The sequence below is a fragment of the Solwaraspora sp. WMMD406 genome (assembly GCF_029626025.1).
GTDB lineage: Bacteria > Actinomycetota > Actinomycetes > Mycobacteriales > Micromonosporaceae > Micromonospora_E.
On sequence record NZ_JARUBF010000001.1, the window covers coordinates 5252472 to 5481303 of the forward strand.

A 228832-nucleotide genomic window follows, 5' to 3' on the forward strand; every position below is an offset into this window, starting at 1 on the left:
CGGTCGGCGCCGCGCTGCGGGTGCTGCACCTCGGTGGTGGCGCGCTGACCCTGCCCCGGTACCTGATGGCCACCCGACCGGGGTCGACCCAGCGGGTGGTCGAGATCGACGGCGCGCTCGCCGACCTGGTCCGCCGGGAACTGCCCTGGCCGGCCGACCGCAACCTGCGGGTCCGCATCGGCGACGCGCGGGCCACCGTCGAGGAGGCCCGCCCCGCCAGCTACGACCTGGTGATCGCGGACGTCTTCGCCGCTGCCCGTACCCCGGCCGGGTTGACGTCGGTGGAGTTCGTCGCGGCGGTCGAGCGGATCCTCGCACCAGGCGGGCAGCTTTTGTCCAATGTGGCGGACGGCCCGCCACTGCGCTGGGCCCGTCGTCATCTCGCCACCGTCCGTAGCGTACTGCCCGACATGTGCGTCATCGCCGACGCGGCGGTACTGCGCCAACGCCGGTACGGCAATCTGGTCGTGGTGGCCGGGCGGACCGCGCCACGCGTCGGCGAGCTGACTCGCCGGGCCGCCGGAGACTGGTTTCCGGCCCGCGTGGTGCACGGCGAGGCGCTCGACCGGCTCCTCGACGCGGCGGACGTCATCGTCGACGCGGACGCCGAAGCGTCGCCGCCGCCACCGGGCGGAGTTTTTCTGGGCGGCCGTTGATCCGGACGCCGGCCCGCTCCGTATCTGGGGGTGGGCCCACAGCCACGCGGGCCGGGGTTCGGTGCAGTCTGATGGAGGTCGGCGCATGTACGCGGTCGCGAGCGGCTGGCAGGCTGAGGCGGTCCGACCGGGCGCGATCGGCGGAGGCTCGCCCGCCAGCCGAGCCACGCAACGTTGGCAGACGATCGACGGGAGGGCGGCCGAACGCGATGATGAGCCGGTGACGCCACGGACGGCAGGTCCCCGCCACCAGGCCGGGACCGCCGAATCCAGCCATGGGGACGAACTCGTCCGCACGCTCTACGACGAGCACGCCCGGCCGTTGCTGGGATTCGTGCTCCGGCTCACCGGGGGGGACCGGCAACGAGCCGAGGACATCGTCCAGGAGACCCTGCTGCGGGCGTGGCGTAACGCGCACCGCCTCGGTGCCCAGGGGCAGGCGTCGCTCCGTCCCTGGTTGGTCACCGTGGCCCGGCGGATCGCCATCGACGATCACCGCAGCGAGAAGGCACGGCCGACCGAGGAGTACGACCGGGATCTGGAGAGCTTCGCGGAAGCCGACGGCACGGACCAGGTGCTTCGTCAGATGACGGTCACCGACGCGCTGCGGACGCTGAGTCAGCCACATCGGGAGATCCTCGTCGAGACCTACTTCCGTGGACGCACGGTACCGGAGGCCGCACAGGAGTTGGGGCTGCCGCTGGGCACCGCGAAGTCGCGGGTCTACTACGCGCTACGAGCGCTGCGGACGGCGCTGCAACAGCGGGGGGTTACAGAATGACACGATCCGCGCACTGGGACGTCGGCGCGTACGCGCTCGGCGCACTGGATCCCGAGGACGTCGAACGGTTCGAGGAACACCTCGCCGGCTGCTGGGCCTGCGCGGCGGAACTCGAATCACTGGTCCCGATCGTCGGGCTGATGTCTACCGTAGACATCAGCCAGTTGGAGGACAGTCCCGCCCTCCCTCCACTCAGCCCCACCGGTGCGAGCCGGGCTGGTGGGGCGGACGCCGTCAGCGACGACACCGACGACGAGGTGCCGGCGCGGACCCGGACGGTCGGCCCGTTCGCCGGCGACCGACGACCCGTCCCCAGCCCCGGCCGACAGCTCGCCCCCGCCCGTAGATCACAGCGGGTGTGGGCCAGCCGACCGTTGCAGATCGCGGCGGGGTTCGCCCTGGTGGCCACGTTGACCGGGGTCTCCTTCTTCGCCGGTTCGCAATGGTTCGGTGGCGGGTCGGTCCCGCCGCAGGCCGGGCCGGACGTCACCGTGTCGGCACCGGCGACCGACGATCCGCAGTCCGGGGTCGACGATCCGCAGTCCGGGGTCGGCGGTCCGGAGGTGACCGGCGAGAAGTTCAGCACCGTCGACCCGACCACCGGCGTCGAGGCCGACGTGGTGCTGGAAGAGGCGGCGTGGGGCACCCAGGTGTCGTTCGCGCTTCGTCGGGTACCGGGGCCGATGCAGTGCCGGCTGGTGGTGCTCCGCGCCAGCGGCACCGCCGAAGTGCTGTCCACCTGGAAGGTGCCGGAGTCCGGATATGGCACGCCGCAGCAGCCGGCACCGCTGCTGCTGACCGCCGCCACCGCCGCGCCCCGCGACGACATCGACCGGATCCAGGTGCAGGCGGTCGATCAGTCCGGGGTGGCGACCGCGCTGGTGACGGTGCCGGTCTGAGCGTACGGAGAACATGACTGATCGCGCATTACCGCGTACCACGGGCCCCCTTGTCCGGTGGTGTCGGCGAACGCATTTCGTCGACACCACCGGACAGGGGCGCTTTCGTATGTGGATCGTCCGTGGCGGGCCACCCGCCGGAGCCGGCCCACCCCGCTCACGCAGCAACCAGGAATGCGGTTCAACGGGTCGATGTGAAATTGTGCACTTGCTATTGCCGATCCAATCCGCCCCGCCCCGCGTACCTCTTGGTGAAGCCCGATGTGGACGAAAAAGGGAGGGCACGTGGCACTGGGAAAGCGGACCGTCGTAGTCGCAGGCGCGCTGGCGGCACTCGTGTTGCCGGGTTGCGCCCCGGCAGGTTACAACCCGGACGACTTCGGCGGCGCTGAGGCCCAGCCGGTCGTCAACGCGGCCAACGCGGCGGCGGCGTCAGCTGCGCCCGAACCGGCCGAAACCGAGGACGTGGCCGTCGACGTCGCGGAAGAGGATCTGACGAAGGAACTCATCGGCAAGGGCGTCGACCGGATGGGAGACGTCGTCACCGACGAGGACGGCTGGCTGCTGTACCGGTTCGACGAGGACTCCAACGACCCGCCGACCTCGAACTGCGAGGGTGACTGCGCCAAGATCTGGCCGCCGGCGTTGACCGACGGGGACCCGGTGCTCTCCGGTGTGGATGAGGACCTGGTCGGCACCGTCAACCGTCCCGACGGCACCCGACAGCTGACCATCGACGGCTGGCCGATCTACTACTACGCCGGCGACGAGAAGCCGGGCGAATGGAAGGGCCAGGGCGTCGCGGGCACCTGGTACGTCATCCAGCCCGACGGCTCGCGCAACCTGGAATGCCTGCCGGAGGGTACGCCGAAGCCGATCCCCGTTCCGCAGGATGACGAAGACGACGTGGCCAAGGACGACGAATCCGACGCCGACAGCGAGTCGGGCGACTACGACTACTGATCCCGAGGTCCGTTGATCGCGGCGGCCGGACGTAGCCAAGCCAGGGCCGGCCGGTCGCCGCTGTTGACGGAGTCGACGACACTGACGCGGGGTCCTGTGTCGACTGTGGGCACCACCGATGCGGTGGTGCCCACAGTCGATCTCGGAACTATAATTTCGGCTTAAGCAGCACCTAAGTGTTCCGTAGTTGTTCTGAGGTATGTTGACGGTTCTCGGCCTCCTCAATACGGTTTCAGGTATTGGCGTACCAGTAGCCATCACCGACTGCGTTGGACCGGACGGTTCTTCCGTCCGATGAAAAGAGGTGGCACCCACGTGAACAGTTCCCAGCGCCGACGGCGACGTACGGACGACCAGCCGACGCGCCAGGGCGGGGCACTCAGCGGCACCCGCAACCGGATCATCGCGGTGACCACGATGCTGGCCGTCTTCGGCGGAGTGGTCGCGGTGACGCAGGTGTCCTCGGCCGGCACCCGCGACCGGGATCGCGACCAGCGGGGCCGTCCCGGCGGGGAGGTCAGCGCCCCGGCGAACCCGCCCGCCGATCCCACTCCGGCCGGGCTGGAGATCCTCGGCGACGACTGTACCGGCAGCGACCTGCCGGCACACGAAGGCTTCCAGGACGGCGACCGCTGCGTCAGCACCGCCTTCGGCGAAGTCGGTGCCGCAGACACCAACCCGCAGCTCATGATCGTCTCGTCGCCGAACCGGGTCCGCGTCAACCAGCCCTTCACCTTGCGGATCAGCACCCGCAACCTGGTCCGCGACCGGTTCCTGCCTGCCGGACAGGGCGGCTACTACCTGGAAAGCTCGTTCCTCACCGAGGACGGACTCACCCGTGGCCACTTCCACACCGCCTGCCGGATGCTGACCAGCACCCGCAGTGCCCCGCAGCCCGAGCCCGTACCGGCGTTCTTCGTGGCGACCGAGGACGGCGGCGGCGGTGCCCGCGCCGACGAGGTCGTAGTCCAGGTGCCGGGCCTGCCCACCCCGGGCATCGCCCAGTGCGCGTCGTGGGCCGGTGACGGGTCACACCGGGTGCCGATGATGCAACGCGCCAACCAGATCCCCGCCTTCGACACGGTACGGGTCAGGGTGACCCGATGACCTCGGCGGTGTGACCTCTCCGCGAGCGTGGGAGCGGCCGACCGTCAGGTGCCTCGGTCCCCGCCGGAGCTGTGGAGAGCCCGTGCCGGGACCGACACCACCACCACGTACGGGGCCGCTCGACGTCCCCCCACTGTGTACCCGACCGCTTGAGCGAGAAAGGAGGACGCATCGGCCGACCATCCGGCCGGGTCCGCAGACATCTCGCACCGCGCTCACGGGGAGCGCGACGCCGGGACGATCAGATCGTCCCGGCGTTCGCCCGTTTCCGGCACCATGGCACCGTGCCGTGTCGCTCCGCCCCATGGCACCGCGTTGTGCCGGCGCTCTGGCACAGTGGCACCGTGGCTGACGGCGGGAGCACGGTGCCCGAGGACGCGACCGTCGGGTCGCCCGGCGAGCCGACGGCCACCGACGTCGGCGTTGGTGCCGGTGCCGGTGCCGGTGCCGGACCAGCCAACCCGGCCGGACACCCGACGAACCGGATGTTGCGTCCGCCAGACCGCTACCGCTTCGCCGCCTCGGTCCGGTCGCTGAGCATGGGCCGGTACGACCCGTGCGCCCGCTGGATCGGTGACACGTTCTGGTGGACCGCCCGGACCCCGGCCGGGCCGGGCACCCTGGCCCTGCGACGACACGGCACCGACCTGACCGCCGTCGGGTACGGGCCCGGGGCGGACCAGGTGGTCGCCGTCGCCGACGCCGTCGCCGGCCTACGTGATGACGGTGCCGACCACTTTCATCAGCATCTCGCCAAGCGGCACCCGGTCGTCGGCGACGTCGCCCGCCGGCTGTCCGGAGTACGGCTGCCGGCCACCGGCCAGGTCTTCGCGCGGACGCTGCGCGCGGTGCTGGAGCAAAAGGTCACCGGGGTCGAGGCCTACCGGGCCTACGCGGCGACCATTCGCCGATTCGGCACCCCGGCACCGGGTCCGGCCGCCGGCCTGTGGGTGAGCCCGGATCCGATGGTGATCGCAGCGGCACCGTACTGGCTGTTCCATCCGCTCGGGATCGAACAGCGTCGGGCCGAGACGCTGCGTCGCGCCGCGCGGGTCGCCACCCGGCTGGACGGCAGCGGCGACCCGGCCACCGCGACCCGGCGACTGACCAGCCTGAGCGGGATCGGGGCGTGGACCGCCGCCGAGGTCGTCCGGGTCGCCTACGCGGACGCGGACGCGGTCAGCGTCGGCGACTTCCACCTGCCGAACACGGTGGCCTGGGCGCTCGCCGGGGAGGTACGCGGCGACGACGCCCGGATGCTCGACCTGCTGGAGCCGTTTCGAGGCCACCGGGGTCGGGTCTGTGTGCTGCTCGAACTCGCCGGCCTGCACGCCCCGAGGTTCGGTCCACGGTCGCCGATCCGATCGTTCACCCGCTACTGATGTGGGTGTGCGGAGCGGGTCAGACGGCGCAACGCCTGCCCGCACCGCCGCGCGTAGGCGTACTGGAACAACGCGCCGACCGGTCCCGCCATCCGCATCGGCAGTGCCACCGGGCGGCTGAACGCGACCACCGCGAACCAGACCTCACCGCCGGTGCGCTCCACGATGAACGCCTCCTCGCCGCTGGCCGGGTGACCGGGCAGCGTCCCGTAGGCGAATCCGGCCCGTTCGTCGCTCGTCGCGGTCCAGACCACCGCGCAGGGCGCGGCCATCCGCAGCCGGCCGACGCCCAAGCCCACGGTGACCAACACACCCGGGTCCGCCCGGGGCGCCGAAGCCGCGATCCGCGCGCCGGCACGGCGATGCATCCGCCAGGTCAGCACGGCGTCGGCCGCGACAGTGAAGGCGTCGGAGCGTAGCCGGGTGCGGTAGTGCAGATGCCGGTATCCACTCGGCAGGTCAGCGCCGGCGGCCGGCGCGCGATCGGTGCCGGCGTGCCGGGTGGCACCGACGTCGGGATAGGTGAACGTAGGCACACCCGCGCCCTTCTGCCGCACCCGCACCTACCCCCAGATCGCTCGTGCCCTTGCCGCAGATCAGCACCGGGCCGTGCCACTGATCGCCCAGGGTCACGGTCAGGATAACGCTGGGTGTCCAACCAGGTGCGGACTTCGGCCAGACCGCCGTACCCGCCGGCCGCGGCCCACCCGGACGCGACCGGCGACCGTAGCCGACCGTAGAGGTGCCACCGCGTCGGGACCAGGGCTGTCAGCCCGGGATGATTCACTGTCCGGGTGGATCTGCCGATTGCCCTGCCGATCGAACCGATGCTGGCCAGACCCGTCGCCGCGCTGCCCACCGGCCCGGCGATGAGCTACGAACCCAAATGGGACGGCTACCGCTGCGTCATCTTTCGCGACGGTGACGACGTCGAGCTGGCCAGCCGGGGCGGCAAGACGCTGACCCGCTACTTCCCGGAAGTCGTCGAGCAGGCCCGCAGGCAGCTGCCCCGCCGGATCGTGGTCGACGGCGAACTGGTCGTCGTGCGTCGTGTCGGCGGCCGGTCCCGGCTCGACTTCGACGTACTCGGCCAGCGCATCCATCCGGCGGCGTCCCGAATCCGGTTGCTCGCCGACCAGACGCCGGCGTCCTTCGTCGCGTTCGACCTCCTGGCCCTCGATGACGAGGCGCTGCTCGACCAGCCGTTCACCACCCGACGGCGGCGGCTGGTCGCCGCCCTCGCCGCCGTGGCCGCGCCGATGTACGTGACCCCGGTGACCACGGACCTCGACACCGCGCGACGGTGGTTCGAGGTGTTCGAGGGCGCGGGCTTGGACGGCGTGATCGCCAAACCGGCGGACTTGGGCTACGAGCCCGGCAAGCGATCGATGTTCAAGGTCAAGCACGGGCGTACCGCCGACGTCGTGCTCGCCGGCTTCCGGTGGCACAAGTCCGGACCGGTGGTCGGCTCGCTGCTGCTGGGCCTCTACGACGACGACGGGGTCCTGCACCATGTCGGCGTCTGCGCCTCGTTCACCGCCGCCCGACGGGCGGAGCTGGTCGACGAGCTGGCCCCACTGCGCACCACCCCGGCCGAGCACCCGTGGACGACCGGCGACGACAGCACCGGCCAGCGGGTGCCCGGCGCGCCCAGTCGCTGGAGCGGCGGAAAGAACCTCGAATGGGAGCCGTTGCGTCCGGAGTGGGTGGCCGAGGTGGGGTACGACGCCATGGAAGGTGACCGGTTCCGGCACACCGCCCGCTTCCAGCGCTGGCGTACCGACCGGGATCCCCGGTCCTGCCGTTACGACCAGCTGGAACGCCCGGTGCGCTTCGACGTCGACGACGTGCTGGCCGGCGATCCGACGGCCCGGAGCTGACTCGCGGTGCCCTTCCCCGCCCCGCCTCACCGGCACGGGTACCGAACCGCGGACCGGCGGCGAACCACGAACCGGCACCGAACCACGGACCGGCACCGGCCCGCAGACCGGCGGCGGGCGGCCTGGCGGGGCGGCACGGCCCTGCTGGTGGTCGGGCCGCTGGTGGTCGGCCTGCTGGGTGCGGCCTCGTGTTCTCCGCCGGGTTCGCCGGGTGCCGTACCCGACCGACCGTCGGCCGCCGCCGACGGTCCCGGACCGTCCTGGCGGGCCTGTCCGGAGCTCGCCGAACAGGTGTACGGGAACGTTCCGGCCGGCACCTCGTACGACTGCGCCACCATCGAGGTGCCACTCGACTGGACGCCGGCGACCAGCGAAACCCTGCCGCTCGCCCTGATCCGGGTCCGGGCGGCGGGCCAACGCGACCGGATCGGTTCCCTGGTGGTCAACCCCGGTGGTCCGGGCGTGCCCGGTATCGAGACGGCGATCCACCTCTCGCTGGGCGAACGTCTCGGTGGCCTGCCCGACGAGGTGCTGCGCCGATTCGACGTGGTCGGCTTCGATCCACGAGGAGTCGGCCGCTCGGCGCCGATCCGGTGTGTCGCCGACGCCGACTGGGACGCGACCTTCGGTGCCGACCCCGATCCCCGCGATCCGGACGAATTCGCCGCCCTCGTCGAGCTGAGCCGACGGATCGGGGCAGGTTGCGGCGCGAGGTACGACCCGGAGCAGCTGGCCGGCTACTCGACCCACCAGGCGGCGCGGGACCTGGACGCGGTCCGCGCGGCGGTCGGCGACGACCGGCTGACCTACCTCGGATACTCGTACGGCACCCTGCTCGGCGCCACGTACGCACACCTGTACCCGCGACGGGTCCGCGCCCTGGTCCTCGACGGTGCGATCGATCCCGAGCAGGACCTGGTGGCCGGTTCCCTCGGCCAGGCCGCCGGGTTCGAGCGCGCGCTCGCCACCTTCGTCGACTGGTGCGCCCGACGACCGACGCGCTGTCCGATCAGCGCCGATCCGCGAGCAGCGCTCGACCAGGTGTTGGCCCGCGCCCGCAGCGCGCCGGTGACCGGACCGGACGGCCGGGAGGCCACCGCCGGGTGGATCTTCTACGCCATGGTCGCCTCGCTGTACGACGAAGCCGGCTGGGCCCGGCTGGGCGACGCGGTGGCGGCGCTGCGCGACGGTGACCCGCGACCCGTCTTCACCCTCGCCGACGCCTACGCCGGGCGGGACGCCGCCGGCGGCTACTCCCACCTGTTCACCGCCAACCTGGCCGTGAACTGCGCGGACAGCGAACTCGACCTGACCACCGCGCAGGTACGCGACCTGCAGGGCCAGTGGCGGGAGACCTACCCCGTCTTCGGCGCGCCACTCGCGGTCGGGCTGCTCAGCTGCGTGCACTGGCCGGGGCGGGCCGATCCCTACCCGACCGGGCCGGCGGTCGGTGCCCCACCCATCCTGGTGATCGGCACCACCGGCGATCCGGCCACCCCGTACGAGCAGGCTCCCCGGCTCGCCGAACTGCTCGGCGTCGGGGTGCTGCTGACCCGGGAGGGCAACGAACACACGGCGTACCCGCACGTGGACTGTGTCGCGCGGCTGGTCGACGCGTACCTGATCGAGCTGACCGTGCCGGCCGACGGCGAACGCTGCCCGGTGTGAGTCCGGGCCGGCACCCGGCTGGGTGCCGGCCCGAACGCCGGTCAGGAGTCGGCCACCGGACGAGTCGGCCACCGAACGCCGGTCAGGAGTCGGCCACCGGGACACCGGTCAGGAGTCGGCCACCGGCCGGGCGCGGGACGGCTGGACCCGGCGCGGTTCGCCGGGCATCTTCGGATGGTCCGGGGGGTAGGGCAGGTCGCCCGAACCGTCCCGTTCGTCGCGGTCGGCCCAGCCCAGCAGCGGGCTGATGTCCCACGGCGTGTCGTCGATGCCGGCGTGCGGGTCGCCGAGGCTGGCCAGCCGGGGAGGCACCGTACGCAGGTCGAAGTCGTCCGGTTCGACCTGGGTGAGCTCGTCCCAGGTGACCGGGGTGGAGACGGTGGCGCGGGCGTTGGCCCGCAACGAATAGGCACAGGCGATCGTCCGGTCACGGGCCGTCTGGTTGTAGTCGACGAACACCTTGCGCCCCCTTTCCTCCTTCCACCAGGCGGTGGTGACCAGGTCGGGACGACGCCGCTGCAGCTCGCGGGCGAAGGCGATCGCCGCCCGGCGTACCTCGGTGAACGTCCAGCGCGGCGGGATCCGCAGGTAGACGTGCACCCCACGGCCGCCGGAGGTCTTCGGATAGCCGGTCGCGCCGAGTTCGTCGAGCATCGCCCGGACCTCACCGGCCGCCTCGACCGCGTCGGTGAAGTCGGTGCCGGGTTGCGGGTCGAGGTCGATCCGCAGCTCGTCCGGCCGGTCGACGTCGGCCGACCGTACCGGCCAGGGGTGGAAGACGACAGTGCTCATCTGCGCGGCCCAGGCCACGTGGGCCAGGTCAGCCGGGCAGAGCTCGTCGGCGGTCCGCCCGCTCGGAAACGCGATCCGGGCGGTCCCCAGCCAGGGCGGAACGCCACGGGCGGGCACCCGCTTCTGGAAGAACATCTCGCCGTCGACGCCGTCCGGGAACCGTTGCAGGGTGGTCGGACGGTCGCGCAGCGCGCGCATGATCCCGTCACCGACCGCGAGGTAGTAGTCGAAGACGTCGCGCTTGGTGTAACCGGGGCCGGGGAAGCAGACCCGGTCCGGGCTGCTCAGCCGTACCTGGTGTCCGGCCACCTCGACGACGCTGGCCGCCGACCGGCTGCCCTTGCTCTCACCAGCCATACCGCCGACCTTAGGGCAGACGGCCACGGATCGGCAGGCGGCGCGGGCGGCACGTCGTACCGTAGAGCCATGACCGTCGACAAAAGTTCACTTCCCGCCAGCGAGCAGGAGTGGCGGGTCCGCCTCGCCCCCGAGGAGTTCCGGGTGCTGCGTCAGGCGGGCACCGAGCGCCCGTGGTCCGGGGAGTACGTGGCCACGACGACCGTCGGGACCTACCACTGCCGGGCGTGTGACGCCCCGCTGTTCACCAGCGACACCAAGTTCGACTCGCACTGTGGCTGGCCCAGCTTCGACGAGGCGCTGCCGGGATCGGTGCGCTACATCGAGGACCGATCGCACGGCATGGTCCGCACCGAAGTCCGCTGCGCGACCTGCGACTCGCATCTCGGGCACCGCTTCGACGGGGAGCGGTACACGGCGAAGAACGCCCGCTACTGCATGAACTCGGTGGCCCTGCGGCTCGAACCGGCCTAGCCAAAACCGGCGCGAACCGCAGCGGCCTAGACAGAACCGGCGCGACCGACCCGTACCGGCCGAGATTTTCCGATTTTTCACCGTTTCGCCGGTCCAGCCGTCGTCGATGGCGCACGCTGCCAGGTGAGGTCCGACGTTGGGAGACGCGCCATGGCGACCTGTGAAGTCTGCGGCAACGACTACTGGCTGGCGTTCGACATCAAGACGGTCAGCGGGGACACCTACACCTTCGACTCCTTCGAATGCGCGATCCAGTTGCTGGCACCGATCTGTGAACACTGCCAGTGCAAGATCGTGGGGCACGGCGTCGAGGTGTCGGGACGGTTCTTCTGCTGCGCGCACTGCGCCCGTACGGTGGACGCCGAGCAGGGCTCGGCGGTGCGGGACGCGGTCGGCAGCCGACCAGGCTGACGCGACCGGGACCCGGCGACGCCACGGCGGTACGGGGCCGCCGTGGTGGGCGTATGATCCGTCGCCGTGCCGTCCGCCACCGAGGTGACCTGCCATGTCGCGGCGATCACCGACCTCGACCCGGTCACCCTCTACCAGCTGCTCCGCCTGCGTACCGATGTCTTCGTCGTGGAGCAGCGGTGCCCGTACCCGGAACTGGACGGTCGGGACCTGGAACCCGGCGCCCGACATCTGTGGCTCGCCCGAGGAGCCGACGTCGTCGCCTACCTGAGGCTGCTCGACGACGGTGAGCGCCAGCGGGTCGGACGGGTGGTGGTGGCGGCCGGCGAGCGCGGCCACGGGTACGCCGGGCGTCTCATGGCCGAGGCGTTGGCCCTGGTCGGGCAGCGACCGTGTGTCCTGGCCGCGCAGTCGCACCTGGCCTCGTTCTATCGGCGGTACGGATTCGTGGTGGCCGGTCCGCCGTTCGTCGAGGACGGAATCGACCACGTCCCGATGCACCGGCCCGGTCGGACCAGCTGACCGCTGACCGGCAGGTCGGCTCATCGGCTCACCGGGCGGGACGTGATTCGCCGACCGGGCGCGACCCGACGGCTGGTCGTGGATCTTCCGTCCACGCCAGCCGCCGGGCCGGGTCGCCTGCGGTGTCACCCCACGCTACGGCGGCGGCACCACGAGGCATTCACCGTCGGTGGTCACCGGTGCCGGTCGCCGGAGTTGCGCCACGCGCTACCGGCCTTGGCCAGACCCCGGCTGACGACGTAACCGATGGTCAGCAGGGCCACGTACCACCAGGCGGTGCTGGCCGGGAAGGGGTCGCCCGCGCCAGCGGTGCCCTGTACGCCGTCCACGTCGGCGCTGATCACCTGCGAGGCGAGCAGCACACCCACCACCGCGATCAGGTAGACGTAGAACTCGGTGCTCTTGAACGCCGACTTCGTCTCGGTCCCCGGCGTGACGGCCGGGCGCATACCGGCGTTCATGTCCGCCATCTGCTGCATGCCGGCGGACTGCTGATCCGACATCGGTCGGGTCATCGCCGTGTTTCGGGTCGGAGCCTGTGTACTCATCACACCCTCCTCCGGATTGGATGAGTGTTCCTTCTCCGGTACGTCGATCGTCCGAGGCCCGGTCGACCGACCTTGGGGGGCGTCTGGGAGGTACCCGGGCGGTTCACCAAGCAAACCCGCGACGTCCGCCGGCTGGCGGGCCACGGCAGGGCGGCCACCAGGTCGGCGGGCTACCGCAGCGCGGGAGGGCCTGCGCTGCGGGCTACGGCAGCGCGGCCACCAGGTCGGCGACCGAGCGTCGCCGACCGGTGAAGAACGGCACTTCCTCCCGTACGTGTCGCCGCGCCGACGAAGCCCGCAGATCCCGCATCAGATCCACGATCCGGTGCAGTTCGTCCGCTTCGAAGGCGAGCATCCACTCGTAGTCGCCGAGCGCGAAGGACGCCACCGTGTTGGCGCGAACGTCCGGATAGGGGCGCGCCATCCGGCCGTGTTCGGCGAGCATCGCCCGGCGCTCGGCGTCGGGCAGCAGATACCACTCGTAGGAGCGGACGAACGGATAGACGCAGACATACGACCGGGCTTCCTCCCCGGCGAGGAAGGCCGGCACGTGGCTCTTGTTGAACTCGGCCGGGCGGTGCAGCGCCAGCTGCGACCAGACGGCCGCCAGATGCCGGCCGAGTACGGTCCGGCGCAGCCGGCCGTACGCGTCCTGCAGGTCGTCGCTGTTCGGGGCGTGCCACCAGACCATGATGTCGGCGTCGGCCCGCAGCCCGGACACGTCGTAGACGCCCCGGACCGTCACCCCCTTCGCCGCCAGCTCGTCGACCAACGCCTCGACCTCGCTGATCACGCCGTCGCGCAGCGCGGGCAGCCGGTCGGTGACCCGGAACACCGACCACATCGTGTACTGGATGGTGGCGTTCAGCTCCCGCAGCCGGGCGGCGTTGGTCTGCTCGGCGGTGGCCGGTCCCCCGGTGGCTGACCCGGTGCCGGCCGGTTCGGCGCTGTCGGTACTCATCGACGTCTTCCTTCCAGGGTGGTGAGGATCTCCTCGGCGGCCTGTTCGCCGGAACGGATACAGATGGGGATGCCGATCCCGTCGTAGGCGGCGCCGGCGAGCGCCAGCCCGCAGCGGGCCGACCGCAGGGTCCGCCGGGCGGCGGCCACCCGGTCCAGATGTCCCGGCGGATACTGGGGCAACGCCCCGCCCCAGCGCCGGACCTGGGTCAGCACCGGTTCGGGCAGGCGGACCCCGGTCAGTCGGGCCAGCTCGTCGCGGACCACACCGACCAGTTCGTCGTCGGTGCGGTGCAGCAGCTGCTCGTCGCCGTACCGGCCGACCGAGGCGCGCACCACCGCCAGCCCGTCGGCGCGCCGCAAGTGCGCCCACTTGGTGCTGAAGAACGTGACCGCTTTGGTCAGCGCACCGTCGGCGGCGGGCACGAGGAATCCGGACAGCCGAGGCAGCGCCGGCGCCGGCAGCGCCAGGCTGATCAACGCGATGCTGGCGTAGTCCAGCGCCCCGATCGAGGCTCCCACCGTCGGGTCGACCCCGGCCAGGAGCCGGGCGGCGGGCCGGGCCGGCACGGCCACCAGCACGGCGTCCGCCTCGACCCGCTCGGGCGCGCGGGTCGGGCCGACCAGGAGCCGCCAGCCGGTCGGGGTCGCCGCCAGTTCCCGGACCGTCGTCGCCGTCCGCAGCTCGACGGTGACCGGCCGCTCGGCGTCGGCGGGCGCGGTGAGCGCCGCGCGGATCGCGGCCACCAGACCGCTCAGCCCGTTGGCCGGGGTGGCGAAGATCGGCGCGCCGTTCGCGGGCGGGCGGGCGGCCAGCGCCGCCCGTACCGCCCCGAGCAGGGTGTGCTCGGTGCGCGCGGTGGCCGCCAGGGCAGGGATGGTGGTGGCCAGCGACAACGTGTCGGCCCGGCCGGCGTACACGCCGCCGAGCATCGGGTCGACCAGCTGCTCCACGACGTCGTCGCCGAGCCGGCCACGGACCAGCCGGCCGACGGCGACGTCGTCGCCGGGACCGAGCAACGGCCGACCGCCGTCGACGTCGCGCCAGGGTTCGACGTCGGCCACCGCCGACACCAGATCAAGATCAGACGGTACGCCGATCAGCGTCCCGCCCGGCAGCGGCACCAGCCCGCCCGCGCGGGCCAGCGCGGCCTGGCCGACGGCCGGGTGGACCAGCTGATCCGCCAGCCCCACGCGACGGGCCAGCGTCATCGCGGCCGACTCGCCGCCGGCAGGGTCCCGGGTGAGGAACGCCTCGGCGCCCTGCTCCACCGGCAGTCCGACGAACTCGCCGGTGCTCAGCTTGCCGCCGAGCCCGGGCGACTGCTCGAACAGCACGATCCGGGTACCGGCGGGGGCAATGTCGCGCAGCCGCAGCGCAGCGGCCAGGCCGGCGATCCCACCACCCACCACGGCGATCCGCCACGGTTGCTGCATACCGTCACCTTGCCACGCGGCCGACTCGTCGTGATCAGCGGACCGACGTGGTGTGAATCAACTCCACCACCCGGGTCAACACGTCCGGGTCGGTCTCCGGCAGGACGCCGTGTCCCAGGTTGAACACGTGTCCGGGGGCGGCGAGTCCCTCGGTCAGGATCCGTCGCACCTCGGCTTCGACGACCGGCCACGGGGCGAGCAGCACACACGGATCGAGGTTGCCCTGGACGGCCCCGTCCGGACCGATCCGGGCGGTGGCGACGTCCAACGGGGTACGCCAGTCCACCCCGACCACGTCGGCACCGGCCTCCCCCATCGCGCCGAGCAACTCGGCGGTGCCGACCCCGAAGTGGATCCGGGGTACGCCGGCACCGGCCAGCCCGGCCAGCACCGTGGCCGAGTGCGGCAGCACGAACCGCCGGTAGTCGGCCTCGGACAACGCCCCGGCCCACGAGTCGAACAACTGCACCGCTGCGACGCCGGCCGACACCTGGACCCGCAGGAACTCCAGAGTGATGTCGGCGAGCCGGGAGCAGAGAGCGTGCCAGGTCTCCGGTTCGCCGTACATCAGGGCCTTGGTCCGGCTGTGGGTACGTGACGGTCCGCCCTCCACCAGGTAGCTGGCGAGGGTGAACGGTGCCCCGGCGAACCCGATCAGCGGGGTGTCGCCAAGCGCCGCGACCAGCAGCCGCACGGCCTCGTCGACGAAACGGACGTCGTCGACGGTGATGGGCCGCAGCCGGTCGACGGCCGCCGCGTCGCGGAGCGGCTCGGCGATCACCGGTCCGGTGCCGGCGACGATGTCCAGGTCCACGCCGGCCGCCGCCAGCGGGACCACGATGTCGCTGAACAGGATCGCGGCGTCCACCCCGTGCCGGCGTACCGGCTGCAGGGTGATCTCGGCGACCAGGTCCGGTCGTCGGCAGGAGTCCAACATCCCGATGCCGCGCCGCAGTTCGCGGTATTCCGGCAGGGATCGGCCGGCCTGCCGCATGAACCACACAGGAGTGTGTGGCACCGGCTGGCGCCGGCAGGCCCGGAGGAAGGCCGACGACTCGTGCGTCGACGCGGTGGCGTGGCGGGCTGCGCTGCCCGGTGTCGTGGTGGTCATCGTTCGCCATGGTGCCACGGCCCGCCCGTCCGGCAGCCCCGGGTTCGCCGGTTCCCGCGCCCGTACGGCCGTTGCGGCGCGCCGGCCCCCATGGCCGCCGGCATCGGCCTAGGCTGCGTTCATGGCCCCCCTTGCCGCGTTGCCCGAGGCGTTCGACCGCGCCGTTGCCGGACTTCGCGCGGTCACCCCCCGGGCGGAAATCCAGATCGAAGAGGTCGGTGCGCCACAGCGCCTCGCGCCGTACGCGTTCGCGCTCAGCGCGTCGGTGGTGCGGGCCGACGACGAGGTGGCCACCGGGCGGTTGGTGCTGTTGCACGACCCCACTGGTCACGAGGCGTGGCACGGCACCCTACGGCTGGTGACCTACGTCACCGCCGATCTCGAGGCCGACCTGGTGTCCGATCCGCTGCTGCCGACGGTGGGCTGGACCTGGTTGACCGACGCCCTGGAGACGCACGACGCGGCGCACACCGCCCTGGGCGGCACCGTGACGCAGACCTGCTCGACCCGTTTCGGCGAGTTGGCCGGACCGCCGGCGGGCGGCGACATCGAGATCCGTGCCTCTTGGACCCCACTCGACCCGGAGCTCGGAGCGCATCTGCTCGCCTGGTGCGACCTGCTCGCCTCGACCGCCGGGCTGCCCCCGCCCGGGGTAAGCGTGCTGCCGGGCCGACGCGGGACCGGCGGCACCTGACCCGCTCAACCACCGGCGCCACCCGGCCGCGCGTCCACCGGTGGCACGGCGACACCGACGGCACGGCGACACCGACGGCGCGGATCAGCAGACGTCGAAGGCGTCGCAGGCGGTCTGGATCGGCACCGCGAGTCCGATGCCCTCGGCGTCGCGGGCCTTGGCGGCGGCGATTCCCACCACCTGCTTGTCGCTGTTCACCACCGGACCCCCGGAGTTGCCGGGGTTGATCGGGGCGTCGAACTGGATCACCGGACCGGAGCCCTCCTCGCTCTGCCGCAACGCGCTGACCACGCCGGTGGTCACGGTGTCGGCCAGGCCGAGCGGGGCACCGACCACGACGATCTGCTGCCCGGCGTTCACCGCCCCGGTGGCGGGGACGAGCCCGGTGAACGACCGCGCGGTCCGCAGGTGGGCGACGTCGCTGTCGGAGTCGACCCGGACGATGGTGGCCGGGATCTGCTGGCCGTCGCGTTCCAGGAAGACCCGCCGGTTGCCGGCAAGATACGCCGATTCGATGACGTGGTAGTTGGTGAACAGATCGGTGTCGCCGTCGTCGGACTCGCCGACGGCGAAGGCGGTGCCGGTGAACCGGCCGGCGGTGACCCGGAAGACACTCGGCAGGACCGCGCTGGCGATCGCCTCCGGGTCGAAGGCCGCCCCGACCTGCCGTTCAAGCTCGGCGGTGCGCGCCTCGACGAGGTCGAACCGGCTGGCGTCCGCGCCCTGCGCCCGATCCAGCCGCTGATCGGCCTGCGCGAGTCGGGTGGTGAGCTGGTCGATCCGGTACGCCTGCAGACCGACCACGGCACCGAGTCCCACCACGAGCAGCAGTGCCGTGACTCCCGTCCAGGATCGGCGTCGGGGCATCGCACGGAGCAGGTCCGCGTGCGGTGGTCCCCATACCCCGGCCTGCCGTGCGGGATCCGGCTGATCGGACCCGGTCGGTCGGTGCACCGGATCCGGCTGACCGGACGCGGCCTGCGGGTCGTCGGGATCGGGCTGGTCGAACCCGGGCGACGCGGCGGATCCAGCGGGGGTGCCCGACCCGATCCGCTCCCCGTCGACGGCCGGAAGCGGCGGCGAGCCGTCCGGGACGGCGTGGCGCGGACCCGGCGGCTGCGGGGCGGACGCGAAGCGCTGATCGAACCCACTGGTCATGAGGGGCAGCCTCTCCTCCGCTGCGGCAAACCGGTGCGACTCGAGCGACGACCGACGGTCCGGTTTCACGCCCCGACAGTGGCAACTCGTGGCGACAGTCGCACGATGCGACCGTACCGGGCGGTAAGGGGTTTGTCGTCCCGTCACCACGATCGACGACCCGCCACCGACGCCTGGCCATCCCCTCCGTGACCAGCGGCCGTACCGGAGCCGACGCGCCGGGTGGAGCCTTGTGCCGTCTCCGGCCGTGCCGGGCACTAGGGTTGTCAGGTGACCGACGAATCCCCCCTGCACCGTCGGACCGCGCAACGCCCAGCAGGGAGCGAGCCGCACAACCTGTCGGCCCCGGCGCCGACGTCCGATGTCGTGGGGCCCGACCCCTCGCCCGGCGGGCCTGTTCCGTTGATCGCCCCGCGCGACGGCACCCCGGCGCCGGTGGCCACCGCGCAGGCCCTCGCCGAGGTGGTGACTCGCTTCGCCGCCGGCAGCGGTCCGGTCGCCATCGACGCCGAACGCGCCTCCGGCTACCGCTACAGCCAGCGGGCGTACCTGGTCCAGTTGCGTCGCGCCGGTTCGGGTACTGCGCTGATCGACCCGTTGCCCTTCGACGACCTGGCCTCTCTCGACGCCGCCGTCGCCGACACCGAATGGGTGCTGCACGCGGCCAGTCAGGACCTGCCGTGCCTGGCCGACCTCGGGCTGCGGCCGCGCCGGCTGTTCGACACCGAACTCGCCGCCCGCCTGGCCGGGTTCGAACGCGTCGGGTTGGCGGCGCTCACCGAGGCGCTCCTCGGCTTCTCCCTGGAGAAGCACCACTCGGCCGCCGACTGGTCCACCCGGCCGCTGCCGGAGTCCTGGCTCACCTACGCCGCGCTCGACGTCGAGCTGCTGGTCGATTTGCGCGACGTACTCGCCGGCGAGCTGGAACGGCAGGGCAAACAGCGCTGGGCGGCGGAGGAGTTCGCCGCGCTGGTCGCCTGGGGCAGCCAGCCACCGAAGGTACGGCCGGAGCCGTGGCGCCGTACCTCCGGCATCCACCGGGTCCGAGGGACCAGGGCACAGGCGCGGGTACGGGCCCTGTGGTACGCCCGTGACGAGATCGCCGCCCGGCGGGACTCGGCACCGGGTCGGGTGTTGCCCGACTCCGCGATCGTCGCCGCCGCCGAGCTCGATCCCCGCGACGAGCGGGCGCTGCTGGCGTTGCCGGGCTTCAACGGTCGGTCGGTCCGGCGGCTGGCCCGGATCTGGCTCGACGCGTTGCACGCCGCGCGCGAGCTGCCCGACGACGCGCTGCCGGTCAGCCCGGTGGTCGACGGTCCGCCGCCGCCGCATCGCTGGGCCGAGCGGGATCCGGTCGCCGCCGCCCGGCTGGCCCGCTGCCGTGAGGTGGTGATCCGTACCGCGGCGGCGAACGTGCTGCCGCCCGAGAACCTGATCACGCCGGATTCGATCCGGCGGCTCGCCTGGACCCCGCCGGACGAGATCAGCGAGGAGTCGGTGGCGGCCACGCTGCGCGGATTCGGTGCCCGTGCCTGGCAGGTCGCGCTGCTCGTCGCCGAGTTGACGATCGCGCTTCGGGATCCCTGACCGGATCCCTGACCGGTCCACGACCCGCCCCGGCCGGCCCGGCCGGACCTGACCGGTTCCGGCGGATTCCGGACTGCGGACCGTCCGGTCCCCGGTCACGCCGAGCCGAGCACCTCGTCGCGGCGGGCGGACCAGGCCAGCGAGTCCCGGATGCCGTCGGCGATCGACAGTTCCGGTTTCCAGTCGAGCAGCTGGCGGGCCCGGACACTGCGGGTGTACGAGCCGGCGGAGTCGCCAGGGCGGGCCGGCGCCTCCCGAACCCGTAGTGGTGTGCCGACGACCGAACGGAAGGCGTCGACGAACTCCCGGACGGTCGTGCCGTCGCCGGTGCCCAGGTTGAGTACGTCGTAGCGTCGGGGCGCGTCGGGGGCCAGGACCTCGTCGAAGTGACGCAGCGCCCGTACGTGGGCCCGCGCCAGGTCCCAGACGTGGATGTAGTCGCGGATGCCGGAACCGTCGCGGGTCGGCCAGTCCACCCCGGTGATCAGGAATTCCTCGTCGTTCTCGGCGGCACTGATCAGTTTGCCGAGCACGTGGGTCGGCTGGCGGATCTGCAGTCCGGTGCGCAGCTGCGGGTCGGCGCCGATAGGGTTGAAGTAGCGCAGGGACAGGGCCCGCAGCCCGGTGGCGGCGGCGCAGTCGGCCAGCATCAGCTCCATCATCGCCTTGGTACGGGCGTACGGGCTGGTCGGCTCCAACGGAGAGGACTCGTCGACCGAGAAGTCCGTACCCGGGCGGTAGATCGCGGCCGACGAGCTGAACAGATATCGCTGTGCCCCGTTGCGGAGCAGGTGGTCGACGAAGTCGATCGACTTGGCCACGTTCTCCCGGTAGTACCGCAGCGGCCGGGCGACCGACTCGGGGACCACGATCAGCGCGGCGGCGTGCACCACCGCTTCGATCTGCGGGTGGTCGGCGAAGATCCGGTCGATCAGCGCGCCGTCGGCGATGTCGCCGTGGTAGAAGATCCGGTCGCGGGTGAACTCGACCCGACCGGTGCTGAGGTTGTCGAGCACCACGGGCACGATGCCGGCGTCGAGGCAGGCGGAGGCGATCGTACTGCCGATGAAGCCGGCTCCACCCGCGATCAGGACCTTCACGGCTCGTCTCCTGTCCCCCGCTGGCCACACCGCCAGCTCGCCCGTCCCGCGTCAGCGGCCGACCTGAAGGTACCCGACCGGGATGGGCGCATCGTGCGGACCGGGTGTGGCCCGGGCCACACCCGACCCTGCCGCCAGGCATAGTTACCGACAAGTAGCATTTAGGTCTGCCCCGCGTACCCAGGCCGGCTAGGAGGCCCATCGTGCCGCGTGAAATCCGGGAGGTCGTCTTCGTCGACGGCGTCCGCACCCCGTTCGGCAAAGCCGGCGGGATGTACGCCCACACCCGCGCTGACGACCTCGTCATCCGGTGCATCCGCGAACTGCTGCGGCGCAACCCCCAGCTGCCACCGGACCGGGTCGAAGAGGTCGCCATCGCGGCCACCACCCAGACCGGCGACCAGGGCCTGACCATCGGCCGTACCGCCGCCCTGCTGTCCGGGCTGCCCAAGACCGTACCCGGCTTCGCGATCGACCGGATGTGCGCCGGCGCCATGACGGCGGTCACCTCGGTCGCCGGCGGCATCGCCATGGGCGCCTACGACGTCGCCGTCGCCGGCGGCGTCGAACACATGGGCCGGCACCCGATGGGCGAAGGCGTCGACCCCAACCCGCGCATCCTCGCCGAGAAGCTGGTCGACCCGTCCGCGCTGATCATGGGGGCGACCGCCGAGAACCTGCACGACCGGCTGCCGGGCATCACCCGGGCCCGCACCGACGCGTACGCCCTCGCCTCCCAGATCAAGACCGCCAAGGCGTACGCCAACGGCAAGCTGCAGCCCGACCTGGTCCCGGTGGCGATCCGCGACCCGGAGGCCGGCTGGGGCCTGGCCACCGTCGACGAGGCGCCCCGGGACACCTCCCTGGAGAAGCTGGCCACCCTCAAGACGCCGTTCCGGCCGCACGGGCGGGTCACCGCCGGCAACGCCGCCGGGCTCAACGACGGCGCCACCGCCAGCCTGCTCGCCGCCGAGGACGTCGCCCGCGAGCTGGGCCTGCCGGTCGCGATGCGGCTGGTCTCGTACGGTTTCGTCGGTGTCGAGCCGGAGGTGATGGGCGTCGGGCCGATCCCGTCGACCGAGAAGGCGCTGCGACTGGCCGGGTTGAGCATCGACGACATCGGCCTGTTCGAGCTCAACGAGGCCTTCGCGATCCAGGTGCTGGCCTTCCTCGATCACTTCGGCATCGCCGACGACGACCCCCGGGTCAACCCGTGGGGTGGGGCGATCGCCATCGGGCACCCGCTGGCGTCGTCCGGCGTACGGCTGATGACCCAGCTGGCCCGGCAGTTCGCCGAACATCCCGAGGTTCGCTACGGCATCACGGCGATGTGCATCGGCATCGGCATGGGTGGCACGGTCATCTGGGAGAACCCGGCCTGGACCGGTTCGGCACAGCAGGGAGACGAGGACCAATGACGACACTGGACAACCCCGCAGAGGTGGTCACCAAGGCCCTGGTCCGCGAGGTACGGGTGCCCGGCCTGGACCGGCCGGCCGCCCTGATCACCCTGGACAACGGCCTGGATCACCGCAAACCGAACACTCTCGGCCCGGCCGGCCTGGCCGAACTCGACACCGCGATCACCACCGCGCTCGCCGCCGAGCCGGCCTTCGTCGCGATCACCGGCAAGCCGTACGTCTTCTGCGTCGGCGCCGACCTGACCGGCATGCCGCTGCTCACCACCCGGGAGCAGGCGCTGGAGATCGGTCGGATGGGGCACCGGATCTTCGCCCGGCTACGCGACAGCGCGGTACCGACGTTCGCGTTCGTCAACGGCGCGGCGATGGGCGGCGGGCTGGAACTCGCGCTGCACTGCCACTACCGCACCCTGTCCGGTGGGGTCGCCGCGCTGGCGTTGCCCGAGGTGTCCCTCGGTCTGATCCCCGGCTGGGGCGGCACCCAACTGCTGCCCCACCTGATCGGCATTCCGGCCGCCGCCCAGGTGATCATCTCCAATCCGCTGACCCAGAACCGGATGCTCAAGGCCAGGCAGGCCGCCGAGATGGGTGTCGCGGACGTCCTGCTCGAGCCGGCGGATTTCCTGGAGCGGTCCCTGGAATGGGCCGCCGACGTGGTCCGGGGCGAGGTGTCCGTCACCCGGCCCGAGATCGACAAGGAGATGTGGGAGGGCGTGCTCTACTTCGCCCGCCACCAGCTCGACCAGCGGCTGCACGGCGCGGTGCCGTCCGCGTACCGGGCCCTCGACCTGCTCGCCCTGGCCAAGGAGGCGTCGTTCGCCGACGGCACCGCCGCCGAGGACGAGGCCCTGGCCGACCTGATCCTCTCCGAGGAGATGCGCGCCAGCCTGTACGCGTTCGACCTGGTGCAGCGGCGCGCCAAGCGACCGGTGGGCGCCCCGGACGCGGAGCTGGCCCGCCCCGTCACCAAGGTCGGCATCGTCGGTGCCGGTCTGATGGCATCCCAGCTGGCGTTGCTGTTCGCCCGCCGGTTGCAGGTGCCGGTGGTGCTGACCGACCTCGACCAGTCCCGGGTGGACGCGGGTGTCGGCTACGTGCACGCCGAGATCGAAAAGCAGGTCGGCAAGGGTCGGATGGACACCGGCACCGCCGCCAAGCTGCTCACCCTGGTCAGCGGCGCGGTCGACAAGTCCGCCTTCGCCGACGCCGACTTCGTCATCGAGGCGGTCTTCGAGGACCTCAAGGTCAAGAAGCAGGTGTGGGCGGAGGTGGAGGCAATCGTCGGACCGCAGACGATCCTGGCCACCAACACGTCGTCGTTGTCGGTCACCGAGATGGCCACCGACCTCGACCATCCGGAGCGGCTGGTCGGGTTCCACTTCTTCAACCCGGTGGCGGTGCTACCGCTGCTGGAGATCGTCCGCGGCGAACGGACCGACGACGCCACGCTGGCCACGGCGTTCGCCGTCGGCAAGGAGCTGCGCAAGTCCTGCGTGCTGGTGTCGGACGCGCCCGCCTTCGTGGTCAACCGGCTGCTGACCCGCTTCCTCGGCGAGATCCTCGCCGCGATCGACGCCGGTACGGATCCCCAGACCGCCGACGCCGCGGTGGATTCGCTCGGCCTGCCGATGCGGCCCCTGGCCCTGCTGCAACTGGTCGGTCCGCCGGTCGCCCACCACGTCGGCGGTACGCTGCACGCCGCGTTCCCGGACCGGTTCACGGTCAGCGACAACCTGCGCCGGATCGCCGAGTCCGGTCTGCCGCTGCTGGTCGACGACGAGCTCAACCCGGAGATCGGCAAGCTGCTGGAGGTCGGCTCGCAGCCGCTCACCGCCGAGCAGGTCCGGCAGCGGGCCCTGGACGCGCTGGCCCAGGAGATCCGGCTGATGCTCGACGAGGGCGTCGTGGCCGAAGCCCCTGACATCGACCTGTGCATGATCCTCGGTGCCGGATGGCCGTTCCACCTCGGCGGCATCATCCCCTACCTGGACCGCAGCGGTACCGCCGAGCGGGTCACCGGCCGACGTTTCCTGCCGCCCGGGGTGGCCAGCCTGCCGGCGTGATCCCCTCGGCTGTCGGCCTCGGAGGGGTGCCCCGCGATCCGTGCGGATCGCGGGGCACAGTCGTCCCCGCGCGGTCAGTCAGCTGGCCCCGATCGCACGGTGCAGTCAGCTGGCCCCGATCGCACGGTGCAGTCAGCTGGCCCCGATCGCACGGTGAAGTCAGCTGGCCCCGATCGCACGGTGCAGTCAGCTGGCCCCGATCGCACGGTGCAGTCAGCTGGCCCGGATCGCGCGGATCGCGGGCTCGGCACCGGCGACCGGACCGGCCGCCGGCATCGTGACCGTCACCTCCAGGCCGCCACCGGGCTGGGCCACCGCGTACACGGTGCCGCCGTGCGCGTCCGCCACCGCCCGCACGATCGACAGGCCGAGCCCGGAGCCACGGGCACCGGTCCGTTCCCGGCCGCCCCGGCGGAACGGCTCGAACAGCCCTGGCACGTCGGCCTGCTCGACCTCGAATCCGGTGTTGCCGACCACCAGGTGCACCTGATCGCCGTGCTGCCCGGTCCGGACCCAGAGCTGCCCGTGCAGATGGTTGTAGCGCACGGCGTTCTCGATCAGGTTGCCCGCCAGCCGGTCCAGCAGGCTCGGGTCGCCGATCACCCCGGCCGGTTCGAGCGCGGTGCGCACGTCCAGTTTGAGCCGCTGCGTCTCCACGCGTACCGCCGACAGGGCGCCGCAGACCCCGGCCGCCAGGTCGTGCGGCACCTTGCGGACCAGCCGACGACCGGACTGCGCCTCGCTGCTGGCCAGCACCAGCAACGCGTCGAACAGCCCGTTGGCCCGTTCGGACGCGTCGCGGACCACCATGGCCATCCGCTTGTACTCGGCCAGGTCGGCGTCGTCGTCGGCCATCGTCACGTCGATCTCGGTACGCATCACCGCCAGCGGCGTTCGCAACTCGTGCGAGGCGTTGGCGACGAACCGCTTCTGCGCCTCGAACGCCACGCTGAGCCGGTCCAGCATGTCGTCGAAGGTGTCCGCCAACTCGGCCACCTCGTCGCCGGCACCGGCGTACCCGATCCGCTGGTCCAGGGTCTGTTCGCCGAGCCGGCGGGCGGTCGAGGTGACCTGCTGCAGCGGTCGCAGCGCCCGGCCGACCACCGCGTACGCCCCCACCACGCCGACCACGCTGATCGCCAGCAACGCGACAAGCGACTTGGCCAGCAACTCCCGGGACGCCCCGTCGATGATGCTCTCCTGCCAGGCCCCGGCGTCGAGTTCGCGGCCGTCGGCCAGCACCACGACCGTACCGGCGGCGAGTTCGTCGGCCGGACGTAAGGCGTCGGTGACCAGCAGCCAGGACAGCAGGACGAAGACCGCGCCGGTGCCGATCAGCAGCACCCCGTTGAACAGGGTCAGCCGCAACCGCAAGGTGGGACGTGGCGTTCGAAGCACCGGCCACCGGGACGGGCGACCGGCGGATCGGTCGACGGTCGGGGCCGCGCTCACGATCCGATCCCGTCGGGTTCCGGCGGGCTGGCCACCCGGTATCCGGCCCCGACCACCGTCTCGATCAGCTGCGGCTCCCCCAGCTTCTTGCGCAACGTCATCACGGTCACCCGTACGGTCGTGGTGAACGGATCGGTGTTGGCGTCCCAGACCCGTTCGAGCAGTTCCTCGCTGGACACCACCGCCCCCCGGGCCTTGACCAGCTCCTCCAGTACGCCGAACTCCTTGCGGGTCAGATCGACCGGGGCTCCGGACCGGGTGGCGACCCGACGGGCGGGGTCGACGGTCAGGTCGGCCACGGCCAGCACCGGCGGCGCGGGCGGCGTGGCTCGTCGCCCGAGTGCCTGCACCCGGGCGACGAGTTCGGTGAACGCGAACGGCTTGGGCAGGTAGTCGTCCGCGCCGAGTTGCAGTCCTTCGACCCGGTCAGCGACCGTACCGCTGGCGGTGAGCATCAGCACCCGAGTGAGCGCGCCCGAGCTCACCAGGTCCGCGCAGATCTGGTCGCCGTGCACACCGGGCAGGTCCCGGTCGAGAACGACCACGTCGTAGCGGGTCACGAAGGCCATCTCGTGGCCGGCGGAGCCGTCGTAGGCGACGTCGACGGCCATGCCCTGTCGTCGCAGGCCACGGACGATCGCGTCGGCGAGGTTGCGTTCGTCCTCGACCACCAGCACCCGCACGGCGACCTCCCAGTCATCGACCCGCTACCACCCTGCGTAGCCCGCTGTTAAACCAGCGTGAAGCGGCCAGGCGAGAATGCCAACCCGGCCGACGACTGCCGGACACCGCCGGAGCCGGCGGCCGGCGGCCGGCGGACACCGCCCGGCGATCGGAGTATCGGAGTATCGGAGTAGAGCGCGGATCGCCGACGGGCGTCAGCTCCGGCCGTTGGCCCGGCGACTGGTCCGGCCGGCCGCCGTACCTCGGGACGCGTCGTCGGCCGCGCCGACGACGCCGTCGTCACCGCTGTGCACTTCGGTGGTCGTGGCGTCGTCGTCCAGACCTGAGATCCAGCCGGTCACGTCCCGCGCCACGTCCTGGGCGGTCAGTCGCAGATCGGCGAGGATCTGAGCGCGGGTGCCATGCGGATGCCAGTCCGCCGGTACGCCCAGGTCACGCAGGGGCACCTGGACCTGCGCGTCGCGCAACGCCTTGGCCACGGCGTCCCCGACGCCGCCGGTACGGACCCCGTCCTCGACGGTGACCACCAGCCGGTGCCCGGCGGCGAGGGTGACGAGTTCGTCGGCGACCGGCCGGACCCAGCGAGGATCCACCACCGTGACGCCGTAGCCCTGCTCGGCGACGCGGGCGGCGACGTCCACGCCCATCGTGGCGAACGCGCCGACCGCGACAAGCAACACGTCCCGACGGTCCGACTCGACGAGCACGTCCACCTGACCGATTCGCCGTACCGCCGGTAGATCGGCGGCGACCGAACCGGTCGGGAAGCGCAGCACGGTCGGGCCGTCGTCGACGGCGACCGCCTCCCGCAACTCCTCCCGCAGGGTGGCGGCGTCCCGGGGAGCGGCGATGCGCAGGCCGGGCACCACCCCGAACACCGACATGTCCCAGATGCCGTAGTGGCTGGGCCCGTCCGGACCGGTCACCCCGGCCCGGTCCAGGACGAAGGTGACCGGAAGCTTGTGCATCGCCACGTCGAGCAGCACCTGGTCGAAGGCCCGGTTGAGGAAGGTGGCGTAGACGGCCACCACCGGGTGCAGCCCACCCATCGCCAGCCCGGCGGCCGAGGTGGTGGCGTGCTGCTCGGCGATGCCCACGTCGTACACCCGCTGCGGGTACTTGCGGGCCAGCGCGGCGATCCCGGTCGGTTCGGCCATCGCCGCGGTGATCCCGACCACGTCGGGCCGTTCGTCGGCGATCGCCACAAGTTCCTCGGCGAAGACATGCGTCCACTTCACCGCCGGGGCGGCCAGCAGCTTGCCGGTCTGCACGTCGAACGCGCTGCTCGGCCCGTGCAGGCAGTCGGCGTCGTCCTCCTCGGCCGGCCGGTAGCCGTAGCCCTTGCGGGTCACCGCGTGCACGATCACCGGTCCGCCGAAGCCCTTGGCCCGGTGCAGGGCCGACTCGACGGCGGCGAGGTCGTGGCCGTCGATCGGGCCGACGTACTTGATGCCGAGGTCCTCGAACATGGTCTGCGGGGCGACCGCGTCCTTGATGCCCTTCTTGACCGCGTGCAGCACCTCGTACATCGGTCGACCGACCAGCGGGGTCGCGCCGAGCGACTCCTTGACCAGGTCGAGCACCTTCTCGTAGCCGGGGTTGAGGCGCAGCGCGGCGAGGTGGTCGGCGAGCCCGCCGATGGTCGGCGCGTACGACCGGCCGTTGTCGTTGACCACGATGACGAGCCGGTTGCGGGCCCCGGCGATGTTGTTCAGCGCCTCCCAGCACATGCCACCGGTCAGTGCCCCGTCGCCGACCACGGCGACGACGTTGCGGGCCTCACCGCGCAACGCGTACGCCTTGGCCAGCCCGTCCGCGTAGGACAGGGCGGTGGAGGCGTGCGAGTTCTCGATCAGATCGTGCTCGCTCTCGGACTGGCTGGGATAGCCGGAGAGGCCGTCGCGCTGGCGGAGCTGGTCGAACCCGGCCTGCCGGCCGGTGAGGATCTTGTGTACGTACGCCTGGTGACCGGTGTCGAACAGGAACCGGTCCCGGGGCGAGTCGAAGACCCGGTGCATGGCGAGGGTCAGCTCCACCACGCCGAGGTTGGGACCCAGGTGCCCACCGGTACGGGAGACCTTCGCGACCAGGAAGTCCCGGATTTCCGCCGCGAGCAGCGACAGCTCGTCGGCGGACATCCGCTTGACGTCCTGCGGGGTGCGTACGGTGGCCAGCAACCGGCCGTCGGATCCTGCCTCTGCCTGGCTCATATCGCTCCCTAACTGCCCCTCGCGCGTACGCGACCCACGGGGCGTCCAGCTGGCGGTGCGCGCATCGATCCGCGCGCGGGGTCCGCCTACGACCGCCGAGTCTATCGGGATTCGCACAGCCCGCAGCGGGCCCGCGTCACGGATCAGTCGGCTCGCCGGGCGTGAACGACGCGACGCACTCGATGTGCTGGGTCATCGGGAAACAGTCGAAGCCGACCAGGCTACGCAACGTCCAGCCACACTCACGGAAGGTACGTACGTCCCGGGCGAGGGCCGCCGGGTCGCAGGCCACGTACGCCACGGCACGCCGGGCCGCACCGGCGATGTCCCGGACGACCCGCGCACCCGCACCCGCCCGGGGTGGGTCGAGAACCACCAGGTCGACCGGACCGGTGATGCGTCGCCGGGCCAGCGCGGTCTCGACCCGGGCGGCGACCACCTCGATCTGGGGCAGGTCGGCCAGGTTGGCCCGGGCGGCGGCGATCCCGGTCGCCGCGTTCTCCACCAGCGTGACCCGCGACGACGGCCCGGTACGGCCGGCCACGGCCGCCGCGAACAGACCGGCACCGCCGTAGAGGTCCCAGGCCGACTCGCCGGGCCGGGGATCCAGCAGCTCCAGCACCGCGCCGGCGAGCGTGTCGGCGGCCGCCGGGTGTACCTGCCAGAAGGCGCCCGCCGGCAGCCGCCACCGGCGGCCGACGGCGACCTCGGTGACCGTCCCGGACCCCGCACCCACCTCGCCACCATCGGGAATCGGCGTGACCACGACCTCGCCGTTGCCGGAGACGACGGTCTCCACCGCGTCGGTGCCCGGCCAGCGGGTGGATAGCACCGGCTGTCGCTGAATCGCCGGGTGGGCGATCAGGCAGCGGTCGACCGGCACCACCTCGTGGGAGCGGTGTTTGAGCAGCCCGGCCCGGTCGGCTGCGTCGACCGCGTAGCGGACCCGGGTCCGCCAGCCGAGCGGACCGCCGGGCAACGGCCGTACCCGTACCGCCAGGGCGTCCACCTCGGCCGCGGTGAGCCCGCCGAGTCGCCGCAACTGTTCGCGGATCACGTCGGCTTTCCAGTCCAGCTGCGCCTCGGGCGCGACGTGCTGCAGGTCGCAGCCGCCGCACGCGCCGGGGCCGGCGTAAGGGCATGGTGGGGTGACCCGTCGCGGTGCCGGCTCCAGCACCGCCACCGCGTCGCCGCGCAGGTAACCACGGTGCGTCTCGGTGATCTCGACGGTGACCAATTCACCGGGGAGCGCGTGCCGGACGAAGACCACCTGCCCGTCGACCCGGGCGACGCAGTGGCCGCCGTGCGCGACCGCGCCCACCCGTACCGTCACCTGGTCGCCGTCGCCGAGCTCGAGGAGGCCGGCGGAGTCAGACATCGTCGGACATCGTACGGTCGGCGTCGGCGCGACCGGCCGCGGGCCCGGCGGGATCGACCGCGGGCCCGGCGCGACCGACCGCGGGCCCGGCGCGACCGACCGCGGGCCCGGCGGGATCGACCGCGGGCCCGGCGGGATCGAGGTCGGCCGGCGGGGCGACGGTGGCGCCGCCGGCACCGGACCGATCGACCGGCACCGGACGCGGCCCGCGCGCCGGACCCCGGCTGAGGGTCTCGTCGAACCGGTCCAAGTCCTTGTTGGCGCTCGACGCCAACTGCCAGGGTACGCTGGTCACCATCACTCCCGGCTCGAACAGCAGCCGGCCCTTGAGCCGCAACGCGCTCTGGTTGTGCAACAGGTTCTCCCACCAGTGACCGACGACGTACTCGGGAATGAAGACGGTGACCACGTCGCGGGGCGCGTCGCGGCGCACCGACTTGACGTAGTCGATGATCGGCCGGGTGATCTCCCGGTACGGCGAGTCGACGACGGTCAGCGACACGGCCAACCCGCGCCGGTCCCACTCGGCCTGCACCGCTCGGGTGTCGGCGTCGTCCACCCGTACGGTGAGCGCGACCAGGGTGTCCGGCCGGGTCGCCTGGGCGTACGCCACCGCCCGCAGCGTCGGCAGGTGCACCTTGCTGACCAGCACGATCGCGTGGTTGCGGGCGGGCAGCACCGGCCGGCCCTCGGCCGGGGTCAGCTCACGGGCGACCGTGTCGTAGTGCCGCCGGATGGCCAGCATCACCGCGTAGACGGCGGACATCGCCGCGATCGCGATCCACGCGCCGAGCGCGAACTTGGTGACCAGCACGACGATCAGCACCGCGCCGGTCAGCGTCATGCCGAAACCGTTGATCGCCCGGGACCGGTGCATCCGTCGCCGGACGACCGGGTCCCGTTCGGTGCCCAGCAGCCGGTTCCAGTGCCGCAGCATGCCCGCCTGGGACAGGGTGAACGAGACGAAGACGCCGACGATGTAGAGCTGGATCAGTCTGGTCAGCTCGGCCTGCAGGGCGACGATCAGCACGATCGCGAACAGGGCCAGGAACAGGATGCCGTTGGAGAACGCCAGCCGGTCTCCCCGGGTGTGCAGCTGTCGCGGCAGGTAGCGGTCCTGGGCGAGGATCGAACCGAGCACCGGGAACCCGCTGAACGCGGTGTTGGCGGCCAGGAACAGGATCAGCGCGGTGACCCCGGCCACCACGAACAGCAGCGGCCCGGACCCGAACACGGTCTCGCCGAGCTGGGCGACCACGGTCTTCTGTTCGTATCCGGCCGGCCCGGACTGGATCTGCACGGCCGGGTTCTCGACGAACTGCAGGCCGGTCAGCCGGGCCAGCCAGATGATGCCGGCGATCATCGTCACCGACAACGCGCCGAGCAGCAGCAGGGTGGTGGCGGCGTTGCGGCTCTTCGGCGGCTTGAACGCCGGTACGCCGTTGGAGATGGCCTCCACGCCGGTCAGCGCGGCGCAGCCCGAGGAGAAGGCCCGCAGCATCAGGAAGGCCATCGCGAAACCGGTCAGGTCGGTCCACTCGGCGCTGATGACGAGGTCCGCGCTGGGCGCGCGCAGGTCGTGACCGAGGACGAAGACCCGGATCAGGCCGGTGAGGATCACCGCACTGATGACGATGATGAACCCGTACGTGGGGATGGCGAACATCCGCCCCGATTCGCGCACGCCGCGCAGGTTGAGCGCGGTGAGGACGACGATCGCCGTGACCGCGACACCCACCTTGTGCTCGGCGACGAACGGCACCACCGAGCCCAGGTTCGCCACCCCGGAGGCGACCGAGACGGCCACCGTGAGTACGTAGTCGATGAGCAGCGCGCTGGCGACCCCGACGCCGAACTTGGGACCCAGGTTGACCGACGCCACCTCGTAGTCGCCGCCGCCGGAGGGGTAGGCGTGCACGTTCTGCCGGTAGCTGGCCACCACCGTGACCATCACCACCGCGACGGCGAGCGTGACCCACGGCGAGTAGACGAAGGCCGCCGCACCGGCGATGGACAGGGTCAGCAGGATCTCGTCCGGCGCGTACGCCACCGACGACAGCGCGTCCGAGGAGAAGACCGGCAGCGCGACCCGCTTGGGCAGCAGCGTGTGCTGCAGGCGGTCGGAGCGGAAGGGTCTCCCCAGCAGCAGCCGTTTGATCAGTGAGGTGGGACTGGCCACAAGCGCTAAGGGTACGGGCGGGGTGCCCGCCGGGAATCCGGGTGCCGGATCCGACCATCGGGGCACCGCCGGGGTACGGTCGGCGGCGGCAACCGGCCGGCCACGTGGCAGGCTGGCAGGTGAGCGCGGATCCACCCGGGAACGCGCTGCGTGAAGTCGCCCTGCGGGAGGGCTCAGGTGCACGTCGTGATCATGGGATGCGGGCGGGTCGGTTCGACGCTCGCGCAGACCCTGTCCGGGCACGGACACTCGGTCTCGGTGATCGACAAGGACCCCAACGCGTTCCGCCGGCTGCCGAGCGATTTCGCCGGTGACACGGTCGCCGGGACCGGGTTCGACCGGGAGGTGTTGCAGGCCGCCGGGATCGAACGGGCGGACGCCTTCGCGGCGGTCTCCAGCGGGGACAACTCCAACATCATCTCGGCTCGGTTGGCCCGCGAGACGTACGGGGTGTCGCGGGTGGCCGCCCGGATCTACGATCAGCGCCGCGCCGAGGTGTACGAGCGGCTCGGTATCCCGACGGTGGCGACCGTCCGCTGGACGGCCGACCGGATGCTGCGGCATCTGGTCCCGGAGGGCAACGTGGAGATCTTCCGGGATCCGACCAGTACGGTGTCGATCATCGAGGTGCCGCTGCACCGGGAGTGGATCGGGCGGCCGCTGCGGTCGCTGGAGTCGGCCACCGGCACCCGCGCGGCCTACCTGATGCGCTTCGGCATCGGCACCCTGCCGACGTCGTCGACCGTGCTGCAGGAGGGCGACCAGGTGTTCATGCTCGTCACCGACGACATCGCCAACGCGGTCACGATGACCGCGAGCAGCCTGCCCGAAGGAGCGCGCTGAGATGCGGGTCGCCATCGCCGGAGCCGGCAACGTCGGGCGTTCCATCGCCCAGGAACTGATCGACAACGGTCACCAGGTGACGCTCATCGAACGCAACGCGTCGATGATCCGCGAGGAACGCGTCCCCGGCGCGCGCTGGATCCGGGCCGACGCCTGCGAGGTCGCCAGCCTGGAGGAGGCCGACCTGGCCCGGTTCGACGTGGTGGTCGCGGCGACCGGGGACGACAAGGTCAACCTGGTGGTGTCGCTGCTGGCCAAGACCGAGTTCAGCGTACCGAGGGTGGTCGCCCGGGTGAACCGGGCCGAGAACGAGTGGCTGTTCACCGAGCAGTGGGGCGTCGACGTCGCGGTCAGCAAACCCCGGGTGATGGCTGCTCTGGTCGAAGAGGCGGTCACCGTCGGTGACCTGGTCCGGCTGATGACCTTCCGGCAGGGTGAGGCCAACCTGGTGGAGATCACCTTGCCGACCGACGCGCCGCACGTCGGGCACGCGGTGCACACCGTACCGTTGCCCCGCGACTGTGCCCTGGTGGCGATCGTACGGGGCAAGCGGGTGTTGACGCCGGGACCGGACGACCCGCTGGAACCCGGCGACGAGCTCGTCTTCGTCTGTACGGCGGACGTCGAGGACGACGTCCGGGCGGTGATCCTCGGCGCGGACAGCGTGGAGCGGACCCGGCGCGGCGAATAGCGTGCGGCCGGTCCGGATCGGCCCCCCGGAGCTCATGCCTCCGGCCGGCCGGAGGGCTCGGCCCGGAGGGTCAGCCCCCGGCCGGAGCCAGTGACCCGACCGGCTGCCGTTGACGGTTGACCCGACGCACCACCCAGATGGTGATCGCCAACAGCACCGCGTACGGCGGATAGCCCAGCAGGAGCCGCGACACGCCGAGCGCGGTCTCCATCGAGGCCAGGTAGAAGCCGGCCTGGACGCCGACCTTGAGCAGCCAGACCACCCCCCACAGGACGGTGAGCCGGTTGAAGGTACGGATCAGCACCGGGTCGGTCCGCCACTCCGACCGGCCACCAGCCACCAGGATCGACCAGAGCCAGCCGACCAGGGGTTGGCGAATCACCACCGAGCCGAGCAGCGCCAGGCCGTAGCCGATGCCGTAGAGGATGCCCGGCAGGTAGAAGTCCCGCTCCTCGCCGGTACGCCAGGCGAGCAGCGCGCCGATGCCGATGCCGAACAGTCCGTTCACGGCGTGCCGGATCGGCCGACGCTGAGCGAGCCGGACCACGGCGATGAGCACGGCAACGCTGACCGCGGCGATCAGCGCGACCGACAGCTCCCACAGCACGTTGCAGACGACGAAGACGGCGATCGGCACGCTGGACTCGACCAGTCCGCGCCAGCCGCCGAGCTGTTCGGCCATCTGCTCGGTCAGGCTCGGCATCCGGTCATCGTCGACGACGCCGGCTGCGGAGTCGGGGTCGGAGGCGGGGGTCGCGGCGGTCGGCTTCGCGGCGGCCGGCTTCATCGACTGCGGCGCGGTCGGTCCGTGCTGCCCAGAGGTCATCGTTACCGTCTTCCGTCGTGGGCGTGGGCGGTGCCGGCCACCGCCGGCCGGCGGACCGGTGTGTCGACTCGGTTCACCGGGTTTCCAACTCGTAGTGCGGGTTGTAGATCACCTTGCGGTCCTCGCGGATGGCGACGCGCCCCCGGGCGGTGAGCTGCCGCCCGGGTTCGATTCCGATGATCCGCCGACGGCCCAGCCAGATGAGCGTGACGACGTCGCTGCCGTCGTACAGGTCGGCTTCCAGGGTCGGCAGGTTGGTACGCGGGCAGTAGACGACGGTCCGCAGCCGCCCCGACACGGAGACGACTTCACCTCGGTGACACTGGCCGGCCGGTGTGGATCCGCACTCCGCGCTGTCGCGTTGGAGCTGCTCGGCGTCCAGCTCCGCCTCGGAAGCGGCCAGTCGACGCAGGAATCGGCGCAGCGACGGGCGACTTTCATCGATCGCCATGACCGCTCTGCCACCCTCCTCGGCACCGCCTGGCCGGCAGTCACCTGCCGTTCGGACTCACCCCACCAGGGTACGCGGTCGGCTGATAGCGGCCAGTGGCGGCACCGCACCGGTACGGTGGCGCGGTCGTTTCGTCATCATCCGACCATCGGTCCGGCTGCGGCACCGAGAGCTGCGCGCCACGATCCGTCCGATCGGCGTCAGCCCGGACCGGTGTCGGCCGCCGGACGCGCCGGCGCGGCGGTGGCACCACCGGCCTGCTCCGCCAGCTCCTTGGGCAGCCGCAGCGGCAGCGGCTCCCGGACCGGCTTGGCCTCCTGGCCACGGTCGACCACGAGACCACGTAGCGCGTCGGCCAGGGGTCCGGCCGCCGCCGGATCCACCGCCGCCGGGCCCTGGAACAGGCCACGGACCATCCAGCGCGGGCCGTCGACACCGACGAACCGCAGCTCGGTGTGGCCACCGTCCGGCGTACGGACCGTGGCGCGCAGCTCAGGGCCGTACTCGCCGGCCGTTTCCTGGACCGACGCGCCGTCACGACGCAGCGATTCGCTGATCTCGGCCCGCACCTCGTCCCAGATCCCGTCGGTACGGGGTGCGGCGAAGACGCCGAGCTGCAGCGCGCTGCCCCGGTTGGCGAGGACCACCTGCTGAATCACGCCTTCGGGGTTGGCCTGGACCCGTACCTCCACGCCCTCGATCGCCGGGATCCGCAGGCTTCCGAGGTCGAGTCGACGCACCCCGGACGGAGCGTCGGCCACGTCGTACGGGCCGATCATCGGTTCCGGGACAACTTCCTGCTCGCGGGATTCGAGATCGGCCGGCCCGTCCTGGGCGTGCCGGCCGCGCCCACGGCCGCGGGAGAAGACCACGATGCAACCTTCCGTATGCCACTGTCTCGGGCGCCGGCCGGCTCGGCCGGGCACCACCGTAACGATGCCGTCAGCGGGTCGCCGGCTCCGTCCGCGACCGCGGGGTCGATTCGGCAGCGTCGGCGTACCCGCCGGTCGAACCATGCCCATCGCGACCACGGACCGAGTCTGGCAACTCGTCGACCAGGTAGAAATCCGCTTGTTCGACGCGTTGTATCACAAGTTGAGCAATCCGGTCACCTCGCGAGATCTTCGCCGGGATCACCGGGTCGTGGTTGATCAGGTTCACCAGGATCTCGCCACGGTAACCGGCGTCGACCGTACCGGGCGCGTTGAGCACCGTGACGCCCAGCCGGGCCGCCAGTCCGGAACGGGGATGCACCAGCCCGACGTATCCCTCCGGCAGGGCGATCGCCACCCCGGTACGGATCAGCGCCCGGGTCCCCGGCGCCAGTTCCACGTCCTCGGCGGCGACCAGGTCGGCACCGGCGTCACCCGGATGGGCATACCCGGGCAACGACAGCTCCGGATCGATCCGACGCAGCGGTACGCGCACAGTCTCGGTCATCCGATCCCCACTTCCGGTCCCTGGTTTCCCTGGTCCTGATCTCTGGTTCCCACCCGGGCCGTCGGACCAGCGGCTGGCGGCTGCCATCCTGCCCGGCCGTCGCCGGCACCGACGCCGTACCCTCGGACAACGTGGCTTCCGCATCCACCGATCGCGACACACCGTACCGGGCGGCGGTTCTGTATCGGGAACGACTCCACCTGTCCTGGTGGTTGTGGGCCGGTGCCCTCGGGCTGACCGCGCTGCTCGCCGCCGAGATCTGGATGGGCACCTCGGGCGCCCGCGCCTGGCTGCCGTTCACCGTGCTGCTGCCGCTGACCGCCGGCGGGTTGTGGTGGCTGGGTCGGATCCCCATCCGGGTCACCGCGGACGACCTGCGGGTCGACGACGCCCGGCTGCCTCTGCGGTACGTCGCCGACGTCGTCGCCCTCGACGCGGACGGCCGCCGGGAACTGCTCGGCGTGGCCGCCGACCCGCTGGCCTTCGTCATCCAACGACCCTGGATCGGCGGTGCCGTGCAGATCGTCCTCGACGACCCGGCGGACCCGACCCCGTACTGGGTGATCAGTTCCCGACATCCGATCGAGCTGGCCACAGCCATCGGATCCCACGCCGTCGAATCTCGGGTCGGCGAATCTCGGGTCGGCGAATCTCGGGTCGGCGGATCCACGGCCGCCGGATCCGACGGGCGTGGATCGGCGTCGGGCCGCGCCGACCCGGAGGGATGATCACGGTCCGATCCGGCGGGGCGGCGGTTCGGGGTGCATCAGCCCGAGCGCCCGGCGCTGTGCCCGCAGATCGTCCCGTACCCGGTCGGCGAGCGCCCGGGTGGCGCGTCGGTTGAGATAGCTGGCCACGGCGGCGCCGGTGAGGAACGGACCGAGCGTGGTGAGGTTGCGGCCGAGCCGGCGCATCAACAGCTCCCCCAGCTCGCGGCGTGCGGCGGTGCCGAGTACGGCGCCGACTCCCACACCGGGCACCACCGGATTGACACCCCGTTGGTTGGACCAGGCATGAATCATGTTGATCGCGCGTTCCGTGCCGGTGCCGGGCACCGGTATGCCGTACACCTGATGCAGTTCGCCGACGAGTTTGAGTTCGACGGCGACCACCGCCACCGTCTCGGCGGCCAGCAGTACCGGCGCGGACAGCAACGTCGGGGTGGCGGCCCACTGCACGGCCGAGACGCCGCCGCCGGCGGCCCCGATCCCGGCGCTGACCCGGGCGGCGTTGCGGATCAGCCGCTCCGCCAGTTCCTCGTCGTCGAGGCCGGGATGGTGCAGACGCAGGGTCGGCAGGTCCCGGATCGGAACGTGCGGAGCGATCGCGGCCACCGAATTTACCAGCCAGCGGACTGCGGCTGTCGGCTTGAACAGGTCCTTCACGCCGCGCTGCCGGATCTGGCCGACCAGCCGGCCGAGCAGTTGGCGACGCCGACGCACCGGCAGGTCGTCACTGGTCAACTCGGCGAGGGTGGTCTCGAAGTTCTCGTCGCCCGCCAGCGGTGCGACCTCCGTGCCCGGCGCCACCGATCCGGCGGCGGGCGCGCCGGAGGATTCGGTCGGCCCGGCGGGCGCGCCGGAGGATTCGGTCGGCCCGGCGGGCGCGCCGGACGAGCCGCTCGGCCTGCTGGACGGCGAGTCAGCCGCCCGATCCGGGTTGCTCATGATCACCTCCATCACGGCCGCTCGTCGATCGAGCGACCACGGCGGCAGGGGCGGCGACCACGGCGGGGCCCGGGACGCGCGTCGACGCCGTCATGGCGCGTCGGTCCGACGCGCCATGTCGAGTCAATCAGTTCCCCGTGTACGCCGCATCCGGGCCGGCGGTCGCCAACGCGGCGGGCCGAGACGGAGCGACGGCGACGACGGCGACGACGGCGACCTCAGCCACGAGGCCGCCGTCTCTCCCCCCAGTTCAGTGCCAGATCAGGTGCACTCGCGACAGATCAGCTCGTTGTTGCGCTCGACGGCGAGTTGGCTGCGGTGGTGGACCAGGAAGCAGCGCGCGCAGCGGAACTCGTCCGACTGCATCGGCAGCACCTTCACCGTCAGTTCTTCGTCCGCCAGATCGGCTCCGGGCAGCTCGAAGCTCTCGGCCACCTCGGCCTCGTCCACGTCGACGGCGCCCGACTGTGAGTCGACGCGCCGTGCCTTGAGCTCCTCCAGGCTGTCCTCGCCGAGGTCGACCTCGTCGCGACGCGGAGCGTCGTAGTCGGTGGCCATCGGTTCACTCTCCCGTATCGTTCAGTCGCTTCCGGTGATAACGCCGGACGACGGTATTTCGGTTCCCATGCGGGCCCTCGTGGGTTCCGCTCTCCCGGCGGACGTACTGTTTGTTCCGGTTTGCGGCTGCCGCAGGAACTCCCCCCGCGAGCGCGGTACCTTACCCCCCTCTGGCCGACGCATGTATACCGCCCTTGTGGGATTCATGTACGCCCAGACGCCAGAAGTTGTTCCCAATGTGACTCAGGCGACACGAAGATAGGGGTGCGACCCGTCTGATCACCCGTCGGCACGCCGGCACGGTCGCTCTGATTCCCGCGCCGCACGGACACCGACTAACCTCAGCGGCATACTCGGTTGTCACCGGTGAGGCACCCGCCAACGGCCCGGCCCACCTCTGTACGGGAGCCACCTCATGAGCTTTGCGCGCGTACGAGCGCTCGTTGTCGTCGGCGGCCTGGTCGTCTTCGCCCTGGTCTTCGTGGTCGTCGCGCTGGTCCGCGACAGCCAGGGCGGCCCGGCCGACGCCACCTCCTGCCCGGAGGGCTGGGCCCTGGCCGACGTCCAGTTGCGGGAAGCCCGGGACGTGCGGATCAACGTCTACAACGCGACCGACACCAGCGGACTCGCCGGCAGCATCGCCGACGACCTGAGCAACCGGAAGTTCCAGGTGGAGGAGGCGGGCAACGACCCGGAGGGCCGGGGCATCGACGACGTGGCGGTGCTGCGGTACGGCCCGAAGGCGGTCGGATCCGCTCACCTGCTGCGCGCGTACTTCCTCGATCAGGCCAAGACCGAGTACGACCCGGCCCGTACCGACGACATCGTCGACGTCGTGATCGGCAACGCGTTCCGGCAGTTGGCCACCACGACCGAGGTCAACCAGTCTCTGGCCGCGCTCGGCAAGCCGGTGCTGCCGCCGCAGACCTGCGCGGCCACCGAGTGACGGACACGAGGTGCCCGGCCGACTCGGTCACGGCCGGCCGGGCGACTCGGGTCAGGGCCGCCGGCCACCTCGGTCACGGCCTGCCGGCCGACCGGGCGACACCGGTCACGGCCCACCGGCGGCGTCCAGGCGGACCAGGTGCTCGTGCAGGTCGTCGAACAACGCCGGTGGCGCGGCGACCAGCATCCGGGGTCCGGGCTCGGCGCCCCGCAGACCGGCGACCACCAGTCCCGCTTCGGCGGCGACCAACCCACCGGCGGCGTGGTCCCACACGTTGAGCCCTTTCTCGTAGTACGCGTCGACCTGTCCCTCGGCGGCCAGACACAGGTCCAGGGCGGCCGCCCCGAAGCGTCTGATGTCCCGCACGTGCGGCATCAGTCCGGCGAGCACTCTTGCCTGGTGGACCCGACGGGCCGCGTCGTAACCGAACCCGGTGGCGACCAGGGACTGGGCCAGCGTCCGCTGGTCGGAGCCGGCCAACGCGGTCCCGTCGCGGAACGCGCCACCGCCCCGGACCGCCGTCCACTCGGCTCCGGTCGCCGCGTTGCGCACCACGCCCGCGACCACGGTGCCGGAGACCTCCGCGGCGAGGGAGATGGCGTAGTGCGGCAGTCCGTACAGGTAGTTGACGGTCCCGTCGATCGGATCGAGGATCCAGCGCACCGCGTCGGGGTCACGTCCGGGGCGGTCGCCCCGCCCGACCGCGTCACCGGGCTCCTCGCCGAACTCCTCACCGAGCACCGCGTCGGCCGGGCGCAGCTCCCGTAGGGCCGCCACCACCTGGCGCTCGACGGCCCGGTCGGCGGCGGTCACCACGTCGGTGGCGGTGCTCTTGGTGGCGAGGCCGGAGACACCGTCCCGGCGCATCTCCCGCGCCGTCTCGGCCGCCTGCCGCGCCACCTCGACCGCGATCGTCAACAGGTCGCTCGGCACCGGCTTGCGCTCGCTCATGGTCTGCCCTGTCCCCTCACTGGTCCCCGTCCACGGACACCCCGCCGGCCATCAGGCGGACGCCCTAGCTCCATCAGCCGGGTGGTCAGCGGTAATGACCCGTCCGGCAGGGGTAACATCCTGTCAAAGTCCACGTTCGTCCCAAGTTGGTGGCCCCTGACCGGCGGCTGGCTCGTGCGTGGCGGGATGATCCCCACAAACGGCGTTACAATTCACGCCTACCCTTGTGCCACGGTTCACCGGCCCCCGCCGGTGAAGCGTCACGGGGGTCACACAATCACAACCGGCACGTCGCTCCGCGCTGCGGTGGCCGGTCCGGCCGTGCTCGTTCATCGCCTCCGGAAGGTCATTCGTGACAGAACTCCGCCACACCGGCGCCGACGTACGCTCGCTAACCGACACCCTGATCGCCCATGCCGAACGGGCCGGCGGTCAGCTCACGTCGGCCGAGGTCGCACGGACGGTCGAGTCCGCCGAGGTGACCCCGGCCCAGGCCAAGAAGATCCTCCGGGCGCTCGCCGACGCCGGGATCACCGTCGTGGTGGACGGCTCGGCCAGCACCCGGCGTCGGGTCGCCGCGGCTCGGGCGGTCACCCCCGCGTCGAAGGCGACCACCGCCAAGACCACCCGTCGAACGCCGGCCACGCCGAAGCAGGCCCCGGCACCGGACGAGCCCCGACCGGCGGCGCCGGCCGGCGCGGTGGCGGCCAAGAAGGCCCCCGCGCGCAAGGCCACCACCGCAGCGGTTCCGACTGCGCCGCAGAACGGCGCCTCACCCGACGAGACGGCCGCCAAGCCTCCCGCGAAGGCGACCCGAGGTAAGACCACCAAGGCGGCGACGCCCGGCGCAGCGGCCAAATCAGCGGGACCGGCGGCCAAGGCCGCCGCCGCGAAGGCACCGGCGAAGGCGGGCAAGGCGACCGCCAAGGACGGCGACGGGCCGGAGGCCACCGACGAGGAGATCGATCCAGAGACGCTCGCCGCCGAGATCGAGGACGTGGTGGTCGAGGAGCCAGCCGAGCTGGCCCAGGCGGCCGAGGCCGACGCCACCAGGGACAACGACTTCGAATGGGACGACGAGGAGTCCGAGGCGCTCAAGCAGGCCCGCCGCGACGCCGAGCTGACCGCGTCGGCCGACTCGGTCCGGGCGTACCTCAAGCAGATCGGCAAGGTACCGCTGCTCAACGCCGAGCAGGAGGTCGAGCTCGCCAAGCGGATCGAGGCCGGGCTGTACGCCGCCGAGCGCCTACGCGCCGCCGAGGAGAGCGAGCAGAAGCTCCCCACCCAGCTCACCCGGGACCTCGGCTGGATCTCCCGCGACGGTGAACGGGCCAAGAACCACCTGCTGGAGGCTAACCTGCGGCTGGTGGTGTCGCTGGCCAAGCGGTACACCGGACGCGGCATGGCCTTCCTCGATCTCATCCAGGAAGGCAACCTCGGCCTCATCCGCGCCGTCGAGAAGTTCGACTACACCAAGGGCTACAAGTTCTCCACCTACGCCACCTGGTGGATCCGCCAGGCCATCACCCGCGCCATGGCCGACCAGGCCCGCACCATCCGGATCCCGGTGCACATGGTCGAGGTGATCAACAAGCTCGGACGGATCCAGCGCGAGCTGCTGCAGGACCTGGGCCGCGAGCCGACTCCGGAGGAGTTGGCCAAGGAGATGGACATCACACCGGAGAAGGTGCTGGAGATCCAGCAGTACGCCCGGGAGCCCATCTCGCTGGACCAGACGATCGGCGACGAGGGCGACAGCCAACTCGGTGACTTCATCGAGGACTCCGAGGCGGTGGTCGCGGTCGACGCGGTCTCCTTCTCCCTGTTGCAGGACCAGCTGCAGCAGGTGCTGCAGACGCTGTCGGAGCGGGAGGCGGGAGTCGTGAGGTTGCGATTCGGTCTCACTGACGGCCAGCCCCGGACGCTGGATGAGATCGGACAGGTCTACGGGGTGACTCGCGAACGAATCAGGCAGATAGAGTCCAAGACCATGTCCAAACTCCGTCATCCGTCACGTTCCCAGGTACTCCGGGACTACCTGGACTGACCGATGTCGGCAACCCATTGTGTAACTTTGGTCACTTGGCGTTCATTCAGCCCAGGTCATCGCGGCATTACCGAGCGGTGATCGTTGACGTGGCACCCTTGGTACACGGCACACTGTGCCTACCACGTGTGAGCCCGGTCCCCCGGGGGCACACGGGGAAGGCGGGAGCCCCCGCCGGTGTTGGACCATGGGTGACAGACCGAAGAGTGTGTTCATCGGTGACGACCAGAGGAGGAAGGCGATGACCCCGACTCTCACGCCGCCGGAAACGGTGGATGCCCTAGCTGCCGATGAACGGTGCGACCGGTGCAACGCGGCCGGCAAGCTCCGAGTGACCCTGGCGGGTGGCAGCGAGCTGGTGTTCTGCGGACACCACGCTAACAAGTACGCCGAGGATCTGGTGCAGATCGCGGTCCAGTTCAAGGCCGATCCAGAGTTCACCTGGCGTGGCGCCGATCTGATGGCCAACTGACAGCACGAGCAAGACAGCGCATAGCCCGGCCGGGGTTCCGCAAGGGACCCCGGCCGTGCCGTGTCCACCAACCCGCCCGCAGGCTCACCCCGACGGTAGGCCCCGACGCTGGACCACAGGCTCGACCACCAGCGGAATCGGTCAGAGCGTCTGCACCATCGCGATCCGCTCTTCGAGCTGCTCGATGGTGGCCTGGGCGCTCGGCGGCCCGCCACACCGCCGACGCAACTCGGCGTGGATCTTGCCGTGCGGCAGCCCGGTCCGGTGGTGGTGCGCGGCGACCAGGGCGTTGAGTTGGCGACGCAGCGCGATCCGCCGTTCGCCAGCAGTCGGCTGGGCCACCGGTGGTCGGGCGACGGGAACCTGCTGCTCGGCCGAGCGTGATCGGCGCTGCGCGGCGATCTGCTCGGCCTGCCGCCGGTTCAGCAGCACCGCGACCTGGTCGGCGGTGAGCAGACCGGGAAGGCCGAGGTATTCCTCTTCCTCACGGGTGCCGGCCTGCGCTCCGGTGCCGAACGACGCGCCGTCGAAGATCACCTGGTCCAGTTCGGCGGTGGCGGACAACGCCTCGAACCGCTTCTCCAGTTCCCCGCTGGCCTGCTCGTTGCGCTGGGCCCGTTCCAGCAGGTCGTCGTCGAACCCCTCCCGCTTCTTGGCCGCGCCGAGGACGTGGTCGCGTTCCGCCTCCATCTCGCTGGCCAACCCGAGCAGGTGCGGCACGCTGGGCAGGAAGACGGTGGCTGTCTCGCCCGGCCGACGGGCCCGCACGAACCGCCCGATCGCCTGCGCGAAGTACAGCGGGGTCGACGCGCTGGTGGCATAGACGCCCACGGCCAGCCGCGGGATGTCCACCCCTTCGGAGACCATCCGGACCGCGACCAGCCACCGCTGCTCGGAGGCCCCGAAGGACGCGATCCGCGCCGACGCACCGACGTCGTCGGAGAGGACCACCGCCGGCTTCTCCCCGGTGAGCCGCTCCAGCAGACGAGCGTAGGACCGCGCGGCCGTCTGGTCGCTGGCGATGACCAGACCACCGGCGTCGGACATGCCACCGGCGCGCAGCACCCCGAGCCGGGCGTCGGCCGCCCGCAGCACCTGCGGCATCCAGTCACCGGCCGGGTCGAGCGCGGTCCGCCAGGCCTGGGCGACCAGGTCCTGGGTCATCGGCTCGCCCAGCCGGGCCGCCAGCTCGTCGCCGGCGCTGGTACGCCACCGAGTCTCCCCCGAGTAGGCCAGGAACAGCACCGGGCGTACCACCCCGTCGCGCAACGCGTCCGAGTAGCCGTAGACGCTGTCGGCCCGCGATCGCGGCAGACCGTCGCCACCGGCTTCGTAGCGGACGAACGGGATCGGGTTGTCGTCGGAGCGAAACGGCGTACCGGTGAGCATCAGTCGGCGTACCGCCGGCTCGAACGCGTTCTTGATCCCGTCACCCCAGGACCGCGAGTCTCCGGCGTGGTGGATCTCGTCGAGGATGACCAGGGTCCGTCGGGTCATCGTGCGCCGCCGGTGCACCTGGGGCGCGATCCCGACCTGGGCGTAGGTCACGACCGCGCCGTGGAAGTCGGCCGACGAGTGCAGGTCCGCGTTACGGAAGCCGGCGTCGAGTTGGATGCCGACCCGACCGGCCGCCGCCGCCCACTGCGTCTTCAGATGCTCGGTCGGCGCGACCACGGTGACCGCCTCGACGGTCCCGTCGGCGAGCAGTTCGGCGGCGATCCGCAGAGCGAACGTCGTCTTGCCGGCGCCCGGCGTGGCGACCGCGAGGAAGTCCTCGCTCCGTCGCCGCAGGTATTCCACCAGTGCCCGCCGCTGCCAGCCCCGCAACGCCGGGAACGTGTCGACCGTCGGCATGCTGGCCGGCACGGTTACCCCTTTCCGCCGCGACCGGGCGGACACCGCCGCGCCGGTCGCCACCGATGACGAACCTCACTGACCCACCTGCGGCACCACGATCACTCGCGGTCGCGCCAACGGCTGATACGACGCCGCCGCGCACGGCCTGTCCGACGCCGCGCACCGACCCACCCCGGGCCGTGCGGTCGCCCACGAAAAGGCCTTCGCGGCCGGTGGGGGCGCGCGAAGGCCGATCGACGCTGGTCAGCCGGTCATCGTTTCGTAGATCTCCTTGCACCGGGGGCAGACCGGCGAGCCGGGTTTCGGTGTCTTGGTCACCGGGAAGCGTTCACCGCAGAGGGCGATCACGAACGTGCCCATGACAGCGCTCTCGGCGATCTTGTCTTTGCGGACGTAATGGAACATCTCCGGGCCGGTGTCGGCATCCTTGACCTCGGGACGCTCAAGAACCTCGGTACTCACGTCGTCTCCCACCTCCGGTCTGCAGTCTGGCAGCTCGCTGCTCCCGGGTCCAACGACGGTACCGCCCGGCACACCGTACCGTTGTGATCATGGCAGAATCCGCTGGCCACCCCGGGCCGGTCAACCACGAGATCCAGCACGGCGCCGAGGTAGCCGCCGCCCGCCGGGACGGGCGGGCCATCGTCGCCCTGGAAAGCACCATCATCGCACACGGGCTGCCCCGGCCCGACAATCTGCGGGTGGCCCGGGAGATCGAGTCGACGGTACGGGCGACCGGCGCGGTACCGGCCACGATCGGCATGGTCGCCGGCCGGCTGATCGTCGGGCTGGACGACGACGAACTGTCCCACCTGGCGACCAGCGACACGGTCGCCAAGCTCTCCGCCCGCGACCTCGCGGTGGCCGCCGCGACGGGCGCCGACGGTGCCACCACCGTCGCCGCGACCAGCGCGGTGGCGGCGACGGCCGGCATCGGCGTGTTCGCCACCGGCGGCCTCGGTGGGGTGCACCGGGAGGCCGCGCAGACCTTCGACGAGTCGGCTGATCTGGTCGCCCTGGCCTCGACGCCGATCACGGTGGTCTGCGCCGGGGTGAAGTCCATCCTCGACGTGGCGGCGACCCTGGAACGGCTGGAGACGCTCGGCGTCGCGGTCGCCGGCTACCAGACCCGCCGCTTTCCCGGCTTCTTCATCACCGACAGCGGCCATGACCTGGACTGGGCGGTCGAGTCACCGGAACAGGTCGCGCGGGTGATGTGGGCCCGACGCGCGCAGGCCGCGACCGGCGGCGCGCTGATCGTGGCGAACCCGTTGCCACCGGGCGAACAGCTGGATCCGGCGCTGCACGACCGTACGCTGGCCGACGGGCTGGCCCGGCTGGCGGCCGACGGCGTCACCGGCAAGGCGGTCACCCCGTTCCTGCTGGCGCACTTCCACTCCGCGACCGAGGGTGCCAGCCTGGCGGTCAACGTACGGATCATCCTGCGTAACGCCGAACTCGCCGGGCGGATCGCGGTGGCCGCCAGCACACCGGCGTGACCGAGGCGCGCGGTCCCGGCGATCCGCGGGCCCGGGTGCTGGTCGTCGGTGACCTGGTCACCGACGTGCTGGCGGTCCTCGCCGGTCCGCTGGCGGTCGCCTCCGACACCCCGGCGGCCATCCGGCTGACCGGGGGTGGTCAGGCGGCCAACACCGCCGCGTGGCTGGCTGCCGGTGGCGTACCGGTCACGTTGGTCGCGGTGGTGGGCGACGACGCGGCCGGCGAGACCCGGCTGGCGGAGCTGGCCGGGGCCGGGGTGGACCTGGCGGTCCGGCGCTGCCCACACATCCCGACCGGCACGGTGATCGTGCTGGCGCACGGCGACGAGCGGTCGATGGTCGCGGATCGGGGCGCGAACCTGGAGCTGCGGCCGTCCGACGTCGACGCCGCGTTGGCGGCCTGGCCGGACGTTCGCCACCTGCACCTGTCCGGATATCCGCTGCTGCAGCCGCGGACCCGGCCGGCGGCCCGGCACGCGCTGGCCGCCGCCCGCGACCGGGGCATGACCACCAGTGTCGACGCGGCCTCGGCGCGACCGTTGCGGGACGCCGGGGCGCCGGAGTTCCTGCGCTGGATACAGGGCGTCGACCTGTTGCTGGCCAACGTCGACGAGGCGGCCGTGTTGGGGTTGGCGACCGGACCGGGTCGGCGCCCGCCGGCGCGGTGGCCGGTCCGGCATCTGGTGGTGAAGCGGGGCTCGGCGGGGGCCACCTGGTACGCCCCGGACGTGACGGTCACCCAGGCGGCGCACCCGGCGCAGGTGCGCGATCCGACCGGGGCCGGCGACGCCTTCGCGGCCGGGCTGTTGGCGGCCTGGGCGGGTGGCGCGGATCCGGCTGCCGCGTTGGCGGCGGCCGGGCGGCTCGGCGCGGCGGCGGTCGGTACGGTCGGCGCCCGGCCGGCGCCCGGCTCGACGCGATGATCAGACCCGGTCACGGCTCGACGCGGTGGATCGGGTCGGGTCACGGCTCGACGTCGATGATCCGGCCGGCCGGCGACTGCGTCGGCATCGGGCCGATCTGAGCCGGCCCGGTCTCCCGGGGCCGTCGGGCACCGGGGCGGTGGAGCCGGTGCCGGTCCTTCGGCGGGCGGTCGTTGGCGAGCAGGACCGCGAGCCAGGGTACGAGGATCATCCCGACGGCGCAGAGCGGCAGCCAGAGCCAGAGCAGTGGCGCTTCGGCGGTCACCAGGACCGCGCCGAGGATCAGGCAGACGCCGCGAATCGACATCATCAGGATGTAACGCCGCTGTCGGCTCCGGAGCTGGTCACTAGGGCTGCGCTCGGCGTCGGTGATGATGGTCGGTTGGTCGGATCGGCGCACCGGGTCCTCCTCGCGCGGGCGGCACGGCCATCGTCGCACCTTCTCCGGCCACCGGCCCAACGGCCTCGACCGTCGTTCACCCTGCGGTCCGCCGGATCGGCGGGCGGGGTCTGCTGGTCCGGCGAGATCGACGGCGGGTCGCACGTACCACGTACGTGTTACGCTGACGGTCGTGGGCAATCGGTTCAGCTTCACCGACGAAGCCCTCGGCAACCTGGCCGTCTACGGCGTCACGCCGGGCGAGGTCTGGGAGGCCCTGCACAGCCACCGCCGGGTGCTCCGCCACCTCGGCGACGACGCGATGGTCGTCTACGCGGCGCTGCGCAACGGGCGTCGGGTGGCGGTGCTGCTGGCCGAGTCCACCCACTCCGACAACGACTGGGACGTGCTGTCCGCCCGCGACCTCAGCGACGCCGAAGCGAAGCGCTACGACGAAGCCGTACGACGCCGACGACGATAGGAGGCGGTCGTCATGCACCGTGACGACGCGATCAAGCAGTTCCACGACGGCGGCGACCAGCTCGCCGACCTCATCGACGAACGCCAGCCCGCCGAGCTACCCGTACCGGACGCCGACGAGCCGATGGTGAGTCGGTCGGTCCGGCTTCCGTTGGCCACCTACGAGCGGGTGCGGGCCGCCGCCGACGCGCGCGGACTCGGGGTGACCACGCTGATGCGGCAGTGGATCGAGGCGGGGCTGGCCGACCTGGACGACTCCGCGACGGTGTCCCTGGCCGACGTACGGCGTGCGCTGGCCGCACTGGCCACCCAGCCCGACGCCGCCTGACGATCAGGCCTTGGTGGCCTTGGCCGCCGCCTTCATCTGCTGCTTGTGCTCCCGTACCCGGATCAGCGAATCCTCGTCGGTGATGTCGGCCACCGACAGGTGCACCCCGTCGCGTCCGAACTCGCCGGCCGCCTCCCGCCAGCCGGGTGGTCGCGCGCCGAACCGTTTGCCGAGCATCGCCAGGAAGATCTGCGCCTTCTGTTTGCCGAACCCGGGCAGTTCGCTGATCCGGGCCAGGGCGGCCGCTCCGTCCGGAGCCTCGACCCAGATCCGGGCCGGGTCACCGGCGTAGCGGTCCACGACGATCCGGCACGCCTCCTGTACCCGGGCCGCCATCGCCTTGGGGAACCGGTGCAGCGCCGGACGCTGCGCGAAGAGCGCGATCAGCTCCTCGGTGTCGAACTCGGCCAGTTCCCGGGCGTCCGGCTCGTGCCCCAGTCGACCCACCAGGTCGTACGGTGCGGAGAAGGCCCGTTCCAGCGGCACCTGCTGGTCCAGGATCATCGCGACGAGCAGCGCCAGCGGGCTGCGCCGCAGCAGCTCGTTGGCCTGCGCGTCGATGGGCAACGACAGTGTCATGTGCCTTATCCTGCCGGATCGGGCGATGATGTATCCGGCCGCCACCGCGACACGTGGCACCGGACGAGACCTGTGGTGTGCCGGTGGGTACCCGCACCGCACGAAAGGACCCCCACCGACGGTGAGTCAGATCGTACGGCCGGAGCTGGCCGAACAGCTCGACCTCGCGCCGCATCCCGAAGGTGGCTGGTATCGGGAGACCTGGCGGTCGGCCCACGAGTTCGTCCCGGACGGCTACGGTGGTGTCCGGCAGGCGGCGACCGCCATCTACTTCCTGCTGCAGCCCGGTGAACGGTCCCGCTGGCACGTGGTGCGCTCCGACGAACTGTGGCTGTGGCATTCGGGCGGCGCGCTGACCGTACGCCTGGGTGGTGCCGGTGACCAGCCGGCGGACCCTCCGGTGGAACGGTGTCTCGGCCCGGACGTCGCCGCCGGCCAGCACCCCCAGTTGGTGGTTCCCGGCGGGGTCTGGCAGGCCGCGACCCCGGCCGGCCCCGAGCCGGTCCTGGTCAGCTGCGTGGTCGCGCCCGGCTTCGACTTCACCGATTTCCGGCTGGCGTGACCGGGCAGGATGGCAGACGTGACTGACGATCAGACCCGATACCCCGCCCTGCTCGACGACGCCGGCGTCGACCGGCTCCGGACCGCGCTGACCGCGGCACGGTTCACCTCGACCGGGATCGCCGAACGGCTCGGGCCGCAGGCGACCGCCGCCGTCGCCCGTAATGATCATCGGGCCGCGCTGCGGCGGACCGCCGACCGCGACGCGCTGGCCACGCTGATCCGGCTCTTCGTCTGCGCGCAGAGCGAACCCGTCGAGGCGGTCACCGACGCGCTGGCTCCGCTGCCGGTCGACGACGCGCTCACCGCCGGGCTGGTCGAACCGGCGCCGGACGGGTCCGGCCTGCGTCAGGGCGTCGATCTCGAACCGTACGGCGACAGCTGGTGGGTGATCTCCGACGTGCCGTCGCACGTACGGCCGGGCCGTCCGCTGGCCGCCGACCACGTTCTCGGCATCGGTGGTTCGTCGACGACGTTGGCCGGTGCCGTGGCCCGCCGGCCGGTCGGTGACGCGCTGGATCTCGGCACCGGCTGCGGTGTGCAGGCGCTGCACCTGGCGACGCACGCGGACACGGTCACCGCCACCGACCTGTCGGCTCGGGCGTTGCGGTTCGCCGCCACCACCGCCGCGCTCAACGGCCAACGGTGGGAGCTGCTGCACGGCGACCTGACCGCCCCGGTCGCCGGCCGCCGGTTCGACCTGGTGGTGAGCAACCCGCCGTTCGTGGTCGGTCCGGGGGTCGCCACCCACATCTACCGCGACTCCGGCCGTATCGGCGACGGTGTCTGCGCCGAACTCGCCGCCGCCGCGCCCGATCTGCTCACCGACGGCGGCACCATGCACTACCTGGCCAACTGGATGCACGTGGCCGGTGAGGACTGGACCGAGCGGGTCGCCGGCTGGGTGTCCGGTGCCGGGTTGGACGCCTGGGTGATCCAGCGTGAGGTGGCCGATCCGGTCTCGTACGTCAACCTGTGGCTCGCCGACGCCAGCGAGGGGGCGGACGCGCACCGGGCGGCGGCCTGGCTCGACTGGTTCGACGCGCACAAGGTCGAAGCTGTCGGTTTCGGTCTGGTCACGTTGCGGCGCGGCGGCCACCGTCAGCCGGTGGTCCGGATCGAGGAGCTCCGTCAGCAGGTCGCGCCGCCGCTCGGGGACCGCATCGTGGAGTGGTTCGACCGGCAGGACTGGCTGCGGCGGCGGGAGGCCGACGCGTTGCTGGCCACCCGATACCGGGCTGTGCCGGGACTCCGGCTCCAGCAGGAGGCGACCATCGACGGCGACGCCGGTTGGGCGGTGGACCGGCAGATCATCACGATGTCCGACGGGCTGCGGTGGAGCGAGGAGATCGACCCGCTGGTGTTGGCGTTGATCGGTGGCTGCACCGGCGAGCTCGCCATGCGGGAGCAGCTGACCGTGCTGGCCGCCGCGCACGACGTCCCCGAGACGGATCTGGCCGAGGCCGTCACGCCGATCCTGGCCCGGCTGGTCGAACGCGGCGTCCTGCTGCCGTGCTGAGCGGGTGACGGGATGCGGGCACTGGTGCAGACGGTCAGCCGGGCGTCGGTCACAGTGGACGGTGAGGTCGTCGGGTCGATCGACGCCGGACTGTTGGTGCTGATCGGGGTGACCCACTCCGACAGCGTGGCGGTCGCGGCGGCGATGGCGCGCAAGGTCCACGAACTGCGGATCTTCCCGCCGGAGGAGCCGGACGGTGCCGGCACGCAGCGGTCGGCCGAGCAGATTGACGCGCCGATCATGGTGGTCAGCCAGTTCACCCTGTACGGCGACGCGCGCAAGGGCCGGCGGCCCAGCTGGTCGGCGGCGGCCCCGGCCGAGGTGGCCGAACCGGTCGTCGCGGCCTTCACCTCGGCGCTGGCCGAGCGTGGCGCGACGGTCCGTACCGGCCGGTTCCGGGCGCACATGTTGGTGGAGAGCGTCAATGTCGGCCCGCAGACGATCCTGCTCGAACTGTGACCAACTCGGTGTCACACAGTGACGACCACACCTCGCGCGGAACGGCCGGCGTAGCCGGCCGATCACCTCGCGTACACCGCCGGTCGGTACGGGGGACATCGGTGACGATCAGCTCCCGGATTCATGCCACCCTCCTCTTCTCCTCACTCCGACTTCACGCCCCAACCGCCAAGCTTGTTGTCACCAGCGGCACTCCGCAGCTGGTGCCAACCACTTGTCGACGCGGGGAGGCGACTGAGAGTGGTCACACGCAGTATCGAAGACGACAGCAACTCGACCGTCACGGGTGTGCCGGCGGCCTTGGCGGCGACCGACACCACCGACACCACCGGCTCCGACGGCCAGCACGACATCACGGCCGGCTCCGAAGGCCCGTACCAGCACGACCTTGACGCCACTGACGACCGCGGCGCCTCCGCCGACCTGGTCCGCGCATATCTCAACGGAATCGGACGTACCAAGCTGCTCACCGCGGTGCAGGAGGTCGAGCTCGCCAAGCGGATCGAAGCGGGGCTGTTCGCCGAGGAGAAGCTCGCCACGGGTGGCCGGCTCTCCGCGCGGCTGCGCGCCGATCTGGCCGTGATCGTCACCGAGGGCCGCGCGGCCAAGGATCACCTGCTGGAGGCCAACCTGCGGCTAGTGGTCAGCATCGCCAAGCGGTACACCGGACGCGGCATGGCCTTCCTCGACCTCATCCAGGAAGGCAACCTCGGCCTCATCCGCGCCGTCGAGAAGTTCGACTACACCAAGGGCTACAAGTTCTCCACCTACGCCACCTGGTGGATCCGCCAGGCCATCACCCGCGCCATGGCCGACCAGGCCCGCACCATCCGGATCCCGGTGCACATGGTCGAGCAGGTCAACCGGATGGTCCGGGCCCGCCGTGATCTCGCGGCGACGCTGGGACGCGAGCCCACCGTGGCGGAGATCGCCACTGCCCTGGCGGTCCCGGAGTTCCAGGTCATCGAGCTGATCTCCTACGACCGGGAACCGGTGAGTCTGGATCAGGCGGTCGGCGAGGACGGCGAGAGCGCGCTCGGTGACTTCGTGGCGGCGGTGGATCCTCGGACGGCGGCCGAGTCGTCGGCTTCCGACGGCAAGCTGCGCAACGAGGTGGAGATCGTGCTGGCCACGCTGTCTCAGCGGGAGCAGGCTGTGATCCGGCTCCGCTTCGGCCTCGACGACGGTCGCCAGCGCACGCTCGACGAGGTCGGTCGGGAGTTCGGGCTGTCCCGGGAGCGGATCCGCCAGATCGAAAAGGTCACCTTGCTCAAGCTGCGTCACCCGTCGCGTGCCCAGCGCCTGGAGGTCTACGCCGGCTGACGCCGGCGGTGGACCGAGCTGTGGGGCGGTGGCCTGACCGTGGGGGCGGCGGCCGGTCGGAATTGGGGGCTCCGACCGGCCGCCGGCGGTCCGTCGACCGCACCGACCGCCCCGAGCCGACCCCGCTCACAGCCGCCCCGAGCCGACCCCGCTCACAGCCGCCCCGAGCCGACCCCGCTCACAGCCGACGCGGACCAATGTCGGGTCGCTGTCCCTGCGGATCCACGTCGACGCTGGCATGCAGGACCGACAAGCCGTCCGGCCGGGCCAGCACCGGGTTGAGCCGCAACCCACGGACCCGGGGCTGCTCGTCGGCGAGCCGGCCGATCCGCACCAGCAGGTCGATCACCGCGTCGCGGTCCACCACTCCGGTGCCCCGGTAGCCACACAGCAGCGGTGCCGCTCGCGGCTCGTCGACCAGTTCGGCGGCGTCCCTGTCGGTCAGTGGCACGGATCGCCACGCCCGGTCCCCGAGCAGGTCGGTGGCGACCCCGCCGAGCCCGAAGCCGATCACCGGACCGAAGGTCGGGTCGGTCACCAGCTCCACCACGCAGGCCACGCCGGGCGGCACCATCCGCTGGACCAGCACCTGCGGACCGAAGTGGGCGGCGATGTCCCGGTACGCGAGTGCGACCGCGTCGGCCGTCCCGAGGTCCAGCCGGACCGCACCGAGGTCCAGCCGGTGTCGCAGCCCTTCCGCCGCCGCCTTGAGCACCACCGGCAAACCCAGGGTGGTGGCGACCGCGACGGCCTGCTCGGCGTCACCAACCGGCGTCGATTCGACCACCGGCACCCCGTAGGCGGCGAGCAGGGCGGCCACGTCGGGCACCGGCACCCGCAACGCGTCGGCGGCCGCCGAGGCGTCGATCCCCGGCGGGTCGGGCACCACGCCGGGCGGGCTACGCAACCAGTCGGCGTAGTCGGCGACCCGGGCCAACGCCCGAACCGACTCCTCCACCGACGGATAGGTGGGTACGCCGGCCGGCGGCCGCCCGGCCAGCAACGTCGCCACCGTCGGTTTGTCGCCGGCCAGAGCCACGCTGGCCAGGGCCGAGGTGAAATCGGCGTCGGAGTCGGCGAGCTGACCCGGCAGCGGCGGGGCGAAGACCACCACCAGCCCGTCCACCTCGGGGTCGACCGCGGCGTCCGCCAGCGCGTCGGCGAACTCGTGCGCGTCCGCTTCCGGGGCGACGGTGCGGGGATAGCCGGCCGCGACCCGCAGTCGCCGCGCCGTACAGGCCGTGGCGGCCAGGGTGGTCAGGGCCGAGGAGTTGCCGACCACGCCGACCCGCCGGCCGACCGGCAGCGGCTGGTGGGCCAGCAGCGTCCCGACGTCGAACAGTTCGGCGACGGTGTCCACCCGGATCACCCCGGATCTGGCGAACAGTCGAGTGGCTCCGGCCGCGTCCGGGCCGCCGACTCCGGCGCCGGCGCCGGCGTCCAGCCCGGCCGTACCGGCTGCCGACGGATCAGGGGCGGACACCGGCCGTACGGTGGACGCGAGCGCCACCACCGGTTTGGTCCGCCCGATCCGGCGGGTGAGGCGGGCGAACTTGCGCGGGTTCCCGAACGTCTCCAGATAGAGCAGGATCACGTCCGTACCGGGATCGTCCTGCCAGTATTGGAGCAGATCGTTGCCGGAGACGTCGGCCCGGTTGCCGGCCGAGACGAACGTGGACAGTCCCAGGCCGCGCCGGTCCGCCTCGGCGAGCAACGCCACCCCGAGCGCCCCCGACTGGCTGAAGAAGCCGACCCGACCGACGGGCGGCAGGCGCGGGGCCAACGTGGCGTTCATCCGGATCCGGGGGTCGGTGTTGGCCACCCCGAGACAGTTGGGACCGACCACCCGTAGGCCGGCGTCGTGGGCGATCCGGGTCAGTTCCCGCTGCGCTGCGGCACCGGCCGGGCCGGTCTCGGCGAATCCGGCCGACACCACCACCACGCCGTGCGCGCCGGCCGCCGCCGCGTCCGCGACCACCCCCGGTACGCCGGCCGGGGGCACCGCGACCACGGCGAGGTCCACCGGCGTGCCGGCGTCGACCGCCCGACGGTACGCCGTGAGCCCGCCGATGCGCTCGACGCTCGGGTGGACCGCGACGACGTCACCGGTGAACCCGCCGTCGCGCAGATGACCAAGGATGGCCGCGCCGATACCCTGGCCGGTGGCGCTGGCGCCGTAGACCGCCACGGCGCGCGGTGTCAGCAGCCGGGCGATCGAACGGGCTTCGGCGCTGTGCTCGCGGCTCCACTGCACCTGCAGGGAGGCGTCGGTCGGCGCGATCGGGAAGCTCAGGTGGACCACGCCGTCGGCGTAGCGGCGACGGACCTGGTAGCCGGCGTCGGAGAAGACCCGGAGCATGGGCGCGTTGACCGGCAGGACCTCGGCGACGAACGATTCGATGCCCTCGGCTCGGGCGGCCGCGGCGAGGTGTTCCAGCAGCACCGAGCCGACGCCACGGCCCTGGTGGGCGTCCTCGACGACGAACGCCACCTCGGCTTCGGTGGCGCCGGGTCCGAGGCGGTCGAACCGGCCGACGGCGAAGATCCGGTCACCGGAGACCACGACGAACGCCTCGCGGTCGTGGTGGTCGACGGTGACGAACCGTTCCAGGTCGCGCTCGGGGATGCGCGGGTACGGCGAGAAGTAGCGCAGGTAGCGGGTGCGTTCGGAGAACCGGGCGTGCATGGCGACGATCGCGTCGGCGTCGTCGGGGCGAATCTGCCGCAGGTGGACGGTGGTGCCGTCCCGCAGGAGCACGTCAGCCGAACGGTCCATGCTGGTCAGTCCCGGGGATCGTGCGGGTCCAGGCCGTGCAACGGAAACACCGACTTGCGGGTGGCGATGATCGCGCGGTCGACCGGATCCGGTTCGCCTTCCGGTTGCCACGGCTGATGCACCGGGTCGACGTCGTCGGTCATCCGCAGCGGCACCTGCCGGCCGGGACACCGGCGGGCGGCGAGGTCGCGCCACCGGGGCGGGGTGAGCGTCGCCGGGTGCAGCGCGTCGCCGGTGGCGACCGCCAGCAGATGGGTCCAGGCTCGGGGCACCACTTCGACCAAGGCGTACCCGCCGCCGCCGGTGGCCACCCAGCGGCCGGCGCAGAGTTCGTCGGCCAGCGCCCGCAGCCGCAGGTAGATCGCGCGCTGGCCGTCGACGCTGAGCCGCAGGTCGGCCAGCGGGTCGAGGCGGTGCGCGTCGGCACCGCACTGGGTGACCAGCAGCTGCGGTCGGAACGCCCGCAGCAGCGACGGGACGACCGCGTGGAAGGCGCGCAGCCAGCCGGAGTCGGCGGTGCCGGACGGCAACGCGATGTTGACCGCGCTGCCTTCGGCGCCGGGGCCGCCGATCTCGTCGGGGAATCCGGTGCCGGGGAACAGTGCCAGCGGGGTTTCGTGCAGGCTGACGGTGAGCACCCTCGGATCGTTGTAGAAGATCTCCTGCACGCCGTCGCCGTGGTGCACGTCGACGTCGACGTACGCGATCCGTTCGGCACCGAGGTCGAGCAGCCGGGCGATCGCCACCGCCGGGTCGTTGTAGACGCAGAACCCGGCGGCCCGGCCCGGCATGGCGTGGTGCAGTCCGCCGGCGACGTTGACCGCCCGCCGTACCCGGCCCTGCCAGACCGCTTCGGCGGCGGCCATGGTGGCGCCGGCGATCAGGGCGCTGGCCTCGTGCATCGACGGGAACGTCGGGTTGTCCGGGGTGCCGAGGCCGTACCCGGAGAAGAACGGGTCGTCGTGGGCGACCCGGACGGCGTCGAGGTAGTCGGCCCGGTGCACCCGGGCCAGGTCGGCGTCGGTGGCCGGCCGCGGGGCGAGGATCTCGACGCCGGGCCGGTCCAGCAGGCCGAACTCCCGGGCCAGCGCGACGGTCAACTCGACCCGGACCGGATCGAGCGGATGGTCCCCGAGGTCGTAGGCCATGAGCTGCTCGTCCCAGACCACCAGCGTCCCGTCCGACATCTGGCCATCGTCGCACGTCTGCGGCCGCAGCCGCGCCCGCTCCCCTGCTCCTCTCTGCTCCCCTGCTCGGGTCAGCCGGGTTGGTCGCCGACCGCGACCGGCCGGGCCGGATCGGTGATCCACTCGCTCCAGGATCCGACGTAGAGCGCGGCGTCGGTGCGGCCGGCCCGATGCAGGGCCAGCAGGGTGTGGGCGGCGGTCACGCCCGAACCGCAGTACGCGCCGACCGTACTGTCGGGGCGTAGGCCGACGGCGGCGAACCGGTCACGCAGCGTGGTCGCGTCGAGCAGTCGGCCGTCCGGGCCGGTGTGCGACGTGGTCGGCAGGTTGACCGCGCCCGGGATGTGGCCGGCCACCGGGTCGATCGGCTCCGACTCGCCCCGGTACCGCTCGGGAGCGCGGACGTCGATCAGCAGCCCGCCCCGACGCGCCAACGAGGCGGCGGAGGCGGCGTCCAGCACCGGCAACCCGCCGGGGCGCACCGAGATGTCGCCGGGGTCCGGCCGGGCCGGGTCGGTGGTCACCGGCTGCCCGGCGGCCTGCCATCCCCGGTAGCCCCCGTCGAGGACCCAGGTCCGCCGGTGCCCGGCCCACCGCAGCGTCCACCAGGCTCGGGCGGCGGCCCACCCGTCGCCGACGTCGTAGACGACGACCGGATGCCCGGCGCGCACCCCGGCGGCGCGCAGCGTCGTCTGCAGCCGGTCCGGGTCGGGTAGCGGGTGGCGTCCGCCCGCACCGGGCGGGCCGCAGAGGTCGGCGTCGAGGTCGACGAAGACGGCCGTGGGCAGGTGGCCGGCGTCGTAGTCGGCCCGTCCCGACGGCCCGGTCAGCCGCCACCGGACGTCGAGCAGGGTCGGCGGCGAGTCGGCGCGCATCGCGGCCGCCAGTGCGGTCACGTCAACGGTAGGGTTATCGACATCGAACACCCGACCAGTCAACACCATGCCGGCCCACCCCTGTTGGCCGCCGCGCGTCGGTTACGGCTGCTCATCGGCCGCGGCGTGGACGCTCGTCATCGCTGCCCGTCGGCCACGCAAGGTAGCATTGGACGCTGGAGGGCGACTGACCGTGAATGATCTTGTTGATACCACCGAGATGTATCTCCGGACGATTCTCGAACTCGAAGAAGAGTCCGTTCCGCCGCTGCGCGCCCGGATCGCCGAGCGGCTGCACCAGAGCGGTCCCACGGTCAGCCAGACAGTCGCCCGGATGGAGCGTGACGGTCTGCTCACCATCGAGGACGACCGGCATCTGCGGCTCACCGACACCGGTCGGGCCCAGGCGGTGTCCGTGATGCGCAAGCACCGACTGGCCGAACTGCTCCTGGTCAACGTCATCGGCATGCCGTACGAAGAGGCCCACGAGGAAGCCTGCCGGTGGGAACACGTGATGAGCGACGCCGTCGAGCGCAAGGTCTACGACCTGCTCAACCGGCCGACCCGCTCGCCGTACGGCAACCCGATCCCGGGTCTGGACGCGCTGGGCGGCAGCCCGACCGTCGCCGCCGAGGCCGACACCTCCGGTGACGTCGAACGCAACCTGGCGTTCCCCGGTCTCACCGGCGCGGTCGTGGTGCGACGCATCTGCGAGAGCGTGCAGACCAACTCGGACGTGTTGCGCCAACTGCACGCCGCCGGGGTCGACCCGGGAGCCACCGTGACCGTCGCGCAGGGCCGCGACGGGGTGACGATCGACCGGTCCGGCGAGCAGATCCATCTGCCCCGCGAGGTGGCGTCGCGGGTGTTCGTCGCGGCGGCGGCCGATCACGGGCGGTCCCTCGCCAGCGCCGCTGTCTGATCGGCGAGTCCCGAACCACCTGACGTGGCCGCTTCTCGCGGCCACGTCACTTTTCGCGTCGCGCCGTCACTCTTCGCGCTCGGCCCGATCACTTTCGCGCTCGGCCCGATCAATTTTCGCGCTCGGCCTGCACCCACCGCGCCAGTTCGACCATCTTCGGGGCGAGTTCGACGGCGGACAGTTCGTCGTCACCGGGAGCGAACGTCCACCGGACGCCGATCTGCTTCCGATCTCCGGTGATCCAGTTGACCTCCAACGCCGCGCCGTAGCCGGTGTCCGGGTCCGGTTTGATCGGAATCCAGTAGGCCGCCTTGCCCAGATCGTCGATCTCCTTCGCGCCCACCGGTGCGACGTCGTCGGCGAAGACCGACGCGCTGGCCCTGGTGTCCGAGATCGACACCATCAGGTCGGGCAGCGTCTCCTCGGCCGGACGCAACAGGCAGGTCTTGGTTTTGTCGTGGCCGCTGGCCGCCGCGACCTCGAACCGGAAGTCCAGGATCTTCTCGATCACGTCGTAGTCGAGCAGCGCGCACACTCCGCCGGACTCGGCGGCGGGCGGGCGGGGCACCTCGGGGTAGGGCTCGACCGGGCTGGGCGACGCGCCGGGCGTCGACTCGCCGGCCGGGGCCGCGGTCTGGGTGGCGGCGGCCTGGCCGGAACAACCGGCGGCCAGAGACAACACCAGGCCGACGCCGAGCGCGCGCAGCCGTACGCCCACAGTGACCTCCCACGGGTCAGACCGGTCGAAAAAGGGGATTGTTCGTGGCACACCGTACGGTGTCGGCCGGCCCGGCGGAAGCCCGCCACCCACGTTCCCGCACCGGGCGCGAAGTGCCGGCCGGCACCGACGTCGAAGGGTCAGTCTTCCCGCAGGTACGGGCAGTGCCGGCAGCCCTGGCCGCAGCAGGTGCCCCGGCCGGCGAGGAAGGCGGCGGTCAGCACGAACAACCCGCTGGCCGGATCGAGATAGCCGGGGTCACCGGCGGCGAGCGCGGCCGCGTGGGCCGCCAGGATCGCCGCCCGGTCCGGATGGTCGGGTGCCAGGCGGGCCGGATGCGGCTCGGTGAGGGGTCGGTCGGCCAACGGCAGCCGTCGCGCCCGCTCCCCCGCCATACCGGTGACTCTACGCAAATCGCCGGTGTGGTAACACTCGTGAGTCCACCCCGCACCGACCGCACCCGACCGCGCCCGACCGAACCAACGAACCGAAACGGATCGTGATGACCGCGTACGCCCTGTTGATCCACCCGTCCGCCAACCGGGTGTACGCCGAGTCAGCCGTCGCGCTGGCCGCCGCCGAACTGGCCGTGTTCGGCGACCGGACACTCGACGGGCGGCTCGGCGAGGTCACGGTCACCTCGATCGGCGGGCTGCCGTACGTGACCTTCACCGGTGACGGGCTGACCGACCGGGATCTGTCGGTGCTGGCCAACCTGTCCGCCCGGTACGCGTTGTTCGCCCGCGAGGGCGACCTGCTGCGGCCGGTCGTGGTGACCGGCCGGGACCGCTTCGACAGCGACCTGATCACCATCCCGAAGTACGCCGGGAAGACCAACGAACAGTTCACCAAGCTTCTGCTCAACGTCACCGTGTTGGCGACGACCGGCCGGGACGGGGCCGCCGATCCGCTCGCCCCGGACGCCCCGCCGCTGCGGGTCCTCGACCCGATGTGCGGCCGGGGCACCACGCTCAACCAGGCGATGATGTACGGCTGGCACGCCGCCGGGGTGGAGATCGACGGCAAGGACTTCGAGGTGTACGCCAATTTCATCCGTACCTGGTTGAAGCACAAGCGGCTCAAGCACTCGGCCGAGATCGCTCAGGTGCGCCGTAACCGGACCCAGTTGGGCCGGCGCCTGGCGATCACCCTGGCGGCCAGCAAGGACGATCACAAGGCGGGGCGCACCCTGGATCTGACGATGGTGCACGCCGACACCCGCCGCAGCCGGGAGTTCTTCCGGGCCGGCGGCTTCGACGCGATCGTCACCGACGCCCCGTACGGGGTAGCGCACGGCACCCGTGGTCAGGCGGACCGGCTGACCCGCGACCCGCTGGGTCTGCTGGCCGAGGCGCTGCCGGTGTGGGTGGCGCTGCTGCGTCCCGGCGGGGCGCTGGGGATCTCCTGGAACACCCTGGTCGCCGCCCGCGACGATCTGGCCGCGCTGCTGGTCAAGGCGGGTCTGGAGGTGGCGGCCGGTCCGGGGTACGGCGATTTCGCCCACCGGGTCGACCAGGCGATCGTCCGCGACCTGATCGTGGCCCGCCGCCCCTGACCCGCCGTCCCTGACACGCGCCCGGATCGGCAAGGCGTCGGCCGCGCCACGTCATGGGTGAACGTTCCCACCGTCAGCGCGCGACGACGAACGGCATTCGCGGCGGTCGCGCACCCCGCCTCGATCAACTCTCCACCGATGTGGCATAGCGACTCGATGTCGGACCGGGCCCAGGGCCCAGTGGCGCGCCGTCCGGACGACTGGCGCGGTCGGCGATGACGCCAGGCCGTACATCGCACCGGTTGCGATGTGGTCCGTGGCCAGAAGGCCGAGGTGACGATGGTGTCGGTCCCGACAGCGGACACTGCCAGTACACCGTCCTGCCACGGCGCGAACTCCGCCGCCGGTTGCCGCCAAGACACACCACACCCCTGACGACCACGTAGAGGGTCGCGTCCACGATGTCCCGACGCGGGCGTTTCGGCCTTCGACCAGACTCCTTCGTCGACGTCAGCTCGACTCGATCACCATCACAAGCCAACTATCAGGTCCGAAAGGTTCGCCCGCCGCCCTCCCTGCACGGACTACCGATCCATCGGCGGGCATCCGTCGTACCTACTGCGCGACGCTCCTGTCACCAGCCTTAAACAACCCCGAGGACACCCAGCGGTCAAATAAGGCAATCGCGGCTGAACCGGCGACGATGCGAACATCATTTGTGTTTCCTATTTGCTCCTTCTGCTGAGATTTGACCGCCTAGTCTCTGTATGTTCCCTGAAGGGGTGAGTTGAACGGAGGACGCAGGTGTACGGATCGCCCAAAGGGCCTCCTACGGGGGGCGGCCTCGCGGTGACGGGGATCGCTATGGGCTCGTGGGTCCTGGCCGGCATCGGGCTGGTGGTCCTGGGAGTGAGCCTTCTGGTGCTGTTCCGGAAGAGTGACCGTGCAGCAACGACAACCTAGAGTCAGATTTGTCCAGATGGTCGCTGGATTGGCCCTGTTGGGGACGGTGGCCGCGGTGCTGGTGAATCTCGAACAGATCGCGGAGGCGGAGGCTCAGGCCAATGCCGTTCTGGTTGGTCTGGTCGGTCTCGCGGACGCCGAACACATCCAGCGCACCGTCGTCTTCTTCGTGGACAACAGGCTCGTCGGATTCGTGGTGACCGTCGGTTGTTCAGTCGGCCTGCTCCTCGTGCCGCCAATCAGCATTATCGCGGTCCTGCTCGTCGGCGGACGGCTCTCACTGCGACGCGCGCTCGCAGCCTGCATGTTGATCGGCTCGGCGCTCGTGCTCGTCAACCAGTTGCGGCTGTCAGCGGCGGTGGGATCGATGAAGCTCTGGGGCTTCGAGCGAGGTTACGAGATCAGCCATGTCTTCATCGGGTCGATGGTGACCTCTGTCGGCCTTGTTCTGGCGATCGCGATCTTCGCAAGCGTATTGACCAAGACTCGCATCCTGCGGACAGGTTCCAATGAGCGTTGACGCGACCGGCTTCGAACTGATAAACACGTTTGCGTTCATACTCTGTGTAACCTTCTGCGCGTACGTGCTGAGCATCATGATCGTCTACCTGCGCAGGAAACCCGCGTCAGCCGGCGACCCAGACGAGTTCGACTGGCATCTCATCGTGCCCTGCCGCGACGAGGCAGCAGTGATCGGCGAAACGGTACGACATCTCGTCGACACCTTCGACAGCGCCACGATCTGGTGTGTCGACGACGGATCGGTCGACGGGACCCGCGAGATTTTGGAGACCTTCAGCGGGCTGGACCGGGTTCGGATCCTCTGCCGTACCCCACCCAAAGCACGGCAGGGCAAGGGTGCGGCGCTGAATGAGGCATGGGCCGCCATCCGGTCCGCTGCGCGGAACGATGCAGCGGCCGGAAAATTGATCGTGGGCGTCATCGACGCCGATAGCAGGCTCGACGTCGAGTGTTTCGCGAAGCTCGCCGGGTCACAGTACTTCGGCGATTCGACGGTCGGGGCGGTCCAGGTCGAGGTCCGCATGGTGCAGTGCGGTTCAACTCGTAGCGCCGCAGTAAGTCACAGCCGGTGGGGTCGGATGCTGATCCGGTTGCAGGATCTGGAGTTCCGGGCACCGATCGCGGCCATGCAAGAACTGCGACGCCGCACCGGCAGTGTGGGGATGGGCGGGAACGGGCAGTTCACTCGATTGTCGGTGCTGAACGAGATCGCGGAGTCCTACGGGACCCCTTGGCACGGCGCACTTCTGGAGGATTTCGAGCTCGGACTGCACGTGCTGCTTGTCGGGTCCCGTACCGAATACTGCCCCGAGGCCTGGGTCGAGCAGGAGGCACTCGTCACGGCGCGCCATCTTCTCCGGCAGCGGTCCAGGTGGGCACAGGGGTCGATGCAATGCGCCCGGTACTTCCCAGCCATTATGCGCTCGCGCCATGTCAGGAACTCGGCGGCCGTCGAGATCACGTACTTCTTGGCCGCGCCGTGGTTCCAACTCGTAGGCACCGTAACGTACACGGCATGTCTCGGGGTCCTTGTCTATTACATCAGGAACACGTCTGATGGAGCGGCGGGATGGTGGACGCGCGGCGGCTGGGGCGTCATACCCCTTATAGTAATTTTCGGAATACTTCCGTTCGCGGTCTGGGGGATCGCCTACCGCGTCCGGTGCGCGCAGAGCATCAGCCGGTCCACGGCGATTGGGATCGGGTTCTGCCACTGGGTCTACAGCTACGTCCAGTGCGTGGCGGTGTGGATGGCCTTCGTGCGCCTGCTGCGCGCGAAGTCGGACTGGCAGAAGACCGCGCGAGTCGGCACGACAGTGCCACCAGCGAGGCTTCAATCCAGCGCACCGGGCTGAAACAAGCAGCTTCCCCTCACTGTAAGGAAAAGAAAGCACAAGGAGAATGTAATGGGAAAGTATGGACGTCGCAGGCTGCGGATCTTCGGATCGGCGGTGGCCTTCGGGCTCACCGCGGTCCTGTTGATCGCGACACCTGCTCAGGCAGACACGTCACAGGTGAGTGCCTCGGCCTTGCAGATCGGACTCGTCGGCGGCGGTGTCGCGAGTTCAGGCACCTTCACCGCCAGCAACACCGACGGCGGAAGTGAGGTGACCAGCGGAAACAACGCCCCGGCGCTCACGGTGCTGGGCTCGCAGAACGTCATCACCGCAGGCGTACTCGGCCAGTACGGCACGGCCGAGTACCTGGGCGTCTCCCACGGCTGCGCGGGCGTGCTCGGCGCGGGCGGAACCTTCCAGTTCGGTCCGGGCGGGGACTGCACGGTTACCCCCGGTGCCGAGGTCACCTTCACGCTCGGCACCAGCGGACTGGCATCCATCAACCTGAGGGCCGACGCGATCTACGCGACGTGCACCGCGACGAGTACCCCGACCGCCACGGGGGACGCCACCCTGACCAACGCCCGGATCACGTCCACCACGCTGGGCGTCGAGACCACCCTGCTGGACCTGTCGCTCGACACCTCGCCGAACACCGGGCTGACCGTTCCGGGGCTGTTGTCGATCGTGGTGAACAGCCAGACCAGTTCGGGGCCGGGACAAATCGATGTCGCGGCGCTGCGTATCGAAGCACTCAGCGGGACACTCGCGTCCCTGGTCATCGGCAACGTCATCTGCGGGCCCAACGCGATCGCGCCGCCCATTCCGGTGATCCCGGTCGCCGGCGCACCACTGGCCGCAGGCGTACTCGCCGCCGCCGGACTGGGCTGGTACCTCGTCCGTCGACGCCGCAACGCCGCCGCCCAGGCCGCCTGATGCACACTGCGGACCAGCCAGCACCAGTGACCGTTCTCGTCGGCACCCGCCCGGAGGCGATCAAGTGCGCACCGCTGGTCAGGGCGCTGACGGGCGACCCCCGACTCACCTGCGAGGTCGTCGGTACAGGTCAACACCGGGCACCGGTGGTCGAAGCCCTCGTACCGTTCGGCGTGCAACCGAGCCGGTTGTTCGAGCTGGAGCGGAGCAGTGGCTCGCTACCGGAGCTGGCCGCAGCGTTGACCACGGCCGCCGACCGGGAACTGAGGCGCTCCCGGCCGGCAGCCGTGGTCGTACACGGCGATACGCTCACCGCGTTGATCGGCGGCCTGGTCGCGTTCTGGAACGGGATCCCCGTCGTCCACCTGGAGGCGGGGTTGAGAACGCAGGACATCCATCAGCCCTTTCCGGAGGAAGTCAACCGATCAGTGATCTCCCGGTTCGCGTCGCTGCACCTCGCTCCGACCCGGACCGCGGCGCTCAACCTCCTCAACGAGAAGGTGCCGGCACAGCGAATCGTGATCACCGGGAACACGGTCGTAGACTCACTTCGGTACCTGATCGAATCGGGGAAGGCTGTTCCTCCCGCCTGGGTGGCCGACGTTTCGCATCGGCGACTCGTCGTCATGACCCTGCACCGTCGGGAGAACTGGGGTGACGGCGTGCGCCGGATCTGCGGAGCGGTCCGCCAGATCGTCGAACGGGACAGCGACACGGAGGTAGCAGTCGTCACGCATCCGAATCCGGAGGTCCGGTCGACGCTGACCGGGATGCTGTCCGGTGTTCGACGGGTCCGGCTCGTCGATCCGTTGTCCTACCCGTCCATGGTCGGTCTGCTCGCGCGGGCCGATCTGGTGATCACGGACTCGGGCGGGATCCAGGAGGAAGCGGCGACCCTCGGGCTGCGGATGCTCGTCACGAGAGATGTGACCGAGCGGGCGGAGGTTCTGCACGACGGGCTCGGCGAGTTGGTCGGCACCGACCCGCAGCTGATCGTGGCGCGGGCGCTTCACGCCCTGGCCCAACCGAACCGGGTGCCGCTGGACCGAGCGCCGGCCCACCCTGCGTTGGGTGATGGTCGGGCGGCGGCGCGGGCGGCCGAGGCGATCGGCCACCTGTTGTTCCCAGACACCGGCAAACGGCTGGTCAACCACGAGCCGATGTCGACATCGATGGCGATGTCGACCTGAGCGGACAGCGAAGGTCGACCCGCCCCAGCGGATCTTCTCCGGCAGCCGTGGTGGCGGCTGCCGGAGAAGATCTACCGCCCGGCGAAGTGAGCCGCCTGACACCGGCGCTCGGTGCGGTCCACGGGTGGGCGAACGGACAGATTCAGCCGGACATTGCCGGAGGCTGGGCGGCCAACCCGACTGAAAAGCCACGGAACGTGCAGATGGTGACGGACATCATGTCAGCTCCCAGAACCTTCGACATCCGCAGATTCCCGCGCCTGGCGGACCGCTTCGACGTCGAACGGAACTCGTTCGGACTGATCCGGCTGGTCTTCGCGCTCGGCGTCCTGCTGGCACACGCCCGGCCACTCGGCTACGCGCTCGCGCCCCTCGGCGCAAGGATCTCCGCCAACCAGAGCGACCTCGGCACGTTGGCTGTGCAGGGGTTCTTCGTCCTCTCTGGTTTCCTCGTCGCCGGCAGCGCGCTCAGGCACTCCCTGCCACGCTATCTGTGGCACCGCACGCTGCGCATTTTCCCGGCGTTCTGGACCTGCCTGTTGGTGACCGCCCTGATCATGGCGCCGCTCGTCGCGCTTGCTGAGGGTCGGCCACTACGCGAGTTCTGGACCCATCACGAGGGCCCGATCAGCTACCTGGCCACAAACTGGTTTACATCGATGAACCAGTTCACGATCTCCGGTCTGCTCTCCCAAACCCCTTACGGGCAGGCCATGGGAGGACCGAGCGCCTTTGACGGTTCGCTGTGGACACTCCGCTACGAACTGGCCTGCTATCTCCTGGTCGGGGTCCTCGCCGCCACCGCCGTGCTGCGCCAGGCACCCCGCGCGCTCATCGCGCTGCTGGCCGGCACTTACATACTGATACTGCGCGACTTCGCCGCCGCGCCCGGCTGGGCCGTCCGGCCGGCTGGCGTGGACCAGATCGGCCCCTTCCCGCTGATCGGCTCCTTCGCCCCCACCTGGCTGCTCTACTTCAGCTTCCTGTTCCTCCTCGGCGCGACGGCCCGCGTCTACATGCACCGCATACCGATGGACGGCAAAATGGCGGCCGTTGCCGCCGCCATCATGACGGCCAGTCTGGTCGTCGGAGGGTTCGCCGTAGTTGGCCTACCCTGCCTTGCATACCTTGTCATCTTTGCAGGTGTCGCGCTTCCTGAGCGTTTCACTCGGATCGGCCGCAAGCGCGACTACTCGTACGGAATCTACGTCTACGGATTTCCCGTCCAGCAGATCGTCGCGCTGTTCGGCGGTGCGCAACTCGGCCTGACAGGCTACATCGCACTGTCCCTGGCCGGCACCCTGGCTCTCGCCGCCGCCTCCTGGCACCTCATCGAAGAACCCGCCATGACACTACGCAACGCCACACCCAGCCAATTCCCGACCCCATTCCGCCGCCTCTCACGCATCCTCCACACGCCCGCCTCCCTCCTCGCCGCACCGCGGCATTCACCATCGGACAAAGCGGCAGAAGACCCCGCTTCCACACCAATCCCGATGCGCACCTCGGACGAGGAACACAAACCCCAACAACGACCACAACCCAAACATGCAAATGAAACCCGAATCTTGGAAGACGTCTGATTCACATATTTTTCCCAGCAACAAGAGGTTGGTCATATTTCGGCTACCGAGGTCCGCCAAGCCGATGTTTGGGTTCGATGCGCACCGTGGTCGGGTCGAACCCACGTCCCTTCCGCCCGGACGGCAGATTCGTGACCGTCATCAGCCGGTCGATCACCACCCGACGGCCCGCTGCGCCCGCAACCCCTCCACGTCGACCTGCGGGGCCGGCTCCGCCAGCAACTCGAACGCACGCGGATGCGTCACCGCGTACACCACATGCGCGAACACCGCCGCGTCCACATGCGCCTGATTACGGGCCAGATGGTTACGCGCCTTACACGTGTACCGAGGCGCACGCCCCGCGACGGTGACATGAACCGTCACCGCACGCCCCGTCTCCACACCCAGCGGGCTGCACACCCCGCACCGGTAGATCCCCGACCCCACCCACCGGGCAGCCGCCCCCGGCCCGGACCGCCGGGACGGATCGGTCAACAGATCCCGCACGGCGAAGAACACCGCCGGATCGACGATCGGCTTCCACGGCGCGACCACCCCCTCCAGGATCTGCCCGCCGTACACCATGAACCCCGCGTTACGCGGACGCAGCAGAATGTCCCGCAACCCCTCGGCCGACCACGCCGCGCCACTCACCGTCGACACCGACCCCGCCCGCAACTCCGCAGCCAACCGGGTCGAGGTCGCCACGTTGTCGGTCAACTACCGGACCCCGGCGGAGATCATGGCGTACGCCGCACCGATGATCCGCGCCGCGTTGCCGGACGCCAACGTGCCGACCTCGATCCGGCACGGCGGCGTCCCGGTCGCGCGTCGGCCGGTCGCCGACCTGCGGCGGGTCCTGGACGGCTGGCTGGCCGATCACGCCGATGGCACGGCGTGCGTGATCGGCGTACCGCCGGTCGACGTCGACGCCCTGCCGGCGACGCCCCGGGTCCGGTCGCTGACTCCCGAGCTGGCCAAGGGACTCGAGTTCGACCTGGTGGTGGTGGTCGATCCGGCGTCGTTCGGCGACGGCGTCACCGGCGGTCGACCGGTACGTGGCGATGACCCGCGCCACCGGGCAGCTGGTCGTGCTGGTCGACCAGGGAGCGGAGGCTCCCGGCAGCCCGGCGGCGGCGGTCCGCCGGAGGTGATCTGGGGGGCGGCGACTCCGGCGCGCCCCGGGGCGCCGAGCGTGCCCGGAGGTCAGGTCCGGGCTCTGATGCCGTTCTCTGGTCATCGCTACCCGCCGGGTAGCACGCGCGCAGGAAAGGGCCATTGCGGCGGCTGAGGCTGGCTGGGACGGCTGGTGCGGCTAGCAGCCAGGGAGGCGGAACGCCACCAGCGGTTTGCGATTCACTCGAAGGTCGATTCTTCTGTTGTTCCAGTTATCTGGTGTTCTGCGAGGTGCTCCCATCTTCCCAGGTCCGGGATCCGGACCGCCGTCACCACTCGGGAAGAAGAGGTATGACATGGCAAACAAGTTGCTCAACCGTGGCCTGATGCTCGCGGGCCTCGCGGGCCTGGTCGGCGTGGCCGTGACCGTCAGTACCACGCTCATGGCCACGCCGGCTTCCTCCGACAGCGGAGTGGAGCCGCAGGTGGAGTCGGCGACCGCACCTGACCGGTCCGGTTGCGCGGTGCAGCGGGGCGGGGCGGGCGGGGGTGCCAAGGACAGCGGTGGCAGGGACCACCACGGCCGGGGCAGGCTCATCTCGGTCGGGCTCACCGTCGACCAGAAGCTGGTCATCTTCGATGTCGATGCACCGGGAAAGGCATGGGACATCGGCACGGTCAGCGACGATCTGGAGGGTGACACCTATCTGCTCGGTATCGACTACCGCGTACAGAACGGCGAACTGTACGGGGTCGGCAACGTCGGCGGCATCTATCTGCTCGATCTGTGCAACATCGCTGCGGAGAAGGTGAGTCAGCTGACCGTCACCCTGCAGGGCAAGTACTTCGGTGTCGACTTCAACCCTGCCGCCGACCGGCTGCGGATCATCAGCGACGCGGGCCAGAACCTGCGCCACGACGTCAACCCGGACGGTGCCACCATTGAGGACGGCACCCTGACCTACCCGCCGGCGCCGGAAACCGCTACCGGACTGTCCGGTGCTGCTTACACCAACAACGATCTCGACCCCGCCACCGCCACGACCTTGTTCGACCTCGACACCAACCTCAACCAGGTCGCGCTCCAGTCACCAGCCAACTCCGGCCAACTCGCCGCCACCGGCCAACTCGGCGTCGAACCTCACCCCAACGCCGGCTTCGACATCTACAGCACGGTGCGCGACGGCCGCACGGTCGCCGTGCAGGGCTTCGCCGCCCTAGACGCCAACGGCCACAGGAGCCTATACAAGATCAACATCCTGACCGGCGCGGCAGACAAGGCCGGGAACTTCCCGAAGAAGTACAACGTCACCGACCTGGCCCTGCCCCTGAACCAGCTCTGACCTCGTAAACGACGCGGTGCGGACTCCCGGGTGGTCGCCAATCGTGGCGACCACCCGGGCATCTGGGCGAATCGCCTGCGGCAAGCCCTTGGCCGACCGCACCGATCGCTGATCATCGGTACATTGTCGGTCGATGGCCACCTGTGACGATGTCCGCCGAGCGCTCGCCGACATCGCCGACCCGCGTCGCGCCGAGCAGACCCGCCGATTCCTGCAGATCCGACCCGGCGGGTACGGCGAGGGCGACCAGACGATCGGCGTACCGGTGCCGGACCAACGCCGTATCGCCGGTCGGTACTGGCGTGACCTGTCGCTTGCCGAGACGACGCGGCTGCTGACCGGCGACGTGCACGAGGAACGGCTGACCGCGATCTTCATCCTGGTGCGCATGTTCGACAAGGGCAGGCAGCGGCAGCGGGCCGCCGTCTTCGACACCGTGCTGGCCCACACTGACCGGATCGACAACTGGGACCTGGTCGACTCGTGTGCCCCGTACATCGTCGGGCCGTGGCTACTCGACAAGGATCGGACGGTGCTGAACCGGCTGGCCGTCTCGGAGCTGGTCTGGGACCGACGGATCGCGATCATGGCGACGTTCGCCTTCATCCGGGCCGGGGACTTCGACTGGACACTACGGCTGGCGCGACGGCTGCTGCACGACCCGCACGACCTGATCCACAAGGCCGTCGGCTGGATGCTGCGCGAGGTCGGCAACCGCGACCGTACGGTGGCCGAGCAGTTCCTGACCCGGCACCAACGGGACATGCCGAGGGTGATGCTGCGGTACGCCATCGAGAAGTTCGAGCCGCAGCGCCGCGCCGCGTACCTCGCCGGCACGGCCTGACCGGTCGGTCCGGCTTCCGTATCGCGGCGAAACGTTTGATCGCGTCGAGGTGACGGCTACGCACCTCAAACCGCAAGGATGACGTGCGTAGCCGTCACCTCGACGTGGTTCACGACGGTTGCGGCTGCCCGCCCGGCCCCGTGGTCCGGGCGGGCAGCCGACGCGGTCGCCGCGATGTCATTCGCAGAAGACCTTCACCTTGGTGTCGGGCTGGTCGACGTCGACGGTGAGATCGTCGAGCTGTTCGACCAGCTCCTCGATGTGCTGCGGCTTGAGCTGGGTGAGGTCGATCGGCACGCCCGACTTTGCCAGCTCCGCGTTGACGTGGGTCAGCGCCTGCGGCGGGATCAGGCTGGTGAGCCGCACGCCGGCGCGCAACAGTTGCAGCGGCACCCGGACGTTGATCCGGGCCGGTCCGTCGCCGCCGGCTTCCTCGGCCGAGTCCACGACGACGCGCAGGTACTTCGGTCGGGCTTTCGGGCTGGCCGCGCCTGCCTGTGTCGCCTCCGGCTGCTCCCGGTCGAGGGCGTCCATCAGCTGCTCGGCCTCGGTTGCGGTGATCTTCCCTTCGGCCAGCATCTCCAGGATCTGGCGGCGTTGCTCGTTCATCTCGGGCTTCTCCTTCGCTGTCATCTGACACTGACCAGCAGGGCCGTGCGGCCCTGGGCGAACTCGACGTGGGCGCCGGGCAGCGCCCATAGCAGACCTCCGGCAGCGCGCAGCGCGCCGGTCGGGCTGATCCGACACATCAGGCAGGCGATCAGGCCGCCGGCCAGGGCGACCAGTAGCAGTGGCGACAACATCAGCAGCACCGGCAGGACCGGGATCCACAGCCGTCGTCGGCGGCCGTCGCCCTGACGCCAGCGCACCGTCACCAGCTGCGGGATCATCGGGGACCGTCCAGCTCGGCCAGCGCCTGCTGGACGCTGATCTCCCCGCGCCGCAGCCGGTCGACGACCTCGGCGCTGGCCGATGCCGGATCGGTGTCGGCGATGTCGAGCTGCTCGACGAAATCGAGCTGCTCGGCGATCCGGTTGAGCCGGGACTTGACCGTCGGGTAGCTCACCCCGAAGATCCGCTCCATCTCCTTGATCGACCCGTGCGACCGGACGAACGCGGCGACGAACACCTGGTCGTCGGCGCTGAGTTGGGCCAGCTGCGGCGGCTCGAACTGGCCCTCGACGGCGACGCCGCTGTCGGCCAGCCGCACCCGCTCGACCACGAACGGCTGCCCGCGCGTCAGGTCGGTCAACTCCTGCCAGTCCACTGCTCGGCTCCCCTGCTCTCGGCGATCTGCTCGCCCCTTATTTGTACCTCACTTTTCTCGTCCGTACCACATCATGATCTTGATTTTTTTTATGTCGATCTTGATTTTCTTACTTCGCCAGCTCAACGGCCCACACATGCGACTGGCGGCGGACCCACCCACCCGTCGGACGCGCAGGACGCGTCGACAGATGAGGGATCCGCCGCCAGTCACGCAAGCGGGTCGGAGACCCGGGATGATTACGGGCTGGTGCAGCTCACCGCCGGGCTTGACGGGGAGCCGGTGCCGAGAAACCCGAAGGTCGCCGTACCGCCGGCCGGCAGTTGGCCGTTGTACTCGACGTTACGGACGGTCACGGTCGACCCGCTGACGTTCAGCGTGCCGTTCCAGCTCTGGCTGATGCCCTGACCGCTGGCGAAAGTCCACCGGGTGGTCCAGCCGTTGATCGCCGCGCTGCCGGCCCGGACGGTGACCTCGCCCTGGAAGCCGCCCGGCCACGAACCGATGGTCCGGTACGTCGCGGTGCACGCACCAGTCGCGGGCGGTGGAGTCGTCGGTCCCGGCGGCGGGGTCGGATTCGGCGGCGAGGTCGTCGGGTCCGGACCCGGCGTGGCACCGAACTGGGTGAAGAAGTCCCAGGTCTCCCCCGGCAGCCAGGTCCGGGTGCCGCTGTCACCGGGGGCACCGTCCTGCGGTGCGGCGATGTGACCACCGTCGAACGCCGCCCACACCACCGGGTAACCGGCCCGGCAACCCGAGTACGTGGTGGTGCAGTGGGTCAGGCTGCCGACCGGCGGCTCCGGCGGGTTCTGCGGCGTGCAGCCGTTGTTGCGGACGAACCGGTCCCGCATCGACCGGCCGCTGGCAATGACGTCACTGACGCCGTGCGCCCCGAAGTACGCGATCGGCTGTGCCGCCGCTGCAGCCGCTGAGTTCGCGGGGTGGACCGTACAGGGCCACCGCCCGGAACACGTCGTCTCGGGCACAGGCCAGGGCGTAGCTCATCGCCGCGCCGTAGCTGAAACTCCCAGTGACGCGGTGAACGGGCACGGATCCGTCGGTTACACCCGGCTCCAGCGCTGATTGGCGTTGCCGTGGCAGTCCCAGACCACGACCCTGGAGCCGTTGGTCGCGTTGCTCGGGATGTCCAGGCACTTGCCGAGGACCCGCAGGGTCTGGCCGCTCGGCGTACAGCCGCTGCGCGACGCGTACCGTTTCCTGATCGACCGGCACGACATCGACGCGGTGGTCCTGGTCGACGGCGGCACCGACATCCTGTTGCGCGGCGACGAGAGCGTCCTCGGCACCCCGGTCGAGGACGTCACCAGCCTCGCCGCCGTGGCCGGCATCGACCTCGCCGTCAAGCTGGTGACCTGCCTCGGCTTCGGCATCGACGCCTACCACGGGGTCAACCACGTCCAGGTGCTGGAGAACATCGCCGCGTTGGACCGCGACGGCGGGTACCTCGGTGCGTTGTCGATCCCCGGTGCCAGTTGGGAAGCCACGCTCTACCGCGACGCGGTCGCCGACGCCCAGGCGGCGACGCCGCAGCGGCCGAGCATCGTCAACGGGCAGATCGCGGCGGCCACCGCCGGCGCGTTCGGCGACGTGCGGTTCACCCGGCGCACCAGCGGCAGCCCGCTGTTCGTCAACCCACTGATGGCGGCCTACTTCACCGTCGACCTCGACAAGCTCGCCGCCCGATGCCTCTACCTCGACCGGATCGAGAACACCTACGGCAGACGGCAGGTGATCACGCGCGTCGAGGCGTTCCGCGACGAGGTTGCCACCCGCGTCCCCCGCGCGTACCCGCACTGACCGCACGTAGTACCAGGTGCCGGCGTCGGTCTGGCTGGTCGGTGGCACCGGTCGGGCAACAAGTCTTGACTGACGCCGCACGACAAGATAACGATGTCGGTAAATATAGATGCCAGCAATTCCGTCCACCTCGGCGCGGCACCCGGCGCGTGGTGGCGTCTCGTCCCTCGACCGCACCCACCCACCCCGCCGGTTGCTTCGCGCCGCCTCGCACAGGGAGGAGCACGCGAAGATGAAGAACGTACCCCCCGCACCGTAAGAAACCGACGCGGCCGCCTGCTCAGAACGCTGATCAGCGGAGCCTGCGCCGTAGCGTTGGTCACGACCGGCACCGCCGCGCTCCTGGCCACCCCCGCCCACGCCGAAGCCGACCGGCAGGTCTGCTCGAACACCACCGGCACGCACAACGGGTTCTACTTCTCGTTCTGAGAGGACAGCGGCGACGCCTGCATGGTGCTACGCGAGAACGGCCGGTACTCCAGTTCGTGGGGCAGGAGCACCAACAACTGGACCGGTGTCACCGGTGATCGAGGTGCGGGACGTTCAATCGGTTTCGATGCGCAGGCTCCGTGCCAAGGCCGGGATCATCACCGCCGCCGGAACGATGTGCAGCCCGAGCAGGGCGACGGTGGTGGCGGCGTCCGCCTCGACGAGGAACGGCGGGACGAGTGAGACCACGGTCAGCGAGGCTGCCGTCCAGACGAACCGCTCGGCTGGGCGGGCGCTCCACAAAAGCAACGAGGCGGCGATGACGACGCCCACGATCGAGAAGAAGCCGGTCACCACAGCGAACCCGGCCAACGGGATCGCTTCGCCATCAGCGGAGACCTCGAAGTCGACGCCGGCCACCCGGACCAACGCGGCGGCGACGGTGGTGACCAGCACCGCCGCGAGGGCGGCGATGAGGCCGGTGCCGGCGAGCCGGCTGAGCTGCCGGCTGGTGCTGCGGCGGGCAGCTGCCGGGCGTGCAGGTGCCCCGGTGAAGTTCATGTACTTCCTCCGTCATTCACGTTCGACAGCTGGCGTATGGAAGGTGGTCGGCCCGTAGCCGGTGCTACTGCGGGCTGTCCGCTGGCAGGCGCTCCGGCAGCCCGAGCCGCGGGAACTGGGCGGCGTGGAAGGTGACGATCTCGGTGATCGCCCCGCCGGTGACCCGCAGGACGTCGATCGTCAGCGGCAGGTACGCACCCTTCTCTTCCCGCCAGTGGTAGAACCCGATGGCGGGCTGCCGGTTCACGCAGGTCTGGACGGTGCGCAGGCGGCCCAGGTCCTGGAAGCCGTCCTCGATCCAGCTGTTCACGACCGTGTCGCGGCCGACCTGCAAGCCTGGCGTGGGCGGCATCGAGCAGCGAACGTCGTCGCGCAACATCGAGGTGAGCGCGGGGATGTCCGTGGCCACGCTGGCGTCGGTGTAGCGGCGCACCAGGTCGCGCGTACCCGCGTCGTCCTGGCCGCCGGTCCAGTCCTGCCGCTCGGCGGGCAGGTGTCCTCGCATGCCGGCGCGGGCCCGCTGCAGCGCGCTGTTCACGGAATTGACGGAGTCACCGAGCAGCTCGGCGACCTCCTTGGCCGGCCAGCCGAGCACGTCTCGCAGAATCAGCACGGCTCGTGGACGGGGCGCGAGGTGCTGGACCGCGACAAGGTACGCCAACTCGATCGTCTCCCGCGCGACAGCGACCGCCTCCGGCTCGTCGGCGTCGTCTGCAGGCAGTTCGTCGAGCAGCCGATCCGGGTACGGCTGCAGCCACGGCGCCTCACCGCCATGCGCGGGCTCCGGGCGGCGCTTGGCTAGCAGGTCCAGGCAGGCGTTGGTGGCGATCCGGTACAGCCAGGCACGAATCGTCGACCGCCCTTCGAAGGTCTCCCGCCGCCGCCAGGCACGCAGGAACGTCTCCTGCACCGTGTCCTCGGCGTCCTCGAACGACCCGAGCATCCGATAGCAGTGCACGTGCAACTCCCGCCGGTGCCGCTGCGTCAGTTGTACGAACGCCGGTTCGTCGACCTCGCTCAGCCTGCTGCCGCCCAGCTCCACCAACCGCGTGTCCGCACCCATCACGTCATCCTTCCGCCTCGCCGTGTCCCGTCCTAGGTGTGACGGGTACAGGTGCGAAAACTCATCACCGGGGAGCCAGGGAGCGGACCGCAGCCGCAAGATCAGATGATGTAAATACGGAAGTTCATCGGCGTGTCGACCGTATCTACATCATCTGATCTTGGCGACCGGCAGTAACGCGCCCGACTCCGGTGCCGGTGAAGCTGCCACCGGCACCGGGAGCCCGGGTCAGACCGGCAGGGGCGTGGCCGTGCCGGGGGTCAGCCAACGCAGGCTGCGCCGTACCGGCTCCGGGGCGACGGTGAACGCGGCCTCGACCGCCGCGCGGCCCTCGGTGAAGTGGTCCCAGCCCTCGTAGTGCACCGGCACCACCGTGCGCGCCTCCACCAGGGCGCACAGCTCGACACCGTCGGCGGCTGTCATCGTGTACCGCAGCGGGCCGGTCAGGCCGAACCGCACCGCCCCCAGATGCAGCACCATCGTGCCGATCGGGAACCGCTGCGCCACCTGCCGTACCCCGGGGTAGAGCACCGTGTCACCGGTGATCCACAACACGCCGTACCGCTGGCCCGGCCAGCGCAACGCGAACCCGGTCACCTCACCCGCCACCGGGCGGCTCAGCGGCGGCCCGTGCCGACACGGAGTCGCGGTCACCTCGACTGTCGGACGACCCGGCGCGGTCAGCTCGGTGCCGCCCCACGGCGCGAGCCCGACGACCGAGCCGGTACTGACCACCGGCCCGGAGCCGACCACCGCCACGCGGCCAAGGGCGGCGGCCCCGAGGCGACGGCTGCCGGCCATCGTGGTGACGACCCGGTCGGCGTACGGCAACAGCGCCCGGCCGGCGTCGTCGAGGTTGTCGGCGTGGTGGTCGTGGGTCAACAGGACCACGTCGATGTGGCCCAGCGTGTCCGCCGGCACCGCCGGGCCGGCCAGTTTGCGTGACGCCGTGCCCCAGCCGAACCGGTAGGTCCGGCCGGGATCGTCGAACGTCGGATCGGTCAGGATCCGCCAGCCGGCCACCTCGATCAGCGTGGTGGGACCGCCGATGTGGGTGATCCGCATCTCGCTCATCTCGCGTGCCGCAGTGCCCAGTCGAGGACCTCGTCGGCGATGTTCTCCCACCCCTTCTGAGCCGGCAGCAGGTGGGCGTAGCCCTCGTACTCGATCCGTTCGGTGACGGTGTTCGACTTGTAGTGCTTGGCGTTGGACGCCTGGATCGCCGGCGGCATGATGTGGTCCTCGCTGCCGGAGACGAACAGCAGCGGTGCCCGGTCGTCGTTGTGGTAGTCCACCCAGATGTCCTGGTGGCCGGGCTGGAAGTTCGCCAGCACGCTGCCCCACAGGATGCCGCCGCTGGCCGGGATAGCGTACCGCTCCCAGAGCGCCCGGCCCTCCTCCTCGGTGAACGTGTTGGTGAAGGCGTACTGCCACTGCTCGAAGGTCAACGGCACCGCCTTGTGCCGGTTCGCCGGGCTTTTCAGCACCGGGAACGTCGACTTCACCTGCGACAGCGGCACCACCCGGACGCCTTCGGTGGGTGCCGAGTTCATCGCCACCCCCACCGCGCCGAAGCCGTGGTCGAGCAGGACCTGGGTGAACGCGCCGCCGGCCGAGTGGCCGATGATGATCGGCGGATTCGCCAGCTCGCCGATGATCGCCTCGTAGTGGCTGATGATCTGCGGCACCGTGGATTGCAGGATCGGGGTCGGGTCGGCGTTGAGCGCCTCCACCTCCACCTCGTACCCCGGGTAGGCGGGTGCCAGGACCCGGAAGCCCTTGGCCTCGTAGTGGCTGATCCAGTGTTTCCAGCTGCGCGGGGTGACCCAGAATCCGTGGATCAGCACGATGGTGTCGGGTGCCATGTCAGGCGTCCTCTCCGGTCAGGAAGTCGAGTTCAGGGAGCCGTGGTCAGGGAGCCGTGGTCAGGGAGCCGTGGTCAGGAAGTCGAGCAGGTCTCGGCCGAGCTGCTCGGGATGCGTGTCGGTGATGCCGTGCGGCGCACCGGGGTAAACGAGCAGCCGGGCGTTCTTGACCCGGGCCGCCGATGCCTGGCCGCCGACCGCGAACGGCACGACCTGGTCGTCGTCGCCGTGGATGACCAACGTCGGTACGTCGATCGCGTCCAAATCGGGCCGGAAGTCGGTGGCCGAGAACGCGGCGATGCACTCGTACGCGTTGCGATGCCCGGAGGCCATGCTCTGCAGCCAGAACGCGTCCCGGATGCCCTGCGACACGATCACGCCCGGCCGGTTGTTGCCGAAGAACGGCCCGTCCGCCAGGTCTCGGTAGGTCTGGGAGCGGTCCGCCAGCGAGCCGGCCCGGATGCCGTCGAAGACCTCGATCGGTACGCCGCCCGGGTTGTCAGGCGTCCGTAGCATCAGCGGCGGCACCGCCGAGACGAGGACGACCTGGGCGACCCGGCCGGTGCCGTGCCGGCCCACGTACCGGGCCACCTCACCGCCGCCGGTGGAGAAACCGACCAGGGTCACGTCCCGCAGGTCCAGGGTGTCGATCAGGGTGGCCAGGTCGTCGGCGTAGGTGTCCATCTCGTTGCCGTCCCACGTCTGGGTCGACCTGCCGTGGCCGCGCCGGTCGTGGGCGATCACCCGGAACCCGTTCTCGGCCAAGAACAACGCCTGGATCTGCCAGCTGTCGGAGTTCAGCGGCCAGCCGTGGCTGAGCACCACCGGTCGGCCCGAGGCGGGGCCCCAGTCCTTGTAGAAGATCTCGGCGCCGTCGACTGTGGTCACGTACGGCATCAGGACACTCCCTTGATCGCGGCGAGGATGACGTCGGTGGTCGGGCCGGGCCTGGACACCATGACGGCGTGCGACGCCTTCACCTCGGTGACTCGGGCGCCCGCCCGCTGCGCCATGAACCGTTGGGCGGCGGCCGGGATGACCTGGTCGTCGGTGGCGACCAACGTCCACGACGGGATCGTGGCCCAGGCGGGTTCGCCGGCCGGCTGGCCGAGCGTGGCGAGGTCGGCCGGGCGTTGGGTGGCGGCCATCACGGCGGCGGTGCCGGCCGGCACGTCGGCGGCGAACACCGACCGGAACACCGACGTCTTGATGTAGCCGTCGTTGCCGCCCGGGTAGGGGCGGATGTCGAGGGCGGTCGGGTCGAGTCGGCTGCCGGGGAACTGGCCGGACAGGCCGCCGACGGTGTCACCGGCGTCGGGGGCGAACGCCGCGACGTACACCAGCGCTTTCACGTCCGGGTCGCCGGTCGCGGCGGAGGTCGTGACGAAACCGCCGTACGAGTGGCCGACCAGCACGATCGGGCCGTCGATGGTGTCCAGCACGCTGCGCAGGTAGGCCGCGTCGGAGTCGACGCCGCGCAGCGGGTTGGCCGGGGCGATCACCGGGTAGCCCTTGCGTAGCAGGGTGCGGGCCACGTCGGTCCAGCCGGACGCGTCGGCGAACGCGCCGTGCACGAGCACGACCGTCGGCTTGGGACCGTGGTGGTGATGGTGGCCGGCCGTCGTCGCGGCCGGACCGGCTGCCGCACCGCTCACCGCTGCGGTGGCGCTCGCCCCGAGCAGTACGGCGACCGCCAGGGCCAGACGCGGCAACCGCTTCCGGTGCAAGGTTCTGAACATCGAAGCTCCCCACAGTGCCGGCCGCGTTCGGGCCGGCGTTGCGAGCAATGTCGCACTGTCGCGATGGTCGGAGTTTTCTGACGACGCACAGCACTTTCGTCTCGTTGCACAGTTCGACAGCGGGTGCGTCCGTCGGCGTCAGCCGAGCCACCGTCAGCGTCAGCGTCGGCGTCAGCCGAGCCACCGTCAGCGTCAGCGTCAGCGTCAGCCGAGGCCGCCGTCGCCCGCCGAAGACGAGGTCGCCAGCTCGCGCCGACCGGGTACGGCTCGCGCCGCGACCAGCTGCCGGGGCGTGACACCGAAGGCTTCCCGGAACTTGGTGGAGAAGAAGCTCGGGTTGGAGAAACCCCAGGCACGGGCGAGCGCGGCGATCGAGGTGTACCGGCGGTGCGACGCCGTCAGGTCGGTCCGGGCACCCTGCAGGCGTTGCTCGATGATGGACCGTTCCAGGCTCTGCCCCATCGTCTCGTACAGCTTGTACAGGGCACGCAGCGAGATGGCGTTCGCCGCCGCGATCCGCGCCGGGGTCAGGTCAGGATCGCGCAAATTGGTACGCACGTACGCCTGGACCCTGGCCTGCATCGACGACTGCATGGCGTCGCCGAGCCGCCGGCCGTCGCCGGCCGCCGAGACCACCAGCGCCCGCATCAACTCGGCGGACGCGGCCCCGAGCTCGGCGGCACCGGGACCGTCGGCCAGCTGCTCGGCCTGCGCGGTCACCCGGGCGACGTGGTCACGGACCAGGTCGTAGAGCGGGCTGCGGCGTGGTTCCCGGGCGGCGGCGTGGATCATGTCGCGGGGCACGCCGAGCTGGTCGACGTCCACATGCAGGGCGTACGAGGCTCCGCCGCCCTCCCAGCCGTAGACGTAGGGCAGCGACAGGTCGACCAGCATCAGGTCCCGTGGCCCGTACAGCCGATCTTCGCGGGCCCAGCTCAGGTGGTTGTCGGTGCGCATCGGCAGGGCCAGCACGATCGACGTCTCGGCGCTGGACCGGGCGATCGCCGGCGTACGGCGTAGCGTGGTGCCGGACGCGTCGATGTTGAACACCTTCGCGGCGCCGAAGTCGGAAACCGTCATCTTCGCGTGGATCGCCGCTGGGTCCTCGAACGTCGCCATGCTGGCCGAACAGTTCGCGCTGACCGTGGCCTGGAACGCCTCGGCGCGTTCCCTGGCCGGCAGCGACCGCGTGTCGAGAACGAGCATGGTTGCCTCCCCATCCGGCGCTGACGGTGTGAACGTAGCGCCGGAGTTCGGCGTCGCTGAGGGGCTCAGCGTGCACAGATGTTGCCCACAGTGCACGCTCAGGGCGGCGGCGTGTCCCCGTACGAGCGGCGCAACTGCCCCGGTGAGATGCCGTAGCGGGTTTTGAACCGCCGGGTGAAGTGCGTCGTGTCCCGGAACCCCCAGCGGTGGGCGATCGCCGCGACCGGCCGGTACCGGTTCTCCGGCTGCCGCAGGTCGTGCCATGCGTGCTGCAGCCGCTCGCTGATGATCCACTGTTCGAGGCTGATGTCGGCCTGCGCGCACACCTTGTACAAGTGCCGCAGCGACACGTTGTGCGCGGTGGCGATGCGGCCGGGCGTCAGGTCCGGGTCGGCCAGGTGCTGCCGGACGTACGTGCGGACGCGGGTGAGCAGCGTCTCGGCGAGCACCTGGCTGGTCAGCCGGTCGGCGTGGGCGGCCGACGCCAGCAGTGCCCGGGCCAGTTCGACGCTGGCCGTGGTGACGGACGCCGCCGCCGGGTCAGCGGTGACCCGCGCCGGGTCGTGGACGAGGTGCGCGATGTGATTGGTGACCATGCCGTACAGCGGGCTGGCCCGCAGCCGGTGGATGGCCTGCCGGATGACGTCGATCGGCAGGCCGAGCTGGTCGCTGGGGATCTGGATGCAGCCGGCCGCGCCGTCACCGGACCAGGAGTAGTCGTACGGTGCGGACAGGTCGACGGCGAGCAGCTCGCCGGGTGGGACGACCTGCAGGTGTTTGTGCTGCTCGAGATGTCCGTGGGCCTGCCGCTGGACGGACAACGCGACGACCGGCATCGCGTCCTGCTTGGCCTGTCTGGCGGTACGCAGCAGCCGGATCCCGGTGGAACGGCTGATGAAGATGTTGGCGTTGCCCAGGTCCCACAGTTCCATCCGGCAGAAGATGTCGCCGTCGGGGTCTTCGTGGATGACGTGGCACGGTGCCGAGGCGTACATCATCGCCAGGTAGACGGCTTCGACGCGGTCCGGTTGCGGCAGGTCCGTGGTGTCGAGAACGTACGGCATCGATGTCCGCTTCTCCTGTTGTGTGCCTGCCCCGAAATATAGGCCGGCGGTGAGTAGGATGAAAGTATGACCGTCAAGCTGAGTATCAGCGTCCCGGACGAGGTGGCCGCCTATCTTCAGCAGCAGGGCAACGTGTCCGCCGCCGTGACCGAGGCGGTCCGCCGGGTGCTGCCCGAGGCGCGACGCGCTCGTCAGCGCGAGGCCGCCCTGGCGTACGGCGAGTACCTGCGACAACGGACCGCCCAGCAGGTCGCCGACGAGCGGAGCCTGATCGAGGCCGGCAACGACGTCGCACTCCGCGACTCGCAGTGGTGAAACGCGGACAGATCTGGACACTTCTGCGCGGCAGCAGCCAGCATCGCGTACTGGTCATCAGCAACGACGAGTACAACGCCGTCGAGGAGCTGGCCGTTTGGGCGCTCGTCGTCGTGCGCGACGTGCCACACCCCAACCACCTGGCGGTACGCCTGGGCGACGGCGACCCGCTCAGCGGCGCGTTCATCCGGATCCACAGTCTCGTACAGATCCTTGACCGCAGCGCGCTACACGACAACCACGGGTTCGTGTCGCACGCCACGATGCTCGCCGTGGAGGACGCGGTCCGGGAATTCCTGGAGCTGCCCTGACGTGGCAGAAATCGAGCAGTCAGCGATGCGGGACGCGACGACCCGCGACAACGCGGCCTGGTGCGCGGCGGTCTGCCGGGCCCACGGCATCCCCGGCACCGTCACCGACGCCGCCTGGTGCGGCTAGCGCCGGACGCCGCCGTACTTATCCCGACGCGGTCACCCTGCGGCCCGACGCGACACCCGCCGACATTCTCGCCCGGATCGACACGACGTCTCCGGGGTGCTCGGTCAAGGACAGCTTCGCCGCGCTCGACCTCGCCCCGGACGGCTTCGTCGAGCTGTTCACCGCACAGTGGATCCACCGCCCGGCGGGGCTGCCCCTACCTGCAGCGCCGGTCGGGTCACCACTGCCGCCGCGTTGCGCGACTGACGTCGTCGGCCTGTCCGACCTGTTCGCCACCCACAGTGGCGACCAGTCCGATGTCTGGGCGGCCGCCGTCCTGGCGACAGCCGCCCACTTCCCGGGCCTGCTGCTGGTCGGATACGAGCAGGGCGACGATCTCGCTCTCGCCCGCGCGCACGGCTTCACCCCAATCGGTGCCCTCCGGGGTCTGGCTTCACCAGCCCTGACCGTCGACAGGTCAGCCGAACCAGGCGATGCCCTGCCCGTGTGGGCGGGTCCAGGCCAGCGGCCGGCCGTCCAGGGCGAGCACGTTGTGCAGCGTGTCGTCCGGTGGCGGCGGCACCGCGTCGTGGCGCAGGACGTCCGGTCCTTCGTTTGCCAGCCAGTGGCCGGGCAGGTCGCGTACCAGGTCGACAAAGTCCGACCGGCGCGGTGCCGGCACGTGGTAGAGCACGGCGGTGTGAAACACGACCAGCGTCGCGGCCGGCGGTGCCGACGCGGCCAACGCCGGCAGGTCGTCGACCAGGTCTCCCCGGACCAGCAACGGCGGATCGGCCGCCGCCACCGCCACGGCGGCGGCCAGCCGGGCCCGCCGATGCTCCTGCTCCGGCCAGATCAACGCGTCCAGCCAGGCCACGTCGGCGTCGTCGGTGACGTCCAGCGGGGTCAGGTCCAGCCCGGCCCGCCACACCACCTCCGGCCGGGTGCGCGGCGGCGTCAGCCCGGTCGTCGCGCAGTCGAGCAGCGGCTCACCCTCCCCCAGGATCGGTCCGCCGTCGTAGCGGTAGGCGTACCGGTCCGGGTAGAGACACAGGCCCGCCGACGCGCCGACTTCCAGCAGAGCCAACGGCTGCGGCAACGCCGCCAACACCGGCAGCAGTACGGCGCACCGCCCGGCCTCGTTGGTCTGGGTGAGCCGGCTGCGCATCTGCGTCTCGATCGCCGGCCAACCCGCCACCGCGAAGTCGTGGAACGCGGCCGGGTCGTGAACCGGACCGCCGAGCAGCCGGACGACGACGAACAGCAGGTTGGGTTGCCGGGTCGGCGGCGGCAGCGAATCCAGCAATGCCAGGAGATCGTCGTCGCGGGACACCGCGTACGCCAAGCGTTCGTAGCTGGGCGACACGCCGGACGCCTGCCGGCGGGCGAAATCGGCGTACAGGTCGGCGGTGGTCATCGCCCGATGATCGCCCCGCCGGGACGGTGCCGTCAGCATCCGGGACCCGAACGGGGAGCCGGATCACACGTGGACCACCACGATCCGTTGGTCCTTTGGCAGATCCGGTTCCTCCACCAGCCTGTTCATGTCGTCAGGGTGGCTGGTCAGCAGCACCAGCGGGCGAGGAAGCTCCAAGGCCGTCGCAGCCACGACCGCGTCGATGGCGCATCGGTGTCCGGACAACCCGGTCGCGCCGAGCAGCTCCCCCGCTCGCCGGCCAAGCTCTGGACTCACCGGCACCGTGACGATCCGCGACAGGACGCGGTGCACGGCCGCGTCACGTCGACCGTTCCGGAGCACCTCGGTGAGCGTGATGGCGCTGACGGCCACTCTCACGCCGCGTTCCCGTGCCGTCGTCAGAAAGGCACGAGCCCTGCCGTCGCCTGCGGCGAGTTTGACGAGACCTTCGCTGTCCAGAACGAGCGTTCCGCTGCTGCTCGTTACGCGTCGGGCCACGAGCGCCTCGCCTGGGCCAGCGTCTCCTCCGGGACCGGCCCGTGCTCCGTTTCCAGCATGGCGGCGAGTTCGCCGAGCAGGTCCAGCTCAAGCTGCCTGGCGACGGCTTCGGTCACGTACTGGCTGAACTCGCCACGTCCCACGCGTTGCTGGACAGCCGCCGTGAGGTCCTCGGGCATGGACACGCTGACTTTGCGTGCCCGGCCGATCAGCCGGAGCCGGCCCGACTCGCCCGTACGCTCGCCCAGGAGCCGCATTGCCTCAGCCTGGAACTCGGGCGACGACTTGCCGAGGTCGTGTACCAGACCCAGCAGCTCCGCTGCCGAATGTCGCTCGACGCGATCCTCGAATGACGGTGTTGGTGGTAGCGGTTCCGCCGACATAGGGCCATACTACCGCCGGTGGCAATCCGGCGCGGGCCTCGGCCCGACATCGCCGCATTGGACCCGACATCGCCGCACTGGACCCGACATCGCCGCACTGGACGCGAGGGGAGCGCCGTTGTCGTCACCGTGGCGCGGTGACGACAACGGCGCTCCCCTCGCCGTGGAGCCCGGTCAGCTGCAGCCGGAGGTGGAGCCGCAGCCCTCACAGACGTAGCAGCTGCCCGCCGGGCGCATCTTCGTACCGCAGGTGAAGCAGAGCGGCGCGTCGGCCGCCGCCTTGCCCAGCACCGCCTCCAGCAGCTCCGTCGACGAATGCACCGACGACGGTGCCGGCGTCACGGCGGCAGCCGGCGAGCTCGCCGTACCGCTGGCGGTGGTGGCCGACGACGGTGCCTTCGGCTCCGGCCTCGGATCGACCGGGGCGGACACCGGGGCGGACACCGCCATCGCCGACAGCTCCGAGGCCGCGCTCTCCGCCTCCGCCTCGGCCCGCATCTGCGCGGTCCGCTCGGCGGCGGTGAAGATGCCCAGCTCGGCCCGGCGGTCGTACGGCAGGAAGTCCAACGCCAGCCGGCGGAAGATGTAGTCCATCACCGACGCCGCCATCCGTACGTCCGGGTCGTCGGTCATGCCCGCCGGCTCGAACCGCATGTTGGTGAACTTCGCGACGAACGTCTCCAGCGGTACGCCGTACTGCAGGCCGATCGAAATCGCCACCGAGAAGGCGTCCATCACCCCGGCCAGCGTCGAACCCTGCTTCGACATCTTGAGGAAGACCTCACCGAGGCCGTCGTCCGGGTACGACGAGGCGGTCAGGTAGCCCTCGGCGCCGCCAACCGAGAACGACACCGTCTCCGACGGGCGCTTCTTCGGCAGCCGCTTGCGCACCGGCCGGTACTCGACGACCTTTTCGACGATCTTCTCGACGACCGCGGCCTGCTCGGCGGCAGCCTTCTCGGCCTTGTCCGCCTTGTCGGTCTTGGCCACCGACAGCGGCTGACCCACCTTGCAGTTGTCCCGGTAGATCGCCAGCGCCTTGAGGCCCAGCTTCCAGCCCTCGTAGTAGATCCGCTCGACGTCGGCGACGGTCGCCGCCTCCGGCATGTTGACCGTCTTGGAGATCGCCCCGGAGATGAACGGCTGCACCGCCGCCATCATCCGTACGTGCCCCATCGGCGCGATCGACCGCTCCCCCATCGCGCAGTCGAACGCCGGGTAGTGCTCGGTCCGCAGACCCGGCGCGTCGACCACGTGACCGTGGTCGGCGATGTGCGCGACGATCGCCTCGACCTGCTCCTCCGGGTAGCCGAAGCTGCGCAACGCCCGAGGCACCGTCTGGTTGACGATCTGCATCGAACCGCCGCCGACCAATTTCTTGAATTTGACCAGCGCCAAATCCGGCTCGACACCGGTGGTGTCGCAATCCATCATCAGACCGATGGTGTTGTGACTGACGAACCCCCCGGCGACGTAGGTGACGTTGGCCGGCACCGACAGGTCATAGGTCGGCTGTACGCCTCCGTCCTCGTTCGCCGCCACCGTCTCGTAGAGGTAGCCGAGCGCGTGCCCGAGGCGGTCGTCCAGCACCTCGCCGTAAATCTCACCGGCCAGCGTCCGCGACACCCCGCCCGTCCTCGCCAGCGACTGCACGACCGCACCGCGCCTCGGGTGTCCGACCGGCACCAGCAGATCCCACAGCTCACGCGGCAGGTGAACACGATCCCGGTTGCCGGACTGGTGTGGGGCGACCACGATCTGCTCGGCCTTGCGGTGGCCGATGAAGCCGATCGTCTCCTCGAACCGGATCGCGTGGTCGGTGTTGCGCAGCCGCACCTGCCAGATGACGCTGCCCATGCCGCTGCGGGTCTGCCGGGTGGTGGTCGCCATCCCGAGCGACAGCAGCAGGGTACGGATCTCCGCGGCGAACGACTCGGTGGACGTCGACACCGACGGCACTCCCTCGAGCACCGTCCCGTCGGCCTCGAACAGGCCGCGCAGGAATGCGGTGTAGACGGTGACATCGTTGGTCTCCAGGATCGCCGACGGCACCCGGGGCGACCAGCCCTTACCGGTGTGTTCCGGGTGCGGCAACGTCTTGGCGAACCCGGCAGCCTGCCACCAGCGGGCCAGTCGCACGGAGGAGAAGGTCACCTCCTGGTATCCGGTACGCCCGGAGACCTCCGGCTCCAGCCCGAACAGGCCCTTGCCGAGCACCCGCAGCCGTTCCACCACGTCGAGGTCGGTGTCGGCGACGGCGAACCGCAGCCCCTTGGCGTGCAGGCTTCCGTCACCCATGAAGTAGCCGACCAGCTCGGCCAGCTCGGCGTCGACCGCGTCCGACACGTACAGCCGCCGGTCGCCGGCGTTGTACGCCTGGTCGAGTACGGGCAGCGGCACCCGATGTGGTTCGCCGACCAGGGTGCCGAGCTGCACTGGGACCAAGTCGCCGGGGACGACCTCGGCCATCCGCTTCCAGACCCATTCGCCGGTCGCCGGGTCCACCACCTTGATCCGGTGGGCCAGGGTGCCCTGGATCCGGTAGCCGCCGTCGGTGACCACCCGGCGGGTGGGTTCCTCGCCGTTGACGAAGAACTTCGTCGCCTGGCGGGCGCCCTCGTCGGTCGACACCATCATGTCGAGGTCCTGCCAACGCTCGCCGTAAACGTCGCCGATTTCACCGAGTCGCATCAGCCCACGGTCGGTGGTGACCATCGTGTCCGGAGTGAGGCAGCCGGTGGGCGCGAGTACTGAGGCTTGGGAATTGCGCCAGCCATACTTTTCGCCAATTTTATTGCCGATTTCCCATTGGCGGGCGGCTTCGCGAGCCAGGGCGGTGGCGGCCGGGCCGGTCGGGCGGATCTGGTCGCTGGCGGCGGCGTGCTTGCGCATCACCCGCTTGTGGCCTTCGGCGTTGCGGGCGTAGCCGTCGTAGGCACCGACGACGCCGGCGAGTTCGGCCGAGCGACGGTACGCGGTACCGGTCATCACCGAGGTGATGGCGGCGGCGTAGGAGCGGCCGGCTTCCGAGTCGTACGGCAGGCCGGAGGCCATCAGCAGCGCGCCGAGGTTGGCGTAGCCGATGCCGAGCTGCCGGAACGCCCGGGTGGTCTCACCGATCTTCTGCGTCGGGAAATCAGCGAAGCAGATGGAGATGTCCATCGCGGTGATAATGAACTCGACGGAACGGACGAACTTCTCGACCTCGAAGCCGCCGTCGGCCCGCAGGAACTTCATCAGATTGAGCGACGCGAGATTGCACGAAGAATTGTCCAAATGGACATATTCACTGCATGGGTTAGATGCGGTGATGCGTCCGCTCTCCGGGCAGGTGTGCCAGTCGTTGATGGTGTCGTCGTACTGCAGACCCGGGTCGGCGCATTCCCAGGCGGCCTGTGCAATGGTGCCGAAGAGCTTCTTGGCGTCGACGGTGTCGATGACCGAGCCGTCGAGCCGGGCCCGCAGGTCGAAGCTGCCACCGTCCTCGTATGCCCGCATGAACTCGTCGGAGACCCGGACCGAGTTGTTGGCGTTCTGGTACTGCACGCTGACGATGTCCGCGCCGCCGAGGTCCATGTCGAACCCGGCGTCGCGCAGCGCCCGGATCTTGTTCTCCTCGCGGGCCTTGGTCTGGACGAACTCCTCGATGTCGGGGTGGTCGACGTCGAGAATGACCATCTTGGCGGCCCGGCGGGTGGCGCCACCGGACTTGATGGTGCCGGCCGAGGCGTCGGCGCCGCGCATGAAGCTGACCGGGCCGGAGGCGGTGCCGCCGCTGGACAGCAGCTCCCTGGAGGAGCGGATCCGGGACAGGTTGACGCCGGAACCGGAGCCGCCCTTGAAGATCAGCCCTTCCTCTTTGTACCAATCGAGGATCGAATCCATCGAGTCGTCGACAGCGAGAATGAAACAGTTGTGCACCCGCAGATTGTCGGAAAGGTACTCACCCGACTCGGTCTGGATGTCGTAGACCTCCATCGCCCCGATCTGCTCGACCCGGTCGATGACAAGACGCTTTGTCAGCTTGGCGGACCGGCCGACCTTCGCGAAACTCTCCTCCAGCTTGTCAGACTTGCGGAAGTCGACGAACCCGATCTCGGCGGCGAACAGGTCCCGGTCGCCGTGGTTCTGGATGCGCAGCGACCAAGTGCCGTGCCGGTTCGGCCGCGGATCCGCCTTGAAACCGACCCGGGCGAAGATCCCGAAGCGCAACAACAGCCGCTGCAGTCCACGGACCAGCGGCTCGCTGATCATGTCGACGCCGACCAGGGTGGAGGCTTCACGGGCCGAGACGTAGCCCTCAGCCTGGAAGATGCTCTTCAGATAGGCCGCGACAACCGGCAGCGGCGCGGTGAACAACGTCGGCGGGACCACCATGTCGGTACCCCGGGCGAGCAGGCCCCACTTGTCGACGAACGGCCGCAGATGCTCCCCGTACAGGCGGGTCCGCCGGCAGTCGAGGGTGACGTCCTGGGTGACGACGCGGCGTTCGCGGCGGTGCGCGCCTGGGAAGACGCGATCGATCGCGGCGACGACCCAGTCGAGTTCGTCGTCGTTGACGGTCATCGCCTCGATGGTCAGTGACCGGTTGGTGCCATAGTCGTACTGACCGACGAAGCCGTCCGACTGCAGCCATCCGGCCAACGCCGCTTCGTAGACGTCGCCGGGACGGAACTCCGCCTCGCCGTCGCTACCCCGACGATGCCATTCGAGGGTGTCGCCGGCGACCAGGGTACCGGCCTCGACGAACCGACCGGTGCCCTCACCGGTCGATTTCCAGACCAGGTGGTCAGCGGTGACGTCCAGGGTGTAGCCGGCCTTGGTGTGCAGCCGCAGCACGTCCTTGGTGCCGTTGGCCTTGACCGCGAGAATCCGGGTGAGGCCGTGGGCGTCGTAGACCTTGGCGCCGATCGCGTTCTCCTCGACCAGCTTGCCGATCGGAACCAGGCCGGCCGGCGTGCTCACCAACGAGTGGTACGGCTGACACGCCGAGACCTGCTGCGGGGAGGCCGTGCCGACGTTGAACCAGACCGGCGAGTTGAAGCTGAACACCTGGTGCAGCAGCATCCAGGTCAGCTCGTGCTCGAAGATCTCGGCGTCGGCCGGCGTGGCGAAGTAGCCGTGCTGCTCGCCGGCGGCCCGGTAGGTCTTCACCACCCGGTCGATCAACTGCTTGAGCGACCACTCCCGCTGCGGGGTGCCCACCGCCCCCCGGAAGTACTTGGTGGTGACGATGTTGGCGGCGTTGACGCTCCACGACTCCGGGAACTCCACGCCACGCTGCTCGAAGTTGATCGAGCCGTCCCGCCAGTTGGTCATCACCACGTCACGGCGCTGCCAGGTCACCTCGTCGTACGGGTGAACACCGTCGGTGGTCCAGACCCGCTCGACGGTGAGCCCAGCCGGGCCGGCTGCCTTGGCCCGCACCCGGCCGTTGGAGCCGGCCTTGCCGTTGGCCTTCGCCGTACCGCTACCGCCGCTACCCGCGCCGCCGCCACTACCGCCTGTCTTCGCGGTCACACCTTCCCCCGCCATCTCATCGCCCCCTCAGGTTCTCGCGCGGCGTTCCGCCACGCGGTCGTTTCCGTCTTCCCGCGGTCGTTTTCCGTGTGTGATGTGTCCGGCTTCTTGGCCTGCCGTACGCGCCAGGGTCCGCGGTCGGCCGGACAGGTCTGCGTGCGTGGGTTTCGGGCCGGCCTGGTGCGCGGGCCCGATCAGCCGGGAGTGGCCCCGGCCGCCGCCGGGGTCGTCGCGTCCGAGGCGGTCGCGGCGTCGCTGGTACCGGTGTCGCTGGCAGCGGTGGACCGGGCCGTGGCGGCGGCCCGCAGCGTCTCGATCTCGCGTTCGAAGTCGTCGAGCGAGTCGAACGACCGGTAGACGCTGGCGAACCGCAGGTAGGCCACCTCGTCCAGCTCGCGGAGTGGTCCGAGGATCGCCAGGCCGACGTCGTGACTGGGGATCTCGGCCGCGCCCTTGGCCCGGACGGTCTCCTCGACCTTCTGGCCCAGCAGCGCGATCGCGTCGTCGTCGACCGGTCGCCCCTGGCAGGCCTTGCGGACGCCGCCCATGATTTTCGCCCGGCTGAAGGGCTCGGTCACGCCGCTGCGCTTGACCACCGCGAGCACCGCCTCTTCGACCGTGGTGAACCGCTTGCCGCATTCCGGACAGGACCGCCGGCGGCGGATCAGCTGGCCGTCGTCGGCTTCGCGGGAGTCGACCACGCGCGAATCGGCGTGTCGGCAGTACGGACAGCGCATGCCGAGATTCCCTTCCGTCAGGGTCGCGCGAGACCGGATCGGCGATCGGCCACAGTCGGTCGGCATCCGGTCCGAGCGCCGACCTTCACGTGGGTACGTGAGGTCGACCCCCTGGAGCGGGGACCCAACCTGTAGGCGACTTACGCCTTTGTAACTACTAGATGTTGGGGTCGACCGTATGCCGCCGGTCGAGCTCGGTCAAGTCGACACCCAGACGTGGCACGTTGGTCACAACCCAGCCGACGCGTCGTCACTGAGCCAACACCGATGCGCGGCCGACGGTTACCGCCGACACCCGACCACCTCGATATTCGAACACACGTACGATAGCGCGGACATCCAGCCGACACGCGCGGCACACCTCGTACAGATGTTTGAAACTGGCGGAATCTCTCGATACCGTCGTGGTCGACACCGATGGTGCGCCGAACCGGGTCGTACCGGGCGGCCAGTGAAAGGACGGACGTGGCGACCGACGACAGGACAGGCGAGCCCCGACAGGCACCCGCCGACAAGAGCACCTTCTCGGCGGCCAACAGCGGCGTGTCGGTGCGGGGACGGGGTCGTGGCGCCAGCCGGTCGGGTGAGTCCCGCCTGCGGGCGGTCACGCCGGTGGTCAGTTCCTTTCCCGAGCCGGTGACCAGTGAGCTGACCACCCGCCAGCGCCGGATTCTGGAGTTCATCCGCAGCTGGGTCAGCCGGCACGGTTATCCGCCGAGCGTGCGGGAGATCGGCGAAGCGGTCGGCCTGGTGTCGCCGTCGAGCGTGGCCTACCAGCTCAAGGAGCTGGAACGGAAAGGTTTCCTGCGCCGGGATCCGAATCGGCCGCGCGCGGTCGACGTACGGCCCCCGAACGACGCCGTCGACGACGAGGCGGCTCGGGCGATGCGTCCCGCTCCGGCGTACGTGCCGATGCTGGGCCGGATCGCCGCCGGTGGCCCGATCCTCGCCGAGCAGGCCGTCGAGGACGTCTTCCCCCTGCCCCGCGAGCTGGTCGGCGAGGGCGAGGTGTTCATGCTCCAGGTCAAGGGTGACTCGATGCTGGACGCGGCGATCTGCGACGGCGACTGGGTGGTGGTACGCCAGCAGCCGACCGCCGATTCGGGGGAGATCGTCGCCGCGATGATCGACGGCGAGGCCACGGTCAAGACCTACCGGCGGCGTGACGGCCACGTCTGGTTGATGCCGCAGAACGCCGCGTTCGACCCGATCCCCGGCGACGAGGCGACGATCATGGGTCGGGTGGTGGCGGTGCTCCGTCGGGTCTGACCCGACTCGCGGCATCAGCCGCCGAGGGCGGGAACCCGGGTCGTCAGCCGCGCCGGTCCCGGCGGTCCGTCTGGTCGGTAGCCGGGCGGCCGTAGACTCCGGCACCGCCGCCGTGCGGGTCGCGCCCGGCGGACGGCCGCTGGCCGCCGTCAGCAGGCGCGTCGTACCGGTCGGCCGGATAACCGGCCGACGGGTAGTCGCCGCCGGCGTCGCCGACCGGTCTGCCGCCGTACACCCCGGCGGTGGGTCTGGCCGTCGCGGGCTTGGCCGCCCCGTACACGGCACCGGAATCGGCCGGGCCGCCGTAGACGCCGTCCTTGCCGCTCGGCGGTGCGGCGGGCGGCGGTGCGGCGGCGGGCGGGGCGCCGTAGACGGCCCCGCTGCCGCCGGCTGCTGGTTTCGCCGCGCCGTACGCCGTGCCGGGGGGCGTGGCGGCACCGTAGACGCCGGCCTTCGGGGCTGCGGCCCGGTAGACACCGGATTTCTTGGTCGGCGGCCCGACCGGGCCCACCGGACGTCCGGCGACGACGGGCGGTCCGGGAGGCAGGGCACCGCTGCCGAGCCTGTCGCTGTCGAAACCGGCGGACGCGGCACCGCTGTCGAAGCCGGCCCGCTCGGCCGCTCGTTCGTCGTCGTCGCTGAGCCGATCGGCGCGCTTCCGGTCAAGGCCACCGCCGGTGGACTGTCCCCGGATGACCCGCCGGGCGCGGACGATGCCGTAGATGCCGACCCCGACCAGGATCGCACCGAGCAGCCCGACCGTGGCGATCAGGTAGTTGATGTCCTGCAGGGTGATCCGGTTGAGGAAGGAGGGTCCGTCGGACGTGTCGCCGCCCGCCGCGTCCTGTGGCGGCACGGCCACCTCGGTGCTGCGCGGGTAGCGCAGGATCTCGACCGGGGTTTCTTCCTCAAGGGTCGCGACGTCGGAGACGGTGACGAACTGGGCACCGTCCGGGGAGTAGGCGATGGCTTCGCCGAAGGCGTCGGTGAGCGGGGTGATCCGGGGTTCTTCGGTGGTCATCACCGTGACCAGGTCACCGTCGGCGGGGACGTCCCATTCGAAGGCGTCGGCGTAGGTGCGGACGGCGAACCTGGTGCCGTCCAGGGAACGCGCCGCTCCGGTGACCGTGAGCCGTCCGGCCGCGGCGAACAGGTTGGGGGTGTCGGTGGTGGGCAGCTCCAGTTCGCCGACCTTCTCCATCGGCACCGGATCGTCGTTGTTGCTGCGCAACTGCTCGACCGGGCGGTAGATCCCGGCCGGGCCGGTCGACTTGGTGATGAGCAGCGGGGTGCCGTCGTTGGCGATGAGCAGCGCTTCCGCGTCGTGGGGCCCGTCCGGGTAGCTGACCCGATGGATTTCGGGCTGGGCGGAGCCGTCCACCGGCATCGACCAGAGCGCGACGCGTTCCCGGCGCTCGTCGTTGGTGGGGTTGTCGCCGATGTCGGCGATCCACAGTGTCTGCCCGTCCGGGGACAGCGCCAGGTCCTCCGGGTCGAGCGGACGGGTCGGATACCGCACGGTGTCGTCGACGTCGCAGGAGGAGTCGAGGTAGAAGATCCGCTCGTTGCGGTCGATGTCGGTGCCGTCGTTGACGACGATGTAGCCGTCGGCGGTGGCGATCAGGCCGGAGAGTTCCCGTAGTCGCTCGTCGGTGATCTCGCAGACCTGCTTGCCGGGCACCGCTCCCGGCTGACCGCCGGGAGCGGGGTCCTGAGCTGGCAGGGCGAGGGCAGGCCCGACCGGGACGCCGACCGCGACCGCGAGGAGTCCGGCGACGATCGGGACCGGAGTCAGGAACCGACGCATCCGACGAGTGTCGCACGCCGCCCTGAGGGCAAATGTTACACAGCGGTCAATCACGTACAGTATTCGCGCTCTTACTTTTCGCTGCTGGCAAAGGGTGCGAGTTCAGCGGCCAGCGCGTCGTCGACGCGGGCGTCGAGCAGGGTGCCCGCCGCCGTGTGCCGGGTGTCGAGCACCTCGCCCCGGTGATGCACCCGGGACACGAGATCACCCCGGTGGTACGGCAGCACCACCCGTACCTGCACCGCTGGGCGGGGCAACCGGGCCTCGATCGCGGCCCGCAGGTCGTCGATCCCCCGCGCCCGCCGGGCCGAGACCAGGACCGCGTCCGGCCAGCGCCGCTTGAGGCGGAGCAACTCCTCCTCGCTCGCCGCGTCGATCTTGTTGATCACCAGCAGTTCGGGTCGGCGATCGGCACCGACGTCGGTGAGCACCTCCCGCACCGCGCGTACCTGCTCCTCGGGGTCGGGATGCGCACCGTCGACCACGTGCACCACCAGATCGGCCTCGGCGACCTCTTCCAGGGTGGAGCGGAACGCCTCGACGATCTGGTGCGGCAGGTGCCGGACGAACCCCACGGTGTCCGACAGTGTGTAGAGCCGACCATCGGCCGTGTGCGCCCGGCGGGTCGTCGGATCGAGCGTGGCGAACAGCGCGTCCTCGACCAGCACCCCGGCACCGGTGAGCCGGTTGAGCAGGCTCGACTTGCCGGCGTTGGTGTAGCCGGCGATGGCCACGGCCGGAACGGCGTTACGGGTGCGGCGGGCGCGCTTGGTCTCCCGTACCGTCCGCATGCCTTTGATCTCCCGCCGCAGGCGGGCGATCCGGGTCCGGATCCGGCGGCGGTCGGTCTCCAGCTTGGTCTCACCCGGGCCGCGCAGGCCGACGCCGCCGCCCGCGCCGCCGCCCCGGCCGCTGCCGCCGCTCTGCCGCGACAGCGTTTCGCCCCAGCCCCGCAGCCGGGGCAGGAGGTATTCGAGTTGGGCCAGCTCGACCTGGGCCTTGCCCTCCTTGCTCTTGGCGTGCTGGGCGAAGATATCCAGGATCAGCGCGGTCCGGTCGACGACCTTGACCTTGACCGCCTGCTCCAGGTTGCGCAGCTGGGACGGGGAGAGCTCGCCGTCGCAGATCACCGTGTCGGCGCCGGTGGCGAGCACCACGTCGCCCAACTCGCCGACCTTGCCCCGGCCGACGTAGGTCGACGGGTCCGGCCGGTCACGGCGTTGGATCAGCCCTTCGAGGACCTGGGAACCGGCGGTCTCGGCGAGCGCGGCCAGCTCGGTCAGCGAGTTTTCGGCATCGGTGACCGATCCGCTCTCCCAGACCCCGACCAGGACCACCCGCTCCAGCCGGAGCTGCCGGTATTCGACCTCGGTGACGTCGCTGAGCTCGGTCGAGAGCCCGGCCACCCGGCGCAGCGCGTGCCGGTCGGCCAGCTCCAGCTCACCGACCGTCTCCGGATCGCCGTCGAGCGCCAGCCGGTCGGCCAGGTCGATCGGATCGTCCAGGTCAGGACCATCGCCGGGTACGCTCGTCAGCCCGTCGTCCGACGCGGCGGTCGATTCAAACGGCGCGGTGGTCGACTCGAGCGGCGCGGCGGCCGACTCGTCGGCGCGAAATGTACGCAAAAGTTGCCTCCTCAGGCTTCGATCGTGACACGCGCGGGCCACGAACGCACCTGAAATTGTGGCGTACCAGCTCAGCGGCGGTGACACGCCGGAGCACCGACCCGGCCCGGCCCATGGCGGGCCACGGCCGGGCACGCGCAAGAATGGTCGTGCGGCCGTCGGGCCGCCCCCACCAACGACGGAGGGAACCCGTGGCGACCACCCGCCTGCCCAGCGCCGGCTTCTCCATCACCATCCGGATCAGCATTCCGGCCGACGCGTCGGCGATCGGCCGGCTGACGACCTGCGTCGGCGAGGCCGGCGCGATCGTCACCGCCCTCGACGTGGTCGATTCCGACCCTGTCAGCGTGGTGGTCGACCTGACCTGCGACACGGCCGACTCCGGACACGCCGACGACGTGGTCAAGGAACTCGAGGCACTGGACGGCGTCGAGGTCCGCAAGGTCTCCGACCGGACGTTCCTGCTGCACCTCGGCGGCAAGATCGAAGTCGCGCCGAAGGTGTCGCTGCGCAACCGTGACGAGCTGTCCCGCGCGTACACGCCCGGGGTGGCCCGGGTCTGTCTGGCCATCGCCGAGAACCCGGCCGACGCCCGCCGGCTCACCATCAAGCGCAACACGGTCGCCGTGGTCACCGACGGGTCGGCCGTACTCGGGTTGGGCAACCTCGGACCGGCCGCCGCGTTGCCGGTGATGGAGGGCAAGGCCGCGCTGTTCAAACGCTTCGGCGACGTCGACGCCTGGCCGGTGGTGCTCGACACCCAGGACCCGGACGAGATCGTGTCCATCGTACGGGCGATCGCGCCCGGCTACGGCGGCATCAACCTGGAGGACATCGCCGCCCCCCGCTGCTTCGAAATCGAGTCCAAACTGCGCGACCTGCTCGACATCCCGGTCTTCCACGACGACCAGCACGGCACCGCGATCTGTGTGCTGGCCGCGCTGACCAACGCGCTGCGGGTGGTCGGCAAGCAGCTCGGCGACGTACGGGTGGTGGTCTCCGGGGCGGGTGCGGCCGGCACCGCCATCATCAAGCTCCTGCTGCGGCAGGGAGTCGGCGACGTCATCGCCTACGACCGGCCGGGGGCGCTGCACCGTGGCCTGTCCGGGCTCAACCCCGCCTGGCAGTGGCTGGCCGACAACACCAACTCGACCGGGTACGCCGGTGACCTGCGCGGCGCGATCCGAGGTGCCGACGTGTTCATCGGGGTCAGTGCGCCCAATCTGCTCACCGGCGACGACATCGCCACCATGGCCCCGAACTCCATCGTGTTCGCCCTGGCCAACCCCGACCCCGAGGTGGACCCGCGCGAGGCCCGCCGGCACGCGGCGGTGGTCGCCACCGGACGCTCGGACCAGCCCAACCAGATCAACAACGTGCTCGCGTTCCCCGGGGTGTTCCGGGGAATGCTCGACGCGCACGCCGAAGCCTTCACCGACGAGATGGCCTTGGCCGCCGCCCGCGCCATCGCCGACGTCGTGGGCGAGGACCGGATCAACCCGACGGTGATCGTGCCGAGCGTGTTCGATCCGCGGGTCGCTCCGGCGGTCGCGGCGGCGGTCCGGGCAGCCGCCCAGGCCGCGACGGCGGCAGCGGCCACGGCAGCCGGAGCGGCGGCCGCGGCGGACTCAGTCGCCGCGCTGTCGGACGGCGCAACGGGTCAGGGCGGCGCAACGGGCCCGGCCGGCGCTTCGGCCGGCGCTTCGGACGGCGCTTCGGGCCCGGCCGGAGGGGCGGCCGGGTCGGCGACCGAGGTGGTCGACGGGCTCCCCGCCACCGTGGTACAGGGCGGACCCGCGTCCATCGAGCAGCATCCCACCGCCGCCACCAACTGACAGACAGCGGCCGGGCTATTGGTGGGTTCGGGCGCTGGTCAGGGCGGCCCGGGCGGCGGCGAGCAGATCGTCGCCGGCCGCGTCCAGCCAGCGCACCCGTCCGTCGCGGCGAAACCAGGAACGTTGCCGGCGGACGAACCGTCGGGTCGCCCGTACCGTGTCGGCCCGCGCCTGCGCGTCGGTGCAGTCACCGTCGATCATCCGGAGCACCTGCTGGTAGCCGAGCGCGCGGCTCGCCGTACGGCCGGCGCGCAGGCCCCGCGCGATCAGGTCGTGGGTCTCCGCGACCAGGCCGGCCGACCACATCCGGTCGACCCGTACGGCAATCCGCTGGTCGAGCTGATCGGTGGCCAGGTCGACGCCGAGTTGTACGGCGTCGTAGTGCGGCACCGGGTCGGGCAACGCGGCGGTGAACGGCCGGCCGGTCAGTTCGATCACCTCCAACGCGCGGACGATACGGCGACCGTTGCCGGGCAGGATGGCGCTGGCGGCCTCGGGGTCCGCCGCCGCCAGCCGGGCATGCAGGACCGCCGGGCCGAGCTCGGCAAGTTCTGCCTCCAGTCGCTCGCGGAGCGCCGGCTCGGTGCCGGGAAAGTCGAACTTCTCCAACACGGCGCGGACGTAGAGGCCGGAGCCGCCGACCAGCAGCGGCAGCCGGCCACGGCGGAAAATGTCGTCGATCGCCGCCCGGGCCAGCCGCTGGTATTCGGCGACGCTGGCCGGCGCGGTCACCGGCCAGATGTCGAGCAGGTGATGCGGTACGCCGGCACGTTCGTCGAGGGTCAGCTTGGCGGTGCCGATGTCCAGCCCCTGGTAGAGCTGCATCGAATCGGCGTTGACCACCTCGGCGTCGAGTTCGTACGCCAGCGCGATGCTCAGCGCCGACTTGCCGGCGGCGGTCGGGCCGATCACCGCCACCACCCGGTCGGGGCGGACCGTCACGGCGGTACGCCGTACCGGCCCGGCGTTGGTGCTCACTGGTTCCGGCTCCACGAAGCGACAAGGTACGCGACGCCGTACGGGGCGGCGTAGTAGGACAGTTCCGTCGTCCAGTCGGTCGTGGCCGGCACGGATTCGCCGACCACGGCGGTGGTGACCCGGCCGGTCTCGTCGGGGCGGGCCGCGGCGGCGAGCACCTGCCATGGTGCCCGCCCGGCGACGCGTACCTGCTCGGCGACCACCGGATCCAGACCGGCGAGTGCGGCCAGGTCGGCACCGGCCAGGGCGGCGGCGACCTGGTCGTCGAACGGTTCGGCGCGCTCGTCGTGGTAGCCGGGTGCGGCGGTCCCCCGACACGCCGAACCGTCGCCCATCACCAGCGCCGCCCATGGTGTCGTCCCGGTCAGCTGGCGTCCCCAGCGTTGGCAGGCAGCGGGTGGCAGATCGGCGGGAACGGCGTTCATCTCGACCCGCGTCGCGGTCGGGTCCACACCGGCCCGAGACAGCAGCCAGGTGGCCACGGTGAGGCTCAACGGTAGTCGTCGCCCGTCGACGGTGTCGTCGTGCGTGGCAGCGTCGTCGTGCGTGGCAGCGTCGTCGTGCGTGGCAGCGTCGTCTGCCGCCGGGCCGAGCCGCACGTCGACTGGCACTCCCCAAGGCCGGAAGCTGGTGCGGACCCGCGCGACACGTCGGTTCGGGACGGGCTCAGCGGCGCGGTCCGGGGCCTTGGCAGTGCCGTTGACGCCAGCCGCGCCGTTCGATCCGTTCGCGCCACCGGTGGGGTCGGTGCCGACGATGGGATCGACGCCGCCAGTCGGGTCGGTGCCGCCGGTGGGGTCAGTGCCGCCGATCACGACGATCCGGCTCGCGCCGCAGTCGAGTAGCCCACGAACGGCGCGGTCGGCCGCGTCGCGCAGCCGCTCCAGTTCGCCGGCGGCCCGGCCGGCGGCTTGCGGCACGATCATCGGCGGATGTGGGCAGAAGGCGACACGCAGCAACGACACGGGCCTACGGTATCTGGCCCCATTGGTCGCTTTCGGCAACCTGGTGATGACGGAACGTCCGACGATTCGGCTATTTCGACGGCGGCACGTAGGTCATCGCCGGACAAGGACACCGTATGGTCACGGTCGGCGACAGGCGCTCGACGCGGGCGGGGTTGGACCTGTGACAATGCCCGGGGGAAACTTACCTGCAACCTAACTGCGCCGTGGCGGCGTTCATCGGGTGACCTCGATCCGGTGGGGCCGGGAGAACGAGGATGGGCACATGAGCGACTGGACGTCCTTCGGACGGGTTGATGCCGACGGCACGGTCTACGTCAAGACGGCCGAGGGAGAACGGGCGGTCGGTTCCTGGCAGGCGGGGGCACCAGAGGAAGGGCTGGCGCACTTCGCCCGGCGCTTCGCCGATCTGGTGACCGAGGTCGATCTGACCGAGGCCCGGCTGCAGTCCGGAGCCGCCGACGCCGCGCACTCGCTCACCACGATCCGCCGGCTTCGGGCGTCGTTGGCCGACGCGCACGTGGTCGGAGATCTCGATTCGCTGGCGGCACGCCTGGACAAGCTCGCGGCGGTGGCCGACGAGAAGTCGGTGGAGGCTCGGGCGGCTCGCGAGGCGGCCCGGGTCGAGGCACTGGCCCGCAAGACCGCGTTGGTCGAAGAGGCCGAGAAGTTGGCCGCGGAGTCGACCGGTTGGAAGACCGCCGGTGACCGGTTCAAGGAAATCCTGGACGAGTGGAAGACGATCCGCGGCGTCGACAAAAAGACCGACGGCGAACTGTGGAAGCGGTTCGCCGCCGCCCGGGACGCCTTCACCCGACGTCGTGGTGCGCACTTCGCCACGTTGGACACTCAGCGCAAGCAGGCGCAGGCGGCCAAGAACGAGCTGGTCGCCGAAGCGGAGGCGTTGGCTGACTCCACGGAGTGGGCGGCCACCGCCAACCGGCTCAAGGAGCTGATGACCGAGTGGAAGGCAGCGCCACGGGCCTCGAAGGAGGCCGAGCAGAAGCTCTGGGAACGCTTCCGGGCCGCCCAGGACGCGTTCTTCACCCGGCGCAGCGAGGTCTTCTCGGCGCGCGACGCCGAGCAGCGGAGCAACCTGGAGCGCAAGCAGGCGCTGCTGACCGAACTCGAGGCGCTCGACGTCGACAGCGACGCACGCCTCGCGCAGGCCAAACTGCGGGAGATCCAGGGCCAGTGGCACGACATCGGCCGAGTGCCCCGGGAGGCGTCCGCCGGGCTGGACCGTCGGCTGCGCGCGGCCGAGGATCGGATACGCGAGGCGATGGACTCGGCGTGGCGGCGGACCGAGCCGTCGGCCAACCCGCTGTTGACCCAGATGCGCGAGCAGGTCGCCGAGGCAGAGCAGCGGCTCGCCCGCGCGCAGGCGGCGGGCGACGCGAAGCGGATCCGGGAGGCGGAGAAGGCCCTGGCCGGTAAGCGCCAGTTCCTGGAACTCGCCGAGAAGGCCGGCTGACGACCGGGCTCGCCCGGTCGCCGGCGACACATGTTCTAGCGACACACCAGGGCCGACCCGTCGGGACGGGTCGGCCCTGGTGTGTCCGGCTCTCGGGCGAACGCGTCGGCTCTCGCCCGTACGCGTCGATCGGGCTCAGCGCTCGCAGGCCGACGCGGCCAGCGGCGGCGTCGGCGGCGCGCCCACGGTCGGCAGACCCAGCAGCACACCACCACCGGTACGGGGAGCCCGGCCGGCCTCGTAGGCGTCGCCGGCCCGGGTCCGCCGGTGGGCGACCGGCTCACCGTCGGCGTTGAGGTGATGCGGGGCGGCGTAGCTGACCACGGTCTCGACGATGTCGCCCGGCCGGATCCGCCCGGCCAGGGAACCCGCGTCGAAGTGCACCAGCCGGCCGTCGCGGGCCCGGCCGGACAGCCGACCGGTCCGGTCGTCCTTGCGGCCCTCGCCGACCGCGACCAGAACCTCGACGGTACGCCCGAGCAGCCGACGGTTCTCCGCCCAGGTGATCTCCTCCAGGCAGGCGACGAGGCGCTCGTAGCGCTCCCGCACCACCGCCTTCGGCACCTGGCCCGGCATGTCGGCCGCCGGAGTACCGGGACGCTTCGAATACTGGAACGTGAAAGCCGACGAGAAACGAGCTGCGCGCACCACGTCCAGGGTCCGCTCGAAATCGGCATCCGTCTCGCCGGGAAAACCGACGATGATGTCGGTGGTGATCGCCGCGTCCGGCATCGCCGCACGCACCTTGTCGATGATGCCCAGATAGCGGTCGGCCCGGTAGGAGCGGCGCATCGCGCGCAGAACGTCGTCGGATCCGGACTGCAACGGCATGTGCAGCGAATGGCAGACGTTCGGCGTCTCGGCCATCGCGGCGATCACGTCGTCGGTGAAATCCTTCGGGTGCGGGCTGGTGAACCGGACCCGCTCCAGTCCGTCGACCGTACCGCAGGCGCGCAGCAGCTTGCCGAACGCGAACCGGTCACCGAACTCGACACCGTACGAATTGACGTTCTGGCCGAGCAGGGTCACCTCCAGCACGCCCTCGTCGACCAGTGCCCGTACCTCGGCCAGGACGTCGCCCGGCCGGCGGTCCTTCTCCCGGCCGCGCAGCGACGGCACGATACAGAAGGTGCAGGTGTTGTTGCAGCCGACCGAGATCGACACCCAGCCGGCGTAGGTCGATTCCCGGCGGGCCGGCAGCGTGGACGGGAAGACGTCCAACGACTCCAGGATCTCCACCTCGGCTGCCGCATTGTGCCGGGCCCGGTCGAGCAGCACCGGCAACGAACCGATGTTGTGCGTGCCGAAGACGACGTCGACCCAGGGTGCCCGTTTGACGATTTCGCCACGGTCCTTCTGGGCCAGGCAACCGCCGACCGCGATCTGCATGCCCGGCTGCCGTTCCTTGACCGGACGCAGATGGCCGAGGTTGCCGTACAGCCGGTTGTCGGCGTTCTCGCGTACGGCGCAGGTGTTGAAGACGACGACGTCCGGATCGTCGGACTCCCCCGCCCGGACGTAACCGGCCGCTTCCAACAGGCCGGAGATCCGTTCGGAGTCGTGCACGTTCATCTGGCAGCCGTAGGTGCGCACCTGATAGGTACGCGAGTGGCGGGGGTGTGCTGCGCTGGTAGTCATGACACGAGACAGCGTAACCGGCCGGCCGCGCGCGCCGTCAGGGTCAGGCGACCGCACGGGTCGGCCACACCGAGTCCGGCGGCCAGCGCGACGCGGCGCAGCGCGGATCGTGCCGGCAGGAGGGCTCGCCACGGCCACACAGCCGCAGGTTGGTACGGCGCTCGCCGTAGTCGGTGGGTTCGAGGTCCACATGCGCCGGGCGCACCGTGTTATCCGGGGACACCAGCAGATGGCGGCCGGGGTCGAGGGTGTCGTCCGGCATCAGGCACCGGCGCCGTACCCGGTGGGCGAACGCCGCCAGCACCTGGATCTCCGCCGGCTCGACCGGGGCAGCGTAGCAGTCGACCGTGACCGGGAAGTCGCCCGTACCCTGCCAGACGTCGCAGAGCACCACGCCTTCGGAGAACAGTTCTCCGGCGAGTGCGCCGCCGAGGGTCGACACCGGCCGGTCGAGGATCGCCGCGAGCGTCGCTCGGATCCGCCCGGCGGCGAGTGGTCCGTCGATGGACCAGTTCCACATCGCGGAGCGGACCGAAGCAATCGCCATACGATCATGTTGACGCGGCGTTCGTCCCGATGCGGCCTGTGTTATCGCTCCGTGACCATTCGAGTTGCGTTCTGACACACAGCCCCGCCTAAAGTGGCGGGACAGACGCGAGATGACCTCGACCAATCACTGCTGCAGGGATGGTGCATGGACAGGGACGGTGCGTGCCGGTGACAACGAGTCAACCTCTGATCATGCTCAGTGGGGTTAACAAGTGGTTCGGCCCGCTGCACGTACTCGACGATGTCGACCTCTCGGTCGAACGCGGCGAAGTGGTGGTGGTGATCGGGCCGTCCGGCTCCGGAAAGTCCACCCTGTGCCGCGCGATCAACCGTCTGGAACCGATCGACTCCGGCACGATCACCTTCGACGGACGGCCGTTGCCGGCCGAGGGTCGGGCCCTCGCCCGCCTGCGCAGCGAGGTCGGGATGGTCTTCCAGTCGTTCAACCTCTTCGCCCACAAGACGATCCTGGAGAACGTGACGCTGGGGCCACGCAAGGTCCGCAAGGAGAAGGCGTCGGAGGTCCGGGACCGCGCGATGCAGCTGCTCGACCGGGTCGGCATCGCCAACCAGGCCGGCAAGTTCCCGGCCCAGCTCTCCGGCGGCCAGCAGCAGCGGGCGGCGATCGCCCGGGCCCTGGCGATGCAGCCCAAGGCGATGCTGTTCGACGAGCCGACCAGCGCGCTCGACCCGGAGATGGTCGGCGAGGTGTTGGACGTGATGACCTCGCTGGCCCGGGAGGGGATGACCATGGTCGTCGTCACCCACGAGATGGGCTTCGCCCGGCACGCCGCCAACCGGGTCATCTTCATGGCGGACGGGCAGCTGGTCGAGGACGCCCCACCGGCGGAGTTCTTCGCCAACCCGCGCAGCGACCGGGCCAAGGACTTCCTGTCCAAGATCCTCACCCACTGACATCGCCCACACTTCAGAGCCTCAGGTCACTGAATCCCCCGTACTCGACAGCTCATCCATCGTGGAGCCAGCCGCGATCCGGCCGGCTTCCCAACCCGAAGGAGATCACGAAACGATGCGCATCTCACGCGTGGCGGCGGTAGCCGCGGCGGCCACCTTGGCGTTGTCCATGACGGCCTGTGGTGACAACGCGGAAACCGGCGGTGAGAACCCCGACGTGGCGACCCCGAGCTTCGAGGCCGGCACCACGATGGCCGAGCTCAACGAGGCCCAGAAGATCGTCGTCGGCACGAAGTTCGACCAGCCCGGTTTCGGCAAGCAGGGGCTCGACGGCAAGCCGGTGGGCTTCGACGTCGAGATCGCCAAGCTGATCGCGGCCGAGCTGGGCATCCCGGCCGAGAACATCGAATACATCGAGACCCCCTCGGCGGTCCGCGAAGAGGTGATCGAGCAGGACAAGGTCGACATCGTGGTGGCCACCTACACGATCAACGACAAGCGCAAGGAGCGGATCGACTTCGCCGGGCCGTACTACGTCGCCGGACAGCACATCATGGTCCGCGCCGACGACGACTCGATCACCGGTCCGGAGTCGTTCGAGGCCGGCGACAAGAAGGTTTGCACCGCCCAGGGCACCACGCCGGCGGAGAACATCGCCCAGTATTTGGCGAACCCCGGCGAGCAGCTGGTGCTGTTCGACGTCTACCAGCGCTGCGTCGACGCGCTGCGCGGCGGCCAGGTCGACGCCGTCACCACCGACAACGTCATCCTGCTCGGCTTCATCGCCGACAACGGGGACGAGTTCAAGCTCGCTGGCGAGCAGTTCACCGAGGAGCCGTACGGCATCGGCCTGAAGAAGGGCGACGACGCCTTCCGGGACTTCATCAACGACACGTTGGAGAAGATCTACGAGGACGGCTCCTACGCCGCCGCGTGGGAATCCACCGCCGGCGAGTTCGACGACAACACGCCCGAAGGCCCGGCGGTCAACCGCTACTGACCGTCCCGGCCGTACCTGAACGTCGTGTGGCCGGTCCGGGTCGTCCGCGACCCGGACCGGCACCTGAACTCCCGGCTGCTCGTCCGGGCGGGTGAAGCGGAGAGAGGTCCCGTGTGAGAGTCCTCGTCGACTACTTCGACGTCTTCGTCGGAGGCTTCTGGCTCACCCTGCAGCTCTGCGTCCTCGCCGCGACCGGTGCCCTGCTGATCGGCACGTTCGTCGCGGTTCTGCGGATCTCGCCGGTGCCGCCGCTACGCTGGCTCGGCTCGGCCTACGTCACGATCTTCCGCAACGTCCCGCTGACCATCGTGATGTTCTTCTCCGCGTTCGGGCTGCCGGCGCTCGGTTCGAACGCCGACTTCCTGCGCATCCCGGGACTGTCGATCATCTTCTCCCGGCTCGGGATCGACCTGCCGTACTTCCGGTTCGCGGTCCTCGCCCTCAGCGTCTACACCGGAGCGTTCGTCTGCGAGGCGATCCGCAGCGGGATCAACGCCGTGCCGCCGGGGCAGGCCGAAGCGGCCCGCGCGATCGGGTTGACCTTCACCCAGAATCTGCGGCACGTCGTTCTGCCGCAGGCATGGAAGGCCGCGATCGTCCCGTTGGGCAGCGTGATCATCGCGATGATCAAGAACTCGGCGCTGGCCGGCTTCTTCGGCGTGGTGGGTGACCTGTCCAACTCGGCGCAGAGCCTGACCAGTTCCGGCGGTGAGCCGATCATCCCGGTGTTCATCGGCATCTCGATCGGCTTCCTGATCATGACGGTGCCGCTGGGCGTCCTGCTCGACCGGATCGAGAGCCGCCGGGCGGTGGCCAGGTGATGGCATGTGAGCTTGCGAGCCCCGCAGCCGCGAACGAAGAGGTGACACCCGTGAGCGCGAGGAGTGAGCTTGCGAGCCCCGCAGCCGCGAACGAAGAGGTGACACCCGTGAGCGCGAGGAGTGAGCTTGCGAGCCCCGCAGCCGCGAACGAAGAGGTGACACCCGTGAGCGCGAGGAGTGAGCTTGCGAGCCCCGCAGCCGCGAACGAAGAGGTGACACCCGTGAGCGCGAGGAGTGAGCTTGCGAGCCCCGCAGCCGCGAACGAAGAGGTGACACCCGTGAGCGCGAGGAGTGAGCTTGCGAGCCCCGCAGCCGCGAACGAAGAGGTAGTCGACCAATGAGTCAGCAGAGCGTGTTGTACGACGCGCCCGGCCCCCGGGCTCGCCTGGTGACCCTGATCGCCAGCGTGCTGTCCGCGATCGCCGCCGCGATCGGGGTGTACTTCCTCGTCTACCGGCCGCTCGCCGCCCGGGACCAGTTCACGATGGAGAAGTGGGGTCCGCTGATCGACCCCGGCAACGAGGTCTTCCACTTGGTGTGGGCGCGACTCGGCGAGGGCTTCCGGGCCACGTTGATCGCCGCCGGCCTGGCGATCGTGTCGTCCTTGGTGCTCGGCACGGCGCTGGCGGTCGTGCGGATCCAGCTCAAGGCGCTGATGCGTCGCCGGTTCACCAACCTGGCCACGCCAGCGGCGATGGCGCTGCGGGTCGGCAGTTGGACGCTCAACGCGGTCAGCCGCTTCTGCGTCGAGGTGTTCCGCGGGTTGCCGGTGGTCATCACGATCTTCTTCGTGGCTCGCGGGCTGCCCGAGTTCGGCATCGATCTGGGTACCGCGCTGTGGTACCTGGTCATCGGGCTCACGATCTACAACATGGTCGTCATCGGCGAGATCCTGCGGTCCGGGATGGAGGGACTGCCGTCCGGGCAGCGGGAAGCCGCCGCCGCGATCGGCCTGTCGTCGTTCCAGACCACCCGGATGATCCTGCTCCCCCAGGCCTTCCGGATCATGCTGCCGTCGCTGATCAGCCAGCTGATCGTCGTGCTGAAGGACACCTCGCTCGGCTTCATCATCAGCTACCAGGAGACCCTGCGGATCAGCACGTTCCTCATCCAGAACCTGGACAACCCGATCCAGGTGTACGCCGTCGTCGGCGCGATCTTCATCGCGATCAACTACACCTTGTCGAAGGTGGCGGAGCTGGTGCAACGGACGCTGGCGCGCGGTCGGCGCACCGCCGACGCGACGGCGCCGACCCCGCCGCCGTCCACCCTGGCCGCCCAGCAGCCAGGAGCCGGCTCGACCCCGGGCGCCGCCTGACTCTCCGTCCGGCCCGCGCTTGTCGGGTTCAACGGGCGATCTCGGTGACCCGGGACTCGCGGACGACCGTCACCCGGATCTGGCCGGGATAGGTGAGTTCTTCCTCGATCTGCTTGGCCACGTCCCGAGCCAGCACCGCCGCGCCGATGTCGTCGACGTCGTCAGGCTTGACCATGACCCGGATCTCCCGACCGGCCTGCATGGCGAAGACCTTCTCGACCCCGAGCTTGCCGGCGGCGATCTCCTCGATGCGTTCGAGCCGCTTGACGTACGCCTCCAGGCTTTCCCGGCGGGCCCCCGGCCGACCGCCGGAGCAGGCGTCGGAGGCCTGGGTCAACACCGCTTCGACGGTCTGCGGCGCGACCTCGTTGTGGTGGGCTTCGATCGCGTGCACCACGTCTTCGGATTCGCCATACTTGCGGGCGACGTCGGCGCCGATCAGCGCGTGGCTGCCCTCCACCTCGTGGGTGAGTGCCTTGCCGATGTCGTGCAGGAACGCGCACCGCTTGATCAGCGGCACGTCGAGGCGCAGTTCGGCGGCCATCACGCCGGCGATGTGCGCGGTCTCGACCAGGTGTTTGAGCACGTTCTGCCCGTACGAGGTCCGGTAGCGCAGCCGGCCGAGGAGGGTGGTCAGCTCCGGGTGGATCTCGGTGATCCCGACGTCGACGAGAGCGTCCTCGGCCGCGCGCTGGCACAGCTGCTCGACCTCTTGTTTGGCGGTTTCGAACACCTCTTCGATCCGGTGCGGGTGGATCCGACCGTCGAGGACCAGCTTCTCCAGGGTCAGCCGGCCGATCTCCCGGCGTACCGGGTCGAAGCAGGACAGCAGCACCGCCTCGGGGGTGTCGTCGATGATCAGGTTCACCCCGGTGACCGATTCGAAGGCCCGGATGTTACGGCCTTCGCGGCCGATGATCCGGCCCTTCATCTCGTCGCCGGGCAGGTGCAGGACACTGACCACGCTCTCGGCGGTCTGCTCGCTGGCCACCCGTTGGATGGCGTCGACCACGATGTGCCGGGCCCGCTGGTCGGCGGTGTTGCGGGCGTCGGCCTCGATGTCCCGGACGAGGATCGCCGCTTCCCGCTTGGCCTGGCCCTCGATCGCCTCGACGAGTTCGCCACGGGCCGCTTCGGCGGTCAGACCGGCCACCCGTTCCAGTTCGCGGAGCCAGCGGTCCTCCGCCTCGACCAGGTCGGCTTCCCGGGCAGCCAGTGCCGCTTTGCGTTCGGCGAGTTCGGCGGCGGTCGCGCTCAGGCGACGGTCGCGCTCGGCGACCCGGTCGGCCTCTTCGGCGTGTTGGCGTTCCCGCTCGTCCATCCGCTGGCCGCGTCGGTCGAGTTCGACGGACTGTTCCTTGACGGTACGGGAGAGCATGGCGATCTCCCGTTCACCGCTGCGCCGGGCTGCCGCCCGTACCTGCTCGGCTTCGGCCTCGGCCTGGCGGTGTGCGCGTTCCAGGATGGTGTCGGCTTCGGCGCGGGCCGCGTCGAGTACCCGGCGGGCCTCCGCGCGGGCCGCGCTGGCCTCGGCCTTGGCCGCCGCCGCGTCGGTACGGGCGGCAGCGGCGGCGGCTTTGGCCTGCTCGACGGCGGACGAGGCCTCGTCGGCCGCGGTGCGCAACGCGGCCAGGGACTGTTCCTGACGGTCGCGGGCGGCGACGAAGGCGGGGTCCTCCTCGGTGGGCACCGGTGTGGACGCGGGAACGGTGAGCTGCCGTAACGTGCGGGCGCCGAACACGAGTCCGGCCAGTACGGCCGCTGCGAGGACCACGATCGCGGCGAGCAGTCCCCATTCCAGGCCAGTCATGCCGACACCCGGGGCGTACCCAGCCCACCGTGTCCCGCCGACTTCCTGCGCTGCGCCACGACCGCCTCCAGTCCGCCGTCGACCGTCCGGAGGCCCGTCGCTCCGGTCCGGTCGCGGCTGTTGGAACACCCGACCGTGGCAGCTGACCATTGATCAGACAGCACCGACTCGGTGCTGCGCGCCCAACGCCCGGTAAGGCCGCCGGAGGTGCCGTCGTGACCGGACCGGCCTGTCCGGTAACGACGTATCTGACTACTGAGCTGCTGCGAAGTGATGCCGTACTGTTATGCGATCTATGTTGTGCGGTTAGCCTGCGACGGATCGGTTGTTCGTCTGTAACGCGAGGCTAGGTCGCGAGGGGCCATTCGGTCAAGAACTCATGATCGAGCGACTAGCCCAACGTAGGGCAGCTGAACGCTCACAGGCAGCTTACTTCGCTCAGGATGTCCAGGGATGAGTCGGAAAAATGGCACACCAGGCGGACGACTGTCGTCCCGTCAGGTGGACCAGTCGGTTCCAACATCCGGGTCCGGCGCGGCATCGATCATCGCGTCGGCGTCCACCGAGGCGGTGAAATCGGCCGCCTCGGCGCTCTGGGCGGCGAGCGCCGCCCGTACCACCGGCACCGCGACGCCGGCGGAGTAGCCCTTGCGGGCCAACATCCCGACCAGCCGGCGGAAGACCGCGACCGGCGGCCCGTGGATGGTCCGAAGCTTGCGGTCGACCAGCTCACGTGCGGTGGATTGTTCGGTGGCCTCGTCGAGCCCGTCCAGGGCCTCGCGGGCGGTCTCCGGGTCGACCCCCCGTTGTCGCAGTTCGACGGCGAGGCTACGGCGGGCGAGACCACGTCCGTGATGACGGCTGGTCACCCAGGCGCTGGCGAACGCGGCGTCGTCGATCATCCCGACCTCGTCGTAGCGCTGAAGGACCGACTGCGCGACGTCGTCGGAGATGCCCCGCCGCCGCAGGACGGTAGCGAGCTCGGCGCGGGTGCGGGGGCGGGCCGCGAGCTGCCGCAGGCAGATGTCACGAGCCCGCTGCGCCTCGTCGACCGGTGGCGACTCGCGGGCCGGCACCGGGGTCGCTCGCCCGTCGGTCGATCCGCCGTTGGGCGCGCCGGCCGGGCCGCCCGCCGACGCGCTGTCGTCCGTGCGAGTGGCGCGCGGGCGGGGCGGTGCAGCGTCCCAGCCCCGCCCGGTCCGCGCGCCGCGCCGCCGTCCGGCCACGTGATCGTCCCCCTGCGTGTGTCGTCTCGCCTCGTCACCTGGGTCGCCCGGGCGACGCCAATGGCGCGGGTGATCAGCCGCACCGCTTCGCCGCCGCCATCGTCGGCACCCGGGCGAACAGTTCGCCGGGCCCGCCGACGTGCGGCTAGAAGTCGACCGGCGGCAGCTCGGGACCACCGGCCTCGTCCGCGCCGTATGCCCCGACTCCGAGCTTCTCCAGGATCTTCTTCTCGATCTCGGCGGCGACGTCCGGATTTTCCCGGAGGAACTCGCGAGCCTTCTCCTTACCCTGACCGAGCTGGTCACCGTCGTAGGTGTACCAGGCACCGGACTTACGGATGATCGACTGTTCGACGCCGACGTCGATCAGCGAGCCCTCCCGGGAGATGCCCTTGCCGTACATGATGTCGAACTCGGCCTGCTTGAACGGCGCGGAGACCTTGTTCTTGACGACCTTGACCCTGGTCCGGTTGCCGACGACGTCGGTGCCGTCCTTGAGGCTCTCGATCCGTCGGACGTCGAGCCGCACCGAGGCGTAGAACTTCAACGCCCGGCCACCGGTGGTGGTCTCCGGCGAGCCGAACATCACACCGATCTTCTCGCGGAGCTGGTTGATGAAGATCGCCGTGGTGCCGGTGCTGCTCAGCACACCGGTGATCTTCCGAAGCGCCTGGCTCATCAGCCGGGCCTGCAGACCGACGTGGCTGTCGCCCATCTCGCCCTCGATCTCGGCCCGCGGCACCAGGGCGGCGACCGAGTCGATGACGACGATGTCCAGCGCGCCGGACCGGATCAGCATGTCGGCGATCTCCAGAGCCTGCTCACCGGTGTCCGGCTGGGAGACCAGCATGGCGTCGGTGTCCACCCCGAGCGCCTTGGCGTAGTCGGGGTCGAGCGCGTGCTCGGCGTCGATGAAGGCCGCGATGCCACCGGCCCGCTGGGCGTTGGCCACCGCGTGCAACGCCACCGTGGTCTTACCGCTGCTCTCCGGACCGTAGATCTCGACCACCCGGCCCCGGGGCAGCCCACCCACTCCGAGAGCCACGTCGAGCGCGATCGACCCGGTGGGAATCACCGCGGTCTGGATGACCGGCCGCTCGCCCAGCCGCATCACCGAGCCCTTGCCGAACTGTTTGTCGATCTGAGCCAGCGCCAGATCGAGCGCCTTTTCCTTGTCAGGCACTGCCGCCATTGCTGCCACCCCTACGTTCGCCGACTTCCCTGGCGTCTTGGCTGAGCTTCTCGTCACGCGGAACACGCTAGGCGCTGGGTCCGACAGAAAACAGCCGACTGGCCGCAGCCTGTGGACGAGCTCCACGCTGTGGACAATAGCCGAACAGGTGTACGACTGGGGGGATCGACACGCCAGGAAGTATCTCAGCTGCCCAGGGCGGCCAAATCAGCAGCTCAGCGCAGCCAGGCTCACACGGTGGGCAACAGCCGACGACCAAAAGTCGCCATGCCGACACCGAGCGTCGACGACGTACGGGAATCGCGATTCGGACGAACACCGCCGGCATTTACTCGCCGAACCGCAGCACCGTCACATAAGGCAATCGATCCGTCACCGAACTTGCCGATCGAGGCCTGGCGGGATGGCAGCAGCACCGGTCGTCAGCGCAATCGGGACGGCACCCGATCGGGGTAGGCGGCACAGATCGCGCGCCACACCACCACCGTCTCCTCACCGGCCGACAGCGCCTGGGTGACGGTCCGCCCACCCAACTCGGCCAACACCTGATCAGCGGCGATGCTGTGGGCGTACGCCGTACCGAAAACCTCTTCCAGACGGGTCCAGAAGTCCGTCAACCGCATCCTGCTCCGTCGCTCTCTCTCAGTGTGCTTCGCCGGCATCCGACCGACCGGCTCCCACCGACTCCCACCGGATCCCTCTGACTCCCACCGGCTTCCACCGGCTTCCACCGGCTTCCACCGGCTTCCACCGGCTCCGGCGGACGCCGGCGGTCACCGCCGCGCCGCGGCGGCCGGCACGGGCCGCAGCGCGAGCGCCAGCAACGGTACCGTGGCCAGCGCCGCGAGCATGTTGAGCACCGGGTAGCCGGCCCATCCGACGATCACGCCACTCACCGCGCCCGCCGCCGCGCCGGCCAGGCCCATCGTCAGGTCGGACAGGCCCTGCACCGATGGCCGGACGTCGACCGGCACCGACTCGGACAGCAACGTCGAACCGGCGACCATCGTGCCGGACCACCCCAGACCGAGCAGCACCAGCCCGACGACCAGGCGTACGGTGTCGTGACCGGCCGTACCGGCGACCGCGCAGGCGGCCAGCAACAGGCCGATCCCGCCGAGGATCACCGGACGGCGGCCCACCCGGTCGGTGAGCCACCCGACCACCGGGGCGAGCGCGTACATGCCGGCGATGTGCAGGCTCAACACGATCCCGACGACCTCAAGGACATCGTCGTCGCCATGGGCCGTACCGAGATGCACCGGGGTCATCGCCATCACGCCGACCATCACCAGGTGGCCGACCGCGACGGCCGCGATACCGAGACGGGCGGCGGGGCTGGCGGCGACCACCCGCAGCGCGGGTCGCAGACCACGGCCGGTTCGATCCGCTGGCGCGCCAGCGGCGGGCGCACCAGCGGAGTAGGCAGACCCGGCGGCGGCCAGTCGGCGGGCGGTGAGCAGCGGATCCGGCCGGAGCCCGACAGCCAGGATCAGCGCGGCAAGCAGGAACGCCCCGACGCTGAACACGAACGGACCGGACAGCGACGGCAGTCCGAATCCGCTCACCGACCGGTCGGCCAGCGAGGCGAAGTTCGGCGCGGTGACCGCCCCGATGGTGGTCGCCCAGACCACCAGGGACAGTTGCCGTCCGCGACGGGCCGGCTCGGCCAGATCGACCGCCGCGTACCTGGCCTGCAAACCCGCCGTGGTGGACCCGCCGAAGAGCAGCATGCCGACGAAGAGCAGCGGGACCCAGTCCAGCACGGCCGCCGCCACCACCAGCGCCGCGCCGGTGGCGCCGACGAGGTATCCGAGCACCAGGCCGGGGCGGCGGCCGCGCTCGTTCATGATCCGCACCACCGGTACGGCGAGCAGTGCCCCGCCCACCACCGCGGCGCTCTGCGCCAAGCCGGAGACGGTGGTGCCGCCGAGACGGGCGGCGAGCAGGCCACCCACGGAGATCCCGATGGTGACCCCGATACCGCCGACGACCTGCGTGCCGGCCAGCAGGCGCAGGGTGCGTCGCTGGATCCGGGCGACGTCGACGCCGGTCGAGGTGGGGGTGGAACGTGGGGTGGTGAGCGCTGCCATCAGTGTCCCTCGGTCGGCCCGTACCGGTCCAGCCGGTGAAGGGGTGGGTAGCTGGGGTGAGCCGGCGAGGAGCTAGCCAGCGAGGAGCTTGCCGGCGACGGTGAGATCGGCGACCAGACCACGGTAGGCGGTCTCCCGGTCGTCGGCCCGCAGCACGGCGGAGGGGTGGATCGTAGCCACCAGCCGGGCCGGGGCGACCGGGAAATCCCGCGCCCGCTGCGCCGAGTCGGGCCAGGGCATCGGTACGCCGCGCGACCGGGTCACCCGGAACGACGGACCGAGCAGCGCCTTGGCCGCCGTCGCGCCCAGGACCACCACCACCTCGGGCCGCAGCATCGCGAACTCGGCCACCAGCCAGGGTCGGCAGGCCACTATGTGCACCCGGTCCGGGGTCTGATGGATCCGACGGCTTCCCTTGAGCTGGAACCGGAAGTGCTTCACCGCGTTGGTCAGGTAAATCTGGTCGGCCGCGATCCCGGCGTCGTCCACCGCCCGGCGCAGCAGATGCCCGGCCGGGCCGACGAACGGCAGCCCCTGCCGGTCCTCGACGTCGCCGGGCTGTTCGCCGACCATCACCACCCGGGCGTCGGCGTCGCCTCGGCCGAAGACGACCTGGGTGGCGTCCTGATGCAGGTCGCACCCACGACAGCCGGGAGCCGCCGCGCGCAGGTCGGCGAGGTCGGCGGCATCGGTGGGGACGTACGGGTCGGCACCCGTGGTAGTGGTGGTGTCGGGTCGAGTCACATGTCCTTCTTACCGGGTCCGGTGCCGGCAGCTCACCCGGGCGGGGGTCGGGGGTCCGGCACGGTCTCCCTCCGCCGCCGGCCGGGGCTGACAACGGTTCACCGCCCGATCGGTCGCCGCGAGGGTGGCCGGACCGCCCGGTGTACCGCCTGGGCCAACGCCGCCATCGCGTCGTCGTCGAGGCGGCTGATGGTGATCCGGACGCCGGCGGCGCTGTCCAGCCGGTAGCGCGAACCAGGTGCGACGAGGTAGCCCTCCGCTTGCAGCTGCCCGACCGCCCACGTCTCGTCGGTGACGGGAACCCAGACGTTGATCCCGCTGCCGCCGTGGCTGGCCACGCCGTGCTCGCCCAGCGCGGCCCGCAGCGCGGTGCGTCGTCGCCGGTAGCTGTCAGCGGCGGAGGTGACGGTCGCGGCGACCGTCGGGTCCCGCCACAGTCGCACGACCAGATGCTGCAGCAGGGTGGAGACCCAGCCGGAGCCGATCCGCATCCGCCCCTCGATCCGGCTCACCGTCGCCTCGTCACCGGTCAGCAGCGCTACCCGCAGGTCCGGCCCGTACGGCTTGCTGACGGATCGGACGAAGGCCCAGTGGGTGGTCGCGCCCGCCAGCGGACGCGCGGGGGCGTCGGAGAGTTCGGCGGCGTGGTCGTCCTCGACGAGCAGTACGTCAGGGCTGGCCCGCAGCAGTCCGCGTAACGCGTCGGCGCGCGGCGCCGACACGGCCGCCCCGGTCGGGTTCTGGGCCCGGGTGGTGACCACCACGGCGCGGGCTCCGGCAGCGAGTGCCCGGCGCAGACCCGACTCGGTCGGGCCGTGGTCGTCGACCGGCATCGGTACGGCGGTCAGGCCCAGGGCAGCGACGAGGTCGAGCAGGTTTGCCCAGCCCGGATCCTCGACGGCGACCCGGTCACCGGGTCGCAGCTGACCACGGAGCAGGCGTTCGATCCCGTCCAGGGCTCCGCTGGTCACCGTGACCGGGGCCGGCAGGAGGCCGGTCGCGGCGAACCGTTCGCGGGCCAGCTCGGTCAGTGCGGGCAGCGGGCCGGCGTCGGCGTAGCCGGGGGTGTACCCGTCGGCGTCGAGGGTGTGGGCGAGGCTGGCGAGGTGGGTCGGGATCGACGGCAGCAGCCGTGGGTCGGGCTCTCCGGTGGCGAGGTCGAGAAGGCCGTCGGGGGCCGGCGGCGGCATCGGGTCGGACCTCGGGCCGAGCTCCGCCACCGGGGTACGGGGTCGGATCCGGGTGCCCCGCCGGCCGTCGGTATGCACGATTCCCCGCTGGCGTAGGACCTGGTAGGCCTTGGCCACGGTGGCGGGGCTGACCGCCAGGGTCGCCGCCAGGACGCGTACCGGCGGAAGCGCCGCTCCCGGTGCCAGCGCCCCGGTCCGCACTCCGGTCTCGACGCTGGCGCAGATCTCGGTCGCCGTCGAACCGACCGGCTGATAATGTTCTACCACAATCAGTAGATTGTACTAGAACAATGTTGGGAGGGCGAGTGTATCCCCGTACCGATCGGACCACCGCGACCCGCGACCGTGGCCGGGTCAGCTACCAGCGGGCCGACGCCCACCGGATCCTCGACGAGGCCTACCACTGCAGCCTGGCCTTTGTCGTCGACGGACTGCCCCGCGTCCTACCCACCCTGCACGTACGCATCGACAACACCCTCTATCTGCACGGCTCGACCGGCAGCCGCCCGCTGCTCGCCGCCCGGTCGCCCGACGGACTGCCGGTGTGCGTGGCCGTCACCATCCTGGACGGACTGGTCTATGCCAGGGCGCAGGCACACCACAGCGCCAACTACCGGTCGGTCGTCGTCCATGGACTCGCCCGGCTGGTCAGCGACGACGTCGACAAACGGCGGGTGCTCGACGCCCTGGTGGACAAGGCCGCTCCCGGCCGTACCGCCGACAGCCGGCCGCCCAGTCGCCGGGAACTCGCCGAGACCGCCGTGCTCGCCGTGGCGCTCGACGAGGTGTCGGTCAAGAGCAGATCCGGCGAACCGAACGACGAGGACGCCGACCTGGCGCTGCCGTACTGGGCCGGGGTGCTGCCGCTGACCACGGTCGCCGGCCCGGTACGGACCGCGTCCGGGGTGACCACCGCACCCCCGCCATACCTACCGTCGACGACGTGGCCGAACGCACACCGCCGGCCTGGGTAATCCACTCGACCTGACCACGACCAGCCATCAGGATGACCGCATGCTCGGCATCACCGACCTGTGGACGTACGTCCTCGGCACCATCGCGATCGTCCTGCTCCCCGGCCCGAACTCACTGTTCGTGCTCTCCACCGCGGCCCGGCGCGGCGTCCGCCGCGGCTACCAGGCGGCCGGCGGCGTGTTCCTCGGCGACACCGTGCTGATGGTGCTCTCCGCAGCCGGCGTCGCCTCGCTGCTCAAGGCGCACCCGGCGCTCTTCACCGTGATCAAGTACGCCGGGGCGGCGTACCTCGGCTATGTCGGTCTGACCATGCTGCGGGCGGCGTGGCGCCGCTGGCGACGGCGCGACGATCCGACCACGCCCCGGCTGGTCGACGCCGCCGAGCCGGCCGCCGTCCGCTACCCGTTCCGTCGAGCGACGGTGATCAGCCTGCTCAACCCGAAGGCGATCCTCTTCTTCGTCTCCTTCTTCATCCAGTTCGTCGACCCGGCGTACCCCTATCCCGGGTTGTCGTTCCTGCTGCTCGGCCTGATCGCCCAGGCGTTCAGCGTGATCTACCTGACCGTCCTGATCTTCACCGGGACCTACCTGGCGCTGCAGTTCCGGCAGCGGCGCCGGCTCGCCGCCGTGGTGACCAGCGGAGTGGGTGCGCTGTTCGTCGGGTTCGGCGTCAAACTGGCCACCGCCGGGAGCGCCTGAACCCGCCGGCCGCGCGACCGCCCGGCGACCGCGCGACCGCCCGGCGACCGCCCGGACGATCACCGGTCACCGCATCCGTCGGCCCCGGGGAACGGTGTCGGTCTCGTCGTCGAACTCGCCGATGACCTCCTCCAACAGGTCCTCCAAAGCGACGAAACCGATCGGCCGGTCCGCCCCGGAACCGTTGGTGACCAGGGCGAGCTGTGCCTGATCGGCCCGCATCGCGGCGACCGCCTCGGTCACCGTGGCACTCGCCGGCAGGGTGAACGGTCGGCTCATCAACGCCTCGGCGGTGGTCAGCCCACCGACCGTGTTGGCCCGCACCGCGTCGCGGACGTGCACGATGCCCACGGGTGCGCCCTGGTCGCCGAAGACCACCAGCCGGGACCGGCCACTGCCCCGGGACTGCTCCTCGATCCGGTCGGCGGTGTCGGTCGAGACCACCGACACGACCTGGTGCACCGGCTGCATCACGTCGCTGACCGTGGTCCGCTCCAGCTGGAGCATCTTCGCCAGCAACTCGTGCTGGTCCGGTGGGAGCAGCCCGTGCTCCCGGGACTGCTCCAGCAGGATCCGTAGCTCCTCCGGACCGTGCACCTGGGCGAGCTGGTCCTGCGGCTCGACCCGGAACAGCCGCAGCACCGCGTTGGCGATGGCGTTCAACCCGGACAGGATCGGCCGCGACACCCAGGCGAACGCCCGGAACGGCAGCGCCAGCAGCAGCGCCGACCGCTCAGGATGGGTGATCGCCCACGACTTCGGCGCCATCTCCCCCACCACCAGGTGCAGGAACACCACCAACGCGAGCGCGAAGAGGAAGGCGATCAGGTGGCTCGCGGCGTACGGCAGCCCGGCCGTCTCCAGCAGCGGGGCGACCAGCCGCTCCACCGCGGGTTCGGCGAGCGCCCCCAGGCCGAGGGTGCAGACGGTGATGCCGAGCTGTGCGCCGGCCAGCATCAAGGACAGTTCCCGGGTCCCGTCGAGGGCCGCCTTTGCGGCCCGGCTGCCCCCCGCCGCCGCCTGCTCCAGGCGGTACCGTTTGCTCGCCACCAGGGCGAACTCGGCGGCGACGAAGAACCCGTTCAACGCCAGCAACACCACCGAGATCAGCAGGGCCCAGCCGGTACTCACACGACCACTTCCAACCGCACCGAGTCGGCGACGTGCCGGTCGACGGACAACACCTGCAGCACCGCCCGCCGGCCGGTCCGGTCGCCGTTGACCGCGCCGGTGTCGTCCAGGCTGATCGAGATGCGGTCGCCGACCACCGGCACCCGGCCCAGCTCTCGCATCACCAGTCCGGACAAGGTGTCGTACTCCGGGGCGGTCGGCAGCTCGACGCCGGTGGTGTCGGCGACCTCGTCAATCCGCCAACGGGCCGGCACCAGCCAGGATCCGTCCTCCTGCCGGGCGGGCGCCGGCTCCGGCGGATCGTCCTCGTCCCGGATCGGGCCGACGAGTTCCTCCGCGATGTCCTCCAGGCTGATGACCCCGGCGAAGCCGCCGTACTCGTCGACCACGCACGCCAACTGGCGGTGTCCCTTGCGGAGCCGGTCCAGCACCGCCGGCAGCGCGAGGGTGTCGGGCACCAGCAGCGGCGGGACCAACACCGCAGCGACCGTCGTGGTGGCGCGCTGCGCCGGCGGTACGGTGAGCACGTCGGCGATGCTGGCGATGCCCACCACGTCGTCGACGCCGTCGGCCCCGTACACGGGAAATCGGGAGTGCCCGGTCTCCAACAGGTCGACCAGGTCGGTGACAGGCGCGTCGACCCGCACCGCGTGGACGTCGACCCGGGGCACCATCGCCTCGCCGGCGGTCAGCTGGCGAAAATGCAGACCCCGGTCGAGCAGCATGGACATGGCCGAGTCGAGGTGGCCCTCCTGCCGTGACTCGGCGATGATCTGGCCCAGGTCCTCGGCCGTCGCCCCACTGGGCAGCTCCTCGATCGGGTCGATGCCGACGCGGCGCAGCAGCCGGTTGGCGGCGATGTCGAACAGCCGGATCAGCGGACCCGCCACGGCAAGATAGATCAACGTCGACCGACTGAGCGCCCGGGCCAGCGGTACGGCGCGGGCCAGCGCGAGGTTCTTCGGCGCCAACTCGCCGAGCACCATCTGCACCACGGTAGAGATGACCAGGGCGAGCGCCACGGAGATGGTCAGGCTCGCCGCCGGCGGCACCCCCACCCCGCCGAGCAGGTCGGACAGTCCCGCGCCGAGGTACGGTTCGGCGACGTAGCCGACCAACAGCGCGGTCACCGTGATCCCCAGCTGGGCACCGGACAACATGAACGACAGTCGGCTGGTCACCCGCAGCGCCCGCTCGGCGGCGGCGTCGCCGTGCTCCGCCATCGTCCGCAGCTTGCCCCGGTCGACGGCGACATAGCCGAACTCCTGGGCGACGAAATAGCCGGTCGCGACGGTCAGCACCGTGATCAGAAGTACGCCGAACACGATCAACACGAGCGGCTCAGCGCTCCGGGGACCGGTGGCGGGACGGACGTGGGCCGGGGCTCACCCGGCTGGCTACTGCTGCCCTCCTGGGCAGGAGCGTCGGTCATGGCCGGAGTATATAGCGGTTTCGACCTCCGACACCCCCCGCGCACCGGCGTCGTGTCCGGATCGGCCCAGGTCCGTCACCCGTCACCGGTCGTCGCACCGGGACCAGCGCGACGACCGCCGGATCAGACCGCCGGATCGCGGCTGTCCGTCGACCCGGTCGCCCTGGTCACCGGACCGTCGCTCGTCCCGGCCGGGTCGTCGCGCATCGCCGCCGCCTCGTCGGCGATCAGCAGATCCGGGCGAACCAGATCGGCCCGGTAGGCGGCCCGGCAGATGATGTGTGCCGCCACCGGAGCGGTGGCCATCTGGAAGATCGCGATCAGCAGCAGAGTCGCCAGTTCGGTGCCGCTGGACAGCCGCAACGCCACCCCGGTCAGCACCAGCAGCAGGCCGAGGACCTGCGGTTTGGTCGCGGCGTGCATCCGCGACGCGACATCGGGAAATCGCAGCAGACCGATACTGGCGGCCAGGCTGAGCAGGGCGCCGGAGATCAGGAAAGCGCCGGCGAGCAGGTCGGACACCGTGTTCACCGTCGCCCCCCGCGCTCCGCCGCCGACACCGCCGCCGACCGGCCGGCGACGAACCGCACGATGCTCACCGACCCGACGAAGCCCAGCAACGCCAGCACCACCAGGACCGGCAGGGTCGTCGCATGCCGGTTGATGGCCGCCTCCGCCGCCAGGCCACCGACGATGATCGCGATCAGCACCTCGGCGGCGACCACCCGGTCCAGCAGCGACGGTCCTCGGATGATCCGCCCGACAGTGAGCAGGGCAGCCGTACCGAGCAGGACGGTGACCACGACGGCGACGATCGTCATGCCGACTCTCCTTGGGGCGGGACCGGCGGGACCGGTCCGGGCGAGGGGACGGACCCACCCGGTCCGTGCGACGAGACGGACACGGCCGGAGCCGGTGGCGGGACCGGCGCGTCGAGCTGGCGTACCTCGGCGGCGGAGCCGACCGCCCGGACGATCCGGGCCTCCAACTCCAGCACCTTCTCCCGGGCCTGCTCGACGTCACGGTGGTCGGCGACGTCGAGCACATGGACGTACAGGGTGCCGGTCGCGGCGTCGGCCGCGACGATCAGACTTCCGGGGATCAGCGACAGCGCCTCACCGGTCAGGGTCAGGTTGAGATCGGTACGCACCCGTAGCCGCACCGCGATCACCGCGCTGCGCGGCGTGTGCCCGAACCGTACGGCGGTCCAGGCGACCTGAGCGCTGGCGGTGAACAGGTCGATGACGAACCTGACCAGGAAGACCAGCACCGCCACCGGGCGAATCCGGCCGTCGAAGGCCACCGGCGGAAGCGGAAAGACCGTGATCACCGCCAACGCGACCAGGGCACCTCCGATGACGTTGCCGATCGAGAACTCGCCGTAGAACAGGTTCCACAGCACCACGAGTACGACGACCGCGATCAGTTGGTTGCGCAGCTGCACGCTCTTGGAGACTGGACTCACTGATTGGACCTTCCGATCGCGACTGCGGGGCTCACTCGCTGCGCTCCTTCACTCCGCACGCTCATGGTGGCCCGGCGGGGAAGACCGCTTCGATGTACGGCGTCCGATCGACCAGGTTGGCCGCCGCCTCGCCGCTGATGTCGAACAGCGGGCCGGCCAGCACGGTCAACGCCAACCCGAGGACGACGAGCGCGGTCGTCGCGCCGACCAGCAACGGCGGCATGGGTTCCACGGCGCCCGGCCCGCCCGCCGCCAGCGGGGTCGACTCCGAGTCAGTCGATGGCACTCGGACCGTCGTGGCCGGGCCGGCGGACCCACCGGACCCGGACCCTGACCCACCGGACCCGGACCCTGACCCACCGGACCCGGAGCCACCGGCCGGGCCGGCAGCGGTGCCGGAACCGGCTCCCCCGGCCGCCGGCACCCGGTCCCGCTCCGGCTCCCCCACCGCCGACTCCGGCGCGGGCTTGCGCCAGAACGCGAGATTCCACACCCGGGTGACGGCGTACAGCGTCAGCAGGCTGGTGACGGTGCCGCCGGCTACCAGCAGCCAGGCCAGCGGACCGTCGTCGGCGACACCGGCCTGCAGCAGTCCCAACTTGCCGAGGAATCCGGAGAACGGTGGAATGCCGGCCAGGTTCAGCGCGGGCAGGAAGAACAGGACAGCGAGCAGCGGCGCGGCGCGGGCCAACCCGCCGAGCCGTTCCAGGTTGGTACTCCCGCCCCGTCGCTCCACCAGCCCGGTCGCCAGGAACAGGGTGGTCTGGATGGTGATGTGGTGCACGACGTAGAAGATCGCGCTGGCCAGGCCGGCGGCCGAGCCGAGCGCGACCCCGAAGAGCATGTAGCCGATGTGGCTGACCAGGGTGAACGACAGCAGCCGTTTGATGTCGGACTGGGCGACCGCGCCGAGGATGCCCACCACCATGGTCAGCAACGCCACCACCAGGAGCAGGTCGCTGGTGCGCCCGCCCGGGAACAGCAGCGTCTCGGTGCGGATGATCGCGTACACGCCGACCTTGGTCAGCAGGCCGGCGAAGACGGCGGTGACCGGGGCCGGCGCGGTCGGATAGCTGTCCGGCAGCCAGGCCGACAGCGGGAACACCGCGGCCTTGATCCCGAAGGCCAGCAACAGCATCAGCTGCAGCACCAGCCGAAGGTCGTCGGGGAGGGCGTCCAACCGGTCGGCGAGCTGGGCGAGGTTCACCGTGCCGGTCGCCGCGTAGATCAGTCCGATCGCGGTCAGGAAGATCACCGAGGAGAGGATGCTGACCACGACGTACGTCGTACCGGCCCGGATGCGCACCTCGGTGCCGCCGAGGGTCAGCAGGACGAAGCTGGCCCCGAGCAGGATCTCGAACCCGACGTAGATGTTGAACAGGTCGCCGGAGAGGAAGGCGTTGGTGACTCCGGCGGTCAGGATCAGGTAGGTGGGGTGGTAGATGGCCACCGGCGTGCTTTCCCGGCCGTCGGCGCGGCCCTCGCCGATGGAGTAGAGCAGCACGCAGAGGGTCACCGCCGTGGAGACGACCAGCATGAGCGCGGCGAGCTGGTCGGCGACCAGAACGATGCCCAGCGGCGCCGGCCAACCGCCGACCTCGACCACCTGCGGCCCGTGCAGGTGCGCGGTGATCAGCAGGGCCAGTGCGACGCCGAAGGTCACCCCGAGCACGGCGACACTGGTGGTCCGCTGTGCCCGGGGTCGGCGGGCCAGCACGAGGGTGATGCCCGCGCCGAGCAGCGGCAGGATCACCGGTAGGGGCACCAGGAAGGTCACTGCCCGCTCCCTTCGAGGTCACCGGCGCGCGCCGGCGAGGTACGGGGTGCGCCGATCGTCTCGGCCGGGTCGAGGCCGGCGACGTCCTCGTCGGTCTCCTCGTCCACGTCCTCGGCGTTGGGCCCCTGGTCGGCGATGGCCCGCTGGACGATGAGCCGGTCCTCCAAGTCGTCCTGGACCTCGTCGTGGCCGAACAGCAGCCAGCTGCGGTAGGCCATCGCGAGCAGGAAAGCGGTCAGCCCGAGGGTGATCACGATCGCGGTGAGGATCAGCGCCTGGGGCAACGGGTCGCTCATCCGGTCCTCGGGGGTCACCTCGGCGATCGGCGCCCCGCCCGGCCGGCCGCCGAGCAAGATCAGCAGGTTGGCGCCGTTGCCGAGCAGGATGACGCCGAGCACGACCCGGGTGAGGCTGCGTTCCAGCAGCAGGGTCACCCCGGCGGCGAAGAGGACACCGACGACCAGTACGAGGATCAGGTTGGGTTCCATGTCAGTTCCTCGGTCCGACGGGGTCGGTGTCGACGCCGCCGGCGGGGCGCCCGCCAACGGATCGGGCTGCGGTGGATCCGGCACCGGTCCCGACGGAACGGCCATCGGCCCCGGTGGGCGGCGTCGCTTCGGCTTGCGCGCCGGCCACACCCGAGCGGGACACCGGGGTGTCGTCGACGTCCACGTCGGGTTCCGCCGACCGGGCGATCTGTCGGTCGACCTCGGCACCGAGGCTGCGCAGGATGTCCAGCACCAGGCCTACGACGATCAGGTACACGCCGATGTCGAAGAAGAGCGAGGTCACCAGGTGGACGTCGCCGATGACCGGGACGTGCAGGTCGACGATCGCGCTCTGCAGCACGTCTCCGGCGACCAGGATCGGACTCAGACCGGCTCCGACCGCCAGGAACAGTCCGGTCCCGAGCACCAGTCCGGCGTCGACCGGGGCCGCCTCGTTGAGTTCGTCGCGCCCGCCCGCGAGATAGCGAACCGCGAGCGCGAGCCCGGCGACCAGCCCGCCGGCGAAACCGCCACCGGGTGCGTTGTGTCCGGAGAAGAGCAGAAATATGGAGTACACCAGGACGGCATGGAAGAGCAACCGGGTGACCACCTCGAAGATGATCGATCGTCCCCGGGCCGTCTGGCTGCCACCTCCGCGCAGCCAGATCCGCTGACGCCGGGAGCGGCCCGGCGCACCGCTCGCCGGACGACCGCCCGGATCGCCCCGTGTGCCGTCGGCGGCCGTCGGCCGGCCACCCGTCGCCGCGGTGGCGATCCGACGCGGGCCGGGACCGGTCCGGGGGCGCAGGAAGACCAGGCTGGCGACGCCGGTCGCGGCGACCACCAGCACCGATATCTCGCCCATGGTGTCCCAGGCCCGGATGTCCACCAACGTCACGTTCACCACGTTGCGGCCGCCGCCGTACTCGACGGCCTGCTCGGGAAAGGCATCGGAGATCGGTTCGGCCGATCGCCCGCCGACCGCCGCCATCGCCATGCCCGACATCACCACGCCGACCACGACGCCGAGGGCGATGCGCGCGTACCGACTGGAGCGCAACGGCCGCTCGGAGAAGTAGATCGGCAACCTGCGCAGCACCAGGACGAAGACCACGATGGTGATCGTCTCCACCAGGAACTGGGTGAGCGCCAGGTCGGGCGCGCCGTGGAGGACGAACATCAGGGCGGTGCCGTAGCCGGTGACGCCGGCCAGGATGACGGCTTTGAGGCGGCGCTGCGCCCGCACGGCGGCGATCGCCGCGACGATCATCGCGGCCGCGACGGCGAGCTGTACCGGGGTGTCGTACCAGCGCCACTGCCCGGCCCAGGGTCGGGTGACCAGCAGCGCCCCGCCCGGCACCGACACCAGGACCAGCAGGATGATGCTGAGGTACTGCGGCAGCGAACCACGCTGGGTGGCACCGGTGACCTCGACCGAGAGCCGGTCCAGACCATGGGTTCCCTTGGCGTAGACAGTGGCGCCGTCGGTCGGTGCCCGCAGCCGCCGCTGTACGCCGGCCACCCGCTCGCGCAGCAGGAACAGCACCGTGCCCGCGACCAACGCCACCACCGACAGGCCGAGTGCCGGCGTGGGACCGTGCCAGAGCGCCAGGTGGTAGTCACCCGGACCGAACAGCCCGGCGTACGGGGCGAGCACCCGGTCGACCGTGCCGGCCAGCGGACCCAGCACGAGCCCGGCACCGGCAAGCACCAAGACGGGAAGCAGGAAGGCGGCACCGACCGGGCGGCTGACCGTCGGCTCCCGGCCGGGTTTGGTGGCGAACGCTCCCCAGACGAAGCGAGCGCTGTACGCCGTCGTCAGCACCGCGCCGAACACGATCAGCGCCAGCACCACCGGGTCCGGGGCGAACGATTCCAGCACCGCTTCCTTGCCGACGAAGCCCAGCATCGGTGGCACCCCGGCCATCGATGCGGCGGCGAGGACCGCGGCACCGGCGACGGCCGGCATCCGTCGGCCGAGACCACTGAGGACGGCCAGGTCACGGGTGCCGGCGCAGCGGTCGACGATGCCGACCACCAGGAACAGGGTGGCTTTGAACAGCGCGTGGGCAAGCAGCATGGTCACCGCCGCCAACGCGGGATTCCGGCCGCCGGCACCGGTGACCACCATCAGCAGGCCGAGTTGGCTCACCGTGCCGTAGGCGAGCAGCAGCTTCAGGTCGTTCTGCCGCAACGCCGCCCAGCCGCCGGCCAGCATCGTGGCGCTGCCGGTGGTGACGATCAGCCAGTACCACCAGGCGTTGCCGGCGTACACCGGCGCGAGCAGCGCGACCAGATAGACGCCGGCCTTGACCATCGCGGCGGCGTGCAGGTAGGCACTCACCGGCGTCGGCGCGGCCATGGCCGCCGGCAGCCAGAAGCTGAACGGGAAGATTGCCGACTTGGACAGTGCCCCGACGAGGACCAGTACCAGCGCGATGGCCAGGTATCCGCCGGCCGACGGCGGGCTCTGCGCGATCTGCGACCAGCGGTAGGTGCCGGCCTGCTCGCCGAGCATGATGAAGCCGACCAGCATGGCCAGGCCGCCGAGCGTGGTGACGATCAGGGCCTGGGCGGCGGCTCGTCGGCTGGCCCGCTTCTCCGGGTTGTGCCCGATGAGCAGGTAGGAGAAGACGGTGGTCAGTTCCCAGAAGACATAGAGCAGGATCAAGTTGTCGGCCACCACCAGGCCCAGCATCGCGCCAGCGAAGCCGACGAAGACCGCAGTGAACCGGCCGAGCCCGGGTTCGTCGGCGTCGAAGTAGCGGGCGCAGTAGATCAGTACCAGGCCACCGACCCCGCCGACCAGCAGCACCATCAACCAGGAGAGGGTGCCCATCCGGAAGGCGAGGTCGAGACCGAGTTGCGGTACCCAGGAATAGGTCTCCTCGGGCGGCGTACCGCCGCGTACCGTCGAAGTGTCAGCCAGCGCCCAGACGAATGCCGCGCCGGGCGCGGCGGCGACCAGGTAGCAGGCACGCGGACCCCACCAGCGGACCAGCAGCGGCGCGACCAACGCCGTCACCAGGTGGACGATCAGCAGCACCAGCACACAGGGCTCCAGGTAGGTGTCGTCGCGGGCCGGCGGGGCCGGTCCGGATGCGGGTCCGGGGAAAAGGTTCGCACGGCGGGTGCGACCAGGTACGTCAGACGACGGTCGTGGCCCGCCGTCAGGTCGGGCCTGTCGTCAGGTCGGGCCTGTCGTCAGGTCCGACCGCCGAACTGCTGGTTCCGAGCCGACCGCCGGGCTGGAAGCCGACGGTCGACCCGTGAGGCCGACGGTCGGCGGCCAGGTCGGCCGTCATCGGGCGATCGGCGCGACGTCGGGAAACGCGACGGCGCGGATGGCTCGGGCGGTGGGCGGATCCGACGGCTGCGCGACGCGCTGGCCGGCCGGTGGTGCCGCCGATCCGATCAGTGGACGGTCAGGCTGACTAGGGTCGGTCCGGAGGACCACGGCTGTCGATGTCGCGCGGGCTGAGGCGGGCCGCCGAGCGGTCGGTCGGCCGATCCGCGAGGTCGCCACGGGCGAACCGGCTCGCGGCCCAGCCGGCGGTGGACCCCACCATCGGCGTCGCGTGGTCGTGCTCCGGGCGACGCGGCTGGTCGACGGACAGTGGTCGATCGGGACGGTCGACGTCGGCCTCGCCGGCCTCGCCGCGACCTCCGACGGAGACGGTCTGGTGCAGCAGAGCCGCCCCGATCGACGACGGACCCGGCGCGATCGCGACCACCGGATTGGCCACCGACGCGGATCCGTGTACGGCCGTGGCGGCGAGCAGGAACAGCAGCACGGCGGCAAGGCATCGGTGCGAGGGCAGGCTGAGCAGACGCGTCATCCGTACCCCCTTCCGTGTCGTCTCCCGCTACCCTACCGGCCCTCGGTCGCCGACCGAGGACGGCCGGTATCGCACCGTCGGTGTCGGCCACTCGAGCCGGGAACCTGGATGGTAAGCCATGGACCCGCAAACGGTAGTTACCAGATGGTTACCGGCGGATGCCGGCCGAACCCGTCGGCCTGATCGTCATACCCGCCGGATGAGCCGGCGATTCATGGAAGACACCACTGTGGAACGGTCGCTTTACCGACGGCAGACGACGAGACCTCGCGACCAGCCACGCCGACCGCGACCGCCGATCCGCTACCCGCCGCTACCCGCCGGGCGCTACCGGGCTTGGTCGTCGGTCGGCGCCGCGACCGGCACCTCGGTCGGCGGACCACCCACCGAGGCGGAGGCGGTCGACAGCACCGGCATCTCCGGCAGGAGCCCGTGGCGGCCCGCCAATAGCATGCTGGAGTGCACGGTGGCCCGCACTCGGGCCCGCTCGACAGCGCTGGCCGGTCCGCTACTGATGATCAGCGCCCGTAACGAGTCGGCGAACCGGGCCACGGCCTGCGGGTCAAGCCGGCGATAGCGCGCTCGCAGCAACGCCACCAGCCCGTCCACCTGACGGAGCAGCACCTCCGTGTCGTGATGGACGCCGCGCTCGACCACGGGCATAGGGGTACTCCTCGGACGTATCGGATGATGCTGAAAAAGTACTGCATACCCGCAAGTCGGGCAAGCGAGACTTGCCGTATTAGTTCTTTTTGGTGCTCAGACCGATGCCTCGACCCGCCGCGTCCGCCAGAGCCCGTCAACGAGCGGTGGCGAACATCGTCCGACAGAGCGGGCAGGATTGTCGGACCGAGCAGGCAGGATGGTGCGGTGACGGCGATACTTCAGCGGTTCGCGCCCGCGACCCGGGAGTGGTTCACCGCGGCCTTCGCGGCACCGACCGCAGCCCAGACAGGCGCCTGGGAAGCGATCAGCGCCGGCCACCACACGCTGGTCGTCGCCCCCACCGGTTCGGGCAAGACGCTCGCCGCCTTCCTCTGGTCACTCGACCGGATCGCCACGTCTCCGCCGCCCACCGAACCCCGCCACCGCTGCCGGGTGCTCTACGTCAGTCCCCTCAAGGCGCTCGCCGTCGACGTCGACCGCAACTTGCGTACTCCGCTGGTCGGCATCGATCAGACCGCCGCCCGCCTGGGCCTGGCGGCGTCGGACATCAGCGTCGGGATTCGCACCGGCGACACCCCGGCGGACCAACGGCGCGCCTTCGGCCGGACCCCGCCGGACGTCCTGATCACCACACCCGAGTCGCTGTTCCTGCTGCTCACCTCCGCCGCCCGGGAATCGCTGCGCGGCGTACGGACGGTCATCGTCGACGAGGTGCACGCCATCGCCGGCAACAAACGCGGCGCCCACCTGGCACTCTGTCTGGAGCGTCTCGACGCGCTGCTGGCCACCCCGGCGCAACGGATCGGTCTGTCCGCGACGGTCCGCCCGATCGACAAGACCGCTCGTTTCCTCGGCGGCCGACATCCGGTGCGGGTGGTGTCCCCACCCACCGCCAAGACCATCGACATCAGCGTTCAGGTGCCGGTACCGGACATGACCCAACTCGACGAGCGAGAGCACCCGTACGACGACGACCCGACCCGTACCAGCGCGGCCGGCCCGACCGCGACAACGGCTGGCCCGACCGCCGCGAACCGCTCCATCTGGCCGGCCGTCGAGGAGCGGGTCCTCGACCTGATCGAACAGCACCGCTCCACCATCGTCTTCACCAACTCCCGGCGGTCGGCCGAACGGCTCTGCGCCCGGCTCAACGAACTGGCCGCCGATCGCCGTACCGACGGCTCCGGGGCCGGGACAGACGCGGAGCGTGACGAGTGGGGTCGGCCGCGCGGCGGGTTCGGCAGCCGGCAACCGGCGGAGATCATGGCGCAGTCCGGGGCGGCCCGAGGGGTGCCGGCGGTGGTCGCCCGAGCCCATCACGGCAGTGTGTCCCGCGTCGAACGCCAACAGATCGAAGAAGCGCTGAAATCCGGACAGCTGCCGGCGGTCGTCGCCACGTCCAGTCTGGAGCTCGGCATCGACATGGGCGCGGTCGACCTGGTCGTGCAGATCGAGGCGCCGCCGAGCGTCGCCGCCGGCCTGCAGCGCATCGGCCGGGCCGGGCACCAGGTCGGCGCCCTGTCCCGAGGCGTGATCCTGCCCAAACACCGTGGCGACCTGCTGTCCTGCGCGGTGGTCACCGAGCGGATGGCGGCGGCGGAAATCGAGGAACTGCACCCGCCACGCAACCCGCTGGACGTCCTCGCCCAGCAGATCGTCGCGATGGTGGCACTCGACACCTGGCGGGTCGACGACCTGGCGGACCTCGTGCGCCGCGCCGCGCCCTTCGCCGAACTGCCGGAGTCCGCCCTGCACGCGGTACTGGACATGCTCTCCGGCCGATACCCGTCGACCGCGTTCGCCGAACTCCGTCCCCGCCTGGTCTGGGATCGCGGCACCGACCTGCTCACCGGCCGGCCCGGCGCGCAACGCCTCGCCGTCACCAGCGGCGGCACGATCCCCGACCGAGGACTGTTCGGGGTCTTCCTCGCCGGTGCCGAACGTGCCGCCCGGGTGGGCGAGCTCGACGAGGAGATGGTCTACGAGTCCCGAGTCGGTGACGTGTTCCTGCTCGGTGCCACCTCCTGGCGGATCGAAGAGATCACCCCGGACCGGGTGCTGGTCTCCCCCGCCGCCGGCCAGCCCGCCCGGATGCCGTTCTGGAAAGGCGACCAACCGGGCCGGCCGGTCGAGCTCGGCCGGGCCCTCGGAGCCCGACTACGGGCCCTGGCCCGCCAGGAACCGCAGGCGGCGCGGACCGCACTGCGCTCGACCGGGCTGGACGACTGGGCCGCCGACAACCTGGTGCGCTACGTCGCCGAGCAGCGCTCCGCCACCCGCGCGCTCCCCGACGACCGGACCATCGTCGTCGAGCGCTTCCACGACGAGCTGGGCGACTGGCGACTGGTGGTGCACAGCGTCTTCGGGGCCAGGGTCAACGGGCCGTGGGCGCTGGCGATCGGCCAACGGCTCACCGAGCGGTACGGCGTCGACGCCCAGGTCATGCCCGGCGACGACGGCATCGTCATCCGCCTACCGGAGATGGTGGACTCCCCACCCGGAGCCGACCTGGTCGCGTTCGACGCCGACGAGATCGGTCGGGTCGTCGAGGAGTGTGTCGGCGGTTCCGCCCTGTTCGCCGCCCGGTTCCGCGAATGCGCCGCGCGGGCGCTGCTGCTGCCCCGCCGCGACCCCCGCCGTCGGCAGCCGCTGTGGCAGCAGCGGCAACGCGCGGCCCAGCTGCTCGACGTCGCCCGGCAGTTCCCCGACTTCCCGATCACGCTGGAGACCGCCCGCGAGTGCCTACGGGACGTGTTCGACATGCCGGCGCTGGTGACGCTGATGCGGGACCTGGACGCGCGACGGACCCGGCTCGTCGAGGTGGAGACCCCCAGGCCTTCCCCGTTCGCCCGGTCCCTGCTCTTCGGCTACGTCGGCGCCTTCCTGTACGAAGGGGACGTGCCGCTGGCCGAACGGCGGGCCGCCGCGCTGACCCTCGACTCGACCCTGTTGGGCGAACTCCTCGGCCGGATCGAGTTGCGCGAACTACTCGACCCGGCGGTGCTGACCGAGACCGACCGGCAACTGCGGTGGCTCGGCGGACACCGCCAGCCCCGCGACGCCGAGGACGTCGCCGAGATGCTGCGGATCCTGGGCGATCTCAGCGACGCCGAGCTGGCCGAACGATCGGTCGATCCACGATGGATCGACGAGCTGGCGCGGTCGCGCCGAGCCATCCGGGTACGGATCGCCGGCCAGGACCGGTGGATAGCCGTCGAGGACGCCGCCCGGATGCGCGACGCGCTCGGCGTGGCGCTGCCGGTCGGCGTCGCCGAGGCACACCTCGCCCCGGTCGCGGATCCGCTGGCGGACCTGGTCGCCCGGTACGCCCGTACCCACGGGCCGTTCGACGCGGCGGACTGCGCGGCCCGGTTCGGTCTCGGTGGATTCGTGGTGGAGCAGACCCTGCGCCGGCTGGCCACCACCCGTGGTGTCGTCGCGGGCGAGTTCACCGCGGACCGTACGGGCACCGAATGGTGCGACGCCGAGGTGCTGCGGCTGCTGCGTCGGCGTTCGCTGGCCGCGCTACGCCGCGAGATCGAGCCGGTGCCGGCCACCACTCTGGCCCGGTTCCTGCCGCACTGGCAGCAGATCGTCCGGCCCGGTCGCGGCGTCGACGGCGTGGCCGAGGCCGTCGACCAGTTGCAGGGTGTCGCGGTGCCGGCCTCCACCCTCGAACGGCTGATCCTGCCGGCCCGGGTCAGCGACTACGCCCCCGCCCAACTCGACGAACTCTGCGCCACCGGCGAGGTGCTCTGGGCGGGGTGCGGCACCGCCAGCGGAGGTGACGGCTGGATCCGGCTCGTATTCGCCGAAACCGCCCCGCTGCTGCTGCCACCACCGGATCCCGCGTTGCCGCTGACCGCCGTACACGAAGCGATCCTCGACGCGTTGGCCGACGGTTCCGCGCTGTTCTTCCGCCAGCTCGCCGAGCGGGCCGGCTCGTCGGCCATGACGTCGGCAACGACGTCGACCGCGGCATGGGCAACGGCATCGACACCGACTGCCGACGATCGGGTGCCGCGACTGGAGACCGCGCTCTGGGAGCTGGTCTGGGCCGGCTGGTTGACCAACGACACCCTCGCCCCGCTGCGGGCCGTCCTCGGGTCGGCAGGCACCCGTCGGATCCGGCCGGCTCCGCCCCGGGTCCGGCACCGCCGCCCGGGGCGGGCGATCCTGGGCGCGCAGGGCGCACCGCCGACCCTGGTGGGACGCTGGTCCCGGCTACCCGCGCCGGATCCGGATCCGACCCGCCGCTGCGCCGTCGCGGCCGAGGTTCTGTTGGAACGGTACGGGGTACTGACCCGCGGTGCCGTCGTCGCCGAGGGGCAGCCCGGTGGGTTCGCGGCGGTCTATCCGGTGCTGGCGGCGATGGAGGAACGGGGCGCGGCCCGGCGCGGCTACTTCGTCGACGGACTCGGTGCCGCCCAGTTCGCCGTACCCGCTGCGGTGGAACGGTTGCGGGAACTCGCTCCGTTGCTCGGCACGGACCGGACCGGGCCAGATCCGGCGAACACGGTGCGGCAGCCGGCGGCCAGGGTGGAGGCGGCCGGAACGCACGCGGCCGGCACGCACGCATCCGGGGTGGAGGCGACCGGAGCGCACGCATCCGGGGTGGAGGCGGCCGGAGCGCACGCGGACCGGCGGGGCGCGCCCGGGGCGGGCCGGGCGGCCATCCGGCCGCTGGTCCTGGCGGCGACCGACCCGGCCAACCCGTACGGCGCCGCGCTGAGCTGGCCGGAACGGGCCCTGGACGCCGGCGACGGACAGGTGGCCGGGCACCGGCCCGGACGCAAAGCAGGAGCACTGGTCGTACTGGTCTCCGGGGAACTGGCACTCTATGTCGAGCGGGGCGGCCGCAGTCTGCTGTGTTTCACCGACGACGACACCGTTCTCGCGGCGGCGGCGCGTGCCTTGGCCGCCACGGTCACCTCCGGCGCGCTCGGCCCGATCTCGGTGGAACGGGCGGACGGCGCGCCGGTACGCGAGTCGCCACTGCACTCGGCGTTGGCGGCGGCGGGATTCCGCGCCACACCACGCGGCCTACGACTGTCGTAACTGCTCGGGGAACAGATCCGTCCCGCGTCCATGCTGGTCGAGTCCAGCGTGCCGGCGCTGGCCGGGCCGACCGGTGTGGACGGTGGACGGTCGCTCCTGGTCGACGGGAAGCCTGCCGTACGTGACCAGCCGGGACCGACCACCTCGGGCACACGCGTGAAATCTCACTGTGGAAGGCTTAGCGGGTGGGCCCGCACTCCGTCGACAGATGTCCTTGCTGTGGTTACCGGACCGGATGCATCACCTGCCCCGTCTGCTTCTGGACCGACGACGGCCAGGGCGACCAGGACGCCGAGGTGGTGCGCGACGGACCGAATGGTGATCTCAGCCTCTCCCATGCTCGGCTCAACTTCGCCATCTATGGCGCCAGCCACCGCAGATACGCGGACATGGTGCGCTCGCCGCGACCCGACGAGTACCCGTAGCGCATTTCCCCGTTTCTCCGGGTCAACAATAGGTTGGCATTCTGCTACCGTGTCGGAACACCGTGAGCCGGTCGCTACCCGCACGACGCCGCACAGCCAGTCCTGGGTGCAACATTCGCACCATGTGACCAACCCTGTGAACTGGACCTTGAACCACCGACATCATCCGAACGGTGGATGGGCGGCGGATGCCAGGGAGTTGAGTCAGATTAGCCACAGCAGAGCATTAAATGTGGCTCAAGTCTTGCGTTTTCCGTACCAGGAGCATTGACGGTAAGAGGTATTCGACATAACGTTCTTCTCGATCATACGATCCGCTATCGCCCTACTCGGAGGTTGAGCACTATGGCCCGGGCACGATCTGCGGCACACACCCCGCGCCGGCTGACAGCGGTCCTGGTGGGGCTCGTCGCCGGCCTGCTCGCGCTGCCTGGTGTCGCGCTGGCGCAGCCCTCTGGCGCGACCCAACTCGGTGCCGCCGACATCGCCCTGCTCAACGGCGTCCGGCTGGCCGGACTGTGGGAGATCCCGGCCGGCCAGCTGGCAGCGGAAAAGGGCAGCAGTCAGCGGGTACGCGAGGTCGGCGCGGAGATCGCCGCTCAGCACATCGAGCTGGATCTGCTCGTGGTGGAAGCCGCGAATCAGCTGGGAGTGGAGCTGCCCACCGACCCCACCGCGACCCAACAGGGCTGGGTGGACGAGATGAAACGGTCCGAGGGCGCCCGGTTCGACCGGATCTTCGTCGACCGGCTCCGCGCGGCGCACGGCAACATCTTCCCGGTCATCGGCGCGGTGCGCGCCAGCACCCGCAACGACGTGGTCCGCCAGCTCGCCCAGGACGCCAACGGCTTCGTGATGACCCACATGTCCCTGTTGGAGAGCACCGGGCTGGTGCGCTACGGCGAGCTTCCGCCGGTGGCGATGCCTGCTCCGCCGGACGACAGCCTGTTCGCCGCCGTCGCGGCCAACGCCGAGCTGGGCACCGGAGTCAGTTCGACAGCTGTCTGGGTGGTCCTCGCCGGCGCGTTGGTCCTCGGCGCGGGCGCCACGTTCGCCGTGTTCCGGCGACGATACTGAGTCGTACGGACGACCCGGCCGGGGCGGCGATGTGCGCCACCCCGGCCGGGTCGTTCCGGCTGCGGCGGGCTCGCGTTCCGTAGCAGGATGGACCGGTGCCCGAAGGCGACACCGTGTGGAACACCGCTCGACAGCTGCGGACAGAGCTCGCCGGATCGCGGCTGACCGGGACCGACTTCCGAGTGCCGACGCTGGCCACCACGGATCTCGCCGGCTGGACCGTCCTGGACTGCGCCAGCCGGGGAAAGCACCTGCTGCTGCGCTTGGCCGCGCCCGACGGTCACCGCCGATTGACACTGCACTCCCATCTGCGGATGGACGGCAGCTGGCGAACGTACCGCAACGGGCAGCGGTGGAGCGATCAGCCGGCCCACCTCGTCAGAGTGGTGCTGCGTACGGCGCGGACCGTGGCGGTCGGCTACCACCTGCACGATCTGGCACTGGTGGACAGCGCACGGGAGGCGGACCTGACCGGGCATCTCGGACCGGATCTGCTCGGGGAGGACTGGAACGCCGAGGAGGCGGTCCGCCGACTACGGGGTCAGCCGGACACCTCGATCGAAGACGCTCTCCGCGATCAACGCAACCTGGCCGGGATCGGCAACGTGTACGCCTGCGAGCTGCTGTTCCTGCGCGGTCTCGCGCCCGGGACCCCGGTCGCCGCAGTCCGGGACCTACCGGCGTTGGTGGGGCTGGCGCACCGGCTGCTCCGGGCCAATCGGGGCCGGACCCGCCGCAGCGTGACCGGCCTTCCCCGGGAGCCGACCTACGTGTACGGCAGGGCTGGTCGGCCCTGCCGTCGATGTGGCACCCCGATCCGTACGTCCGACGCGTCCGGCCGGATCACGTACTGGTGCCCGCTCTGCCAGCCGGACCGTGGTCCTGGCGCAGCTCGGCCAGACCTGCGGCGACCCCCCGCAGCAGGTCACCCGCCTCGGTGAGACGGGACACCGACGGGTGCTCGTGCACAGCCCGGCCGTCCTCGGCGACGTAGTTCGCCGCCGCGGCGACGAGTCCTTCGTACGCGACGACGCCCGCTTCCAGCTGCTCGACCAGCACCCGGTGCGAATGGGTCAGGGCGGCGTCGTCGGGGGCCAGCCGGAGCGCTTTCTCGACGCTGGCGACCCGGTGTGCGAGGTCGCGCAGGCTCCGCTCGGCCACGGCGGCTTCCAGCAGGGCGGGCTCGCCGGGTCCGGTCAACCGGCCGGCGAGGCCGGTCAAGGTCGTCTCGGCCCGGTCCAGGCGGGTCCACAGGCCAGCCGCCGCCGAGCCGCGCAGCGCGAACCTGGCCTGCTGCCGGCGTACTTCGCCGAGGGCCGCCCGGCCGACCGGGGAGCGTTCCACGGTGGCGACCAGCCGCAGCCGGGTCTGTTCGGCGGCGATCGCCGGATCCGGCGCCGGTGGTGCCGGCTGCGCGGCGATCGCCCGCAGGTCCGACCAGCGCCAGAAGGCCAACGCGGTGCTACCGCCCGCGACCGCCGCCCAGATGGCGTCGACCGGGCTGACGCCGGCGTACGGCACCAGAACGGCCGTGGCACCGCCGAATCCGGCGGCGAGGACGCTCCAGCGGCGGGCGGAGCGGCGCAGCTTACGCAGCCTCCGGAAGTAGCGGGCCCGTTCGTCTGCCACCTGTGCTCCTCCCCGGCGGGGTCAGCGCCGCCCGCCAGCCACGATCAGCTGGCGGCGCTGGCGTCCCCGGTGTTCTTCTCCTGGGCCATCGACGCACGCAGTTGATCGAGCCGTGCCACGCTCGCGGTGTCGGCCGTCGGCGCGGTGGAGCCCACCGCGGGAGACGTGTCCTGTCCGGCGAGCTTCTCTCCGGCCATGCTCGCCCGGATCTGTTCGAGTCGGGAGTTGCCGGCCAGGTCGAGCGACGACTTCTGGACCTCGAGCATCCGGCCCTCGACCGAGTTGCCGGCCAGTTCGGCCCGGCCCATGGCGGTGGCGTACCGCTGCTCGATCTTGTCCCGGACCTCGTCGAGCGAGGGGGTGTTCTTCGGCGCGGCAAGCGCCGACATCGACTCCAGCGACGCGGCCACGGTCTCCTGCATCTTGGCCTGCTCCAGCTGGCTGAGCAGCTTGGTGCGCTCGGCGAGCTTCTGCTGCAGGATCATCTGGTTGTTCTCCACCGCCTGACGGGCCTGGGCGGCGGCGGCCAGCGACTGGTCGTGCAGGGTCTTGAGATCCTCCATCGACTGTTCGCCGGAGACCAACTGGGTGGCGAGGGTCTGGGCGGTCTGCTCGTACTTGGTGGCCTCTGCCTCGTCACCGGCGGAACGGGCCTTGTCCGCCAGCACCAGCGCCTGGCGGGCCATGCCCTGCAGCCGCTCGACCTCGCTCATCTGCCGGGACAGCTTCATCTCCAGCTGACGCTGGTTGCCGATCACGGCGGCGGCCTGCTGGACGAGTGCCTGGTGTTGGCGCTGTGCGTCCTCGATCGCCTGCTGGATCTGCACCTTGGGATCAGCGTGCTCATCTATCTTGGCGCCAAAGAGCGCCATCAAGTAGCGCCAACCCTTGACAAACGGGTTCGCCATCTCCGCGGTATCCCCTCACTATCGGCGCTTACGGTCTGACCACCTGGGGTCGGACCCGGGCAGTGGTGCGGCGCACCCATACCATCGTCTCAGGCGGACGCCACCGCGTCATGGGGCGTCGGTCCCGAATTCACGAGGTACGCCTCGGGGACTCACCCTAATGGCCGAGTTCACGGGCTGGGCACGGCACGGGGAAGTCCCCGTCGAGCCCCCCGTCCACGGCACGCTGGGTGCGATATCCACTCACGCGGCGTAGATGACGTCGCGGTCACGCCCACCGGCGTTGGTCACCCGACGGGTGGTCCGCAAGGTGGCCTTGAGCGGCGAGTCGTGGCGGACCGAGACGGTGACACCGCCGTCGGAGGTCACCTGGTGCACCGTCGACTCGCCCCGCTCGGCACCGTCTCGACGAGAGTCGAGCGCCGACCGCGCCGGTTCATCGCTCGTACGCCGGGGATCGCTCGTACGCCGGGGATCGCTCGCGGCGTCGGCGGGCTCGGTGACGGGGTGCGGCACCACTCGGTGTTCCGGGTCGACCGGTTGTCCGGGGACCGCGACCAACAGGCCCTGCATCCGCTCGGCGGACTCCACCGTACGGCTGACGTCCCGCAGCAACTCGGACAACTGGGCGCCCAGCGCGTCACAGATCGAGGCCAGCAACTCGCTGGAGGCCTCCTTCTGGCCGCGCTCGATCTCGGAGAGGTATCCGAGGCTCACGTTGGCTGCGGTGGAGACCTCCCGCAGGGTCCGGCGTTGCCCCTGCCGGCGGGCACGCAGCGCGTCACCGATGACGCGGCGAAGCAGGACCATCGCACCTCCCCCTGATCGGGACCGGCCGGCGAGTGCCGGAGGCTTCCCGCAACCTTATCCGGTATGCCCCCGATCGACATCCCACCCCGGCGGGTGATTTAGCGATCGCAACCTGAAACCGCCGGAATGGCAACGTATATCCCCTCAGCCGGCTCCGGCCGTCGCCCGCGCCCGCAGGGTGAGTAGTCGTAGGGCCGCCGTGACGCTGGTCGCCCGGATCGCGTCCCGTCCGCCGCTCAGATCGAGCCGCTGGACCTCGGTGCCGGCCGGACCGGCGACGGCGACGTACACCCGGCCGACCGGTGCTCCCCCCTGCGGCTGCGGGCCCGCGACACCGGTGGTGGCCAGGGCCCAGTCGGCGCCGCATCGGCGGCGTCCCCCGACCGCCATGGCGGTCGCCACGTCCGGATCGACCGGTCCGCGTTCGGCCAGCAGGTCCGGCGGGACGTCGGCCAGTGACGCCTTGAGCTCGGTGGCGTAGACCACCAGGCCGCCACGGAACACCTGACTCGCGCCGGCGACGTCGACCAGGGCGGCCGCCAGCAAACCGCCGGTGAGCGACTCGACCACGGCGAGAGTCTCGCCGCGGTCGGCGAGGACATGGACCACGGAGGCCGCCGGGCTGCCCGAGTTGGGCCGGTCGATACGGAGATCGGCGGCGGATCGCTCGCCGTCCGGTGCTGGCAGCGGCGTTTCATGGGTTGGACCTGGGTCATGATCTTGCGCCATCGGGTCAGCCGCTCCCCGACCCGGCCCGACGACGTAGCCGCAGCGCCCGCACGACGTAGTCGAGACCGGTGGCCACAGTGACCGCCACCGCCGCCCCCATGATCCACGGGCCGACGACGGCGAGCAGCGGCGGAAACGGCCACAGGTACCACACGATCGCCAGGACCTGCAGCAACGTCTTGGCTTTGCCGCCACGGCTGGCGGCGATCACGCCGTGGCGCATCACCCAGAACCGGATCGCGGTGATGCCGAACTCCCGGACCAGGATCACCGCCGTCACCCACCAGGGCAGCACGTCGTACCAGGAGAGCAGCACCAGCGCCGTGCCGGTCAGCGCCTTGTCCGCGATCGGGTCGGCCACCTTGCCGAACGAGGTGACCATGGCGTAACGGCGAGCGATCCAGCCGTCGACCAGATCGGTCGCCGAGGCGAGCGCGAACGTGACGCAGGCGGCGATCCGCCAGCCCGGATGCGTCATCTGCGACAACAGCACGAACACCACGAAGACCGGCACCATCACCATGCGCAAACCAGTGAGGGCGTTCGCGGCGTTCACCACCGGCACCGCCGTCGAGACGGCACTCGTACCGGCGGACGCACCCGACTCGGTCATCGAGGTCACCTGACCCCGGCGGAGAGCGCCGTCGGAGAAGACGCCGGGCCGGACGCTGAAGACAGCAGTTCGACGGGGACCGCGATCAGGTCCACGCCCTCGGTGCCGGTGACCGTGGCCCGGACCAGGTCACCGGGGCGCAGACCACGCGGGTCGACCGAGCCACCGGGTGCCGCCCCGGAGACCAGGGTGGTCGATCCGTCCACCTCGGGAGCCTGGTGGGCGGCGCGGCCCTCGACCACGCCGGCGTCGTCCACCGCGTCGACCAGTACCTCCACGCTGCTGCCGAGCCGTTCCTCGGCGCGCTGGGCGCACAGTTCGTCGGCCAGGGCGCTGAGCCGGTCGTACCGGCGTTTGATGGTGGCGGGCCGGACCTTGCCCGGCAGTCCCGCCGCTTCGGTACCGTCCTCGTCGCTGTAGTCGAACACCCCGATCGCGTCCAGCCGGGCGGCCGTCAGGAAGCGGACCAGTTCGTCGACGTCGCCGCGGGTCTCGCCGGGGAAGCCGACGATGAAGTTGCTCCGCGCCCCGGCCTCGGGGGCCAACGCCCGGGCGGCGGCGAGCAGCTCGAGGAACCGCTCGGTCGAACCGAACCGGCGCATCCGGCGCAACACCGGCTCGCTGGCGTGCTGGAACGACAGGTCGAAGTACGGCGCGACCTTCTCGGTGGTGGCGATCGCCTCGATCAGGCCGGGGCGGGTCTCCGCCGGCTGCAGGTAGCTCACCCGAACGCGCACCAGGCCGTCGATCGCGGCGAGCTGCGGCAGCAGCTTCTCCAGCAGTCGCGGGTCGCCGAGATCCTTGCCGTACGAGGTGGAGTTCTCGCTCACCAGGACCAACTCGCGGACGCCGGTGCCGGCCAGCCACTCGGCTTCGGCGAGAAGCTCGTCCGGGGTACGCGAGACGAACGCCCCGCGAAACGCCGGGATGGCGCAGAACGCGCACCGGCGGTCACATCCGCTGGCCAGTTTGAGCGAGGCCACCGGGCCGTCGTCGAGGCGACGGCGGAGCACCGCCCGCAGATGGGCCGGCGTGCGCTCGTCGACGATCGCGTGGCCCGGTACCACCACCGAGCGCTCCTGCCGGGCGACCGGAGTCAACGGCAGCAGCTTGCGGCGGTCCTGCGGGGTGTGCGCCGTGAGTCGCTCCCCCGCCAACACCGCGGACAACCGATCCGAGATGTCGGGATAGTCGTCGAAGCCGAGCACGGCCTGGGCTTCCGGCAGGTGGTCGGCCAGCTCACGGCCGTACCGCTCGGCCATGCAGCCGGTGGCGACCACCTTGGCGCCGGTGTCGGCGGCGGCCAGCAACGTCTGTACCGAATCCTGTTTGGCCTTTTCGACGAAGCCGCAGGTGTTGACCAGGACGACGTCGGCGCCTTCGGCATCGGTGCTCACCTGCCAGCCGTCGGCGTCCAAGCGGGCCGCCAACTCCTCCGAGTCGACCTCGTTACGGGCACAGCCGAGGGTGAGCAGCGCGACCCGGCGATCGGGCGGCGGGGGTGGGGTGGGCACGAACGCAGACACCTCCCGAGGGTACCGGTCGGTCCGGAGATCGCACCGTGGGCGGTTCACCGGGCGGTTCACCGGGCGGTTCACCGGGCCGGCCGGCGTGGTCGAATCCCGGTAGCACCCGAACCGGGCGGGGCAACACGTCAACTGGCCTCGGCACCACGCAGGCTGGCCAGGGCGTCAGCCAGTTCGTCCGGTTTGACGAGAACGTCGCGGGCCTTCGAGCCTTCGGACGGCCCGACGATCCCCCTGGTCTCCATCAGGTCCATCAACCGGCCGGCCTTGGCGAAACCGACCCGCAGTTTGCGCTGCAGCATCGACGTCGACCCGAACTGCGAGGTCACCACCAGCTCGATCGCCTGCACCAACAGGTCGAGGTCGTCGCCGATGTCCTCGTCGATCTTCTTCTTGTTGTCCTGGGCGGTGGTCAGCACGTCCGGGCGGAACTCCGGCTCCCGCTGCTTCTTGCAGAAGGAGACGATGTCGTCGATCTCCTTCTCGCTCACCCAGGCGCCCTGAATCCGCAACGGTTTGGACGCCCCCATCGGCAGGAACAATCCGTCGCCCCGGCCGATCAGCTTCTCCGCGCCCGGCTGGTCGAGGATGACCCGCGAGTCGGACAGCGACGACGTCGCGAACGCCAGCCGGGACGGCACGTTGGCCTTGATCAGGCCGGTGACCACGTCGACCGAGGGCCGCTGGGTCGCCAGCACCAGGTGGATCCCGGCGGCCCGGGCCAGCTGGGTGATCCGGACCACCGAGTCCTCGACGTCGCGCGGCGCGACCATCATCAGGTCGGCCAACTCGTCGACGATCACCAGCAGGTACGGGTACGGCCGGATCTCCCGCTCGCTGCCCGGCGGTGCCGTGATCTCGCCAGCCCGGACCTTACGGTTGTAGTCGTCGATGTGGCGTACCCCGTTGGCGGCCAGGTCGTCGTAGCGCATGTCCATCTCGCGGACCACCCAGTCCAGCGACTCGGCCGCCTTCTTGGGGTTGGTGACGATCGGGGTGACCAGGTGCGGGATGCCTTCGTAGCCGGTCATCTCGACCCGTTTCGGGTCGATCAGCAGCAGCCGCACCTCGTCCGGGGTGGCCCGGGTCAGGATCGAGATCAGCAGCGAGTTCAGGCAGGAGGACTTGCCGGCACCGGTGGCCCCGGCGATCAGGATGTGCGGCATCTTGGCCAGGTTGGCCACCACGTAGCCGCCCTCGATGTCCTTGCCGAGGGCGACCAGCATCGGATGGTGGTCGGCACCGGCCGCCCGGGAGCGCAACACGTCACCGAGAGCGACGTCCTCCCGGTCGGTGTTCGGAATCTCCACGCCCACCGCGCTCTTGCCCGGGATCGGGCTGAGGATCCGGACGTCGGGAGACTTCACCGCGTACGCGATGTTGCGCGACAGCTGGGTGATCCGCTCGACCTTCACCCCGTGGCCGAGTTCGACCTCGTAGCGGGTTACCGTCGGACCTCGGGTGAACCCGGTGACCGCCGCGTCCACGTCGAACTGTTCGAACACCCCCTGCAGGGCGGCGATCACCTCGTCGTTGGCCTTGCTGCGGGTCTTGGCGGGCGGGCCGGTGCGCAGCAACTTGGCAGGCGGCAGGGAGTAGTCCCCGGCCAGCCCGGTGATGGCCAACTGCTCCGCCCGGGTCGGCACCGGCGAGTGTTCCGGCGGTTCGGGGGGCTTGCGGCTGGACGGCACCTTGGCCGGCACCGGCCGACCCGGCTTGCCCGCCAGCTCCATGGTCTCCTGCAGGTCGAGCAGGCCGTCCAGGCCCACGTCGGCGTCCCCGCTGGCCGGTGCCGGTGCCACGTCGGCCGTACGGCTGGCCTGCCGGCGCCGCGCCGGGCGGCGGCGCGGCTGGTCGGAGTCGGCGTCGTCGGAGCCGGCCGCGTCGGCGTCCGGGTCGTCGGCACGCCCGCTGTCGTCGCCGTCGCCCGGCCGGCCGGTGATCACCCCGGCGAGCAGCCCCAGCCGTTCCGGGATCTTGTTGATCGGAGTGGCGGTCACCACCAGCAGACCGAAGATCAACAACAGGATCAGCAGCGGTACGCCGACCCAGTAGCTGACCGTACGGTGCAACACCTCGCCGACGCCGAGGCCGATCAGCCCGCCGGCGAAGTCACGCTGCACGTCGTCGGTGGGGCGCTGCCCGACGTGCAGCAGGCCGGCCGTGCCGACCAGCATCGCCGACCAGCCGACCAGGCCCCGCCCGCGTGGCTCCGGTTCGCCGGGCGGCTCGCGCATCAACCGCACCGCGCCGATCAGCAGCAACAGCGGCACGGCGACGGAGATCGCCCCGAGGAACAGGCGCAGGGTGTCGGCGATGCGGGCACCGAACGGGCCGGCCGCCGCGAACCAGACCGCCATCGCGGTGAGGATCGCCAGCCCGAGCACGAACAGGCCGGCACCGTCACGGCGGTGCTCCGGACCCAGCTCCCGGGCGGTCGCCGCCCGACGACCGGCAGCGCGTACCGCCCATCCCACGCCGGAGGCCAGCCCCATCCAGGAGGCCCCGATCGCCCGACCGACCAGTACGGCCGGGGAGGTGCGGGCCGGACGCCGACGCGCCGCCGGCCGCTTACGGACCGGTTGCCGGGCACGACTCGTCGTGGCGCCCCGGGTCGTCGACCCGCCACGCCGCCGACTCGCCTGAGAGGTCCGGCCCGCCATAGAGTCACACCGTAACCCCGCCGCCGTACAAATCCTCGCCTTTTCCGACCGTGTCCGCGTCCCAGTCGCTGGCATCGTTGTGCCACGATCCCATTCCGGTCCCGCCGTCACCCGCTGCCCGGGTGTCGACGAACCGGACCGCGCACGCCGCGCACCGGATACCGCACGCCTGATCGGAGCGCTTCGAACACCGGTGCGGCCGGGCCACGTAGAAGTCCAGATGTCCAGACGACCCGCTACCGCACCGACGTCCGGCCACCGCCGCCGGACCGCACCCGCCGAAGGGAACAATCGATGCCCCCGCCGGACTTCGACGACCTGACCAACGCACCCGCCGGCGTCGGCGAGATGCAGTTGCTCCGGCCACTGACCATCGACCTGATCGCCGAGGCGCTCGAAGCACGGGGTTACCAGTATCAGACCGATCCCGACGGCGACCTGGTCGGACGGTGGAACGACAACGTGATCTTCTTCTCCCGGTTGGGCCCCGCCGGTGAACTGCTGCGGGTACGCACCATCGCGGCCGTCCAGTTCACCATCGACGACGTGCCCACCCTGTACGCGTTCTGCAACGCGTGGAACCACGACCGGCTCTGGCCCAAGACGTTCGTCCACGTCAACGACGACGGCAGCGTCCGGGTCTGTGGCGAGGTCATCGCCGACCTCGAACGGGGCGTCACCCCGGCGCAGCTCGACCAGCTGGTCAGCTGCGGCATCTCCACCGGCTGCCAGTTCTCCGACGCCGCGGCCGAGTTGGCGCCGTGACCGCCATGGAACACCGGTTCCAGGTCGACCTGCGCGGCATCGTCGACCTGCTCAGCCACCACCTGTACGCCAGCCCACGGGTCTTCGCCCGGGAACTGGTGCAGAACGCCACCGACGCGATCACCGCGCGCCGGGAGTTCGAACCCGGGTGGTCCACGGCCGGGGTACGGATCGAGCCGCTGGTGGACGGCGGGCTGCGGGTGCACGACGACGGCATCGGGTTGACCGACACCGAGGTACACACGTTCCTGGCCAGCGTCGGGCGCACGTCCAAGCGCGACGAGCTGGGCTTCGCCCGGCAGGATTTCCTCGGCCAGTTCGGCATCGGCCTGCTCTCCTGCTTCATGGTCGCCGACGCCGTGGAGGTGGTCTCCCGCTCCGCGCGCGGCGGCCCGGCGGTGCGCTGGACCGGCTACGCCGACGGGCGCTACACGACCACGGTGGACGACACCGCCCGGGACGAGATCGGCACCACGGTCACCCTGCGGCCCCGGTCCGACACCACACACTGGCTGACCGCCGACCAGGTCCGCGACCTTGTTCGTGGCTACGCCCACCTGCTCGACGTACCGGTGCTGCTGACCCGGCCCGACGCGGAGCCGGTCGCGCTGACCGAACCCCGCGCGCCGTGGGAGGTCGCGCACGACGACCCCGAGGTACGCCGGGACGCCCTGCTCGACTACGGCGCGACAGTGCTCGGCGCCCGTCCGATGGACGTCATCGACCTGCGGGTGCCGGAGGCCGGACTGGTCGGCGTGGGCTTCGTGCTGCCCTCCGCGTCCACCGTCGGTCAGGGCGGGCACCGGGTCTACCTCAAACGGATGCTGCTCAGCGACGACGCCAGCAAACTGCTGCCCGAGTGGGCGTTCTTCGTCCGCTGCGTCGTCGACACCTCGGTGCTGCGCCCGACCGCCAGCCGCGAGGCCCTCTACGAGGACGACCTGCTCAGCACCGTCCGGCAGAGCCTCGGCGAGCAGATCCGGGGCTGGCTGCTCGACCTGTCGGTCAGCCGGCCGGATCGGCTGGCCGCCTTCCTGCGGGTGCATCACCTCGGAGTCAAGGCATTGGCCGTCCGCGACGACGAGATGCTCCGGCTCGTCGACGCGTGGCTGCCCTTCGAGACCAGCCGGGGGATGATGCCGCTGCGCACCTTCCGTCAGCACCTGGCGATGATCCGGTACGTGGAGACGGTCGACGAATTCCGTTCGCTGGCCGCCATCGCCTCCGCCGCCGGAACGCCGATCGTCAACGCCGGTTACGCCTACGACGCCGAGATTTTGCAGCGGCTGCCCCGGCTGGACCCGACGATCCGGGCCCGCCGGCTCGACCCCGGTGAGCTCGCCGCCCGGCTGGAGACCCTCTCCCCCGGCCAACTCGCCAGCGCCGCCGGGTTCCTGGCGACCGCCCGCGCGGTGCTGGCCGAGTTGGACTGTGTGCCGCAACTGCGTCAGTTCGACCCGGTGACCGTACCGGCGCTGTACGTCGTCGGTCAGGCCGCGCGCGAGCAGGACAGCGTACGGCGCGGGCGGGAAGGTTCCGACGAGTTGTGGTCCGACGTGCTGTCGGCGTTCGACGACGTCGACGTCGACCACCGTCCCGAACTGGTGTTCAACTGGCGGCACCCGCTGGTGCGCCGGCTCGCCGGCCACCAGCCGGGCCCGGCCCTGCGCCACGCCGTGGAGGCCCTGTACGGCCAGGCCCTGCTGGCCGGGCACCATCCACTGCGGGCGGTGGACAGCGCCGCCCTCAACCGATCCTTCCTGGCCCTGCTGGACCGGGCGTTCAGCGATCCCCCGGTGACCGGACCGGGCACCCCCGAGGAGTCCCGATGACCCCCGACGAGCTGACCCACGCGCTGGAGGAGGCGACCGACCTCCCCGATGGCGACGGCAAGATCGCCGAACTGGAGCGAATCATCGTCCACGCCGACGCGGCGGGCGAGGTCCGGACCGGCTTCGACGCCCGGATGGCGCTGATCGAGACGTTCAACCACCACACTGAACGGTGGCGGATGCTGCCGGCGTTCGGCTGGTGCCTGAACACCTTCGACCGCCACCCGGAGCTTTTCGAACCGTGGGACGCCGAGCTGTTGCGCTGGTATCACAAGTGGGCGGTGGCCACGCTGCGGAGCACCCCACGGGTAGGGCTCGCACACACCCAGGCCGCGCTCGACGACATGCAGCGCCGGTTCCAGGCAAGCGGGCAGAGCCTGCAGGCCGTCTACAACCTGCGCTGCAAGATCGCCGATCACATCGGGGACATCGAGCAGGCCCGGCACTGGCTGGACCGCTGGCGGACCGCCCCCCGGGACGAGAACAGCGACTGCGCCGGCTGCGACCCGTCCCGTCAGGCCGAACTGCTCGCCGGGTGGGGCGAGTGGGAGGAGGCGTCGACCATCGTCGAGCCGGTGCTCAACGGCGCGCTGGGCTGCACCGAGCAGCCGGAGAAGGCGCTGGTGACGGTCATCACGCCGTACCTGCGGCTGGGCCGGTACGCCGAGGCCGCCCAGGCACACGTGCGGGCCTACCGGCGGCACCGGTACGAGCGGGAAGCTTTCCCGTACCTGGCCGAGCACCTGCGGTTCTGTGCGCTGACCGGGCACCTCGACCGGGGGCTGGACATCCTCGCCGAGCATCTGGAGTGGCTCGACCGGCCCTACGACGACGCCTCGGCGATGGAGTTCGCGGCGGCCGGGGCGCTGGTCTGCCGGCTGGCCGCCGAAGCCGGCGGCGGCGAGCGCACCATCCACCGTCCGGAGTACGGGGACCGGCCCGCCGCCGACGTCACCGTGGCCGTACTCGGCGCCGACCTGGCCGCCACGGCGCGGGAGTCGGCCGCCCGCTTCGACACCCGTAACGGCACCGGCCACCAGTCGGCCCGGATCGACGCCTGGCTGACGGCCGTACCGCTGACCGACGGCGTCGAACTGCCCCCGGACGAGCCGGACCGCGACCCGTACGCCAGCGTGGAACTGCCGGCCGACGGCATGCTCGACCTGGTCGCGCCACTGACCCTGGAGGGGATCACCGCCGCCCTCAACGAACGCGGTGACCGCTACTTCGTCGACGACGACGGGGTGGTCGGCGGCAAGTGGGGTCAGGCGGTCATCCAGTTCGAGCGGCTCGGCGAGCAGCGCGAGATCCTGCACGCCCGGGTGATGGCGCAGCGGCGGTTGCCGGTGGACCGGCTGACCGAGGCGTACCAGTTCTGCAACGCGTGGAACCACGACCGGCTGCTGCCGAAGGTCTACGTTCACGACAACGGCGACGGTGAACTGATCCTCGCCGGGGACGTCAGCACCGACCTGGAACACGGGGTCAGCGGCGCGCAACTCGCCGCGCTGGTCAATGCGACGATCGCCACCGGAGCGAGCTTCGGGGATGCCGTCGCCGGGCTGCCCTGAGCACACCGACCCAGGAGACGGCGACGACCAGGGCCAGCACCAGCCGGGCCAGCCAGGCGTACTGCTCGGGATAGATGACGTCGGCCAGGTAGCGGTCGACGAAGCCCTCGTCGAAACCGACCTGCCCGGACCGCCGTCGGGCCCAGTGCTCGGCGGCGGTCAGCGGGCAGGTCAGGTTGGCGGCGACGACCAACACGCCCCAGCCGGCGGCGAGTAAATGCAGCCAGATGGTCCGTGGCCAGCGCCAGGCCAGGAAGCCACCGACCGCCAGGTACGCCAGGAACCCGAAGTGCAGTACGAGGATGACGGTGGTCAGTAGTTGATAGCCCATCGCGGTACCTCCCCACCGCCAGCGTAGGTCGCGGCGGCCGGCACGGACTGGGTACGCGTACTCACCGATCCGTGTGCCGTGGCGGGTGGGCGCCTGCCCACCGCACGGGGCGGTCAGCCGCCGAGGGCTCCAGGCGGATCACCCGGCTCTCCGTCGGCGAACCCCCCGGCCGACACGGTCCGCACGAAGCCGCGCCAGCTGGTCGAACCGAACCGCAGGTACGGGCCGTCGGCCCGCGCCGAGTCGCGCAGCACGACGCCTCCGGACGCTGTCACGGCGACCTCCACGCACGCGTTGGTGTCACACCGGCCGCTGCGCCGCCATCGCAACGCCATTTCGCACCACCCCTATCGTTTCCCTGCCCGCCCGGCCCCTCCTGCCCGGCTCAACGCCGCGCACCGGGCCCGCGATACGCGCGGTCCATCAGGTCAGACCGGATACACGGCGGTCAGGAGCGGGTCATGGCGGTCAGGACGGCGGACCGTTCGGCGATCAGCCGGCCAGAGGTGGCCTCGTCGTGCGCGGCCCGCCAGATGTGCGCGAAATAGCCGCGATGCCGGTCGACGCGGTGCGCGGCGTGGACGACCTCGTCCACCAGGATGCCCTCCCGGTAGAGCAACGCCGTGTCGTCGGCATCGAAGTCGAGCAGCGTGAACGGCGCGAGCATCGCCATGATCGCCGCGTCGGCGAACGGAACGATCCGGACCCGTACGTTGGGCCGACGCATCGCCCGCAGCAGCTGGGCGAACTGGCCGGCCATGACGCGCGGCCCGCCGATGGTGCGCCACAGCACGGACTCGTCCAGCACCAGCTGGAAGACCGGCGGATCCGGCCGGTCCAGCACCTGCCGGCGTCGGCGTAACCGGGCCTCCAGCCGCAGCGTCCGATCGGCCTCGGGCAGTTCGCTACGCCAGAAGTTGAGCACGAACTCGCCGTACTCGCGGGTCTGCAGGATGCCGGGGATCAGCGTCGGCTGGAACACCCGGATCGCGCTGGCTTCGCTCTCCAGCTGCAGCAGTTGCAACATGGCCGGGGTGAGATGGTCCCGGTATCGGGGTTCGTCCCACCAACCGCGGCGCCGCGAGGTACGGGCATCGCGCACTAGCCCATCAGCGCGGTCACTGTCGGTCACCCCGTACAGATCCAGCAACGCCCGCAGGTCGGTGGTGGAGACCGTGACGTCACCCTTCTCGATCCGGTTGACCTTGGACACCGACCAGTCCAGTGACTCGGCGACCCGGCTCTGGGTGAGGCCAGCCGATTCCCGGGCCCGACGCAGCGCGAGCCGGAGTCGGCGGCGCGCCACCGCCGGGGACTGTCCGATGCCGGTACCGTCACGCACGGAATCCTCCGCGGGCCGGTGGGTGACTGGGTCACCAGTATGCCCGCCGGCCCGGCCGGCCGGTCAGCCCCGCGACGACAGGCGCGTCTTCAGACCTCCACCACGGTCGGGACGATCATCGGCCGGCGCCGGTACGCGTCGTTGACCCACCGCCCGACCACCCGACGGACGATCTGCTGGAGCTGATGCGGATCGGTGATCCCGTCGGCGGCGGCCCGACCGAGCGCCTCGGTGATCAACGGTGTGACGGCGTTGAACGCCTCCGGATCCTCGGAGAAGCCCTTGGCCGAGATGGCCGGGCCACCGACCACCTTGCCGGTCACCGAGTCGACCACGACGGTGGCGGCGATGAACCCGCCGTCGCCGAGGATCCGCCGCTCGGTCAGCAGCGACTCGCCGACGTCGCCGACGGCCAACCCGTCGACGTAGACGTAGCGACTCCGCACGTGCCCGACGAGCTGGGCGTGGCCGTCGACCAGATCGACCACGTCGCCGTCCTCGCAGAGCACCACGCGCTGCGGGTCGAGGCCCGACTCGATGCCCAGTCGGGCGTGGGCGCGCAGGTGCCGCCACTCCCCGTGCACCGGCAGCAGGTTGCTCGGCCGGACCACGTTGAGCAGGTAGAGCAGCTCACCGGCGGGCGCGTGCCCGGAGACGTGCACCTTGGCCACGTCCTTGTGGATGACGGTGGCGCCGGCCCGGGACAGCTTGTTGATCACCCGGTAGACGGAAGTCTCGTTGCCGGGCACCAGCGAGCTGGCCAGGACCACGGTGTCACCGGGTTCGACCGTGATGTGCCGGTGGTCGCCGGTCGCCATCCGCCCCAGCGCGCTCATCGGCTCGCCCTGTGAACCGGTGGACATCAGCACGATCCGGTCCGGCGGCAGGGTGGTGGCCTCGTCGAGCCCGACCACCAGCCCGCCCGGGATACGCAGCAGACCCAAATCCCGGGCGATGCCCATGTTGCGGACCATCGAGCGGCCGATCAGGGCCACCTTGCGGTCGTACTCGTACGCGGAGTCCAGCACCTGCTGCACCCGGTGCACGTGCGAGGCGAAACTCGCCACGATGATCCGGCCTCTGGCCTTGCCGAAGATCGAGTCGAGCACCGGACCGATGTCACGCTCCGGGGTGACGAAGCCCGGGATCTCGGCGTTGGTCGAGTCCGACAGCAGTAGGTCGACGCCTTCGGCGCCGAGCCGGGCGAAGCCGGCCAGGTCGGTGATCCGCCCGTCCAGCGGCAACTGGTCCATCTTGAAATCACCGGTGTGCAGGACCAGACCGGCTGCGGTCCGGATGGCGACCGCCATCGCGTCCGGGATGGAATGGTTGACCGCGAAGAATTCGCACTCGAACGGTCCGATCCGTTCCCGCTGGCCTTCCCGTACGGTCAGGGTGTAGGGCTCGATCCGCCGCTCGGCCAGCTTCGCCTCGACCAGCGCGAGGGTGAACTGCGAACCCACCAGCGGGATGTCCGGCTTGTGGGCGAGCAGGTACGGCACGGCTCCGATGTGATCCTCGTGGCCGTGGGTCAGCACGATCGCCTGGACATCGGCCAGCCGGTCCAGAATGGGGGTGAAGTCCGGCAGGATCAGGTCGACCCCGGGCTGCTCGACGTCGGGAAAGAGAACACCACAATCGACGATCAGCAACTTGCCGTCGAACTCGAAGACCGTCATATTGCGCCCGATGGCACCGAGGCCACCGAGCGGAATGATCCGCAGGCCGCCCGGCGGCAGCTCCGGTGGGAGGTCCATTTCGGCGTGGGCCTGACTCATCGCAGCTCCAGTCCGGCGTCGGCGCAGTCGATACGCAGCTGGTCCAGTTCGGCGTCGGTGGCGGCGACCAGCGGCGACCGGACCGGGCCGGCGGGCAGGCCGCGTACGGCGAGCGCGGCCTTGACCAGGATCGTGCCCGGGCAGCGGAAGATCCCGGTGAACAGCGGTAGCAGCTTGCGATGCAGGGCCACCGCCGTCGCCGTGTCGCCGGCGGCATAGGCCTCGATCATCCGCTTGGTCGCCGCGCCGGTCAGGTGGGTGGAGGTGCCGACCAGACCGACCGCGCCGATCGCCAGCATAGGCAGAGTGAGCGCGTCGTCACCACTGTAGAAGGCAAGGTCGGTCCGGCTGGTCACCCAGGAGGTGGCGACCAGGTCGCCCTTGGCGTCCTTGACCGCGACGACGCGGGGGTGCTCGGCCAGCCGGACCAGTGTCTCGGTCGCCAGCGCCACACCGGTGCGGTGCGGGATGTCGTACGCCATGACAGGTAGTCCGCTGGCGTCCGCCACGGCGGTGAAGTGACGGATCAGCCCGGCCTGTGGCGGCTTGTTGTAGTAGGGCGTCACCACCAGCAGCCCGTGGGCGCCGGCCTTCTCGGCGGCGACCGCCAACTCGATGGTGTGTCGGGTGTCGTTGGTGCCGACACCGGCAACCACCTGCGCGCGGTCGCCGACCGCTTCCACCACCACGCGGAGCAGTCGTTCCTTCTCCGCGTCCGTCGTGGTCGGCGACTCGCCGGTGGTGCCGCTGATCACCAGCGCGTCGTTGGCCTGGTCGTCGACCAGGTAGCTGGCCAGCCGGGCGGCACCGTCGAGGTCGAGCGATCCGTCGCTGGTCATCGGGGTGACCATGGCGGTGAGAAGCCGCCCGAACGGGCCCGGCGCCCCGGCGCCGGGGTCGGCGAGGTGGTGCTGCGTCATACCGACAACCTATCGGACCGGCGCGCGGTCGTTTCGGCGCTCCTGCGCGAGCGCGAGATCTACTCCCCTTGCCGGGTGTACGGGCTGGCCGCGACCTCGCTACCGTCGGCCAGCCGGTCGATGACGAAGTCGGCGAAGACGTTCGGCGCGACCCGCTGCAGCTGCTGCAGACACTCGACAGCGAGCTCCCGGATCTCGACGTCGGCGTGTTCGGTGGCGCGCATGCCGATGAAGTGCCGCCAGGCCCGGTAGTTGCCGGTGACCACGATCCGGGTCTCGGTCGCGTTGGGCAGCACCGCCCGGGCCGCCTGACGGGCCTGCTTGCGCCGCAGGGTGGGGTTGGCCACGTCGGCGAAGCGCTGTTCCAGCCCTTCGAGGAGTTCGGTGTACGCCCGCACACTGGCCTCGGCCGCGGCGACGAACCGTTTGTGCAGCTCGGGGTCCTCGGCGATCACCACCGGCTCGACCATCGCGGCGTCCCGCTCGGGCACGTACCGCTGGGACAACTGCGAGTAGGAGAAGTGCCGGTGGCGGATGAGCTCGTGGGTGAGCGAGCGGGACACCCCGGTGAAGTAGAAGGTGACGCTGCCGTGCTCGAGCACCGACAGGTGACCGCTGTCGAGAATGTGGCGCAGGTAACCGGCGTTGGTGGCGGTCGCCGGGTTGGGTTTGCGCCACGACTGGTAGCAGGCCCGACCGGCGAACTCGGCGAGCGCCTGACCGCCCTCGGCGTCGGTGGACCAGTCGAGGTCGTCCGGGGCTTCGAAGTGGGTCCAGGCGATCAGCTTGACCTGCGGCGACACGATCTCCGGCATTCCTCGGACTTTAGTTGGCGTCGACATCCGCAGGCAAACGGCCGGACCGCCCGGACCGGCGACCGGGACCGCGCGGACACCGACGATCCCGGATGATCTGTTTACACTGTAAGGGGTTAGCGCTCCCGGGAGGTGCCATGAACGTGACCGCGTGTGCGGTGTCACTGAACGTCGACGACGTCGCCGCTTCCAGCGGCTTCCTGGTCACACACTTCGGCTTCCACGAAGTGATGTCGGCCGACGGCTTCGCGTCGCTCACCCGCGACGACATCGGCATGAACGTGATCTTCCTCCGGCGAGGGCTGCCGACCCTGCCGGCGGACCAGCGTGACGACCACGCCCAGGGACTGATCCTCGCCTTCGAGGTCACCGACCTCGACGGCGAACTGGCCCGGCTGCGGGCCGAAGGAGTGCCGATCACCATGCCGCTGACCGTCGAGGAATGGGGCGAGCGGGCGTTCCAGGTACGCGATCCCAACGGCGTCGTCGTGCAACTGGTCGACTGGGTCACTGCACCGGCGACCGGCACGTCAGCCGAAACCGGCACGCCAACGGAAACCGGCACGCCAACGGAAACCGGCAGGCCAGCGGAAACGCCGGACGAGGCCCGGCCGCAGACGTAGAAGCCCCGGCCTCAGACGTAAAACCAGCTGAACGGAGCCCAGGGCAGGTTACGCAGCACCGAGAAGGCCATCCAGATGCCCAGCGACCACCCCACCACCCGGGGGGTGATCCGCAGCTGGGGCAACCGCCAACGGAACATGTGTTGACCTGCCCAGGCCACATAGATGTAGAGCAGGAACGGCACCGCGAAAACGAAGAGCAGGTGGTGACGTGCCGCCGCGCCCAGGTCACCGTTGAGCAGGTACCAGGCGGCGCGCGTGCCGCCGCACCCCGGGCAGTCCAGCCCGGTGGTCAACTTGAGTAGGCAGGTCGGCGCGGCCTCGGCGGTGCTGGTGGTGGGATCGGTGAGCACTGTGTAGCCAGCGGCGGCACCGATACAGCCCAGCACCGCCAACGGTGCCAACCACACCGGCGACTTCGCCCAGAGCCGGTTGACCATCCTCGTCAGCCGATCCGGTTCGGCGACCGGCGGGTACGCCTGCGGCGGCGTCGACAGGTACGGGTCGTGGGCGGGATGCGACTCGGTGTGCTGGTGCCGGTCGGGCCCAGGATCCGGCGACGACACCGTCGAGCCTTCGATCGTGGTACGACCATCGGCCCCGCTGTCGGTGCTCACCATCGCTGCGGTCCCCTTCCTCGGCGCCGATCGTCTCACCGTACACCGGCGAGGCTCGGTCGCCCCGGCCCCGGCGGCCCTCCGCCCGCCCCGACCGGTGTCTGCCCGACCGCGCCAGGGCGGCTAGCCGTGCACGGTGAGCGCCGCAGCGACCGGCCCGGCGAGGTCGCCGGCGACCGGGACGGCCACCCCGGACAGGCCCAGCCAGCCCGCCAGCCGGATCAGCTCCTGCGCCAACGCCGACGCGGTCCGCCCCGGATCGGCGGCACCGTCCGGCGCTGCCCAGACCGCCGGGACCCGCAACACCCCCGCCTGGCGGTCGGCCTTGAGATCGACCAGCGCGGTCAACTGATCACCTTGCAGGAACGGCAGCACGTAGTAGCCGTACACCCGCTGGGGTGCCGGGACGTAGATCTCGATGCGGTACCGCAGGCCGAACAGCCGCTCGGTGCGGGCCCGCTCCCACACCAGTGGGTCGAAGGGGCTGACCAGCGTGTTGGCCCGGATCCAGCGCGGCAACCGCGCGGACGCGTGCAGGTAGGCCGGCTGGCGCCAGTGCTGCACCCGGACCGGCCGGAGCGCCCCTTCGGCGACCAGGTCGGCCACGACCGGGCGAACCGCTGCCGCCGGCAGCCGGAAGTAGTCCCGCAGCTCGGGTTCGGAAGCGACGCCCAGCGACCGGGCCGCGATCTCGACGAGTTCCCGGTACGCCTGCTCCGGGCTGGGCGTCGGCGCGGCCAGGACCGCTGGCGGCAGCACCCGCTCGGGCACGTCGTAGCACCGGGCGAACGAACTGGTCCGCCGGGCCGCGGTGACCTCGCCAGACCAGAACAGGTACTCCAGGGCGGTCTTCACCGCCGACCAGTTCCAGCCCCAGTTGCCGGTCGGCCGGGGCACGTCCTGCTCGATCTCGGCGGCGGTCAGCGGCCCGTTGGCGCGGACCTCGTCGCGTACCCAGGCGACCAGGTCGGGTTGCTCGACGGCGATCCGACGCATCCCGCCCCAGGCGTCGCTGCGGGCCTGCGCCATCCGCCAGCGCAGTGCCGGGTGCCGATCGACCGGGATCAGCGACGCCTCGTGGCCCCAGTATTCGAACAGCTCCCGTGGCGCCTGACTGGCGGCGCGGTCCAGCAGGGTCGTCGGATAGGGTCCGAGCCGGCTGTAGAGCGGCAGATAGTGGGCACGCCGCAGGACGTTGACCGAGTCGATCTGGATCAACCCGACCCGGTCCAGAACCCGACGCAGGTGTCGTCGGGTCGGCACGCCGGTCGGCGCCGGGTCGGCGAAACCCTGGGCGGCCAGCGCGATCCGGCGGGCCTGGGCGAGGGAGAGACTGTCGAGGGCGGTCATCGTCCACGAAACCTAATCCACGGGTACGACAGCACGGTACGACAGCACGCCGGACACGGCCGGATCCCGACACCCGGCGCCGCACGCTGGACCCGCCGCGCCGCTACCGCTACAACGGTTCTGTGCGACAAATCAGGCAGGAGACACTGGAGGACGCCGAGGCGATCGCCACCGTCCACGTCCGGGCCTGGCGGGCCGGATACGCCGGCCTCATCCCGGCGGACGTCCTCGACCGGCTCAACGTCGCCGCCTGGGCCCAGCGCCGCCGCGACACCGGTACCGCGGATCCGGACCACCCGTTCCGCACCGTCGTCGCCGTCCGGGACAACCGGATCGTCGGCTTCAGCACCTTCGGCCCCTACCGGATCGATCAGGACCGCGACCAACTCGACCCGACGTACGGCGAGATCGTGACCATGTACGTCGACCCGGCTCACTGGGGCGACGGCGTCGGCCGGGAACTGCTCGCCGCGTCGGTCGCCGGTCTCGCCGCGCTGGGCTGGGGTCCGGTACGGCTGTGGGTGCTGGCGGGCAACCAGCGCGGCCGACGCTTCTACGAACGGGCCGGGCTGCGGCCGGACGGTGAACGCAGCGTCTACCAGGTCCCTCGGCTAGCGGGACAGGCTCCGGTCGACCTCACCGAGTTGCGGTACCAGGCCCGGCTCGACGGTGGCCGGCTCGTCGCCGAGCCCGGCTGAGCCGAGCCGGGCCGACCGCGCGGCCAGCGGCCACCGGCCCGCGCCGGGCAGCCGCCGGACCGGTAGCGCGAGAAGCAGCGCGAGGCTCACCCAGACGTACGCGTTGGCGCCCAGGAACCCCAGCGGGCCGCTGGCGTCGGAGTTACGCCACAGCCAGACCAGTCGGCTGATCAGCACCAGGTAACCGACCGTGGCGAAGCCGAGCAGCAACCGTCGCCGGCGGCTACCCGACGCGGCGGCCAGCCCGCTGTCGACCAGCAGGATCAGCCCGGGAATCAGCCAGACCAGGTGGTGTACCCAGGTCACCGGGCTGACCAGACAGCCCACCACGGCGGTCAGCGCCAACCCGGTGGTCTCGTCCCCGGTGGCCACGGCGGCCCTGGCCCGCCACGCCCACCAGGCGAGAACGGCGAGCACCAGGAGAAGCCAGGCCACCGTGCTGGGGTGCAGCGGATCCAGCCGGGCCACGACGCCGCGCAGCGACTGGTTGGAGACGAAGTCCAGCGAACCCACCCGGTCGGTGTTCCACAACGCCTGGGTCCAGAACTCCCGCGACGCGTCCGGCGCGACCGCGGCGGCGAACAGGGTCGCCACGGCAGCCGTGGCGGCGGCGGTGACCGCCGCCCGGAAGCGTCGGGTGACCAGCAGATAGACGATGAAGATGCCCGGGGTCAGTTTGATCGCCGTGGCCAGGCCGACGCCGACCCCGGCGAACCGCTTCCACCGCGCCGGCACCGGCGACCGGGCCGCGACCAGCCACAACAGGTCCGCCGCCACCAAGACCAGCAGCACGGTGTTGACCTGGCCGAAGTTGACCGTCTCGCGCATCGGCTCGTACGCGGCGACCAGGCAGGCGGCAACCCCGAAGGCGAACCAGCGGGTCCAGCCTTCCCGGCGGGCGACCGGATCGACCAGCCACCACAGGACCAGCGCACTGGTGAGCACGGCGAGCGTCACGCTCACCACAATCGCGCCGTGCCAGGGCAGAAACGCCATCGGCGCCATGGTCAGCGCCGCGAACGGCGGATAGGTGAAGCCGTACTGGCTGAACGGCTTCATGTGATCGTAGAGTTCGCCGTCGGCCCGCACCCAGTGCCACATCGCGCCGTAGTAGACCTTGAGGTCGAAGAAGCCGTGCCGTTCGGCGGCGACGGCGAGGAACCCGGCGACGACCACCGCCAAGCCGACCAGGACGGCCACCTGCCGGCCGGTACGCCCGGCGGCCCGCTGCGGCATGCCCGCCCCCTTGTCCGTACGCTGACCAGTCATGGCGCTCGGATATGTCCGTCCTGCCCGTACGGGCGACGCTGCGGAGATCGCCCGCATCCAGCTCAGCACCTGGCGGACCGCCTACCGGCGGCTGCTGCCCCGGCAGGTGCTGGATCAGCTGGACGAGGCGTGGCTGGCCGAGCGGTGGAACGCCGCCGTCACCAGCCCGCCATCGGACCGGCACCGGGTGCTGGTCGCCGTCGAGCAGGCCGAACAATCGTATCTGGTCGGCTTCATCGCCTCCGGTCCACCCGACGAACAGGCGCTCGCTCCGGACGAGAGCCAGGCCGCCTGGGGCGATCGGGTCGCCGCGGTGACCGACCTGCTGGTCGAGCCGCGCTGGGGTCGCCGGGGCCACGGCAGCCGGCTGCTCGCCGCCGCCGTCGACCTGTGGCGCACCGACGGCTTCGACACCGCCGTGGCCTGGGCCTACGAGGGCGACCCGGCGACCCGGAAGTTCCTCGGCTCGGCGGGGTGGGAGCCCGACGGCGCGACCCGCGCGCTGGATGTGTCCGACCTGCTCGTCGAACAGCTACGGCTGCACGTCGCGATCCCGCCCGCCGACTGAGGCACCCACCGCCGACTGCTGCATCCACCGCCGACTGCTGCATCCACCGCCGACTGCTGCATCCACCGCCGACTGCTGCATCCACCGCCGACCGAGATACCCAACGCAGGCTGAGCCACCCACCGCTGACCGCCTGGGCGGCCGAGGCAGGGACTCGCCGTCAGTCGAGCAACGCGTCCAGGCCGACGGTCAGACCCGGCCGCCGGGTCACCGCGCGGACAGCCAGCAGCACACCCGGCATGAACGAGACCCGGTCGTACGAGTCGTGCCGCAGGGTCAGCGTCTCCCCGAGCGTGCCGAAGAGCACCTCCTGGTGGGCCACCAGTCCGGCGGCACGCACCGAGTGCACCCGTACCCCGTCGAGGTCGGCACCGCGCGCACCCGGCACCTCGCCGGTGGTCGCGTCCGGCATGGCGGCAAGGCCGGCGGCCTTGCGGGCGGCGGCGACGACGCGCGCCGTATGGGTGGCGGTGCCGCTGGGCGCGTCCACCTTGTGCGGGTGGTGCTGCTCGATGATCTCGACCGACTCGAAGTACCGGGCCGCGCGGGCGGCGAACTGCATCATCAGCACCGCGCCGATGCCGAAGTTCGGCGCGACCACCGCGCCGACCGCCGGCCGGTCGGCCAGCCAGGTCCGCACCTGGTCCAGCCGCTGTTCGGTGAAGCCGCTAGTGCCGACCACCGCGTTGACGCCCTGGTCCACGCACCACCGTAGGTTGTCCATCACCACGTCCGGGGTGGTGAAGTCGACGACCACCTCCGCGCCGGCGGCCGAGACGGCGGACCGCCCGTCGCCCTGGTCGACCGCCGCGACCAGTTCGAGGTCGTCGGCGGCGTCAACCGCCCGACAGACCTCCACCCCCATCCGGCCACGAGCGCCGAAGACCCCGACCTTGATCGGTTCGTCTGCCGACCGGCCCGACGTCTGCCCCGTTTTCGCCTGATCCTCACTCACCGGCACAACCTATCCCACCGGCTGTCGGACGATAGGTCCCACCGGTCGTCGGACGGTCAGCGCGGCGGACTCCACCGGCCCGATCACCGCCAGCGACATCGGCCGGGTGAGCAGGTCGGCCGCGACGGCGTCGACCTCCGCACGGGTGACCGCCGCCACCCGGGCCAGCAACTGGTCGACGGTCAACTGACCACCGTGGAGCAGTTCACCCTTGGCCAGCCGTCCCATCCGCGATCCGGTGTCCTCCAAGCCCAACACGTACCCCCCGCGACTCATCCCCTTGCCCCGGGCCAGCTCGTCGGCGGTGACGCCGTCGCGGGCGATCGCGGCCAGCTCGGACCGGACCAGTTCCAGCACCTCGTCGACCTTGCCCGGGGCGCATCCGGCGTAGACGGCGAACGCCCCACCGTCGGCGTACTGGCTGGCGTAGGAGTAGACCGAGTAGGCCAGCCCTCGCCGCTCCCGGATCTCCTGGAACAGCCGGCTGGACATGCCGCCGCCGAGCACGTTGTTGAGCACCCCGAGAGCGAACCGGCGGTCGTCGCGCCGGCTGATTCCCGCCCCGCCCACCACCAGGTGGGCCTGTTCGGTCTCCTTGTGTCGCAGGACGACCTTCGGCGGCCGGGGCCGCACCGCCGGGGTGTCCGGGCGCACCGGCGCCGGACGTCCGGGGGTGTCGGGGTCCAAAGGGCTGCCCCGCAGCGCCTGGCTGATCTGCCGCACCACCCGACGATGGTCCAGGTTGCCGGCGGCGGCGATCACCATCGACCCCGGCGTGTAGCGGCGCCGGTAGAAGTCGTGAATCTGCCGGCGGGTGAGCGCGGAGATCGTGGCCTCGGTGCCGGAGATCAACCGGCCGAGCGGATGCGGCCCGAACACGGCCGAGGCGAGCAGGTCGTGCACCTCGTCGTCCGGCTCGTCGTCGTGCATCGCGATCTCTTCGAGGATCACGCCGCGCTCGGTTTCCACGTCGGCCGGGTCGATCACCGAGTTCGCCACCAGGTCGCACATCACGTCGATGGCCATCGGCAGGTCGTCGTCGAGCACCCGGGCGTAGTAGCAGGTGTACTCCTTGGCGGTGAAGGCGTTGGTCTCGCCGCCGACCGCCTCGATCGCCGAGGAGATCTCCCAGGCGGTACGCCGCCGGGTGCCCTTGAACAGCAGGTGTTCCAGGAAATGCGACGCACCGGAGCGGGCCGGGGTCTCGTCGCGGGAGCCGACGCCGACCCACACTCCGAAGGAGACGCTGCGCACTCCGGGAATCGCTTCGGTGATCACCCGCAGCCCGTTGGGCAGCACGGTACGGCGTACCGCGCCGCCCAACGGGTCAGCGGTGAGTGTCCGGGTGACCGGCCGGGCCGGAGCCCGGTCGGCCGCCCGATCGGTCCGTGCCACGGCGGTCAGCCGGTCAGCTGTGGCGGTTACGGCGCCGCCGCTGCTCGCCCCCACCGTCGCCGTCGCCCCGGCTGGGTCCGCGCTCGCCGCGCTCCCGGTCACCCCGGTCACGGGGGCCACGGTCGGCCCGGTCCCGGCTGGCCGGGCGCTCCCCGGCACCGTCGCCGTCGACCGCCGCCGGCGGTTCCGCGCCTTCCGGGCGTACCTTGTCCAGGTAGATCTTGCCTCGGGCGTCGATGTCGGCGATCTGGACCTCGACCTTGTCGCCGACGTTGAGGTAGTCCTCGACCCGCTCGACCCGCTTGCCGTCGCCGACCTTGGAGATGTGCAGCAGGCCGTCGCGGCCGGGCAGCAGTGAGACGAACGCGCCGAAGGCGGCCGTCTTGACCACCGTGCCGAGGAACTTGTCGCCGATCTTCGGCAGGGTGGGGTTGGCGATCGCGTTGATCCGCTCGACGGCGGCTTCCGCAGCCGGCCCGTTGGTGGCACCGACGTAGATGGTGCCGTCGTCCTCGATCGAGATGTCCGCGCCGGTCTCGTCCTGGATCGCGTTGATCGTCTGGCCCTTCGGCCCGATCACCATGCCGATCTTGTCGACCGGGATCTTCACCGTGGTGACCCGGGGCGCGTGCTCGGACATGGCGGCCGGTGCCTCGATCGCCTGCCGCATCACGTCCAGGATGGTCATCCGGGCCTCGCGGGCCTGCTGCAGGGCGCCCGCCAGCACGTCCGACGGGATTCCGTCGAGCTTGGTGTCCAACTGCAGGGCGGTGACGAACTCCGGCGTACCGGCGACCTTGAAGTCCATGTCGCCGAAGGCGTCCTCGGCGCCGAGAATGTCGGTCAACGTGACGTAGCGGGTCTGCCCGTCGACCGTGTCGGAGATCAGCCCCATGGCGATGCCGGCCACCGGGGCTTTCAGCGGGACGCCGGCGGACAGCAGCGACAGGGTCGACGCGCAGACCGAACCCATGCTCGTCGAACCGTTGGAGCCGAGCGCCTCGGAGACCTGACGGATCGCGTACGGGAATTCCTCCCGCGACGGCAGCACCGGCACCAGGGCCCGCTCGGCCAGCGCGCCGTGGCCGATCTCGCGCCGCTTGGGCGAGCCGACCCGGCCGGTCTCACCGGTGGAGTACGGCGGGAAGTTGTAGTTGTGCATGTAGCGCTTGGACTTCTCCGGCGACAGGGTGTCCAGGGTCTGTTCCAGCCGGAGCATGTTGAGCGTGCTGACCCCCAGGATCTGGGTCTCGCCCCGCTCGAACAACGCCGAGCCGTGCACCCGGGGCAGGACGCCGATCTCGGCGATCAGCGGCCGGATGTCGCGCGGCCCGCGACCGTCGATGCGGACCTGTTCGCGGAGCACCCGGGCCCGGACCTCGGCCTTGGTCAGCGAGCGGAACGCGGCGGAAATCTCCTTCTCGCGGCCGTCGAACTGCTCGACGAGTTGGCCGGCGACCTTGTCCTTGATCCGGTCGAGGGCGTCCTCCCGCTCCGCCTTGGAAGCGATCTTGAGCGCCTCGGCGACCTCGTCACGGCCCGCCGCGGCGACCGCGTCGTAGACGTCGTCGCCGTAGTCGAGGAAGACCGGGAAGTCGGCGACCGGCTTGGCGGCCACCGCCGCCAGTTCGCTCTGTGCCCGGCACAGCTCGCGGATGGTCGGCTTGGCGGCTTCCAGTCCGCTCGCCACGACCTCCTCGGTCGGGGCGGTCGCGCCGGCCGCGATCAGACCGACCGCGTGCGGAGTGGCCTCGGCCTCGACCATCATGATCGCGACGTCGCCGTCGGGCAGGGTACGGCCGGCGACCACCATGTCGAAGGTGGCCCGGGCCAGCTCCTCCAGGGTCGGGAAGGCGACCCACTCGCCGTCGACGTGGGCGATCCGGGTGGCCCCGATCGGGCCGGAGAACGGCAGGCCGGACAGCTTGGTCGACATCGAGGCCGCGTTGATCGCGATCACGTCGTACGGGTGAGCCGGGTCCAGGGCCAGGACGGTGGCCACCACCTGCACCTCGTTACGCAGGCCCTTGGCGAACGACGGACGCAACGGACGGTCGGTCAGCCGGCAGGTCAGGATCGCCTCTTCGCTGGGGCGGCCCTCGCGACGGAAGAACGAGCCGGGAATCCGCCCGGCGGCGTACATCCGCTCCTCGACGTCGACGGTGAGCGGGAAGAAGTCGAAGTGTTCCCGGGGTTGCTTGCTCGCCGTGGTGGCGGAGAGCACCACGGTGTCGCCCAGTTGGGCGATGACCGAGCCGGCGGCCTGGCGGGCCAGCCGCCCGGTGGCGAAGGTGACCTCACGGGTGCCGAAGGACCCGTTGGCGATCACTGCGGTGCTGCGCTCGGCGCCGAGAGTGTTCTGGTCGGTCATGGTGATGTCGCGCTCCTTTACGCGTCGTGGGCCCACGACCTCGGGGAGCTGTCCAGCCGGCCGGTCATCGATCGAAGCGCCCGGGGGAGCCGGCTGATACGCCGGCTGGCCCGGGGGCCACTACCGAGGACCGGTACGCTGACCGGCTCCCTTTCGAAGGGGGGGTCGTGGTGGCCCGGGTGTCGGGTGGTGGTGCGGCGGGTCGCGGCCGTCGGCCCCGACCCGCCGTTACGTCACCGCCGCAGGCCGAGTCGCTCGATCAGCGACCGGTAGCGGTTGATGTCCTTCTTCTGCATGTAGTTGAGCAACCGGCGTCGCCGGCCGACCAGCAGGAGCAGACCACGACGGCTGTGGTGGTCGTGCTTGTGGACCTTGAGGTGGCCGGTGAGGTCGGCGATCCGCTTGGTGAGCACGGCCACCTGGACCTCGGGTGAACCCGTGTCCGCCTCGGCGGTCGCGTACTCCTCGCGGATCTTGCGCTTGGCTTCCTGATCGAGCGCCATTGTCTCCCTGATCTGTGTGGGGGTCGTCCCTCGCCTCGCACCCGCGGCGTCGTGCAGGCACGCGAGACGAACCGTCGGTGCTCCGACGTCGCCGTTCAGGTTACCAGCCGGTCGCGGGACGCGGCCGGAAGGCCACGGCGCGCGTCGGGCCGAGCGTCGGCGCGGCGCGGCGGTGCCACGCATCGGGGCCACCCTGAGCAGAGACAGCGACCAGGTTCGGCGGTCAGGCGTCCAGGACGGCACGGACCTGCGCCACGTCCTCGTTCATCTGGGCGACCAGCGGGGCGACGCCGTCGTATCGTCTGGTCTCCCGCAGCCTGGCGACGAAGTCGATCGCCACCTGTTCACCGTAGATGTCGCCGTCGAAGTCAAGGATGAACGCCTCCACCCGGCGGTCCCGCCCGGCGAAGGTCGGGTTGGTGCCGATCGACGCGGCGGCGGGCAGCCCCGGCCCTCCCCCACTGAGCCCGTCGGGCCGCACCGGGCCGTCCGAGCGGACCAGCCGGGCGGCGTAGATCCCGTCCGCCGGCACCGCCGCGTAGCGGGGGGTGAGCAGGTTCGCGGTCGGGAAGCCGATCTCCCGGCCCCGCCGGTCGCCGCGTACCACCACCCCTTCCAGCCGGTGCGGGCGGCCGAGAGCCGCCGTCGCGGCCGTCACGTCGCCCGCGTCGATACATGACCGGATGTACGTCGAGGAGAAGACCGTCCCGTCGTCGGAGACCAGGCCAGCGCCTTCGACGGCGAAGCCGAAGGTCCGCCCGAGGCGCTCCAGCAGCGCCACGTCGCCGGTGGCCCGGTGGCCGAACCGGAAGTTCTCCCCGACCACCACAAGGGCGGCATGCAGATGCTCGACCAGCAGATCGTGCACGAACTGCTCCGGGGTGAGCCGGGAGAACTCGGCGGTGAACGGAAGGACGCAGAGCGCGTCGACGCCCAGCGACTCGATCAGCTCGGCCTTGCGCGCCGGTCCGGTGAGTACGGCGGGGTGGCTGCCGGGGCGGACCACCTCCGCCGGATGTGGGTCGAAGGTCACCACCACCGATTGGATACCGAGGTCACGGGCGCGTTTGACCGCGTGGCCGATGATCGACTGGTGTCCTCGGTGGATGCCGTCGAACACGCCGATCGTGACCACTGATCGGCCCCAACCGCCGGCCTCCTGCACTCCCCGCCACCGCTGCATCACGCCTCCCGCCTGTACCGCCAGGATCGCACCCGGCCCGCCCGGTTTCGCGGCCGGGGTCGATGTTGTCACGCCGGGGCGAGCACGATCTCGGCCCGGGCCCGACCGTCGCGTTCGGAGACCACCGCGAGCAGCGTCCCGTCCGGGGCGAACACGGCGTACGGCCCGGATCGGCCGACCGGTGCCAGCGGACCGCCGTGCGACAGCACCCGGGCCTCGTCGGCGTCGACCTCGCGGCGGGGCAGGAACCGGTCGGCCGCGGCCTCCATCGGCAGCCGCACCACCTCCGGCGACTGCTCCTCCAGCTGCGCCAGGGTGCGCGCCTCGGCGATGGTGAAACCGCCGACCGCGGTGCGGCGCAGCGCGGTCAGGTGGCCACCGACTCCGAGCGCGGCACCGAGGTCGCGGGCGATCGCCCGGATGTAGGTTCCCGAGGAGCAGCTGACCTCGACCTCGACGTCGAGGGTCTCGCCGACGAGTGGGTGGATGGTGGTCGCCTCCAGCCGGGACACCGTCACCCGGCGGGCGGCGAGCGTGACCTCCTCGCCGGCGCGGACCCGTCGGTACGCCCGCTGGCCGTCGATCTTGATGGCGCTGACCGCACTCGGGACCTGTTCGATGTCACCGGTCAGGCGGGCGAGCCCGGCCCGGATCCGCGCCTCGGTCAGCCCGACGGCCGGGGTACGGGCGGTCACCTCGCCTTCGGCGTCGTCGGTCACCGTCGTCTCGCCGAGCCGGATGGTCGCGGTGTAGTCCTTGGCGGCGCCGATGACGTAGGTGAGCAGTCTGGTGGCCCGGTTGACCGCCACGACCAGGACCCCGGTCGCCATCGGGTCGAGCGTGCCACCGTGCCCGACCCGGCGGGTTCGGGCCAACCGTCGGACGCGGGCCACCACGTCGTGCGACGTCAGACCGGCGGGCTTGTCGACCACGATCAGTCCGTGCGTGCTCACGACGGTCAAGCCTGCCAGACGCGCCGGCCGTCACGATGATCAGGTCCGGTCCTGCCCGCCATGGCAAGCCTGACCAGGGGTGAGCCTGACCGGTGGGACGTTGGTCAGGCCCGGACCGCCGGTACGCCGAGCACCGCCCAGCGCGACGACCGCAGCCGGGCCAGCAGTCCGACCAGGCGGACCACCATGAACACGCCCAGGCCGGCCCAGATCCCGGTCAGGCCGAGCTGCAGCGCGTATCCGATCCAGATCGCCGGAAGGAACCCGCCGAGCGCCCCCGCGATGGTCAGGTTACGCAGATAGCGCAGGTCACCGGCACCGATGAACACCCCGTCGAGGGCGAAGACCACGCCGGCGATCGGTTGCAGGGCGACGAACCACGGCCAGACGATCATGGCCTGGTCGTGTACCTGTGGATCTGGACTGAACCAGCTCGGGATCACCGGTGCGCCGAGGGCGAACACCGCCGCGAAGGCCAGTCCGCTGGCCAGGCCGAGCAGCACCAGTCGACGGGCGAGGGCCCGCGCGCCGGCGGCGTCGCCGGCGCCGAGCGCGGCGCCGACCAACGACTGACCGGCGATGGCCAACGCGTCCATGGCCAGCGCGGTGAAGAACCAGAGTTGGATGGCGATCTGGTGGGCGGCCACCGAGGCGGTCCCGTAACGCGCCGCCACGGCGGTGGCGGACAGGAAGCTGGCTTGGAACGCGGCTCCCCGCAGCAGCAGGTCACGCCCGACGGTGAGGTGCGCCGCGATGAGTTCCGGCCGGGGTCGCAGCGGGACCCCGGCGCGGGCCAGCGCTCGGACGAACAGCAGCCCGCCCAGCGTCTGGGCGATCACGTTGGCGATCGCGGACCCGATCAGGCCGAGCCCGGCCGGGTAGACCAGGATCGGGCAGAGTACGGCGGACAGCGCGTTGGCGGCCACGACGTAGCGCACCGGGCGCCGGGTCTCCTGGACACCGCGCATCCACCCGTTGCCCGCTGCGGCGAGCAGCAGCCCGGGTGCCCCGAGCGCGGCGATCCGCAGCCAGTCGGCGGCTGCGTCGGCCGCCGGGCTCTGCGGGCCGGCCAGGGCGGCGGTGATCGGACCGGCCAGCGCCTGCAGGCCGACGGCCAACGCGATCCCGACGACCAGCGCCAACCAGGATGCCTGGACGCCTTCGGCGAGGGCGGCCTGGCGATCGCCGGCACCGAATCTACGGGCGGCCCGCCCGGTGGTGCCGTACGCCGCCGCTGTACCCAACCAGGCGGCGACGGACATCACCGTCCCGCCGACCGCGACCGCGGCCAGCGGCACCGCGCCGAGATGCCCGACCACGGCAGTGTCGACGAGTACGTACACCGGTTCGGCCGCCAGCACCACCAGCGCGGGGATCGCGAGTACGGCGATCCGGCGGGCGGGTACCGGGGGCGAGGGCGGTTGGGGTGTGCCACTGGACGTCATCGACGCCCAGGGTGGCAGGCCAGATGTAAGGGACGCAATAGCCGACGTCACTTACGGGACGCGACCGCCGCACTCCGACCACCACGGAAGCGGCCGGCCGGGCGGGCCGACGGCGTCGGCAGCCACCGAGGGCGCCACGCCGTCCGACCGCCTACTGGCGGGTGTCCATCGATGTCTGCAGGGCGCGCCGCGCCTGCTCGCGCGCTTCGTCGGTGGTCTCGGTCTTGGGCTTACTGGGCATGGCGACACGACCTTCTCAAGCGGAAGATTCGACCGGCGATCAGCACGCCCTGCGGGATCACCGGGGCCGCGACCGGACAGACACATGGCAGGCAGGTGTGGCCCGCACCACACCCAAGTTATCGTTCAGGTCCACATCCTGCGCACCATTCCCGCGATACGGGACAGGTATTCATCGATGAAGTCGTCATCGGGCGAAGAAGTGCCAGCCCACCCACCACCAGAACCCGAGTACGCCGATCCGACCGACCGGCAGCTTGCCCACCTCGTACTGCATGACGTAAGCGCAGACGTCGCCGAGCGTCGGGATCCGCGAGCCCGGCCGACGGGCCAGGCCCTCCAAGACCGCGACCAGCAGCAGCGCCACCGCGAACCCGCTGATCACCACCATCCGACTGACACTCATCGGCGGGCCAACCCCCAGAAGGCCGCCAACCAGGCGAAGTACGCGGCCGAGCGGGCCAGCCATCCCTCCAGAACCGGATCCGCCAGTTTGGAGAACGTCGGCAGATCGTCGGTCGAGCCCAGCGCGAACGTGGCTCCTTCGAACACGGTGAAGATCGCCACCGGCACCATCCACCACACCGCCCCGTCCCCGAGGCGACGCGGGGTGGCCCGCCGAGGTACCCGACGGGACAGGCCGAGCCAGATCAGCACGCCGCCGGTACCGAGCGAGTAGAGATTGGCCGCGGTCGAGAAGGACGGAAGCTGGCCACCCAACAGGGCGAACACGGCGATGACCGGTAGCGAGACCATCGGTCGGTCCCACGCCCGCGGCACGTCCGTGACAATCTCAGACGGCTGTTCCATCATCTGATTGTCGCCGTCGATTGACGCCCAGTGAAGCGCACCCGGCCCGGGGATGTCCCGGATTCCGACCGGGTCGCGATAGTGGTGAGCTACCGCACCTCGGCGCGAATGGCCGCGATCACCTCGGAGACCTCACCCTGACCGGTGAATCCGGCCGCCAGCCGGTGACCGCCGCCGCCAAGCGCCGTCGCGACCCGGCTCACGTCGACGCCACCCTTACTGCGCATCGACACCGCCCAGGACGTCTCGCCGACCTGCTTGAGCACGCAGGCCATGTCGGCCTCGATGGTGCAGCGGACCGAGTCGATCAACGCCTCCAGCACATAAGGCTGCTGGTCGTACCGCTCAAGATCGGCCAGAGTGGCATAAGTCCAGACCAACCCCCGGCCGCCGGCCGAATCCGGCTCGAGCACGGCGCGCCGCAGGACCTCGCCGAACAACTGAACCGCGCCGAACGGACGGCTGTCGAACAGCCGCCGGGAAATGTCTGCCGGCCGGATGCCGGTCGCCAGCAATCGGGCAGCCATCTGATGCACCGCCGGAGTGGTCATGTCGAACCGGAACGACCCGGTGTCGGTCACCAACGCGATGTACAGACACTCGGCGACCTGCTGGTCCACGCCGAACCCGAGGCGGTCGAGCAGGCCCTCGACGACCACCGAGGTCGCCGCCGCGTGGGGATCCACCAGGTGGATCTGACCGAAACGGGTGTTGGACGCGTGGTGGTCGACGACGATCGAGGGTGCCGTGGCGAGCCGACCCGCCAGCGGGCCGAGTCGGGAGTCACTGGCCACGTCGAAACAGAGCACCAGATCCGGATCGGTCCAGGCCCGGTCGGCCGGGACCAGCAACTCCTGGCCGGGCATCTCGCGCAACGACGGAGGCAGGTCAGTGGTGCCGGGGAACGTCGCCTGGATCCGCGCTTCGCTGCCTCGGCGCAGGGCCAGGCCGAAACCGAGCATGCTGCCCAACGCGTCACCGTCGGGTAGGACGTGGCACATCAGCAACACCCGTCCGGTCGGACCGGCCGCCCGGATCGCCGCCACCGCCGCCGACCATTCCTGCTCGGTCGGACCTCCCGGATCCTGCTCGGTCGGACCTCCCGGAGTGGACGACGCCCGCTCGGCCAGCGGGTTGGCGGGCGACGGCACGCTGATCATGGCCGTTTCCCATCAGCGTGCCGATCCGGTCGTCCGGCGGCGTCCCCCGAATCGTCGGCGTCCGAATCGTTCGCGGCCGCGTCCTCCTCGTCGACCTCGACCCGGTACGGCTGGGCTTCCCCGGCGTACTCGGCCCGAGCCGCCAGCCGTTGCACCTCGGCATCGGCGTCGCGTGCCGCGGCCAGGAGATCGTCGATGTGCTTGACATGTTCCTGCACGTCATCGAGGACGAAAGTCAGGGTCGGCGAGTGCCGTAGGCCCAACGCCTTGCCGACGGTGCTGCGGAGCAGGCCGTTGGCGCTGTCCAGCGCGGCCTTGGTCCCCGCCTGCTCGGCGGCGTCGCCGAGCACCGTGTAGAACACCGTCGCGTCCCGCAGGTCGGCGGTGATCCGAGCGTCGGTGATCGTGATCATTCCGAGTCGCGGATCCTTGATCTGGGTACGTACCACCGAAGCCACCAGCTCGCGCACGCGCTCAGCGTGCCGGCGTACCCGGGCCGGGTCCGTCATGTCGCCACCTCCGGAGGTGTGCTGCCAACGTGTCGACCCTACCTGTGAGCCGTCCGGGTGGCCGGGTGGCCGGCCGGCACCCAGTAGGGGGATGCGGGATACGGATACCGATCAGTCGTCCGGCCCGAAGAGACGGCGACGTACGGAGAGCAGTTCGATTTCCGGCCGGGCGGCCAACAGCCGCTCGCAGCTGTCCAACACCTCTTGCACGTGTGCCGGATCAGCGGCGACGACCCCGACCCCGATTTCGGCCCGCCCGTGTCGGTCCAACGCACCGACCTCGGCCGCGGACACCTCGAAGCGGCGCAGGGCGGCCACGATCGGCCGGACGTAGGAACGTTTGGCCTTGAGCGAGCGGGAATCGCCCGGCAGCAGCACGTCGAAGGTTACGGTTCCGGTGAACATCGCTCCGCAGGATACGCGGTGGATGGAGTCCGACCGTCGACAGACCGGTGGGATCGCGTCCGGCGTCGTGCCGGACGCGATCCCACCGGGGTCGCCGCTGACGATCAGCGAATCAGGTGCGAGCCTTCTCGCGCATCTCGAAGGTCTCGATGACGTCGCCGACCTGGATGTTGTTGTAGTTGCCCAAGGTCAGACCACATTCGAAGCCCTCACGGACCTCGGTCGCGTCGTCCTTGAACCGCTTGAGGGAGCTGATGGTGATGTTGTCCGCCACCACCGCCCCGTCACGCAGCAACCGGGCCTTGGCGTTGCGGCGGATGACACCGGACCGGACCATGCAACCGGCGATGTTGCCGATCTTGGACGAACGGAACACGTCGCGGATCTCCGCGGTGCCCAGCTCGACCTCCTCGAACTCCGGCTTGAGCAGGCCCTTGAGTGCCGCGTCGATCTCCTCGATGGCCTGGTAGATGACCGTGTAGTACCGGATCTCCACGCCTTCGCGGTCGGCGATCTCCCGGACCTTGTTGGAGGCCCGGACGTTGAAGCCGATGATCGTCGCCGCCTCGGCCGAGGCGCTCGCCAACATCACGTTGCTTTCGGTGATCGCACCCACACCCCGGTCGAGGATCTTCAGCTGCACCTCTTCCGGGATGTCGAGCTTGAACAGGGCGTCCTCGAGTGCCTCGACCGAACCGGAGACATCGCCCTTGAGGATCAGGTTGAGCGAGGTCTTCTCGCCCTCCTTGATCTGCTCCATCAGCGTCTCCAGGGTGGCCCGGCCGCGCGAGTTGGCGAAGCTCGCCGCGCGGCGGCGGGCCTGCCGCTGCTCGGCGATCTGCCGCACCGTACGGTCGTCCTGCGCGGCGAGGAACGTGTCGCCCGCGCTGGGCACCGCCGTCAGGCCGAGCACCAGCACCGGACGCGCCGGCCCCGCTTCGGGGACCTGGTTGCCGTTCTCGTCGAGCATCGCCCGGACCCGGCCGTGTGCCCCACCAGCGACGATCGAGTCACCGGTACGCAAGGTGCCCTTCTGCACCAGCACCGTCGCCACCGCGCCACGGCCCTTGTCCAGGTGCGCCTCGATGGCGATACCCTGCGCCGGGCCGTCGGTCGGCGCGGTCAGCTCGAGCGTCGCGTCAGCGGTCAACAGCACCGCCTCCAGCAACTCGTCGATGCCGATCCCGGGCTTGGCCGCCACGTTGACGAACATGGTGTCGCCGCCGTACTCCTCGGCGACGAGACCGTACTCGGTCAGCTGCTGGCGTACCTTGTCCGGGTTTGCCTCTGGCTTGTCGACCTTGTTGACCGCGACCACGATCGGCACCTCGGCCGCCTTGGCGTGGTTGAGCGCCTCGATGGTCTGCGGCATGACGCCGTCGTCGGCCGCCACCACCAGGACCACGATGTCGGTGACCTGGGCACCACGGGCACGCATGGCGGTGAACGCCTCGTGACCCGGGGTGTCGATGAAGGTCAACGCGCGGTCGGCCCCGTCGTGTGGTACGTGCACCTGATAGGCACCGATGTGCTGGGTGATCCCGCCGGCCTCCCCCTCGACCAGGTTGGTCTTGCGGATGGCATCGAGAAGCTTGGTCTTACCGTGGTCGACGTGACCCATCACGGTCACCACCGGCGGCCGGGTGACCAGCCGCTCGGAGTCGACCTCCGCGTCCAGATCGATGTTGAACTGGGCCAGCAGCTCCCGGTCCTCGTCCTCGGGACTGACGATCTGTACGTCGAACCCGAGGTGCTCGCCCAGCAACTGCAGGGTCTCGTCGGAGCAGGACTGCGTCGCGGTGACCATCTCGCCCAGGTTGAACATCTCCTGGACCAACGAACCCGGGTTCGCGTTGATCTTGTCGGCGAAGTCCGACAACGACGCTCCGCGCGACAACCGCACCACCTGACCCTGACCACGTGGCGCGCCAGAACTCATGGTCGGGGCGGAGAGGTTGTCGAATTCCTGTCTGCGCTGCTTCTTGGACTTGCGGCCTCGGGTCGGCCGGCCACCGGGACGCCCGAAGGCTCCGGCGGCACCGCCCCCTCGACCACGACCACCGGCACCTGGCCGGCCACCGCCGCCACCGGCCGGGGCACCGGGACGGAATCCACCGCCGCCGCCACCGCCACCGGGACCGCCACGGAAACCACCGCCGCCGCCACCGCCACCGGGACCGCCACGGAAACCACCGCCGCCGCCACCGCCACCGGGACCGCCACGGAAACCACCGCCGCCGCCACCGCCACCGGGACCGCCACGACCGCCACCGGGACCGCCGGGACGACCCGCACCGGGACCGCCGGGACGACCCGGACGCTGCGCGGGCATCGACGCCGGGCTGGGACGCGGCGGCATCGACGCCGGGCTGGGACGCGGCGGCATCGACGCCGGATTGGGGCGTGGACCACCACCGCTGGCCGCTGGCCGCTGACTACCACCAGGAGTGATACCGAACGGGTTGTTGCCGCCACTGCGTGCCGGAGGCCGCCCGCCGGGCCGCCCCGACTGTGGGGTCGGCGCCCCTGGCCCGCCCGGACGACCAGACGCTCGACCAGCTGCCGCGCTACCCGGACGCGGCGGGACCGCGCCGGGACCGGGCTTGGGCCGTGGCGTGCCGTCGGTCGGGGGTTCGCGACGAGTGGTGTCACGCTGCTTGGCAGCCTGCTGGGCGGCCTTGACGTTGGCTTCCTGCTCCGCCTTGAGCGCGGCTGCCCGCGCCTCGGCGGCAGCCACCTCGATGTCGTGCGCGCTCGCCGGTTTGGCCACTGGTGCCGAAGGCTGCGGCGGGCCGGGCACCGGGCCCTTGGGCCGCATCGGCGGAGCGGCCGGCCGACGCGGCGGCGCGGGTTTGGCGGAGATCCTCGGCTCGGCAGGGCCGGCCGACGACGGTGCTGATGGCGCGGCCGGCGCCTGGGCGGACGCGGCGAATGCGCCGCGCAACCGTCGAGCGACCGGTGCTTCCACCGTGCTCGACGCGGACTTCACGAACTCGCCCATCTCCTTGAGCTTGGCGAGTACGGTCTTGCTTTCGACCCCGAGCTCTTTGGCTAGCTCGTGTACGCGGGCCTTGCCTGCCACTGCACTCCTCACTCCGAGGTCGTGCGGGCAGCACCCGCAGCGACCTCACTCGTGCACTTGAAGCCTGATCATTGCTGGGACTTCATCGTGTGCTCATGTCGGTCGTCCTACCTTGCTGTGCGACCCTCGTCCGGCCGGATGACCGGACGTAGCGGTTGACGCGCGAATGTACTCAGCCAGCTCACCGGCGTCTACGAGCCCGGTGACCCGCAGTGCGCGCCCGAAGGCGCGGCGCCGCAGTGCCAGCTCGAGACACGCCGGTTCGAGATGCAGATGCGCACCCCGTCCCGGCAGACCACGGACTGGGTCAGGTCGCAGGCGTAACGCATCGTCGCCCGCGATCACGACGGTCCGCAGCAAGTCGTGAACCGGTGCGCGTCGTCGGCAGCCCACACAGGTGCGCTCCGGCGACGCGCGTCGTACCACGAAAGAAAGTCTACCCCGACGCGCCCGAGACCGCGCCGCCCGGTTCGGGCGCGGGATCACGACCAGCCACGCCGACCTCCGTATCGGGACGGATGTCGATCCGCCACCCGGTCAACCGCGCAGCCAAGCGGGCATTCTGCCCTTCTCTCCCAATAGCCAGCGAAAGCTGAAAATCGGGAACAGTCACCCGGGCGGTACGGGTTGCCGCGTCGACCACCTCGACCCGCAGCGCCTTCGCCGGGGACAACGCGTTGCCCACGAAGGTCGCCGGGTCCTCGGACCAGTCGATGATGTCGATCTTCTCGCCGTGCAACTCGCTCATCACCGCTCGGACCCGCTGTCCCATCGGACCGATGCAGGCACCCTTGGCGTTGACTCCGGGAGTGGTCGACCGCACGGCGATCTTGGTGCGATGGCCCGCTTCCCGGGCGATGGCGGCGATCTCCACGGTGCCGTCGGCGATCTCCGGGACCTCCAGAGCGAAGAGCTTCTTCACCAGATTGGGGTGCGAGCGGGAGAGCGTGATCTGCGGGCCACGGAACCCCTTGGCCACATGCACCACCACGCACCGGATCCGCTGACCGTGCGGGTACGTTTCGCCCGGCACCTTCTCCGCCGCCGGCAGCACGGCCTCGACCTTGCCCAGATCGATCGTGACGATGCCCTTCTCCACACGCGCCTCGTGCGCCTGGATCACGCCGGTGACCAAGTCGCCGTCGCGGCCGGCGTACTCGCCGAAGTGCACCTCGTCGGTCGCCTCCCGCAACCGTTGCAGAATCACCTGCTTGGCGGTCATCGCGGCGATCCGACCGAAGTCGTGCGGAGTGTCGTCCCACTCCCGCAGCACGGCCCCGTCACTGTCGAGTTCCTGGGCGTACACCAGCGCCATGCCGCTGCGGCGGTCGATCTCCACCCGGGCATGCGTCTGCGCGCCTTCGGTGTGCCGGTAGGCGGTCAGCAACGCGGCCTCGATCGCCGCGAGAATCGTGTCGAACGGGATCTCCCGCTCGCGCTCCAGTGCGCGTAGCGCCGCGAGGTCGATGTTCACCTCTCCTCGTCCTCCACTTCGTCGTCATGATCGGGACCATCGTCAGCCTCTGGGCTGTCGAACTCCGTCAGATCGTCGTCGTCGATCTCGTCGAGGCGATTGAACTCCACCTGGACCCGACCGGCACCCACCTCGTCGTACCCCCACCGTCGCACGGTGCCGTCCACGTCGAGCCGCACGGACTCGTCGTCGGCGGCGACGATCCGCCCGGTCACCGACCGCTGGGCCACGGTCACCCGGACCAGCCGGCCGACGTTACGTCGCCAGTGCCGGGGCAACCGCAGCGGACGGTCCACCCCGGGGGAGCTGACCTCCAACTGGTACTCACCAGTTATCAACTCGGCGCCGCTGACGGATTCCGCCTCGTCGAGCGCGGCCGAAATCGACCGGGACACCTGCGCGACGGCGTCCAGCCCGACACCACCATCGGCGTCGACGATCACCCGGACCACGTACCGACGACCGGCCCGAGAAACGGAAACGTCCTCCAGATCGAATCCCACGGCCCCGACGACCGGCTCGATCACGGCCTTCAGCCGGTCTCGACGCGCTCCGGCGTCCAGCCGCGGCGGGGCGCTCCCCTCAGCCCGGGGCCGGACCGCGGCTGAGGGGCGGCGGGAGCGGGATCCCGGTGACCTGCCACCAGCGCGGTCACGCTGCGTCATCTCCGCACCCTTTCCCGGTCATCACGATCAGACACCACCGTCACCAACGGCGGTAGCACCGCCGGGCGCGACTCGCCCACGGCTGGGCAGAGCCTAACGCGCAGCTGAGCCGATCGGCCTACCGGCGCACCGACGATCCGCGCCAGCGCCGAGCGCGGTGAGGGTACGGCGCACTTCAGCATCCTCGATGGCACCCACAGCCACGGGTTCTGCCTTTCGGCGACATCAAGATCACTCAACGTGTCAGCCAGTCGCGCCACGCCGACGACCGCGGATGGTGTTGACTAGCCCGGTGTTCAGCTCCAACCACCATCGGTCCGCCACCGGGCCGCCCGCCGCAGGCACACCGGACAGCGCCATGCACGCCGCACCGACCACGGCACCGGGCTGGACCCGACGAGGGCTGGGACGACTCGCGGCCGGGGCGCTGTTCGCGGTCGCCGTACCGGCCGGGCTCTCCGCGTGCGACCTGTTCGGTGCCGACCCGGAACCGACACCCGAACCAGACCCGCTGGCCGGACTGCTCGCCGACACCATCGCCCTGGCCGACCAGTACGACGCCGCCATCGCGGCCTTTCCGGAACTGTCCGCGACAGTGCTGACCGTCGCCGCGACCCACCGCGCGCACGCGCGGGAACTCGCCCGGGTCACCGACATCCCGCTGCCGGACCCGTCCGGATCGGCGACCGCCGCCGCGCCCGGACCGTCGACCACCACCCAGGCCGCACCCAGTCCACCGGTCGACCTCGCGGCGACCCGGTCGGCGCTGCGAACCAGCGAGGAACAGGCCGGCACGGCCGCGGCGGCCGCCTGCCGTACCGCGCCGGCCGACCGCGCCGCGATGCTGGGCTCGATCACTGCGGCCCGCGCCTGCCACCTGGAGTTGCTGCGGTGACCGGACGACCAGCCACGCCACGACGACCAGCCCCCGGCCGACGCGGACGAAGGGAGACCAGGCGGTGACCGATGAATGGGGCGCGGCGTTGACCGCGGAGTACACGGCGATCTTCGCCTACGGCATCGTCGGCGCACAGCTCAGTGGTGCAGCGGCCGACCAGGCCAGGGCGGCCGAAGCCGCGCACCGGGCCCGCCGGGACGAACTGATTCTCCGAAACGCCGGATCGAGCCCGACGCCGATCGAGCCGGCCTACCAGACACCGTTCCCGGTCACCGACCGCGACAGCGCGATCCGACTCGCGGCCGAGGTAGAGGAGCGCACCGCCGCGATCTGGCGCGCGGTGTTACCGGTCAGCACCGGGGCCGAACGGGAACAGGCGCTCGCCGCCCTGGTCGAGTACGCCGTCCAGGCCACCCGCTGGCGTCAGGCCGCCGGGATCGACCCGGCCGTACCGACCTGGCCGGGACGGCCGAGCTGAGCGCCCCCGCCCCGGTCTGCGTCCCGTGAGCGACGGACTTCCTGGTCAGAAGGCCCCGATCCCGCCACCGATCAGCCGCCCGACCAGGTACGTCGCGGCTGCCCCCGCCGGGCCGAGCAGGAATTGCCGCAGACCGCTTCGCCACCACCGGCGGCGAGTGAAGCGGGCCACCAACGCGCCCACGGAGAACCATGTCCCTGCTTCAGCAGGGGAGATGTCAAGGCAGGGTCAGGATCTCGAAGCCGTCCTCGGTGACCACGATCGTGTGCTCGAACTGGGCGGTCCAGCGCCGGTCCTTGGTCACCACCGTCCAGCCGTCGCTCCAGAGGTCGTACTCGTGGGTGCCGAGGGTGATCATCGGCTCGATCGTGAATGTCATCCCCGGCTCCATGACGTCGGTGGGCCGTGGGCTGTCGTAGTGCGGGACGTAGAGCCCGCTGTGGAAGGCCTCGCCGATGCCGTGCCCCGTGAAGTCACGCACCACGCCGTAGCCGAACCGCCGGGCGTACGACTCGATGACTCGTCCGATCACGTTGATCTGGCGGCCGGGAGCGACCGCCCGGATCCCACGCATCATCGCCTCGTGGGTGCGCTCGACGAGCAACCGCGCTTCCTCGGAGACCTCGCCGACGCAGAACGTCGCGTCGGTGTCGCCGTGGACGCCGCCGAGGTAGGCGGTGACATCGACGTTGATGATGTCACCGTCGATCAGCACGGTGGAATCCGGTATTCCGTGACAGATGACCTCGTTCAGGCTGGTACAGCAGGATTTGGGGAACCCTTTGTAACCCAGTGTCGACGGATAGGCGTCGTGATCGCAGAGAAAGTCGTGCACCACCCGGTCGATCTCGTCGGTGGTCACGCCCGGCTTGCAATACTCACCGGCCAGGCGTACGGCCTGCGCCGCGATCCGCCCGGCGATCCGCATGCGTTCGATAGTCTCCGCGGACTGGATGTGCGAACCCCGCCATTGCCGGGGCTGCTTCTTCCCGACGTATTCCGGGCGGACGATGTGCGGCGGAACCGGCCGCCACGCGGACAGCACGCCGGGAGTCAGAGGGGCGCGGACGGTGGTCATGTTCTCCAGCCTATCGCCGACGCCGGTCCGCCGACCGCCCCGCCACCGACCGCACCGGATGCTCCGATTCTTGCCGGATCCGCACGGTTGTGCGATCTTCTACTGCGTGGATCACGAGGGCTCGGAGCCTGTCTTCTCCGCCACCGCCGACCTGGCCGGCACCCGGCTGACGGTCACCGTCCGCGGTGAGGTGGACATGTCCACCGCCGAGACGATGTTCCAGACGGCGGCTCGCGCCGACGCGACAGAGGTGACCCTCGATCTGCGGCAGGTGTCCTTCTTCGACTCGGCCGCCATCCACGCGTTGATCCGGCTCACCGACCGGTTCCCGGACCAGCTGACGGTACTCCCCTCACGGCAGGTTCGCCGGATCCTCGACATTTCCGGACTCGGCGAGCAGCCCTGGCTCCAGCGGGCGTGATCGGTCGACCGACGGCTCGGCCGCCCGGCGTGACCTCGGCCGCCCGGCGTGACCGTGGTCAACGTGACGTCGATCGCTGGGCCAGCCGCCGACGCAGGGTGACCCGGCTGCCCTGTGCGTCCCGGTCGATGCGCAACTCCGCCAGTGCTTCGATCAGCGCGAGCCCTCGACCGCGAAAGCCCGCGTCGGTGGCCGTACGCCAGCCGCCGCTGTCGCGTACCGTCGCAGTGAGTTCGTCGCCGTCGATACCAACTTCGACCCAGATGTCCGTCTCGGTCGGGGTCACCGGATGTTCGATCGCGTTGGCCGCCGCCTCCGAGATCGCCACGGTCAGGTCGAACTGGTCGTTGTCGGCGATGCCGTGTGCCGTGAAGAAGTCCTCCAGCCGGCGGCGCAACAGGGCCAGCTTCGTCGCCTCGGCCGGCAGCCGCAGCGTCAGCCGGTCGAGATCGGTCGCTTCGAGCAGCAACACCGCGATGTCGTCACGCCTCGGTCGGCGGGCGACCCGGAGCAGCAGCCGGTCCGCCAGGTCCTCCACGTGCTCCCCGCCGGCCAGCGCGTCCGCGCGCACCTGGTCCAGGCCGATGTCGATCCCCTGGCTGCGGTCCTCGACCAGTCCGTCGGTGTAGCACAGCAGGCGGGTTCCGACCGTCAGGCGGTCGGTGACGGTGGGATAGGTGCTGCCGGCGATCGCACCGATCGGCGGACCGAGTGCTCGGCTGTGCAGCGGTTCGGCACGGTCACCGTGCACCACGACCGGTGGCGGGTGACCGGCGCTGGCGTACCGCAACTCACCGGTCGGCGGATCGAACCACAGGCAGATGACGGTCGCCAGCGAACGCTGACTCGTCGAGGTCACCAGCCGGTTGAGCCGGGTCAGCGCTTCTCCCGGGGCGAACCCTTCCAGCAGGTACGCGCGCAGCGCGTTACGGAGCTGACCCATGGTCGCGGCCGCCGGCACGCCCTTGCCGACCACGTCCCCGATCACCGCGACGAGCTGGCCGTCGCCGACCTCCACGACGTCGTACCAGTCCCCGCCGACGTCGGCCTCGGCGTTGCCCGGCAGGTACCGGCTGGCGAGCATGACGCCGGGCAGTCGGGGCAGGGTCTGCGGCAGGAGGCTGTGTTGCAGGGTGGTGGCGATCCGATGCTCGGCCTCGTACAGTCGGGCGTTGCCCAACCGCAGACCGACCATCCGCGAGAATTCGGCGAGCGCGGCTTCGTCGATGTCCGTGGCGACCCCGTCGTAGGGCCAGATCAGCAGTTCCCCGAGTCGTTCACCGGTGGCTCCGATGAACGGCACGGTGATGCCTGGTTCGGCGGACGGTTGACCGCCGCCGTCCGCCTCGTGTCGGGCCCCGGGGGCGGTCGCCACCACCCGCGCGGCCCGGACCAACCGCTGGACATGGTCCACCGCCACCCGTACCACCTCGCGGGTGGTCTGGGCGGTGTTGACCGCCACGGCGGCGTCGGCGAGGGCGCGCAGTTGCCGGATGATCCGGCCCCGGAGCTGGCCGAGCTCCACGTTGGCGCGGACCCGGGCCACCAGCTCCTGCGCCGCGAACGGCTTCACCAGGTAGTCGTCGGCACCGGCGGCGAGACCCTCGACCGCCGATTCGGGCCCGGCGCGGGCGGACAGCACCACGATCGGTACGTGCCGGGTCCGTGCGTCGGCCCGCAACGCGGCCACCAGGCCGAAGCCGTCGAGGTTCGGCATCATCACGTCAGTGAGGATCAGGTCATAGGTGGTACGGATGGCGAGTTCGAGCGCGGCGGCACCGTCCGCAGCGGTCACCACCTGCCAGTACGGGGCGAGCAGCCGGCTGACGTGGTCCCGCAGATCGGCGTTGTCGTCGACGACCAGGACCCGGCCGGGCGGCTGATCCGTCCCGTCCGGTGACCGGAGTGCGTCGTTTCCCGCCCGGTCGGTGCGGACCGGGGTCGCCGCCGAGGTGCGCAGGGCAGGAGTCCCGGCGGTGGGGGTGCCGGCCGTCCATCGTTCGGTCTCGGCGAGATGCAGCCGGGCGGGGTCGCCGGGTACCGCCGGTCGGCCGCTGCGTCTCGTCGAACCGGGCGGAAGATGGGCGATGCCGGTCGGAACGCTGACGGTGAAGACGCTGCCGTGGCCGACTTCGCTGCGTACGGCGACCGATCCGCCGTGCAGCTGCGCCAACTCGCGGACGAGCGCCAGTCCGATCCCCGTACCCTCGTGGCTGCGCGATCGAATGCCGGCCACCCGGTGGAACCGCTCGAACAGGTGCGGTAGATCGCCGGGCGGGATGCCGACGCCGGTGTCAGCGACGGTCAGCTCTACGGCGTCGGCGTGCTGCCGTAGACGCACCGTGATGGCTCCGTCGAAGGTGAACTTGAGCGCGTTGGAGAGCAGGTTGAGGACGATCTTCTCCCACAGGTCGGGATCGACGTACACCTCGACCGACTGCGGCGGGCAGTCCACCACCAGGTCCAGGCCGGCCCGCTGCGCGGCCGAACGGAAGGTGCTGGCCAACCGGTTGGTGTAGTCGGCCAGGTCGACGGGTTGGAACGCCGCCCGCGCCCGCCCGGATTCCAGCCGGGAGAAGTCCAGCACCGTGTTGACCAGTTTGAGCAGCCGCAGCGCGTTGCGGTGCATCATCGCGGTCTGGTCGCGACGCTCCGCTGGCAGATCAGGGTCCGCGAGTTGGTCTTCGATCGGTCCCAGTAGCAGGGTCAGCGGCGTGCGGAACTCGTGGCTGACGTTGGCGAAGAAGTCGGTCTTGGTTTGATCGATCGCCGCCAGCTCGGCCGCCCGGGCACGTTCGTGCTGGTAGGCCCGTTGGCTGGTCACCGCGTTGGCGATCTGCGCGACAAGGAGGTCGAAGAAGTCGCGGTAGTCGGTGGTGAAGGGTAGATGGCGGCTCAGTCCGACCACCAGGGCACCGACCGGATCGTTGACCACGTAGATCGGGAGCACGAGTACGTCCTCGGCGGCGTTCGCGGGCGGATCGGCGACGAAGTCGCCGATCCGCCCGGTCTGCGGGGCGCCCTGCCCGAGGGCGCCCCGCAGCGCTGTCGCGGCGCGGCCCGACTCGGCGTGGTGCGTGTCGATCCCGGCCGGCGGTCGGGCCGGGTGCAGCGGCGCGGAGATCGCTTCGGCGGCGACGCCACTGAACCCGACCAGCCGCGCCGAGTCGGCCTCCGCACCGAGGTAGAGCAGGGAGAACGGGACGTCCTGTCGACAGGTGTCCAGGACCTCGGCCACCACGCGGTGCAGCTCCGCCTGGCTCTGCAGGTTGGACAACTGGGTGCCCAGCTCGGCCAGAGTCCGCATCCGGCGGCCACCCACCACCCGACCGGTGGTCTCGCTGACGATGCAGAAGACACCGCCGACAGCGCCGTCGCCCGTACGCAGTGGGTCGTAGGAGACGTCGAAGTAGGTCTCCTCCAGGAAGCCGTGCCGCTCCAGCATGAAGGGATGGTCGGTGCCCCGGTAGGCCGTGCCGTCGCGGAGTACCCCGGCGAACAACGGTTCGAGGACGTCCCAGAGCTCGGACCAGTGGTCGGCGGCGGGCTCACCGAGCGCGGCGGGGTGTTTCGCGCCGATCGTGGGGAGATAGGCGTCGTTGTAGAAGGCGCGAAGCTCGGGCCCCCAGTAGAGCACGATCTGCGCCTGGGAGGCGAGCATCATCGCTACAGCCTGGCAGAGGCTGGCCGGCCAGGTCTGTGGCGGACCGAGCGGGCTGGCGCTCCAGTCGTGGTCGCGAATCCTGGCCCCCATGTCGCCACCGTGGGCAAACGCGGCGGCGAGCGCGGGTGGGATCACAGGATGGGTCATCGGCGCCAGCCCGGTGGAGGAATCCTCCGTCCGATCGCCGTCTGCCATCACTCGACCACCTTCAGTGTTGGGATCGTCGCGCATCCCACCGGCCCGGATACGCTCGGTGAGCCGGGCCCTGATCGACTCACTGGGCGTGGACCGCCTCCTACCCCGCTCGCCCCCGAACGTAACGCGTCCGGGTCACGACCCGTCGGCGGGCCACCGGGGTCGATGACGGCGGGCCGTCACCATCTCCAGCACACCGTCCGATCCGGCAGCCCTCCGGCCACGGTGCGAGGTGCCCTGAAGCTGATGATCCGGCTCGGTGGCCCTGCACGGCACGGGTGGTCCTCGACCGGCGCTGGGGTACCGTGCTGCCGGTGGACATCGTCGACGCCGGCGCCGAACGGATTCCCGGACTGCCGCTGACCGAGAACGCCTGACGCGGTGACCGCCAGCCACTCCCGGGACCGAGACTCGGCCGGACGTCCCCGCAACGCCCGGCCCCGCGACGAGCTGGGCCGGCCGCTGCCGCATGGCGTACCCGGCGTGCCGACCACGCCGGACGACCTCGTGCTCACCCCCGACGCCGCGCTGGACACCGCGCAACGGCTACTCGACGCCGGTCGACCGTTCCACGCTCACGAAATACTCGAAGGCGCGTGGAAGGCGGCCCCGGAGGCGGAGCGGGAACTGTGGCGCGGCCTGGCGCAGATGGCGGTCGGGCTGACCCACGCCCACCGGGGCAACCACCTCGGCGCGGCACGGCTGCTGACCCGGGCCGCCGACCGGATCGCGGCCTACGCCGACCAGAGCCCGTACGGGGTCGCGGTCACGGCTCTGACCTCGTTCTGCCGGCAGTCGGCCGGTCGACTCGACAGGCTGAGGTCCGGCGAGCCGATGCCCGCTGTCACCGCGCCCCGGCTGCGGGACCGTCCGGACCCGCCGAGCCGTCAGGAACCACCGGGCCCGCCGCCAGCAACGCGGTGATCTCCGCCGGCGGCACCGGGCCGCCGAAGTACCGGCCCTGCGCCTGGTCGCAGCCGAGCGCCACCAACCGGGTCGCCTGCTGGCGGGTCTCCACCGCCTCTGCGGTCACGGTCAGGTCGAGCGCGTGGGCCAGCCGGACCAACGCGTCGACGATCCGCTCGTCGCGGTCTCCGTCCGGTCCGGCGGCCCGCATCCCCTCCACGAAGGGACCGGCGAGCTTCAACACATGGATGGGCAGGCGGCGCAGATAGGCCAGATTCGAGTAGCCGGTACCGAAATCGTCGATCGCCAGCCGGACACCGAGACCCGCCAGCCGCCGCAGCGCCCGCAGCGGCTCGCCACCGGGCGCCATCAGCGCGCTTTCGGTCAGTTCCAGTTGCAGCAGGTCGGCCGGGAGCCCGGTCCGGGTCAGCACCCCGGCGACCGTGCCGACGATCTGGGGATCGCTGACCTGCCGGGCCGACAGGTTGACGCTGACCGCGATCGGCTGGCGGGGGAAGTTCACCCGCCAGTCGTTGGCCTGCCGGCAGGAGCGCTCCAGCACCCAACGGCCCAGTCTGACGATCAGCCCGGTTTCCTCGGCGAGCCCGATGAACCGATCGGGGCCGAGTCGGCCGAGTTCGGGATGCTGCCACCGGACGAGCGCCTCGACCGCCGTGATCGTTCCGTCCGGCAACCGCGTGATCGGCTGGTACTCGACGACGAACTCACCCCGGTCGAGGGCCGCCGGCAGCGCCGCGGCCAGCGCGGACCGGGTGACGTGGTGTGCGGCGCGGACCGGATCGAACAACGCCCACCGGCCACGGCCCTCGGCCTTGGCCCAGTACAGGGTGGTGTCGGCGGCTTTCATCACCTCGGTAGGTGTGTTGCCCGCCGCCGGCGACATGACGACCCCGACGCTGGCCGAGACAGTCAGCTGATGATCACCGATGTGAATCGGAGCTCCGACCGCGGTGAGCGCCGTCTGCGCGACAGCGGTCACCTGCGGCGTGCCGGCGCACCTGTCCACCAGGATCACGAACTCGTCACCGCCCATCCGGGCGACCAGGTGCCCCGGGCCGGCGACACAGTCGGCCAGCCGCCGGGCCACCACCGTCAGCAGCTGGTCCCCGACGTCATGGCCGAGCCCGTCGTTGATCGACTTGAATCCGTCGAGGTCGAGGAAGCAGAGTCCGATCCGCCGGTCCGGCTCGTCCGGTGCGGCCAGGGCCCGGGACAGCCGATCGAAGAACAGGGTCCGGTTGGGCAGCCCGGTCAGTGGATCGTGCTCGGCCTGGAAACGTAGCCGCTCCTGCATCTCGTACCGGTCGGTGATGTCTTCCACCATCGCCACGGTGAACCTCGGCCGGCCGTCGTCGTGGCGGATCAACGACACGGCCAGGTCGGTCCAGACCGAGGAACCGTCCCGGCGGAAGTAGCGGTTCTCCATCCGTACGCTGTCGTGCTTGCCCTTGATCAGCTCGCTGTAGAGCTGCCGCGTCCCTGAGGCGTCGTCGGGATGGAACAGTGCCCCGACGTCGACGTCGCGCAGCTCGTCGACGGAGTAGCCGAGCAGGTCGGCGAAGGCCTGGTTGACCTCGATCATCCGGCCGTCGAGGTCGGCGATGCCGATGCCCAGCGCGGCACCGGTGAAGACCGCCCGGAACCGGGCCTCGCTGTCGCGCAGCGCCTGTTCCGCGGCGTCGCGTGCCGTCCACGCCGCCCGGCGGATACTGGACTGCTGATCGAAGGTGCGGTGCCGCAACGCGCGCGAGAAGCCCTCGGCCAGGGCGCCCTGCAGGTGACTGATCCGTTCCCGGGCAGACGGCGAATCGACCAGGTCGGGCAGAACCAGCGGCAGGAATCGCTCGCTGAGCGCCCGGACCGACCAGTCGAGGACCGCCGGATCGGTCAGGTGTCCCTCGACCAGCCCTCGACCGACGTCGCGGCCGATCTGGTCGCTGAACGATGGTGCCCGGACCGCCGCAGCCAGCCGTTGCGTGTGCCGGTACAGGACGTCCGTGGTCTCAGCGACACTCGGCCGCAGGTAGCCGAGGCGCGCTGCCGCCGCCGCCCAGTCCCGGGCGAAACGACCGGCGCCGTCGAGGCCGCTGCTGTCAGGACCGGCACCACCGCCGGCGTCTGCCACGTCGGACGGCGGCATCGTCAGCCCGGACGGGTGTCGTGGCGGGCGGCTTCACCGAGGCGTGCCGACCGGTCGTCGACGTCGCCGAGGCCGTCGGGCCGGCACAGTGGATCCCCCGGGCCGACCGGCCGCCACAGTGACAGGTGGACGATGCCTGGGCCGAGGAGGGTGGCGTCGTCGGGCATCGCGGTCACTTCTGCCCGCGACCGGAGGCTGATCAGGTCGGCCCCGACCGGGACCTCGCTGGCCTGCTCCGTCATGCGACCTCAGCTTCCTCGCGCGGCGGATCTCCGCGCGGCCCGCCCCGCACGGCACGCCCCCTCACAACGTGCGGGCTCATGGTAACGCCATGGCGGTGGAATGTGCATCGTTGGCAGATTCACGACAATGTCAGTCACCCGCCCGACGGCATCCGGCGAACCCCGGTCACCACGATGCCTCCAGCGCCGGTCACCGTGGAGCCTCCAGCAGCAGCGAGATCCCCTGCCCGACCCCGATACACATGGTGCACAGTGCCCGCCGGCCGCCTCGTCGGTCGAGTTCCATCGCCGCGGTCAGCGCGAGCCGGGCGCCACTGGCGCCCAGCGGATGCCCGAGCGCGATCGCTCCGCCGTTGGGATTGACGTGTTCGGCGTCCGACGGCAGGCCCAGCTCCCGTAGCACCGCCACCGCCTGTGCCGCGAAGGCCTCGTTGAGCTCGATCACATCCACCTCGGACAGCGTGACGCCGAGGCGGCCGAGCAGTCGGCGGGTCGCCGGCACCGGGCCGATACCCATCACCCGGGGTGCCACCCCGGCGGTGGCCGCACCGCGTACCCGGGCCAGCGGGGTGAGTCCGTAGCGGCGCACCGCCTCGGCGCTGGCGACCAGAAGTGCCACGGCCCCGTCGTTGACCCCGGAGGAGTTGCCGGCGGTGACGGTGCCGCCGGCGCGAAACGGCGTCGGCAGCGCGGCGAGCTTCTCCAGCGTCGTCTCGCGGGGATGCTCGTCGACCGAGACGGTGGCGGTGCCCTTGCGCCCCTGCGGCACGTCGATCGGCACGATCTCCGCCGCCAGCCGGCCGTCGTCGCGCGCCCGCGCCGCCCGCTGCTGCGACCGCAGCGCGAACGCGTCCTGATCGGCCCGGTCCACCCCGTACTCGGCGGCGACGTTCTCCGCCGTCTCCGGCATCGAGTCGATGCCCCAATCCGCCGCCATCAGCGGATTGACCAGCCGCCAACCGATGGTGGTGTCGTAGATCTCGGCCGCGCGGGAGAAGGCCGTCGCGGCCTTGGGCTGCACGAACGGCGCCCGGCTCATGCTCTCCACCCCGCCGGCCACCACGAGGTCCGCCTCACCGGCGACGATCGCCCGGGCGGCGATCGCCACCGCGTCCAACCCGGACCCGCAGAGCCGGTTGACCGTGGTGCCACTGACCTCCTGCGGCAGACCGGCCAGCAGCGCGGCCATCCGGGCCACGTTGCGGTTGTCCTCCCCCGCCTGGTTGGCGCAACCGAGTACGACGTCGTCCACGGCCGCCCAGTCCACCGTCGGGTGCCGGTGCGTCAGTTCGCGGATCACTTGGGCGGCCAGGTCGTCCGGGCGTACGGCGGCGAGCGCCCCGGCGTACCGACCGATGGGCGTACGGACCCCGGCGACCAGGTAGGCGACAGACACGACGGTTCCTCCTCGACTCGGCGACGACCGCTCGACGCGACCACCGCTGTGACGACCGCTCGACGCGGCCGCCGGTGTGACGGCCACTCGACGCGGCCGCCGGTGTGACGGCCACTCGACGCGACCGTCGGCTCAATGCTGACCGCTCGACGTGACCGTCGGGCGGTGGCCCCGCTTGGCCGCCTGGATCTGCTCGTAGACGTGCCCACGCAACTGGGTGAACCGCGGATCGGCGCGGGTGTGCAACTGGTCCCGGACGGCGGGCAGATCGATCGGCAGGTCCTGCTGGACCACCGTCGGCGACGAGGAGAGGATCAGCACCCGCTGACCGAGGTAGACCGCCTCGTCGATGTCGTGTGTGACGAACAGGATGGTCACCCCGAGCCGCTGCCACAGCTGGCGGATCAGATCCTCCAGGTCCGCCCGGGTCTGGGCGTCAACCGCCGCGAACGGCTCGTCCATCAACAGCATGTCCGGCTGGTACGCCACGGCACGGGCGATCGCCACCCGCTGCTGCATGCCGCCGGAGAGCTGCCAGGGATAGGCGTGGTGGGTGTCACCGAGACCGACGGCGGTCAGCGCCTCGTCGACGAGTTCCCGTCGCCGGGTCCGAGGCATCCGCTTGCGTCGCAGCGGCAGCTCCACGTTGTCCCGCACGTTCATCCAGGGAAACAGGCTGCGCCCGTACTCCTGGAACACCACGGCCATCCCCGGCGGCGGCCCGGTGACCGCCGCCCCGCGCAGGCGCACCTCGCCGGAAGTCGGCGCCAGCAGCCCGGCCATGCACTTGAGCAGGGTGGTCTTGCCGCAACCCGACGGTCCGACCAGGCAGACCAGCTCGCCCGCGTCGATGGTGAAGGTGAGGTCGCGGATCGCCTCCACCGGACGCTGGCGTCCGTCGTAGACCTTCCGCAGACCCGACACGTCGAGCATGACCCGATCTCCTCCTTCGAAGGCCGGCCGTCAGGAGCCGCGCTGGACGCGGCGCAGGCCGTGGTACCAGGCCAACGCCCGGTTCTCGACGAACCGGAACACGACCGACAGGGCGAACCCGAGCAGGCCGAGCAGCAGGATGCCGCTCCACATCTCCGGGATCGCGAAACCGCGCTGGAACTGCACGATGGTGAAGCCGAGGCCGTTGCTGGCCGCGAACATCTCGCTGATCACCATCAGGATGATGCCGATGGACAGGGCCTGGCGCATGCCGACGGCGATCTGCGGGCTGGCCGAGCGCAGCACCAGGTGACGCAGCCGGGCAAGCCGGGTCAGGCCGTACGCCCGGGCGGTGTCGGCCAGCACCTCGTCGGTGGCCCGGACCCCTTCGACGGTGTTGAGCAGGATCGGCCAGACGCAGCCGATGGCGATGACCATGACCTTCATGGTGTCGTCGATCCCGGCGAAGAGCATGATGATCGGCACCAGTACCGGCGGTGGGATGGCCCGGAAGAACTCCAACACCGGTTCGACGACGGCTCGGACGGCGCGAAAGCTGCCGACGACGACGCCGAGACCCACTCCGACGACGACGGCCACCGTGTATCCGCCGGCCAGCCGCGACAGACTCGGCAGTACGTCGGCCCGCAGGCGGTCGACGGTCCAGACCTCGGCGAAGGTGGCCAGGATCTCGCGCAGTGGTGGCGAATAGAACGTGGTGCTGTCGTCGGTGGCGAACCACCAGGCGGCCAGCAGCAGGATCGGCAACCCGACGACGAGACCGCCCCGCTTGAGCAGACCGGTCATCCGGCCACCTCGGCGCGCATCGACTGGTGCCACGACAACACCCGTCGCTCGACGGCCCGGGCGACCAGGTTGATCGCCACGCCGAGCAGTCCGGTGACGACGACCAGGGCGTACATCAGCGGCACCGCTCCGGAGGTCTGCGCCACCGCGATCCGGTTGCCCAGACCGGGTGCGCCGATGACGAGCTCGGCGGTGATGGCCAGGACCAGCGCGACGGCGGCGGCCAGCCGTACGCCGGTCAGCACGTACGGCAGGGCGGTGGGCCAGACGACGTGCCGCACTCGGGCCCAGGTGCCCAGACCGTAGCTGCGGGCGGTCTCGTCGGCCACCGGGTCGACGTCCTGTACGCCGTACAGCACCTGGACCAGCACCTGCCAGAACGCCGCGTAGACGACGAGCAGCAGGCTGGATTCGATGCCGGTGCCGAACAGCAGCACGGCCAGCGGGATCAGCGCGACCGACGGGATCGGGCGGAGGAACTCGATGGTGGAGGCGGTCGCCGCCCGCAGCAGTGGTACGGAGCCGATCAGCACCCCGACGCCGACACCGGCACCGACCGCGATGGCCAGGCCGATCGCCCACGCGGTCAGGGTGCTGCCGAGCGCGGTCCAGAAGGCGTCGTCGCCGACCAGGTCGATCAGGGCGGCGACGATCTCGGTGGCCGGTGGCAGGTACCGGGACGACACGAGCGGGGTCGCGGGCAGGATCTGGGCCAGGGCGAGGAGGCCGACCAGTCCGGCGAGGCCGAGCAGGGCGTCGGGCGGGCGACGCCGGCCGGCCCGGTCGGCCGGGTCGCCCCGCCCACCGGTTGCGGCCCGGGTGTGGTCCGGGCCGGAACCGGCCGGGGACGAGCCGGCCGGGGACGTGTCCCGGTAGGGGGTGGTACCCCCTACCGGGGTGTTGCCGGCCGGTGTCACGGCAGCAGCGCGTCCAGGTCCGGCTCGGTCTCGAAGACGCCGTCGGCGAGACCGAGTTCGGCGACCCTCTGGATCGACGCGCGGTTGATCTCGGTCGGCCACATGGGCAGCGTCATCGAATCCAGGATGGCCTGGTCGATGTCGGTGTAGCTACGCAGCACGGTCCGCACCTCGTCCGGGTGGGCGTTGGCGTACGACAGCGACTCCGCCATCGCTTCCTCGAAGGCGCTGACCAGCTCGGGGTCCTCCTGGGCGAGCTTGGTGCTGGTGAAGTAGACCGCGACGGTCAGGTTGGCGGCGGTGTCGACGAAGTTCCAGGCGACGACGCGCGCGCCGGCGTCCCGGGCGATGGCGAGCGAGGGCTCGACGACCCAGGCGGCGTCGACGTCGCCGTTCTCGATCGCTGCGGGCATCTGGGCGAACGCCATTTCGACGAATTCGATGCCGTCGGGGTCGCCGCCGGCCTTGCGCACCGATTCCCGCACGCTGGTGTCGCCGATGTTCTTGAGGGTGTTGACGGCGATCTTCTTGCCGGCGAGGTCGGCCGGGGTCTGGATCGGGCTGTCTCCCGCGACGATGACGCCGCCGAAGTCGCCGTCGGCGTTGCCGGTGGAGGCGACGCCGTTGGCGACCACCTTGACCGGTACGTCCCGGGTCTGCGCGGTGAGCAGCGAGGTCACGTTGCTGAAGCCGAACTGGAACTGCTCGCTGACCACACCGGGGACGATGGCGGCACCGCCCTGGCCGCTCTCCATCGTGAGGTTGATGCCGCGCTTGCTGAAGAACCCCTTTTCGTCACCGAGGTAGATCGGGGCGACATCGACGATCGGGATGACGCCGACGGTGACGTCGGTGAGCGTTTCCGCACCGGTGGAGTCGGTGGACGAGTCGGAGCCGCAGGCGGCGACCAGCAGCGCGGCGGCCATGGTGAGGGCGACGAGGGGCCGTCGCATGGGACCTCCAGGTTGGGGGTGATGATGTGGTGCGTTCGGGGGATGTTCGCTGAACGAACGGTAGTTCTTATGATGAACGTACGATGTGGCCTGGCTCAGGTCAATGTCACATCTCGGAAATGCCCTGCGATTCCGGCAGGGGGAGGGAGCACCGTGCGCACCCAGGTTGGCATCATCGGAGCGGGACCGGCCGGACTGATGCTCTCCCACTTGTTGCATCAGGAGGGCATCGAGTCCGTCGTGCTGGAGACCCGCTCCCGGGCGTACGTGGAGAGTCGGGTCCGGGCCGGCGTGCTCGAGCACGACACCGCCGAACTGCTGCGCGACACCGGAGTGGGCGAGCGGATGACCCGCGAGGGACTTGTGCACACCGGGGTCGAACTGCGCTTCGAGGGCATCACCCGGCGCATCGACCTCAGCGGTCTCACCAATGGTCGCCGCATCACCGTCTACGGCCAGCAGGAAGTGGTCAAGGATCTGATCGCCGCCCGACTGGCCGCCGGCGGACAGATCTTGTTCGATGTATCCGAGGTGACCTTGGAGGGGATCGACACCGATGCCCCGGTGATCCGGTTCGCCCACGAGGGCACCATACGCGAACTGAGCTGCCTGGTCATCGCCGGCTGCGACGGCTTCCACGGGGTCAGCCGGGGCAGCGTCCCGAAGGGCGCGCTGCGCATCTTCGACCACACGTACCCGTTCAGCTGGCTCGGCATCCTGGCCCGGGCCACTCCCTCGGCACACGAGCTGATCTACGCCCACCACGAGCGTGGATTCGCCCTGCACAGCATGCGCAGCACCGAGGTGACCCGGCTCTACCTGCAGGTTCCCCCGCACACCGAGTTGTCGGACTGGCCGGCCGCCCGGATCTGGGACGAGTTGCACACCCGGCTGGCGACCGAGGACGGCTTCACCCTGACCGAAGGGCCGATCCTGGAGCAGGGCGTCACCCCGATGCGCGGTTTCGTCACCGAGCCGATGCGCCACGGGCGGCTCTTCCTCGCCGGTGACGCCGCCCACATCGTTCCGCCGACCGGCGCCAAGGGGCTGAACCTGGCGGTGGCCGACGTCCGTTTCCTGGCCGAGGCGTTGGGTACCTGGCTACGCCAGGGCCGTGAGACGGGCCTGGACGAGTACTCCGCCCGCTGTCTGCGCCGGGTGTGGCGGGTCCAGCACTTCTCGTCGTGGATGACCGGACTGCTGCACCAGCCGGTCGACGCCGACGAATTCAGCCATCGGCTCCAGGTGGCCCAGCTGGAGTACGTGACCACGTCCACCGCGGCGGCGACCACGCTCGCCGAGAACTACGTCGGGCTGCCGCTGGACTGGAGCCGGCGGCGTTGACATGCCGTCGAAGCCACCCGTACCGTTCGCTTGTCGAACAGCTGTTCTTGTAGCGCACCGAGGATGTTCCTGCAGCCACCCGAGGATGAGGCATGGGTGAAATAACCTCACTGGCCGAGGCGGTCGCCGAACTGGTCCACGACGGCGACAGCGTCGCCCTGGAAGGGTTCACCCACCTGATCCCCACGGCGGCCGGACAGGAGATCATCCGTCAGGGCCGCCGCGATCTCACCCTGATCCGGATGACGCCGGACATCGTCTACGACCAGCTCATCGGCGCCGGCTGCGCCCGCAAGCTGATTTTCTCGTGGGCCGGTAACCCCGGCGTCGGCTCGTTGCACCGCTTCCGCGACGCGGTGCAACGCGGCTGGCCCCGGCCGCTGGAGATCGAGGAACACAGTCACGCCGGCATGGCCAACCGGTACGTCGCCGGCGCCGCCGGCCTGCCGTTCGCCGTACTGCGTGGCTACGTCGGCACCGACCTGGTCGACCGGACCCCCACCATCGCCCCGATCACCTGCCCGTTCACCGGCGAGGTGCTCACCGCCGTACCGGCGCTCAACCCGGACGTCGGCATCGTGCACGCCCAGCACGCCGACCGGCACGGCAACGTGCAGATCTGGGGCATCACCGGGGTGCACAAGGAGGTCGTCCTGGCCGCCAGGCGATCACTGGTCACCGTCGAGGAGATCGTCGACGAGCTGAAGCCCCGGGCCGGGGCGATCATGCTGCCGGGTTGGGCGATCAGCAAGGTGGCGTTGGCACCCGGCGGCGCCCACCCGTCGTACGCGATGGGCTACAGCGACCGGGACAACCACTACTACCGGGAATGGGACGAGATCAGCCGGGACCGCGAGACGTTCCAGCGTTGGCTCGACGCCCACGTCCTGCCCCCGACCGACCTCGATCCGGCGTACGGTGGTGCCGCGTGAGCAGCAGGGCGACGGCCGAGGGGTTCACCTCGGACGAGATGATGACGGTGGCCGCCGCGCGGGCGCTGCGCGACGGCGTCCGCTGCTTCGTCGGCATCGGCCGGCCGAGCACCGCCGCCAACCTGGCCCGCCGCACCCACTCCCCCAACCTGGTGCTGATCTACGAGTCCGGCACCATCGGCGCCAAACCGGACCGGTTGCCGCTGTCCATCGGTGACGGGGTGCTCGCCGAGACCGCCGACGCGGTCGTCTCGGTGCCGGAGATCTTCAACTACTGGCTGCAGCCCGGTCGGGTCGACGTCGGCTTCCTCGGCGCGGCCCAGATCGATCGGTACGCCAACATCAACACCACGGTGATCGGCAGCGACTACACCGACCCCAAGGTACGGCTGCCCGGCGCCGGCGGTGCCCCGGAGATCGCGGCGTCCTGCGGTGAGGTGATCGTCATCGTGCCGCAGAGCCGGCGTGCCTTCGTCGACCGGGTCGACTTCGTCACCTCGGTCGGGTTCGGCGCCGGTCCCGGCGACCGGGCCCGGCTCGGGTTGCGCGGCCGGGGTCCCTCCCTGGTCATCACCGACCTGGGCCTGCTGCGGCCCGACCCGGACACCTGCGAACTGACCCTGACCCACCTGCATCCCGGAGTCGACCTCGACACGGCCGTCGCGGCCACCGGCTGGCCGCTGCGGGTCACCGCCGACCTGACCACCACCGCCGCGCCCACCGATCAGGAGCTGGCCGTACTGCGGCACCTGCTCGATCCCTGACCCGCCGGTCGACGCGATCCCCGCGCCCAAGGAGGCTCGACATGCCCGACATCCCACCCGTACGGGCGGACCGCCCCGGCGGGTTGCTCCTGCCCGGCTACCGGCGTGACGACGCCGCCGTGCACCCGCCGCTGCTCTCCCCCGGCTACAAGTCGACCGTGCTGCGCGCGCCCGGACAGCCGCTGGTCCTGCTGCCCCAGACGCTCACCGAGGTGACCGGCCCGCTGCTCGGCGAGGGTCGGGTCACCGCCGCCGACGCCGACCTGACCCGCCATCCGGACGGCGAGGCACAGGGCCAGCGGATCATCGTGCACGGCCAGGTCCGCGACAGCGACGGCCGGCCGGTCCCGGACACCCTGGTCGAGGTCTGGCAGGCCAACGCCGGCGGACGCTACCTGCACAAGCTGGACCAACACGACGTACCGCTGGATCCGCACTTCACCGGGGTGGGCCGGGCGATGACCGACTCGCAGGGCCGCTACCGGTTCGTCACGATCAAGCCGGGTGCCTACCCGTGGCGCAACCACGCCAACGCCTGGCGGCCGGCGCACATCCATTTCTCCCTGTTCGGCCGGGCATTCACCCAGCGGCTGGTCACCCAGATGTACTTCCCGGACGACCCGCTGTTCGCCCACGATCCGGTGTTCAACTCGATCCCCGACCCGGCCGCCCGGCGACGGCTGATCGCCACCTTCGACCTGGCGAACACGGTCGAGGAATGGGCGCTGGGCTTCCGGTTCGACATCGTCCTGCGTGGACGCGAAGCGACCCCGACGGAGGATTCGTGACCAGCGTGACCGCCCCCACCGGTCAGGACCCGCAGGCCGCGTACTGGGACCAACTGCGGGACCTGACCCCGGCGCAGACCGTCGGGCCGTACCTGGGCATCGGTCTGCCCTGGCCGGACGGACCGTTCGTCGTCGTCGAGGGCACACCCGGCGGCGTCTGGTTGCGCGGCCGGCTCCTCGACGGCGCCGGCGACCCGGTGCCCGACGGACTGATCGAGACCTGGCAGGCCGATCCGCAGGGACGGTTCGACCACCCGGACGACCCGCGCGGCGCGGTGGCCACGCCCGGTTTTCGGGGTTTCGGCCGCTGCCCCACCGACAACACCGGCGAATACGCGATCCACACCCGCAAACCAGGACCGGTACCCGGACCCGGCGGGGTGCTCCAAGCCCCACACGTCGACGTGTCGGTCTTCGCGCGCGGGCTGCTGCACCGGGTGGTCACCCGGATCTACTTCCCCGACGAGATCGAAGCGAACGCCGCCGATCCGCTACTGGCCGAGGTGCCGCCGCAGCGGCGCGACACGCTGATCGCGACCGCCGGGCCGGACGGCTACCGCTTCGACATCCGGCTGCAGGGCCAACATGAAACCGTTTTCTTCGCCGTCTGACCCCGGTGACCCCGGCCTCGACCCGCCGTCCGGCGACTCGGCCGCCGGTCCCCGGTCGACCGGCGGCGAGGTGCCCGATCGGCTGTCGACGTCCGTCGGGCTGTCCACCGGACTCTTCGACGACCTGCTCGCCGCCGGCCCGGTCCGCGCCGCCGTCGACGACCGGGCGTGGCTACGTGCCCTGCTCGACGTCGAGGCCGCCCTGGCCCGAGCCCAGGCCCGACTCGGTACGGTGCCGCAGCGGGCCGCCGAGACGATCTCCCGGGTCTGCCGGGAGCACGCGTTCGACCCCGCGACCATCGGCGCCGGGGCAACCGACGCCGGCAACCCGGTGGTGCCGCTGGTCGCGGCGCTGCGGGCCACCGTCGGACCGGACCACGCCCGGTACGTACACGCCGGCGCGACCAGTCAGGACGTTCTGGACTCGGCGGCGATGCTGGTCGCACGTCGGGCACTCGGTCCGTTGCGCGACGACGTGGAGCGAGCCGCCACCGCCGCCGCCCGCCTCGCCGAAACCCACCGCGACACCCTGCTGCCCGCCCGGACCCTGCTGCAACAGGCGCTGCCGACCAGCTTCGGCCTGATCGCCGCCGGCTGGCTGAGCGCGCTCGACGCCGCCACGGACCGGTTGACCCTCGTCGACGGGCAGGCCCTCGCCGTACAGCTGGGGGGCGCCGCCGGCACCCTCGCCGCTTTCGGCGACGACGGCCCGCGCCTGGTGGAGCTGTTCGCCGCCGACCTCGGCCTGGCCGCGCCGAGCCTGCCCTGGCACACCGACCGGACCCGGCTGGCCGACCTGGCCGGTGCGCTGGGCACCACCGCCGGCAGCCTCGGCAAGATCGCCCGCGACGTCACCCTGCACGCGCAGACCGAGGTCGGTGAGCTCGCCGAGGAACGCCCGGGCGGTTCATCGACGCTGCCGCACAAGCGCAACCCGATCGCGGCGGTCACCGTGATCGCCTGCGCCAGCCAGGCACCCGGGCTGGTCGCCACGCTGCTGGCGAGCATGACCCAGGAACATCAGCGGGCGGCCGGTGCCTGGCACGCCGAGTGGCGACCGCTGCGGGCGCTACTCGAATCGGTCGGCTCGGCCGCGTACTGGTTGCGGGTCTGCCTGGACGGGCTGCGGGTGGACGCGGTCCGGATGCGGTCCAACCTGGACCTCACCGGCGGGGCGTTGCTCGCCGAACGGGTCAGCGCGCTCCTGACGCAGCGACTCGGCCGGCAGCAGGCGCACGAGATCGTCGCCCGGGCGACCCGGCACAGCGCCAGCGGTGCCGAACTCGCCGACCGGCTCGCGGCAGAACTCGCCGGCCCCTCGCGGGTGGCGGCGGCACCCGGTCGCGCCGCCGAGCCGCCGTCGGCCCCGGCACCGGATCGCGCCGAGTTGACCGAGTTGCTCGACCCGGCCGGTTACCTCGGTGCCGCCGACCAGCTCGTCGACCGGGCGCTACACGAGCACGCAGCGCGCCGACGCGACCCCGACCCGGAGGTGACACCGTGACCCGTTCGCCCGCCCCGTCGACACCGCCCTCCTCGTCGACACCGCCTGGGCAGCCGACACCGCCTGAGCAGCCGACACCGCCTGGGCAGCCGGCACTGCCTGGGCAGCCGAGCCCGCCGGGTGCCGGGCCGGTCGAGCTGGCGTACGAACTCGTCGGCCCTGACGATGGTCCCGTGGTGCTGCTGGCCAACTCGCTGGGCAGCACCCGACGGATGTGGGATCCGCAGGTCCCCGCGCTCACCGACGCCGGATTCCGGGTGCTGCGCTGCGACACCCGGGGGCACGGTGCCTCGCCGGTGCCGCCCGGCCCGTACACCATCGCCGACCTCGGCGCCGACGCGCTCGCCCTGCTCGACCAGCTCGGTCTGGACCGGGTGCACGTCGCCGGGGTGTCCCTCGGCGGGATGATCGGCATGTGGCTGGGCGCGTACGCACCGCAGCGGGTCGACCGGCTGGTGCTCAGCTGCACCTCAGCATGGTTCGGCCCGGCGCAGACGTGGTGGCAGCGGGCCGCGACCGTGCGGGCCCGGGGAACAGAGGCCGTCGCCGACGTGGCGGTCGCCCGATGGTTCACCCCGGGATTCGCGGTCCGGGCACCGGCGGCGGTCGCCGCCGCCCGGGCGATGATCGCCGCGACCCCGGCCGAGGGGTACGCCGGCTGCTGCGCCGTACTCGCGCGGGCCGATCTGACCGCCGTGTTGCCGTCGATCGTGGCGCCGACCCTGGTGATCGCCGGAGCCGACGATCCGGCGACGCCGCCCGAGCACGCATCGGCGATCGTCGACGCGCTCCCCGACGCGACCATGGTCGTCGTGCCGGACGCGGCCCACCTGGCCAATCTGGAACAGCCGGAGCGGGTGTCCCGGCTGATCCTGGACCATCTGACCGGACGGGTCGATCCCGAGCTGACCGATCCGGCGAAAGGAATCCAGCGATGAGCACCGAGCGGCCGGTTGATTCCACCCACGCCACCGGCATGGCCGTCCGCCGGGCCGTGCTCGGTGACCAGCACGTGGACCGAGCGGTGGCGAACACGACCGAGTTCACCGCCGCCTTCCAGGACTTCATCACCCGGTACGCGTGGGGTGAGGTGTGGGCCGGTGACGGATTGGACCGGCGTACCCGCAGCTTCGTCACCCTCGCGGTGCTGACGGCGCTGCGCTGCGAGGACGAGATCGCGATGCACGTCCGGGCCGCGCTGCGCAACGGGCTGACGCAGAAGGAGATCGGCGACGTGCTGCTGCACACCGCCATCTACGCTGGTGTGCCGGCGGCCAACTCCGCGTTCGGGGTGGCTCAGCAGGTGCTCGCCGAGACCCGCTCGGCGCAGCCAGACTCCACGGCGCAGCCAGGCTCCACGGCGCAGCCGGACCCCACGGAAGACGCATGAGCGAGTACGAGCGGGAAGCCCACTTCGTCCAGTCACTGGAGCGGGGCCTGGCCGTCATCCGCGCCTTCGACGCCCAACATCCTGAGTTGACCCTCAGCGAGGTGGCCCGGATCTGCGACCTGACCCGGGCCGCCGCCCGGCGGTTCCTGCTCACCCTGGTCGACCTCGGGTACGTACGCACCGACGGACGGATGTTCTCGTTGACGCCCCGGGTGCTGGAGCTGGGCTACGCCTACCTGTCCAGCGTCTCCCTGCCCGAGGTGGCCGAGCCACACCTGGAACGTCTGGTCGCCCAGGTGCACGAGTCGTCGTCGGTCTGTGTGCTGGACGGCGACTCGGTCGTCTACGTCTCCCGGGTGCCGACGTCGCGGATCATGACCGTGTCGATCAACGTGGGGACCCGGTTCCCGGCGTACGCCACCTCGGTCGGCCGGGTGCTGCTGGCACACCTGCCGGAGCAGGAGCTGGCCGCCCGGCTGGACGGTACCCGGCTGGACCGGCTCACCAACCGGACCCTGCACACCCAGGCGGCGCTCCGCGCCGAACTCGGCAGGGTCCGCGCCCAGGGCTACGCCATCGTGGACCAGGAACTGGAGGAAGGGTTGCGCTCGGTGGCCGCCCCGATCCGCGACCGGGTCGGTACGGTGGTGGCGGCGGTGAACATCTCGGTGCACGCCAGTCGCAACTCGGTCGAGTCGATCCGGCGAGACCTGCTTCCGCATCTGTTGGCCACCACGGCCAGGATCGAGGCGGACCTGCGGATCGCCACCCCCGCCCGGACCGCTCGCCCGCCCGGCGCCTGACCCGGCCCGGCGGCCCGCTCGATCTCACACAGCAGGGGCAGTTCGTCGATTCGTACCGCGCGGATCCGTACCGCCGGCCAGGAGCTGGTCATCGCGGGCCGGGCCAGAGCGGGTAGCGGTAGCGCGGCAGCAACGGCAACGACACCAGGGTGGAGATCAGCCGCTGACGCCGGTCCTGCTGGTCGAGCCAGCGATCGTCCCTGCGCAGCGACACCTCGCCGGTCCGGAACCGGCTCGGGTTGCCGGAGACCGTGTGGTTGGGTCGCAGCGACACCGTCCGTTGGTCGGCGAACGGACCGGCGAACGGGTCACTGGCCGGCGCGGAGCCGACGCTGTCCGGCAGGCCGACGAAGCGGAGCAGTTCTTCGACGGTGTTCCTCGGCTCGGCCAGAAAGTCCTCGTAGCGCAGCCGCCGGTGCCGGCGGGGATAGGTCCGGGCGGTCCCCTCGATGAGCAGGTTCCAACCGAGCCAGGACACGCTGCTGTCGACCGGGCCGTGACGGTGGGTCAGCCCGGGGGTCGACGCGTCATGGTGGGACGTCGGCCGGGACCAGGAGAACGCCACCGCTCGCGGGTCACGCACCACGTGCAGCAGATAGGGCTCGACGCCGTCGACGCCCGACAGCAGCGCCGCGTCGGCGGGCGACTTGGACGAGTCGACGATCAGGGTGGCTCCGGTGACGTCCGCGACGGCCCGGTAGAGCCGGCCGATGAGGCCTCGGTAACGCTCGACGTCGGGATTGTTCCGGGTACGCAGGATCGTCGGCGTGTGCCGGATCCGCAGCGAGCGCCGTTGGAGCGCGGACACCTCGGCGGCCGATGGCGGGTCGTCGTCGTAGGCGACGCGCAGGATCTGCTGCCAGAGCGGACACTCGGGGAAGGGCGCGCCGCAGCCGCATGGACGGCGCTGGCGCAGCCCTCGGGACCAGATGTACGTCAACTCTCCGACCGAGAAGACTGATTCATGCGAATTGAGAATATTGTCGAGCACGGTCGTCCCACTGCGGCCCCACGCCGCGATGAACAGCACCTTGGTCACACCGTTTCCTCCTCGGGCCGCGGTCGAGGTCACCAAGAGCCCGCACGCCTCGCCGACTCCCACGCACCGATGGTGCGCACGTTTCGAGGAATCGGCACGGGCCGGTGGCGAAACCAACATCCGCCAGCCCAGGTTTACCTATCCGTACGCCTGGCGAACACCCGAAATTCACCCGATCGTCGTACGACTCGGCGACCATCGGCCGTACTTCGCCGGGGCCCGGTTCCTCGACGGTACGGCCCAGCACAATCGTCCACAGCCGCCCGCCGCAACCTATGACAGGCCGACCGCATGCCCGCTACTCCCACCGTCAGCGTGGTCGTCCCCACGCACAACCGCCCGGACCTCGTGATCCGGGCCGTCCGCAGCGCACTCGCGCAGAGCGTCGAGAACATCGAGGTACTCGTCGTGGTCGACGGACCCGACGGGGCGACCAAGACCGCCCTCGACGTGATCACCGACGCCCGGCTGCGGGTGATCGAGCTGCCGGAACGTGGCGGCGCGCCGCAGGCCCGCAACGCAGGCGTACGGCAGGCACGGGCACCCTGGGTGGCGTTGCTCGACGACGACGACGAGTGGCTGGCCCACAAGCTGGCCGCTCAGCTCGACGTCGCCGGCACCGCGTCGGTGTCGCTGCCGATCGTCGCGAGCCGGCTGGTCAACCGGACTCCCCGGGCCGAGTTCGTCATCCCCCGCCGGCTGCCGGGGCCGGACGAGTCGCCGAGCGAGTACCTCACCGTCCGCCGAGGGCTGTTCCATGGCGACGGCTTCATCCAGACGTCGACGATCATGGCTCCGACCAGCCTGTTCCGCCGGGTGCCGTTCGATCCGACGGTGCCCCGGATGCAGGAGCTCGACTGGACCCTGCGCGCGCTCAGCCACGACGACGTCACGCTCGTCTTCGCCGACGAGCCGCTGGTCATCTGGCACCAGGACGAGAACCGGCCCCGGATCAGCTTGGAATCGCCGTGGGAGGCGCAGCTGGAGTGGCTACGCCGCAGCCGCCCGCTGATGACTCCCCGCGCGTACGCCGCGATCACGATGAGCGTGCTCAGCTCGATGGCGGCGCCGACTCGCAGCGGCAGGGTCGCCAGCACCCTGCTACGCGAGGCACGGCGGCACGGTCGGCCGAGCCCGCTGGACTATGTCACGTTCGCGCAGATCTGGCTGATCCCACCGAACCTGCGGCGGACCCTGCGGGACATGGTGCTCAAGCGCGGTCACCAGCCGCAGCCCGAGCCGTTGGCGGCCCCCGACGCGGACACCCGCCGGTCATAACTAGCCGGTGCCGCCCCCGACCGGCCGGTGCGGCGGGCGCAGCGTCGCCCGTACCCGTCGGCCCGCCATCCACGCGACCACCACCGTGGCCTTGGCCAGTGACCGCACGCCCGCCACCTCGACCGTCGTCGGCACCAGGGCGGGTGCCCGGCCGCGCCCGGTCGGCCGGGGCATACCGCTGGCCAGATCAGCCGCCTCGAAGCGGGTCAGGTCGACGACGCCCACCTCGTCGGCGGTGACGTCGCGGTGCCCGTAAACCGAGGTGACGGCGTCGAACGGCGGCTCGTCGGCGGAGCGCACCCATCGGGCCCGACCGAGCGCCGCGGTCCGCCACAGCCGTACGCCCGTCGGACCGGCGGCGGTGGCACCGACGGCCACGGGGTCAGCGGTGCCGGTGCCGGTGCCGTCCGGGTCGACCCGGACCACACCGACCTGGTGGCGGTCGACGACGTCGATCAGGTGCCGCAGCGCGTCCGGTGCCAGGCCGTACGTGGCCGGCAGCTCCAGCAGGTACGGCGTGGGAAAGACGCTGGTCGGCGGTTCGGTGGCCAACCGGACCCGTGGTTCGCCCCGGTAGGTCGCGGCGATCAGCCGTAGGTCGCGCGATGGGTCGGCGAGCACCCGGACTCGTGCGTCGTCGAGCCGGTCCCACGGACCGACCAAGGTGATCCGGATGTCGTGTTCGCTGCCGCGCAACACCGAGTCGACAGCCGCCCGTACCCGTTCCAGCGGCTCGTCGCCCACCGTCATGACCACGTCGGCGAGCGGGACCGACCAGGACGTTCCGCCGACCTTGCGCCAGGTGCGTGGGTACGGGACCCGGTCGGCGAAGAACGGGCGGTTCCAGCGGGCGACCTCCTGGCGGGCCCGCATGACATGGGTGCGCCCGAGATGCCAGCTGCGCGCGGCCGGCTCCGGCACGAACACCGCACCCGCCTGGGCGAGGCGGTAGCCGAACTCGGTGTCCTCACCCAACCGTAGGTCGGCGTCGAAGCCGCCGGCCCGCTCGTACAGCTCGCGGTGCAGCGCGGCGGTCGCCCCGACGTGGATCTTGAACACGTGGTGGTCGGCGATACGAAGCTGGTCGGTCTGGTTGATGTAGCGCTCGACGTAGCTGTGCGGCTCGCTGGCCCGGTCACCGAACAGCTCCGCCGCCGCGCCCCGGTCCAGCGTCTCGGCGACCGTCTCCGCCGACGGCCACCGCCCGTCGCCGTCGGGCTCGACGAACCGCTTGTAGCCGAGGGTCACCGCGTACGGCAGCACGTGCTGCCAACGGACCTGAGCCGCCACGTGCTCCGGGAAGACGATCATGTCGGCGTCGAGCCAGTGCAGGATCTCACCGGAGCTGTGCGCGACGCCGCGGCGCAGCGCGGCGGCCCGCCCCCAGCCGGCCACGCCGTCGTCACCGACCCGGACGATCGTCGTCCGCGACGGCCTGATCGTCGGCAGCGTCAGCGGCGGTTCCGAGTTGTCGTCGACCACGACGACCTCGAGCAGGTCGGCCGGGTACGTCTGCCGGCTCAACGACGCCAACGTCAGGTCGAGGGTCGGCTGGCAGTTGTAGGCCGGGATGACGACGCTGACCGGCAGAGTGGGTCGCCAGCCCCGCAGATCGGGCGGGGACACCGACGACCAGTCGTTACGGACTACCCGGGGGACGGCGCCCGACCCAGCCTTCGTCCTACCCGCCACCTCGGCCGCGTCGCTCCGGGTAGGACCGTCCGTCTCGCCGAATCCGCCCATCATGGGCGATCCGTCTGCCTGACTCACCGGCCGAAACTAGCAGGGCCACGCGCTGCCTGGTTCGACCAGGTACGCGGCGGCTCGCGCTCGTACGGCTCCAGGATGGCCGCGTCAGCGGGCGTGGGCAGGGCGATCACCCGCTCGATACCCGTGTTCGGGCTCGTGTCGGACCCTCACCCGACTCCACAGGGGCGGCACCCTCGAAAAGTAACCACCATCTCACGCAGAGGTACGTTCGGTGGGCCGCCTGGGACTCGAACCCAGAACCCGCTGATTAAAAGTCAGCTGCTCTGCCGATTGAGCTAACAGCCCGTCGCCGGTCCAGGGTACCCGAGGCCTCGACGACGCCGCGTCCGGCCGGGAACGGCTCGCAGCCCGACCGGGCCGACCGATTCGGCCGCCGCGTCGGACCACCCCGGGTAATCTGGCAGACCTTCGCACTCGGGTGGCGGAGAGGCGGGTGGGCGTGGCGCGGACCAGGGGCGGTGGCCGGGTGTGGCGTACCGCCGGGTTGGCCGCCGGATCGGCGGTCGGCGCGATCGCCGGAACCGTCGCCGTGACGTCCGCCGTGATCGCCGGTCCCGCTCCGCGACTGCGGGGGTACGTCAGCGAGTCCGGTGTCGGCGACGGCGGACTCGCGCTGGCGTACCAGGCGGGTTTGTTGACTCTGGCCGCCGCGTTGGTGTTGCTCGCCGGCGCGCTGCGCCCGGTACCCGCCGCCGCCGGGCTGCTCGTCGTAGCGGCGGCGGCGACGACGATCTCGGCGATGGTGCCGTGTCGGGCGGGCTGTCCGCTGCCGCCGCACGACCCGGTGACCATGACCGACCTCGTACATGGCGGAACAAGCATCGTCGCCGTGGCCTGCTGTGTCTTCGCGATGATCGCGATGTTCTGGTCGCAGCGGTCGACCTACCCGCTGTGTCGCCTGGGCCTGCTCGGCGCTCTTGCCACGCTGCCGCTGTCCGGTGCCGTCGGCCTGGGCATGCTGCTGGTCGGCGGCGGCCTGCTGGTGGGCACGCTGGAGCGGCTGCTGCTGCTCCTGATCGTGGCATGGTGCGTGGGCAGCGCGACGAGCGTCGTCCGGGATCCCCGATACTCGGATTGCAGATATTACGTATCTACGTAATAGTTGATCGGGTGAGTGAGGAGCTGACTGCACGGGTGGCCGCGCTGGAACAGGCGGTGCGCGCCCTGGCCCGGCGGCTCGACCCCGAGGCCTCCGCCGGCGGCCACACCGCGACAAGCGACCCGAGCGACCCGAGCGACCCGAGCGACCCGAGCGACCCGAGCGACCCGAGCGACCCGACCGTGCCGGACCCGGGCAAGAACCCGTTCTGGGCCCTCGACGGGCTCAAGGCCCAGGTCGGACAGACAGCCGGCGCCGTGCTCTACGCCGGCACGGTCACCGTGCCGACCGGCGAGCACTACGAATGGCAGTACGGACACTCCGTGGCCGACCTGCTCGACGCCGACTGGAGCGGATACGCCGGCACCCTGACCGCGCTCGCTCACCCGGTCCGGCTCCTGTTGCTGCGCACCGTCCTGCACGGCGTACGGACCACAGCCGAGCTAGCCGAGATGGACGGCGTGGGCACCACCGGGCAGCTCTACCACCATCTGCGGCAACTAGTCAGTGCCGGCTGGTTGCGCACTGCGGCGCGCGGCCGGTACGCCGTACCGCCGGAACGGGTGATCCCCCTGCTGATCGTCTTGTCTGGAGCACACCGATGACTGTCACCCGCACCCGTGTCCTGATCATCGCGGCGGCCGCTGTCGCGGCTGGTCTGCTGGCCACAGTTGCCGCACCCTGGCCGGCCCGCCTCGGCGACGTCACCACCGGAGACGCCGCGCTCGCCGCCGAGGTACGCGCCGCGATCGACGACCCCGGCGGATACCGGGGCCTGGCGGTCGCCCGGATCGTCAACGGGCAGCTCCGCACCGCCGGAGTCGGCGAGCGGACCACCGGGCCGACCGGCAGCCCCGTTGCGGGCCTGGCCGGCGGCGGAGGCGAGCCGGTACGGCCGGACACCCCGTTCGAGATCGGTTCGATCGGCAAGACGCTGACCGGGATGCTGCTCGTCGACCAGATCGCCGACGGACACGTCGACGCCGACACGACGCTGGCCCAGGTGCTGTCCGATCAGGAGTACGGGGACCCGGCGGTCGGCGAACTCACCCTGGCCGAACTGGCCAGCCACCGCAGCGGGCTGCCCCGGCTGGCGCCGGCGAGCGCGACCGAAGCAGCCACCGCCGCTCTGGCCGTGCTACGCGGCACCGACCCGTACGCCGGGCAGGACTCCGAGCACCTGCGGACGGCGCTGAACCGCAGCCGGGTCGGCGACGGGTACGGCGAGGTGCACTACTCCAACTACGGCATGGCCGTACTCGGCATCGCGCTCGCGCACCGGGCCGGCGTCGGTTTCCCGGAGCTGGTCGAGCGGGAAATCCTCGGTCCGCTCGGCATGGCCGACACCGGCTACGCCCTCGACGGCGCCGACGTGGCGGCCGACGCCGCCGCCGGTTCGACCGCCAGCGGCCGGACCACCGATCCGTGGCAGGGGTCCGGGCTGGCCGGCGCCGGTATCGGGCTCTGGTCCACCGCGCCGGACCTGGCGGTCCTGGTCTCAGCAGTCCTCGACGGCAGCGCGCCCGGTGCCGACGCCGCCCGCCCGCGCTTCGATGCCGGCCCGGACAGCCAGATCGGTTACGGCTGGTTCACCAACACGTACGACGGCCGCGAGATCACCTGGCACAACGGTGGCACCGGCGGATTCAGCTCGTACGTCGGGTACGACCCGGCGACCGGGGACGCGGTGGTGGTGCTGGGAAACACCGACCGGGGTGTGGAGCCGATCGGGCTGGCACTGCTCGGAGTGACCGTCGCCGACGACTCCCCTGGTGCCGGGCCGCTGATGATCGGGGTGACCATTCTGCTCCTGCTGTCCGGTGCGGCCACCCTGGCGTTGGCCGTCGCCGGTGGCGCCCGACGGTGGTGGCCGGCTCCGGATCGACTCAGGCTGGTCACCTCGGCGCTGACCACCGTCAGCTACCTGTTGATCGTTCACCGACTCGGGACGTGGCTGGACGTGTGGGCCGGCTGGTGGGCGGTCGCGGCCGGACTCGCCGCCGGGGCGGCGACCGCTGCGGCGTCACGCTGGCCCGAACTACCGTTGATCGGCTCCGGCCGGCCGTGGCTACGCTGGACCGGCGCCGCGCTGACCAGTGCGGTCACCGCGCTGGTGGTCCTACTGACGGTGCTACTGGCGTGAGACTGTCAGCAGCGAAAGCCGGGACATCGTCAGAACAGGATGGTGGCGAACGATCCCGCGGCCCGAAACCCGCACCGGTCGTAGACCCGACGCGCGGCGGCGTTGTAGTCGTTGACGTACAGGCTGACGGTCGGCGCGACCCGGCGCAGCGCGTCGCGGACCACGGTGGCCATCGCCGGGGTGGCCAGGCCCCGGCCCCGCCACAACGGATCCACCCAGACGCCCTGGATCTGCGCGGTGTGGCGGGTGACGACCGCGAGTTCGGCCTTGAAGACCACCGTGCCGTCGACGATCCGGGCGTACGCGCGGCGGGCCCGGACCAGCTCGGCGATCCGCCGCCGATATCCGCGTCCGGCGTCGTCGACGACCGGGGAGACGCCGACCTCCTCGGTGTACATCGCCACCGCCGCCGGGAACAGCAGGTCGACCTCGTCGGGGCGGACCAGCCGTACGCCGGGGTCGGCGGGCACCGCCGCCGGTCGGTCGGCGACCAGCAGCGGCTGATCGGCGCGGATCTCGCGAGCGGGCCCCCACTGCTCGCCGAGCCGCTCCCACAGGCCGAGTACGGCCTCCGCCCGTCCCACGATCGACGAGCAGGTACGTTCCTCGATGGCGAGCCGTTCGGCGAACGCGCCGACAGCGGCCGGCGAGGCGTGCACCGGGGTCAGATGCCCGCCCGACCAGCACAGCGATTCCAACTGGCGGCGGGGTCCGTAGCCGAAGATTCGGCCCTCCGATCGCCACCAGGCCAGACCACTCGCGGCCACCCGCTCAGCGACCTGGGGCGCGGCAAAGGGATCGAGGTCGAGGATTCGCTCCACCGCACCGCGCTCGGTTTCACCGAGCTGCCGCACCGGCACCGTCAGCACGACTACCAGCCTGCCAGATTCCGCACCGTACGGCAGGCCCGATTACCGGGCGGGTACGTGCGGCGACGGCACTCAGGCGGATCCGCGTACCACCAGTTCGGTGGGGAGGATCACGGCGGCGTGCGAGTCGCCGGCCAGGCGGCCGAGCAGCAGCCGGACCATCTCGGCGCTGATCCGGCCCAGCGGCTGGCGGATCGTGGTCAACGGCGGCAGCGACGCGGTGGCCACCTCGGAGTCGTCGAAGCCGCCGACGGCGACATCGTCGGGGACCCGTCGGCCGGCGCGGTGCAGCGCGGCGATCGCCCCGGCGGCCATCAGGTCGGAGCTGACGAAGACGGCGTCGAGGTCGGGTGCCTGGCGCAACAGCTGTTCCATCGCCGCCTCTCCCCCGGCCCGGGTGTAGTCGCCGACGACGACCAGCCGCGCGTCGGTCCGCCCGAGTACGTCGTGGTACCCGGCGAGGCGTTCGACGCCGCCGGGGGTGTCCAGCGGGCCGGTGATGGTGGCGATCGTGCGGTGTCCCCGGGACTTCAGATAGGTGACCATCTGCCGGGCGCCGTCGCGGTCGTCGGCAGCGACGTAGCTGACGTCGCGTTCGTGGCCGAGTGGCTTGCCGCAGACGACGAACGGCAGCCCGCGCCCTTTCAGCTCGTCGATCAGCGGGCTGCCGGCGTGGGTGGAGACCAGCAGCGCGCCGTCGACGTGGCCGGCGGTGACGTATCGGCCCACCCGTTTGCGGTCCTCGGAGGTGCCGGCGATGGTCAGCAGCAGAGTGATGTCGCGTTCGGCGAGGGCCTGGGTGCAGCCGCGTAGCAGGGCGTTGAAGTTGGGATCCTCGAAGAGCCGGTCCTGCGGCTCGGACAGGATGAACGCCACCGAATCGGACCGCTGGGTGACCAGGCTGCGGGCGTGCTGGTTGACGACGTACCCGGTCTTGCGAATGGCCCGTTCGACGGCTTCGGCGGCCGGGCCGCTGACGTTGTGCCCCCCGTTGAGCCAGCGCGACACGGTGCCCCGGGACACGCCAGCGACCGCGGCGACGTCGTCCATGGTGGGGCGGGGCCGCGCGGGGCGGGCCCGGTTACCCTCGGTTCCGGCCACGCTCACATTGTCGTCCTTACAGCTTGATCGATCCCACGCCCGGATCGGTGTCACGCTTTGATGGATCCGGTCAGCAGGTCGATCCGCCAGTACCGCTGCAGGGAGAGGAAGAGCGCCACCAACGGGATGATCGACAACAGCGACCCGGTGATCACCAGACTGTACAGGGCCGGGGTGGTCGAACCCTGGTTCAGCAGGGTGTACAGGCCGAGGGTGACGGGGAACTTGTCGTCGTCGGCGAGCATGACGAACGGCAGCAGGAAGTTGTTCCAGATCGCTACGAACTGGAACAGGAACACCGTGATCAGGCCGGGGATCATCATCGGCACGGCCACCTGACAGAAGATCCGGAACTCACCGGCCCCGTCGGTACGGGCCGCCTCGATCACCGAGTCGGGCACCGCCGCCGCCGCGTAGATCCGAGCCAGGTAGATGCCGTACGGGCTGATGATGCTGGGCAGCAGCACCGACCAGTAGGTGTCGGCCAGCCCCACCTTGGCCAGCAGCAGATACTGCGGCACGGCGAGGATCACCCCGGGGACCAGCACCCCGGCGAGCAGCATGTTGAAGATCGCCGAACGGCCGAGAAAGTCGTATTTGGCCAGCGTGTAGCCGCTGAGCCCGGACAGCGCGGCGGACAGCACGGCACCGACCCCGGCGTACAAGGCGGTGTTGGCGACCCAGCGCCAGAACTGCCCACCCCGGTACGCCGACAGTTCGGCGATGTTGGCGACCAGCGCGTCGCCGGGGGCGAAGGTGAACGTGCTGAACAGGCTGGATCCGCTCTTGGTGGCGGCGACCAGCACCCAGGCCACCGGCAGCAGGCAGTAGGCGGCGCCGACCAGCAGCACGATCGTCGGCACCAGCTGCGGTCGGAGCCGGTGCGGTCGTCGGCGGGTGATGGCGGTCGCCATCACCGCTCCTGACCGAAGGCCCGCCGCTGCACCAGGCGCAGGAAGCCGAACGACAGCACCAGCGTCGCCAGGGCGACGATCACCGAGGTCGCGGCGGCGGCGTACCGGTCGTCGGTGGCGAACGCGTCCCGGTAGATCTTCATCAGCGGGGTCCAGGTCGACGAGATCGAGTTGGTCAGCGGACGCAGCGTCATCGGCTCGCTGAACACCTGCAGGGTGGCGATCATGGTGAAGACGGTGGTCATCACCAGCGCCGGAGTGAGCAGCGGGATCTTGATCCGCCAGGCGATCTGCAGCTCCGAGCAGCCGTCGACGCGGGCCGACTCGTACAGCTCCGGCGGGATCGCCCGCAGCGCGGTGAACAGCACGATCATGTTGAAGCCGACGCCGCCCCAGAGCGCGATGTTGACCACCGCGTAGAAGACGGTGCCGGTGCCGAGCAGGTCGGGCTGGGGGCCACCGATCCAGCCGAGCGCGTCGTTGAGCGGGCTGGTGGCGGGCAGGTAGAGGAAACCCCAGAGCAGACTGGCGATCACCGCCGGGACGGCGTACGGCAGGAAGATCGCGATCCGGCTGAACCGGTGCAGGCCGACCCGGGGGCGGTCGAGCAGCAGGGCGAACAGCAGCGCCGAGCCGAGCATCACCGGCACCAGCAGCGCGCCGTAGCCGAGGACCCGCACCGCACCGGTCAGCAGCGTCGGGTCCGCCAGCGCGGCCCGGTAGTTGTCCAGGCCGGCGAAGACCTCGGTACGCGCGCCCCGGCCCAGCCCGAGGCCGGAGACCTGCACCTTGCGCAGGCTCAGGTGTACGGCGTACCCGATGGGTAGCAGGAAGGTCAGCACGAACAGCGCCACCGCCGGGGTGAGAAAGACGTACGGCACCGCCGTCCGTCGCCCCCGGCGTCCCCGGCGGCGACCGATTCGGGCGCGGTCGGCGACGTCGGCCACCGGTGTCACCGGGCTCATTCGGCGATCGAGAAGCCGTTGTCGCGCATGTCGTCGACGGTGGCGGTCTGCATCGCGGCGACCGCGTCGACGAACGGCGCACCGTCGGTGATCGCCGCCGCGAACGAGTCCATGTACGTCTGGTAGGTGACGTTGACGTTCGGTCCCCAGGTGAACCCGGCGGCGGTGTCGGCGATCTCCCGGGCGAGGGGGTAGAAGTCGGGCTGGTTGGCGAAGAACGGCGGCGGGTCGGCCAGCGCCGGGCCGGTCTGGGCGTCGCGGGCGGCCGGGTAGACGGCGGCCTCGCGTACCAGCAGCTCGGTGGCGGCCGGGTCGGTGTTCATCCAGGTGGCGAACTCGACGGCGGCGTCCCGGTGCGGGGAGGCCTCGGTGACGCCGGTGGACGAACCACCCCAGTTGCCGGTGACGGTGGCACCGGCGGTCCACTGTGGCAACGGTGCCATCTCCCACAGGCCTTCGGTGTCGGCGGCGTTGCCGGCCAGCACACCCGGCCCCCAGATGGCGCTCGGCCAGGCCAGCAGGGTGCCGTCGTTGAGCGCCTGGTTCCACTCCGGGGTGTACATCGGCTGGTCGTCGACCACGCCTTCGGTGACCAGGCCACCCCAGAACTCGGCCACCTGGCGGGTGGCCGGGTCGTCGACGGTTACCCGCCACGCCTCGCCGTCGATCGCCCACCAGGCGGCACCGGCTTGTTGGGCCAGCCCGGCGAACCAGCCGGGGTCGTTGGCGGAGAACGTGGTCAGGTAGTGGTCGGTGGTCTGCGCCCGCAGGTCGCGGGCGGTCTGGGCGAACTCGTCCCAGGTGGTCGGTACGGTCAGGCCGTACTGGTCGAACAGGTCGGCGCGGTAGTAGAGCATCATCGGCCCGGCGTCCTGCGGGATGGCGTAGACGGCGTCGGTGCCGAGGGTGACCTGCTGCCAGACGCCCTCGGCGAACGCGCTCTCGGCGTCACCGGCCAGTTCGGCGATGTCCGCGAGGACGTCGTTGCTGACCAGGGTGGGCAGCGACTGGTACTCGACCTGGGCGAGGTCCGGCGGGTTGCCGGCCTGGTTGGCGGTGAGCAGCTTGGTGACGATGTCGCCGCCACCGGCCTGCTTGCTCACCGTGACCTGGATGTCCGGGTTGTCGGCGTTCCAGGCGTCGACGACCTTCTCGATGTTCGGAGCCCAGGACCAGAAGGTCAACTCGACCGGACCGTCGTCACCCGAGTCGGTGCCGCAGGCCGCGACCAGGCTGGCGGCGAGGGCGGTGGTCACTATCGTGGCGCCGAGGGAGCGTCGCATCTCAACCTCTCAACTTTCGCCGGTGTCATCGGTTGGTCATCGCGCGGAAATCTCTGGGAGCGCTCACAGTCTTGGTCCGCAATCTCGTTGTGTCAAGACACACATCGATACCAACTAGGCTGCTAGAGCATGTGCGATCATTCGGATACATCGTTGGAAGCGCACACAGTTCGGAGCGTCATATGGGGCAGATAGCACCGATTCCCCGGCTGAACCGGCTGGCGTACGGCGGGGACTACAACCCCGAGCAGTGGCCACCCGAGGTCTGGGCCGAAGACCTGGCGTTGATGCGTGCGGCCGGCGTCAACCTGGTCAGCGTCGGGATCTTCTCCTGGGCGCTGTTGGAGCCGGCCCCCGGCGAGTTCGACTTCGGCTGGCTGGACGAGGTGCTGGACCTGCTGCACGACGGGGGGATCCGTGTCGACCTGGCCACCCCGACCGCCGTACCGCCGGCGTGGTTCCGTCGGGCGCACCCGGAGGCCCGACTCGTCGACCACACCGGCACGATCCTCGGTGGCGGCGGCCGGCAGTCGTTCTGCCCCAGCTCACCGGCGTACGCGCGGGCCGCGACCCGGATCACCGAGGCGATCGCCACCCGGTACGCCGACCACCCCGCCCTGGTGCTGTGGCACGTGCACAACGAGTACGGCGGAGTCAACGCGCTCTGCTACTGCCCCGCCTCGACCCGGGCGTTCCGTGACTGGCTGCGCGAACGCTACGCCGACGACCTCGCTGCCCTGAACACCGCGTGGGGCACGAGCTTCTGGGGCCAGCGCTACGGCGACTGGGCCGAGATCGAGTCACCGACGACGGGACCGACGACGGTCAACCCGGCGCAGGAGCTCGATTTCCTCCGGTTCTCCTCGGACGCGCACCTGGCCAACTTCCGCCGCGAACGCGACATCCTGCGCCGGCACACCCCCGACGTGCCGGTGACCACCAACTTCATGCTGGCCAACTGCAAGACCTTGGACTATTGGCGGTGGGCGCGGGAGGTCGACGTCGTCGCCAACGACCACTACTTGCAGGCCGAGCGGGCCGACAACTTCATCGAGCTGGCGATGTGCGCCGACCTGACCCGGTCGGTGGCGACCGGCCGGCCCTGGCTGCTGATGGAGCACTCCACCAGTGCGGTCAACTGGCAACCGCGCAACGTCGCCAAACGTCCGGGCGAGCTGGCCCGCAACAGTCTGTCTCATGTGGCGCGTGGTGCCGAGTCTGTGTTGTTCTTCCAGTGGCGGGCCGCTCGGTTCGGGGCGGAGAAGTTCCACTCGGCGATGCTGCCGCACGGCGGCACCGCCACCCGGATCTGGCGGGAGGTGGTGCGTCTCGGCGCCGACGCCCTGCCCCGGCTCGACGAACTGCGCGGCACGACCGTGGTCACCGACGCGGCGATCCTGTGGGACTGGCAGTCCTGGTGGGCGCTCGAACTGGCCTGGCGGCCCTCGGTCGACCTGGACTACCGCGACCGGGTCGAGGCCTACTACGAGCGGCTGTGGCGCGACCGGCTGACCGTCGACTTCGCCCATCCCGAGCAGCCGCTGGACCGCTATCCGCTGGTCGTGGTGCCCAGCCTCTACCTGACGACGTCGGCGGCGGCGGACAACCTGCACCGCTACGTCGACCGCGGCGGCACCCTGCTGGTGTCGTACTTCTCCGGGATCGTCGACGCCGCCGACACCGTGCACCCCGGCGCCCACCCCGGCGCGCTGCGCGAACTGCTCGGGCTGACCGTGGACGAGTTCCTGCCGTTGCGGGCCGGTGAGACGACCCGTCTCGACGGCGGTCTCGTCGGGGACGTCTGGGCGGAGGCGATCGATCTGGCCGGTGCGGAGTCGGTGCTGGGCTACGTCGACGGACCGGCGGCCGGGCGGCCGGCGATCACCCGGCACACGGTCGGCGCCGGCACCGCCTGGTACATCTCGACCCGCCTCGACGCCGCCGCGCTCGCTCCGATCCTGACCCAGGTGTACGCCGAGGCGGACCTCGCACCTCCCGCCGGCGTGCCCGACGGCGTCGAACTGGTCCGCCGGGCGGGCGCGACGGCTGACTACCTGATCGCGATCAACCACACCGGCGACGACACGGTGCTGCCGGCCACCGGAGTCGAGCTGATCACCGGCGTGAGCTGTGCCGGCGCGGTAGCGATGCCGGCCGGCGAGGTACGGGTGGTACGCCTCGACAGACCGACATGACCGACATGACCGGCGGGTCGGGCGGGCCGGTCAGGTCGGGCGGGCCGGTCAGGTCGGGCGGGCCGGTCAGGTCGGGCGGGCCGGTCAGGTCGGGCGGGCCGACCGGCCACGGCACAGACACCCCTTGACATAGATGGACGATGATGGTTCCGTGAGCGCTCACAGTGTTGCTTCTCCGTGACGGGCACGCTTCCTGCGCATTACCAGGCCAGAGCCGCGACTCTGCCGCTGTACGCGCTCCCAGCTCCGCCCGTACCGGCACGGCATCACCCGCACCCCGCCACGGCACAGGCCGGATGCCGCTGGCGCCCTGGGTCCGTCTCCACCGAGAAGGGGCGCAGCCATGCGCATCCGTAGCCCCCTGTCCGCCATGGTCGTCCTCACGACCGCGATAGTCATCCTCGCCACCGCGTTGATCGTCGTCACCCGGGCCCGTCCACCGCCGGCCGCCCGTCGGAAGAACTCGTCAACTCCGGTTTCGAAGACACCACCGACCTGGCCGATCCGCTCGGCTGGACCGAGACCAGCGACCACGACGCCGCCCACGTGGAGGCGGGCGGACGCACCGGCGACCAGCGGCTCAGCCACTGGTCGGCGACGGCGTACCGGGTGCAGACCCGCCAACAGCTGGCCGGGCTGACCCGGGGCACCTACACACTGCGGGCGGCGGTGCGCTCCAGCAGAGGTCAACGCTCGGCGTACCTCGCGGTTCCGGCAACATCCTCACCGCCGCGTTGGCCGCGCAGGGCGGCTACCCGGCGACGCCGCAGGGCCAAGCCGAGGCGTTGCGCGCCATCGTCAACGTCGTCGCCGCCGTACCGGGCGGGCAGGGGTTGGGCGTCATCTACCGGGAGCCGACCTGGACCGCCGTCGACGGTGCCGGCTGGGACCCGGGCGACCCGACCTCCGGCGACGGCTGGGAGAACCAGGCGTTGTTCGACTACTCCGGAAAGGCGCTGCCCCGGACTGCGGGTCTCCACCGACACCGTGACACACGACAAGGGAGAGAAGCGATGACCATCCGTACCCGTGGATTTTTTGGACGCGCGGCGCTCGCGCTGGTCACGGTGGCCGCGACCGGCGCGGCCGCGTTCGGCGTCGGCCTGGCCGGCGGTACGCACGGAGCCGCGCACGCCGCCGCGACGTTGACCAACGGCGGATTCGAGGCGGCCGGCGGCACCCAGACCCCGTCCGGTTGGGGCGAGTATTCGTGGTCCGGGCACACCAGCGCCAGCTACACCGAGACCGGCGGCCGTTCCGGCGGCTACCGGCTGTCGCACTGGGCATCCAGTGCATATCAGGTGGAGACCTACCAGTACCTGTCCGGTCTGACCAACAGCAGCTACACCGCGCGGGCCTGGGTCCGCTCCGGCGGCGGGCAGTACGAGGCGTTCATGGCGTTGCGCAACTGCGGCGGCGCCGAGGCCCGGGTGGCGATCCCGACCACCGGCAACTGGACGCAGATCTCGGTCACCGCCCAGGTCAGCAACGGACAGTGCACGGTCGGTTTCGTCTCCAACGCCCGTGCCGGGAACTGGATCAACGTAGACGATGTGGAGTTCGCCGGTGGGCCGACCGGCAATCCGGGCGTACCCGGCGGATTCCTGGTCGGCGCCGACTTCTCGACGTTGAAGAAGAACGAGGACCGAGGCGCGGTCTACCGGGACGCCGCCGGCAACCAGCGCGACGCGGTGCAGCTGCTGCGGTCGGCCGGCGTCAACTACGCCCGGCTGAAGGTGTGGGTGAACCCGACCGACGGCTACAACAACAAGGCCCGGGTGCTGGAGATGGCCAGCCGGGCCAAGGCGCAGGGGATGCGGCTGCTGGTCGACTTCCACTACTCCGACACCTGGGCCGACCCGGGCAAGCAGTACAAACCCCGGGCCTGGGCGAGCTATGGCGTCGACCAGCTGCGCGACGCGGTCTACCACCACACGTACGACGTGTTGAGCGCGCTGAAGGCGCAGGGCACCACGGCTGACATGGTGCAGGTCGGCAACGAGATCAACGACGGGATGCTGTGGCCGGAGGGGCGCAGCAACAACTGGGCCAACCTGGCGACGTTCCTGACCGCCGGGGCGCAGGCGGTCAGGGCCGTCGACGCGAACACCCGGGTGATGCTGCACCTGGCCGAAGGCGGCAACAACAGTCAGCACCGCTGGTGGTTCGACCAGGCCACCTCGCGCGGAGTGCCGTTCGACGTGATCGGGGTATCGCACTACCTGTACTGGCACGGCTCGATCAGCAGTCTGCGCAGCAACCTCAACGACCTGGCGGCGCGCTACCAGCGGCCGGTCGTGGTGGTGGAGACCGCGTACGGGTTCACCACCGCGCAGCACGACCACGAGCCGAACATCTTCAACTCCTCGCTCGCCTCGGCCGGCGGCTACCCGGCGACGCCGCAGGGCCAGGCCGACGCGCTGCGGGCGGTCTTCGACGCGGTCAAGGCGGTGCCGGACGGACGCGGCCTCGGGGTCTTCTACTGGGAGCCGACCTGGACGGCGGTCTCCGGCTCCGGCTGGGATCCGGACAACCCGTCGTCGGGCAACGGCTGGGAGAACCAGGCGGTGTTCGACTACTCCGGTCGGGCGCTGCCGGCGCTGGCCGTCTTCGGCCAGGTCTGACCCGGCGCTACCGAGCCGGCACCGCCGAGCAGCAGGTCCGGGTCCCGGGCATTCGGCCAACCGGGACCCGGACCCCTTTCAGCGGGTGGCACGGCCACGGCATCGCGGCCTATGACGCCTGTTGGCTGATCCCCTCCTCTCGCGGATGGCCGCCGGTTCCCACTGCGCGTGCCGACGCTGAAACCAGGAATGTCTCGGGATCGCGCACCCTTTCGGGTGTTCGGCCGACACGCGCCCTGCCCCGTCGTCACCAGGCGGCGGGAGCGTAGTCCTTCAGGAAGCAGCCGAACAGATCCTCGCCCTGCTCGCCCCGCACGATCGGGTCGTACACCCGGGCGGCGCCGTCGACCAGGTCCAGCGGGGCGTGGAAGCCCTCGTCGGCCAGGCGCATCTTCGTCGGGTGCGGCCGTTCGTCGGTGATCCAGCCGGTGTCGACGGCGGTCATCAGGATGCCGTCGGTCAGCATCTCCCGGGCGCTGGTACGGGTCAGCATGTTCAGCGCGGCCTTGGCCATGTTGGTGTGCGGATGACCAGGTCCCTTGTAGCCCCGACTGAACACTCCCTCCATCGCCGACACGTTCACCACGTACTTGCGCCGGGCCGGCGCGGCGGCCATCGTCGGGCGCAGCCGGCTGATCAGGATGAACGGCGCGACGGAGTTGCACAGCTGCACCTCCAGCAACTCCACCGCGTCGACCTCGTGCACCCGCTGCACCCAACTGTTCACCGGGTCGAGGTCGGGCACCAGCCCACCGGCGTCGATCGCGGTGGCCAGGGCGATCCGGTCCGGGGTGGCCGAGCCGCTGGTCAACGCCAGCGCGGTGAGCGCCTGCGGGGTGATCGCCGACGACTGCGGCGCCCCGGTGGCGATCGCCGTCGCGGCGTTGCCTCGCCCGCCGGCCGGCGCGAAGCTGACGATCTCCGGCAGCGGCCCGTCGGGCAGCGGCGCCGACTCGGCGGAGACCAGGTGGGCGTACGCGCCGGGGCTGCGCCGGACCGTCTGCGCCGCGTTGTTGATCAGGATGTCCAGCGGCCCCTGCGCGGCGACCGCGTCGGCGACCGCGATCACCTGGGCCGGGTCGCGCAGGTCGACCCCGATTATCCGCAGCCGGTGCAGCCACTGGTCGCTGTCGTCCATCGCGGCGAACCGGCGGGCGGCGTCCTGCGGGAACCGGGTGGTGATCGTGGTGTGCGCGCCGTCGCGAAGCAGCCGCAACGCGATGTACATGCCGATCTTGGCCCGGCCGCCGGTGAGCAGCGCCCGTCGACCGGTCAGGTCGGTACGGGCGTCGCGGCGCTCATGGTTGAGCTTCGCGCACGGCGGGCAGAGCTGGTGGTAGAAGGCGTCGACCTCACGGTAGCGCTCCTTGCAGATGTAGCAGGCGCGGGGCTGGCGCAGGATGCCGGCGGTGGCGCCGACCGTCGACGACACCAGCGGGATGCCCTTGGTCTCGTCGTCGATGCGCCCGGGTGCCCCGGTGGCGGTCGCGGCGGTGACGGCCCGGTCGGCGGTGAGCACGGCGTCGCGCCGCTCGGCCCGCCGCTGGCGTTTCACCGACTTGTACAGCTTGGCGGTGGCCCGCTGCACCCGTACCACGTCGGGGTGGTCGGACGGCAGCGCCGACAGCGCCTCGATGACGTCCAGGCAGACCGCCAACCGCGCCGGGTCGACCCCGGCCGAGGCCAGATCACCATCCGGTCGTACGTCGTCCACCGTCATTCCCGTACCCGTCTCGTCCCTGGCGCGTCACCGATGCGACCTGAAACTCTACGCACCAGGGCCGGCCGGCCGCGAGGCCGCCGTACCGCACTCAGTCGCGCCACAGGACGGTCAACTGGGCCGGCTGCTGGCGGGACCAGAAACACGTACGGCCGGGCCGGACCTGCCAGGGCGTCCTTGCGACGGCACCGACCGGCGTCAGATCGCCGTCGACCCCGGCGACACCGTGGTTCGTCCAGGCCCAGCCGCTGCCGTGCCAACCGTGCCGCCACAGGTCACCGTGCCGGTCGAGCAGGAACGCCTGCGGATGTTCGGCGCTGGTCGCCGACGCCCGCCGCAGCGCCGCCCCGACGACCTGCTCCTGGCCGATCGAGGTGAAGGAGTCGACCGCCGGTGCGCCCTGCTCGTCCCACCACCAGCGGGCACCATCCCACCAGGCGAGCCAGAGCCGGCCATCCCGGCCGGTGACAAGACGTACGGCCGCTGGGCGGCACCGACGCTGTCGCGGACCGCGACCGCGCCGACCGTACGCATGATCGTCGTGCCCGGCGAATCCGATCGGACACCCGCATCAGCACCACTCCCCCGGTAAGGAAGTGTGACCCAGGTAACCCGACGTGGAAAACCGGGACGGTACGGCGGATCGTCTTGCCTGTTGTGAGACGGAGCCTGGACGCACTCGACGAGGGTGAACTGCTGCGCCGCGTCGCCCGGGGCGACCGGCGGGCCTTCGACGAGCTGTACCGCCGGACTTCGCCGTGGCTGACCGCCCGGCTGCGGCGGCGGTGTGCCGACGACGACATGGTGGCCGAGGTGCTGCAGGACACCTACCTGGCGGTGTGGCGGTCAGCCGGCAGCCAGGCCCAGGACGCGGCGAGGGGCAGCGCGGTCGGCTGGCTGTGGACCATCGCCGCCCGGCGGCTGGTCGACGCGTTCCGGGCCCGGGCCCGCCGGGACCGGGTCCCGGCGGTGCAGGCCGTCGTCACCGTCGCACCCGCCGCCGAGGAGGAAGCTCTCGCCGGCCGGATGGACGCCGACCTGGAGCAGGCGCTGCTGGCGCTGCCAGCCAACCTGCGCCAGGTGCTGCGCGCGATGGTCCTCGACGGTCTGACGACCCGGGAAACCTCGGTGCTGCTCGGCATGCCGGAAGGAACCGTCAAGACGTACGCGCGGCGGGCCCGGATCGCGCTACGGGAGGCGCTGTCATGACCGTTCACCCCACCCCGATCCTCATTTTCCGCTACGCGACCGGGGACGCCGGCGTCGACGACGCGACGGTCTGGGCGGTCGAGGCGCACCTCGAGTCCTGCGCGCCCTGCCGGGCACGACTGGCCGACGCCGTCGAGCCGGCCGACCGGCAGTTGCTGGACCGGGTGGCGGTCGGCGTCGCGACCGGCATCGCCGCCGGCCCCGCGCCAGCGAAGCACCGGTGGCTGCTGCGCCGTACCGGTGTCGCCGCCCGGATCCTGCCGTGGCTGGCCACGGTGGTCGGGTTGATGGTGATCGCGGCGCTGTTCGAGTTGACCTTCGACGCGATGCCGTCACTGGTGCTGCTGATCGCGCCGGTGGCACCGCTGCTGCCGGTGGCTGCGGCGTGGAGCCGGCGTACCGACCCGGCCTGGGAACTGGTCGCGTCGATGCCCCGCACCGGGCTGGCGCTGCTGCTGCGTCGCACCCTGGCGGTCCTGACCGCGGTGGTCCCGACGCTGGCCGCGGCAAGTTGGTGGACCGGGCACTCGCCGGTCCGGTGGCTGCTGCCCTGCCTGGCCTTCACCGCCGGTGCGCTGGCCCTCGGCGGGCTGGTCGGCGTGGACCGGGCGGCGCTGGGGCTGTCGGTCGTCTGGTCCCTCGGTGTCATCGCACCGAGCCTGGCGGGCCGGCGACTGCCGGTCATCCTCGAAGCCGGCAGCTGGCCCGGCTGGGCGGTGGCCACCGGCGTACTGATCGCGGTGGTGCTGATCCGAGCCACCGACCACCGCCGGCCGGGCATCGACCAGCGCTGACCAGAGTTACTCGGTGCCGATCAGCGGTGCGCGGCCGGTGCCGCACCTGGTCCGACTTCCTCGGCTGGCGGAACCTCTGCCGGTCAAACCGACGAACGGAGAGATCTTGATGCGTGCGGTCAGCGCGGCGGAAACCGCCCCGACCACGTACGCGTGGGCGGTGCACGCCGAAGCTCTGGTGGTCCGGGCCGGCCGGCATGTCGCCGTCAACGGGCTCGACCTGGCACTGGGCACGGGCGTGCACGGACTGCTCGGCCCCAACGGTGCCGGCAAGACCACTCTGATGCGGGCGCTCGCCACCGTGGTGAAGCCCAGCGGCGGACGGCTCGACCTGCTCGGTGAGCCCATCACCGGCCGCGCCGACCTGCGCCGGGTACGTCGGCGCCTCGGCTACCTGCCACAGCACTTCGGGTTCTACCCCCGGTTCACCGTCCGCGAGTTCGTCGAGTACATGGCGTGGCTCAAGGAGATGCCGAAGGGGGAGATCCCGAGTGCCGTGCAGCGAGCGGTCGACCGGGTCGGCCTGACCAGCCGGGCCGACTCGAAGCTGAAGACCCTCTCCGGCGGCATGCTGCGCCGTGCCGGTATCGCCCAGGCGATCGTCAACGATCCGGAGGTGCTGCTGCTCGACGAACCGACCGTCGGACTCGACCCGGAACAGCGCCTCGACTTCCGGGAGCTGCTGCGCGACATCGGCGTGGACAGCTGCGTGCTGGTCTCCACCCACCTGGTCGAGGACGTCGCGGCGGCCTGCACCGACGTGGTGCTGGTCTACGAGGGCCGGCTGGTGTGGCAGGGCGGCGCCGCGCAGCTGGCCGAGCAGGGCGGTGCCGGCGACGCCGGGGACAGCGCCACCGAGCGTGGCTACTCGGCGCTGCTGCGGGCGTACCGGGGGCAGGTGTCGGCTTGACCGGGCGGATCATGACCACCGAGGTGCGCCGGACGGCGGTGCCCGGCATCGCCCTGCTGCTGCTGGTGATCGGCGCGGCGTTCACCCTGCTGTCGATCGAGTTCTTCGCCAGCGGGTGGACCCAGCTGGCCCTGTACGGCCGAGGAACGCTGCTGCTGCTGATCCCGTTGGCGTTGGCCGGCGGCGCCTGGCTGGGCCGGCGGGACCACCGCAACCGCGTCGGTGAGCTGTTCGCCACCACGGTGCGCCCGCGCTGGCAGCGGACCCTCCCGCTCGCCGTCGGCTACGCCGCCACCATGGTCGTGGTGTACCTGCTGGCCACCGGTGTCGGGGCGATCTGGGTGGTGTCGAGCGCCGGCTACTTCTCCCCGACCGTGCTCGGCATCGTCGCGGTCGGCGGGCTGGGCATGGTCGCCGCCAGCTGGCTGGGCATGGCCGCCGGCCGGGCCGTACCCCGGATCGTCACCGCACCGGTGCTTGCCGTCGTCGGGTTCGCCGTGGTGGCGCTGCTGCCGGACTTCGTCTCGATGGCGGGCTACGACGCCAACTTCGTCAAGACGCGGCCGGACCCGTCCGCGCTGCTGCTCACGCCCACCTTCTCCGGCGGCCTCGACGACCTGCAGACCCTCCCGGCCTCGGTCAGCGCGCTACAGGCGGTGTGGTTGGCCGCGTTGGCCGGCACCGCGCTGCTGCTGATCGGTACCACCCGCCGCGGCCTGCTCGCCCTGGCGGTGCTGCCCGCTGTCCTCGGCGCGGCGGTGGCGGTGCCGCTGCTGCCCACCGGCGGCTACTACGGGGCGGCGGTCATCGACCCCGCCGCCGCCGAACTGGTCTGCGACGACGACGGTCCGCAGGTGTGTGTCCGCAAGGTACACGCGGCGTTGCTGCCCGACATCGTCGGGCCGGTCCGCGAGACGCTCGCGCTCGCGGCGGCCAAGCTGCCCAACCCGCCGGTACGCGCGGAGGAGACCGCGCGACCGGCCGCGTACGCGGCACCTGACCAGCCAGCGGTACGGCACGACATGGACACCCTGGTCTTCGACTGGCCCGGGTTCACCCCGGGCGGGAAGGTCGATCTCGGCGACGGGTACTTCCGGGCGGAGCTGCTGGAGTCGGTATGGGCGCAGGACTGCCAGGAAAGCAGCGGCATACCCGGCCAGATGATGTCCGTTTCCAACCCGGTGCCCTACCTGGCGGTGGCGGTGGCGGTGGCCTGGCTTGCCGGCGAGCCGCCGCAGCAGCAGAGCTGGTGGCGACCCGAGGACAAGCAGCAGATCGAGAGCGGGTACCAGGCACTTACCGCGCTGCCGGCCGATCAGCAGCGCCAGCTCGCCGGGCAGGCCCGCGAGGCGGCCCTCGCCTGCGACTACGACCGGTTCGAGGAGCTCCTGCTGGCCGGTCCCCGATGAGGTGGGTCGGTCTGTACCTGCGCTCCCGCCGGGTGCCGCTCGCCGCGGTCGTCGCGGCCGGTGCCAGCGCCCTGGTCTGGGCCGCCTGGCCGTACTTCTCCGACGGGCAGACGATCAACGCCCGGGTGCTCAGCGTCACCGTGCTGATCGCGGCGGTCGCGCTGGGCACCACGCTCAGCGGTGCCGACGACGCTCTGGATCACTCGGCCTCGGCTCGCTGGCCGGTCCGCCGCGCCGTCCACCTGCTGCTCACCGCCGCCGCGATCGTCGCGCTGCTGCTGGTCACCACGGTGACCGAGGCGCGGTTCGAGCCGCTCGGTGTGGTGGTCCGCAACACGGTCGGTCTGCTCGGGCTGACCGCGCTCGGGGCCACGCTGCTCGGGGCCGCGTTGTCCTGGATCGCGCCGTTGACCTGGACCCTCGTCGCGATCATGCCGTGGATGGGACCGAGCGAGCAGCTCCGGATGCAGCTCGGCGCCTGGCTGGTCCAGCCGGGTGACACCACCGTCGCGACGGTCTGCGCGGCGGTGTTGGCGGTGACCGGCCTGGCCGCGTACACGGTGCGCGGCTGCCCGTTGCGGCCGGCTACCGAGACGGCGCCGAATCAGTGAAGTGCGGCGGGCCGATGCCGGGGCGGGTCGAAGGATCCGCCCCGGCGCATCGGGCCGACCCGACGGGTCAGCGGTAGCCGGCGACCAGTCGGGAGTTGTGCTTCTCGGTGGCGCGCAGCGCCAGGATCGGGCCGGCGATCAGGTACGCCACCCAGGTCGCTGGCAGGGTCAGCCATCCGATGAAGATGAACGTCAGCAGGACATTGATCCAGAACAGCACCCAGAAGGACACCATCAGCACGATGCCGGTGGGAACCTTGCCGGCGTAGATGTTGCCGATGCCGAAGATCCCGAACAGACCGGGCACGAGTTCCAGCGCGACCGCCGCGCCGGCGGACTTGGGCATCGCCACGCCAGGGCCGGCGACGGGTCCGTAGCCGCCGGGCTGGTACGGCTGGCCCGAGGTGGGCACCGGGTGTTGCTGCGGTGCCGACTGGTAGGGGTTGGGGTACGTCACCCCGAGAGTGTTTCAGCGGCGGCCCAGCTGCGGAAACCGTACGTTCGGTCGACCCATGATCATGGGCGGCGCTTCGTCGGGCCCGCCCGGGCACCGTACGCCGACCTGAATCGGCACTCCGGCGGCGGCGGACGGCTAATGTCGCACCGACCACCTGGGTATCGGAGTCGTCGCCGGTGCGCCCTACCGGATCGTGATCAGCCGCATCGCGGTGCGTAGTAGCACGACCGCCGCGCCGCCGACCATGACCATGCCGATCCCCGGCATCAACTGGCCCCAGCTGTCGGTGGCGGAACTGAGGTAGATCAGCCGGGCGGCCTGCCACCCGACGATGGCGGCCACCGCGAGGCCAGGCAGCAGCGCGTGCCCGATCGCCACCATGCGGTACGGCAGCAGCGCGCCCGCGATGGCGATGACGCCCGCGCAGAGGGTCCACAGGCCCGGACCGACCGTGCCCGAGAGCGAACCGAAGGGCGTGATCACCCACGGGAGAAGTGAGCCGACCAGCGCGAGCAGGCCGCCGACGATCATGCCGACGCTACCGGCGTGCAGGACGCGTCGCCGTGCCGGCGCGGTGGCGGTGGTTGCGGTGTCAGCCATGACCGGATGCTAGGTGGCGACGCCCGGGGTGACCTAGCCGGCAATCGGTGAGTGGTCGGACCGGGCCGCTGGACGGCTCGTCAATCGCCACATATGCCGCGTTTCCCCGACCTACCGGCCGCTCACCTGACCCCGTCGACCGTTCGTGGGACCCGGCAGACCGCTTACCGCCCCAACCCCGCGTCAAGCAGATCGACTCTTGATTGATCGGGCTCGGTCACGTTCTCTTCCCAGATTAAGGGTGTGACCGACCGCACAAGCCGCCGGGCAGGCGACATGTGCTCGCGGTGCGGCGGATCGGGCAGCGGCACCGCCACGGCACGGCGACCAGCAGGTCTGCCGTGTCGCGGCCCGTCACCGGACCTGCCGTTCCCATGACGACCGAGGAGGCCCCACAGTGACCGAGGTAACCCCCGATAACAACCCTGGTGGCGGCGAGTCGCCGCCACCAACGACCCCGCCGGACAACGGCTGGCGACAGCAGTACTGGCGCCGGAATCTCCGACTCATGGTGATCCTGCTGGCGATCTGGTTCGTCGTCTCGTTCGTGTTCGGCATCCTGCTGATCCAACCACTGAACAACATCGTGATCGCCGGATTCCCGCTCGGCTTGTGGTTCGCCCAGCAAGGATCGATCTACACATTTGTCATCCTGATTCTGGTGTACGCCAAGATGATGGACCGCCTCGACAACGAGTACGGCGTGAGCGAGCGCCAGCCGGAAGGGAGCGAGAAATGAGCTCCATCCAGACCTGGACTCTCGTCTTCATCGGCGGATCCTTCGCTGTTTATCTTTACATCGCCTGGCGTAGTCGGGTGAAGGAAACAACCGGATTCTACGTCGCCGGTCAGGGAATCCCCACCATCGCCAACGGTGCCGCCGTCGCCGCAGACTGGATGTCGGCCGCGTCGTTCATTTCGATGGCCGGGTTGATCGCTTTCCTCGGATCGGACGGCTCGATCTACCTGATGGGCTGGACCGGCGGCTACGTGCTGTTGGCCCTGCTGATCGCCCCGTACCTGCGTAAATGGGGCAAGTTCACGGTGCCGGAATTCGTCGGTGACCGGTATTCGGAAACCGTCCGGACCATCGCCGCCGTCGCCGCGCTCATCATCTCGTTCACCTACGTCGTCGGTCAGATGCGGGGCGGCGGAATCGTCTTCAGCCGGTTCCTCGGGCTGGACATCACCGGCGGCGTCATCGTCGCGGCACTCGTCATCTTCGCGTACGCGGTACTCGGCGGCATGAAGGGCATCACCTGGACCCAGGTGGCGCAGTACACGGTGCTGATCATCGCATATCTGATCCCCGCCATCGCGGTGGCACAGCAGATGACCGGTATTCCCATCCCGCAGGTGTCCTTCGGGCAGATCTTCGACGAACTCAACGCGCTCAGCGTCCAGATGGGACTGAGTCAGTTCACCGAGGCGTTCTCGGCCCGACCACAGATCGACGTATTCCTGGTGACGATGTCGTTGATGATCGGCACCGCCGGCCTCCCGCACGTGATCATCCGGTTCTACACCACGAAGACGGTCCGAGGCGCCCGCTACTCGGCGTTCTGGGCCCTGTTCTTCATCGCCCTGCTCTACACCACCGCCCCGGCGGTGGGCGCGTTCACCAAACTCAACCTGCTGGAGTCGGTGAACGGGATCGCGGTCGACGCCCTGCCGGCCTGGGTCAACAACTGGGCGGCAACCGGGCTGATCACGTTCGCCGACGGTGCCCAGACCATCGAGTCGGTCAGCAACAACCCGGCGTCCGGAGCCGATCTGGTGGTCAACAACGACATCCTGGTGCTGGCCAGCCCGGAGATCGCCGGACTACCCGCACCGATCGTCGGCCTGGTCGCGGCCGGCGGCATGGCGGCGGCCATGTCCACCGCCGCCGGTCTGCTGCTGGTCATCTCCTCGTCGTTCTCGCACGACCTGTACTTCCGCCGGATCAAGCGGGACTCGACCGACAAGCAGCGGTTGCTCGCCGGCCGGATCGCCATGGGTCTCGCGGTGTTGATCGCGGTGTACGCCGGCATCAACCCGCCGGCGTTCGTCGCCCAGGTGGTCGCGTTCGCGTTCGGTCTCGCAGCGGCGAGCTTCTTCCCGATCATCGTGCTCGGCATCTTCTGGAAACGGTGCAACGCCACCGGTGCCGCAGCCGGCATGGTGTCCGGCATGGTGTTCACCGCCGCGTACATGATCTACACCCTGGAGGTCTTCGGTACCCAGGCCAACCCGCACATCTTCGACATCAGTCCGGAAGCGATCGGCACCATCGGCGCCATCGTCAACTTCATCGTCACGATCGTCGTGTCGAAGCTGACCGCACCACCACCGGCGGAGATCGCGGAGATGGTGGAAAACATCCGGTACCCGGCCGCCCGCCGTACCGTGTCGGCCGGTAGCTCCGCCGACGCGGCCTGATCCACGCCATCAGCCGACCCTCGAACGGCCCCGGAGGGGGCGGGCCCCGACAACGACGTCGGGGCCCGCCCCCTCCGGCTGCTCCGGGCGGCGACCCACCACCACCTGCCTGATCGGCCGGCCGGGACGCGGCCAGCGGTCACGGATCCGGCGATCCGCTCCGGTACGCGGCGATGGTTGCCAGAGTTGGGGCGTGCACGACGACAGCCCGCACCCCCATCCGACCGCCGGCGGTCTCCGCCTGGTGCGCCGCAACCCGCTGGTGACCGGTGACATCAGCTGGATGGAACTGTTCGTCGACCTGTTCTTCGTGTTCGCCTTCCTGAAGGTCACCACCCTGATGGCGGCCGACCTGACCGTGGTCGGCATGTTGCGCGGGGTCCTGGTGATCCTGCTGCTGTGGCACTGCTGGACCTCGTGCGTCTGGCTCGGCAACGTCGTCCACCTGGACCGGGGCGGCATGCCGCCGATGATGGTCGGCATCGCCGCCGTCGTGCTGATGATCGGCGTGGCCGTGCCGGAGACGTTCGTCGACCTGCCGGGCAGGCTACCCGGACCGGTCGTCGTGGCGGTCGGTTACCTGGCCATCCGGGTCAGCGTACTCGTGGTCCTCACCCGGTCCCGCTGGTCCGAGGGTCCGGCCGGCCGCCGGCCGGCCGCGATCTCCTGGGCGACGCTCGCCGCGTCGGCGTCGGTGCTGCTGACCGCCGCGCTGCTACCGCCGCACCTGCCACCTAGGTTCGACGGGGACCTGGTACGGCTGATCCTGTTCGCGTTGGCGCTCGCCATCGACTTCGTCATCCTGACCGCGGTCGGCCGGGGCACCTGGCAGATCGTCTCGCCGTGGCACCTGGCCGAACGGCACGCGCTGATCGTCCTGATCGCGCTGGGCGAGACGATCATCTCGATCGGTACCGGCGGCCGGGTCGGCGTCGACATCCCGGTCACCTGGCCGCTGCTCACCGCCGCCACACTCGGCCTGGTCGTCGTGACCGCCCTGTGGTGGAGCTACTTCGACCTCGCCAAGATCCTCGCCGAGCACGCCCTGTCCCGGCGCTCCGGCGTGGACCAGACCCGGATGGCCCGGGACGTGTACAGCGGCCTGCACCTGCCGATGATCGGAGGGCTGATCTTCTTCGCCCTCGGCCTCAAACACGCGATCGCCACCATGACCGGCGGCACCGAACACCCGTGGACCGTCGCCGACGCGGTCATCCTTTTCGGCGGAGTACTGCTCTACCTGCTGGCGCTGGTCGCCTTCGAATGGTTGTCCGGGCGCCTGCTGGGTCGCAGCCCGATCCTCGGCATCGCTCTGCTGCTGGGTCTGCTCCCGGTAGCCGCCCGGGTCCCGCCATTGGGCTCGTTGGCGCTGCTGTCCGTTGGCGTCGTGGCGATGCTCGTCGCCGACCGGACCGTGTTCCGCAGCCGACACTCCCAACTGCACCGGCTGACCGAATCCGAGTCGTCGCGCCTGCACGGGGTCACTCCCCGCGAACTCTTCCTGGACCTGGTCTTCGTCTTCGCGTTCATCCAGGTCACCACGTTGATGACCCGACAAACCTCGGTCCTGGGCATCGTCCGGGGGCTGACCCTGCTGGCACTGCTGTGGTGGGCCTGGACCTCCTACTCCTGGCTCACCAACGCGGTCCGCACCGACACGGTCCTGGTCCGGATCACGACGATCGGCATCGCCGCCTCGATCATGGTGATCGGCATCGCCACCCCGCAGGCGTTCGAACCAGCCGCCGGCAGCCTGCCCGGCTCGCTGATCATCGTCGCCTGCTATCTCGCCGGTCAGTTGATGCAGACCGTGCTGATCCTGCACGCGTCGCGCACCGAACCGGTGCTGCGAGAGCTCGCACAGCAGAACGCCGTCCCGTCCACGGCCGCGCTGGTCCTGCTCGCCGGGTTCGCGGTGGTCGAGCTGGTGACGACCGACCGGTTGGCGGGGATTCCGGCGGTCACGTTGCTCTGGGTCTCGGCGCTGGCCATCCAGCTCGTCGGCAGCTATCCGACCGGGGTCGACTCATGGCGGCCCCGCTCCATCCGGCACTGGGTGGACCGGTACGCGCTGATCATGCTCATCGCTTTCGGCGAGGCGATCATCTCGGTCGGTCTGGCCGTCGCGGATCAGCCGATCTCGACCACCGTCATGATCATCGTCGGCACAGCGGCGGTCGCCGTCGGGGCCTTGTGGTGGCCGTACTTCACCACGATCGACTCTGCCCGTCTCGCTCTGGAGGCACAGACCGGCGTCGACCGAGCCAGACTCGCCCGGGACGGGTTCACCTACCTACACCTGCCGATGGTCGCCTGCGTCATCCTGATCGCGTACGGCCTCCACCAGGCAGCCGTGCCACCCGACGAGACGGGCATCCGGTTCGGTCACTACGCCTTCTACTGGGGGGTGGGGTTCTACCTGCTCGCCAACCAGGTGTACTGGTGGCGTACCTGGCGCGCGCTCAGTTGGTATCGGATCGTCAGCGCCAGCGTGGTCATCGTGCTGGCGTACCCGACCGCCTCGCTGCCCGCCGTCTGGACGCTGCCGGCGCTGACGGTGTTCGGGCTGATCTCCGCGGCCGCCGAGTTCCGCCTGGTAGGCGATCTGCGGACCCGGTCACCGCAACCGAGCCGCACCCGGTCACCGCAACCGACCCCGACCCCGACCCGGTCACCACAACCGAGCCGCCGGCCCGGTGACCCGAGGACCCGCTGACCACGACGGTTCGCCGGCCAGGAGACCGCGCCCTACTGCCCGACCGCCCCGTCGATACGTTCCCGCAGCGTCCTCGCCGGCCATCACCCGCCGGAACCAGTGCCGATCCACGTCCGCCATGTGCCGGACCAGCCCGAGCAGGGACATCGTCGACGGCAGCACCAACCTACGCGCCAACTGCTCCGGCTCCAGACCATGGCACTTGAGCTCCAGCGTCCGCCGATGCCAGTGCAGGAAGCCGGAAAGCGTGGCGCGTTCGTCGCCGCGTGGCGCCGCCGGAAACGCTCCGGCATGCGGGTGGCCGAACTGGCTGACGCGGTAGGCGTCGCCCCGACACGATCCGTTACTACGAACCCTGCCTAGCTGCTGCAAGGCGCCGGACCGGACCGACGCCGGCTACCGGCTGTACGGCGCCAGAGCGGTGGAACGGCTGCGCTTTCGTCCAGGGCTGCCAGCGCCTCGGGTTGCGGCTGCGGGAGATCGCCGACCTGCTCGCCGTACGCGACACCGGGGCCTGCCCCTGTGAGCCGGCCGACCGGTTGCCGCCGGCCGACTGTCCGTCCCCCGAGCCGGGCCACTGGTGCCCGCCGGAGGACAGATGTCCACCGGACCACCTCACCAGCGACGAGGAAAGGAGGTGATCATGATGCTGGCGACGACCACCGCGTACGACTGCGAACCGGACTGCTGCGGACCCGACTGCTGCTGCGGACCGACGGCGGCGGTCCGGTCCGGTGTCGCACGAAGACCGGGACGGACGCCGCGGTGGGT

211 protein-coding genes, 1 tRNA gene and 9 pseudogenes (2 of these 221 only partly in view) are annotated in these 228832 nt (G+C 70.9%); 90 read left to right on the forward strand and 131 right to left on the reverse strand.

From position 1 onward, the window contains the following. From O7632_RS23145 to O7632_RS23170, 6 genes are all read left to right on the forward strand, one after another. Positions 1–656, forward strand: partial view of a fused MFS/spermidine synthase gene (locus O7632_RS23145; RefSeq protein ID WP_278117181.1) — the 3' portion only. The gene continues 202 nt to the left of window position 1, outside the view; only the last 656 of its 858 coding nucleotides appear in the window; the start codon falls outside the window, past its left edge; its stop codon occupies positions 654–656. 85 nt (positions 657–741) lie between these two features. Further along, positions 742–1437: a sigma-70 family RNA polymerase sigma factor gene (locus tag O7632_RS23150; protein ID WP_278117183.1), complete on the forward strand. Its 696-nt coding sequence runs from the start codon at positions 742–744 to the stop codon at positions 1435–1437. Further along, positions 1434–2336: a zf-HC2 domain-containing protein gene (locus tag O7632_RS23155; RefSeq protein WP_278117185.1), complete on the forward strand. Its 903-nt coding sequence runs from the start codon at positions 1434–1436 to the stop codon at positions 2334–2336. Before O7632_RS23150 ends, O7632_RS23155 begins: the two co-directional genes overlap by 4 nt. A gap of 285 nt (positions 2337–2621) precedes the next feature. Beyond that, positions 2622–3299 carry a hypothetical protein gene (locus O7632_RS23160; RefSeq protein WP_278117186.1) on the forward strand — a complete coding sequence of 226 codons (678 nt, stop codon included), beginning with the start codon at positions 2622–2624 and terminating at the stop codon, positions 3297–3299. A 315-nt stretch (positions 3300–3614) separates the two neighbouring features. Further along, positions 3615–4406, forward strand: coding sequence for a hypothetical protein (locus tag O7632_RS23165; RefSeq protein ID WP_347403589.1), 792 nt, complete (start codon positions 3615–3617; stop codon positions 4404–4406). A gap of 485 nt (positions 4407–4891) precedes the next feature. After that, positions 4892–5788: a DNA-3-methyladenine glycosylase 2 family protein gene (locus tag O7632_RS23170; RefSeq protein WP_278120301.1), complete on the forward strand. Its 897-nt coding sequence runs from the start codon at positions 4892–4894 to the stop codon at positions 5786–5788. Here O7632_RS23170 and O7632_RS23175 read toward each other — a convergent pair. Further along, on the reverse strand, positions 5782–6324 hold the full coding sequence (locus tag O7632_RS23175; RefSeq protein WP_278117188.1) for a DUF1990 domain-containing protein: 543 nt from the start codon (positions 6322–6324) through the stop codon (positions 5782–5784). The genes O7632_RS23170 and O7632_RS23175 overlap by 7 nt on opposite strands. Before the next feature lie 258 nt (positions 6325–6582). On the opposite strand from O7632_RS23175, the gene O7632_RS23180 reads away from it, so the two are divergent. Together O7632_RS23180 and O7632_RS23185 are read left to right on the forward strand one after the other, a co-directional pair. Continuing rightward, a complete protein-coding gene (locus O7632_RS23180; RefSeq protein WP_278117190.1) occupies positions 6583–7668 on the forward strand; it encodes an ATP-dependent DNA ligase in 1086 nt (361 codons plus the stop codon). Positions 7669–7815: 147 nt separating this feature from the next. Next, on the forward strand, positions 7816–9336 hold the full coding sequence (locus O7632_RS23185) for an alpha/beta hydrolase (RefSeq protein WP_278117192.1): 1521 nt from the start codon (positions 7816–7818) through the stop codon (positions 9334–9336). A gap of 108 nt (positions 9337–9444) precedes the next feature. Here the strand turns inward: O7632_RS23185 and ligD are convergent, their stop codons facing one another. After that, complete coding sequence (gene ligD, locus O7632_RS23190) at positions 9445–10485, reverse strand: non-homologous end-joining DNA ligase (RefSeq protein WP_278117193.1); 1041 nt, start codon at positions 10483–10485, stop codon at positions 9445–9447. 69 nt (positions 10486–10554) lie between these two features. Here ligD and msrB point away from each other — a divergent pair, with 69 nt between their 5' ends. The 3 genes from msrB to O7632_RS23205 all read left to right on the forward strand — a co-directional run bounded on the left by msrB (position 10555) and on the right by O7632_RS23205 (position 11892). Next, positions 10555–10959, forward strand: coding sequence for a peptide-methionine (R)-S-oxide reductase MsrB (gene msrB, locus O7632_RS23195; RefSeq protein ID WP_278117195.1), 405 nt, complete (start codon positions 10555–10557; stop codon positions 10957–10959). A 150-nt stretch (positions 10960–11109) separates the two neighbouring features. Next, complete coding sequence (locus O7632_RS23200) at positions 11110–11370, forward strand: Prokaryotic metallothionein (protein WP_278117196.1); 261 nt, start codon at positions 11110–11112, stop codon at positions 11368–11370. 66 nt (positions 11371–11436) lie between these two features. Further along, complete coding sequence (locus O7632_RS23205) at positions 11437–11892, forward strand: GNAT family N-acetyltransferase (protein WP_278117198.1); 456 nt, start codon at positions 11437–11439, stop codon at positions 11890–11892. Between the two features lie 173 nt (positions 11893–12065). Here O7632_RS23205 and O7632_RS23210 read toward each other — a convergent pair whose 3' ends face one another. From O7632_RS23210 to hemE, 4 genes are all read right to left on the reverse strand, one after another. Beyond that, positions 12066–12440, reverse strand: a complete 375-nt coding sequence (locus tag O7632_RS23210) for a hypothetical protein (protein ID WP_278117200.1) — start codon at positions 12438–12440, stop codon at positions 12066–12068. A 202-nt stretch (positions 12441–12642) separates the two neighbouring features. Continuing rightward, complete coding sequence (hemQ, locus tag O7632_RS23215; RefSeq protein WP_347403590.1) at positions 12643–13401, reverse strand: hydrogen peroxide-dependent heme synthase; 759 nt, start codon at positions 13399–13401, stop codon at positions 12643–12645. Continuing rightward, complete coding sequence (hemG, locus tag O7632_RS23220) at positions 13398–14837, reverse strand: protoporphyrinogen oxidase (protein WP_278117202.1); 1440 nt, start codon at positions 14835–14837, stop codon at positions 13398–13400. Before hemG ends, hemQ begins: the two co-directional genes overlap by 4 nt. Before the next feature lie 34 nt (positions 14838–14871). Beyond that, on the reverse strand, positions 14872–15948 hold the full coding sequence (gene hemE / locus O7632_RS23225) for a uroporphyrinogen decarboxylase (protein ID WP_278117203.1): 1077 nt from the start codon (positions 15946–15948) through the stop codon (positions 14872–14874). A gap of 121 nt (positions 15949–16069) precedes the next feature. On the opposite strand from hemE, the gene O7632_RS23230 reads away from it, so the two are divergent. Beyond that, positions 16070–16642, forward strand: a complete 573-nt coding sequence (locus O7632_RS23230) for a DUF3000 domain-containing protein (protein ID WP_278117204.1) — start codon at positions 16070–16072, stop codon at positions 16640–16642. Between the two features lie 84 nt (positions 16643–16726). Here O7632_RS23230 and O7632_RS23235 read toward each other — a convergent pair whose 3' ends face one another. Beyond that, positions 16727–17800 (reverse strand): S1C family serine protease, encoded by a 1074-nt coding sequence (locus tag O7632_RS23235; protein ID WP_278117206.1) that lies wholly within the window; start codon positions 17798–17800, stop codon positions 16727–16729. Between the two features lie 336 nt (positions 17801–18136). Here O7632_RS23235 and O7632_RS23240 point away from each other — a divergent pair, with 336 nt between their 5' ends. Next, complete coding sequence (locus O7632_RS23240) at positions 18137–19387, forward strand: ribonuclease D (protein ID WP_278120305.1); 1251 nt, start codon at positions 18137–18139, stop codon at positions 19385–19387. A gap of 95 nt (positions 19388–19482) precedes the next feature. On the opposite strand, the gene galE is transcribed toward O7632_RS23240, so the two are convergent. Further along, the gene (gene galE / locus O7632_RS23245; RefSeq protein ID WP_278117208.1) at positions 19483–20487 is read right to left on the reverse strand and encodes a UDP-glucose 4-epimerase GalE; all 1005 of its coding nucleotides are present in this window, start codon (positions 20485–20487) and stop codon (positions 19483–19485) included. Positions 20488–20690: 203 nt separating this feature from the next. Between galE and O7632_RS23250 the strand changes: the two genes are divergently transcribed. Then, complete coding sequence (locus O7632_RS23250; RefSeq protein ID WP_278117210.1) at positions 20691–21905, forward strand: thiolase family protein; 1215 nt, start codon at positions 20691–20693, stop codon at positions 21903–21905. Further along, the gene (locus tag O7632_RS23255) at positions 21902–23971 is read left to right on the forward strand and encodes a 3-hydroxyacyl-CoA dehydrogenase NAD-binding domain-containing protein (protein WP_278117212.1); all 2070 of its coding nucleotides are present in this window, start codon (positions 21902–21904) and stop codon (positions 23969–23971) included. The genes O7632_RS23250 and O7632_RS23255 overlap by 4 nt, the downstream gene beginning before the upstream one ends. A gap of 213 nt (positions 23972–24184) precedes the next feature. Here the strand turns inward: O7632_RS23255 and O7632_RS23260 are convergent, their stop codons facing one another. From O7632_RS23260 to O7632_RS23280, 5 genes and pseudogenes are all read right to left on the reverse strand, one after another. Next, positions 24185–25369 carry a HAMP domain-containing sensor histidine kinase gene (locus O7632_RS23260; protein WP_278120306.1) on the reverse strand — a complete coding sequence of 395 codons (1185 nt, stop codon included), beginning with the start codon at positions 25367–25369 and terminating at the stop codon, positions 24185–24187. Positions 25370–25419: 50 nt separating this feature from the next. Then, positions 25420–26106 (reverse strand): response regulator transcription factor, encoded by a 687-nt coding sequence (locus O7632_RS23265; RefSeq protein WP_278117214.1) that lies wholly within the window; start codon positions 26104–26106, stop codon positions 25420–25422. Positions 26107–26301: 195 nt separating this feature from the next. Next, positions 26302–28317 (reverse strand): 1-deoxy-D-xylulose-5-phosphate synthase, encoded by a 2016-nt coding sequence (dxs, locus tag O7632_RS23270; RefSeq protein WP_278117215.1) that lies wholly within the window; start codon positions 28315–28317, stop codon positions 26302–26304. Between the two features lie 136 nt (positions 28318–28453). After that, on the reverse strand, positions 28454–29695 hold the full coding sequence (locus O7632_RS23275) for a TRAM domain-containing protein (RefSeq protein WP_278117217.1): 1242 nt from the start codon (positions 29693–29695) through the stop codon (positions 28454–28456). A gap of 199 nt (positions 29696–29894) precedes the next feature. Then, positions 29895–31874, reverse strand: a pseudogene (locus O7632_RS23280) (APC family permease); the annotation flags it as partial. Between the two features lie 177 nt (positions 31875–32051). On the opposite strand from O7632_RS23280, the gene O7632_RS23285 reads away from it, so the two are divergent. Next, complete coding sequence (locus O7632_RS23285) at positions 32052–32717, forward strand: TrkA family potassium uptake protein (protein ID WP_278117219.1); 666 nt, start codon at positions 32052–32054, stop codon at positions 32715–32717. A gap of 1 nt (position 32718) precedes the next feature. Continuing rightward, positions 32719–33408: a TrkA family potassium uptake protein gene (locus tag O7632_RS23290; protein WP_278117221.1), complete on the forward strand. Its 690-nt coding sequence runs from the start codon at positions 32719–32721 to the stop codon at positions 33406–33408. A gap of 70 nt (positions 33409–33478) precedes the next feature. Here the strand turns inward: O7632_RS23290 and O7632_RS23295 are convergent, their stop codons facing one another. The 4 genes from O7632_RS23295 to dut form a co-directional block, all read right to left on the reverse strand. After that, on the reverse strand, positions 33479–34111 hold the full coding sequence (locus tag O7632_RS23295) for a DUF3159 domain-containing protein (RefSeq protein WP_278120307.1): 633 nt from the start codon (positions 34109–34111) through the stop codon (positions 33479–33481). 196 nt (positions 34112–34307) lie between these two features. Further along, the gene (locus O7632_RS23300; RefSeq protein ID WP_278117223.1) at positions 34308–34685 is read right to left on the reverse strand and encodes an OB-fold nucleic acid binding domain-containing protein; all 378 of its coding nucleotides are present in this window, start codon (positions 34683–34685) and stop codon (positions 34308–34310) included. Between the two features lie 200 nt (positions 34686–34885). Continuing rightward, a complete protein-coding gene (locus O7632_RS23305; protein WP_278117225.1) occupies positions 34886–35557 on the reverse strand; it encodes a DUF3710 domain-containing protein in 672 nt (223 codons plus the stop codon). Positions 35558–35627: 70 nt separating this feature from the next. Next, the gene (gene dut / locus O7632_RS23310; protein WP_278117227.1) at positions 35628–36125 is read right to left on the reverse strand and encodes a dUTP diphosphatase; all 498 of its coding nucleotides are present in this window, start codon (positions 36123–36125) and stop codon (positions 35628–35630) included. A gap of 179 nt (positions 36126–36304) precedes the next feature. Between dut and O7632_RS23315 the strand changes: the two genes are divergently transcribed. Next, positions 36305–36853 (forward strand): DUF3093 domain-containing protein, encoded by a 549-nt coding sequence (locus tag O7632_RS23315; RefSeq protein WP_278120309.1) that lies wholly within the window; start codon positions 36305–36307, stop codon positions 36851–36853. Here the strand turns inward: O7632_RS23315 and O7632_RS23320 are convergent, their stop codons facing one another. Next, positions 36854–37792 (reverse strand): hypothetical protein, encoded by a 939-nt coding sequence (locus O7632_RS23320; protein ID WP_278117229.1) that lies wholly within the window; start codon positions 37790–37792, stop codon positions 36854–36856. It abuts the gene before it with no gap. A gap of 261 nt (positions 37793–38053) precedes the next feature. Beyond that, positions 38054–38350 (reverse strand): DUF4193 domain-containing protein, encoded by a 297-nt coding sequence (locus tag O7632_RS23325; protein WP_123600728.1) that lies wholly within the window; start codon positions 38348–38350, stop codon positions 38054–38056. A gap of 415 nt (positions 38351–38765) precedes the next feature. Here O7632_RS23325 and O7632_RS23330 point away from each other — a divergent pair, with 415 nt between their 5' ends. Further along, on the forward strand, positions 38766–39296 hold the full coding sequence (locus tag O7632_RS23330) for a LytR C-terminal domain-containing protein (protein WP_278117233.1): 531 nt from the start codon (positions 38766–38768) through the stop codon (positions 39294–39296). Positions 39297–39401: 105 nt separating this feature from the next. Here the strand turns inward: O7632_RS23330 and O7632_RS23335 are convergent, their stop codons facing one another. Beyond that, entirely contained in the window at positions 39402–40247 is an 846-nt protein-coding gene (locus tag O7632_RS23335) for an inositol monophosphatase family protein (protein ID WP_278117234.1), read from the reverse strand. A 352-nt stretch (positions 40248–40599) separates the two neighbouring features. On the opposite strand from O7632_RS23335, the gene O7632_RS23340 reads away from it, so the two are divergent. Both O7632_RS23340 and O7632_RS23345 read left to right on the forward strand, forming a co-directional pair. Beyond that, positions 40600–42294, forward strand: coding sequence for an RNA polymerase sigma factor (locus O7632_RS23340; RefSeq protein WP_278117235.1), 1695 nt, complete (start codon positions 40600–40602; stop codon positions 42292–42294). 241 nt (positions 42295–42535) lie between these two features. Next, positions 42536–42766 (forward strand): hypothetical protein, encoded by a 231-nt coding sequence (locus O7632_RS23345; protein WP_278117237.1) that lies wholly within the window; start codon positions 42536–42538, stop codon positions 42764–42766. Positions 42767–42907: 141 nt separating this feature from the next. Here the strand turns inward: O7632_RS23345 and O7632_RS23350 are convergent, their stop codons facing one another. Together O7632_RS23350 and O7632_RS23355 are read right to left on the reverse strand one after the other, a co-directional pair. Continuing rightward, positions 42908–44632, reverse strand: a complete 1725-nt coding sequence (locus tag O7632_RS23350) for a DEAD/DEAH box helicase (protein ID WP_278120311.1) — start codon at positions 44630–44632, stop codon at positions 42908–42910. 234 nt (positions 44633–44866) lie between these two features. Further along, a complete protein-coding gene (locus tag O7632_RS23355; RefSeq protein ID WP_278117240.1) occupies positions 44867–45085 on the reverse strand; it encodes a DUF3039 domain-containing protein in 219 nt (72 codons plus the stop codon). An 89-nt stretch (positions 45086–45174) separates the two neighbouring features. Between O7632_RS23355 and O7632_RS23360 the strand changes: the two genes are divergently transcribed. Both O7632_RS23360 and O7632_RS23365 read left to right on the forward strand, forming a co-directional pair. Next, positions 45175–46122, forward strand: a complete 948-nt coding sequence (locus tag O7632_RS23360) for a pseudouridine-5'-phosphate glycosidase (protein WP_278117241.1) — start codon at positions 45175–45177, stop codon at positions 46120–46122. Beyond that, the gene (locus tag O7632_RS23365) at positions 46119–47045 is read left to right on the forward strand and encodes a carbohydrate kinase family protein (protein ID WP_278117242.1); all 927 of its coding nucleotides are present in this window, start codon (positions 46119–46121) and stop codon (positions 47043–47045) included. Before O7632_RS23360 ends, O7632_RS23365 begins: the two co-directional genes overlap by 4 nt. 40 nt (positions 47046–47085) lie before the next feature. On the opposite strand, the gene O7632_RS23370 is transcribed toward O7632_RS23365, so the two are convergent. Further along, positions 47086–47445 (reverse strand): DUF3099 domain-containing protein, encoded by a 360-nt coding sequence (locus O7632_RS23370; RefSeq protein ID WP_278117243.1) that lies wholly within the window; start codon positions 47443–47445, stop codon positions 47086–47088. 172 nt (positions 47446–47617) lie between these two features. On the opposite strand from O7632_RS23370, the gene O7632_RS23375 reads away from it, so the two are divergent. Both O7632_RS23375 and O7632_RS23380 read left to right on the forward strand, forming a co-directional pair. Next, positions 47618–47905, forward strand: coding sequence for a hypothetical protein (locus O7632_RS23375; protein WP_278117244.1), 288 nt, complete (start codon positions 47618–47620; stop codon positions 47903–47905). Positions 47906–47917: 12 nt separating this feature from the next. After that, entirely contained in the window at positions 47918–48232 is a 315-nt protein-coding gene (locus O7632_RS23380) for a hypothetical protein (protein WP_278117245.1), read from the forward strand. Positions 48233–48235: 3 nt separating this feature from the next. On the opposite strand, the gene O7632_RS23385 is transcribed toward O7632_RS23380, so the two are convergent. Next, positions 48236–48811, reverse strand: coding sequence for an HhH-GPD-type base excision DNA repair protein (locus O7632_RS23385; RefSeq protein WP_278117246.1), 576 nt, complete (start codon positions 48809–48811; stop codon positions 48236–48238). Between the two features lie 121 nt (positions 48812–48932). On the opposite strand from O7632_RS23385, the gene O7632_RS23390 reads away from it, so the two are divergent. The 4 genes from O7632_RS23390 to sigB all read left to right on the forward strand — a co-directional run bounded on the left by O7632_RS23390 (position 48933) and on the right by sigB (position 52673). Then, positions 48933–49373 (forward strand): cupin domain-containing protein, encoded by a 441-nt coding sequence (locus O7632_RS23390; RefSeq protein WP_278117248.1) that lies wholly within the window; start codon positions 48933–48935, stop codon positions 49371–49373. Between the two features lie 18 nt (positions 49374–49391). Next, complete coding sequence (locus tag O7632_RS23395) at positions 49392–50891, forward strand: methyltransferase (protein WP_278117249.1); 1500 nt, start codon at positions 49392–49394, stop codon at positions 50889–50891. A 12-nt stretch (positions 50892–50903) separates the two neighbouring features. Then, positions 50904–51350 carry a D-aminoacyl-tRNA deacylase gene (gene dtd / locus O7632_RS23400; protein WP_278117250.1) on the forward strand — a complete coding sequence of 149 codons (447 nt, stop codon included), beginning with the start codon at positions 50904–50906 and terminating at the stop codon, positions 51348–51350. Between the two features lie 351 nt (positions 51351–51701). After that, entirely contained in the window at positions 51702–52673 is a 972-nt protein-coding gene (sigB, locus tag O7632_RS23405) for an RNA polymerase sigma factor SigB (protein WP_278120313.1), read from the forward strand. Between the two features lie 178 nt (positions 52674–52851). Here sigB and O7632_RS23410 read toward each other — a convergent pair whose 3' ends face one another. From O7632_RS23410 to O7632_RS23420, 3 genes are all read right to left on the reverse strand, one after another. Then, positions 52852–55449, reverse strand: coding sequence for a bifunctional GNAT family N-acetyltransferase/acetate--CoA ligase family protein (locus tag O7632_RS23410; protein ID WP_278117252.1), 2598 nt, complete (start codon positions 55447–55449; stop codon positions 52852–52854). A 5-nt stretch (positions 55450–55454) separates the two neighbouring features. Beyond that, the gene (locus O7632_RS23415; protein WP_278117255.1) at positions 55455–56636 is read right to left on the reverse strand and encodes an acetoin utilization protein AcuC; all 1182 of its coding nucleotides are present in this window, start codon (positions 56634–56636) and stop codon (positions 55455–55457) included. A 71-nt stretch (positions 56637–56707) separates the two neighbouring features. Continuing rightward, positions 56708–57562, reverse strand: coding sequence for a sulfurtransferase (locus O7632_RS23420; RefSeq protein WP_278117257.1), 855 nt, complete (start codon positions 57560–57562; stop codon positions 56708–56710). Between the two features lie 136 nt (positions 57563–57698). Between O7632_RS23420 and O7632_RS23425 the strand changes: the two genes are divergently transcribed. Further along, positions 57699–58433 (forward strand): metal-dependent transcriptional regulator, encoded by a 735-nt coding sequence (locus tag O7632_RS23425; RefSeq protein WP_278120315.1) that lies wholly within the window; start codon positions 57699–57701, stop codon positions 58431–58433. A gap of 109 nt (positions 58434–58542) precedes the next feature. Here the strand turns inward: O7632_RS23425 and O7632_RS23430 are convergent, their stop codons facing one another. Continuing rightward, positions 58543–59151, reverse strand: coding sequence for a hypothetical protein (locus O7632_RS23430; protein ID WP_278117259.1), 609 nt, complete (start codon positions 59149–59151; stop codon positions 58543–58545). 140 nt (positions 59152–59291) lie between these two features. Further along, positions 59292–59546, reverse strand: coding sequence for a DUF5522 domain-containing protein (locus O7632_RS23435; protein ID WP_278117260.1), 255 nt, complete (start codon positions 59544–59546; stop codon positions 59292–59294). Between the two features lie 107 nt (positions 59547–59653). Between O7632_RS23435 and O7632_RS23440 the strand changes: the two genes are divergently transcribed. The 6 genes from O7632_RS23440 (at position 59654) to O7632_RS23465 (ending at position 67177) form a co-directional block, all read left to right on the forward strand. After that, the gene (locus O7632_RS23440; RefSeq protein WP_278117261.1) at positions 59654–60706 is read left to right on the forward strand and encodes an SAM-dependent methyltransferase; all 1053 of its coding nucleotides are present in this window, start codon (positions 59654–59656) and stop codon (positions 60704–60706) included. Positions 60707–61625: 919 nt separating this feature from the next. Continuing rightward, positions 61626–62129: a hypothetical protein gene (locus O7632_RS23445; RefSeq protein ID WP_278117263.1), complete on the forward strand. Its 504-nt coding sequence runs from the start codon at positions 61626–61628 to the stop codon at positions 62127–62129. Then, entirely contained in the window at positions 62119–63486 is a 1368-nt protein-coding gene (locus O7632_RS23450) for a glycosyltransferase family 2 protein (RefSeq protein ID WP_278117265.1), read from the forward strand. The genes O7632_RS23445 and O7632_RS23450 overlap by 11 nt, the downstream gene beginning before the upstream one ends. A gap of 51 nt (positions 63487–63537) precedes the next feature. Next, positions 63538–64404, forward strand: a complete 867-nt coding sequence (locus O7632_RS23455) for a choice-of-anchor P family protein (protein WP_278117266.1) — start codon at positions 63538–63540, stop codon at positions 64402–64404. A 26-nt stretch (positions 64405–64430) separates the two neighbouring features. Continuing rightward, entirely contained in the window at positions 64431–65594 is a 1164-nt protein-coding gene (wecB, locus tag O7632_RS23460; RefSeq protein ID WP_278117268.1) for a UDP-N-acetylglucosamine 2-epimerase (non-hydrolyzing), read from the forward strand. A gap of 86 nt (positions 65595–65680) precedes the next feature. Further along, the gene (locus tag O7632_RS23465) at positions 65681–67177 is read left to right on the forward strand and encodes an acyltransferase (protein ID WP_278117270.1); all 1497 of its coding nucleotides are present in this window, start codon (positions 65681–65683) and stop codon (positions 67175–67177) included. A gap of 153 nt (positions 67178–67330) precedes the next feature. Here O7632_RS23465 and O7632_RS23470 read toward each other — a convergent pair whose 3' ends face one another. Then, positions 67331–67813 carry a hypothetical protein gene (locus O7632_RS23470; protein ID WP_278117272.1) on the reverse strand — a complete coding sequence of 161 codons (483 nt, stop codon included), beginning with the start codon at positions 67811–67813 and terminating at the stop codon, positions 67331–67333. On the opposite strand from O7632_RS23470, the gene O7632_RS23475 reads away from it, so the two are divergent. The 3 genes from O7632_RS23475 to O7632_RS23485 all read left to right on the forward strand — a co-directional run bounded on the left by O7632_RS23475 (position 67773) and on the right by O7632_RS23485 (position 70462). Further along, positions 67773–68450 carry a hypothetical protein gene (locus O7632_RS23475; protein ID WP_278117273.1) on the forward strand — a complete coding sequence of 226 codons (678 nt, stop codon included), beginning with the start codon at positions 67773–67775 and terminating at the stop codon, positions 68448–68450. The genes O7632_RS23470 and O7632_RS23475 overlap by 41 nt on opposite strands. A 181-nt stretch (positions 68451–68631) precedes the next feature. After that, positions 68632–69618: a DUF4394 domain-containing protein gene (locus O7632_RS23480; RefSeq protein WP_278117274.1), complete on the forward strand. Its 987-nt coding sequence runs from the start codon at positions 68632–68634 to the stop codon at positions 69616–69618. Between the two features lie 133 nt (positions 69619–69751). Continuing rightward, positions 69752–70462 carry a DNA alkylation repair protein gene (locus tag O7632_RS23485; RefSeq protein WP_278117275.1) on the forward strand — a complete coding sequence of 237 codons (711 nt, stop codon included), beginning with the start codon at positions 69752–69754 and terminating at the stop codon, positions 70460–70462. 177 nt (positions 70463–70639) lie between these two features. On the opposite strand, the gene O7632_RS23490 is transcribed toward O7632_RS23485, so the two are convergent. The 5 genes from O7632_RS23490 to O7632_RS32275 all read right to left on the reverse strand — a co-directional run bounded on the left by O7632_RS23490 (position 70640) and on the right by O7632_RS32275 (position 73078). Further along, positions 70640–71071: a hypothetical protein gene (locus O7632_RS23490; RefSeq protein ID WP_278117276.1), complete on the reverse strand. Its 432-nt coding sequence runs from the start codon at positions 71069–71071 to the stop codon at positions 70640–70642. 20 nt (positions 71072–71091) lie between these two features. Further along, on the reverse strand, positions 71092–71352 hold the full coding sequence (locus tag O7632_RS23495) for a hypothetical protein (RefSeq protein ID WP_278117278.1): 261 nt from the start codon (positions 71350–71352) through the stop codon (positions 71092–71094). Beyond that, complete coding sequence (locus O7632_RS23500) at positions 71349–71729, reverse strand: DUF2089 domain-containing protein (RefSeq protein ID WP_278117279.1); 381 nt, start codon at positions 71727–71729, stop codon at positions 71349–71351. Before O7632_RS23500 ends, O7632_RS23495 begins: the two co-directional genes overlap by 4 nt. Positions 71730–71968: 239 nt before the next feature. After that, a complete protein-coding gene (locus O7632_RS23505) occupies positions 71969–72715 on the reverse strand; it encodes a cellulose binding domain-containing protein (RefSeq protein ID WP_347403591.1) in 747 nt (248 codons plus the stop codon). Positions 72716–72790: 75 nt separating this feature from the next. Beyond that, positions 72791–73078 carry an RICIN domain-containing protein gene (locus O7632_RS32275; RefSeq protein WP_347403592.1) on the reverse strand — a complete coding sequence of 96 codons (288 nt, stop codon included), beginning with the start codon at positions 73076–73078 and terminating at the stop codon, positions 72791–72793. Between O7632_RS32275 and O7632_RS23510 the strand changes: the two genes are divergently transcribed. Further along, a complete protein-coding gene (locus O7632_RS23510) occupies positions 72975–73547 on the forward strand; it encodes a DUF1152 domain-containing protein (RefSeq protein ID WP_347403593.1) in 573 nt (190 codons plus the stop codon). The genes O7632_RS32275 and O7632_RS23510 overlap by 104 nt on opposite strands. A gap of 543 nt (positions 73548–74090) precedes the next feature. On the opposite strand, the gene O7632_RS23515 is transcribed toward O7632_RS23510, so the two are convergent. From O7632_RS23515 to O7632_RS23550, 8 genes are all read right to left on the reverse strand, one after another. Further along, positions 74091–74537: a DUF6069 family protein gene (locus O7632_RS23515; protein WP_278117282.1), complete on the reverse strand. Its 447-nt coding sequence runs from the start codon at positions 74535–74537 to the stop codon at positions 74091–74093. Positions 74538–74601: 64 nt separating this feature from the next. After that, a complete protein-coding gene (locus O7632_RS23520; RefSeq protein WP_278117284.1) occupies positions 74602–75600 on the reverse strand; it encodes an RNA polymerase subunit sigma-70 in 999 nt (332 codons plus the stop codon). Between the two features lie 228 nt (positions 75601–75828). Next, entirely contained in the window at positions 75829–76674 is an 846-nt protein-coding gene (locus O7632_RS23525) for an MBL fold metallo-hydrolase (protein WP_278117285.1), read from the reverse strand. Next, entirely contained in the window at positions 76671–77465 is a 795-nt protein-coding gene (locus O7632_RS23530) for an alpha/beta hydrolase (protein ID WP_278117287.1), read from the reverse strand. The genes O7632_RS23525 and O7632_RS23530 overlap by 4 nt, the downstream gene beginning before the upstream one ends. A 60-nt stretch (positions 77466–77525) precedes the next feature. Next, positions 77526–78362, reverse strand: a complete 837-nt coding sequence (locus O7632_RS23535) for an alpha/beta hydrolase (protein ID WP_278117289.1) — start codon at positions 78360–78362, stop codon at positions 77526–77528. Next, positions 78362–79204, reverse strand: coding sequence for an alpha/beta hydrolase (locus O7632_RS23540; RefSeq protein WP_278117291.1), 843 nt, complete (start codon positions 79202–79204; stop codon positions 78362–78364). Before O7632_RS23540 ends, O7632_RS23535 begins: the two co-directional genes overlap by 1 nt. Before the next feature lie 204 nt (positions 79205–79408). After that, positions 79409–80410: a helix-turn-helix domain-containing protein gene (locus O7632_RS23545; protein ID WP_278117293.1), complete on the reverse strand. Its 1002-nt coding sequence runs from the start codon at positions 80408–80410 to the stop codon at positions 79409–79411. A gap of 98 nt (positions 80411–80508) precedes the next feature. Further along, positions 80509–81474: a helix-turn-helix domain-containing protein gene (locus O7632_RS23550; protein ID WP_278117294.1), complete on the reverse strand. Its 966-nt coding sequence runs from the start codon at positions 81472–81474 to the stop codon at positions 80509–80511. Between the two features lie 66 nt (positions 81475–81540). Here O7632_RS23550 and O7632_RS23555 point away from each other — a divergent pair, with 66 nt between their 5' ends. Genes O7632_RS23555 through O7632_RS23565 form a run of 3 tightly spaced genes read left to right on the forward strand, consistent with a single transcriptional unit; the run spans position 81541 to position 82227 of the window. Next, positions 81541–81789, forward strand: a complete 249-nt coding sequence (locus O7632_RS23555; protein WP_278117296.1) for a hypothetical protein — start codon at positions 81541–81543, stop codon at positions 81787–81789. Continuing rightward, positions 81786–82100, forward strand: coding sequence for a type II toxin-antitoxin system PemK/MazF family toxin (locus O7632_RS23560; RefSeq protein ID WP_278117298.1), 315 nt, complete (start codon positions 81786–81788; stop codon positions 82098–82100). Before O7632_RS23555 ends, O7632_RS23560 begins: the two co-directional genes overlap by 4 nt. A 1-nt stretch (position 82101) precedes the next feature. Then, positions 82102–82227, forward strand: a complete 126-nt coding sequence (locus O7632_RS23565; protein WP_278117299.1) for a hypothetical protein — start codon at positions 82102–82104, stop codon at positions 82225–82227. Positions 82228–82444: 217 nt separating this feature from the next. Here O7632_RS23565 and O7632_RS23570 read toward each other — a convergent pair whose 3' ends face one another. The 10 genes and pseudogenes from O7632_RS23570 to nrdR form a co-directional block, all read right to left on the reverse strand. Then, positions 82445–82624 carry a hypothetical protein gene (locus tag O7632_RS23570; RefSeq protein ID WP_278117300.1) on the reverse strand — a complete coding sequence of 60 codons (180 nt, stop codon included), beginning with the start codon at positions 82622–82624 and terminating at the stop codon, positions 82445–82447. A gap of 60 nt (positions 82625–82684) precedes the next feature. Continuing rightward, positions 82685–83623, reverse strand: a complete 939-nt coding sequence (locus O7632_RS23575; RefSeq protein ID WP_278117301.1) for a DUF2332 domain-containing protein — start codon at positions 83621–83623, stop codon at positions 82685–82687. Between the two features lie 63 nt (positions 83624–83686). Beyond that, on the reverse strand, positions 83687–84121 hold the full coding sequence (locus O7632_RS23580) for a PIN domain-containing protein (RefSeq protein ID WP_278117304.1): 435 nt from the start codon (positions 84119–84121) through the stop codon (positions 83687–83689). Continuing rightward, positions 84106–84504, reverse strand: coding sequence for a hypothetical protein (locus O7632_RS23585; protein WP_278117306.1), 399 nt, complete (start codon positions 84502–84504; stop codon positions 84106–84108). Before O7632_RS23585 ends, O7632_RS23580 begins: the two co-directional genes overlap by 16 nt. Positions 84505–84678: 174 nt before the next feature. After that, a pseudogene (locus O7632_RS32280) lies at positions 84679–85950 on the reverse strand (vitamin B12-dependent ribonucleotide reductase); the annotation flags it as partial. Positions 85951–86301: 351 nt separating this feature from the next. Then, a pseudogene (locus tag O7632_RS32285) lies at positions 86302–87219 on the reverse strand (LAGLIDADG family homing endonuclease); the annotation flags it as partial. A 12-nt stretch (positions 87220–87231) separates the two neighbouring features. Continuing rightward, a pseudogene (locus tag O7632_RS32290) lies at positions 87232–88416 on the reverse strand (adenosylcobalamin-dependent ribonucleoside-diphosphate reductase); the annotation flags it as partial. 189 nt (positions 88417–88605) lie between these two features. Then, positions 88606–89478 (reverse strand): annotated as a pseudogene (locus O7632_RS32295) (LAGLIDADG family homing endonuclease); the annotation flags it as partial. Positions 89479–89487: 9 nt separating this feature from the next. After that, positions 89488–90039 (reverse strand): annotated as a pseudogene (locus tag O7632_RS32300) (hypothetical protein); the annotation flags it as partial. A 179-nt stretch (positions 90040–90218) separates the two neighbouring features. Then, on the reverse strand, positions 90219–90761 hold the full coding sequence (nrdR, locus tag O7632_RS23595) for a transcriptional regulator NrdR (protein WP_278117307.1): 543 nt from the start codon (positions 90759–90761) through the stop codon (positions 90219–90221). Positions 90762–91226: 465 nt separating this feature from the next. On the opposite strand from nrdR, the gene lexA reads away from it, so the two are divergent. Further along, positions 91227–92030 (forward strand): transcriptional repressor LexA, encoded by an 804-nt coding sequence (gene lexA / locus O7632_RS23600; RefSeq protein WP_278117309.1) that lies wholly within the window; start codon positions 91227–91229, stop codon positions 92028–92030. A 43-nt stretch (positions 92031–92073) separates the two neighbouring features. On the opposite strand, the gene O7632_RS23605 is transcribed toward lexA, so the two are convergent. Both O7632_RS23605 and hflX read right to left on the reverse strand, forming a co-directional pair. Beyond that, entirely contained in the window at positions 92074–93837 is a 1764-nt protein-coding gene (locus O7632_RS23605; protein WP_278117311.1) for a hypothetical protein, read from the reverse strand. A 71-nt stretch (positions 93838–93908) separates the two neighbouring features. Further along, positions 93909–95330, reverse strand: coding sequence for a GTPase HflX (gene hflX, locus O7632_RS23610; RefSeq protein WP_278120319.1), 1422 nt, complete (start codon positions 95328–95330; stop codon positions 93909–93911). Positions 95331–95605: 275 nt separating this feature from the next. Here hflX and O7632_RS23615 point away from each other — a divergent pair. After that, positions 95606–97039: pseudogene (locus tag O7632_RS23615) on the forward strand (NAD-dependent malic enzyme); the annotation flags it as partial. A 273-nt stretch (positions 97040–97312) separates the two neighbouring features. Here the strand turns inward: O7632_RS23615 and miaA are convergent. Continuing rightward, positions 97313–98275, reverse strand: a complete 963-nt coding sequence (gene miaA, locus O7632_RS23620) for a tRNA (adenosine(37)-N6)-dimethylallyltransferase MiaA (RefSeq protein WP_278117313.1) — start codon at positions 98273–98275, stop codon at positions 97313–97315. Then, positions 98272–99240: a hypothetical protein gene (locus O7632_RS23625; RefSeq protein ID WP_278117315.1), complete on the reverse strand. Its 969-nt coding sequence runs from the start codon at positions 99238–99240 to the stop codon at positions 98272–98274. The genes miaA and O7632_RS23625 overlap by 4 nt, the downstream gene beginning before the upstream one ends. Before the next feature lie 265 nt (positions 99241–99505). Between O7632_RS23625 and O7632_RS23630 the strand changes: the two genes are divergently transcribed. Then, positions 99506–100714 carry a DUF349 domain-containing protein gene (locus tag O7632_RS23630; protein ID WP_278117317.1) on the forward strand — a complete coding sequence of 403 codons (1209 nt, stop codon included), beginning with the start codon at positions 99506–99508 and terminating at the stop codon, positions 100712–100714. Positions 100715–100849: 135 nt separating this feature from the next. Here O7632_RS23630 and miaB read toward each other — a convergent pair whose 3' ends face one another. Both miaB and O7632_RS23640 read right to left on the reverse strand, forming a co-directional pair. Then, the gene (gene miaB / locus O7632_RS23635; protein WP_278117319.1) at positions 100850–102352 is read right to left on the reverse strand and encodes a tRNA (N6-isopentenyl adenosine(37)-C2)-methylthiotransferase MiaB; all 1503 of its coding nucleotides are present in this window, start codon (positions 102350–102352) and stop codon (positions 100850–100852) included. A 43-nt stretch (positions 102353–102395) separates the two neighbouring features. Next, a complete protein-coding gene (locus tag O7632_RS23640) occupies positions 102396–102899 on the reverse strand; it encodes a hypothetical protein (protein ID WP_278117321.1) in 504 nt (167 codons plus the stop codon). Positions 102900–103039: 140 nt separating this feature from the next. Between O7632_RS23640 and O7632_RS23645 the strand changes: the two genes are divergently transcribed. The 4 genes from O7632_RS23645 (at position 103040) to O7632_RS23660 (ending at position 106955) form a co-directional block, all read left to right on the forward strand. Beyond that, on the forward strand, positions 103040–103816 hold the full coding sequence (locus O7632_RS23645) for an amino acid ABC transporter ATP-binding protein (RefSeq protein ID WP_278117323.1): 777 nt from the start codon (positions 103040–103042) through the stop codon (positions 103814–103816). A 115-nt stretch (positions 103817–103931) separates the two neighbouring features. After that, positions 103932–104816 (forward strand): glutamate ABC transporter substrate-binding protein, encoded by an 885-nt coding sequence (locus O7632_RS23650; RefSeq protein ID WP_278117324.1) that lies wholly within the window; start codon positions 103932–103934, stop codon positions 104814–104816. A 113-nt stretch (positions 104817–104929) separates the two neighbouring features. Next, positions 104930–105637, forward strand: a complete 708-nt coding sequence (locus O7632_RS23655) for an amino acid ABC transporter permease (protein ID WP_278117326.1) — start codon at positions 104930–104932, stop codon at positions 105635–105637. Positions 105638–105974: 337 nt separating this feature from the next. Next, positions 105975–106955: an amino acid ABC transporter permease gene (locus O7632_RS23660; protein WP_278117328.1), complete on the forward strand. Its 981-nt coding sequence runs from the start codon at positions 105975–105977 to the stop codon at positions 106953–106955. 28 nt (positions 106956–106983) lie between these two features. Here O7632_RS23660 and rny read toward each other — a convergent pair whose 3' ends face one another. From rny to O7632_RS23695, 7 genes are all read right to left on the reverse strand, one after another. Then, the gene (rny, locus tag O7632_RS23665; protein ID WP_278117330.1) at positions 106984–108765 is read right to left on the reverse strand and encodes a ribonuclease Y; all 1782 of its coding nucleotides are present in this window, start codon (positions 108763–108765) and stop codon (positions 106984–106986) included. A gap of 497 nt (positions 108766–109262) precedes the next feature. After that, positions 109263–109991 carry a regulatory protein RecX gene (locus O7632_RS23670; RefSeq protein WP_278117332.1) on the reverse strand — a complete coding sequence of 243 codons (729 nt, stop codon included), beginning with the start codon at positions 109989–109991 and terminating at the stop codon, positions 109263–109265. Between the two features lie 145 nt (positions 109992–110136). Continuing rightward, the gene (gene recA / locus O7632_RS23675) at positions 110137–111183 is read right to left on the reverse strand and encodes a recombinase RecA (protein ID WP_278117334.1); all 1047 of its coding nucleotides are present in this window, start codon (positions 111181–111183) and stop codon (positions 110137–110139) included. A gap of 422 nt (positions 111184–111605) precedes the next feature. After that, positions 111606–111806 (reverse strand): DUF3046 domain-containing protein, encoded by a 201-nt coding sequence (locus O7632_RS23680; protein WP_278117336.1) that lies wholly within the window; start codon positions 111804–111806, stop codon positions 111606–111608. A 150-nt stretch (positions 111807–111956) separates the two neighbouring features. Next, positions 111957–113276 carry an MFS transporter gene (locus O7632_RS23685; RefSeq protein WP_278117337.1) on the reverse strand — a complete coding sequence of 440 codons (1320 nt, stop codon included), beginning with the start codon at positions 113274–113276 and terminating at the stop codon, positions 111957–111959. A gap of 72 nt (positions 113277–113348) precedes the next feature. Then, complete coding sequence (locus O7632_RS23690) at positions 113349–114020, reverse strand: UdgX family uracil-DNA binding protein (protein WP_278117339.1); 672 nt, start codon at positions 114018–114020, stop codon at positions 113349–113351. Between the two features lie 98 nt (positions 114021–114118). Further along, positions 114119–115477 carry an aminotransferase class I/II-fold pyridoxal phosphate-dependent enzyme gene (locus O7632_RS23695; protein ID WP_278117341.1) on the reverse strand — a complete coding sequence of 453 codons (1359 nt, stop codon included), beginning with the start codon at positions 115475–115477 and terminating at the stop codon, positions 114119–114121. 38 nt (positions 115478–115515) lie between these two features. Between O7632_RS23695 and O7632_RS23700 the strand changes: the two are divergent. Continuing rightward, positions 115516–116079 (forward strand): annotated as a pseudogene (locus tag O7632_RS23700) (pyridoxamine 5'-phosphate oxidase family protein); the annotation flags it as partial. A gap of 145 nt (positions 116080–116224) precedes the next feature. After that, positions 116225–116884: a leucine efflux protein LeuE gene (gene leuE, locus O7632_RS23705; RefSeq protein ID WP_278117342.1), complete on the forward strand. Its 660-nt coding sequence runs from the start codon at positions 116225–116227 to the stop codon at positions 116882–116884. Positions 116885–116950: 66 nt separating this feature from the next. Here leuE and O7632_RS23710 read toward each other — a convergent pair whose 3' ends face one another. From O7632_RS23710 to O7632_RS23755, 10 genes are all read right to left on the reverse strand, one after another. After that, complete coding sequence (locus tag O7632_RS23710; protein WP_278117343.1) at positions 116951–118015, reverse strand: hemolysin family protein; 1065 nt, start codon at positions 118013–118015, stop codon at positions 116951–116953. Next, complete coding sequence (locus tag O7632_RS23715; RefSeq protein ID WP_278117345.1) at positions 118012–119349, reverse strand: hemolysin family protein; 1338 nt, start codon at positions 119347–119349, stop codon at positions 118012–118014. Before O7632_RS23715 ends, O7632_RS23710 begins: the two co-directional genes overlap by 4 nt. Positions 119350–119570: 221 nt before the next feature. Further along, on the reverse strand, positions 119571–119978 hold the full coding sequence (gene mnhG, locus O7632_RS23720) for a monovalent cation/H(+) antiporter subunit G (protein WP_278117347.1): 408 nt from the start codon (positions 119976–119978) through the stop codon (positions 119571–119573). After that, complete coding sequence (locus O7632_RS23725; RefSeq protein ID WP_278117348.1) at positions 119975–120268, reverse strand: monovalent cation/H+ antiporter complex subunit F; 294 nt, start codon at positions 120266–120268, stop codon at positions 119975–119977. The genes mnhG and O7632_RS23725 overlap by 4 nt, the downstream gene beginning before the upstream one ends. Beyond that, complete coding sequence (locus tag O7632_RS23730) at positions 120265–120912, reverse strand: Na+/H+ antiporter subunit E (protein WP_278117349.1); 648 nt, start codon at positions 120910–120912, stop codon at positions 120265–120267. The genes O7632_RS23725 and O7632_RS23730 overlap by 4 nt, the downstream gene beginning before the upstream one ends. A 61-nt stretch (positions 120913–120973) precedes the next feature. Further along, on the reverse strand, positions 120974–122689 hold the full coding sequence (locus tag O7632_RS23735; protein ID WP_278117350.1) for a Na+/H+ antiporter subunit D: 1716 nt from the start codon (positions 122687–122689) through the stop codon (positions 120974–120976). Next, entirely contained in the window at positions 122686–123177 is a 492-nt protein-coding gene (locus O7632_RS23740; RefSeq protein WP_278117351.1) for a Na(+)/H(+) antiporter subunit C, read from the reverse strand. Before O7632_RS23740 ends, O7632_RS23735 begins: the two co-directional genes overlap by 4 nt. A 1-nt stretch (position 123178) precedes the next feature. Next, positions 123179–126229 carry a Na+/H+ antiporter subunit A gene (locus O7632_RS23745; protein WP_278117352.1) on the reverse strand — a complete coding sequence of 1017 codons (3051 nt, stop codon included), beginning with the start codon at positions 126227–126229 and terminating at the stop codon, positions 123179–123181. A gap of 382 nt (positions 126230–126611) precedes the next feature. Continuing rightward, positions 126612–127016: a hypothetical protein gene (locus O7632_RS23750; RefSeq protein WP_278117354.1), complete on the reverse strand. Its 405-nt coding sequence runs from the start codon at positions 127014–127016 to the stop codon at positions 126612–126614. 327 nt (positions 127017–127343) lie between these two features. Then, the gene (locus O7632_RS23755; protein WP_278117356.1) at positions 127344–127679 is read right to left on the reverse strand and encodes a hypothetical protein; all 336 of its coding nucleotides are present in this window, start codon (positions 127677–127679) and stop codon (positions 127344–127346) included. A 207-nt stretch (positions 127680–127886) separates the two neighbouring features. Between O7632_RS23755 and O7632_RS23760 the strand changes: the two genes are divergently transcribed. The 4 genes from O7632_RS23760 to O7632_RS23775 all read left to right on the forward strand — a co-directional run bounded on the left by O7632_RS23760 (position 127887) and on the right by O7632_RS23775 (position 135183). Beyond that, positions 127887–132740: an ATP-dependent helicase gene (locus O7632_RS23760; protein WP_278117358.1), complete on the forward strand. Its 4854-nt coding sequence runs from the start codon at positions 127887–127889 to the stop codon at positions 132738–132740. Between the two features lie 185 nt (positions 132741–132925). After that, positions 132926–133165 carry a CPCC family cysteine-rich protein gene (locus O7632_RS23765; RefSeq protein ID WP_278117360.1) on the forward strand — a complete coding sequence of 80 codons (240 nt, stop codon included), beginning with the start codon at positions 132926–132928 and terminating at the stop codon, positions 133163–133165. Between the two features lie 345 nt (positions 133166–133510). Beyond that, on the forward strand, positions 133511–134242 hold the full coding sequence (locus O7632_RS23770; RefSeq protein ID WP_278117362.1) for a DUF4142 domain-containing protein: 732 nt from the start codon (positions 133511–133513) through the stop codon (positions 134240–134242). Positions 134243–134337: 95 nt separating this feature from the next. After that, on the forward strand, positions 134338–135183 hold the full coding sequence (locus O7632_RS23775) for a DNA-formamidopyrimidine glycosylase family protein (protein WP_278117364.1): 846 nt from the start codon (positions 134338–134340) through the stop codon (positions 135181–135183). Here the strand turns inward: O7632_RS23775 and O7632_RS23780 are convergent. The 7 genes from O7632_RS23780 to O7632_RS23810 form a co-directional block, all read right to left on the reverse strand. Beyond that, entirely contained in the window at positions 135086–135871 is a 786-nt protein-coding gene (locus O7632_RS23780; protein ID WP_278117366.1) for a hypothetical protein, read from the reverse strand. The genes O7632_RS23775 and O7632_RS23780 overlap by 98 nt on opposite strands. Before the next feature lie 44 nt (positions 135872–135915). Next, entirely contained in the window at positions 135916–136779 is an 864-nt protein-coding gene (locus O7632_RS23785) for a PspA/IM30 family protein (RefSeq protein ID WP_278117367.1), read from the reverse strand. Between the two features lie 243 nt (positions 136780–137022). After that, the gene (locus O7632_RS23790; protein ID WP_278117368.1) at positions 137023–137589 is read right to left on the reverse strand and encodes a helix-turn-helix transcriptional regulator; all 567 of its coding nucleotides are present in this window, start codon (positions 137587–137589) and stop codon (positions 137023–137025) included. Positions 137590–137733: 144 nt separating this feature from the next. Then, entirely contained in the window at positions 137734–138318 is a 585-nt protein-coding gene (locus O7632_RS23795) for a CinA family protein (protein ID WP_278117369.1), read from the reverse strand. 4 nt (positions 138319–138322) lie between these two features. Beyond that, positions 138323–138841, reverse strand: a complete 519-nt coding sequence (gene pgsA / locus O7632_RS23800) for a CDP-diacylglycerol--glycerol-3-phosphate 3-phosphatidyltransferase (RefSeq protein WP_278117371.1) — start codon at positions 138839–138841, stop codon at positions 138323–138325. A 95-nt stretch (positions 138842–138936) separates the two neighbouring features. Further along, complete coding sequence (gene rimO, locus O7632_RS23805) at positions 138937–140445, reverse strand: 30S ribosomal protein S12 methylthiotransferase RimO (protein WP_278120322.1); 1509 nt, start codon at positions 140443–140445, stop codon at positions 138937–138939. Between the two features lie 140 nt (positions 140446–140585). Beyond that, positions 140586–143120, reverse strand: a complete 2535-nt coding sequence (locus O7632_RS23810) for a DNA translocase FtsK (RefSeq protein WP_278117373.1) — start codon at positions 143118–143120, stop codon at positions 140586–140588. A 348-nt stretch (positions 143121–143468) separates the two neighbouring features. Between O7632_RS23810 and O7632_RS23815 the strand changes: the two genes are divergently transcribed. Genes O7632_RS23815 through O7632_RS23825 form a run of 3 tightly spaced genes read left to right on the forward strand, consistent with a single transcriptional unit; the run spans position 143469 to position 147288 of the window. After that, the gene (locus O7632_RS23815) at positions 143469–143885 is read left to right on the forward strand and encodes a YbjN domain-containing protein (RefSeq protein WP_278120324.1); all 417 of its coding nucleotides are present in this window, start codon (positions 143469–143471) and stop codon (positions 143883–143885) included. A 5-nt stretch (positions 143886–143890) separates the two neighbouring features. Then, positions 143891–145717: an HSP90 family protein gene (locus O7632_RS23820; RefSeq protein WP_278120326.1), complete on the forward strand. Its 1827-nt coding sequence runs from the start codon at positions 143891–143893 to the stop codon at positions 145715–145717. Beyond that, positions 145714–147288 (forward strand): YbjN domain-containing protein, encoded by a 1575-nt coding sequence (locus tag O7632_RS23825; protein ID WP_278117375.1) that lies wholly within the window; start codon positions 145714–145716, stop codon positions 147286–147288. Before O7632_RS23820 ends, O7632_RS23825 begins: the two co-directional genes overlap by 4 nt. On the opposite strand, the gene O7632_RS23830 is transcribed toward O7632_RS23825, so the two are convergent. The 6 genes from O7632_RS23830 to thyX all read right to left on the reverse strand — a co-directional run bounded on the left by O7632_RS23830 (position 147230) and on the right by thyX (position 152474). Next, positions 147230–147619, reverse strand: coding sequence for a DUF2784 domain-containing protein (locus O7632_RS23830; RefSeq protein WP_278117376.1), 390 nt, complete (start codon positions 147617–147619; stop codon positions 147230–147232). The genes O7632_RS23825 and O7632_RS23830 overlap by 59 nt on opposite strands. 113 nt (positions 147620–147732) lie before the next feature. Further along, the gene (locus O7632_RS23835) at positions 147733–147954 is read right to left on the reverse strand and encodes a DUF397 domain-containing protein (RefSeq protein WP_278117377.1); all 222 of its coding nucleotides are present in this window, start codon (positions 147952–147954) and stop codon (positions 147733–147735) included. 113 nt (positions 147955–148067) lie between these two features. Continuing rightward, entirely contained in the window at positions 148068–148961 is an 894-nt protein-coding gene (locus O7632_RS23840; protein WP_278117379.1) for a helix-turn-helix transcriptional regulator, read from the reverse strand. Between the two features lie 89 nt (positions 148962–149050). Beyond that, positions 149051–150739: a ribonuclease J gene (locus O7632_RS23845; protein WP_278117381.1), complete on the reverse strand. Its 1689-nt coding sequence runs from the start codon at positions 150737–150739 to the stop codon at positions 149051–149053. Further along, complete coding sequence (gene dapA, locus O7632_RS23850; protein ID WP_278117382.1) at positions 150736–151659, reverse strand: 4-hydroxy-tetrahydrodipicolinate synthase; 924 nt, start codon at positions 151657–151659, stop codon at positions 150736–150738. Before dapA ends, O7632_RS23845 begins: the two co-directional genes overlap by 4 nt. A 59-nt stretch (positions 151660–151718) precedes the next feature. After that, positions 151719–152474, reverse strand: coding sequence for an FAD-dependent thymidylate synthase (gene thyX, locus O7632_RS23855; protein WP_278117384.1), 756 nt, complete (start codon positions 152472–152474; stop codon positions 151719–151721). 137 nt (positions 152475–152611) lie between these two features. On the opposite strand from thyX, the gene O7632_RS23860 reads away from it, so the two are divergent. Then, the gene (locus O7632_RS23860; protein WP_278117386.1) at positions 152612–153097 is read left to right on the forward strand and encodes a VOC family protein; all 486 of its coding nucleotides are present in this window, start codon (positions 152612–152614) and stop codon (positions 153095–153097) included. Between the two features lie 11 nt (positions 153098–153108). Here the strand turns inward: O7632_RS23860 and O7632_RS23865 are convergent, their stop codons facing one another. Together O7632_RS23865 and O7632_RS23870 are read right to left on the reverse strand one after the other, a co-directional pair. Further along, positions 153109–153717 (reverse strand): DUF2752 domain-containing protein, encoded by a 609-nt coding sequence (locus tag O7632_RS23865; RefSeq protein ID WP_278117388.1) that lies wholly within the window; start codon positions 153715–153717, stop codon positions 153109–153111. A gap of 120 nt (positions 153718–153837) precedes the next feature. Continuing rightward, a complete protein-coding gene (locus O7632_RS23870; RefSeq protein WP_278117389.1) occupies positions 153838–155064 on the reverse strand; it encodes a crosslink repair DNA glycosylase YcaQ family protein in 1227 nt (408 codons plus the stop codon). Positions 155065–155186: 122 nt separating this feature from the next. Here O7632_RS23870 and O7632_RS23875 point away from each other — a divergent pair, with 122 nt between their 5' ends. Continuing rightward, the gene (locus O7632_RS23875; protein ID WP_278117390.1) at positions 155187–155762 is read left to right on the forward strand and encodes a GNAT family N-acetyltransferase; all 576 of its coding nucleotides are present in this window, start codon (positions 155187–155189) and stop codon (positions 155760–155762) included. On the opposite strand, the gene O7632_RS23880 is transcribed toward O7632_RS23875, so the two are convergent. After that, positions 155676–157031 carry a glycosyltransferase 87 family protein gene (locus O7632_RS23880; protein ID WP_278117391.1) on the reverse strand — a complete coding sequence of 452 codons (1356 nt, stop codon included), beginning with the start codon at positions 157029–157031 and terminating at the stop codon, positions 155676–155678. The genes O7632_RS23875 and O7632_RS23880 overlap by 87 nt on opposite strands. Between O7632_RS23880 and O7632_RS23885 the strand changes: the two genes are divergently transcribed. Next, entirely contained in the window at positions 157030–157599 is a 570-nt protein-coding gene (locus tag O7632_RS23885) for a GNAT family N-acetyltransferase (RefSeq protein ID WP_278117393.1), read from the forward strand. The genes O7632_RS23880 and O7632_RS23885 overlap by 2 nt on opposite strands. Before the next feature lie 160 nt (positions 157600–157759). Here the strand turns inward: O7632_RS23885 and dapB are convergent, their stop codons facing one another. From dapB to rimP, 16 genes are all read right to left on the reverse strand, one after another. Then, a complete protein-coding gene (gene dapB, locus O7632_RS23890; RefSeq protein WP_278117394.1) occupies positions 157760–158554 on the reverse strand; it encodes a 4-hydroxy-tetrahydrodipicolinate reductase in 795 nt (264 codons plus the stop codon). A gap of 9 nt (positions 158555–158563) precedes the next feature. Continuing rightward, positions 158564–159949, reverse strand: a complete 1386-nt coding sequence (locus O7632_RS23895; protein WP_278117396.1) for a pitrilysin family protein — start codon at positions 159947–159949, stop codon at positions 158564–158566. Between the two features lie 13 nt (positions 159950–159962). Then, positions 159963–162320 carry a polyribonucleotide nucleotidyltransferase gene (locus O7632_RS23900; RefSeq protein WP_278117397.1) on the reverse strand — a complete coding sequence of 786 codons (2358 nt, stop codon included), beginning with the start codon at positions 162318–162320 and terminating at the stop codon, positions 159963–159965. Between the two features lie 233 nt (positions 162321–162553). After that, the gene (gene rpsO, locus O7632_RS23905; RefSeq protein ID WP_278117399.1) at positions 162554–162823 is read right to left on the reverse strand and encodes a 30S ribosomal protein S15; all 270 of its coding nucleotides are present in this window, start codon (positions 162821–162823) and stop codon (positions 162554–162556) included. Between the two features lie 223 nt (positions 162824–163046). Beyond that, entirely contained in the window at positions 163047–164006 is a 960-nt protein-coding gene (locus O7632_RS23910; RefSeq protein ID WP_278120327.1) for a bifunctional riboflavin kinase/FAD synthetase, read from the reverse strand. A gap of 68 nt (positions 164007–164074) precedes the next feature. Then, positions 164075–164959 (reverse strand): tRNA pseudouridine(55) synthase TruB, encoded by an 885-nt coding sequence (truB, locus tag O7632_RS23915; protein WP_278117403.1) that lies wholly within the window; start codon positions 164957–164959, stop codon positions 164075–164077. 104 nt (positions 164960–165063) lie between these two features. Next, a complete protein-coding gene (locus O7632_RS23920; protein WP_278117404.1) occupies positions 165064–166404 on the reverse strand; it encodes an MATE family efflux transporter in 1341 nt (446 codons plus the stop codon). A gap of 427 nt (positions 166405–166831) precedes the next feature. Continuing rightward, positions 166832–167050: a DUF6186 family protein gene (locus O7632_RS23925; protein ID WP_278117406.1), complete on the reverse strand. Its 219-nt coding sequence runs from the start codon at positions 167048–167050 to the stop codon at positions 166832–166834. Next, positions 167047–167454, reverse strand: a complete 408-nt coding sequence (locus O7632_RS23930) for a hypothetical protein (protein WP_278117408.1) — start codon at positions 167452–167454, stop codon at positions 167047–167049. Before O7632_RS23930 ends, O7632_RS23925 begins: the two co-directional genes overlap by 4 nt. An 89-nt stretch (positions 167455–167543) precedes the next feature. Beyond that, entirely contained in the window at positions 167544–168614 is a 1071-nt protein-coding gene (locus O7632_RS23935; protein ID WP_278117410.1) for a bifunctional oligoribonuclease/PAP phosphatase NrnA, read from the reverse strand. Beyond that, complete coding sequence (rbfA, locus tag O7632_RS23940; RefSeq protein WP_278117411.1) at positions 168611–169123, reverse strand: 30S ribosome-binding factor RbfA; 513 nt, start codon at positions 169121–169123, stop codon at positions 168611–168613. Before rbfA ends, O7632_RS23935 begins: the two co-directional genes overlap by 4 nt. Positions 169124–169234: 111 nt before the next feature. Then, positions 169235–169528 carry a DUF503 domain-containing protein gene (locus tag O7632_RS23945; RefSeq protein WP_278117412.1) on the reverse strand — a complete coding sequence of 98 codons (294 nt, stop codon included), beginning with the start codon at positions 169526–169528 and terminating at the stop codon, positions 169235–169237. A gap of 112 nt (positions 169529–169640) precedes the next feature. Continuing rightward, positions 169641–172610, reverse strand: coding sequence for a translation initiation factor IF-2 (gene infB / locus O7632_RS23950; protein WP_278117414.1), 2970 nt, complete (start codon positions 172608–172610; stop codon positions 169641–169643). Between the two features lie 93 nt (positions 172611–172703). Beyond that, positions 172704–173096 (reverse strand): YlxR family protein, encoded by a 393-nt coding sequence (locus O7632_RS32305; RefSeq protein WP_347403594.1) that lies wholly within the window; start codon positions 173094–173096, stop codon positions 172704–172706. Then, entirely contained in the window at positions 173047–174084 is a 1038-nt protein-coding gene (gene nusA / locus O7632_RS23960) for a transcription termination factor NusA (protein ID WP_278117416.1), read from the reverse strand. The genes O7632_RS32305 and nusA overlap by 50 nt, the downstream gene beginning before the upstream one ends. Beyond that, positions 174081–174749: a ribosome maturation factor RimP gene (gene rimP / locus O7632_RS23965; protein ID WP_278117418.1), complete on the reverse strand. Its 669-nt coding sequence runs from the start codon at positions 174747–174749 to the stop codon at positions 174081–174083. Before rimP ends, nusA begins: the two co-directional genes overlap by 4 nt. A gap of 292 nt (positions 174750–175041) precedes the next feature. Between rimP and O7632_RS23970 the strand changes: the two genes are divergently transcribed. Both O7632_RS23970 and O7632_RS23975 read left to right on the forward strand, forming a co-directional pair. Continuing rightward, on the forward strand, positions 175042–175644 hold the full coding sequence (locus O7632_RS23970; protein ID WP_278117419.1) for a hypothetical protein: 603 nt from the start codon (positions 175042–175044) through the stop codon (positions 175642–175644). Positions 175645–175708: 64 nt separating this feature from the next. Further along, positions 175709–176125, forward strand: a complete 417-nt coding sequence (locus O7632_RS23975; RefSeq protein ID WP_278117421.1) for a ferritin-like domain-containing protein — start codon at positions 175709–175711, stop codon at positions 176123–176125. A 45-nt stretch (positions 176126–176170) separates the two neighbouring features. On the opposite strand, the pseudogene O7632_RS23980 reads toward O7632_RS23975, so the two are convergent. Both O7632_RS23980 and map read right to left on the reverse strand, forming a co-directional pair. Beyond that, positions 176171–176305 (reverse strand): annotated as a pseudogene (locus O7632_RS23980) (hypothetical protein); the annotation flags it as partial. Positions 176306–176342: 37 nt separating this feature from the next. Further along, positions 176343–177203, reverse strand: coding sequence for a type I methionyl aminopeptidase (gene map, locus O7632_RS23985; protein ID WP_278117423.1), 861 nt, complete (start codon positions 177201–177203; stop codon positions 176343–176345). Positions 177204–177273: 70 nt separating this feature from the next. Here map and O7632_RS23990 point away from each other — a divergent pair, with 70 nt between their 5' ends. Continuing rightward, positions 177274–177624 (forward strand): STAS domain-containing protein, encoded by a 351-nt coding sequence (locus O7632_RS23990; RefSeq protein ID WP_278117425.1) that lies wholly within the window; start codon positions 177274–177276, stop codon positions 177622–177624. Positions 177625–177682: 58 nt separating this feature from the next. On the opposite strand, the gene O7632_RS23995 is transcribed toward O7632_RS23990, so the two are convergent. Then, entirely contained in the window at positions 177683–181483 is a 3801-nt protein-coding gene (locus O7632_RS23995; protein WP_347403595.1) for a SpoIIE family protein phosphatase, read from the reverse strand. Between the two features lie 381 nt (positions 181484–181864). On the opposite strand from O7632_RS23995, the gene O7632_RS24000 reads away from it, so the two are divergent. Beyond that, positions 181865–182407, forward strand: a complete 543-nt coding sequence (locus tag O7632_RS24000; RefSeq protein WP_278117427.1) for a DUF309 domain-containing protein — start codon at positions 181865–181867, stop codon at positions 182405–182407. Here the strand turns inward: O7632_RS24000 and O7632_RS24005 are convergent. The 7 genes from O7632_RS24005 to O7632_RS24035 form a co-directional block, all read right to left on the reverse strand. Then, positions 182328–184535 carry an EAL domain-containing protein gene (locus O7632_RS24005; RefSeq protein ID WP_278117429.1) on the reverse strand — a complete coding sequence of 736 codons (2208 nt, stop codon included), beginning with the start codon at positions 184533–184535 and terminating at the stop codon, positions 182328–182330. The two genes, O7632_RS24000 and O7632_RS24005, sit on opposite strands and share 80 nt — an antisense overlap. A 17-nt stretch (positions 184536–184552) precedes the next feature. After that, positions 184553–184792: a hypothetical protein gene (locus tag O7632_RS24010; RefSeq protein WP_278117431.1), complete on the reverse strand. Its 240-nt coding sequence runs from the start codon at positions 184790–184792 to the stop codon at positions 184553–184555. Positions 184793–184982: 190 nt separating this feature from the next. Further along, positions 184983–186188 carry a 3-oxoadipyl-CoA thiolase gene (gene pcaF, locus O7632_RS24015; RefSeq protein ID WP_278117433.1) on the reverse strand — a complete coding sequence of 402 codons (1206 nt, stop codon included), beginning with the start codon at positions 186186–186188 and terminating at the stop codon, positions 184983–184985. 132 nt (positions 186189–186320) lie between these two features. Further along, complete coding sequence (locus O7632_RS24020; RefSeq protein WP_278117435.1) at positions 186321–187121, reverse strand: ABC transporter ATP-binding protein; 801 nt, start codon at positions 187119–187121, stop codon at positions 186321–186323. 30 nt (positions 187122–187151) lie between these two features. Further along, entirely contained in the window at positions 187152–187928 is a 777-nt protein-coding gene (locus O7632_RS24025; RefSeq protein ID WP_278117437.1) for an ABC transporter permease subunit, read from the reverse strand. Beyond that, entirely contained in the window at positions 187925–188845 is a 921-nt protein-coding gene (locus tag O7632_RS24030; RefSeq protein WP_278117438.1) for an ABC transporter permease, read from the reverse strand. The genes O7632_RS24025 and O7632_RS24030 overlap by 4 nt, the downstream gene beginning before the upstream one ends. After that, positions 188842–189798: an ABC transporter substrate-binding protein gene (locus tag O7632_RS24035; RefSeq protein ID WP_278117440.1), complete on the reverse strand. Its 957-nt coding sequence runs from the start codon at positions 189796–189798 to the stop codon at positions 188842–188844. The genes O7632_RS24030 and O7632_RS24035 overlap by 4 nt, the downstream gene beginning before the upstream one ends. Before the next feature lie 153 nt (positions 189799–189951). Here O7632_RS24035 and O7632_RS24040 point away from each other — a divergent pair, with 153 nt between their 5' ends. The 9 genes from O7632_RS24040 (at position 189952) to O7632_RS24080 (ending at position 197934) form a co-directional block, all read left to right on the forward strand. Continuing rightward, on the forward strand, positions 189952–191142 hold the full coding sequence (locus O7632_RS24040; RefSeq protein WP_278117442.1) for a 4-hydroxybenzoate 3-monooxygenase: 1191 nt from the start codon (positions 189952–189954) through the stop codon (positions 191140–191142). 92 nt (positions 191143–191234) lie between these two features. Next, positions 191235–192074 carry a CoA transferase subunit A gene (locus O7632_RS24045; RefSeq protein WP_278117444.1) on the forward strand — a complete coding sequence of 280 codons (840 nt, stop codon included), beginning with the start codon at positions 191235–191237 and terminating at the stop codon, positions 192072–192074. A 38-nt stretch (positions 192075–192112) separates the two neighbouring features. Further along, on the forward strand, positions 192113–192838 hold the full coding sequence (locus O7632_RS24050; protein ID WP_347403644.1) for a CoA-transferase: 726 nt from the start codon (positions 192113–192115) through the stop codon (positions 192836–192838). A 41-nt stretch (positions 192839–192879) separates the two neighbouring features. Then, positions 192880–193626 (forward strand): protocatechuate 3,4-dioxygenase subunit beta, encoded by a 747-nt coding sequence (gene pcaH, locus O7632_RS24055; protein ID WP_278117446.1) that lies wholly within the window; start codon positions 192880–192882, stop codon positions 193624–193626. Then, on the forward strand, positions 193623–194237 hold the full coding sequence (gene pcaG, locus O7632_RS24060; protein WP_278117447.1) for a protocatechuate 3,4-dioxygenase subunit alpha: 615 nt from the start codon (positions 193623–193625) through the stop codon (positions 194235–194237). The genes pcaH and pcaG overlap by 4 nt, the downstream gene beginning before the upstream one ends. Beyond that, complete coding sequence (gene pcaB / locus O7632_RS24065; RefSeq protein ID WP_278117448.1) at positions 194212–195741, forward strand: 3-carboxy-cis,cis-muconate cycloisomerase; 1530 nt, start codon at positions 194212–194214, stop codon at positions 195739–195741. Before pcaG ends, pcaB begins: the two co-directional genes overlap by 26 nt. Next, on the forward strand, positions 195738–196679 hold the full coding sequence (gene pcaD / locus O7632_RS24070) for a 3-oxoadipate enol-lactonase (protein ID WP_278117450.1): 942 nt from the start codon (positions 195738–195740) through the stop codon (positions 196677–196679). The genes pcaB and pcaD overlap by 4 nt, the downstream gene beginning before the upstream one ends. Beyond that, complete coding sequence (gene pcaC, locus O7632_RS24075) at positions 196676–197131, forward strand: 4-carboxymuconolactone decarboxylase (protein ID WP_278117452.1); 456 nt, start codon at positions 196676–196678, stop codon at positions 197129–197131. Before pcaD ends, pcaC begins: the two co-directional genes overlap by 4 nt. Beyond that, positions 197128–197934 (forward strand): IclR family transcriptional regulator C-terminal domain-containing protein, encoded by an 807-nt coding sequence (locus tag O7632_RS24080; protein ID WP_278117453.1) that lies wholly within the window; start codon positions 197128–197130, stop codon positions 197932–197934. The genes pcaC and O7632_RS24080 overlap by 4 nt, the downstream gene beginning before the upstream one ends. 88 nt (positions 197935–198022) lie before the next feature. Here the strand turns inward: O7632_RS24080 and O7632_RS24085 are convergent, their stop codons facing one another. After that, a complete protein-coding gene (locus tag O7632_RS24085) occupies positions 198023–198973 on the reverse strand; it encodes a sulfotransferase (RefSeq protein ID WP_278117455.1) in 951 nt (316 codons plus the stop codon). Between the two features lie 291 nt (positions 198974–199264). Here O7632_RS24085 and O7632_RS24090 point away from each other — a divergent pair, with 291 nt between their 5' ends. Next, positions 199265–200251: a glycosyltransferase family 2 protein gene (locus O7632_RS24090; protein WP_278117456.1), complete on the forward strand. Its 987-nt coding sequence runs from the start codon at positions 199265–199267 to the stop codon at positions 200249–200251. Here O7632_RS24090 and O7632_RS24095 read toward each other — a convergent pair whose 3' ends face one another. Then, entirely contained in the window at positions 200252–201877 is a 1626-nt protein-coding gene (locus O7632_RS24095) for a glycosyltransferase family 2 protein (RefSeq protein ID WP_278117457.1), read from the reverse strand. 356 nt (positions 201878–202233) lie between these two features. Next, positions 202234–202306, reverse strand: a tRNA-Lys gene (locus O7632_RS24100). A gap of 154 nt (positions 202307–202460) precedes the next feature. Here O7632_RS24100 and O7632_RS24105 point away from each other — a divergent pair. Genes O7632_RS24105 through O7632_RS24115 form a run of 3 tightly spaced genes read left to right on the forward strand, consistent with a single transcriptional unit; the run spans position 202461 to position 205263 of the window. Beyond that, positions 202461–203120 (forward strand): DUF998 domain-containing protein, encoded by a 660-nt coding sequence (locus O7632_RS24105; RefSeq protein ID WP_278117459.1) that lies wholly within the window; start codon positions 202461–202463, stop codon positions 203118–203120. 11 nt (positions 203121–203131) lie between these two features. After that, entirely contained in the window at positions 203132–203725 is a 594-nt protein-coding gene (locus tag O7632_RS24110; RefSeq protein ID WP_278117461.1) for a helix-turn-helix domain-containing protein, read from the forward strand. Further along, the gene (locus tag O7632_RS24115; protein WP_278117463.1) at positions 203722–205263 is read left to right on the forward strand and encodes a serine hydrolase domain-containing protein; all 1542 of its coding nucleotides are present in this window, start codon (positions 203722–203724) and stop codon (positions 205261–205263) included. Before O7632_RS24110 ends, O7632_RS24115 begins: the two co-directional genes overlap by 4 nt. Before the next feature lie 29 nt (positions 205264–205292). Here the strand turns inward: O7632_RS24115 and O7632_RS24120 are convergent, their stop codons facing one another. The 5 genes from O7632_RS24120 to O7632_RS24140 form a co-directional block, all read right to left on the reverse strand. Next, positions 205293–206132: a DUF4081 domain-containing GNAT family N-acetyltransferase gene (locus O7632_RS24120; protein ID WP_278117465.1), complete on the reverse strand. Its 840-nt coding sequence runs from the start codon at positions 206130–206132 to the stop codon at positions 205293–205295. A gap of 72 nt (positions 206133–206204) precedes the next feature. Further along, positions 206205–207233: a LacI family DNA-binding transcriptional regulator gene (locus tag O7632_RS24125; RefSeq protein ID WP_278117467.1), complete on the reverse strand. Its 1029-nt coding sequence runs from the start codon at positions 207231–207233 to the stop codon at positions 206205–206207. A 50-nt stretch (positions 207234–207283) separates the two neighbouring features. Beyond that, a complete protein-coding gene (locus O7632_RS24130) occupies positions 207284–208147 on the reverse strand; it encodes a carbohydrate ABC transporter permease (protein ID WP_278117469.1) in 864 nt (287 codons plus the stop codon). After that, positions 208147–209112 (reverse strand): sugar ABC transporter permease, encoded by a 966-nt coding sequence (locus tag O7632_RS24135; protein WP_278117470.1) that lies wholly within the window; start codon positions 209110–209112, stop codon positions 208147–208149. The genes O7632_RS24130 and O7632_RS24135 overlap by 1 nt, the downstream gene beginning before the upstream one ends. Further along, positions 209109–210395: an extracellular solute-binding protein gene (locus O7632_RS24140; RefSeq protein WP_278117471.1), complete on the reverse strand. Its 1287-nt coding sequence runs from the start codon at positions 210393–210395 to the stop codon at positions 209109–209111. The genes O7632_RS24135 and O7632_RS24140 overlap by 4 nt, the downstream gene beginning before the upstream one ends. A 182-nt stretch (positions 210396–210577) precedes the next feature. On the opposite strand from O7632_RS24140, the gene O7632_RS24145 reads away from it, so the two are divergent. Both O7632_RS24145 and O7632_RS24150 read left to right on the forward strand, forming a co-directional pair. Then, the gene (locus tag O7632_RS24145) at positions 210578–212590 is read left to right on the forward strand and encodes a beta-galactosidase (RefSeq protein ID WP_278117473.1); all 2013 of its coding nucleotides are present in this window, start codon (positions 210578–210580) and stop codon (positions 212588–212590) included. 734 nt (positions 212591–213324) lie between these two features. Then, a complete protein-coding gene (locus tag O7632_RS24150) occupies positions 213325–215214 on the forward strand; it encodes a glycosyl hydrolase 53 family protein (RefSeq protein WP_278117475.1) in 1890 nt (629 codons plus the stop codon). Positions 215215–215461: 247 nt separating this feature from the next. On the opposite strand, the gene O7632_RS24155 is transcribed toward O7632_RS24150, so the two are convergent. Next, positions 215462–216934 carry an SDR family NAD(P)-dependent oxidoreductase gene (locus tag O7632_RS24155; RefSeq protein WP_278117477.1) on the reverse strand — a complete coding sequence of 491 codons (1473 nt, stop codon included), beginning with the start codon at positions 216932–216934 and terminating at the stop codon, positions 215462–215464. A gap of 262 nt (positions 216935–217196) precedes the next feature. Here O7632_RS24155 and O7632_RS24160 point away from each other — a divergent pair, with 262 nt between their 5' ends. The 6 genes from O7632_RS24160 (at position 217197) to O7632_RS24185 (ending at position 221867) form a co-directional block, all read left to right on the forward strand. Continuing rightward, positions 217197–217526, forward strand: coding sequence for a hypothetical protein (locus tag O7632_RS24160; RefSeq protein ID WP_278117479.1), 330 nt, complete (start codon positions 217197–217199; stop codon positions 217524–217526). Positions 217527–217591: 65 nt separating this feature from the next. Next, positions 217592–218143 carry an RNA polymerase sigma factor gene (locus O7632_RS24165; RefSeq protein WP_278117481.1) on the forward strand — a complete coding sequence of 184 codons (552 nt, stop codon included), beginning with the start codon at positions 217592–217594 and terminating at the stop codon, positions 218141–218143. Continuing rightward, a complete protein-coding gene (locus tag O7632_RS24170) occupies positions 218140–218937 on the forward strand; it encodes a hypothetical protein (RefSeq protein WP_278117482.1) in 798 nt (265 codons plus the stop codon). The genes O7632_RS24165 and O7632_RS24170 overlap by 4 nt, the downstream gene beginning before the upstream one ends. Before the next feature lie 109 nt (positions 218938–219046). Then, a complete protein-coding gene (locus O7632_RS24175) occupies positions 219047–219847 on the forward strand; it encodes an ABC transporter ATP-binding protein (RefSeq protein ID WP_278117483.1) in 801 nt (266 codons plus the stop codon). Further along, positions 219844–221256 (forward strand): hypothetical protein, encoded by a 1413-nt coding sequence (locus tag O7632_RS24180; RefSeq protein ID WP_278117485.1) that lies wholly within the window; start codon positions 219844–219846, stop codon positions 221254–221256. Before O7632_RS24175 ends, O7632_RS24180 begins: the two co-directional genes overlap by 4 nt. Further along, positions 221253–221867 (forward strand): hypothetical protein, encoded by a 615-nt coding sequence (locus tag O7632_RS24185; protein WP_278117486.1) that lies wholly within the window; start codon positions 221253–221255, stop codon positions 221865–221867. The genes O7632_RS24180 and O7632_RS24185 overlap by 4 nt, the downstream gene beginning before the upstream one ends. Positions 221868–221934: 67 nt before the next feature. Here O7632_RS24185 and O7632_RS24190 read toward each other — a convergent pair whose 3' ends face one another. Then, positions 221935–222324 (reverse strand): hypothetical protein, encoded by a 390-nt coding sequence (locus tag O7632_RS24190; RefSeq protein ID WP_278117488.1) that lies wholly within the window; start codon positions 222322–222324, stop codon positions 221935–221937. A gap of 183 nt (positions 222325–222507) precedes the next feature. After that, entirely contained in the window at positions 222508–222924 is a 417-nt protein-coding gene (locus O7632_RS24195; protein ID WP_278117490.1) for a hypothetical protein, read from the reverse strand. Positions 222925–223321: 397 nt separating this feature from the next. Between O7632_RS24195 and O7632_RS24200 the strand changes: the two genes are divergently transcribed. From O7632_RS24200 to O7632_RS24210, 3 genes are all read left to right on the forward strand, one after another. Next, on the forward strand, positions 223322–223663 hold the full coding sequence (locus O7632_RS24200; RefSeq protein ID WP_278117492.1) for a DUF4212 domain-containing protein: 342 nt from the start codon (positions 223322–223324) through the stop codon (positions 223661–223663). Beyond that, entirely contained in the window at positions 223660–225345 is a 1686-nt protein-coding gene (locus O7632_RS24205) for a sodium:solute symporter family protein (protein WP_278117493.1), read from the forward strand. Before O7632_RS24200 ends, O7632_RS24205 begins: the two co-directional genes overlap by 4 nt. A gap of 193 nt (positions 225346–225538) precedes the next feature. Continuing rightward, positions 225539–228061 carry a low temperature requirement protein A gene (locus O7632_RS24210; RefSeq protein ID WP_278117495.1) on the forward strand — a complete coding sequence of 841 codons (2523 nt, stop codon included), beginning with the start codon at positions 225539–225541 and terminating at the stop codon, positions 228059–228061. On the opposite strand, the gene O7632_RS24215 is transcribed toward O7632_RS24210, so the two are convergent. Further along, positions 228017–228433: a DUF664 domain-containing protein gene (locus O7632_RS24215; protein ID WP_278117496.1), complete on the reverse strand. Its 417-nt coding sequence runs from the start codon at positions 228431–228433 to the stop codon at positions 228017–228019. The genes O7632_RS24210 and O7632_RS24215 overlap by 45 nt on opposite strands. 243 nt (positions 228434–228676) lie before the next feature. Continuing rightward, positions 228677–228832 carry the 3' portion of a hypothetical protein gene (locus O7632_RS24220; RefSeq protein WP_278117498.1) on the reverse strand. 27 nt of this gene lie beyond the right edge of the window, so 156 of the gene's 183 nt are visible here — the last part of the coding sequence; its start codon lies beyond the right edge, outside the window; its stop codon occupies positions 228677–228679.

What these genes read in the sequence shown, in the direction of transcription:
- rimP (WP_278117418.1), bottom strand. Translation starts at nt 174,749, where the DNA reads ATGACGCAGCGTGACCGCGCTGGTGGCAGGTCACCGGGATCCCGCTCC.
- O7632_RS23495 (WP_278117278.1), bottom strand. Translation starts at nt 71,352, where the DNA reads ATGATCCCGCAGCTGGTGACGGTGCGCTGGCGTCAGGGCGACGGCCGC.
- O7632_RS23530 (WP_278117287.1), bottom strand. Translation starts at nt 77,465, where the DNA reads ATGGCACCCGACACCATCGTGCTGATCCACGGATTCTGGGTCACCCCG.
- O7632_RS24080 (WP_278117453.1), top strand. Translation starts at nt 197,128, where the DNA reads ATGAGCGAGTACGAGCGGGAAGCCCACTTCGTCCAGTCACTGGAGCGG.
- O7632_RS23155 (WP_278117185.1), top strand. Translation starts at nt 1,434, where the DNA reads ATGACACGATCCGCGCACTGGGACGTCGGCGCGTACGCGCTCGGCGCA.
- map (WP_278117423.1), bottom strand. Translation starts at nt 177,203, where the DNA reads ATGACCACCGTCCGCGCCCCTCTGACTCCCGGCGTGCTGTCCGCGTGG.
- rbfA (WP_278117411.1), bottom strand. Translation starts at nt 169,123, where the DNA reads ATGACGGACCCGGCCCGGGTACGCCGGCACGCTGAGCGCGTGCGCGAG.
- O7632_RS23830 (WP_278117376.1), bottom strand. Translation starts at nt 147,619, where the DNA reads ATGGGCTATCAACTACTGACCACCGTCATCCTCGTACTGCACTTCGGG.
- O7632_RS23520 (WP_278117284.1), bottom strand. Translation starts at nt 75,600, where the DNA reads ATGGGTGCGGACACGCGGTTGGTGGAGCTGGGCGGCAGCAGGCTGAGC.
- O7632_RS23300 (WP_278117223.1), bottom strand. Translation starts at nt 34,685, where the DNA reads ATGGCGATCGATGAAAGTCGCCCGTCGCTGCGCCGATTCCTGCGTCGA.
- O7632_RS23450 (WP_278117265.1), top strand. Translation starts at nt 62,119, where the DNA reads ATGAGCGTTGACGCGACCGGCTTCGAACTGATAAACACGTTTGCGTTC.
- O7632_RS24185 (WP_278117486.1), top strand. Translation starts at nt 221,253, where the DNA reads ATGAGGTGGGTCGGTCTGTACCTGCGCTCCCGCCGGGTGCCGCTCGCC.
- O7632_RS23650 (WP_278117324.1), top strand. Translation starts at nt 103,932, where the DNA reads ATGCGCATCTCACGCGTGGCGGCGGTAGCCGCGGCGGCCACCTTGGCG.
- O7632_RS23170 (WP_278120301.1), top strand. Translation starts at nt 4,892, where the DNA reads ATGTTGCGTCCGCCAGACCGCTACCGCTTCGCCGCCTCGGTCCGGTCG.
- O7632_RS23150 (WP_278117183.1), top strand. Translation starts at nt 742, where the DNA reads ATGTACGCGGTCGCGAGCGGCTGGCAGGCTGAGGCGGTCCGACCGGGC.
- O7632_RS24145 (WP_278117473.1), top strand. Translation starts at nt 210,578, where the DNA reads ATGGGGCAGATAGCACCGATTCCCCGGCTGAACCGGCTGGCGTACGGC.
- O7632_RS23845 (WP_278117381.1), bottom strand. Translation starts at nt 150,739, where the DNA reads ATGAGTCAGGCCCACGCCGAAATGGACCTCCCACCGGAGCTGCCGCCG.
- O7632_RS24025 (WP_278117437.1), bottom strand. Translation starts at nt 187,928, where the DNA reads ATGACCGGTCTGCTCAAGCGGGGCGGTCTCGTCGTCGGGTTGCCGATC.
- O7632_RS23440 (WP_278117261.1), top strand. Translation starts at nt 59,654, where the DNA reads ATGACCGCGTACGCCCTGTTGATCCACCCGTCCGCCAACCGGGTGTAC.
- thyX (WP_278117384.1), bottom strand. Translation starts at nt 152,474, where the DNA reads ATGCCGGAGATCGTGTCGCCGCAGGTCAAGCTGATCGCCTGGACCCAC.
- O7632_RS23410 (WP_278117252.1), bottom strand. Translation starts at nt 55,449, where the DNA reads ATGGACCGTTCGGCTGACGTGCTCCTGCGGGACGGCACCACCGTCCAC.
- O7632_RS23535 (WP_278117289.1), bottom strand. Translation starts at nt 78,362, where the DNA reads ATGCCGTACGTGACCACAGTCGACGGCGCCGAGATCTTCTACAAGGAC.
- O7632_RS24135 (WP_278117470.1), bottom strand. Translation starts at nt 209,112, where the DNA reads ATGAGCCCGGTGACACCGGTGGCCGACGTCGCCGACCGCGCCCGAATC.
- O7632_RS23630 (WP_278117317.1), top strand. Translation starts at nt 99,506, where the DNA reads ATGAGCGACTGGACGTCCTTCGGACGGGTTGATGCCGACGGCACGGTC.
- rpsO (WP_278117399.1), bottom strand. Translation starts at nt 162,823, where the DNA reads ATGGCGCTCGATCAGGAAGCCAAGCGCAAGATCCGCGAGGAGTACGCG.
- O7632_RS23750 (WP_278117354.1), bottom strand. Translation starts at nt 127,016, where the DNA reads ATGACGCGTCTGCTCAGCCTGCCCTCGCACCGATGCCTTGCCGCCGTG.
- pcaH (WP_278117446.1), top strand. Translation starts at nt 192,880, where the DNA reads ATGCCCGACATCCCACCCGTACGGGCGGACCGCCCCGGCGGGTTGCTC.
- recA (WP_278117334.1), bottom strand. Translation starts at nt 111,183, where the DNA reads ATGGCGGCAGTGCCTGACAAGGAAAAGGCGCTCGATCTGGCGCTGGCT.
- O7632_RS24170 (WP_278117482.1), top strand. Translation starts at nt 218,140, where the DNA reads ATGACCGTTCACCCCACCCCGATCCTCATTTTCCGCTACGCGACCGGG.
- nrdR (WP_278117307.1), bottom strand. Translation starts at nt 90,761, where the DNA reads ATGCGCTGTCCGTACTGCCGACACGCCGATTCGCGCGTGGTCGACTCC.
- O7632_RS23910 (WP_278120327.1), bottom strand. Translation starts at nt 164,006, where the DNA reads ATGCAGCGGTGGCGGGGAGTGCAGGAGGCCGGCGGTTGGGGCCGATCA.
- O7632_RS23385 (WP_278117246.1), bottom strand. Translation starts at nt 48,811, where the DNA reads ATGACACTGTCGTTGCCCATCGACGCGCAGGCCAACGAGCTGCTGCGG.
- O7632_RS23545 (WP_278117293.1), bottom strand. Translation starts at nt 80,410, where the DNA reads ATGCTCGTTCTCGACACGCGGTCGCTGCCGGCCAGGGAACGCGCCGAG.
- O7632_RS23795 (WP_278117369.1), bottom strand. Translation starts at nt 138,318, where the DNA reads ATGGCGCAAGATCATGACCCAGGTCCAACCCATGAAACGCCGCTGCCA.
- O7632_RS23865 (WP_278117388.1), bottom strand. Translation starts at nt 153,717, where the DNA reads ATGGTGAGCACCGACAGCGGGGCCGATGGTCGTACCACGATCGAAGGC.
- dut (WP_278117227.1), bottom strand. Translation starts at nt 36,125, where the DNA reads ATGACCGAGACTGTGCGCGTACCGCTGCGTCGGATCGATCCGGAGCTG.
- O7632_RS23335 (WP_278117234.1), bottom strand. Translation starts at nt 40,247, where the DNA reads ATGAGCGAGCGCAAGCCGGTGCCGAGCGACCTGTTGACGATCGCGGTC.
- O7632_RS23200 (WP_278117196.1), top strand. Translation starts at nt 11,110, where the DNA reads ATGGCGACCTGTGAAGTCTGCGGCAACGACTACTGGCTGGCGTTCGAC.
- O7632_RS24010 (WP_278117431.1), bottom strand. Translation starts at nt 184,792, where the DNA reads ATGACGGAGCAGGCCAGCGAGGTCCCGGTCGGGGCCGACCTGATCAGC.
- rny (WP_278117330.1), bottom strand. Translation starts at nt 108,765, where the DNA reads ATGACTGGCCTGGAATGGGGACTGCTCGCCGCGATCGTGGTCCTCGCA.
- O7632_RS23885 (WP_278117393.1), top strand. Translation starts at nt 157,030, where the DNA reads ATGGCGCTCGGATATGTCCGTCCTGCCCGTACGGGCGACGCTGCGGAG.
- O7632_RS23235 (WP_278117206.1), bottom strand. Translation starts at nt 17,800, where the DNA reads ATGACCAGTGGGTTCGATCAGCGCTTCGCGTCCGCCCCGCAGCCGCCG.
- O7632_RS23925 (WP_278117406.1), bottom strand. Translation starts at nt 167,050, where the DNA reads ATGAGTGTCAGTCGGATGGTGGTGATCAGCGGGTTCGCGGTGGCGCTG.
- O7632_RS23815 (WP_278120324.1), top strand. Translation starts at nt 143,469, where the DNA reads ATGCAGTTGCTCCGGCCACTGACCATCGACCTGATCGCCGAGGCGCTC.
- pgsA (WP_278117371.1), bottom strand. Translation starts at nt 138,841, where the DNA reads ATGGTGATGGTGCCGGTCTTCGTGGTGTTCGTGCTGTTGTCGCAGATG.
- O7632_RS23275 (WP_278117217.1), bottom strand. Translation starts at nt 29,695, where the DNA reads ATGTCTGACTCCGCCGGCCTCCTCGAGCTCGGCGACGGCGACCAGGTG.
- O7632_RS23785 (WP_278117367.1), bottom strand. Translation starts at nt 136,779, where the DNA reads ATGGCGAACCCGTTTGTCAAGGGTTGGCGCTACTTGATGGCGCTCTTT.
- O7632_RS23685 (WP_278117337.1), bottom strand. Translation starts at nt 113,276, where the DNA reads ATGGCAGCGCTCACCACCCCACGTTCCACCCCCACCTCGACCGGCGTC.
- dapA (WP_278117382.1), bottom strand. Translation starts at nt 151,659, where the DNA reads ATGACGCAGCACCACCTCGCCGACCCCGGCGCCGGGGCGCCGGGCCCG.
- O7632_RS23835 (WP_278117377.1), bottom strand. Translation starts at nt 147,954, where the DNA reads ATGGCGTTGCGATGGCGGCGCAGCGGCCGGTGTGACACCAACGCGTGC.
- O7632_RS23640 (WP_278117321.1), bottom strand. Translation starts at nt 102,899, where the DNA reads ATGGCGATTGCTTCGGTCCGCTCCGCGATGTGGAACTGGTCCATCGAC.
- O7632_RS23435 (WP_278117260.1), bottom strand. Translation starts at nt 59,546, where the DNA reads ATGGCGGGGGAGCGGGCGCGACGGCTGCCGTTGGCCGACCGACCCCTC.
- O7632_RS23540 (WP_278117291.1), bottom strand. Translation starts at nt 79,204, where the DNA reads ATGTTCAGAACCTTGCACCGGAAGCGGTTGCCGCGTCTGGCCCTGGCG.
- O7632_RS23555 (WP_278117296.1), top strand. Translation starts at nt 81,541, where the DNA reads ATGACCGTCAAGCTGAGTATCAGCGTCCCGGACGAGGTGGCCGCCTAT.
- O7632_RS23320 (WP_278117229.1), bottom strand. Translation starts at nt 37,792, where the DNA reads ATGAGCAACCCGGATCGGGCGGCTGACTCGCCGTCCAGCAGGCCGAGC.
- O7632_RS23515 (WP_278117282.1), bottom strand. Translation starts at nt 74,537, where the DNA reads ATGAACTTCACCGGGGCACCTGCACGCCCGGCAGCTGCCCGCCGCAGC.
- O7632_RS23900 (WP_278117397.1), bottom strand. Translation starts at nt 162,320, where the DNA reads ATGACCGACCAGAACACTCTCGGCGCCGAGCGCAGCACCGCAGTGATC.
- O7632_RS23880 (WP_278117391.1), bottom strand. Translation starts at nt 157,031, where the DNA reads ATGACTGGTCAGCGTACGGACAAGGGGGCGGGCATGCCGCAGCGGGCC.
- O7632_RS23255 (WP_278117212.1), top strand. Translation starts at nt 21,902, where the DNA reads ATGACGACACTGGACAACCCCGCAGAGGTGGTCACCAAGGCCCTGGTC.
- O7632_RS23325 (WP_123600728.1), bottom strand. Translation starts at nt 38,350, where the DNA reads ATGGCCACCGACTACGACGCTCCGCGTCGCGACGAGGTCGACCTCGGC.
- hemQ (WP_347403590.1), bottom strand. Translation starts at nt 13,401, where the DNA reads ATGAGTACCGACAGCGCCGAACCGGCCGGCACCGGGTCAGCCACCGGG.
- O7632_RS23920 (WP_278117404.1), bottom strand. Translation starts at nt 166,404, where the DNA reads ATGACGTCCAGTGGCACACCCCAACCGCCCTCGCCCCCGGTACCCGCC.
- O7632_RS23935 (WP_278117410.1), bottom strand. Translation starts at nt 168,614, where the DNA reads ATGATCAGCGTGCCGTCGCCCGCCAACCCGCTGGCCGAGCGGGCGTCG.
- O7632_RS23210 (WP_278117200.1), bottom strand. Translation starts at nt 12,440, where the DNA reads ATGAGTACACAGGCTCCGACCCGAAACACGGCGATGACCCGACCGATG.
- miaB (WP_278117319.1), bottom strand. Translation starts at nt 102,352, where the DNA reads ATGACTACCAGCGCAGCACACCCCCGCCACTCGCGTACCTATCAGGTG.
- O7632_RS24020 (WP_278117435.1), bottom strand. Translation starts at nt 187,121, where the DNA reads ATGCTCGACGTGTCGGGTCTGCGGAAGGTCTACGACGGACGCCAGCGT.
- dtd (WP_278117250.1), top strand. Translation starts at nt 50,904, where the DNA reads ATGCGGGCACTGGTGCAGACGGTCAGCCGGGCGTCGGTCACAGTGGAC.
- O7632_RS23860 (WP_278117386.1), top strand. Translation starts at nt 152,612, where the DNA reads ATGAACGTGACCGCGTGTGCGGTGTCACTGAACGTCGACGACGTCGCC.
- O7632_RS23380 (WP_278117245.1), top strand. Translation starts at nt 47,918, where the DNA reads ATGCACCGTGACGACGCGATCAAGCAGTTCCACGACGGCGGCGACCAG.
- hemE (WP_278117203.1), bottom strand. Translation starts at nt 15,948, where the DNA reads ATGACCACCACGACACCGGGCAGCGCAGCCCGCCACGCCACCGCGTCG.
- O7632_RS24090 (WP_278117456.1), top strand. Translation starts at nt 199,265, where the DNA reads ATGCCCGCTACTCCCACCGTCAGCGTGGTCGTCCCCACGCACAACCGC.
- O7632_RS23945 (WP_278117412.1), bottom strand. Translation starts at nt 169,528, where the DNA reads ATGTTCACCGGAACCGTAACCTTCGACGTGCTGCTGCCGGGCGATTCC.
- O7632_RS23680 (WP_278117336.1), bottom strand. Translation starts at nt 111,806, where the DNA reads ATGCGGTTGACGGACTTCTGGACCCGTCTGGAAGAGGTTTTCGGTACG.
- leuE (WP_278117342.1), top strand. Translation starts at nt 116,225, where the DNA reads ATGCTCGGCATCACCGACCTGTGGACGTACGTCCTCGGCACCATCGCG.
- O7632_RS23550 (WP_278117294.1), bottom strand. Translation starts at nt 81,474, where the DNA reads ATGCCGTACGTTCTCGACACCACGGACCTGCCGCAACCGGACCGCGTC.
- O7632_RS23930 (WP_278117408.1), bottom strand. Translation starts at nt 167,454, where the DNA reads ATGGAACAGCCGTCTGAGATTGTCACGGACGTGCCGCGGGCGTGGGAC.
- O7632_RS23645 (WP_278117323.1), top strand. Translation starts at nt 103,040, where the DNA reads ATGGTGCATGGACAGGGACGGTGCGTGCCGGTGACAACGAGTCAACCT.
- O7632_RS24155 (WP_278117477.1), bottom strand. Translation starts at nt 216,934, where the DNA reads ATGACGGTGGACGACGTACGACCGGATGGTGATCTGGCCTCGGCCGGG.
- ligD (WP_278117193.1), bottom strand. Translation starts at nt 10,485, where the DNA reads ATGGCTGGTGAGAGCAAGGGCAGCCGGTCGGCGGCCAGCGTCGTCGAG.
- O7632_RS24195 (WP_278117490.1), bottom strand. Translation starts at nt 222,924, where the DNA reads ATGGCTGACACCGCAACCACCGCCACCGCGCCGGCACGGCGACGCGTC.
- O7632_RS23725 (WP_278117348.1), bottom strand. Translation starts at nt 120,268, where the DNA reads ATGACGATCGTCGCCGTCGTGGTCACCGTCCTGCTCGGTACGGCTGCC.
- O7632_RS24115 (WP_278117463.1), top strand. Translation starts at nt 203,722, where the DNA reads ATGACTGTCACCCGCACCCGTGTCCTGATCATCGCGGCGGCCGCTGTC.
- O7632_RS23490 (WP_278117276.1), bottom strand. Translation starts at nt 71,071, where the DNA reads ATGAACGAGCAACGCCGCCAGATCCTGGAGATGCTGGCCGAAGGGAAG.
- O7632_RS23485 (WP_278117275.1), top strand. Translation starts at nt 69,752, where the DNA reads ATGGCCACCTGTGACGATGTCCGCCGAGCGCTCGCCGACATCGCCGAC.
- O7632_RS23790 (WP_278117368.1), bottom strand. Translation starts at nt 137,589, where the DNA reads ATGGTCCTGCTTCGCCGCGTCATCGGTGACGCGCTGCGTGCCCGCCGG.
- O7632_RS24130 (WP_278117469.1), bottom strand. Translation starts at nt 208,147, where the DNA reads ATGGCGACCGCCATCACCCGCCGACGACCGCACCGGCTCCGACCGCAG.
- O7632_RS23525 (WP_278117285.1), bottom strand. Translation starts at nt 76,674, where the DNA reads ATGAGCGAGATGCGGATCACCCACATCGGCGGTCCCACCACGCTGATC.
- O7632_RS23810 (WP_278117373.1), bottom strand. Translation starts at nt 143,120, where the DNA reads ATGGCGGGCCGGACCTCTCAGGCGAGTCGGCGGCGTGGCGGGTCGACG.
- O7632_RS24175 (WP_278117483.1), top strand. Translation starts at nt 219,047, where the DNA reads ATGCGTGCGGTCAGCGCGGCGGAAACCGCCCCGACCACGTACGCGTGG.
- pcaC (WP_278117452.1), top strand. Translation starts at nt 196,676, where the DNA reads ATGAGCACCGAGCGGCCGGTTGATTCCACCCACGCCACCGGCATGGCC.
- O7632_RS23575 (WP_278117301.1), bottom strand. Translation starts at nt 83,623, where the DNA reads ATGACCACCGCCGACCTGTACGCCGATTTCGCCCGCCGGCAGGCGTCC.
- O7632_RS24050 (WP_347403644.1), top strand. Translation starts at nt 192,113, where the DNA reads ATGATGACGGTGGCCGCCGCGCGGGCGCTGCGCGACGGCGTCCGCTGC.
- O7632_RS23995 (WP_347403595.1), bottom strand. Translation starts at nt 181,483, where the DNA reads ATGGCAGACGGCGATCGGACGGAGGATTCCTCCACCGGGCTGGCGCCG.
- O7632_RS23445 (WP_278117263.1), top strand. Translation starts at nt 61,626, where the DNA reads ATGGTCGCTGGATTGGCCCTGTTGGGGACGGTGGCCGCGGTGCTGGTG.
- O7632_RS23415 (WP_278117255.1), bottom strand. Translation starts at nt 56,636, where the DNA reads ATGTCGGACGGGACGCTGGTGGTCTGGGACGAGCAGCTCATGGCCTAC.
- O7632_RS23820 (WP_278120326.1), top strand. Translation starts at nt 143,891, where the DNA reads ATGGAACACCGGTTCCAGGTCGACCTGCGCGGCATCGTCGACCTGCTC.
- msrB (WP_278117195.1), top strand. Translation starts at nt 10,555, where the DNA reads ATGACCGTCGACAAAAGTTCACTTCCCGCCAGCGAGCAGGAGTGGCGG.
- O7632_RS23740 (WP_278117351.1), bottom strand. Translation starts at nt 123,177, where the DNA reads ATGGAACCCAACCTGATCCTCGTACTGGTCGTCGGTGTCCTCTTCGCC.
- O7632_RS23360 (WP_278117241.1), top strand. Translation starts at nt 45,175, where the DNA reads ATGGCAGAATCCGCTGGCCACCCCGGGCCGGTCAACCACGAGATCCAG.
- O7632_RS23475 (WP_278117273.1), top strand. Translation starts at nt 67,773, where the DNA reads ATGTCCCGCAACCCCTCGGCCGACCACGCCGCGCCACTCACCGTCGAC.
- O7632_RS23480 (WP_278117274.1), top strand. Translation starts at nt 68,632, where the DNA reads ATGGCAAACAAGTTGCTCAACCGTGGCCTGATGCTCGCGGGCCTCGCG.
- O7632_RS24205 (WP_278117493.1), top strand. Translation starts at nt 223,660, where the DNA reads ATGAGCTCCATCCAGACCTGGACTCTCGTCTTCATCGGCGGATCCTTC.
- O7632_RS23290 (WP_278117221.1), top strand. Translation starts at nt 32,719, where the DNA reads ATGCGGGTCGCCATCGCCGGAGCCGGCAACGTCGGGCGTTCCATCGCC.
- O7632_RS23330 (WP_278117233.1), top strand. Translation starts at nt 38,766, where the DNA reads ATGAGCTTTGCGCGCGTACGAGCGCTCGTTGTCGTCGGCGGCCTGGTC.
- dxs (WP_278117215.1), bottom strand. Translation starts at nt 28,317, where the DNA reads ATGAGCCAGGCAGAGGCAGGATCCGACGGCCGGTTGCTGGCCACCGTA.
- O7632_RS23345 (WP_278117237.1), top strand. Translation starts at nt 42,536, where the DNA reads ATGACCCCGACTCTCACGCCGCCGGAAACGGTGGATGCCCTAGCTGCC.
- O7632_RS24035 (WP_278117440.1), bottom strand. Translation starts at nt 189,798, where the DNA reads ATGCGACGGCCCCTCGTCGCCCTCACCATGGCCGCCGCGCTGCTGGTC.
- O7632_RS23825 (WP_278117375.1), top strand. Translation starts at nt 145,714, where the DNA reads ATGACCCCCGACGAGCTGACCCACGCGCTGGAGGAGGCGACCGACCTC.
- O7632_RS32275 (WP_347403592.1), bottom strand. Translation starts at nt 73,078, where the DNA reads ATGCCGGCCACGGCGGCGAGGCTGGTGACGTCCTCGACCGGGGTGCCG.
- O7632_RS23230 (WP_278117204.1), top strand. Translation starts at nt 16,070, where the DNA reads ATGGCCCCCCTTGCCGCGTTGCCCGAGGCGTTCGACCGCGCCGTTGCC.
- pcaB (WP_278117448.1), top strand. Translation starts at nt 194,212, where the DNA reads ATGAAACCGTTTTCTTCGCCGTCTGACCCCGGTGACCCCGGCCTCGAC.
- O7632_RS23660 (WP_278117328.1), top strand. Translation starts at nt 105,975, where the DNA reads ATGAGTCAGCAGAGCGTGTTGTACGACGCGCCCGGCCCCCGGGCTCGC.
- O7632_RS23755 (WP_278117356.1), bottom strand. Translation starts at nt 127,679, where the DNA reads ATGCCCGTGGTCGAGCGCGGCGTCCATCACGACACGGAGGTGCTGCTC.
- hemG (WP_278117202.1), bottom strand. Translation starts at nt 14,837, where the DNA reads ATGCAGCAACCGTGGCGGATCGCCGTGGTGGGTGGTGGGATCGCCGGC.
- O7632_RS23295 (WP_278120307.1), bottom strand. Translation starts at nt 34,111, where the DNA reads ATGCCGAGCCTGACCGAGCAGATGGCCGAACAGCTCGGCGGCTGGCGC.
- O7632_RS23605 (WP_278117311.1), bottom strand. Translation starts at nt 93,837, where the DNA reads ATGCGTCGGTTCCTGACTCCGGTCCCGATCGTCGCCGGACTCCTCGCG.
- O7632_RS24045 (WP_278117444.1), top strand. Translation starts at nt 191,235, where the DNA reads ATGGGTGAAATAACCTCACTGGCCGAGGCGGTCGCCGAACTGGTCCAC.
- O7632_RS23455 (WP_278117266.1), top strand. Translation starts at nt 63,538, where the DNA reads ATGGGAAAGTATGGACGTCGCAGGCTGCGGATCTTCGGATCGGCGGTG.
- O7632_RS24140 (WP_278117471.1), bottom strand. Translation starts at nt 210,395, where the DNA reads ATGCGACGCTCCCTCGGCGCCACGATAGTGACCACCGCCCTCGCCGCC.
- O7632_RS23870 (WP_278117389.1), bottom strand. Translation starts at nt 155,064, where the DNA reads ATGACCGCCCTCGACAGTCTCTCCCTCGCCCAGGCCCGCCGGATCGCG.
- O7632_RS23585 (WP_278117306.1), bottom strand. Translation starts at nt 84,504, where the DNA reads ATGTCGGCGGAACCGCTACCACCAACACCGTCATTCGAGGATCGCGTC.
- O7632_RS23770 (WP_278117362.1), top strand. Translation starts at nt 133,511, where the DNA reads ATGGCCCGGGCACGATCTGCGGCACACACCCCGCGCCGGCTGACAGCG.